Here is a 228,745-nt window from a genome sequence, read left to right on the forward strand (position 1 = left end):
GAGGTCGAGGTCACCTGGAGCGTCTACCAGCCCATGATCGCCGCCTACCGCCACGAGAACCGGCGCCACGGCCGCGAGCTGATGGCCCGGCTCATCGACTCGATCAGCACCGGCGTCCCCAAGGCCCTGGTCGAGATCACCAAGCTCGGCAGGACGCTGAAGAAGCGCGCCGCCGACGTCCTGGCCTACTTCGACCGGCCCAGCACCTCCAACGGGCCCACCGAGGCGATCAACGGCAGGCTCGAGCACCTGCGCGGCTCGGCGCTGGGGTTCCGCAACCTGACCAACTACATCGCCAGATCCCTGCTCGAGACCGGCGGGTTCAGACCCCGACTACACCCTGGATTCGGATGAGCCAGATTCCGGCCTGAATCCACTCATCTCTGCGCCGCCGGATCGTGGTGGCTGAACAGGTCTCATCCGCGATCCCCTCATAGGGGATGCCCCACTTGAGGACCTGGATGAGCTTGTCGAAGACGATGCGCGCATCCACCCGGGGGCGGTGGCATCCCAGGGGGTGAGTGTCCACCACGGGTGGAATCAGGGAGTGGAACTGGTCCCAGATGGGTTCGATGATGGAAGATGGAAGAGCGGGCATGAGGAACTTCCTGGCAGCACTGATTTCTTGGTCGAAACCGTGTGTAGCAGGCCTCATGCCCGCACCCCCACAACGACACGCTCCCCACCTATCGGCGGAACCTCTTATGCGCAGTTGGACTGGATCACCCATGACGAGACGGTGAGAAGCTCGCTCGTGGAGGTGATTGACCGGGCGTTCGCATGTCGCCCCTACCCACCCCCGAGGAGCGAACCTCTCACCTTCACCAGCTGGTCAGTACCCCAGACCGTAGGGAAGTTCGGGATGCTCGGCGGAGATCTCCATCAGCCTGTTGTACTTCGCCACTCGCTCACCGCGCGCCGGGGCGCCTGCCTTGAGGTGACCACAGCCGGTCGCCACCGCCAAATCGGCGATAAAGGTGTCCGGGGTCTCGCCGGAACGGTGCGACATGAACTGCCGGTAGTTCGCCGCCGCGCAGGTACGCTGGGCATCCAGGGTTTCCGAGACGCTACCGATCTGGTTGAGTTTAATGAGTGAAGCGTTGGCCACGCCCTTCTGAATACCCCGAGAGATGATCGCTGGATTGGTGCAGAAGATGTCGTCACCGACCAACTCAATCCGGTCGCCAAGCCGTTGGGTGAGGCGCTGCCAACCATCCCAGTCATTCTCGGCCAAGCCGTCCTCCAGAAGCCATATGGGGTAGTCGTCGACCATCTTTTCGTAGCGCGCGATCATCTGGTCAGAACTGAAACGCTTCTCCGCGACGAGATAGTAGCCCTCGCTGGTCCGGAACTCCGAGGAAGCGGGGTCCATCGCAATCGCAACCCCCTCGCGCCCAGGTGTGTATCCAGCCGCCTCGATTGCTGTTACGAGAGCATCCAGCACCTCCTCGGGCTGGGTGATGTCGGGCGCGAAGCCGCCTTCGTCTCCAAGACCGACCGGGTGTCCCGCGGCGGCCAGTTGCTTCTTGAGCACCGCATAAATCTCCGAACCTGCTTGCACCGCCTTGGCGATGGTCGGCATTCCAACGGGGCAGATCATGAACTCCTGGAAGTCCAGCCGATTGGCGGCGTGCACTCCTCCGTTGAGGACGTTGAAGCAAGGAACCGGGAGACGTGGGATCTGGGACCCGATCGTCGGCAGGACTTCAAAGAGCTCCTTGCCCTGGGATACGGCTAGGGCTCTGGTGAAGGCCATCGAGACGCCGAGGATGGCGTTCGCGCCGAGCTCTGCCTTGTTCTCGGTGCCATCCAGGTCGATGAGCGTCCGGTCAAGCTCCCCTATGGTCCCGAAGGACTTGCCGATGACTGCATTCGCAATGGGACCGGTGATATTCCGAACCGCCTTGAGGACGCCCATTCCGGAGAAGCGGTTCTGGTCGCCGTCACGCAGTTCGACGGCTTCGCGGGTACCGGTGGAAGCTCCCGACGGAACCTGCGCCTCGGCGCGGGTGCGGCCGTCCAAGGTCAGCTTCACCTTGAGCGTTGGGCGACTACGAGAATCGAGAATCTCTAGAGCGTTGAGACTAGTGATGGTGGGCACTGCTACTCCTCAAGCAAATGTGCACGCGGTTCCCACACGTGCAGTGACGTGCAGGGACCATCTGCCATTTGGCGGTTCGGGAGAGCTCCCGGGCGGGTTCCATCGCCCTGCTGCCAACAGTAGCAGTGGCGACAGGGATATCCCCGCTGGGAGGCACAACGGACAGTGGCCTGCGGCGGGCCCCAAGCGCCGCATCCGCGCACCCGATGCATCGGAGGGACGGGGGCGAATCGGCCGCGGATGTGGAGGTTTCGCTCGGGGAACGGGCTGGTGTGGTCATGAGGGGTTCCGTCGGTGGAACTCTCACTCGCGGAACGGGTCTTGGGGGCGCTGGGAGCGACGGGGAGGCCACTTCCGTGAGTGAAATGCTCACCTGGGGGTTCGGCACCCAGCACTTTGGCTGCATCTGACGGTGGCGACGCGCGCTGGCGCCGGCGCAAACCCCGGGGACATCGCGGGGAGGGCCCTGCACCTGTCGCCAAGCAGCCCACTGAGGGCGCGATTCCGCGGTCTCACCCCTCGGCGCTCCCCGGTGCAACCCGTATAAGGTGTTGCCGGGGTCATCTCGAGGCGGGTCAACCGCCGCACGACCCCGAGGGCGATGGACCCCACCCGTGACCGAGCGACGAGATGTCGGCCACGAACCGCCATGTGCTGATGGGCCCTGTCTCATGGGAGGACTGTGTCCGCGCAGTCTTCAGGAGGCGGGCGCCCGGCCCGCCGGATGGTGAGGTGGCAGATGGCAGACTCAGACACCGGCCCGGTGCCGCAGCCCGGCCTGGACAGAATGGTCGACTTCAGATCGGGGCCCGTCCTGGCCGCAGTGGTCCCCGACCAGAACCCGCTCGTCGTGGTGACTGCAGCGCGATTGGTCGCCGCGGTAGGCCAGTCGGTCGTTCAGTTGGCCTATGTCGACACCAGCCGGTATACCGTCGAGGAGTTGCCCGACGGATCGGTGCACCACGCCCCGCTGAGCCCCGACGCCGATGTCGAGGACTGGCACAGGGTGCGCGCCGAACTCGAGACCCAGATCGGCGAGGTGCTGGCTGGGTCCGGGACCTCCTGGAAGCTGTGGTACCTGGCGGGCCGACCCGACCGGTCCCTCACCCATCTGGCGCGAGTCCTGGACGCCTCCGTGATCGTCATCGGAACCCGCCACTCCCGGGGCGGACACCGTTTCGGCGAACTCCTGGAGGGGTCGGTGGCCGGCCATCTGGCCCACCACCAGCACCGGCCGGTGCTCACCGTGCCGGTCGAGACGATCGACTGGAAGGATTGGCGCACACCGTGGAGGCGATGACATCGGGAGCACCCGACACGCCGGACGACGGGGACGATCGTCCGGACCGCCGGGAAGAGACCACGGCGGGCATCAGGCACCGGCCTCCGACCGGCGCCGGGGGCAGGGGCCAACTGCAACGGCACCCCACCCCCACCTGGGCGCTGGCCGTGCTGGTCGGGGCGGGCGGCTGCCTCGGGACCCTCCTGCGGGCGGTACTGGAGAGCGCCGCGGCCACCCCGCACGGCGACCTCCCGGTGACCACCCTGGCCATCAACCTGGTCGGCTCGGTGGTGCTGGGTGCGCTGCTCGAAGGCCTGGCACGCACCGGGGACGACGTCGGAGCCCGCAAGGCGGTGAGGCTGGGGGTGGGCACCGGAGTGATCGGCGGGTTCACCACCTACTCCACCTTCGCGGTGGAGGCCGACCGGTTGATCGGCGGCGGCTCGCCGCTGCTCGGCCTGGACTATGCGGTCGGGTCGGTGATCGCCGGGGTGCTGTGCGCCATCGGCGGGATCGTGCTGGCGCGCTGGTTCGTGTCCCGATCGGCCGGTCGGCGCGACCGCACCAGGACGGGGGAGAACCGATGATCTGGTTGTTCGTCTCCCTGGCCGGTGGGCTGGGGTCTGCCGCCCGGTTCGTCGTCGACTCGTGGGTCGCCCGTCACAACCGTCTCAACACACCGCTGGGCACCATCGTCATCAATGTGACCGCCTGCTTCATCCTCGGCCTGGCCACCGGCATGGGGATCGACCACACCATGACGCGGTCCTGGACGTCGGTGATTGGCACCGGGTTCTGCGGCGGGTACTCCACCTTCAGCACCGCCTCGGTGGAGGGGGCGCGGCTCATCCTGGTGGGCCGACCGTGGGTCGGGCTGGTGCATGCTGGCGGGATGCTGGTGCTCTGCCTGCTGGCGGCGGGGCTGGGGATGACGCTGGGCTGAGGCCGCGGTGGAGCGGCGCTCAGCCCAGCGTCTCGAGCTGGCTGGACGACACTCAGCCCAGGACCGCCAGCTCCTCCTCGGTGAGCTCCAGATCGGTGGCCCTGAGGGAGTCCAGGATGGTCGCGCTGCGGTGCGAGCCGGGAATCGGGATGACGTGCGGTCCCTTCGTCAGCTCCCAGGCCAGAATCACCTGGGCGCGGCTGACGGAGCGGGCATCGGCGATTTTCTGGAAGGGTTCGAAGAGCGCCTGGTCGAGGGCCGCCCGGTACCCGCCCAGCGGGCTCCACGCCACGAATGCCAGGCCGAGCTCCCCGGTGACCTCGATCTCGGGCTCCGAGCTGCGGAAGCCGGGGGAGAACTGGTTCTGCACCGCGACCAGCCGGTCCCCGAGGATCCGGTGGGCCAGACGAATCTGGTCGGGATTGGCGTTGGAGATGCCGACCACCGAGGCCACCTCCTCGTCGATGAGGTCGGCCAGCGCGCCGACCACCTTCTCGTAGGGGACGTCGGGGCTGGGACGGTGGGAGTACAGCAGATCGATGGTGTCGACCCCCAGCGCACGGGCCGACTCGTGGGCGCGCTCCTTGAGGTGGTCGGGGTCGTCGTCGATCCCCCAGGTGGGCTTCCCATCGGTGAAGTTGCGGAAGTGACCGACCTTGGTCGCGATGGTGACCCGCGACTGGTCCCCCGACCAGGTGCGCAGCGCTTCCGCGGCCAGCTCCTCGCCGTACTGCGGGGTGTCGCCGGAGGGGTAGTAGGCCCAGGCGGTGTCGATATGGGTGACGCCGGCGTCCAGGACGTCGTGAATCACGGAGATCGCGGTCGCCCGGTCGGGGCGTCCCTCGATCGCCAGCGGCATGTTGCCGTAGGAGATGGCGCTGGCCTGGTAGGGGCCGAGCTTGCGGTACTTCATCGGATCCTCCCGAGTGCGAGGTGAGAAGGGGAAAGCGTCGATCACGACCCTATCCACGAGCGGTCATCCGACGGCTGTCGCCCCCAGTCCCCAAGTGCTGCCAGAAACGGCGAATGGCTCGTGACCGGATCTTCATCCGGTCACGAGCCATTCGCATCGTGTGCGCGAGAGAGGAGTTGAACCTCTGACACAGAGTCCTCTGACTAGGGATTAAGTACCGACACCCTCTTAGCATGCATTATACGTGCAATAGGGTCTCCAAGGATCCCGAACCGACCACCCGACCTCACTCATGAGATGTCCCCTCGCTCCGGCCGTGGAGCACCTCGAAGGCCACGATGTTGCGTACTGCACCGATCTCGTGGCACAGATCCAGTGCATCGAGCTCGGCCTCGTCGAGCGGCTCGCGCCGGTGCTCGGCCCAGGCCAGTTCGAGGCCGGCGTTGAGGATCTTGGACAACGGGTCAAGTGCCATGGGGTCCTCCTGGTCAAGAAGACATGACCGGTCCCCATCATGACCGATGCGCTGGTTCGGCGTCCAGCCTCGGACCAGCATGGCTGGCATCGGGGATGAGATGCCCACGCGAGGTATGGCTGGCATCGGGGATGAGATGCCCACGCGAGGTATGGCTGGTGTTAGAGGATGTCGGGGCTTTCGAAGAGCGAAGCGAGGCGTTATGCGAAGCCAGAGAAGGAATGCCGCATGGTAGAAGAAGCCGGCAAAGCAGCGGCTTCCCCAAGAATCGCATTGATAGAACACCTAGAGTCACTCGACTCTGACATGACGCCTGCCGGAAGACCTTGACAAGAAGTATGAGCGGTGCTATGTTCGTGCCCTCCATAGATCACGACGAGGTGATATGGACTCAAGAAAGGCGATCTCCGATATAGAGAGTCGTGTGGAAATGGGACTTTTTTAATCGTTGAGCTAGCAGAAGGGGGACTATATAATGAAAACGAAGGCACTCAGATGTCTGGTCGCAGTTCTATTCTCGGCACTAATGGCTACCTCGGCAGTAGCCACATCTGCTCAGGCGGCAGGTCCAGAACGAGCAACAACGGAAGTGAATCCGGTTTCCGTCATTGCGAAGGCTAAGCATGATTCACCAAAGAACTTGGCGGAAAAGGTCGCGATCCTAAAAAAGAGCGACGCCCTTATGAATCTCTTTGTGGGATCCCCAGACAGTAAGACCACGAATACGTATCTCGAGTTCTTTGCCGCCATTTCGACCATTGATCAAGTACGAGGCTTCGTCGAGAATACAGCAGGTAAGCACTTCGTCGCTTCCGGACCAGAGTCCAATCCAACTGTCACTCTTGAGGATGGTCTGCCAATCTCTGCTAGGGGCTCTTGCTGTAAGTGCTGGAAGGCTCGTGTCGCATCGATAGCATACTTTGCGGCATCGGGTCTTACGTGTGCCGCTGTGGGGGCGATGACTGGTGCTGTTGGTGGATTTGTTTGCGGCGGAGTGTTTTACGCAATGGAATCCTTGCCAAACTTTGATGCCGCGTGTAAATGAAGTGTTCTCGCATCGATATAGTTACGTTCCTCGTAACTGTGACTGGGTTGCTTCTCCTCTTCTGGGGAATAGACCTGATCCTGCATAAAAGTCCAGACGTATTTGTGCGTGTAGCAGCCGCTTTACTGGCTGTTTCTGTAGGGCTAGGTGTTGTATGGGGGCGTTGGAAAAGAAGAAAGGAGAGTTCAGACAAAAACGCTCGCAATTGGCAGTGATCTGGTGTTCTGGATCAGAAGTTATTGGCCGGGCTGAAAAGACTCTGAAGATGTCGAACCCCTTCAGCTGAATCGACGCAGCGTACTGGTGATGAACGGGCGGTCCTGACCCACGTGGGTCAGGACCGCCCTAGAGCTCGATATGAGCCAGACCCCGATGATGGCTAATCCAGGAAGACTCTCAGCGTCTCCCCCGACTGGGAGGGTACTTTCTGGTGCAACTGAGCCGAGGTGATCGCGATGGGCTGGAATATTGGCTTCACTCAGGCCAACTGTCTACTACATCGCGCTACCTCTGTCAGTCCTCCTCGCCAAGGTCTGGTTCATCGTCGAGGAAGGACTCCTCGACGTAGTAACCGTCCTCGTCGTACTGGTTCGAGCCGATCTCGTCATCGTGACGAGTCGTCTCGGCCATCTCGACCATCCGCTCAGCGTCCTCGTCGACCATCGGCGACCAGCCACCCAGGGCCGCCGGCGACAGGCAGGTGGCGCAGCACACCATGCCGGCGTTCATGTACTCGAGCAGGAGGTTGAGATCGTGGCCGGCATGGAACTCCCCGGTTTCCAGGTCACGTCCGGGGTAGACGCCGCAGAAGGGTCTCAGGTCGTCGGGGGATCGGTAGAGGTGGTGCACGACCGTGCCACTGGGGGCCTCGGGGCGTGCGGAGTCGTACTGGTGGAAACGATGGTTGCGGGCCATGCCGGCCAGTGTGTCACGTCGTGGCGCAGCGCGATCTCGTAGACGAGGAAACAACACGCGGGCCCGGGGTGACCGAGTCCTGGGGAACAGGTTCTGGGCGGGTGCGTGGGTGTGCGGGTTCGGTGGACGAGGTGAGTGGGCAGAGGGTGGGGGAGCATCGGGTGGGGCGGGGCACCGCGGGTCGCCCGGCCTCGGTCATCTGCGTTGTCCGTGGCTGGGCGGGCAGGACCCCCTTTCCAAGGGGGTGCCGGGTCCCCGGTGCCGGCCGGCCGAGCGTGCTGGCCGGCCGGGTGGGTGGTTGAGAAGGAACAACAGCGCCGACAACGTCAGCAGTCAACTCACACATCGAAGTGGTCATTGTCGCATCGGGTGCTGCTGGCAGCACGTGATGCGACATTTCATTGACAACCGATAGAATCTGCCCAGGTCATGATCGTCTGGCCGGCCAGACAGGAACCGAGGGCAGACCCATGGGTGATATTCACATCGTCGAGAAACCGAGTCAGTCCCAGGTGAACGTGGCGGTCAGCAGCTACCTCGACGACCAGCGCAAGCAGGCCCTCGAGGAATACAAGAAGGCCGAGAAGGCCAGGCAGCGCGACGAAACCTTCAAGCGTCGCCTCGACCACCACCTGCAGATTGCAGACGCCCGGCGCGCCGAGCGTGATCGCCGGTATGCCACCGACGAGACCTATCGCCATGAGGTCGACGCAAGATACCGTCGCCAGGCCCATCGAAAAGTGCTGTGGAGATTCATCCTCATCAGTGGTGCGGCGCTGTACTTCGGTCTGCTCGGTCTCACCCGGTTGCTGCTCATCGGGTCCGGCAGTATTGAGAGTTCCATGGTGCGTGATTCCGCCAACAATCACACCTGGATCACCTCGGTCGTCCTGACCCTGCTGGGAGCCGTCATCTTCGCCCACGGTGATTACTACCGGATGCGCAATGACAGCACCGCGGACCGTCGGGCCTGGTACAAGATCCGGATCCTCGTCCATCTGTGGGCGGCCGTCCTCCTCGTGTGGATCGGCTTCCTTGTGATGAACCGGTTCGGGGTGGGTGCGCTGTCGGAGGGAACCCGGATCCAGGACCTCTACCTGAGCCCCGTCCTCGGGATCCCGGTGGTGGCGGCCTGGATGCTGTTCTACGGAGCCATCTGGACCCCGATCAGGCTGCACCGGCTCCCGCGGTACGACGTCATCTGCTGAGAACCCGGACGGAGCCCGGGGATCACCCGGGGTCCGTCCACGGTGACCGTGTCCTGTTTTCCTGGGACAGATCAAGGATGAAACAATGATATTGCAATGATCTCGATGGGAACGTCCCACCGGGACCTGTCGAGATCGACGACATGGGGGTCCAGTACCGATGCGCACCATCAGATCCACTCACCGACGAGCGGCCGTTCTGGCCGGATTCACTGCGGTGGCACTCGCCGCCTCTCCGGGACTGACAGCGTGCAGCAGCACATCGAGCTCGTCCTCGGCGGCCGGCAATTCCTCCGGTTCAGCATCTGTTCCCAGCGTGCCCGCAGGGGCTGTCTACCAGTTCGACGACCAGCGCAACCAGAACACCGACACCACGACCGATCCTGCGGTGTTCAAGAACACCGCGGTGCGGATCCAGCTGTCCGACGATCTGGCCAAGGCCGTGCCCGCCGGTAAGAAACTCGACGTGAAGAGCTTCACCCTCACCACCAAGGGCTTTCCCAGTGGGATGTGCCGCACCGATATCGACATCGAGTACGCCCCGGGTGGCCTGGAGGTATTGAAGAGCTATTCCACCGAGTACAGCTATTACGACAGCAAGGGTGTTCGCATTGTGAAGAAGGCCACTGTTCCTGAACGAGTCGGTCTGGGAATTGGCGTGGGACCGACGTCGAGCGTCTCTGCTGTTCCCAGCGATGACAGTCTCAAGAAGGGCGACTTCATCACCGAGGACTTCTCCCACATCACCAGCGTCGCACAGTGCGGCGAGGAGGTGGCGGGCCTGTGATTCGTGTACATCCCGGTCAACAGGAGCACCTCACCGTTCGCCCATGCGGCCGTCCAGACGAGCAAGGATCCCAACGACCCGGCCCTGTCGGTCACAGGTGAGGTCAATGGGGCCGACATCGGCGTGAGCGGCAAGTGGGAGCCAGCCTCCAGCTCCAACAGCTGATCCCGGCCGACGCACGCTCGGCCCACCGATCGCCCGAACACACCAGGCCCCCTGATCCACAGTGGATCAGGGGGCCTGGTGTCTGTGTGTCATCCGAGCGCCTCACTCGTCCTCGTCGTCGACCTCATCGTCACGGTCGACCCGCGGGCTCTGCGCCGGCTGGGCCGCAGGCTGCACCGGCTGCTGGACCTGCGGGGCAGGCGCTGGCTGCTCGATGACCGTGGGCTCGACCGGAGCCGGTCGTTCCACGATCACCGGCTGACCGGACGGCAGGGGTTCCTGGTGGATTGGCTGCTGCGGTGCCGGTGCCTCCTGGATCGGTGCCGGAGCCTCGTAGACCGGTGCGGGTGCCGCAGTGACCGGGGCCTGGAAGGCCGGGGTCTGCGGCTGGTACTGCACCGGCTGCGCGGGTTCGGCCGGTTCTGACGATGGCTCACCACAGCGCCGGCCGCAGCACCGGCGGCAGCACCGGCCAGCGGTGCGGCTCCTGGCGAGGCTGCCCCGACAGCGGCACCGGTGACAGCGCCTGCCGCCGCACCCTTGGCCGTCTTGTGACTGGACATGGGCCTGGGCTTGGAGCCGGCTCACGGCCTGTTCGATGCGAAGCCTCCCTGTCCTCAGGTCCACGTCGCGACGGCGCAGACCCCGGACCTCTCCGGAACGCAGCCCGCACCAGGCGGCGACCATGAGCGCCACCCGGTAGCGCTGGGGGACCGCCCGCATGTAGGCCAGGGTCTGGTCGGCGCTGAGAGCCTCCACCGTGGCGGCCGAGTGCCGGGGCCTGGGCTTGCTCGCCCCCTTGAGATGGCCGGCGAGACCTCGATGAGCTCGTCATCGACAGCCTCCCTCATCACCGAGCTCAGCAGCTGGTAGGCCCTGGCGTTGGTCGTCGGGGTGCTGGGCAGCTGGTCCCACCACCGGACGACGTCGGCCCGTCTCACCTGGTCGAGTTTCCCGCGGCCGAGATCGGTGTCGGTGATCCTCAGCCTGGCGTCCTTGCGGTAGAGGTCGACGGTGGTGGGGGACAGCGGGCGGTGAGATCTGTCGCGCCGCCGCTCGATGACGACATCGATCCACTGGTTGACGGTGACCATGGCGTCCTCGCGGGCCGCCTGGGCGATCTGCTCGGCCTGACGCACGGACGGTGGGGTCCACCGGCCGTCATTGATGAGCCGGCGTTCGTCGGCGAGCCAGCCCTGGGCGTAACCCTCGTCGACGAACGTCGAGGAGGCCGCGTGCCGCTGACCGTCGGGGCCGACGTAACTGGCCTGCACGTTCCCGCTGGGCAACCGGCGCAGATAGCCGAAGCTCCTCCGCCTGCTGGATCTCCTGGCCATGGTTCCTTCCTCCGTGTTCGGGGGCCCCTTGCCCGGGTCCCGTGCTGTCGTGCGATCTACGTGCGATAAGAAACCGTGGATCTACCCGTTTTTACCCCGTTTTGCTGTTTTGCCCCTGAGACGCCAAATGGCCGGTGACTAGGGTTTTCACCTAGTCACCGACCATTTGATCAGTGTGCGCGAGAGAGGAGTTGAACCTCCACGTCCCAGGGGACACTGGCACCTGAAGCCAGCGCGTCTGCCATTCCGCCACTCGCGCATGGACCCGCCGTGCGAACCCAACCCGGAAAACATAGCACGGCTTCGGCAGATGAGGAAAATTGCAGGTCGCGGTGGAGGACCCGGCGACCCCAGCGCACGAACGGTGATCACAGCGCACGAATGGCGGTGACGACGGCGATCGGAGGTGACGACGGCGGCGACAGCACACGAACGGCGGTGACGACGGCGGTTGCGTACAGTGACTGCGTGTTCGAACTTCTGGCCGCCGCACTGGCCCTGGGCATTGCCGGCTTCGACCCGCTGGGTTCGGTGGTGCTGGTCGCGGCCCTGGGCCTGGGCGCCCGGCGAGCCGGGGTCATCGCCCTGGGTGGGGTCTCGGTGGGCACCTCCCTGCTGCTGGCCCTGGCGGGAACATTCGGGCTGACCGAGCTCGCCCGGCGGATGGGCATCCATCCCCCGCACATCCCCCACCCGGTGTGGCTGGTGGCGGTCGCCGCGGTCGGACTGGCCCTGGTGATCTGGGGGATCGTCTACCTGCGTCAACGCTCAACGCCCCCCGGCGGCGGAGACGACGGCGTCGACGGTGACGGCGGTGAACCCGAGCAGGCCACCGATCAGCGGGCCGGCGGACGGGCCCGTCCCCGGTCCTCCAGTGCGCGCGCCCTGGCGCTGAGCGGCCTGCTGGTCGGACTGTCCTCGCTGGCCGATCCGGCCTTCTGGGCGATGGTGGTCCACGCCGCACGCTGGACGCGCCGGTCCTGGACGATCACCGAGGCGCTGATCTGGGTGGTGTGCAGTCACAGCCTGCTGATCACCCTGGTGGTGGTCTACCTGGCGGTCGGCGCGACACGGGTCGAGCATCTCGTCGGCGAGGTCACCGGCTCCCATGCCACCGCGGTGCGACGGATTGTCGGCATCGCGGCGGCCGGATTCGGCGTCGTCCTGATGATCGACGTCGCGGTGGCGATGACCACCGGGTCGTGGTGGTTCAGTCTGTGAGGTTCCGCTCGACCGGCACCCGTCGGCGTCCCGACCTCCGGACCCCGACCAGCACCCCGCCGGCGATGCCCAGCGCCAGGCCGACCAGTCCGGCGCCGATCGCCACCAGCACCTGAGGACGTCCCCACGATCCTGACTGCACCCCGATCGTCTGACCCCGCGGCACCGGCCGGCCCTGGGATGCCGCCGCACCGACCGCATTCGCCCGCGCGGCGACGGCGTCCAGGGTGGCCCTGAGCACCTGCGGGGTGTAGCGCCGGTGCACCACCAGACCCGACTGCAGTTCGGAGTCGAGGGTGGACTGCATGGTGAGGATCCGCGCCATCGCAGGCGCCGCGTCGCACACCGGGTCCCCGGCCAGGCAGATCGAGAAGGTTCCCGGATACGCCGTCGCCGGTATCAGAGCCTGGTGGTCGGCGATGTCGGTGCGCGCCGCCGACATGTCGAAGGATCCCTTGTGGACGTCGATCGTGGTCTGGATGAGAGTCCTCACCTGGGCGCCGCGGTTCTCACCGGCGTCCCCGACCTGTCCCCTGAGGTAGTACAGCAGGGCCGCCAGCCCGATCGAGTTGAGCGGGGCCGTCCCGGAGAGCTCCTGGACGTTCTGGCCGGGATGGTGGTCGGGGTTGCCGGCCAGGATCGCGCCGGCCAACCGGGTGCTGACGTCGGTGCGGGCCAGCGCCTCGGTGATCGCCTGGGCCCCCTGGGAGAATCCGGCGAGCACCACCCACTCCCGGGGGCAGCGCTTCGACTGGCTGGTGAGCAGGGCCGACAGCCGCGTCGCGCCGGTGGCGGCGGAGTCGAAGTACTCGGTCGAGGGCATCGTCTGGTCGAACAGCAGGGAGCTCATCGAGGCGTTCCGCAGGGTCAGCGGGTCGGACGCCTGGTAGTCGAGCCACACCTGACGGACCGTCCCGCGCCCCTGCCATCGACTCGCCAGGGCGTCGCGGATGCCGGTGATGGTGGTCCCGTAGGGGGCCTTCTCGCCGGACCCGCGCACCCCCACGAACATCAGTGAGGCGCAGGGCTGGCTGGACGCCCTGGCCGAGGACACCGGCACCCCTCGCCACCCCTTGCCGGACGCCGCGCCGGTCCCGATCGCAGAGGGCCGGGCTGAAGAGGATCCAGAGGAGGATCCAGATGGGGATGCCTCGGTCGAGGACGCGGGGTTCGATCCGGTGGAGGAGTCCGGGGCGACCGAGCTGCCCGATCCACCCGGGTCGCCGGGGTCGGCGGCGGCCGCCGGGGCGGCGAGCAGACTCAGTGTCAGCACCAGACTGATGATGCGAGCCGGCTTCCCGAGGTGGTGGTGCAGCAGGGAGTGCAGTCGGGAAGCCATGACCCCAGTCAACCAGTCGTCGCCAGCGCCGCCCGGGTCGGTCCCAGAGGAGCGGTGGGAGTCCTCAGTCGACGATGAAGGTGCCCGTGATGCTCGTCGAGTCCAGCTCGCTGGTGTGGATGGCGAACCGGACCTGCACATTGGCGGCGTCGTCGGGAGCCGCCAGCCGTGCGGTCGGCAGGGCGTGGACGGTGTGGATGTAGCGGTGCGCCGGACCGGGCGGCGGGAAGGGGCCGGAGTAGCCGTCCTCCTGGGCGTCATTGACCCACTGGCGCGCCCCCGCCGGCAGCGGACCGCCCTCGGGAATCTCGGTGACGTCGGCCGGGATGTCGGCGAGGATCCAGTGCCAGAATCCCGACCCGGTCGGTGCATCGGGGTCGTAGATGGTGATGGCGTAGGACCTGGTGCCCTCCGGCCCCGGTGTCCAGGACAGCTGGGGGATGACATCGCTGCCGCCCACATTGGGGTGCGCATAGGTCAGACCGATCGGCTCGCCGTCGGTGATGGAGGTGCTGGTGAGTTCCATGTCGACTCGTCCTTCCTCGTGGAGTGGGTCCCATCCTGCCGCCTGAACCCGCGGTTCGCCCGGACAACCGGCTCATCGGGCGCTGCGGCTCCGGCGGTTCGGCCCGGACCGGCCCGCTCCGGGGAGATCCGCACCGGATCAATCAGGTCAGTGCTGTTTCTGTCAGTCCATCCGGGCGAAGGCCCGGGTCCGCAGGACGAGCTCGTCGGCGTCGTCGCACTCGTCGAGATCCACCGTGGCGGCGATCGACCAGTCGTGATTGCCCTCGGGATCGTCGATGATCTGGCGCACCAGCCAGATCCGCGAACCGCCCCGCCCGGACTCCTTCTCGACCATGAACAGGGCCGGGGAACGGGCATCGGGCCCGTCGTTGAGCTCCTGGTGCTCGTCCCAGTAGGCGCCCAGGGCGTCCTCCCAGTCGTGGACCTTCATCGGGGAGCCCTCGGGCTCCAGGGCGGCCAGCCCCTCGAAGTCGTCGTCGGCGGCCAAAATCACCTTGCGGAACATCGCATTGCGCAGCGCCACCGTGAAGGCCCGCCGGTTGGAGGTGAAGGTCCGCACCGGACGGACCTCCTCGGCCCCCTCCTCCTCGGGCGGATGGGTCAGCGCCTCCCACTCGTCGATGAGGGAGGAGTCGGTGGTGCGGATCACCTCTCCCAGCCAGGCGACGATGTCGGCCAGATCCTCGGTCCGCTCGGCCTCCGGCACCGTCTGACGCAGCGCCCGGAAGGCGTCGGTGAGGTAGCGCAGCACCAGCCCCTCGGACCGCTGCACCTTGTAGAAGGCGCAGAACTCCCCGAAGGTCATCGCTCGCTCGTACATGTCGCGCACGATCGACTTGGGCGACAGGGCCGACTCGGGCACCCATGGATGAGACGGCGAGAAGATGTCGAACAGGGCCTGCAGGGTCTCCTCCAGAGGCTTGGGCCACTCGACCTCCTCCAGGGCCGCCATCCGGTCCTCGTAGTCCATCCCGTCGGCCTTCATCTCCCCGATCGCCTCGCCGCGCGCCTCGTGCTGCTGGGCGTAGAGCACTGTCATCGGGTTGTCGAGGGTCGCCTCGATCACCGAGACGACGTCCAGGGCGTGCTCGGGGGACTCCGGGTCCAGGGTCTCGATCGCCTCGGCGGCAAACGAGCTCAGCGGCTGGTTCAGTGCGAAATCGGACTGCAACTCCTCGCTCATCGCATAACGGCGCCCGCCCGGGGTCGGCTCGGCCAACCGGTGCACCACCCCCGAGCGCAGCAATGCATGGCCCAGTTGCAGCGCGCGACGGTAGAGCCGGCGCCGCTCCCTGGGGCTGGAGGTGGCACCGTCGACCAGATGGCGAACCGCCACCACGGTGTCCTCGTCGCGCGAGAGCAGATTGAGCAGCATCGCGTCGGTGATCCGCATTCTGGCGTGCAGGGTCTCCGGCACCGAGTCGATCAACTTGCGGAAGGTCTCCTCGTCGTAGTTGACGAACCCCTCAGGAGCCTTGTGCTTCTGGAGCCGGCGGGCCTTCTTGGCGTCCCCGCCGGCCTTGGCGAGGGCCTTCGCATTGGCGACCACATGCTCGGGCGCCTGCCCGACGACATATCCCACGGTGTCGAATCCGGCCCTGCCGGCCCGCCCGGCGATCTGGTGGAACTCGCGGGACTTCAGCACCCTCATCCGCGACCCGTCGAACTTCGTCAGGGAGGTGAACATCACGGTCCGGATCGGCACATTGATCCCCACCCCGAGGGTGTCGGTGCCGCAGATCACCTTGAGCCGGCCCTGCTGGGCCAGGGTCTCCACCAGCCGCCGGTACTTCGGCAGCATCCCGGCATGGTGGACGCCGATCCCCGCAGTGATGAACTTGCGCACCGTCGACCCGAACCCCTTGGAGAACCGGAAATCGGCGATCTCGGCGGCGATCTCATGGCGCTCCTGGGTGCTCACCAGTTTCACCGAGGTGAGCGACTGGGCTCTCTCCAGGGCGGCCTTCTGGGAGGGGTGGACGATGTAGACCGGCGCCTTGCCGTCATCGACCAGGCCGGCGATGGTCTCGTGGTCGGGCTGCATCGACCACTCGTAGAGCAGCGGCACCGGGCGGGTCACGCCGGTGATCACCTCGGTGGGCCGGCCGGTGTCCGCGGTGAGGTTCTCGGCGAGCTGGCTGACGTCTCCCAGGGTGGCGCTCATGATGATCTGCTGGGCCTGCGGCAGTTCGGTGAGGGGCACCTGCCATGCCCAGCCGCGGTCCGGGTCGCCGATGAAGTGGAACTCGTCCATGATCACCTGGTCGACCGCCGCATGCCGGCCCTCGCGCAGCGCGATATTGGCGAGGATCTCGGCGGTGCAGCAGATGATCGGGGCGTCCGGGTTGACCGAGGCGTCTCCGGTCACCATGCCGACCCGCTCGGCCCCGAAGATCTCGCACAGTGCGAAGAACTTCTCGCTCACCAGGGCCTTGATCGGGGCGGTGTAGTAGGAGCGGCCGCCGCCGGCCACGCAGGCGAAATGGGCGGCGGTGGCGATCAGTGACTTCCCCGATCCGGTCGGGGTGGTGACGATGACATGGGAGCCGGTGACGATGTCGAGGACCGCCTCCTCCTGGTGCTCGTACATCGTCAACCCGTCGGCGGCCACCGCCCGCTCGATGTGATCGATGGCCATGTCCGGGTCGATGGCGCGGGCGCCGGGGGAGTCCCAGCCGCGCGGGCGCTCCCCGCGGTCGGTGGTGATCGGTGCTCGGCCATCGACCATGTCCTCCAGAGCCTCGGCCAGTCGCACGATCTCTCCGTCTCCTCGATGTCGTGGGGCGGCGGTTGCCGCTCGGCGCCTGACCCACGCTATCCGACGTGTCGAGGCAGATGAGCCCCTGCAGCCGGGGATCGCGGGGGGCGGAGTTGGGGGCGCCGATGCCGGATAGGCATGATGGGGGCCATGAGTTCTGAGCCGACGTCTGAAGTCGGGCGCCTTCCCCTCCCCGATCCGGTGCTGGCCTCGAGGATCGTGGCGGTGCTGCCCGATGTGCCGGCCTCCGACCTCTTCGCACCCCTCGAGGTGATGGTCCAGGAGAAGGTCACCGTCTTCAGTCTTCCGGCCCCCGATGTCGAGCGGTTCCGCACCATCACGACGGTCTTCGGGGCCCGCGCCACGTTCGGCGCCCACGGCGTCCTCGACCCCTCCGCCCCCGATGAGCTGATTGCCGCCGGGATGGCCTTCTGCCTGCCGGTCGCCGCCTCGGCGCAGCTGCTGTCGGCACTGCGGCAGGCCGGGATTCCGGCCGCCCCCGACGCCCTGACCCCCGCCGAGGTGCGCGCGGCCTGGGCCGGTGGTGCCGATGCCGTCCAGGTGGTTCCGGCCGACATGGGCGGCACCAGCTACCCCGAACGGCTGGCGGAGCTGGCCCCCGGGGTCGCCTGCCTGCCGCGCGGCGGGCTGGGAAGCTTCGCGATGCGCCAGTGGTTGAAGACCGGGGCAGTCGCGGTCTGCATGGACGACACCCTGGTCGGCGATGCCTGCGAGGGCGGCACCCTGCCGGCTCTGCGGGAGCGGTGCCGGTCGGTGCGGGGAGTGGTCACCGACCTGCAGAACTGATCGGCCCGGACGCCGGCACGCCGGGGGTCGACCGGCGCTGAGCACCGCTGCGATGACCGGGATCCTCCCGGGCGCCCGCCGTCGGCTGGCCCGCCGTCGGCTGTCGACGGATCAGCCGAAGAGGTCGTTGGCCCCGTCCTCGGGGCTCTGATCGGCGTCCTCGGGATGACGACGTCGATGGATCCAGCGGGCGATCGCCCGGATGATCCACCCGATCCCGGCCAGCACCAGCAGGCCGGCCACCACCACGGCGAAGGCCAGCACCGCGGTGCGGCCGCCGAGGGCCGCCAGGAACCCGGGAGGGCTCGGCCGCTCGGATCGGTCACCGGCCGGCAGCACCGACCCCGCCTGGGGCGAGGCCGTCCCGGTGTCGGGTGGCTCAGGGCTCTGCAACCCGGGGTCCGATGAGTCGGGGGAGTCGGTGGCCGAAGAACTGGGACCGGTCTGCGCCGATCTGCCCGCTGCCGACGACGGGTCGGCACCGGGCGAGGAGGTGGCCGCACCGGGGGCCGCCACCACATCGAACCTCCAGGACCGGGAGACCGCCCGGAACCGGGTGTCGCCGACCAGGCTCGCCTGGATCGTGTAGCTGCCGGCCGGGGTGCCCGGGGGCACCTGGAGGGCGGCGCTGAAGACCCCCTTGGTATCGCTGGCGGTGTAGGCGCGGGGGACGTCGTCGAAGCTGCCGCCGACAGCGATCGAGGCGGCGTCGACCGGCTTGCGGTGGGAGTCGGTGAGGGTGCCGGAGATCCGGATGACGCTGCCGGGGGCGCCCTTGGCCGGGGTCATCGTGGCGGTGAGGGTGGCCGGCGGAAGAGTCGGGGAGGCCGGGCCGGCCGGACTGGGGGCGGGAGTGGGCGCGGCAGCTGCCGGGGCCGGACCCGAGGCCATCGCGATCGCCGTCATCGCGGCCAGCGCCGGCGCCCAATGGCACCGCCTGACACCGCTCACGGCGTCTCCCCTCTGCAGGTGCACTCTCGCCAGGTCCGATCGGCGGCCACCATCATTGCGGCGCCCGCACTCGAATCACAATAGTTGCGGACCCGCGCCCTGCGATCTCCTAGTGTGGGTGTCATGCAGACTCCGGTTGATGCCACCTCCACCCCCGCCTGGGCCGCTCTGGCCCGCCTCAAGCCCACCATCCTCGACGGCCCCCATGTGATGCGACGCTGGTTCGACTCCGACCCCGACCGCGCCGACCGCTACACCTTCGACGCCGCCGACCTCCACGTCGACCTGTCCAAGGATCTCCTCACCGATGAAGTCAGGGACACCCTGCTGGAGCTGGCCGAACAGGTCGGGATCACCGCCCGCCGCGACGCCATGTACTCCGGTGAGCACATCAACGTCACCGAGGATCGCGCCGTGCTGCACACCGCTCTGCGGCGTCCTGCAGGCGACGAGCTGACCGTCGACGGCCAGGACGTCGTCGCCGACGTCCACGAGGTCCTCGACAAGATCTACGCCTTCGCCGACAAGGTCCGCTCCGGGGAGTGGACCGGGGCGACCGGCAAGCCCATCAGCACCGTGGTCAATATCGGCATCGGCGGCTCCGATCTGGGCCCGATGATGGCCTACGAGGCCCTCAAGCCCTACGTCCAGCCCGGCCTGGAGTGCCGTTTCATCTCCAACATCGATCCCACCGACGCCGCCGTCAAGACCGCCGACCTGGATCCCGAGACCACCCTGGTGATCGTCGCCTCCAAGACCTTCGGCACCCTGGAGACCCTCACCAATGCCCGCTGCGTGCGGACCTGGCTGCTCGACTCGCTGGTCTCCTCGGGTGCCATCGAGGACACCGAGGAGGCCCGTTCGGCCGCCGTCGCCAAGCACTTCGTGGCGGTCTCCACAGCCCTGGACAAGGTCGCCGCCTTTGGTATCGACCCGGCCAACGCCTTCGGCTTCTGGAACTGGGTCGGCGGGCGCTACTCGGTCGACTCGGCGGTCGGCACCTCGTTGGCAGTGGCCATCGGGCCGGACGGGTTCGCCGACTTCCTCGCCGGTTTCCACGCCATCGACGAGCACTTCGCCACCGCCGATCCGCGCTCGAACGTGCCCCTGCTGATGGGCCTGCTCAACGTCTGGTACGTGAACTTCTGGGGGGCCGAGTCGCACGCCGTGCTGCCCTACTCCCAGTACCTGCACCGCTTCCCGGCCTACCTCCAGCAGCTCACCATGGAGTCCAACGGCAAGTCGGTGCGCTGGGACGGCAGTCCGGTGACCTCCGACACCGGCGAAATCTTCTGGGGGGAGCCGGGCACCAATGGCCAGCACGCCTTCTACCAGCTGATCCACCAGGGCACCCGGATCATCCCGGCCGATTTCATCGCAGTCGCCAACCCGGCCCATCCCACCAAGGATGGCGATGTCGACGTCCATGAGCTGTTCCTGTCGAACTTCTTCGCCCAGACCGCCGCACTGGCCTTCGGCAGGACCGCCGAGGAGGTCCGCGCCGAGGGCACCGCCGAGTCGGTGGTGCCGGCCCGGGTGTTCTCCGGAGACCGACCGACCACCTCGATCATGGCCTCGGAACTGACCCCCAGGGTGCTGGGTGAGCTGATCGCCCTCTATGAGCACATCACCTTCGTCCAGGGCGTGGTCTGGGGTATCGACTCCTTCGACCAGTGGGGCGTCGAGCTCGGCAAGAAGCTCGCCCTGCAGGTCGCCCCGGCCGTCTCCGGTGATGCCGCCGCGCTGGCCGACCAGGACGCCTCCACCCGGGAGCTGGTGACCTGGTACCGGTCCCACCGTCGCTGAACCCGGAGGGTGACCCCGCCCGGCTGGTGGGAGCACCGCTGCGAACCCTTGCGACTGCCCCGGCCGGGGCTGCTGACGGCCCGCCGGCTCTGACAGGCGGGCGGGCCGCATATGCTCGGCCCCATGGGATCGAGACGGCGTTGGCTGGGGCGGGGCATCGTGACGGCGGCCGGGCTGGCCTCAGTGCTGCTGCTCGGCCCCTGGGCGCTGGCCGAGGGGCTGTCGATCGGCCGCATCCATGAGGTCGACACCGCCCCCGAGGAGGATGTCGCGATCGTCTTCGGGGCTGCCGTCAGATCCGATGGCACCCCCTCGGGATACCTCCGGGGCCGCCTCGACGTGGCCGCCGATCTCTACCGCAACGGCACCGTGAGAGCGATTCTGGTCTCCGGGGACAACGGCACCCAGCACTACAACGAGCCCGACAACATGAAGCGCTATCTGGTCGAGACCCGAGGCATTCCCGGGGTCAAGGTGGTCACCGACTATGCCGGCTTCGACACCTATGACACCTGCGTGCGGGCCCGCAAGATCTTCGCGGTGCGCTCGGCCATCCTGGCGACCCAGGACTACCACGTGGCCAGGGCGGTGGCGACCTGCCGGATGACCGGGCTGGACGTCCAGGGGGTCGCCGACCACCAGCCGCGGGGCAAGGTCTGGTGGTCCGGCTGGAGCCGTGAGTTCGGCGCCCGTCTCAAGATGGTCTGGGACGTCGTCTCCCGGCGCACCCCCACTCTTGGCGCTCCCGAGGACGGCATCAGCCAGGCACTGGCGGCCCGCTGACCGGGTCGCGGACGATCCTCCTCAGGTCGGTCCTGGGCACCCATCACAGCCCTAAGTCACATGAAGGAATGTGATTTTCACATCAGAAGATGTTGCACGGGTGTGCAAAGACCGTGAATGGCGGCGTTCCCCCGATCCCTGCGGCGTAACCTCCTGTGCGTCGCGCAGGTCAGTGTCGGCTGCACAGGACAGCACCGGACCAGGGCGACTCGGGTCCGAGGACCCGACGATGGGACCTGAGGGGAAGGCGCTCGATCACCTCCGGCACAGCTGCCGCGGCCGTTGATCACGGGCAATGCCCAGCGCGCACCGAACACCTGCCACTCACCGAACACCGGATGTCACTCGGCACGTCAACGAGGAGTGTGTCACCGCGCTGCGGTGGAAAGGGTTGAGATGAGCACAATGAGTACCAAGGGGAGCCCGTCGGAGGGCTTCCTGGAACGTCAGGGGATCGCCAGACACCTGCTGTGGGGATTCGTGGCGGTGATCCTCTTCCAGACCGGAAATGGCATGGAGCTGGGCTTCTACTCCCACTTCCTGCAGGCCACCAAGGGGTTGACGTCGGGGCAGGTGGCGTTCATGACGGCCGCCTACGGCATCGTCATCGCGATCGCCTCCTGGTTCTCCGGATCGCTGGCGGACGCCTGGGGATCGCGCCGGGTGATGCTGCTGGGATTCGCCGCCTGGCTGGTCTTCGAACTGGTCTTCCTGTGGGGCGGCGTCACCACCGGCACCTACTGGGTGATGGTGACCGGCTACGCGCTGCGCGGCTTCGGCTACCCGCTGTTCTGCTACGGGTTCCTGGCCTGGGTCACGATGGACACCCCTCCCGAGCACCTGGGTCGCGGGGTCGGCTGGTTCTGGTTCGCCCAGGCCCTGGGAATGGGGGCGCTCGGCGCCTACATCCCCAGCTGGTTCCTGATCCCGGCCCTCGGCGAGATGGGCACCTTGTGGACCTCATTCATCTTCGTCATCGCCGGCGGTCTGCTGGCGGTCTTCCTGGTACGTCGTCCCAAGGGCCTTCAGGACGCCGATCAGGGCGCTGCTCCCTCTGTCAGTGAGACGATCGGCGGCCTGGTGAGCGGCGTCACGGTTCTCAGCGATCACCCCAAGACCGCGATCGGCGGGGTCGTGAGGATCATCAACCAGGCGGCCTACTTCGCGATCCCGGTGTTCTTCGCCCCCTGGATCGTGGGCACCGTCGGGATGGACCAGGAGCGCTGGCTGACCATCTGGGGGACGCTGAATCTCGCCAATGTGTTCGCCAATCTGGCCTTCGGCTACATCGGTGACGCCATCGGCCGGGTCCGCACCGTCGCCTGGTTCGGTGGTCTGGGATGCGGCATCGCGGTCTTCCTGATGTGGTGGTTCGCGCACTCCCTCAACGGCAGCTTCGCCGCGGTGATGGGAGCCGGGATCATGTTCGGTATCTGCCTTGCGGCCTATGTGCCGCTGTCGGCGATCATGCCGATGCTGGCCCCCGAGCAGAAGGGTTCGGCGGTGGCGATCCTCAATCTGGGCGCCGGTCTGTCGAACTTCGTGGGGCCCGCCCTGGTGACCCTGGCCGGCCCGCTGGGGGTCGGTGGCCTGATGATCTTCTACGCCGTGCTGCATGTGGTCGGCGGTGGGCTGACCTACGGCCTCAAGGCCGGGGACGGTGGCGAGGACGGTGGTGATCCCGGCCGTCCGGGTGCCGGAACCGGGTCCCCGGACAGCACCCCGGCCAGCCCTGATCCGCTGTCGGTGTGAGCTGGGGCGGGGCTGCTGCGGTGGGTTGATCGGGAGCCGCCACGAGGTGCCTGATCGGGTGCTGCCGTGGTGGTCCGACCCGCAGGCCGGCAGATGCTGCTGAGCCCCCTCACAGACCTGGGTCTGTGAGGGGGCTCAGTCCTGTGGTGCTGAGGTTGTCCGTGCGGCGTCACCCCTGTCAGGGCCGACCACCGCCGGACCTGCGCCCGGCGGCGTCACCCCTGTCAGGGCCGACCACCGCCGGATCAGACCTCCAGCGGGTCCCCGCCGAGCCGTACTCCGGTGTCCAGCCCGTCGATCTGAGCGATCTGGTCGTCGGACAGCTCGAAGTCGAAGACGTCGAAGTTCGCGGCGATCCGCTCCGGGGTCACCGACTTGGGGATGACGATGTTGCCGATCTGCAGGTGCCAGCGGATGATCACCTGGGCCGCGGTCTTGCCGAGGTCGGCGGCGATCTGCTCGATGACCGGGTTGGTGAGGTCCTTCGACATCCCCAGCGGGCTCCAGGCCTCCGGATGGATGCCCTGGGCCAGCAGCGACTCCCGGTAGGCCTTCTGGGTGAAGGTCGGGTGCATCTCGATCTGGTTGACCGAGGGGGTGGCGCCGTTGAGGTCGTCCAGGTGCACCTGGTTGAAGTTGGAGACGCCGATCGAGCGGACCAGACCCTCGGTCTTGAAGGTCTGCATGGCATCCCAGGCCTGGATGAACTGGCCCTGATGCTTCACCGACGGCCAGTGGATCAGGTAGAGATCCAGGTGATCCATGCTCAGCTTGGTGAGGCTGGTCTCCAGGGCCTTGCGGGCCTCGTCCTTGCGGTGCATGTCGTTCCACAGCTTGGTGGTGACGAAGAGCTCCTGGCGCGGGATGCCGGAGGTCGCGATGGCCCGGCCGACCCCCTTCTCATTGCCGTAGATCGCAGCGGTGTCGATGTGTCGATAACCGACCTGGAGGGCCATCGAGACCGACTTCTCGGCGACGTCGTCGGCCACCTGCCAGGTGCCGAAGCCGAGCTGGGGAATGGTCACACCGTCATTGAGCGTGATGTTCGGGACCGCCATCTGAAACCTCCGTGAGTTGGAAATGTTGTCCATAGGCCTCAACGCCGGGGACGCCGGGGAATGTTCCACCGGGCATGCCACAAGGGTTGCACGACAGCGCGCGGTGCGCTCCCGATATGGGCGAGACAACCGTCCCAGTCAGAGGTGCAGGCAGGCCGTCCGCCGGCCCATTCGCACTGTGGGAGAATGCGGATCATGTCGTCTCTGCCCTCCCAGCTGGCCGCCCGCATCGAGTCCGTCACCGGCGTCGACCCCGAGTTGCGACCGGCCACCAAGCCCCAGTTCGGTCATTTCCAGTCGAATGTGGCGCTGCGTCTGGCGAAGTCCCAGGGACGCCCGCCGCGCGAGGTCGCTGCCGACATCGTCTCCCGGCTGGACGCCGCCGACCTGGTGGAGACCCCTGAGATCGCCGGTCCCGGGTTCATCAACTTCCGGCTGCGTACCGACCTGCTGGCCCAGGTGGCCTCCGAGCTGGTCGCCGATCCGCACGCCGGGATCGCCCAGGCCACTCACCCCCAGCGGGTGGTGATCGACTACTCGGCCCCCAATGTCGCCAAGCAGATGCACGTCGGCCACCTCCGTTCCACCATCATCGGCGACTGCTTCAACCGGGTGCTGAGCGCCCAGGGCCACACCGTCATCCCGCAGAACCACATCGGCGACTGGGGCACCCAGTTCGGGATGCTGGTGCAGTACATCGTCGAGCACCAGGTCGACGTCTCGGCCCTGGACCTGGCCGAGACCGAGCAGCTCTACAAGGACTCCAAGCGGGCCTTCGACGCCGACACCGAGTTCGCCGACCGGGCCCGCAAGCGGGTGGTGATGCTGCAGAGCGGGGACCCGCAGACCCGGTCCATCTGGACCTCCCTCATCACCGTCTCGCTGGCCGGCTTCAACGAGACCTATGCCAGGCTCGGCGTGCTGCTCACCGATGACGACCTGGCCGGTGAGTCCACCTACAACGACGACCTGCCGCGGGTGGTCGACGAGCTGGAGGCCGACGGGCTGGCGCGCGAGGACGACGGGGCGCTGTGCGTCTTCGTCAAGGGGGAGGACTCCCCGATGATCGTGCGCAAGAAGGACGGCGGTTTCGGCTACGACGCCACCGACCTGGCCGCGATCCGCCACCGGGTCGGCGACCTGAGGGCCAACCGGATCATCTACGTCACCGATGTCCGCCAGCACCACCACTTCGTGATGGTCTTCACAGTGGCCCGGATGGCCGGCTTCCTGCCCGACGACGTCTCCGCCGAGCACGTCGGCTACGGCATGGTGCTGGGCCCCGACGGCCACCCCTTCAAGACCCGCGACGGCGGCACGGTGTCGCTGGCCAGCCTGCTGGACGAGGCCGAGGAGCACGCCGCCCCCAATATCGCGCTGGCCGCCATCAAGTACGCCGACCTGTCCAATGGCCTCCAGAAGGACTACGTCTTCGACGCCGAGAGGATGGTCGAGACCACCGGGGACACCGGCCCCTACCTCCAGTACGCCCATGCCCGGGTCTCCCAGATCCTGCGCAGGGCGGCCGCCGAGGCCGATCCGGCCGTCGATCCCGAGGCGGATCTGGCCGAGTTGGACTGGGGGACCGTCACGGTGCTGGGGGAGCCCGCCGAACAGCAGCTGGCCCTGCTGCTGTCCCGCTTCGGGGAGACCGTCGAGCTGGTGGCCCATGACCTCACCCCCCACAAGCTGTGCACCTACCTCTACGAGCTGGCCGGCAGCTACTCCTCGTTCTACGAGAAGTGCCCGGTGCTGAAGTCCGAGGGCGCCGTGCGCTCCTCCCGGCTGGCGCTGTGCGCGGCGACCCGCCGGGTGCTGGGAACCGGCCTGAATCTGCTGGGAATCGACGCCCCCGACCGGATGTGAGGGGCAGCGGGAGCTCCGATGTAAGGGGCAGCGGGAGCTCCGAGGAGATCCCTTGACCACGTCCGTCCTGGATCTGACGTTCTGGCCACCGGCTCGGCCGTCCTACTCAACTCCCCCCTGACCACGTTCGTCCTCAAATCTGGCGTTCGTCCTGGAATTCCAGGACGAACGCCAGATTTGAGGACGAACGTGGAATGCCGTCGGGTGGCGGCACCCGAGGGCCGAGCGCACGTCTCTGCCAGGGTGGCTGTGCCATACGCCCCCGGGGCGGGGCTGGGTCTGACGCCCCCGGGAGGGCAGCTGTGCCCTACTCCTCCCCGCCCGCGGCGCGGATGGCGTCCTCGGCGGTCTTCTTGGCGCTGGCCTGGGTGACCGTGTCGGGGTGCTCGACCCGCCATGCGGCCTGCCAGGCGGCCCCGATGATCCCCGCCCGGTTGAACAGGGTGGCCGGCACGATCGGCGTCTCGAGGCTGAGGTACTTGAAGAACTTGACGTGATCCTTGCTCACCCCGCCGCCGACCACGAACAGGTCGGGGGTGAACAGCATCTCCACGACCTCGTAGTAGCGCTGCAGTCGCTTGGTGGCCCAGTCCTTGTAGGACATGTGCTTCTTGTCCTTGACCGAGGCTGCGGCGCGCTTCTCGGCGTCGAACCCGTCGATCTCGAGGTGGCCCAGTTCGGTATTGGGCAGCAGGATGCCGTCGTTGATGATCGCGGTGCCGATCCCGGTGCCCAGGGTGGTGAGGATGACGACCCCCGGAACCCCCTTGGCGGCGCCGAAGTGCACCTCGCCCAGGCCCGCCGCGTCGGCGTCATTGACCACCGTGACGGCGCGTCCGAGCTTGTCGGACAGGTAGTCCTGGGCGTTGAGGCCGGCCCAACCCTGGTCCAGGTTGGCGATGAAGGGGATCACCCCGTGCCGGGTGGGGGCCGGGAAGGAGACGCCGACCGGCCCGTCGCCGATCGACTCGGCGAAGTTGTCGATGATCTCCCCGATGACCGCGGCGACATTCTTGGGGGAGGACTTCTCAGGGGTGGGGATACGCAGTCGCGGCTCCGCGAAGTCGCCCACCTCGAGCTCGACGGGGGCGCCCTTGATCCCCGATCCGCCGACATCAATGCCCAGCACAGTGCTCATGGCGAGCACACTACTAAACCCCGGTGGACCCCGTCTGTCCCTGATCAGACAACCGGCATGGCGATCTCAACCGATCAACGCACCACCGTTGGGATGATGCGGATCATCGGAGAGGCGGATCGTGGGCTCGGGGTTGACACGTGAGCACCAGAACGTGATCTGGGAGAGCCGGCGCGGATGATCGCTCGCCTCGTCCGCTGCGGGTCCGCGGCCGTACGACGCCGCCTGGCGCTCACGGACGACGCTCGACAATCGCCTCGGCGGCGAGCCGCCCTGAGGCTCTCGCTCTCTGACCGGGAGGAGATCTCCCGTGGCATCGCGGCTGGAGAGTCCTCGCGGGCGATCGCAGGGACGAGGTCGGGCATTGGGAGGGTGATCTCGCGATGGGTGCTCGGCTGGGACACGAGCCACGACCGACCCCTCGACACTCATGACCTGACCGCGGGCGACCTCTACCGTGCTGCGCGTTCCCAGGTCCACGGCACGGTCTCGGTGATCTTGACCAGGCCCGCGCGTTCCAGGATGGGGCGGGAGAACTCGGTGGAGTCCGAATGGATCCACCGCGTGCCGTGCGACATCGCGGACCGGACTCGAGCGGCGGTGAGCGCACGGTAGATACCGCGACCCCGGTACGCGGGCAGCGTGGCACCGCCCCAGATCCCGGCGAAAGGCGTGCCGGCGATCGGGTCTATCCGACCGGCGCTGACGATCCGACCGTCCGCCTCCGCCGCCCACAACTCGATGTCCTCCCCCTTCGACTGGCGGTTCAGGATCTCGCGCAGCATCCGGTCCGCGTGCGGGGTGCCGCCGAAGACGGCGTCCTGCATCTCGAGGGCCGCGCGGATCTCCTCAGGCCGGGTCAGTCGATGTAGCGTCACGCCGGTCGGCGGCTCACTGCCGATCAGCGTCGACGCCTCGCCCAGCATCACCGATTCAGACTCACCGGCAGTGAAACCGGCGCAGACCAGGGCAGCCTCCAGGCCAGGCGCGTGATCGTGGCTTCGGGTCTTCCATTCCACCTGCTGGATCGAGTCGTCACCGCAGATCAGTGCGGCGACCTCGGCGACGCGCCCGGCCGGATCATCCAGCTCCTGATACGTGACGAACAGCCGCCCGCCTCCGAACAACGCGATCCACAGCGGCCCGCGGCGTTGGACGTCGACAGCCCCCTGAACTTCCGCGGCGGTGCGCAGATGAGCGTCGTACTCGGCGAGAAGATCAGCCACCCAGCCATCGTATGGGCCCAACGGCCTCCCACCCGCGCCCGACAGCCGGTCGTCCACCGCGCCACACCTCCCACGAGCAGGAGCAGGAGCCTGCGTCGCGCGACGAACTGACGCGGACACGCTCGACACCGCAGGTGGTGCGTGGATCGGTTGAGACCATCTTCGATCGATGGTCGGTCAGTCGGCGGCCAACCGGCGCCGGGCCCGGCGAGCGCGGTCCATCTCCTCGATGAGCAGGCTCCGGGCATCCGCGGAGTCCAACTGACGGCATCTCAGGTGCACCGGGCCCGACGGCAGCTGGATGGCCAGGTCGGCCACTCGCAGCAGCCGTTGGACCGGGCCCTGGTGCACCGCGGCCGACTGGACCCGCGAGTGCGGCACGACCGCGGTGCGCCGGGTGAACAGTCCGTGCCGGGAGACGATCACCTGCTCGTCGGCCCCCCAGAAGATGGTCTGGCGGTCGAACCACCGCAGCCACCGGGCGCGGCGCGGGATGGGGTGCAGGGCTGGTGATGCCGGGTCGAGGAAGGTCGCCGGATCCAGACTGGGCCACAGCGCCCCGACCACCGAGCGCAGCTGTGAGGCCGAGCCCATCGGCAGCAGGGTGGTGGCCTCCATCCTGCCCGGCGCCTCGGCCCCGCCCAGCACCGTGACGTCGATCCTGAACAGGCCGACCAGCCGCCAGGCCAGCGGCTGGCTGATCGTGATCCCCTGGACCCGGTGCGGGGGCACCGTGCGGGTGGTGAGGGTGGTCATCCCGTGGACCACCTTGAGGCCGCCGGTGGTGCGCAGCAGGGTGAACCTCCAGTACTTGATGAGGCTGCCGCTGATCACCTGGAAGACGCCCGCCAGGCCGGCCAGCACGACCGGGATGCTGATCACCTCGATGCCCAGGGCGATCGGGATGGCCAGGCCCGCGAGGATCAGCAGCAGGCACCAGATGAAGCTCAGCGAGACGAAGGTGCCGAGCACGATCTGGCGGCTGGAGACCGAGGTGATGACCGTCTCGTCGATGCGGCGGTCCTGCCAGACCGAGCCGCTGCCCGGCCCCGGAAAGGGTGGTGGAGCCTTGCTGGCGGCCCCCGGTGGTGCGGTCGGAGCGGTCGAGTCGGTCGTGCCGGTCGAGCTGGGCGAGCCCGTGGTGCCGGGGAGGACGTCGTTCGGCCGGGTGGGGCGGGTCGGCGCGACCGCGGTGCCTGCCGCGGCACCGTCCCCGGCAGCGGAGCGCGACTCCCCGGCGTCCGGGATGACTCCAGCATCGCAGGGCACCTGGGGGGCTCGGCCGATGAGGAAGTCCCGGAATCGATAAGCGTCGGCCCGTGACAGGTACTCGATCGTCCTCGTACTGGATCCGCCCACGTCGATCTGCAACCGGGCGAGCCCGATCAGCCGTGCGGCCAGCGGCTGGACGACGTCGACCGACTGGATCTTGGTCAGTGCGATCCGGTCGGAGCTGTGCTGAATGAAGCGGTGGTCGACGCGGACCTCCTCCTCGTCGATCCGGAAGGTCGTGGTTCGCCACTGGAAATAGCCGATCGCGGCCTGGATCAGGGCGATCGCCAGCACTGCGGCGACCATGACGAGGATGGCTCGCACCGGGGGCAGGGAGTCCCCGGGCTGCCAGGAGTCCATCAGCTGTTTGATGGCCCAGGCCGCGACGCCGGCCAGCACGATCCAGCCACGGACGATCGGCGTCGCCCAGTGCGGACGCTGCTCGGTGACGGCCGGTTCGGTGGCCGCAGGTCTGGGGGCCTGAGCTGGGTCCGGTTGCGATCTCTGCGGCCCGGTGGCGGGCAGGCCGGGTTCGGGCCGGGCCGGCGGGGGCTGTGTGGCGGCCGGGTCCGGCTCCTCGGGGGAGGGGATCTGGGTCATAACCCGGCGTCCGCGGTCTCGGCGACGGCGGTGATCCGGTCGCGCAGTGCAGTGGCCTCCTGGGCGGGCATCCCGGGGATGGCGGCGTCACTGGCAGGGGAGGCGGTGACCAGTCGCACCGATGCCAGCGAGAAGTGGCGGTCCAGCGGACCGGCATTGATCTCGACGGCCTGCATCCGGCCGTAGGGGACGATCCTCAGGGTGCGGAACCACGGCCCCGAGCGGATGCACAGGTCGGTGCCCCGCTCGCACCAGCCCCAGGCCGCGACGATCCGCGGCATCCGCAACCAGCGCCAGGTGGTCCATGCCAGCCCGATCACCCCGGCGACCAGCCCGGCCCACCAGGACCAGATGAACCCCAGCCCGAGGACCAGGACCACGGTCAGCAATCCCCACTCGAGCACCACGAGGAGTCTCCTCACGCTGGTGTAGCGCGACGAGATGGGCTGCCATTGCCCGCCCGGTGGGTCGAAGAGGTCGTCCATCCCAGTCACCTTAGGCGATCGGCGCGGGCCGGGGCCCTCGACCGGGAAGCAGCCAGCTCGGAGACGCTGTGTCCTGGCTGCCGGCTGTCAGGGTGGCGAGGTCGCGATGGCTGCTCCGCCTGGGCCGGCTCGGCTCCCGGCGTCGAGGTCGGGAGCCGAGCCGGTGGCGGGATCGCTCTCAGTCGAACAGGATCACCTGACGGATCGCGTCCCCGGCTGCCAGCGTGTCCATCGCCTGGTTGATCTGGTCCAGCCTGATCCGGGAGGTGATGAGCTTCTCGACGTGGAGCTTTCCGTCGATCCACATCTGGGCGTACTTGGGGATGTCGCGGGCTGGCACCGCCGAACCGAGGTAGCAGCCGATGATGGTCCGGGCCTCCCCGGTCAGTGCCGCCGGCGAGATCTGCGAGCGGGCATCGGGGTGGGGCAGTCCGACGGTCACCGTGGTACCGCCGGGGGCGGTGTAGAGCACGGCGTTCTCGAAGGCCTTCGGGTGCCCGGCGGCCTCGATGACCACCGGCGCCTTGAGCCCCTTGGACAGCGCATCCTCGGGGGTGAGCGCCTGGGTCGCCCCGAAGTTCTTGGCCTCGGTGAGCTTGGCCGGGTTGGCGTCCACCGCGATCACCTCGCCGGTGCCGGCGGCCGCTGCGGTGAGCACCGCCGACATGCCGACGCCGCCCAGACCGACCACCACGATGTCGTCGCCGGGCTGGGGGCGGCCCGCGTTGATGACTGCGCCGCCGCCGGTGAGCACCGCGCAGCCGAGCACGGCTGCGATCTCACGGGGCAGTTCGTCGGGGACCGGGACGACCGACTTGCGGTTGACCACGGCATGGTCGGCGAAACCGGAGACGCCCAGGTGGTGGAACACCGGCTTGCCGTCGCGGTGCAGCCGGATGCCGCCTCCCAGCAGGGTGCCGGCGGTGTTGGACGCCGTTCCGGGAATGCACGGCAGCTTGCCGTCGGTGAGACATCCGGCGCACTTCCCACAGCGCGGCAGGAAGGCCAGGGTGACATGCTGGCCGACCTTCAGGTCGTCGACGCCGGGGCCCAGCTTCTCCACGATCCCGGTGGACTCGTGTCCCAGCAGCATCGGGACCGGGCGGGGTCGGGCGCCGTTGAGCACCGACAGATCGGAATGGCAGATCCCCGAGGCGGTGATCCGCACCAGCACCTCGTCGTCCTGCGGATCGTCCAGTTCGAGCTCGCTGATACTGACCGGCGTGCTGGTCGCATACGGTGCGGGCCGGCCGATCTCCTCGAGAACTGCTCCTGTGATCTTCATCGTTGAATCTCCTTCGGGGCGCTGTGTGCCGCGCCCGTCTCCCGGCGCTCATTCTTCCACCATCTGCCGGGATGGAGATCGGGGATCCGGCGGCGAGGGGTCAGGAATGACCGAACCAGCGGCGCAGCTTCTTGCCGAATGATTTGTGTTGGGGCCCGTAGACCTGGAGGTCGCCCAGTGCCATGAAACCGGTCAGCGTGATGCTGGGGGCATCGGGGGCGACCGGGGTCATCCCGGTGATCTTGGAGTCGCCGAGAAAGTGGCTGGTCTGATCGATCACGCGGACCCCGTCGGGGACCAGGATCCGGACATCACCCAGCCCCGAGTTGATGTGGATGACGACGTCGTGGGCCGCCATCGCCATCGAGGTGAGGTCGATCTTGACGTCGCCCATCCCGCTGGAGATCTCGGTGCGGACCGCCAGGGTCTGGCCGGCCCCGCGGACGGTGTCGCCCATGAAGGTGACGATCCGGTCGTACTGCTGACCCGCGACGATGGGTGGCGGTGAGGACTGCGGCTGCCGGGCGGGCAGGTTGGTCGAGGGGGAGGACGCCGCCCCGGGCCGCCAGCCCAACTCGACCTGATCCATCGCGGGCACGATGGACTCGACCGGGCCGAGGTCGCGCACCAGCGGGGCGATGTCGGCGACCGTCCGGGCATCCAACGCCCCGGCCATCCGCTCCTGGTGCTCGGCGGCCTCCAGGCGCCCATCGGCATAGGCGTCGTCCAGCAGGTCGGCCAGCCGGGCCCGATCGGCGTCCCCGATTCGCATCTGCTGGTGACCCGCGGGGGAGGGGGTGTCGGTCATGGCCCAAGCCTAGAAGATGGCTGGTCGTCGGGCGGGTGGAAGTCCGTGCCGGACGAGCACGGGCACTCCGCCGATCGTCATCCCGCCGCCCGCAGACCGCCGCCCGGGGGTTGCCACCGAAGCCCTGGCCATGTCTCTCGGTGTGAGATCAGTATCCACGATACGGACAATTTCGCCGTGCGCTGCACTGACCTTGTAGCTTCTTCGCCGACGGGAGTTCGGCGCTGGTCGCGACTCTCCGATGGCGTCTCCTGTTGAGGGCCACCGCTACCGGATGGAAGGAGGGGAGATGTCTGGAGTGCCAGCTTCCTGGGCTGTGAACGTGCCGGAACCGAGGATGAATGAGGTCTTCTGCCGGTCGACTCAACTGATGGCTCCGGCATCCCCTCGTACCGCCGTCCCGACCGCGGACCTCGGCGGATGGCCGCCCTGCAGCTGTCGAATGTGTCCCCCATCAGCTCGGATCCGCGCGTTCTAACAGCCTGGTCCAGCGCGACAGAGCACCCCAGGGCGAATGGGTGGTGCACGCCGCTGCTCCCACCCTCCACCGATGTCCTGAGGGGCCCTGTGCCCCGGCTCGACCGGGCGGCATCGTGATCGCCCCGGCAGCGGCCAGTTCTCAATTCCTCATATCAGGCAGAAATTACTCGAAGGAACACTCCCACCCATTCATATCGAACCGAAGTTGCGCCGGCTCTCCGCACTCGTGCTGGCCCTGGCGACCATCACCGTCCTGGCGGCGTGCAGCTCGTCGTCCTCGGCATCCTCTGACGGTGTCAGGACCGTCAAGATCGCCCTCGTCTCGAACAACAAGCCCTACACCTATGCCGACGCGAACGGTCAACCCGCGGGCTACGACGTCGACGTCCTCAAGAAGATCGACGCCAAGCTTCCCAACTACAAGTTCGAGTACACCGTCATCGACTACGAGACGGGCCTGATCGGCACGAAGTCAGGCAAGTACGACATCGCTGCGGGCTGCTACTTCCGCACCGATGCCCGTGCCCAGCAGTACCTCATCTCGAAGCCGTACAACTACTACTTCCTCAGCCTCATTGTGAAGCCCGGCAGCCCCATCAAGACGATGACGGATCTCAACGGCAAGTCGCTCTACCCGATCGACGCCTCCGATGGCCGCTACGCCGCCTTCAAGGACTGGGTGGCCAAGCACCCCGACGTCAAGATCGACATGACGCCCTCCTCCAGCCAGGCAACCTATGCCGACATGGCCAAGGCCGTTCATGACGGGACCTACGACGCCGTCTACCGCAGCAAGGAGCAGTTCAGCGGCGTCCAGAACAGCCTTGGCTTCAAGATGGAGGTCACCGCACCAGTCGACGGGCGCGACACCGTCTATCTGTTCAACAAGAAGGACGCCCAGCTGCAGCAGCAGGTCGATGGGGTCATCGGGACTCTCACCAAGGACGGCACCCTCACCACACTCACCGAGCAGTACTTCGGCCAGGACAACTTCGCACTGGCCAAGAAGCTCGGTATCGAACGCTAGTCACGCATCCCATGCAGATCGGTCTCGATCTCATTCGGCAGGCGTTACCGGGGATCCTCGCGCATCTCCCGGTGACGCTGCTGTACTTCATCGTGCCCACCGCCCTGACGGCTGTGTTCGGACCCTTGCTGTGCATGGCCCGGCTCAGCCGCTGGGCGGTGCTGCGCGGGGCCGTGATGGTCGTCGTCTCCTTCCTGCGTGGCACCCCGGCACTGGTCCAGATCTACCTGGTGCTCTACGGTCTGCCGCTCATCTTCGGTGCTGTGGGAGTCGACATCAACGACTGGAGCGCCGGCGTCTTCTTCATCGCGGCGAGCACCTTCAACTTCTCCGCCTTCGTCTCCGAGTCCCTCCGGGGCGCCTACCTCGCGATGGACCGCGGGCAGATCGAGGCGGGCCTGAGCATCGGCTACGGCCGCTGGCAGAACGCCGTTCATGTCATCATTCCGCAGACCCTGCGCACCGCCTGCCTCAACCTCAAGAACCTCGAGATCGATCTCCTCAAGGGCACCTCGCTCGCGTACACCATCGGGGCCATCGAGATGATGGGCTACACCGACCAGATCATCGGGTTGAACTCCGGGGTGGGACAGCTCTGGCTGCTCGGGGCGGTCTCGGTCATCTACTTCGTGCTCTGCGCTCTGCTGGAGGTCTTCTTCAACCGGCTGTTCGCCTTCCTCGGCCGCCACGAGAAGCAGGAGGCGCTCCGTGAATCTTGATTTTCAGTTCATGTTGGACGACACGCCCACCATTCTCAAGGGCCTACCGACCACCCTCGCGCTGACCTTCCGGTCGCTGCTCATGGCTCTCGCTCTCGCCTGCGTCTTCGGCGCGGTCATCAATGCCCGGGTGCCGGTGCTCCGCCCCGTCGTGATCGCCCTCAACACCTTCATCAAGGGGATTCCGCAGATCGTCCAGCTGCTCTTCTTCTACTACGGGGCACCCATGGTCTCGAGGTTCTTCGACGGCTTCCTCGGCTACCAGGACGATCCGCGCCATCCGCCCTACTTCCTGGCGGCCGTCATCGCGCTCGGCCTCAACTTCGGCGCCTACATGACAGACGTCGTGATCGCCTCGGTCAGTGCCGTCAACCGGGGCCAGCTGGAGGCCTGCCTGTCGGTGGGCATGTCCCGTCGCCAGGCGTGGCGGCGAGTCGTGCTCCCGCAGGTCGTGGTGGTCTCCATCCCCGACATGACGAACTACCTCGTCTGGCTGCTCAAGGCGACCAGTGTCGCCTCCATCGTCGGCGTCGTCGAACTGCTGGCGGCGGCGCGGATCAGCGCATCCGACAGCTACCTCTACATGGAGGCGTACATCGTGGCGGCCCTCGTCTACTGGCTCGTCTGCATCGCCATCGAGTTCGGCTCCCGCAAGCTCCACAACCATCTCGGCATCTACGCCATCGACCTCAAGAACAGGTGATCCCATGGAAATCCACAACACCCCCCATCTGAATGACGAGCACGTCTTCGGGCTCCGCGAGATATCCGAGCGTCGCGCAGCGACAATTTCCAACATGGTCGACGCCGCGAAGAAGCGCGGTCTCGACGATGATTTCGCCTTCGAGGCCGTCGCGACCTATGGCACCGACAACGGCATCGACATGAGGATATCGATGGCGGACCCCGACAGTTTCACCGAGTTCGCCGATGACTTCGGCACCGATCACAACCGTGAGATCTACGAGATGGAGCGTGTCAAGCAGACCGACGACGAGCTGGTCATCGACTTCCACTACTGCCCCTATGTGGCCGCCTGGCTCAAGCAGGGGCGACCGGTCGAGGAGATGCCGCGACTGTGCGACATCGCGATGGCCGGCGACCACGCGCTGGCCGACGAGTTCCCCCAGGTGCAGTTCGAGCTGGAGGGGACGATCGCGCAGGGCAAGAGCGTCTGCCGGCTCCATTTCCGCCGCACCGGCAGCGAGCAATCGCAGGGGTCGGTGTCGGGATCGGTCGATGCCGCACAGACCGTCGGTGCCGACTCGGTGACCGATCCCCAGGGCGCCGGCGAGGAGCCCGCATGAGCGCGGACTGCACAGTCCGCGACATTCACAAGAGCTTCGGCGAGAAGGAGATCCTCACAGGAGTCTCCTTCGAGGTCGAGCACGGTGGCATTCTCGCGATCATCGGCCCCTCCGGTTCCGGGAAGACGACGTTGTTGCGCTGCATCAACGCCCTCGAGACCCCCGACAGCGGCACCGTGACGATCGGGGACAGGGTCCTCGACTACGGGAGCCATCCGCGCCACCGCGACATCCTCGCGCTGCGTCGTCGCACTGCCATGGTGTTCCAGGACTACAACCTGTTCCGGAACAAGACGGCGATCGACAACGTCTCCGAGGGGCTCGTCGTCGTCGAGGGCAAGGACCGGAAGGTGGCCAAGGACGAGGCCCTGGCCCGGCTCGACCAGGTGGGTCTGGCCGATTTCGCGGACCGCTACCCGGCACAGCTGTCCGGCGGTCAGCAGCAGCGGGTCTCCATCGCGCGAGCCCTCGCACTCCGGCCCGATGTCATCCTCTTCGACGAACCGACCTCGGCCCTCGACCCCGAACTCGTCGGGGATGTCCTGGAGGCGATCAAGGACATCGCCTCGGAGGGCGTGACGATGATCCTGGTGACCCATGAGATCCGCTTCGCTCGGCACGTGGCCAGCGACGTCATCTTCATGGACGCCGGCGCCATCGTCGAGCAGGGTGCGCCGGCGGCCGTGATCGACCATCCGGCCAATGACCGCACCCGGGACTTCCTGCGTCGCATCGACGAGAAGTGAGGGCCCGTCCCGTCGTGGATCTCGTGGTCTGCGGGCACCGGTCCGGGCGCCGCGTTCCACCTGCCGGGCCGGTGTCCGGCAGCTTTGTGCGAGGCTGTTGACTGGAGGAGTCGACATCCGTCGTACGGAACCTGGTGAGATCTGTTGGGCGTCATCGCCGAGAACGTGGCCGCGCTGGCCGTCGTCATCGCCGTCGGATGGCTGCTGAGACGGACCGGCGCGATCGGTCCGGCGGCAGGCCAGGTGCTCTCCAGCTTCGTCTACTGGGCGGCCGCCCCGGCGCTGCTGTTCTATGCGATCTCCGAGACCCCGGTGAGCCAGGTGATTGGCCGGCCACTGGCGGTCGCGGCCATCTCGGGACTGCTCACCGCGATCCTGTTCGCCGTTGTCGCAAGGCTGTTCATGAGGGCCGATGTCGGCCAGACGGTGCTCGGTGCGATGTCGGCCTCACTCAACAATGCGGCCTATATCGGCATCCCGATCGGTATCTACGTGCTCGGCCACGCCTCCTACGGGGTGCCGGTGATGATCTTCCAGCTGGGCTTCCTCACCCCGCTGTTCTATGTGCTCTCCGACCTGGTCGGCAGCCACACCCGCCCGACCCCGGCCGGCGTCCTCAGGAGGATCTTCACCAATCCGATGGTGATCGCGGCGATGCTCGGCTTCCTGGTCTCGGCGACCGGGTTCCACCCGCCCTCCCTGGTGGACACCACCGCGCATCTCATCGGAGATGCCGCGCCGGGCACCGTGCTGATCGCCCTGGGCGCCTCGATGGTGGGCCAGACCTTCTCGATGCACTCCCTGGACGGCCGGCTCACCGGGCTGGCGTGCGGGTTCAAACTCCTCGTCCAGCCGCTGATCGGGCTGGCCGCCGGACTGGCCCTGGGGCTGAGCGGTCACGCTCTGATGACGGTCACTGTGATGGCCGGGCTGCCCACCGCCCAGAACGCCTTCATCGCCGCCACCCGGGCCAAGGTGGGGGAGAAGATCGCCGAGGCCACCGTGGTGATCACCACGGTGGCGGCACTGCCGCTCACGGTGCTGACCGCCTCGCTGTTCATCCACCTGGGGGACTGAGCGGCCGGCGGCCACCGGTGTCCGCGGTGACTCGCCGGCGGACCCGGCGTCGGCCCCGACAGGTCAGAAACGGGCTCGGGACGCCATCGTGTTGAGCAGTGCCGCCGCCTGGTCGGCGTCGTCGACGGTGACCACCAGGGAGCGGCCGCCGGACTGCTCGACCAGCAGCCCCGGGCCCGATCGCAGCACGATCCCCTGGCGTCCCGAGTGGTTGATCCGCCAGCCCCAGCCGCCGAAGTCACGGAAGGGGGAGACGTCGATCACCTCGGCGCGTTCGATCTCCTCGGCGCCGATCCGGGTGCGCGGCCAGCCCAGCGCCGAGCGGATCTCGATCCCGGCGGCGTCGACCCTCACCCGGAAGGCGAACATCGTCGCGAAGAGCAGCGCCAGCAGGGCCGCCAGCGCGAGCAGGGCCGGCATCCGGCTGACGATCGACAGCACCACGATGACCAGGGTTCCGGCGATGGCGACCAACGGACCGGGGCCCCCGGAGGTCTGGCGCAGCCACACCGCCCGGGTGGTCCCGGCCAGCCGGACCCGAGGAGCCGACGCGGGCAGCGGGCCAGTGGCCGGTTGGGGACGATCGGCGGGGACCAGAAGGGCGGCCAGCGCCGCCGGGATGATCGGTGCGAGGAGGGCCGTCAGCACGATCCAGTCCAGTCCGGAGGTCTGATGGGCGTCGGTCAGGCCACGTTGGCCGGCCAATGATCCGACGAGCAGCACCGCGAGCATCCCGCAGATCCACACCGTCGAGGCGGCCGTGATCCGAAGGGTGGCTGCCGCCCGGCCGCTGAACAGGCCGATCGCCGCGAACAGGGCCACACACCCGATCCCCAGCACCGAGGCTGTGGTGAGGAGTGCGGCCAGGCTCGAGAAGCCATCGGGGGAGCCGCCTGGCCCCCAGTGGCTGGCCACCGGATCGGGCAGCTCGCCGTGCCAGGATCAGGCCACGACCACCGCGGCCGACAGCAGGGCGAGCCCCACCACGGCCGACCAGAGCACGGTGAGGCGGGCGCGGCGTCGCCAGGCCTGCTCGGTGGGGTCGGGGCGCTGTGCACCGGGGTCATCGGGTGGGGTTCCGGAGTCGGGGAAGCCGTTGGAGTGTGGTGTGGAGTTCATGGGCGCAATGCCTCCTGGACGAGTGTGACGAGGGCCTCGGGTGGCAGCCCGGCGGCCCGGCCGGCGTCCAGGTAGCGCCGCAGCGCCTGGTGGACACCGGCCGCCGGGCCGGACTGCCGGTCTGCCGTGATGACGGCTCCGCGTCCCCGGCGCAGCTCGACCACGCCCTCGTCGCGCAGCAGCTGGAAGGCGTGCAGCACGGTGTGGATGTTGAGATCCAGGGACTGGGCCAGCTCCCTGGCCGAGGGGAGCCGCTCGCCCGGGGCGAGCTCGCCTCGCGACAGCGCGAGATGGACCTGGGCCACCAACTGGGCGTAGAGCGGCTCAGCGGCTGTGGGGTCCACGGTCCAGATCATGCGACCAGTGTACTTGTTCTAGGTTAATTAGAACAATATGGGGGAGATCCGGTTCTCCGGAGGTACTCGGAGGTCCTGGAAGCGATCGGGCTGCGCAGATTGCTCCGCAGACGGGGGTGTCTGCAGCCACAGAGGCACACACCCCCGCCTGCGGAGCATTGTGCGCACCCGACTCAGAAAGTTGCGGTTGGAATCGGCACCGGGTCTGGTCAGCCGGCCGCTGGGACCTCGCGGCCGGGGTGAGATCCTCACCCCAGGGGGCGGATCGGTCCCCTCAGGTCCGGTCGGCCACCGGAGCGGCTCAGTCCTTCTCCGGCAGCGGATCCTGGGCCTTCGAGATCACCCCGGGGCTGTCAGGTACCGGTTGGACCTCCCCGGTCACCGCATGGTGGGGCCACTCGAGGGTCTCGGGGGAGCTCATCGTCACGAAATTGGGGGACCTGTCGAAGTGCACCTCGGCGGCATCGCTGACCGATATCGGCTGCGGCGGGTTGGCCATCCAGGCGCACACCAGCAGCAGGACCCGCACTCCCAGGTTGATCCACAGGATCAGTGTCAGCACCGCGGTGGCCGAGGCCAGCACCGCACCGTTGACAGAACCCACCGCGGTGGTGCCCAGCTCGCGCAGCACCGCCGAGGCGATGGCAAACATCGCAAGCCCCCACAGCAGATCCCTGCGGGGGACACGCACCCGGGCCACGAAGCGGACCAGCATCAGCACCAGAGCCGCGTCGATCACCAGGGAGACCAGCTGGGTCCCGACCAGCAGGGACACCCTCCCGACACCGGGGCTCAGCCCCAGTGCCCGGTTCAGCCAGCTGCCGAAGACGTTGACCAGGATCCCCAGGCCGCTGGTGGCCAGCAGTCCGATCCCCAGGCCCAGCAGCCCCAGTGCCGAGCGGACGTATTTCATCACCGCATTGCCCGGCAGCGCCACCAGCCCGAACATCGTCTGGATCGAGGTGGTGAGCGAGTTGAGCAGGGAGATCGCCGAGTAGGCGGCGATGACCAGGGCGATGATGCCGGTCAGCGAGGAGGTGTTGGACTGGATCAGGGCGTCCGGGCTGACCAGGCCGCTTGGATTGTCGCTGGTCTTGAGGATTCCGGGAAGGGCACTGTTGAGGGCGTTCAGGAAGGAGGCCCGCAGCTGGTCGTCGCGCCCCAGCACAGCCATGAAGGTGGTGATCGCCACCGTGAGCACGGCGGTCAGGGAGAGCATCGTGGTCAGAGCCATCCCCGAGGCCAGCAGGCCGCCGTTGGCATTGCCGTAGCGCGACAGGGCGCGAGCCAGCCGGGTCGACTTCCACCAGGTCGCCAGACCGGTGACCCTGCCTTTGACGCCGGGAGTGCGCAGGGCCTCCTTCAGAGGAGGGGCAGCTGGCGGGGCCAGGCCGGTGCCGGCCGGGAGCGCGGGTCGGCCGGCGGGGTCATCGTGCTCCGGCGGGTCGCTGTGCTCCGGCTCGTGGCGGTCGTGCTCAGTCATGCCTGCAAGATATCCACGCCAGTGGCGACCGACTGCCGGCACGGTCCTGGCCCTCTGGAGGCGAGGACCGAGGGCCGGGGAGCTGAGCCTGGCGATGCTCTCGGCGGCTCCCATCGGGGGTGGTCATGGGCGGCGCCCCCGGCTCCGGCGCGGGAAAGCGCATCCCCGGCGTCCAGGAGTCTCCCGGCGTGGGGCAGAATGGCGCCCATGGCACGGGTGAGGCTGGTCGAGGTCGCGACGGCGGCAGGGGTCTCGCTGGCCACCGCCTCCCGGGTCCTCAACGGGTCGGCCAGGAGGCCGGGCAGGGAGGTCACCCAGAAGGTGCAGGCTGCCGCCCGGGAGCTGGGCTATCTGCCGAACGCCAGCGCACAGGCCCTGGCGCGGTCGACCTCCGGGCTGCTGGGGTTGGTGATCCCCGACCTGGAGGATCCCTACTACGCCGCGATCGCCTCGGGCTTCCAGCGCACCGCCAGTGCACAGCGGCGTCTGGTGCTGGTGATCCAGACCGGGGGTCAGCCGTCGTCGACTCTTGCAGCCCTGGGCAGTCTGAGGGTTCATCAGGTGGCCGGTGTGCTGGTCCTCGGCTCGCTGAACCTGGGAGTCTCCGAGCAGTCCGAGTTCCGCGGCCTGCTCGCCGAACTGGTGGAAGGGGGTGCCGGGATCGTCTCGATCGGGCGGGACCTGGGCGTCGGCGGGGTCATCCGCCCCGATGATCGCGCAGGCGCAGTGGCTCTGGCTCAGGCGGCGGTGGCCGGCGGGTACCGATACTTCGCCGTCCTCGAGGACACCTCCCGGGCCCCCTCGGCGGTGGCCCGTGCCGAGGGATTCGCGGCCGGGTTGCAGGCCGCCGGACTCGACATCGATCATCGGGTACGCGGATCGGTGGCGGCCTCCAGCGGTCGGGAGGTGGCCGCCGCCGTGGTGAGGCTCGCCAGGGCGAGGTCACGTGGCGTCACGGCCGGGCCCGGCGGGGATGAGTCACGCCGGTCGGCAGAGGGATCGCTGGGCTTCTTCGCGATCACCGACGCCATCGCCCTGGCGGTCCTGGGGCGGGCCCAGCAGGCCGGCATCCGGGTGCCCGAGGAACTCGGGATCCTCGGCTTCGACGGGATCGCGGCCGGCCGCGACTGCTGGCCCGGGCTCACCACGGTCGACCTGCCGCTGCGCGAGATGGGACGTCACGCCGCCCGGATGCTGCTGGAGCCGGGGTCGGCCGAGAGACCGGCCGGATGGACCTGCCAGGGAGGCACGGTGATCGCCCCCGGTCGGTTCCGGGCCGGTGGGAGCACGCTGAGGGCCTCGCGGTAGCGCCGTCGGGGTGCGCCGGAGGCCGGTGAGGCCGGGTCCTACCGGTGCGGCGGCTCCGATCCCGGCCCCCGGAGATCGAACCAGGAGATCGAACCAGGAGGGGATCAACTGGGCGAGAGACCGGGATGATCGAGTTGCGGGATCAGCTGGAGGGGATCAGCCCGAGCTGCTGGAAACACCGGGCGATGCCCTCGGACGCCGGGCCAGGGATCACCAGCTGCGCGGCGTCCAGAACCTGCTGGGGAGCCCCCTCCACAGCGACCCCGGTTCCGGCGTAGCCGATCATCTCCAGATCATTGCGGCCGTCGCCGATCGCAACGATGTCGGCCCGGCGCAGGCCCAGGTGCTTCTCCACGACGGCGATCCCGACGGACTTGTCGACCCCTGCCAGGTACAGCTCGCCGCTGGATCCGGCGCGGCCGGTGATCGAGTTCGGCAGTGCGCCGACCTGCGGACCGAGTTCCTCGGCGAGCTGGTCGACCGGCATCGGGCCGTCCTGGACCGAGACCTTGCTGAACGAGCAGCCGGTGAGGTCCTGGTGGACCTCCAGGGTCGGCTCGGGTTCGCCAGGGCCCAGCACGTGCCCAAGGAACCCCTCCAGACGCCGTGCGGATGCCGGTGAGGTGAGGACCCGGTCGGGGGCCTCGAGGAAGAAGGTGGCATCGGCGGCCGTCAGTGTCGAGGCCACCTCGGCGCCCAGTTCTGCCGGGAACCGGCGGTCGGCGAGCACCTGGCCGTCGACCTCTGCGTATCCACCGGCAGCGCAGACCAGTCCGTCGAACACTCCGCTGCGCAGCCGAGGGGCCACGAACACCCGGGGCCGACCGGTGCACAGGAAGACCCGGTGCCCGGCGGCTCTGGCGGATCGGACGGCGTCCAGATGGGCAGCCGGCACCCGTCCGTGGTCGGCGAAGGTGCCGTCGAAATCGATGAAGACGCTGCGAGCCGATGCCGTGGCCCCGGACGGTGTCGTGCTGGGTGTCGTGTTCGGCAGATGAGAATCCATGGCGCATCCCGACGAGATATCTCGATGCCCTTGTCGGGCAGGTGTTCAGTGGAGCGGGCGACGGGAATCGAACCCGCGTGTCCAGCTTGGGAAGCTGGCGCTCTACCATTGAGCTACGCCCGCATGTCGAGGACTGCCCGACAGACTTTAGCCTATTGGCATCGGACCCGTCATATCGGGTCCCGGCTGCTGCGGCGCCAGTGCCTGCGGGATCCGGCACGAGCCGATCGAGATCACTCCGGAGGATCGAGTGGCCCGGCGTCCGGTCCGTCGGCGCCCGGATGCGATCGGGGGACGCCGGTGACGCCGGTTAAGCTACTGGCGTCCGTCCGCCGATCCCAGGAGCTTCTTGATGGCCGTTGAGCCGCCCGCCCAGTCCACCCTCGCCGCCGATGGCCTCCATGCCGGGTACGAGGACGGGCCGGTTCTCAACGGCGTCGACCTGGAGATCGTCTCAGGGCAACCGCCGATCGGACTCATCGGGCCCTCCGGAGTCGGCAAGACGACACTCATCGACGTGCTGCACGGCACCCTTCGCCCCAGCTCCGGAACCGCGACCTTCAATGGTCAGCCGGTCGCCAAGCTGCGATTCAGCGCGGCCAAGGTCTTCACCGCCGGTGCCCGATTCATGTCCCAGGACTCCATGACGATCCTCGATCCGCGTGAGACCGTCGAGGGGCGCCTCAAGCTGGCGGCCAAGGAGTCCCGCAAGGGCGGTCGGCCCCATGACATCGAACCCGAGGAAATGCTGGCGGTCGTCGGGCTGGCCGGCCACTATCTCACCAGGGCGATGCGATCCCTGTCGGGAGGCGAGCAGCAGCGGGTGGCGCTGGCCACCGCGCTGGCGACCTGGCCGGCGATCCTCGTCCTGGACGAGCCGCTGTCGGCCGTCGACCCCGCGTCCCGCACCACGATCGCCCGGAGCCTCAGCGGCCTGATCGACGAGTTGGGGATCGGGGTGCTGCTGGCCTCCCAGGATCTCGATCTGATCGGTGAACTGTGCCCCCGGGTGGTCTTCATGGCCAGCGGCCGGATCGTGGCCAGAGGGTCGCTGCCCGAGGTGCTGGAGGTCGACCATCCCGACATCCAGGACATGGCCGAGAGCACCAGGGCGGCCTCCCAGCTGCGGTTCTGAGCCTGGGGCAGGGGGTCGCCCTGTTGGCGGGGCCCGGGCTCGGGCGGGGGTGCTCGAGTCGGAGGTGGGGTGCTGTGGTCAGCGCGTCCAAGCCGTGGGACGCCGTGACGCAATGCGGAAACAGCGTCCCCCAAGGTCGCCCTCACCCACGTTCGTCCTCAAATCCGACGTTCGTCCCGGAATTCCAGGACGAACGTCGGATTTGAGGACGAACGTGGATTCTGGGGGTGGAGTTCGGCCCGGGGGACGGGGGTGGAGTCCTGGCGACGAACGTGGATTCTGGGGGTGGAGGTTGGCCCTCGGGGACGGAGGTGGGGTCCTGGCGACGAGCGTCGGCTCCAAGGACGAGGGCGGATACGGCGGCGGCCGACTCCTCAGTAGTGTTCCGCGATCCTGCCGTAACGCACCGGCTGGGGCTCGAAGGGTTCGATGGCCGGTTGAGCGCGGACCGTCGCCCACAGCTGGAACCAGCGCCTCATCGGCGGGGTCCACACCAGGACACCGCCGGCCAGAGAGAAGGGCAGTGACCACCAGGAGACGGTGTTCATGGTGATCGCCAGCAGAGCTGCGGCCAGCCCGCCGATCGCCCCCCAGCGCACCCACCGGCGTCCCAGCCAGGTGTTGACCGCCAGGATTCCGGGCATCGCCACCATCGCGGCGCCGATCACCATCATCAGAGCTGCCAGCAGCACCGATGCCAGCGATCCGGGACGCGCGTCGGTCCAGGTCATCAGCCGGGTCGTCTCGCGAAAGGTGCGCACGTGGATCGTCCCCCACCAGGCAGCGGCCATCCCCACTGCCGCAGCCAGTGCCGCCAACCCGAAGCACACTGTCGCCACGATCCCCAGCCGTGCCCTCCGTGGCCTGCCGGTGACGGGGTCGACCGCCCGGCCGGCTCTGACCACCGCCAGAGGAGGCAGGGTGCCGATCTCGGTCACCGGGCGGTCACCACGAGCAGCGGCGGCACCGGGCCCGGAGACATCCGGCAGGGTGGCCGCCGTCCCGGTCTGCGGCCTCGCTCCCGGCAGCATCTGCTCACTCATGGCCCCCACCTTACGTGGCAACGGCTGACCCCAGCAGAGCCTCGGAGGCACCCACCTCACCGCCTGGTCACGGGGTCCTGCGTCGCAGGGTCGCCATCCCGCCGACCACCGCCAGGATGATGAAGCCGACCAGAACGGCGCAGTCCCGGGCGACATCTCCTCCCGCATCGGAGCTGGTCGCCAAGCTCTTCATGGCGTCGACCACATAGGACAGTGGCAGCACATCGGAAACCCAGTGCAGCACCCGCGGCAGCTGGTCGCGGGGCACCAGCAGACCGCACAGCAGGAACTGCGGCAGGATGAGGGCCGGCATGAACTGCACTGCCTGGAACTCGGTGCGGGCGAAACCCGACGCCAGCAGTCCGAGGCAGGTGCCCAGCAGGGCGGTGAGCACGGCCACCACGACCAACTGCCAGACCTGGCCCTGCAGGTCCAACCCGCAGACCCAGATCGAGAAGGCCACCACGATGACCGCTTGGAGGGCTGACATCACACCGAACGCCACGGCATAGCCTGCGACGAACGCGGGCTTGGTGACCGGGGTCGTCCACAGCCTCTCCAGGGTGCCCGAGCGGCGCTCTCGCAGGGTCGAGATGCTGGTGACGATGAACATCACCACCAGCGGGAACAGTCCCAGCAGGGCCGGTCCGATCCGGTCGAAGAGCTGCGGCTGGTTGTCGTGGTAGATCCACGCCAGCAGCCCCATCAGCACGCACGGCACCACCAGGATCAGTCCGATGGTCCGCTTGTCGTTGCGCAGCTGGGCCAGTACCCGGCCGGCGGTGGCGAGGCTCCCGTTCATCGCTGATCCCCGTCCTGTGCGTGGCGACCACTCGACGCGACGCCGCGGCGCGGCCCGGCCGACCGCGCAGCTGCCGGATCGACCGCCCCATCGGCCCCGGGTTCCAGACGCCTGGGTTCGGGCTGTCTGTCGCCGGCGCCGTCGATGAGGGCCAGGAAGGCCGCCTCGGCGTCTGAAGTCCCGGTGCGCTCCAACAGCGAGTCGAGGCTCTCGTGGGCCAGCAGCCCGCCGTCACGCATCAGCACCAGCTCATCGCAGCGGGCTGCCTCGTCCATCACATGGCTGGAGACCAGCAGAGTCTTCCCGGACGCAGCCAGGTCGTCGAAGAGACGCCACAGGGACCGCCGCAGCACCGGGTCCAGGCCCACCGTCGGCTCATCGAGGACCAACAGATCCGGGTCGGTGACCAGCGCGCAGGCCAACGAGACCCGGGAGAGCTGGCCTCCGGAGAGGCGACCTGCCAGTTTTCGCCCCTCGCCGGTGAGGTCCACCTGGTCCAGCACCTCGCCGACCCGGTCCTTCGCGACCCCGGCCAGTCGGGCGAAGTAGCGAAGGTTCTGCTCCACCGTGAGATCGTCATAGACACTGGGCGCCTGGGTGAGGTAGCCCACCCGACGTCTCAGCGCCGCCGACCCTGCCGGTTGGCCGAGCACTGTCACTGTTCCCGATCGCACCATCTGTACTCCGACGATGGCCCTCAGCAGGGTCGACTTGCCGGCCCCCGAGGGGCCGAGCAGGCCGGTGACCAGGCCGGCCGGGATCTGCAGGTCCAGATGGTCGAGGACCGGGCGGCCTCCCCGGTCCACGCACAGTTCCTCGACGGTCACCGCATCCTCTGCGGCTGCGGGGGCGCGGCCCCCTGCTGCAGTGCGCCTGGTGGTTGTCGGCCCGGGGCCGGTGGTGCGTGATGTCATGGCGATCAGCCTAGGAACGGGCGGGCCGACCGGTCACGGTCTGGGCCCCGGCGATGAATTCCGGACCTCGGCGGTCGACAACCTGCCGGAGAGATAGTGCTGGAGGGTCGGGCCGTACAGCTCGGCGAGCCGACTCCGGCTCATCGAGGCGACCGGCTCCATCCGCAGCGCGTACCGCATCATGGCCATCCCGAGCATCTGACTCAGGACCAGGGTGGCGCGCAGGCTCCGCTCGTCCGGATCTGCGAGCTGGGAGACCCGCTCCCCGATCTGCCGGGTGATGAATTCTCTGGCGCCGGCTGTGAGGTCGGGTGCGGCCAGCATCGTGGCGGCGAACTCGGTGAATCTGCCGGATCGCCCGGCGGCGTCCCACACCGCGGTGAAGGCGAGCACCAGAGCCGCCCCGTGCCGAGAGGGAGGAATGGCGTTCAGCATCCCGAACACCTGCACCGGATCCGCCGAGACGTGGGCGGTGGCGGTGAGGAAGAGCTCGGCCTTGCCACTGAAGTAGTGGTGGACCAGGGCCGGATCGACGCCCGCCCGTCGGGCGACGGCCCGCAGCGAGACGCGGTCGAAGGGGAGGGTGGAGAACAGCTCGTGGGCCGCCGTCACGATCTCCGCCCGGGTGTCGTGGACGCCGGGCCGCCTGCCGCGCGGCCTGGGCCTGCCGGGATCAGTCACGGCGATCACCTCCCGGTCGTTCATCCTGCCATTCAGCGGTGGCGGTGCCGCAATAATGGGAAGGCCCCGTCCGAGGACACCCACCAACAGCCCATCAGAGGAGATCGTTGTGACCCCACGCCCCGGAACCGACAGCCCGGAACCGCAGACGCCGGCGGCGCACTCTCCGGCGACCGGCGCGCCGGCGACCTGGAGCACCGTGTTGTTCGACATGGACGGCACCATCGTTGACTCGGTGGAGTGCATCGGCGGTGCCCTGGAGCTGATGGCCGAGGATCTTGGACTGCCCGCACCAGACCTCTCCGACGTCACCACCTTCATGGGACCGCCGATGCACGACACCGTCGAGCGGATCACCGGGTTCACCGATCCACGGCAGATCGACCGGGCCTCGGCCCGGTACCGAGCTCATCATGATGAGCTGGAGTATCTGGTGAGCGTCTACCCAGGGATGGTGGAACTCATCGGCGAACTGCACGAGGCCGGTATCGCAGTCGGTGTGGCCACCTCCAAGAGGGCTCGGATCGCCCGCCGTTGGCTGACCGACTACCACCTGGGCGAGGATGTCGACGTCATCGCCGGCGCCTCGGAGGACCAGGCGGGAGCCGACAAGGCAGGCATCATCGCCTCCGCTCTCGACCAGCTGGCCGAGCTGGGAGCCGACACCTCCCGGACGGTGATGGTCGGGGATCGCCGTCATGACATCGAGGGGGCCGCGAGCCACGCCCTCGAGACCATCTATGTCGAGTGGGGCTACGGAACCGAGGCCGAGGCCCGGACCGCCGCCCACCGGGTCGCCACGATGGCCGAGCTGCGCCGACTGCTGCTCGGCTGAGGACGTTGGAGGGCCCGGGCGCTGATCCGTCGATCAGCGCTCGGGCCCTCAAACAGTTCGTACCGGCAGTTCAGACCGGCGTCAGGACTCAGTCGAGCTTCATCGTGCCGTTCGCCAGGTACCTGGTGTGCCAGCTGTAGGCCTCGTCGAGCAGGTGCGGGGTCTGCTTGAACTTGCAGTCGCGCAGCGCCCGGTCGAAGTAGTCCTGCAGCATCTCCCGGTAGTCCGGGTGGGCGCAGTTCTCGATGATCTTGGGGGCGCGCTGGCGAGGAGCCAGGCCACGCAGATCGGCGATCCCCTGCTCGGTGATGATGACCATCGTGTCGTGCTCGGTGTGATCGACATGGGAGACCATCGGCACGATCGCCGAGATCTTGCCGCCCTTGGCGGTCGAGGGGGAGACGAAGGCCGAGATGAAGGCGTTGCGGGTGAAGTCGCCCGAACCGCCCACCCCGTTCATCATCCGCGAGCCCATCACGTGGGTGGAGTTGACGTTGCCGTAGATGTCGGCCTCGATCATGCCGTTGGCGCCCAGCACGCCGAGCCGGCGGATCACCTCGGGATGGTTCGAGATCTCCTGGGGGCGCAGGATGATGTGGTCTCGGTAGAACCGCGCGTTCTCATTCATCTTGTGCGCGTAGTCCGGCGACAGCGAGAAGGCGGTGGCCGAGGCGACGTCGACCTTGCCGGCGTCGATCAGATCGATCATGCCGTCCTGGATGACCTCGGTGTAGGAGGTGAGGTGCTCCAGGTCGGAGTGCAGCAGCCCGTCGAGCACCGCATTGGGGATATTGCCGACGCCCGACTGCAGGGGCAGCAGGTTCTTCGGCATCCGGCCCTGGGCGACCTCGTTGTCGTAGAAGTCGAGGAGGTAACCGGCGATCTTGTGAGACGCCTCGTCGATCGGCTTGAAGGGGGAGTTGCGATCGGGGTCATGGGTCTGGATGACCGCGACGACCTTGTTCGCCGGCACCCGCAGGAAGGTCTCACCGATCCGGTCACCGGGATGGGTGATCGGGATCGGGACGCGGTTCGGCGGCAGCGCGAAGCCGTAGTAGATGTCGTGCATCCCCTCGAGGTCCTCGGACTGCCAGTCGTTGACCTCGATGATGATCTTGTCGGCCTTCTCGACGTAGACGGCATTGTTGCCGATCGAGGAGGTGGGGATGACATTGCCGTCGGCGGTGATCTTGGTGGCCTCGATCACGGCGTAGTCGAGGTTCCCGAAGAATCCCTCACGGACCTGCATGCCGAACTGCGACAGGTGGATGTCGGCGTAGTAGCTGGTGCCGTCGTTGATCTTGGCCCGCATCGTGGGGTCGGACTGGTACGGGGAGCGCAGCCCGATGCCGTCCACTCCGGCCAGCTCGCCGTCGAGCTCGGGGGCGGTGGAGGCCCCGGTGAACACATTGACGGTGAAGTGCTCACCCTTCTCGTGGGCCGCCTTGATGCGCTTGGCCAGCGCCGGGGGGAACTCCTTGGGGTAGCCGGACCCGGTGAAGCCACCAAAGCCGATCTGGGCGCCGTCATGGATGAGAGCGGCGGCATCGTCGGCGCTCATCACCTTCTGACGCATCGCCTCGTTGGCAATCCGATCTGACATCTGTCCTCCTGCACTGCTGCATGCATTGTCTGTGAATCAGTGGTGTCTGTGAATCGGGGGTCCGCCCGGATGGGTTCGGGACCTCCCGAAAGCCAGTGATGAGGATATCCGAAGGCCTTCTCCGGCCAGTCGGCGGGGGCCGGTCAGAGCGGGGCGACGCCGATCCGCAGACTGAGGGTGAGGGTCTGGCCGGGTTCCAGGTCGATCGCGTGCTGCTTGGCGGCACCGGTCTCCACGCAGACGAAGTCCCGCCATGCGGTGCCGGTGAGATCGGTGCGGGTGCCGGTGGTGAGGTGCGGGTTCCAGACCACCGCGGTCGGACAGCCCCCGTCCTCTTGAGATGACGCGGCAGCTTCGCGGCCGCCCCGGCGGTCGGCCAGCAGGCAGTGGGTCTGCAGGGTGATGCGTCGCGCCCAGGCGGGATCGATCAGCACCAGCGGGCCGGGAGGGTCCTGCACCACGGTGTCGGTGTCGATGGTGACGGCCAGCCGGTCGGCGTCCAGTCGGCCCTGCCGGCCGGTCGCGTAGTTGTGGAAGGTGGCTCCCCGGACCCCCTGCAACCAGGCCCGCGAGGCGTCGCCGACCCGAAGATAGCTGTGCCAGACCCCCTCGACCTGCTGGCTGCGGGAGCCGGTGGAGGTGAGGGAGAGGGTCAGCGTGGCGGCCTGCCCGGTGAGTTCGGTGGCGTGCAGGGCACTGACCCCGGGCAGCTCGGCGCGGTAGCGGACCGCCAGCCGGTCCGCCCGGTCGACGACGGTCTCGCGGTCGAAGTCGGTCAACCTCATGACCCCGTGCTGGGGTTCCTGGTCGTCGCGGGGGCCGTGGCCGAACCATGGCGCGCAGACCGGGATCCCGCCGCGGATCACCCCCGGCAGCTCCTGGGGGTCTGCGGGTTCGAACCAGATCACCGGCTGCGATGTCTCCGGGTGCCGGTCGGCGTCCTGGCCGATGGGCTGCCAGCCGAGCAGCTGGGCGCCGTGGTCGGCGATCATCCAGCGGCCGTCCTGGCGGGTGGTGACCGGTCCTGGCAGCTGATCCCCGATCTCGCTCGGTTCGATCCCCCCGGTCGGCCGGCTCATCCCCACAGCCCCGTCAGAACGTCCAGCCGCGGGACGTTCAGTGCTGCGTCGGCGGCCGCCACGACCACCGGTTTGGCGCAGAAGGCGATCCCCAGACCTGCGGCGGCCAGCATGTCCAGGTCGTTGGCGCCGTCTCCGATCGCGATCGTCAGACTCATCGGGACGCCGAGCTCCTCGGCCCATCGTCGCAGTTGGCGCTGCTTGGCGGCCCGGTCGACGATCGCACCCAGCACCCGTCCGGTGAGGTGCCCCTCGACGATCTCCAGCTCGTTGGCGGCGAACATGTCGGCCCCCAGCTCGGCTGCCAGCGGCGCGACCATGGCGGTGAACCCGCCGCTCACCAGACCGAACCGGCAGCCGTGCCGGTGGGCGGCGGCGATCAGTTCGGCGGCACCGGCAGTCAGTCTGACGGCCTGCTCGGCCTCGGCCAGGGCTTCTTGCGGAAGCCCCTCCAGCAGTGCCACCCGTGCTCTCAGCGAGGCGGCGAAGTCCAGTTCCCCGGCCATCGCCCGGGCGGTGACCTCGGCGACCCGGTCGGCGCAGCAGGCGGCCTCGGCGAGCAGGTCGATGCCCTCGGTGCGGGTGATGGTGGAGTCGACGTCGCTGACGATGAGCTGCGGGCCGTGCTCGGCCAGGGGGGAGGGCAGCTCGATGAGGTCGGTCGGCAGCAGCGGGTCGGGGGAGTCGGGGTCGCGGAGCTCGAGGATGCGGGAGGTCACCTGCTCAGCATAGGGATCGGGGCTCAGCCCGCCAGGACCGTTCGGGTCACGGTGTAGGCGCGGTTTCGGCTCACCTGGCGGGTCGGCCCGAGATCCTCCGCCAGGTGCCGGGCCCATGGCAGGTGGGAGTTGTAGACGGCCCACAGCTGCCCGCCGGGGCGCAGCACCCGGGCGGCCTCGGCCAGCATCCGAAGGGTCGGTGCCGAGTCGCGGGCCGTTCCGCGGTGGAAGGGCGGGTTGGTGAGGATGAGGTCGAGGCTGGCGTCGGCCACCGACTCCAGCCCGTCGGCCTGGCTCACCGCCACCTCGACGCCGCTGGCCGCCGCCGTCAACCGGGCGGAGTCGCTCGCCAACCAGGAGACGTCGGTCGCGGCGACCCGCACCGCCTCCCCGAACCGCCTGGCCACCGAGGCGGCGATGACGCCATTGCCGCATCCCAGGTCCAGCACCTCGGCCGGCCGGTCGGCGGGAAGCTGTCGTCCGATGGTCTCCAGCTGGGACAGCAGCAGCCCGGTACCGGCGTCCAGGCCCGCGACGTGGAAGACCCCGCCATGGGCCACCACCTCGACATCCAGCGAGTCGATCCGGTTGCGGCGCGGCCAGCCCGATCCGCGGGCCGGGCGGGATCGCGGCCCGGCGAAGTGCAGCACCCTGGCGCGGCGCCTGCCCAGACTGGCGTGCACCTGGTCGAAGTACCGTGCGGCGACCTCGTTCATCGAGCGGTTCATTCTCTTGATCCGCCCGCCAGCCACCACCTGCAGATCCGTGACGCCGTGCCGGCCGGCCAGTGCGTGCAGGGCTGAGAGGGTCTCGTCGAGGGCATCCAGGGACTGCGGCAGTTCCATCCAGATCTGATGCGGGGCCAGGTCGTCGACCAGCGGATTGGCGATCACGGGGTCGGATCCCAGAGGCGCTGCGGAGCCGTCCGCCCCCACCGGCCCGTTCGGCCGATACGGCCCGTCCGCCCCCACCGGCCGATCCGGTCGGAGGGGCGAATCGGCGGTCCCGGAGTGCCCGCCCGCCAGCCCCCGGAGCTCCCGCAGGTCATCGCACCAGGCCGCGGCCGGGGCCAGCTCCCGAGCCGGGGCGATCAGCCCTGGACGGTCCAGCACCCAGATGTGACGGGCTCCGGCGGGGGCCTCGGCGACGATGAGGTCGTCCACGGGATCGTCCATGAGGCCCCATTATGGGCCAGACCCCCGGCCAGGGCCCGGATGGCGCCTCCCGGCTGTTAGCGTTCAGCCATGCCCGAGTCCGTCCTCGAGATCCACGTCATCGCCGACTCCACGGGGGAGACGGCGGTACGGCTGGCGCGCGCTGCCCGCAGCCAGTTCGAGGGAGTGCACTGGCACATCGTGCGCCATCCGATGATCGGCTCGGTCAAGGACATGGTGGTGGCCCTGGGCGAGATCAAGGAGCGTCACGACGACGGGATGTGGGTCACCGTCGTCCACACCCTGGCACTGTCGGACATGCGCCAGATGGTCTGCGACGCCTGCGAGGCGATGGAGGTCCGGCAGGTCGACCTGATGGGCCCGGTGCTGGCGGCGATGGAGCAGGCCTCCGGGCTGGACGCCGATGAGGTGCCGCGGCGTCCGGTCGGTGTGGAGGCCGACTACTTCACCCGGATCTCGGCGATGGAGTTCGCGGTCCGCAACGACGACGGGGCGATCCCAGAACGGCTCACCGAGGCCGACATCTGTCTGGTGGGAGCCTCCCGATCGGGCAAGACGCCGTTGTCGATCTACCTGGGGTATCTGGGCTACAAGACGGTCAACGTCCCGCTGGTCCCCGGCATCCCCGCCCCCGAGGAGCTCTTCGCGGTGGACCGCTGGCGGATCGTCGGGCTGACCATCGACGCCCAGCGGTTGCTGGAGATCAGAGGACGCCGGGTGCGTGGGATGGGCGGTTTCGGCACCTCCGACGGGTACGCCGACCTGGTGAGGATCTACGACGAGCTGGACGAGATCGGCAAGGTCCAGCGGCGTCTGGGATGCCCGGTGATCGACACCACCGGGCTGGCCCTGGAGGAGGCCGCCACCCGGGTGGTCGAGATCGTCGAGGAACGGGCCCGGACCGCCGGTGAGCACCTGCGGCGACCGGCCGGCCAGTTGCGGATTCGGCCCTGAGGAAAGCTGCCCCTCCGGTAGGATTTCGTGACAGAATGTCGACCAGCAGGGCCGACCGTGACGTCGTCCCGGTCAGGGGTTTCACCCAGCGTCGGAGCACCCCGTAACAGTTCACACCACGTGGCATGAGATCGAAGGAGATCCTCACGATGAGCGACCAGCACCGATACGTCTACGACCTGTCCGAGGGCAGTGCCGATATGAAGCCGCTGCTCGGAGGCAAGGGAGCCGGGGTGGCGGAGATGAGTCGCGTCGGGGTGCCCGTGCCCGACGCCTTCACCGTGACCACCGAGGCCTGTGTGGAGACGATGAAGGCCGACGGGGTGTGGCCCGAGGTGCTCGCCGATCAGATCGCCGACGGTCTCGAGCGTCTCGAGAAGCGGACCGGGCTGGTGCTGGGAGATCCCGAGAACCCGCTGCTGGTCTCGGTGCGATCCGGTGCTGTGATGTCGATGCCCGGGATGATGGACACCATCCTCAACCTGGGGATCTCCGACGAGACGGTCGAGGCGGTGGGTCGCAAGGCCGGCAACGACCGGTTCGCCTGGGACTGCTACCGCCGGTTCATCCAGATGTACGGGGAGGTCGTCGAGGGGATCGACTCCCACGTCTACGAGGACGCCCTCACCGCGATGAAGGCCGACCGCGGGGTCGACTCCGACACCGATCTGAGCGCCGAGGACCTCAAGGAACTCGTCGAGATCTTCAAGAAGCTGTCCAATGAGAAGCTCGGGGGCAACTGGACCACCGACCCGCGCGAGCAGCTCATCCGGGCCGTCGACGCCGTCTTCCGGTCCTGGCTGAACCCGCGCGCCTTCGTCTACCGCAAAGCCAACAAGATCTCCGACGACCTGGGCACCGCGGTCAATGTGATGCAGATGGTCTTCGGCAACCGGGGCGACACCTCGGCGACCGGCGTCTGCTTCACCCGCAACCCGGCCACCGGCGCCAAGGAGCTCTACGGCGAGTTCCTGCTCAACGCCCAGGGGGAGGACGTGGTGGCCGGCATCCGTACCCCCGAACCGTTGGCCGAGATGGAGTCGATCCTGCCCGAGGCCTACCGCCAGCTCATCGACACCATGCACAAGATGGAGTCCCACTACCGCGACATGCAGGACATGGAGTTCACGGTGGAGGACGGCAAGCTCTACCTGCTGCAGACCCGCAACGGCAAGCGCACCGCCGCCGCTGCCCTCAAGGTCGCCCGCGACCTGGTCTCCGAGGGGGTGATCTCCAAGGAGGAGGCGCTGATGCGTATCGAGCCCGAGCAGCTCGACCAGCTGCTGCACGAGGCGATCGATCCCAACCACTCCGAGACGCCGATCACCGAGGGTCTGCCGGCCTCCCCGGGTGCCGCGGTCGGCAAGGCGGTCTTCGACGCCGACGAGGCCGCCGAGCTGGGTGGAAAGGGGGAGAAGGTCGTCCTGATCCGCTTCGAGACCACCCCCGACGACATCCACGGCGTGATCGCCTCCCAGGGAGTGCTCACCGCCCACGGCGGGATGACCTCCCATGCCGCAGTGGTGGCCCGCGGGATGGGCAAGCCCTGTGTGGCCGGTGCCCGCGGGATCAGGATCGATCCGGCTGCCGGGACTCTCTCGGTCGGCGACGTCGTCATCCACAAGGGCGATCTGGTCACCCTCAACGGGTCGACCGGCGAGGTCTTCAACGCCGGTCTGCCGCTCATCCCGCCGCAGATCAACGAGGACTTCCAGGAGGTGCTCGGATGGGCCGACGAGGTGCGCCGGCTCGGCGTGGAGGCCAATGCCGACAACGCCACCGACGCCGCAAAGGCCCGCGAGCTGGGTGCCGAGGGGATCGGCCTGTGCCGCACCGAGCACATGTTCTTCGGCGCCGACCGGCTGCCGGCGATGCACGAGATGATCACTGCCGAGACGCCGGAGGAGCGCAAGGTCGCCGTCGACAAGATCCTGCCGATGCAGCAGTCCGACTTCGAGGGTGTCTTCACCGCGATGAAGGGGCTGCCGGTCACCGTGCGGTTGCTGGACCCGCCGCTGCACGAGTTCCTGCCGAATCTGGTGGAGCAGTCCCTGAAGGTCCAGGAGATGGAGCTCACCGGGGCCGACCCGGCGGCTCTGGACAAGGAACGGCGTCTGCTGGGGCAGGTGAAGAAGCTGCACGAGCAGAACCCGATGCTGGGCACCCGTGGTGTCCGGCTGGCGATGCTCTACCCGGAGATCCCCGACATGCAGACCCGGGCCATCGTCCGGGCGGTGCTGGCGGTGCTGGAGCGGGAGGGCGAGACCGTTGCGATCAACATCATGATCCCGCTGGTCTTCACCGCGGTCGAGCTGGAGACCCAGCGCAAGATCGTCACCGAGGCGGTCGCCGATGAGCTGTCGGCAGCGGGCAAGGAGCTGGACGTCAAGATCGGCACCATGATCGAGCTGCCACGTGCAGCCCTGGTGGCCGATCAGATCGCCGCCTATGCCGACTTCTTCTCCTTCGGCACCAACGACCTGACCCAGACCACCCTGGGAATCAGCCGTGATGACGCCGAGAACGGCTTCCTCACCGAGTACCTGCAGACCAAGGTGCTCAAGGCCAACCCGTTCGCCTCGATCGATGTCGACGGCGTCGGCCAGCTGGTGGCGGGTGCGGTGAAGAAGGGTCGGGCCGTCAAGCCGGAGATCTCCCTGGGGGTCTGCGGCGAGCACGGCGGCGACCCGGACTCGGTGCACTTCTTCCACAGGACCGGTCTGGACTACGTGTCCTGCTCCCCGTTCCGGGTGCCGATCGCCCGGTTCTCGGCCGCTCAGGCTGCCATCGAGGAGAAGAACGGAGAGGTGGCCGCCCGTGACAAGTGAGCCGGAGACGAGCTCGCCGATCTGAGCTCAATCCCCTGATCCGCGCCCCTGCCGGCATTGCACGCACACATGCCGGCAGGGGCGCTGTCCGCCTCTCGGGTGCGGGTGTCGGGCCATTCAGGCGCTCCCTCGGGGCCCGTGAGCAGCGCGCTCCTGGCACCTGTGGGCAGTGCTTTCATGCGCACCGGACGGGGCGGCGGATACCCTGTTGAACGATCACGGTTGAGTGATCGCCTCGGGCAACCCGTCTGACAGGCCCCAGGCCGGTGCTCAACCGTCGTTGCCACTATCTGGTCCTGGAGGACATATGTCTCAGTCATTCGGCTCCTGGCGTGCCAGTTACACCCCCGGGAACTGGGTGGTGCTGGCCGGTGCGAGTTCCCTGGTGGTGATGCAGCCGGCGGTTCCCCGTCATGCCGAGCTGATCGCCAGGATCTGGAAGCAGGTGGCCCAGGCCGAGGACGCCGGATCCCTGGTCCAGACCCTCGCCGCGATCGGGCTGTCCCAGATGCCGAGCCTCGGCGTCTTCTTCTGGACCGGGGAGCAGATGACCTCACTGGCTCGTGGCGGCGTCGTCGTCAAGGAGGCCGCGACCGGTCGGGTGGTCAATCACGGCGACGGCGTCATCACCTGGCGGGAGGTCGGACTGGACCCCTCCATCGTCACCGTCGAGATGGAACAGGCCCCCGAGAGCCTGGTGATGCCCCTGCTGCTCGGCGTGGTCCAGGCCTCCCGGCTCACCATCGACGCCACCGGCACCGTCGAGCCGCTGGTGGTCGACGGTCAGGTCGCCGGTCTGGCCGGTGCCGGTCACGCAACCGGTCAACCCGACGCCGATGCCCTCTCCCCCTCGACGACGCCCGGCTCCTCGGAGTCCTCGGCACCCTCCGGATCCTCGGCGCCAGCCGGGCCGGTCGCCGTGCCGGCCCCGCATGCCGCGCTGGTCCCGCCGGTGCTGGCCTCTCCCTCGGCCCCGCCGGCCACCCAGGAATCGGGCGACGTCTTCGCCGATGTCGACGATCTGGGGCTGGCTCCGGCCGTCTCGGCCTCCTCCCCGGAGGAGGGGGCCGAGCCGGCACCGTCCCCCGACCAGGTCGGCGACGGCCTGGCGTCGGCGGCTGCCGGGCAGGCCGGGAGCTCGGACTCGGATGACATCTGGGGACCCTCGGCCTGGTCCAGCCCGGAGTCCGAGGACCCCTGGGCCGGGCCTGAGCGAGTGGCACCCGAGGGTCCCGACCAGGCCGGCGGGGAGGCTTCCGATCAGTCCTCGGCGCCGTCGGGATGGGGGGATCCGGAGACCTCGATGGCCCATGACGGGGCGACGATGTTCATGCCCGGGTTGGGAAGTCAGGTGCCGGAGTCCGGTGAGGCGCCGGCGGACCCGCAGATGGTGGGCCGGCCCTGCCTGGGAGTGCTGGCGGCCTCCACCGGCGAGTCGATCGATCTCGCCGGTCCGGTGTTGGTGGGCCGGGCCCCCAACGGGGGCGCCACGGATCCCCAGGCCTCGTTGCTGAGGGTGGTGTCTCCCCATCAGGACATCAGTCGGACCCATGTCAGAGTGGCGCCCAATGGCAGGTCGATCGAGGTGACCGATATGAACTCGACCAATGGCACCCTGGTGCGCCATCCCGGCGAGGAGGCGATCCGGCTGTCACCGGGGGAGACCGTGACCGTGGAGATCGGTGCTGTGATCGATCTGGGCGACGGCGTCTCCCTGGAGATCGCACCGCCCAGGAGCTGATACCGGCCGGCGCCCGGGGCCGGCTGTGAGGGGGTCGGGCTGGGGAAGCCGGAGGGCCGGCCGGAACCCCGGACGGTGAGAAAGCCGGGGCGGTGTTGACGCGGCCTCGCAGTGACCTAAAGTGTCATGATGCTCCGGTGATCCGGGGCAGAACTTCACGGAAGGGGCGTGCGATGGCTCGTATCCTGATTCTGTCGGGTGCCGGCCGATACGGCGATGCCTGGCACAACTTCGACGAGACCTCTGCTGCGGTCGCCCAGATCCTCACCGATCGGGGCCACCAGGCAGTCGTGAGGCGCAGTTGCCCCGAGGCCCTCGACAGCCTTGCCGATTCCGATCTGCTGGTGGTCAACACCGGCGGCGGGGACCCCGAGGAGGGCTGGGACTACATTCCCGAATGGTCGCGGGCCCATGCCAAGATCCTTGACCACTGGGAGGCGGGCAAGCCCATCCTCGGGCTCCACACCGCGGCCAATACCTTCTGCGACTGGGAGCTGTGGCCGACGATCCTGGGTGGCAAGTGGGTTCCCGGCGTCTCCGGACATCCCGAACGGTCCTATGCGGTCTTCGAGCCGATGCCAGGAGCCGAGGGGCACCCGGCACTGCGCGGGGTGGACCAGGTGGTGGTCTACGACGAGCGGTACTCGAACCTGGTGATCGATCCGCTGGCGGTCCCGTTGCTGTTCCACGAGACCAGCGAGGAGTTCCAGGTGATGGACTGGGCGATGGGCAACAACGTCATCTACGACGGCCTGGGCCACTCCGGACGCTCCTACGAGTCGGCATCACGTCGGACGCTGCTGTGCTCGGAGGTGAGCTGGCTGCTCAACTGGAAGAAGCGGCTGGCCCTCCAGGAGGCCAGGAAGGCCTCCGAGGACGGCGATCAGCTGATCGGCGCTCCGGCTCGCGCCTGAGCCCTGGGTCTGAGTCCTGGGCCTGAGTCCCCGGCCTGGGGCGGCCCGCCGATCCGGACCGGGTCCCGGGAAGCTTCCCGGGAGCCGGTCCGGACCGGGTCGGTGCGGCCGGACTCAGCTGGTGGGGCTGGTGAGGTCGTAGACCGTTGTCTGGCCGACCGTCTTCGAGGTGAAGTTCGAGCTCACCCAGCTGCTGATCTGCGAGCCCGATCCGGAGCCTCCCATCCCGCCCGGCATGCCTCCTCCCGTCGTGGCGCCGGAGGTGCCGCCCTGGCCGCCGGGCCCCGCCATCTGGTCGGAGCTGTCCGACTGCTGCGAGGAGTCCGTGCCCCCGGAACCGGCGGTCTGCTCGGAGTCGGTCGTCTGGCCCATCCCGCCCCCGCCGTTCTGGGAGGCGATGAAGTAGTGGATCTTGCCCTCGGCGACGTACTGCTTGAACTGGGCCAGCGTGATGTTGTTGTCCGATCCGCTCCAGCCGCCGATCGAGAACACCGCGGTATTGGTGGCCAGGATCAACGGGGCAGCGCTCTGGTCACTGATGACCGCAGCCGACCACTTGGTGGTCGTGGTGTTGAGCAGGCTGACCAGCTGGGAGCTGACGGTGGATGAACCGCCCATCCCCGATCCACCTGCGCTCGGCCGGCCGGTCCGGCCCGGCATGGCGTCGCCGGAGGTTCCAGACTGACTCGTCCCGGTCTGGGAACTGCTGCCGGGGCCGCCGTTCTGAGTGGTGCCCCCGGGCCCTCCGCCCGGCTGCGCCCCCTGACCTGCGGAGCCGCCATCGGGTGCGCCGTTCTGGGATCCACCTGCGGCGGCGGAGTCGTCGCCGGTTCCTCCCGGACCGGCGTTCTGCCCTCCGGGAGCTCCCATCCCTCCTGGTCCACCGCTCATCCCGGAGCTGATCCCCGACGGTCCGGAGGTCGGGATGGAGCCGGAGTGGGAGGTGGTCGCGGTGGCCGCGGTCCAGGCGATCGACGGCGTCACAGCGGCCAGCGAACCCACCGTCAGGGCGCCGATCGCCACCTTCTTGAGGGTCAGGGTCATCGCGACATGACGCCTGGCCGACGCGTTGCCGGCAGCGGCATCACCGGCAGCCGGATCGCCGGTCGCAGGGTCACCGGGGGAGACGCCGGTCGGCTCTGCTGAGGAGGACTCCTGCTGGGCGGAGGCTCCGCCACTGAACCAGGGCATCCCGGCCAGCAGGAAGACGATCGATCCCACCAGGCTGCCGATCAGTGCGATCCAGCTCAGGGCCGGCAGCCATCCGGAGGCGTAGCTCTCCAGCAGATGGAATCCCCAGATGCCGGTGATCGCCACTGCCACCGCCAGGACCACGACGGCCCATCTGTTGACGCCTGTCCGGGAGCTGCGCTCCCCGGCCCCGATCCCGCCGGTCGCGATCCCGCCGTCGCTCGCCTCGGTGGCCGACGACTGCCAGGGCCACAGGGCGGCGACCCCGCTGCCGATGGTGCCACCGATCAGCGGAGCCAGGGCGACCGTGTAGTAGGGGTGGATGGTGCCCTGCATGAAGCTGAACACCAGCCCGGTGACCACCATCGAGCCTCCCCACAGGATCAGCCCGGCCCTCCTGCGATCACTCAACGGACGGCGTCCACGAGCGATCAGCCCGCCGACCAGCAGCAGCAGAGCGGCCGGGATCAACCAGCTGATCTCAGTTCCGAAGGCCGAGTTGAACATCCTCGCCAGCCCGGCCTGGCCGCCGAAACTGGTGTTCCCACCGAATCCGGCGCCTCCGGTCTGGCCGCCGCCACCATTTCCCGAACCTCCGAAGATCCGGCCCAGGCCGTTGTAGCCCAGGGCCAGCTCCCACAAGGAGTTGTTCTCCGAGCCGCCGATGTAGGGCCGCGAGGAGGCCGGCCAGATGGCGCACAGCGCGATCAGCCAGCCGGCCGAGACGACCATCGATGCCACCGCGACCAGCAGGTGCCAGATCCTGGTCCACCAACCGCGAGGTGCGCACAGCAGGTACACCAGGCCCAGCGCAGGCAGTACCAGCAGGCCCTGCAGCATCTTGGTGAGGAAGGCCAGTCCGATCACCCAACCGGCACCGGCCAGCCACCAGAGGGCCCGGGAGCTGCGCGGGGTCTGCACCGCGCGCACCACCAGGTAGGCGGCTGCGGTGACGCACAGCACCAGCATCGAGTCGGGGTTGTTGAACCGGAACATCAGAGCCGCCACCGGGGTGACCAGAACGACCGCCCCGGCCATCAGCCCGGCTGCATGGCCCGACAGACGGCGCACCGCGCCATAGGTCAGGCCGACCGTGGCCACCCCCATCAGGGCATTGGGCAGCAGCATGCTGAAACTCGAGAAGCCCAGGATCCGGGCGGACAGCCCCATCACCCAGATGGCGGCCGGCGGCTTGTCGACGGTGATCGACAGCTGGGAGTCGAGGCTGGCCCACAGCCAGGCCCGCCAGCTCTGGGTCGCCGACTTCACACTGGCGGCGTAGAAGTCATTGGCATATCCCGACATGGTGAGTCGGTAGAGGTAGGTCAGTGCGGTGAGTCCCAGCAGCACCCACAGTGCAGGGCGGGCCCATCGGGGGTCCTCGGTGCGGCCGGTGAACACCCTGAGGTACCAGGGGCGTTCCCGTGAGGGGTTCGGCCGAGCCGATGCGGGGCCGGCGGAGGTCGCCTCGGTGGAATGGGAGGACAGCGGCTGTGCCGGGTTCGGAAGAGTCCGGGCTGCTGGGAATTCCTGAGCAGGTAGTGACGTCATGTCATCTCACCTCGGTGTGGTCGGGGTTCAGATCGGGCAGGGGAGTCAGACGGGGCTGGGCGGTCCCAGCCGGCAGGTCGGTTTCCGACACGGCACGAGTGCCCTCGCGGGCCCGTGCCGTGTCGCGGCCGATGACCAGCCGCAGGGTGAGGAAGCGCACCAGGGTCGCCACCGCGTTGGCCAGCAGCAGCACCAGGACCTCGGCCCATCTGGGTGTCGTGGTGGTCCAGTGGTGAAGGGCCCACAGCGACCCGCTGGTGAGCACCAGGCCGACGCCGAAGGCCAGGAAGCCGCTGGCCTGGTGCTTGAGCATCCCGTCGCGGGTGCGCAGTCCGAAGGTGTGACGCCGGTTGGCGTTGGTGTTCCAGATCTGGGTGATGACCAGGGAGATCAGGTTCGACAGCTGCGGGCCGATCACCAGCCGTGCCAGCAGATAGATGAGGTAGTAGGCCACCGTGCTGACGACCCCGACGACACCGAAACTCACCAGCTGGCCGGCCAGGCCACGGTGGGCCGCCGCCGGCTGATCCGAACTGGCCGAGGCGACGTCGGCGTCCAGTTCGCCGCGCAGCCTGTCCATCGGGATCGATCCGGTGGCGAATCCCTTCATCAGACGGCAGACCCCCTTGAGGTCCTCGGTGGCGGTACCGACGATGTGCACCGTGGAGTCGGGGTCGTCGACCCAGTCGACCGGCACCTCGTGGATGCGCAGACCGGCGCGTTGGGCCAGCACCAGCATCTCGGTGTCGAAGAACCAGTTGTTGTCCTCGACCAGCGGCAGCAGATGCTGGGCGACGTCTCGCCGGATCGCCTTGAACCCGCACTGGGCATCGGAGAAGGACACCCCCAGGATGCTGTGCAGGATGAGGTTGTAGGACCGCGAGATGAACTCCCGCTTGGGTCCTCGCACCACTCGGGAGGAGGCGGCGAGTCGCGACCCGATGGCCAGGTCCGAGTGGCCCGACAGCAGCGGTGCCACCAGCGGCGCCAGCGCCCGCAGGTCGGTCGACAGGTCGACGTCCATGTAGCACTGGACCTGCGCGGTGGAGGCCAGCCAGGTCCGCTTGAGGGCCCGGCCCCGGCCCTTCTCGTCGAGATGGACGGCGCGCACCTCCGGGAAGCGATGAGCCAGCTCGAGGGCGATCCGCCAGGTGTTGTCGGTGCTGGCGTTGTCGGCGATCGTGATGAGAGCGGTCCACGGGAAGTCCGACATCAGGAAGTCGTGGAGCCGGGCGATGGCCTCGGGCAGATCCTTCTGTTCGTTGTAGACCGGGATGACGATGTCGAGTGCGGTTCGAGTCAGTGGGTTGCTGGATGTGGCGGTCCGGGCAACAGTGTCAGTGAATGTCATGGCAGTGTCTCCTCCTGATGAAGAGAGTTCCTCGCCAGGTGGGCACTGCGCTTTGCCATCAGTGTGAGAATGCTGTGTGGTCATGATGCCGCCTGGGAGAGGTCGTAGACGGTAGTGCTGCCGACCGTCCTGGCGGTGAACCGGGAGGCCACCCAGGAGGCGATCTGGGCGGCGGCGTCGGACCCGCTGCTCGCCCCGGTGGCCGATGACAGCCCGCCCGTCGAGCTGGCGATGTAGTAGTGGATCCTGTGCTGGGTGACCAGCTGCTGGAACTGGGCGAGGGTCGGCGCCGGATCGGTGCCGTTGTAACCGCCGATCGCCATCACCGGGTGCATCGTCGCCAGCTGGTAGCTGGCCGCCGAGTTGGAGCCGGTGACCGCGGCCACCCAGGTGTAGGAGTCGGCGTCCTGGGACAGCAGGGTGGTGGTGGCTGCGGAGACCTGGGTGGTCCCGTTGAGGCCGCCGGCCATCGCTCCGCCGCCCGGTGCCGGTGAGCCGGCCTCCGTGCCCGTCATCGCCGAGTTGGCCGTCCCGGTGGCGGGCCCCTGTCGGCCCGAACCGCTCTGGGATCCGGTGGCACCGCTCGGTCCGCCGCCCGGCATGCCGCCGGTCCGGCCGTTGCCGGCACCCTCCCAGCTGCCACCGGGGCCTCCCCAGGAGCGGCCCGCCTGGACCCGGGCGGCCCCACCGGGGCCGCCGCCCATTCCGCTGCTGGAGACCGGCCCGGCGGTGACGATCGCCCCGCTGTGCGGGGTGGCGGCGGTGTTGATGGAGTAGCCGAGAGGTCCGGACAGCCCGGCGATCACGGCGACGACCAGGCTCGCGAGAGCGATCCGGGCGGAGGCCGGTTCCTCCTTCAGCAGTCCGCTCAGCACCAGACCGAGGCAGCCCACCGCCCCCAGCACCCCGGCGAGAACCGCCAGGATCATCCAGGATCCACCGGCCAGCTGGAGCAGGTAGATGGCGTAGCCGGCGCTGATGGCGGTCGAGGCGGCCAGTGCGATCCGTCCGGTCCAGCCCTGACGGTGCTGCCAGCAGACCGCCCCGCCCAGTCCGACCGCACCGCCGATCCACGGTGTGAGGGCCACCGTGTAGTAGTCGTGGTAGATCCCCGACATGTAGGAGAAGGTGAGGAAGGTCACCACCAGGGATCCCAGCATCACCACGATCCCGGCCAGCGTCAGGGTCGACTCCGTGGTGACCGGGGGCTGTTCCCGGTCCACCACCAGGTTCGCCCAGGCCCGGCGTCCGAGCAGCCAGATGGCGGTCACCGACAGGATCACCGCAGCCGGGATCAGCCAGGTCACCATCCCGGCGGAGGTGGTGGTGAAGAGTCGGGTGATCCCGGTCTGGCCCCAGGATCCGGCACCGGTGGTGCCACCGGGAACCACCGATCCGGTCTCATTGCCGGTCAGTCGGCCCAGGCCGTTGTAGCCGAACACCAGCTCGAGGAAGGAGTTGGTCTGCGACCCGCCCATGTACGGACGCCATGAGGTCGGCGCCAGCTCGAAGATCGCGACGTACCAGCCGGCCGAGAGGATCATCGCGCCGAGGGCGGTCGCCAGGTCGGCGATCCTCCGTCCCCAGCTGCGCGGGGCGGTGAGGAGGTAGGCCAGTCCCAGTGCCGGCAGGATCAGGAAGGCCTGCAGCATCTTGGTGAGGAAGGCGAAGCCGATGGCCACCCCCGCCGCGGCCAGCCATCCCCGCGAGCCCTTCTCGATGGCCCGCACGGTGAAGTAGGCGGCCACCACCAGCAGCAGCATGAGCAGCGCGTCGGGGTTGTTGTAGCGGAACATCAGGGTCGCCGAGGGGGTCGTGGCGAAGATCGCGGCGGCGCAGATCGCCGCCCAGTGCGCCCGGTTGACGGCCTTCTCGCCGGGCCGGGGAAGACCGTCGGACCCGGCGTCGCCGTTTGGCCTGGCTTCTCCGGTGGTTCCAGGGTCTCCGGTCGTTCCGGGGTCACCGTTCGCCGCGGTCGGCCGGCCGACTCCGATGAGCGAGGAGGCGCCGTGGCTGAGCACCCGGCGGACGGTGAGGTAGAGCATCGCCGCCGCGCCGACCCCGGCCAGCGCCTCGGGGACCAGGATCGCCCACGAGTTCACGCCGAACAGCCGCACCGAGATCCCCATCACCCACATGAAGGCCGGCGGCTTGTCGACGGTGATGAAGTTCGCGGCGTCCGAGGAGCCGAAGAACAGCGCCTTCCAGGACACCGATCCGGCCTGGGCCGCTGCCGAGTAGAAGGAGTTCGCCCATCCGGAGGCCGACAGGCCGATGAGGTACAGGCAGCCGACACCCACCAGCAGCAGGGTCAGGCTGAGGGCCCGCACCCGGCGACCCGACCACCAGGGACCCGCGGATGACCGAACGGCCGGCGACCGATCCGCCCGCGAGCCTCCGGATCCCGTCCGAGCCGACCGGGAGTGGCCCGGCCACCGCGAAGCCTGCCTGATGTCACCGACCGCTGAGTTCTCCATGACCTCATCCCACCGGGCATTGCTGTGCGTCAGATGTGCGATTCGGGTGGCGGGCCTGCGAGGGGACCGACGCCGCCCGGCCGGGTGGGGGAGCCGCTGGCGGCGGTCTGCCCGGCGGCTTCGGGGGTGAGGGTTATCCGGCCAGCGGCAGTCGCAGGGTCACCGTCGTGCCGTGCTCGCTGGAGTCCAGTTGCGCTGAACCGTGATGGGCCTCCATCACAGCCGCGACGATTGACAACCCGAGCCCGGTGGAGCCCTCCTTGGAGCCGGTCCGGGAGGTGTCGGCGCGGGCGAACCTCTCGAAGACGGTGTCGCGCAGCGAGGGGGGAATGCCCGGGCCGTTGTCGGCCACCACCACCACCGCCTCGCCCTCCGCCGGTGCGCCGCCGGTACCGGACCCGCCGGACGAGGACACCGTGACGTGCACCTGGGTGCCCGCCGGGGTGTGCTTGCGGGCATTCGACAGCACGTTGACGATGACCTGGGTGAGCCGGTCGGGATCGGCCGGCACCATCACCGGCTCATCGGGCAGTTCCAGCGACCAGCTGTGGTCGGTGCTGACCGCCTGGGAGTCCGAGACGGCATTGAGCACCACCTCGACGACGTCGGTCGGCTGCAGGTCCAGGTTCTGGGAGTTGTCGAGGCGGGCCAGCAGCAGCATGTCCTCCACCAGCCCGCTCATCCTGGTCGCCTGGGCCTCGATGCGGCCCAGCGAGTGGGAGACGTCGGCCGGCAGTTCGTGGCCGGAACGTCGGGTGAGCTCGGCGTAGCCGCGGATCGAGGCCAGCGGATTGCGCAGCTCGTGGGAGGCGTCGGCGACGAACTGGCGGACCTTCGTCTCGGACTTCTGACGGGCCGCCAGCGCCCCCTCGACATTGTTGAGCATGTGGTTGAAGGCCGACCCCACCTGACCGACCTCGGTGCGCGGATTGGCCAGCGCGGGATCGACGCGGAAGGGCAGGTCCACCTCCCCGGAGTCCAGATCGAGCTGGGAGACCTGGTTGGCCACCGAGGCCAGCCGGTTCAACGGTCGAAGGTTGCGCACCACCACCGCGCGGGAGATGAGGATCGAGACGCCGACCGCCAGCAGGGTGCCGGCCGCACCCAGGATCAGCAGGGTCCGGATCGCCCGGTCGACATCGCCCATCGGCAGTGCCACCGCATAGGTGACGCCGTCGCGGCTCTCGGAGAGCACCCGGTAGGGGCCGAGCCCGGCCAGGCTGACGCTGTGCTTGACCCCGTCGGTGGGCACCATCAGCACGGCGTCCAACCCGGACTGCAGACTGTCGGAGGCCGCCGTGTACGAGTTCTGGCTGAGATTGAGCCAGCCGGTGGGGCCGTCGACGTAGGAGTCCACCCGGCCCTCGGTGACCACCGATCCCAGCGTCATCCCGCCCTCGCACTGGGACACGAAGATCGACCCGATGACATTGCCGACCACCTTGGCGCCGGGCGCCGGGCCGGGCATGTCGGTGAAGCAGGAGCCGGAGCCCTGACCCGAACCCTGCCCCGACGCCTGGCTGGCGGACTGGCGCTGTCGCGCGGTGTTGAGCTGCTGGTCGAGCTGGGACATCAGGATGTGCCAGGTCGCCACCGTGGTGAGGATCGTCAGGGCGGCGGCCACCACCGCGACGATCGCGGTGACCTGGACCACCAGACGCCGTCCCAGGGTCCCACCGGCCGTCGGATGGTCGATCCAGGAAGTGGCGGCGGGCGCGGGTCGCTCCCGGATCGGCGTCACGGCGTCAAACCCCTGAGGTCTCAGCGCACCGGGCGCAGGATGTAGCCGGCCCCGCGCATGGTGTGGATCATCGGGTCGTGGCCCTTGTCGATCTTCTTGCGCAGATAGGAGATGTAGAGCTCCACGACATTGGCCTGGCCGCCGAAGTCGTAGTTCCACACCCGGTCGAGGATCTGGGCCTTGGAGAGCACCCGCCGCGGATTGCGCATCAGGAACCGCAGCAGCTCGTACTCGGTGGCTGTCAGGTTGATGTCCTGCCCGGCCCGGCTGACCTCGTGGGAGTCCTCGTCAAGAGTGAGATCGCCGACCACCAGGGTGGAGTCCGAGCGCGGCTCGGTGGCCCCGGAGCGGCGCAGCAGAGCGCGCAGTCGGGCGATCAGCTCCTCCAGTGAGAATGGCTTGGTGACGTAGTCGTCGCCGCCGGCGGTGAGCCCGGCGATCCGGTTGGAGACGGAGTCCTTGGCGGTGAGGAAGATCACCGGGACATCGGGCTGATCCATCCGGATCCGGCGCATCACCTCGAGTCCGTCGAAGTCGGGAAGCATCATGTCGAGCACGATGACGTCGGGCTGGACCTCCTTGGCGGCCCGGACGGCCTTGATGCCGCTGTCGGCGGTGGTCACCTTCCACCCCTCGTAGCGCATCGCCATCGAGAGAAGTTCAGTCAGACTGGCCTCGTCGTCGACGGCGAGGACCTGGATGGGGGACCCGTCGGCGCGTGTCAGCTTGGTGGGTGAGTTGTCGTTCACAACGACAAGCGTCCCACGAGGAGGGGTTGACGGAGCGATTTCCGGGCTATGTCTTCGCTGTGAGATCTGCGCTATCGCACGGTGCTGGCACTGTGAGCAGATCGGGGGTGGGGCCGCCGATCGCTGTGAGAGCGGGGCGGCGGGCGGGATGTGGTCGGGGATCGGACCCGACCCTGGTCGGGTCGCGCTGGAGCCGCCCCCGCGATCCGACCGCACGGGCCGCGGTGAGACGCCGAAGATGAACGTTTGGTGAACGATCGCTGTCGCGCAGGGGTACGTGCCCCCCGGCTGGACTGACCGCGAGGCGTTCAGCGGTCACCCGGTCGGGGTCGGTCACCGGCGTCATGACGCCACATTGCGCCCGCCGGTCGGCGCCACCGGCCGCGGAGCGGGTTGCGACTCCCGGGCAACTTGAGCCGGATGGTAGTGAGCCTGGCGCCAGCACCCGGTCGGCGGACACTACCGTTCTCTCGGAGCTCCTGGCACCGTGCCGGGGGCTCACGGTGTGCAGCGCCAGATCTGTCAGGACCCGACGCTCCCAGAACCAAAGGATCGTCATTGACAACGACTCTGTTCATCGTCTGCCTGGTCATCGTGACCGCTCTGGCATTTGACTTCACCAATGGCTTCCACGACTCGGCGAATGCGATGGCCACCTCGGTGGCCACCGGCGCCCTGGCCCCGAAGGTCGCGGTGCTGATCGCCGCCGTCCTCAATGTGGTCGGTGCCTCGCTGTCGACGGAGGTCGCCAAGACCATCTCCAGTGGAATCGTCCAGGACACCCTGGTCAAGCCCGAGATGGTCTTCGCCGGCCTGGTCGGCGCCATTCTGTGGAACCTGGCCACCTGGCTCTTCGGACTTCCCTCCAGCTCCTCCCACGCGCTGTTCGGCGGTCTGATCGGCGCCGTGCTGGTCGAGGCGGGGATGAGCGGTGTCCACATGGGCACCGTGGTGAGCAAGATCATCCTGCCGGCGCTGGTGGCCCCGGTCGTGGCCGGGCTCGCCGCGGCGCTGGCCACCCGGTTCTCCTACCGGATCACCGACGGCACCCGTAAGCATGCCGGCGGGATCTTCAAGCACGCGCAGTCCGTCTCGGCGTCGATGGTGGCGCTGGCCCACGGCACCTCCGATGGGCAGAAGACGATGGGCATCATCACCCTGGTGCTGGTGGCCGGCGGCTTCCAGACCGCCGGCACCGGCCCGCACTGGTGGGTCATCCTGCTGGCCGGTTGCGCCATCGGCCTGGGCACCTACTCCGGTGGCTGGCGGATCATGCGGACGATGGGCAAGGGCCTGTGCGACATCGAGGCTCCTCAGGGATTCGCCGCCGAGACCGCCTCGACGGCCGCCATCCTGGCGAGCTCTCACCTGGGCTTCGCGCTGTCGACCACTCACGTGTGCTCGGGCTCGATCCTCGGTTCAGGGGTCGGACGCCGCACCCCGGTGCGCTGGGCGACGGCCGGCAAGATGTGCGTGGCCTGGGTCGTCACCCTGCCGTGCGCTGCGGCAGTCGGTGCAGTGGCCTCCTTGATCGCCGGCCTGGGAGCCGGCGGCATGCTCACCGACCTGGCCCTGCTGCTGATCGGTGCCGGATTCATCGTGCGGCAGTCGCGCAAGAATGCCGTCGACGCGAGGAATGTCAACGCCTCCACCGAGGTCGCGGTGCGCACCGCTGTTCCCGTCAAGGTCACCGAGGGGGCTGCCGCATGAGCATCGACTGGATCGCGCTGGCTCAGGTCGCGATCGTCACCGTTCTCGCCTCGATCGCCATCGTGGCGGTCGTCTCCGGCGGCGCCCTGGCTCTGGACAAGGCGCGGGTGCGTCACGAGGGCGGGGATGGCGCCACCTCCCTCATCATGGTCGGCTGGGCCGCGATCGGCTTCGCCGGTCTCGTGGTGCTCTACGGCCTGTACCTCCTCATCCCCTACTTCCACTGAGGCCCGACCCGACTGCCGGGTCGGCTGGTTCCCCAGCCGCCCGGCCGTTCGGTCGAACCGATGTCGACCGGGCCCACCGCCCGGTTCCTGCACCTACCGCCCCGGCCTGCTCCTCGCAGCTGCCGGGGCGCGGTGCTGTGTGGACCTCCAGGCCCCTTGGTGTGCGCAGATCACTCCGCAGACGGGGGTTCATGCAGCTGTGCCTGCGCCTGGGGCCGGCTGCGGAGTGATTGGCGCAGGTCGGCCCCGCGCACCCTGCCCCTCGCATCCCGGCCTCGCCGCCCGGCCCTCACACTCCGGCTCACGCACCTCGCTCCTCGCCCACGCACCTGACACCCCGGCCCTCGCACCCCGCCCCTTGCAAGACCTCCCGCGGACCGGGAATAGCCAGCCACCCCCAAGGGTTGAGTCTGGTGTACTCAAGAATGGAACCAGAGAGTCCGGCACAAAGGTTGATACGGCTGGACTCAACCGGTAACCTTGAGCCGTAGTCGCTCAACCGGGCCCCCGCAGAGCGCCAGCAATGGCAAGCCAGCACTGGACACTCCTGCAGGGCCCCGAGAGCCGAACAGAGAACTTTCACTTACTCAGGAGGAACCTGAACATGGCCCGTGCAGTAGGCATCGACCTCGGAACCACCAACTCGTGCGTCGCCGTCCTCGAGGGCGGCGAGCCCACCGTCATCCCCAATGCCGAGGGGGCCCGTACCACCCCGTCGGTGGTGGCCTTCACCAACAGCGGGGAGGTCCTGGTCGGCGAGGTGGCCAAGAGGCAGGCCGTCACCAACGTGGATCGCACGGTCCGCTCTGTCAAGCGTCACATGGGCACTGACTGGACCATCAAGATCGACGACAAGACCTACAAGCCCCAGCAGATCAGCGCCTTCGTGCTGCAGAAGCTGAAGAGGGATGCCGAGGCGTACCTGGGCGAGTCCGTCACCAATGCCGTCATCACCGTCCCGGCCTACTTCTCCGACGCCCAGCGTCAGGCCACCAAGGAGGCCGGCGAGATCGCCGGTCTGACCGTCGACCGAATCGTCAACGAGCCCACCGCTGCGGCCCTGGCCTACGGCCTGGACAAGGGCGACAAGGAGCAGACCGTTCTGGTCTTCGACCTGGGCGGCGGCACCTTCGACGTCTCCCTGCTCGACATCTCCGACGGCGTCTTCGAGGTCAAGGCCACCAATGGCGACAACCGGCTGGGCGGCGATGACTGGGATCAGCGCATCGTCGACTGGCTGGTGACCAGCTTCAAGAACGCACACGGCGTCGACCTGTCCAAGGACAAGATGGCCAAGCAGCGTCTCCAGGAGGCCGCCGAGCGCGCCAAGATCGAGCTCTCGCAGGCCTCTGAGACCCAGATCAACCTGCCCTACATCACCGCCACCCCGGAGACCGGTGCCCTGCACCTGGACGAGAAGCTGACTCGCGCCGAGTTCCAGCGCCTCACCTCCGACCTGCTGGATCGGTGCCGCGCACCGTTCAACGCCGTGATGAAGGACGCCGATCTGGACGTCTCCAAGATCGACGAGGTCATCCTGGTCGGCGGCTCCACGAGGATGCCCGCCGTCACCGACCTGGTCACCGAGCTGGCCGGCAAGGAGCCCCACAAGGGCGTCAACCCCGATGAGGTCGTGGCCCTGGGCGCCTCCCTGCAGGCCGGCGTCCTGAAGGGCGAGGTCAAGGATGTGCTGCTGCTCGACGTCACCCCGCTGAGCCTCGGCATCGAGACCAAGGGCGGTGTGATGACCAAGATCATCGAGCGCAACACCACCATCCCGACCAAGCGCTCCGAGGTCTTCACCACCGCCGAGGACAACCAGCCCTCGGTGATGATCCAGGTCTACCAGGGCGAGCGCGACTTCGTCCGCGACAACAAGTCGCTGGGCAACTTCGAGCTCACCGGCCTGATGCCCGCCCCGCGCGGCATCCCGCAGATCGAGGTCAGCTTCGACATCGACGCCAACGGCATCGTGCACGTCCACGCCAAGGACATGGCCACCGGCAAGGAGCAGTCGATGACTGTCACCGGCGGCTCGGCCCTGGGCAAGGACGAGATCGACAAGATGGTCAAGGAGGCCGAGGCCAACGCCGAGGCCGACAAGAAGCACCGCGAGGCGGTCGAGATGCGCAACGAGGCAGACTCGCTGGCATTCCGCACCCAGAAGCTGGTCGATGAGAACGCCGACAAGATCCCCGACGACGTCAAGTCGCCTGTGACCGAGGCCATCGCCACGCTGCAGGAGGCCCTCAAGGGCACCGACAACGACGACGAGGTCAAGGCCGCGATGGACGACCTCAACCAGAAGGCGTCTGCGATGGGACAGGCGATCTACGCCGCCGCCCAGCAGGCCGGCCAGCAGGCTCCGGCCGATGGCCAGCCCGCCGATGGCTCCGCCGGCGCGGAGGATGATGGCGTGGTCGACGCCGAGATCGTCGATGACGAGAAGGACGACAAGGCCAACTGAGCCCAAGTCGCAGCGCGGGGGCGCCGGGTCACCCGGCGCCCCCGCGGCGCACAACTACACACTTCAGGGGTGAGCAGGACATATGAGTGACAACGAGAACTTCGACGACAGGGATGACGCCGCCCAGCCCGGCCAGGGCGGTGCGGGGGACCAGGACGGTGCGGGCAGCCCGGACGCCCAGGACAGCCAGAAGGGGCAGGACGCCCAGAACAGCCAGAAGAGCCAGGACAGCCAGGGCGGGGACGCCCAGGCCGACCGCCAGGCCTTCGACGAGATCGTCGAGGGGGTTGAGCTGAACACCCCCGAGGAGGCTGCCGCCGGCACCGATCAGCCCGACCCGCCGAGCCGGGAGGAGCAGTTGGCCACCCTGCTGGCCGAGCGGACCGAGGATCTGCAGAGGCTCCAGGCCGAGTACGTCAACTACAAGCGCCGGGTCGACCGGGACCGCGATCTGGCCCGTCGGGCCGGCGTCCGCAAGGTCGTCACCGACCTGATGCCGGTGCTGGACTCCATCGAGATAGCCCGCCAGCACGGCGAGCTGGCCGAGGGGTCCGGGTTCAAGGCGGTCGCCGACTCGTTGGAGAAGTTCGCCGCCGCCCACGACCTCACCAGCTTCGGGGAGGTCGGCGAGGAGTTCGACCCGCACATCCACGAGGCCCTCATGCAGGTGCCGCTGGCCGGTGCCACCGTGACCTCGGTCTCCCAGGTGATGCAGTCGGGGTACCGTCTGGGCGATCAGGTGCTGCGCCCTGCCCGGGTCGCGGTCTCCGATCCGGACCCGAATGCGGTGGCCGGTGGGGACTCCGGAGACCAGTGAGGCGACCAGCGGCAGGTGGTCCGACACGCACCACCATTACTGGAACACGAGCCCGGGAGGGCTCACAACACCAAGAAGGAGGGAGGCGCTGAATGAGCTCCATTGACTCCAGCAAGGACTACTACAAGGTCCTGGGCGTCTCCAAGGACGCCAAGCCAGAGGACATCAAGAAGGCGTTTCGCAAGCTGGCCAGGGAGAACCATCCCGACTCCCACCCCGGCGACAAGGCCGCCGAGGCGCGGTTCAAGGATGCCTCCGAGGCCCATGACGTGCTCGGCGACCCGAAGAAGCGCAAGGAGTACGACCAGCAGCGCAGCATGTTCGGTGGCGGCGGGTTCAAGTTCCCCGGCGGGGGCGGCCAGAACGTCCACGTCGAGGATCTGTTCCGCAACGCCTCCAACGGCGACGGCCTGGGCGACATCTTCGGCAATCTCTTCGGTTCGACCGGGGGACGCCGGACCACCACCCGCTCGGCGCGTCGGGGAGCCGACATCGAGGGGGACGTGACCGTCGACTTCACCGAGTCGATCGCCGGGGTCACCGTCCCGATGCGCACCGTCTCGGAGGCCGCCTGTCAGGCCTGCCGGGGAACCGGTGCGAAGGCCGGCTCGATGCCCAGGGTCTGCCCGACCTGTGAGGGCTCGGGGATGCACACCACCAACTCCGGCGGCGTCTTCCAGATGAGCGAGCCGTGCCCCGACTGCAAGGGACGCGGAATGATCGTCGACGATCCCTGCCCGGTCTGCGGCGGATCGGGACGGGCGAAGTCGACCAAGACCATGCAGGTGCGGATTCCCGCCGGGGTCGAGGACGGCCAGCGGATCCGGATCAAGGGCAAGGGCTCGCCCGGTGAGAACGGTGGGCCGGCCGGAGACCTCTACGTGGTGGTCCATGTCACCCCCCACAAGCTGTTCGGCCGGGAGGGCCACAACCTCACCGTGACGGTCCCGGTGACCTTCACCGAGGCGGCCCTGGGCGGCCGGATCGGCGTCCCGCTGCTGCAGGGCGGCACCGTCACCCTGAAGATCCCCGCCGGAACCCCCAACGGGCGGACCTTCCGGGTGCGCGGCAAGGGTGCACCACGCACCGACGGCACCCGCGGCGACCTGCTGGCCACCGTTGCGGTGACCGTGCCGAAGTCCCTGGACGCCGACGCCAAGGCGGCCCTCAAGGAGTTCGCCGCCCGGGCCAAGGAGCCGATGCCCCGCCCGTGGGACAACTCCAAGACCGGATCGGTGAGCTGAGATGGCTCGCCGAGCCAAGATCCTGGCCGAGGGCACCGAGCTGGCCGAGATCGACGAGGACGCCCCGATCTTCCCGATCTCGGTGGCCGCCGAGCTGGCCGGCATGCACCCCCAGACCCTGCGCGGTTATGACCGCCTGGGTCTGGTGGTGCCCAGCCGGGCCAAGAGCAGGGGACGCCGGTACACCGCCCGTGACATCACCCGACTGAGGCTGGTCCAGCACCTCTCCCAGGAGGAGGGGATCAACCTCAGCGGGATCCGGCGGATCCTGGAGCTGGAGACCCGGATCGACCGGCTCAATGAGCAGATCGATCAGCTCACCGACACGGTGCGCCGCATGCAGGACGCCGAGTACCACGGGAATGCGGACCTGCCGAGGGTCTTCACCGCCGAGTCGACCGGGCTGGTGCACATGGGCCGAACCATTGTCCGCGCACAGCTCGCTCTTCCGAGCCGGTGACATGCTGAGGTGATGAGATCGCGTCTGGCTGCTGTCCTGATGGCCCTGCTGGTCATCAGCACGGCCGGTTGCGCCCGATTCCCCAGCGCCGCCGCGGCCCCGGGGACGTCGTCCAGTCCTGTCGCTGTGGGGACGCCTACGGTGTCGTCGACGTCGGGGGCTCCGTCGGGGGCCTCCTCATCGCAGGGCCCGGTCTCGCCGGGGACCTCCACAGCGTCACCGACTCCCACTTCCACCCCGACCCTGGCCGGTCATGCCGGCCGATACGTCACCGTCGGGCTGGGCGACTCGGTCCCCTCGGCTGCGAACTGTTCGGGCTGCGTCTCCTACATCACCCAGGTCGGCGACCGACTGGCCGAGCGGGCCGGGGCGACCGGCGTCGTCGTCAATGACGCGGTCGCCGGGTTCACCAGCTCCCAGGTGCTGGACCAGCTGGGCACCGCCGCGGTGCGCTCCCGGGTGGCCGACGCCGACCTGGTCGTCATCACGGTCGGCGCCAACGACCTGCCCGACGACTCGGATGGGTCCTGCGACCCGGACTCGGGGTGCGCCCGGATGGCGATCGCCGAGCTGAGGACGCGGCTCACCACGATCATCCAGCAGGTCCGCGCGCTGCAGACCGCCGCCGACGCGAAGGTGGTCGTCTCCGGATACTGGAATGTCGGCGTCGACGGTGCGGTCGGGCGCCAGAACGGGCAGCAGTACATGACGACGTCACGGACCATGACCCGGCTGTTCAATGCGATGGTGGTCGAGGTCGCCGCCTCCCAGAAGGCGATCTACGCCGACTTCTCGACCCCCTTCATCGGGACCGACGGAAGTGCGGACCCGACCGATCTGCTGGCCTCCGACGGGGACCATCCCAATGCCGCCGGGCACGCCCGGCCGGCCGATGCGGTGGTCTCCGCGCTGGGTCGGTGAGGTTATCTGGCTCCTTGGGGGCGTCTGACCAGGACGGTTTCCGGCTCGTTGACGGCGTCTGATAGGTGAGGTTCTCCGGATCCTGGATGAGGGTCGGAGCGGCGAGGTCGTCGGTGGTCGGGTGACCCTCCCTTGGAAGTCGTCGGGGACGCTCGGAGGAGCGTGCGGGGAGCCCGAGGATGCTTAAGCTGGAGTCCGTGAATCGACACGAGTTCTTCCAGACCAGTCTCATCTCATCTCTCATGGACGGCGTCTACGAGGACGAGATGTCCATTGCCGAGCTGCTGTCCCACGGGTCCTTCGGGCTCGGCACCTTCAACGGTCTGGACGGGGAGATGGTGATCCTCGACGGACGGTGCTTCCAGCTGCGCGGGGACGGCACCACTCGGCCGGCGCTGATGAGTCAGCACACCCCCTACGCGACGGTGACGAACTTCGTCCCCTCCCACCGTCTGGAGATCAATCAGACCCTGCACCGTTCGGACCTGTCGCGGCTCATCGATGGGCTGCTGCCCAGTGCGAACTACATGTATGCGCTGCGGATCTGCGGTCACGTCGGCTGGGTGACGACGCGCACGGTGGTTCAGCAGGCCAAGCCCTACCGTCCGATGGTGGAGGCCACCGACGGCGAGGAGGTGGTGCGCGCCGAGGACCTGGACGGCGTCTTCGTCGGTTTCCGGACCCCCGTCTACCAGGGCGGGATCTCGGTGCCGGGCTGCCATGTCCACTTCATCGACGACACCCGGACCCTGGGCGGTCACGTCGTCGATTTCGAGATCAGCAACGGGTCGGTCGAGGTGTGCGTCGGCACCGATCTGCGACTTCGACTGCCGGTGACCACCGAGTTCGAGCACGCTGATCTGGCACCGGCGGATCTGGCCGCCCAGATGGCCAAGACCGAGCACAGCACGATCTGACCTGATTGACGGGGTCTGCTCCGGACCAAGAAGGATCCGGTCCGGCTGCCTGTTCCCTGCTCGCAGTTTCTGGTTGTCGGCGTCTGCGTCTGTCGACGTCTGCCGGTCTTCACCGGTTCCGCCCTCTATCTGCCTGACTCTGCCCGCCCCAGTTCCGTTTCTGCCTGCCTCTGCCCGCCCGAACTTCACGTTGATCCAGTTACTCGGCGTTGATCCTCTTGTAACTGGATCAACGCCGAGTAACTGGATCAACGTGAAGTGGGGGAGGTGGGGGCGCCGAGTAACTGGATCAACGTGGAGCCAGGGATGGGGGAGGACGTCGTCAGGGCAGGTGGGCAGACAACGGGAAGCCGTCAGACCAAGGGCGAGACAGCCAGACGCCGCACGGCAAGAAAGGCGAGACAGCCAGACGCCGCAGGACAAGAAGCGGAGACATCCCCAGGCCCCCAAAGGGCCGACATCACGACGGAGAAAGACGGAACGGTAACCCCTCAGAGCAGGGCGATGACCTGGACCATGACGATCTTGACCACGGTCCCCAGGGCGAACAGCGCACCGTAGGCCGACTCGATCCGCTCGTCGTTGACCAGGGTGTTGGCATACCCCAGGATCGCCGGCTGACCGACGAATCCGGCGAATCCGCCGGTGGCCCGCTGGGCCGACAACTGCAGCCACCGGGCGGCGGCCAGCAGGATGACCCCGCCGAGGATCAGCGAGACGGCCGAGACGATGACCACCGCCAGACCGTGCCAGGTGAGGGCCTGGGAGATGAAGGCCTGACCGGAGGCCAGACCGACGCAGGCCAGGAAGATCATCAGGCCGATCTGGCGAAGGATGTTGTTGGTGGCGTGCGGCAGGTCCCAGCGCAGCGGCCCGGTGCGGTGCACCGCACCGAGGATCATGCCCATCACCAGCGGTCCGGCAGCCGCTCCCAGTTCGAACTTGAGGCCGCCGGGGAGGGCCACCAGGATCGCCCCGAGCACCAGGCCCATCGCCGCACCGAGACCCAGCGAGAGGGCGTCGACCTGGGAGACCCGGGCCTCCGAGTCGCCGAAGAGGTCGGCGGCGTCGGACAGTCGGTTGGCCGGTACCACGACGAGCACCCGGTCGCCGGGCTGCAGAATGATGTCGTCATTGGCGAGCATGTCGAGGTCGCCGCGGCGCACCCGGGTCACCTTGCCGCTGGTGCGTCCGCGGACGTCGACGTCTCCCAGACGCCGCCCGACCAGCAGCGGGTTGGAGACCAGGAACCGCCGGAAGTCCACCGTGTTGCGGTCGTCGGTGAGGCGTTTGCGGGACCGGTGTCCCAGGTGCTTCACGGCCTTGTCGACGTCATTGGGGTTGCCCACCACCAGCACCTGGTCTCCGACGTGCAGGTCGTCGTCAGGGCGGGCCAGGCGCATCTCGCCGTCGCGAAGCAGGTAGGACATCCGGATCTGGTCGGCGGTGAATCCGGGAGTGTCGCGGATCGTCGTCTCGCGGTCCACCACGGTGGACACCGAGGTCAGTCCGGCCTCGGCCATCGAGGTGTTGTCCTTCTTGGCCGGCCACTTGCGGGTGGCGATCATCGAGACCATGATCATCGCGACGACGACGCCGACCGGGTAGGAGATCGCGTAGCCGACCAGGGTGTCGCCGGCCCCCTGGGTGGCCGACTGGGCGGCGTCGATGGCCGGGGAGGTGAGGACGCCGGCGTAGAGCCCGGCGATGTGCGCCGAGGACAGTCCGAAGAGTCGTCCCAGCCCGATCGCGGCCCCGGCCATCACGACCAGTCCGACGATCGCCGCCACCATCAGCGTCCACTGCCGCTTGAGGTCGGACAGGAAGGTCGAGCCGGCCGACAGTCCGACGGTGTAGCAGAACAGCACGACGCCGAGCGCCTTGACGCTGGCCAGACCCTGTCCCAGCCGGGGATCGAGGGTGCCCACCACGAGCCCCATGAACAGGGCGCCGGCGGCGCCGAAGCGCAGCGGCCCGAACTTGATCTGGCCGAGCATGGCGCCCAGGGCCAGCACCACGAGGATGGTGACCAGCTGGTGGGCGACCAGGAAGTCCAGCACGATGGTCAACACGGATCAGTTCTCCCTCGAGGCGATCTGGTCGCCGTCGGTGCGGTGGTTCGAGTGGCGTCGCCGGGCCAGCCGCGACAGCGCCCAGCCGACGATGAGGATGATGAGCCAGACCGGGCCGACGCCGACCGCGATCTGGTAGGCGGGATTGCCCGACACCACCATCAGGATGACGATAACGGCCATGAATGCCAGCACGAGCCAGTTGGTGATGGGTGCTCCCGGCATCTTGAACCGTAGGGCGCCGATCGCGGCGTCGTCCAGTCTCCGTCGGAAGAACAGCTGGGTGATGACCACCATCCCCCAGTTGATGAAGGCGGCGATCAGTGCGATCGACATCACATATCCGAAGGCTTGGGCGGGCAGCACGGCGGTGAGCAGGACGGCCGCGGCGGTGACGATGCTGGAGACGACGACGCCGACCCAGGGTGAGCCGTTGCGGCTCACCCTCGCCAGGACCCGGGGTGCATTGCCGCGCTGGGCCAGCGAGAAGAGCATCCGGCCGTTGGAGTACAGCCCGGAGTTGTAGGCCGAGACGGCCGCGGTGAGGACGACGGCGTTGAGGATCGCGGCCGCCCCGGGGATGCCGATCTGGTCGAAGATCTGGACGAAGGGGCTGGCCTTCCCGTCGATCCTGTCCCACGGGGTGAGGGCGACGATGACGAAGATCGCCCCGATGTAGAAGATGAGGATCCGGTAGACCACCTGGTTGATGGCTCTGGGGATGGACCGCTGGGGGTCCTGGGCCTCGCCGGCGGTGATCCCGATGAGCTCTACCCCGCCGAAGGAGAACATCACCACGACCAGGCCGGTCATGATCCCGTGCAGGCCGTGGGGTGCGAATCCGCCATGGGTCCACAGGTTGGAGATCCCGGTGGCCGGGGTTCCGCCGGCCCCGGCCACCATGATCCACAGTCCGAAGCAGATCATCGCGATGATCGCGACCACCTTGATGATCGCGAACCAGAACTCGAACTCCCCGTAGGCCTTGACGTGGAGCAGGTTGATGGCGGTGATGATGACCAGCATCACGGCCGCCGAGACCCAGGTCGGCACCGACGGCAGCCAGTAGTTGATGTAGATGCCCACCACCGACAGCTCGGCCATCGAGACGGCGATGTAGTTGAACCAGTAGTTCCAGCCGGAGACGAAGCCGGCCAGGTCGCCCCAGTAGTCGTGGGCGTAGGTGGAGAAGGCTCCGGAGGTCGGGTGGTCGACGCTCATCTCGCCCAGCGCCCGCATCACCAGGTAGATGACGATGCCACCGATGAGGTAGCTGACGATCACCGCGGGGCCGGCGGCCCCGATCGAGTCGGAGGCGCCGTAGAACAGTCCGGTGCCGATCGCCCCGCCCAGCGCGATGAGTTGGATGTGACGGTTGCGCAGGTCGCGGCGCAGAGCGATTCCGCCAGTCCGATCGGTGCTGCCATTGCTGCCGACTCCGTCGGCGGACCCGCCGGGTCCCGAACCGGTGCCGGCGGGGGTGGTGCGGTTCGGCGACTGGAGAGGGCTCACTCCGAGCATCCTAGAGTTCGGGTCTGACGGCGGTGGCGGCGGCCGGGGCGTGGACGCCGCCACCGAGACCTCGGGGGTGGGGTAGGGCGGCGGAGGGACCGGGGGAGGGCCACCGCTATGGCCCTGCCCTCCCGGTCCGGCCCCACCTCGCAGCCTGGTCCCTCCCGGTCCGCCTACTCCAGGTCCCGCACGGTGGGCGGTCGAGTCCCCGACTACTCCCCGGCCAGGGCCACCGACGGGCTCACCCGGGCGGCGTGCCGGCCGGGAATCACCGAGGCCAGCCAGCCGGCCGCCATCGCGATCGCCGCGACCGCCGCCAGCTGCAGCCAGGGCAGGGAGACGATGACATCGGCCCCCTGGCTGCCGAGCATGGCGTAGGTTCCGGCGATCCCGTAGCCGGTGCCCAGCACTAGCCCGACCACCACGGCCGCCACCGACTCCAGCACCGCCTCGTGGCCGAACATCGCCCGCACCTGTCGGCGGGTCAGCCCCAGCGCCCTCAGCAGGCCGATCTCACGGGTCCGCTCCAGCACCGACAGGCCCAGGGTGTTGCCCACCCCGACCAGCGCGATGACCACCGAGATCGCCAGCAGACCGATGACCAGGGCCAGCATGATCGTCACCACCCGCTGGATCTCATCCCTGCTCGAGGCGGCGCTGATGATCGACGCCCCCGGGATCGGGCTGATCGCCCGGGTGATCGACGCGGTGGCGTCGGAGGGGCTGGTCCCGGCCGCGTAGCGCACCAGGATCTGGCTACCGGCGGCGTCGGGAAGAATCCTCTCCATGGTGGCGGCGCTCAGGGCGATGCTGGGCGCCCGCTGGTCCGTGGGCTGGGCCACCGCGACCAGTTCCAGGGAGCGCTGTCCGTTGCGGATCGTCACCTTCTGACCGGTGGTCACGCTGGGCGCCCGGACCACCACGTGCCGGTCGTCCAGCCCGGCCAGCGCCTCGGTGTCGCGCAGTGCCGCCAGGGCTCCGGCGGAGTATCCGGCGACGTCCACCCGCTGGGTTCTGCCGCCGGCGGTGAGGGTGGCCTGGCCGGAGCTCACCTCTCCGGCTGCGGCCACCCCGTCTGCGCCGCGCACCGCATCCAGCAGCCGGTCGGGGAGCCGTCCGGAGTCGCTGGTCACGATGGCGTCGGTGGGGAAGTGCTCGTCCAGGGCCTTGTCGACGCTGGTCTGCGCGGTGGCGGCGCCGACCGCCGTCATGACGATGAGGGTGACGCCGACCAGCAGGGCGGAGACGGTGGAGGCCGCCCGGCCCGGGTTGCGCTGGGTGTTCTCGGTGGCCAGTTCGGCCGGGACGCCGCCCAGCCGGGCCGCGAGGCGTCCAAGAGACAGGGCCAGCCGGGGGATGACGACGATCGCCAGGATGAGCACCCCAGCAAAGCTCGCCAGTCCGCCGGCGATGCCGGCGACCAGGGCCAGGCCAGTGACCTTCGTCCCGATCGCCCCGTAGACCAGCAGGCCGGCTCCAGCGACGAACAGCACGGCGCCGATCGCCAGTCGGACCCGTCCGACCCGCCGGGTGGGTTCGGGCGGCACCGGGGACAGGGCGGCGACCGGGGGAACCCGGGTGGCTCTGCGGGCCGGTGGCAGGGCGGCCAGCACGGTGACCAGGATGCCGACCGCCGCGGGGGCCAGCAGGGACACCGGGTCCAGGGCGATCACCGACTGCAGCGGCAGGTTCATCCGGGACCGGCCCAGGGACACCAGCAGCTGGGAGAGTCCGGTGCCCACCGCCAGACCCAGGATCGAGCCGATCACACCGGTGGCCAGGGCCTCGATGAGCACGGAGTTGCGGACCTGCCGGCGGGTGGCGCCGACGCAGCGGGCCAGTGCCAGGGAGCGGGTCCGCTGGGCGACCAGGATGGCGAAGGTGTTGACGATGACGATCGCGGCGACCGCCACGGCGATCGCGGCGAAGGCCCCCATGAAGCCGGTGAGCGCCCCGGAGCCGGCCAGCGACTGGCGGGTCAGCTCGGCCCGCTCGGCGTCGGCTGTGCGCACCGTGATGCCGGCGGAGTCCATCCCGGGAACCTTCTTGACAGCCTGGGCGACGGCCTGCTGGCCGCCGGTCCCGGTGACGTAGACGGTGTCGTAGCCGGGGGTGCCGCGGGCCGCCATCAGGGTCCGGGAGTCGGTGTAGACCTGCTGGCTGTCGGTGTTCATCGAGACCCTCGGGGCGGGGGCGATGACGCCGACCACCCGCACCTGCTGCGGCTTCGCGGCGTTGTCGACGCCGAGAAGGGTCAGTGTCGATCCCTGCCTCACCCCGGCGTCGATCATCAGGGGGTTGACGAGGGCCTCCCCGGCGCTGCGGGGGAGCCGCCCCGAGACCAGGGTGCGCTGACCCGAAGAGGGGGTGAGGTGCCCCTCGACCATCGACATGCCGCCGGAGTGGGTGGCCCTCAGCGTCGTGGAGATCGTCGGGTCGACGCCGGTCACCCCGGAGGCTCGGGAGATCGCCTGGGTGGCGGCGACCGGGAGGGTGGTGGAGGGGTCGGCGACCACGACGGCGTCCGCCCCCTCGACCGATGCGGCGGTCTGGGAGGTGATGGAGGCCTTCATGGTGGCCGACATGATGAGGGTGGCGGCCAGGAAGGCGACCCCGAGCAGGACCGCCAGGATGGTGGGGATCAGTCTGCGGCGCTCCGGAGTCATCGCGCGACCCCCACGTTCCGGGCGGCAGCGTCCTGTGCCGATGCGTCCGGTGCGTCCAGGCCTGCAGCATCCCGGCAGGCCGGACAGCCGGCGTCTCTCCAACCGTGTGTCGCTCCGCTGCCTGCGGCTCCGCTGCCGTCCGGTCTCGTGGAGCCGTCCTCGGCCAGCACCCCGGCCCGCAGTGACACCCAGTGGTCCTCACTGGTTCGCCCGTCGCGCAGGGTGACGACGCGGTCGGCGTACTCGGCGGCGTGGTGGTCGTGGGTGACCATCACGACCGTCTGTCCCAGGTCCTCGACGCAGTTGCGCAGGAAGGTGAGCAGGGAGTCGCTGGCCGCGGAGTCCAGAGCCCCGGTGGGCTCGTCGGCGACGATGACGTCGGGACGGGTGATGAGCGCCCGGGCCACCGCGACGCGCTGCTGCTGACCGCCGGACAACTCGGAGGGCCGGTGGGACAGCCTCTCGGTGATCCCCAGCATCCCGGTGACCCGGTCGAACCACTCCTGGTCGACTCGACGCCGCGACAGCTTCAGCGGCAGCAGGATGTTCCTCTCGGCGGTGAGGGTGGGCATCAGGTTGAAGGACTGGAAGACGAAGCCGATCCGGTCGCGGCGCAGCCGGGTGAGGTCGTCGTCGGACAGCGAGGTGATGTCGGTGTCGCCGATCCACACCGTGCCGCTGGTGGGGGAGTCCAGTCCGGTGAGGCAGTGCAGCAGGGTCGACTTGCCCGATCCGGAGGCCCCCATGATGGCGGTGAGATGGCCGGCCGCCAGATCCAGACTCACCCCGTCCAGGGCGTGCACGGTGGCGGGACCGGAGCCGTAGGTCTTGGTGAGGTCGACGGCGCGGACCGCGGACCGCACGGTAGGTCGGGATCCGGACCGGGGCGGTGCGCCGTCGGGGCGAAGGGCGCGGGCGGGGGTGGCTGAGTGGGACATCGTGCGGTCTCCTGGGTCTGGGTCAACGAACACCACAGACGCTAGAAATCGGCCGCATCGTCGCGAATCATCCGCCGGAATGGTTCCGCAGGTCCTTCCGCAGGAGGATGCCGGCCACCACCCAGCAGGTGACCGAGCCGATAACCGCCCCGGAGGTGTTGGCGATGACGTCGCGGATGTCGGCCACCCGGTGGGGCAGGAAGAGTCCCTGGACCGACTCGATGATCACCGTCGCGACGAATCCGACCAGGACATTGCGCCACACCGACCGGCGCCACCACCACGCCACCGCGCCGACCGGCAGGAACATCACGATGTTGGCGCTGAACTCCAGGGCCGGCGTGCTGAAGAAGGAGGAGCCCTCGCCGGGATCGGGGTCGAAGACGATGACGCCGATCACCAGGGTGAGGACGATGGTGCAGGTCAGCCGTGCCGCCCGGCTGGCGAACAGCGCCGCAAGAAATCGACCGAGGGCCGTGCCCTGTCGATCGGGCCCGTTCACCGGCCCGGGCTCCGCTTCGGCGTCGCGTCCCCGCCGACCCGGACCACTCATCGAACCGTTCACTGAACCGCTCACCGACCGGGCCTCACGAGGCCGGCGTCATAGGCGGTGATGACCATCTGGACTCGGTCCCGCAGGCCCAGCTTGGCGAGGATGTGGCCGATGTGGGTCTTGACGGTGGTCTCGGCCAGGAAGAGTTTGGCGGCGATCTCGGCATTGGTCAGGCCCGCCCCGACACAGGTGAGCACCTCGCGCTCCCGGTCCGAGAGAGCTTCGATGAGGTCGGGGTCGGTCGGCGAGGGACCGCCGCCGTCGGTGGGCAGGAACCGTTCCAGCAGACGTCGGGTGGCCGAGGGTGCCACGACGGCGTCCCCCGAGGCGACCGACCGGATCCCGGCCAGCAACTCGGCGGGACCGGCGTCCTTCAGCAGGAATCCCGACGCCCCGGCCCGCAGCGCCGAGTGTACGTACTCGTCCAGATCGAAGGTGGTGAGGACCAGAACCCGGGCCTCGGAGCTGCCGGCGATGATCTGGCGGGTGGCCTCCAGACCGTCCATCCGCGGCATCCGGATGTCCATCAGCACGACGTCGGGCTCCAGCTCGGTGGCCATCGCCACGGCCTGGACGCCGTCGGCCGCCTCCCCGACGACCTCCATGTCCGGCTGGGCGTCGAGGACCATCCGGAATCCCACCCGCACCATCTCCTGATCGTCGGCGAGCAGCAGTCGGATGAGCTGGTCCGGGTTCACGGGGTCTCTCCTGGGGTCCGGTGGGTGGGTGTGGACTCGACCGGGATGACGGCGTCCACCTGATATCCGCCGTCCAGCCGGTCCCTGGCCTCCAGCGTGCCACCCCACGCGCTGACCCGCTCGCGCATCCCCACCAGGCCGTGCCCGGCGCCGTCGTCGGTGGCGGCCAGGGAGCCGCGGCCGTCGTCGGTGACCCGGACCTCCACCCGGTCGGGCCGGTGGATGATCTGCACCAGGGCGCTGGCCCCGGGGCCGGCGTGCTTGAGGACATTGGTGAGGGACTCCTGGACCACCCGGTAGCAGGCCAGGTCGGCGCCGGCGGACAGGGCCGGATGGCCGTCGGGGTCCCCGGTCACCTGCAGGGTCACCGGCAGCGCGCCGCGGGTCTCCTCGATCAGCGCGGGCAGGTCCGCCAGCCCCTGGGAGGGGGTCAGATCGGCGGGGCGACCGGAGTCGTCGCGCAGCACCCCGACCAGCCGGCGGGTCTCGGTCAGGGCCGTGCGGGCGGTCTCGGCGATGGTGTCCAGGGCGGTGGCCGAGGATCGCAGGCGCGACTCCGCGTCGCCGGCGTCGTCGTGGTGGGCCAGGTAGGACCCGCCGTCGGCCTGGACGACGATCACCGACAGGGAGTGGGCGACGATGTCGTGCATCTCCCGGGCGATCCGGGTGCGCTCCTCCTGGGTGGCGAGTTTGACCCGCTGGTCACGCTCCCGCTCCAGGTCCTCGGCGCGGCGCCGCAGCTGCTCGAGGTTCAACCGGCGCTCCCGGGCGAACCGTCCGGCGTACCAGGCCATCAGCACCGTGACGGCGCAGCCGATGGTGAGCGCGGTGATGTTGAGGATGAGCTCCTGGCGGCCGTAGGAGCGGAACACATCGTCATTCAACGACCATCTCAAACCGGCTGCCAGACTGCCGGCCAGGGCCAGCCAGAGCCACCACCGGGCGTGACGGGCGTTGCCGTAGGCGATCACTGCGTAGATCACGATCGGCACGGTGACGTTGCCGGCATTGGGGCCGGTGGCGACGACGAGCTGGACCAGGCAGGCCACGGCCACCCCGGCCGCGGCGACGTCGGGTCGGGCCCGCCGCCAGATCAGCGGGACCACGTAGCACAGCCCCCACAGGGCACGTGCCCAGCCGTAGTGGCCACTGATGGTCCCGGCGAGGGCGAACGGGGTGAGCAGCAGGGCCAGCACGGCGTCACCGACCATCGGGTGGCGCCCGAGCCAGTTGTGGATTCCGCGAATGCTCAGGCGGCGACGAGTGCTCACCGTTCGAGCCTAGGCAGCCAGGGCGCCCGCGGCATCCTCCTGGGGGAGGATCCGCGCTCTCCCGAGGGAGGGTCCGACCCCTCCCGTGGCGAGGATCCGCCTTCCCCGGCAGCGGAGGACCCATGGCACCGGGGCGCTGAGACGTCGAGATGTCGAGGCGCTGGGGTACCCCGGGACCCCGCAGGTCAGCGGGTAGCGAATCCGGGGGTCCAGGGGCTGGTCAGCGACGTTTCGGCGTGGAACGCTCGGCCTCGTGAGTCATCCGATCCAAGAGTCCGATCTCGCCCAGGAGCTGGCCGGGGTGTTCCGCCAGTACCCGGCGGGTGCGGCCGTGCTCACCGCCCGCGGTGCGGCCGGTCCGGTCGGCATGACGGTGTCCTCGCTGGCCTCGGTCTCGGTGCGCCCGGCGATGGTCTCGCTGTCGATGGGCCATGGTTCGATCACCCTGGCGGCCCTGGAGGAGGGCTCCCGCGTCGTCCTCCATCCGTTGGAGGCCGGCCAGGAGCAGCTGGGCAATGAGTTCGCCCACCACGGCATCTCCGAGTTGAGGACCCGCTGGATGGTCTCCTCCGAGCAGGTGCCCTGTCTGGACGTCCCCACTGCCCGGCTGCACTGCGAGGTCGTCAGGATGGTCGACGTCGGGTCGGCGACCGTGGTCGTCCTGGAGGTCGACCGGATCGAGCCGGGACGCCGTGGCCACGACGCCCTGGTGTGGCTGGGCCGGCGCTGGCGCACGATCCCTCGCTGACGAGCCCTGGACAGTCCTGCGGGGCTACTGGTGGACCCGTGAGAGGTCCGATCGAGGGGTACTCGCACCGGGGGGAACGGTGTCCGGACGGTTTCTGGTGATCCTCGTCTGATCCCTCGAGGATCCGGGTACGGTGGAAACGACCCTCGACGACGAGGCAGTCGCTCCTCGCCGAGGCGAATCGTGTCGAAGGAGATCATCATGACTGTCACCATCAACACCGAACAGCTCGACCGGATGCACTCCGGTCAGGGATTCATCGCCGCCCTGGACCAGTCCGGCGGCTCCACCCCCAAGGCACTGAGGGCCTACGGGATCGGCGAGGACGCCTACGGCGACGACAAGCAGAAGATGTTCGACCTGGTCCACCAGATGAGGACGCGGGTGGTGACCAGCCCGTCCTTCACCAGCGCGCACATCCTGGCCGCGATCCTGTTCGAGATGACCATGGACCGCGAGATCGAGGGGATCCCCACCGCCGACTTCCTGTGGCAGCGCAAGGGGATCGTCCCGATCCTCAAGATTGACAAGGGGCTGACCGACGAGGCCGATCACGTCCGCGTCATGAAGCCCATCCCCGGGCTGGAGGAGACCCTGGCTCGGGCCCGCGAGGAGAAGCACATCTTCGGGACCAAGGAGCGCTCGGTCATCCTGGACGCCGACGAGACCGGTATCCCGCGGATCGTCGACCAGCAGTTCGACCTCGGTGAGAAGGTGCGGGCCGCCGGCCTGGTGCCGATCCTGGAGCCGGAGGTCGACATCCACGCCCCGGCCAAGGAGAAGGCCGAGGACCTGCTGCACGAGCAGCTCCGCAGCCACATCGACGCCCTTCCCGACGACGCCCGGATCATGCTGAAGCTCACCATCCCGAGCCGGACCGACCTGTACGCCGACCTCATCGCCGAGCCCAAGGTGGTGCGCGTCGTCGCGCTGTCGGGCGGCTACTCGCGCACCGAGGCCAATGAGCTGCTGGCCCGCAACCACGGCCTCATCGCGAGTTTCTCCCGGGCTCTGGCCGAGGGCCTGAGTGTCGACCAGTCCCAGCAGGACTTCGACGCCACTCTGGCCTCCTCGATCGCCTCGATCTACCAGGCCTCCATCAGCTGAGCGGTCTCCATCAGTCCCGCCTTCATCAGCTGAGCGGTCTCCATCAGTCGAGTCGTGTCAACCGGTCGAGCGGCTTCCTATAGGTTGTTGGCCGTGACTGTGTCAATACCGCCAATGGTCGCCTTCGATCTGGACGACACCCTCGCGCCCTCCAAGACGCGGCTTCCCGAACCGATGGCCGAGACTCTGGCACGGCTGCTGGAGGCCACCCAGGTGTGCGTGATCTCCGGCGGCCAGTTCGGCCAGTTCCGCAGTCAGGTCGTCGAACCCCTCGATGAGGTGGGGTCGGCCCGGATGGACCGGCTCCACCTCATGCCGGCCTGCGGCACCCAGTACTACCGGCTGGTCGACGGCCGGTGGGACAGGATCTACCTGGAGGCTCTCACCGACGACGAGAAGTCGCGGGCCACCGAGGCTCTCGAGGGATGCGCCCGCAGGCTCGGCCTGTGGGAGGAGCACACCTGGGGTCCGACGATGGAGGACCGGGAGTCCCAGATCACCTTCTCGGCCCTCGGCCAGGAGGCGCCGGTTCCGGCCAAGCGCGCCTGGGACCCGACCGGTGAGAAAAAGCTGCGGCTGCGCGCCGCGGTGGCCGAACTGCTGCCCGATCTCGAGGTGCGCGCCGGCGGATCCACCTCCGTCGACATCACCCGGGTCGGACGCGACAAGTCCTTCGGAATCGGCGAACTGCTGACGAAGACCGGCCTGAACCGCGAGGACCTGCTGTTCTTCGGCGACCGGCTCGACGTCAACGGCAACGACTACCCCGTCAAGGCGATGGGGGTGCCCTGTGTCTCGGTCACCGGGTGGCAGGACACCGTCGAGAAGCTCGAGGCCCTGCTCGCCGAGGCCGCCGGGGCCGGCCTCCACCAGTCCGCCTGAGGCCCTCAGCCCGGCCTCACCAGCGGGAACACCAAGAATGAACCCGGCGACAACCCTCTCGTAACCTTCGACTCCCCCTCAGGACAACTGGCCTGCCTACCTTTCTGGAGGCAGGTCCGTTGGACCAGGAGGAGTGAGCGTGACGAGTGCAGCACCAACGATCGCACGGCCGAGAGGCCACATCGGTCGGCGACGAATCCATGAGGCGCTGCTCTTCGTGGCCTTCGTCCTGCCCAATGCCGCACTCATCGCCGTGTTCACCTACCGGCCACTGGTGCTCAACATCTGGTACTCGATGCTGGACTGGACTCTCGGCTCCCCGACGGCGAAGTTCATCGGCCTGGGCAACTACCGCGAGTTCTTCAGCCGCGACGCCGGCCAGGTCCTCACCACGACACTGGTCTTCACCGTCGTCACGGTCGGCGGGTCGATGCTCATCGGCCTGGGCCTGGCCGTCGTCCTCAACCGCAGGCTGGTCGGACGCAATGTCGCCCGGGCCACCGTCTTCGCCCCCTACGTCCTGTCGGGGGTCGGCGTCGGACTGGTCTGGACATTCATCTTCGACCCGGTCGGCGGGGTGCTGGCCGCGGTGCTGCGGAAGTTCGGACAGTCCTCCCCGCAGTGGTTCCTGCAACCGCCGCTGTCCCTGACGATGATCATCATCGTCTACATCTGGAAGAACCTCGGCTACTGCGCGGTGATCTACCTGGCTGCTCTCCAGGCCATCCCGCGCGACCTGCTGGAGGCCGCCGCCCTGGACGGCGCCACCCGCGGCCGCAGCTTCCGGGCGATCATCTGGCCGCTCATCTCGCCGACCACCTTCTTCCTGCTGATGACGACGATCCTGTCCTCACTGCAGTCCTTCGACCTGATCCGCATCATGACGCCGATGGGCCAGGGCACCACCACGCTGATGTACGCCTCCTACCTGCAGGCCTTCGGCGGTTACAACCGGGCCGGCTACTCGGCGGCGATCTCAACCCTTCTGGTCGTCATCCTCCTCATCCTCACCGTCTTCCAGATGAGGTTCCTCGAGCGGAAGGTCTACTACGCATGAGCCTCGCACTGACCCGGACACCGTCCCGGGACGCCGAGGGCACCAGGCGGGCCCACAGCAGGCACCACTCCTCGGTCGACGAGTCGATCGTCGGCCCGGACTCCTGGTCGCGGCGCATTCTCGGCGGCTACCTGCCCCTGGTGATCGCCTGCCTGGTGATCGTCCTGCCGCTGCTGTGGATGGCGCTGAGCTCCCTCAAGACCTCCGGCGAGGTCGTCACCCAGGATCTCGTGCTGTGGCCCCACCACCCGAGCCTGACGGCCTATCTCAACGCCTCGGCGAAGGTCGACTTCCCCCAGCTGTTCCTCAACTCGGTGCTGGTCACCGCGGTCGGCGCGGTGGTCAAGCTCGTCCTGGCGATCACCAGCGCCTACGCCTTCAGCTTCCTGAGGGTCCCGGGACGCCGGTTCATCTTCATCGCGATCCTGGTCGCCCTGATGGTGCCCTCCCAGGTGAGCCTGGTCCCCAACTACATCACCATCGCCGGGCTCGGCGGGGTCAACACCTACTGGGGAATCATCCTGCCCGGTCTGGGCACCGCCTTCGGCACCTTCCTGCTGCGCCAGAACTTCATGTCCCTGCCGATCGACGTCCTGGAGGCCGCCGAGATGGACGGCGCCGGGCACCTGGGCCGGCTGTTCCGGATGGTCGTGCCGATGTCGACGCCGGCGATCGCCACGGTCGGTCTGGTGACCATCGTCGACGAGTGGAACAACTACATCTGGCCGCTGGTCATCACCACCGACGACTCGCGGATGACCCTGCCGGTCGGCCTCACCCTGCTCAAGAACATCGAGGGTGATCCCAGCGCCTACCCGGTGCTGATGGCCGGGGCGGTGGTCGTCATCCTGCCGGTCCTCATCGTCTTCCTCTTCCTCCAGCGATACATCGTCGCTGGTCTCACCCAGGGTGCGGTCAAGTGAGCGCGCCCCACTTCCACAAGGAGATCCCTGTCATGCTTCATGATGTGTCCAGCGCCGCCATCTCGCGACGCAGCCTGCTCGGCCTGGCCGGGCTCGGCGCGGGTGCCGCGCTGCTGTCGGCCTGCTCGGGGCCCTCGACGACCTCGGCGGCCGGTTCGGCCTCGGCCGGGGCGACCGGCGGACCCAGCTTCGACGGCGTCACCCCTGCCAAGACCATCTCCTTCTGGTCGAACCACCCCGGCAGCTCCCAGGCCATCACCCAGTCGATCATCAAGAAGTTCAAGGCCCAGTCGGGCATCACGGTGAACCTCGTCACCGCGGGCAGCACCTATAAGGACGTCGCCCAGAAGTTCCAGAGCGCCCAGGCCGGCGGCCAGCTGCCCGACCTGGTGGTGCTGTCGGACGTCTGGTGGTTCCGCTACTACATGCAGGACTCGATCATCCCGCTGGGCAATGTCATCAAGGCCGCAGGCCTCGAGCTGTCGGACTACCGCGACGGCCTGGTCGCCGACTACCAGTACAAGGGCGAGCAGTGGGCGGTGCCGTGGGCCCGCTCGACCCCGCTGTTCTACTACAACAAGAACCACTTCAAGGCCGCCGGACTGCCCGACCGGGCACCGACCAGCTGGGAGGAGTTCGCCACCTGGGCGCCCAAGCTGATGGCGGTCAAGGCCACCACGAAGGCCAAGTACGCCTACGAGATCCCGGCCCTGGCCGGATACGCCGGCTGGACCCTCCAGAACACCCTGTGGGGGTACGGCGGCGGCTGGTCCAGGCGCAACAGCTTCGACATCACCTGCGACTCCCCGGCCACCGTCAAGGCCCTGAACTACTTCGCAGACGCCGTCAACACCTCCAGGTGGGCCGGGGTGGCCAGCACCGCCGCCATCGACGACCTGGCCGCCGGCGCCTGCTCGGCGACCATCGAGTCCACCGGATCGCTGGTCGGCGTCCAGAAGTCCATCGGGTCCCGCTTCCAGGTCGGCGTCGGCTTCCTGCCCGGCGGCCCGGTCTCCACCAAGCCGGTCTGCCCGACCGGCGGCGCCGGGGTCGGCATCCCCAAGGGGATCGACAAGGCCAACCAGCTGGCGGCCGCGAAGTTCATCGCCTTCCTCACCAACCCCGAGAACACCGTGGACTTCTCCTCGGCCACCGGGTACATGCCGGTCCGCAAGTCGGCCGACACCTCCTCGCTGCTCGAGAAGAACGCCCTCATCGGCACCGCGATCAAGCAGCTGGACGTCACCCGCGCCCAGGACTGGGCACGGGTCTTCATGCCCGGCGCCGACCAGGAGATCGCGAAGGCGGTGGCCGGCATCCTCACCCAGAAAGCCGACACCACCGCCACCATGAAGAGCCTGCGGTCCACCCTGGAGGGGATCTACACCAGCCAGGTGAAGCCCCACCTCAACTGACTGCGAGGGGTCCCCGACCCCCGGAATACTCCACGCCTCGGCAGGGTTGAGTCTGTGTCGCTCAAGTATGGCTTGACGTTCAGAATGAACGGGGCATACTTGAGTCAGTAGAACTCAACCCTGCGAGGCACATACATGGATACCAATCTCACCACGATGAGTCGTGACGCGGTCTCGGCCGCCTCGCGGCACGCGTTGGCCCACGGGAATCCCTCCGTGGAGCCCTCTCACCTGCTGCACGCCCTGTTCACCATCCCCGACAACACCGTCGGGCCGCTGGTCAAGGGTCTGAACATCGAACCCGAGGCGATCGACCGGATCGCCACCGAGGCGATGCGCAAACTGCCGTCCTCCTCGGGGGCCTCGGTCTCCCAGCCGCAGCTGTCCGGCGCGCTGGCCCGGGTCATCGCCGACGCCCAGAACCGCGCCCAGGAGATGGGCGACTCCTTCGTCGCCACCGAGCACCTGCTCATCTCGCTGACCACCGTCCCCAGCGACGTCCAGCCGGGACTGACCGAGCTCGGTCTGCGCCCCGACACGCTGACCCGCGCCTTCAATGAGGGCCGCGGCGACCGCCGGGTCACCTCCGAGGAGTCCGAGGGAGGGGAGTCGGCGCTGGCCAAGTACTCCGTGGATCTCACCGAGCGCGCCCGCGCCGGCAAGCTCGACCCCGTCATCGGCCGTGACGCCGAGATCCGACGCGTGGTCCAGGTGCTGGCCCGACGCACCAAGAACAACCCGGTGCTGATCGGCGAGCCCGGCGTCGGCAAGACCGCGGTCGTCGAGGGACTGGCCCAGCGAGTGATCGCCGGAGACGTCCCTGACTCCCTGAAGGGTCGCCGGGTGGTCTCCCTGGATCTCACCTCGATGGTCGCCGGGGCCAAGTACCGCGGCGAGTTCGAGGAGCGGCTCAAGAGCGTCCTCAACGAGATCAAGGAGGCCGAGGGTCAGATCATCACCTTCATCGACGAGCTGCACACCGTGATCGGTGCCGGCGCGACCGGTGAGGGGTCGATGGATGCGGGCAATATGCTCAAGCCGATGCTGGCCCGCGGCGAGTTGAGGATGATCGGTGCGACCACTCTCGACGAGTACCGCGAGCACATCGAGAAGGATCCGGCCTTCGAGCGCCGGTTCCAGCAGGTCTTCGTCGGCGAGCCCTCGGTGGAGGACACCATCGCCATTTTGCGTGGCCTGCGCGAGCGTTACGAGGCGCACCACAAGGTGCGCATCACCGATGGCGCCCTGGTGGCCGCGGCCACCCTGTCGAACCGGTACATCACCGCCCGTCAGCTGCCTGACAAGGCCATCGACCTGATCGACGAGGCCGCCTCTCGACTGCGGATGGAGATCGACTCCTCCCCAGAGGAGATCGACACGCTGCGCCGTGAGGTCGACCGGATGAAGATGGAGATCTTCGCCGTCGAGAAGGAGGAGGATCCCGCCTCCAAGCAGAGGCTGTCGCGTCTGCAGGCCGAGATGGCCGACAAGGAGGAGCAGCTGCGCGCCCTGGAGAGCCGGTGGGAGGCCGAGAAGTCGGGGCTGAACAAGGTCGGCGAGTTGAAGAAGCAGATCGACGAGCTGCGGACCACCGCCGACAAGTTCCAGCGCGAGGGCGACTTCGGCCGCGCCTCCGAGATCCTCTACGGGGAGATCCCTGCCCTGGAGGGCCAGATGGAGGAGGCCAACAAGGCCGAGGAGGAGACGCCGCGAATGGTCTCCGAGGAGGTCTCCTCGACCGATATCGCCGAGGTCGTCTCGGCCTGGACCGGGATTCCGGTGGGCCGGATGATGCAGGGCGAGCAGGAGAAGCTCCTCCAGATGGAGGGTCGTCTCCATGAGCGTCTGATCGGTCAGGAGAAGGCCGTCAAGACCGTCTCGGACGCCGTGCGGCGCTCCCGTGCCGGCATCTCGGACCCGAACCGTCCGACCGGGTCGTTCCTGTTCCTGGGGCCGACCGGCGTCGGCAAGACGGAGCTGGCCAAGTCGCTGGCCGAGTTCCTGTTCGACGACGAGACGTCGATGGTGCGTATCGACATGAGCGAGTACATGGAGAAGCACTCAGTCTCCCGTCTGGTCGGTGCGCCTCCGGGCTACGTCGGCTACGAGGAGGGTGGCCAGCTCACCGAGGCCGTGCGGCGTCGTCCGTACTCGGTGATTCTGCTCGACGAGGTGGAGAAGGCTCATCGTGACGTCTTCAACATCCTGCTGCAGGTGCTGGACGACGGGCGTCTGACCGATGGTCAGGGGCGCACGGTGGACTTCCGCAACACGATTCTCATCATGACCTCGAACCTGGGTTCGCAGTTCCTCTCGGATCCGAATCTGGACGAGCCCGCCAAGCGGGAGGCCGTGATGAACGCGGTGCGGGCGCAGTTCCGCCCTGAGTTCCTCAACAGGTTGGATGACATCGTGATGTTCGACCCGCTGACCACCTCGGACCTGAGCCGCATCGTGGACACCAACCTGCACAAGCTCAATGCCCGGATGGCCGAACGTCGGATCACCATCGAGCTGAGTCAGGCCGCCAAGGACTGGCTGGCGATGACCGGTTACGACCCGGTCTACGGCGCCCGTCCGCTGCGTCGTCTGATCCAGACGACGGTGGAGGACCAGCTGGCCCGCAAGGTGCTCTCCGGGGAGATTGCCGAGGGCAGTACGGTCCGCTTCGACGTGAGCGACTCCGACGACGGTCTGCAGATCGTCGCCCAGGAGCCCGCTGCGGCGGTGTGATCACCGGCTGTATCACCGGATGTGCCCGGTCCCTCGGGGGGGCCGGGCACATCTGCGTCTGCGGGGGCGTGCAGGGCCGGTCGTGCCGGGTCGGTCGCTTGTCGGGGGCAGCGCGGGGACGGGGTCGGGGAGACGCGGCCACCTGTCCTGCCACCTGCCGAGCGGGCTCAGGCCCCGGCCACCGTGCCGAAGAGCCGCCCGACGCCGTAGGTGACGGCCATCGTGAGCAGGCCCATGCCGATATTGCGCAGCACCGCCCGGACCTTGGGGGCCCCGCCCAGGTGGGCGCTCACCAGGCCGGTGATCGCCAGTGCCAGAGCCACTGCCAGCACACAGATCAGGACTGCCTGGGACAGCGGCAGCAGGATCGCGATGAGTGGGATCGCCGCACCGACGCTGAATGACACCAGTGAGGAGACCGCCGCCAGCCAGGGGTTGGTGAGATCGTCGGGGTCGATCCCCAGCTCCGCCTCGGCATGGGCCCCCAGCGGATCGCGGGCGGTGAGGTCCCTGGCCACCAGAGCGGCGACGTCGGGGGTGACGCCGCGGTCGACGTAGATGTCGGTGAGCTCCTTGAGCTCGGTGTCGGGCATCGTGTCGAGTTCCCACTGCTCCTTGGCGAGCAGCGCCCGTTCGGTGTCTCGCTGGGTGCTCACCGAGACGTACTCGCCACCGGCCATCGAGAAGGCGCCGGCCACCAGGGCGGCGATCCCGGCGGTGGCGATAGCGAAGGTCTGGCTGGTGGCGCCGGCCACCCCGATGACCACTCCGGCGGTCGACACGATGCCGTCATTGGCACCGAGCACCCCGGCGCGCAGCCAGTTGAGGCGCTGATCGACAGAGCCCAGATGCTGCTCTCCTGAATGGGGGTGACGCGTGGTTGACCGTCTCAAGGAAGGTTCTCTCTGTCGGCTGGGTGGGGGATCGAGCCACCATGATATCTGCAGCGGCGAGCTCCGGGGCGGCGCCCGGGAGTTCCGCTCAATCGGCGACCAGGTCGCCGTCGAGGTAGCACCATCGTCCGGCCCGCCTGGCGAATCGCGCCACCTCGTGCAGACAGTCCTGCTGGGCCCCGTCGCGGAAGAACGCCCGGTACTCCACGACCCCGGTGGAGTCCCCGGGCTGGCCGTCCTGGGTGCGCACCACCTCCAGGCCGGTCCAGCTGAGCCCATCGTCGTCGATCAGTTCGGGGCGGGTGCGGGGATGCCAGGTGACATAGAGATGGTTCCAGCGTCCCAGCGCATGGGCGGTGTAGCGCGAGCGCATCAGTGCCTCGGCCGAGGACGCCGTGCGGGGGTCGTCCAGGACGGGCCCGCAGCACCTGCGGAGGGGCAGTCCGGAACCACAGGGACAGATCGTGGAAGCCATCACGGTCCTATCGTGCCCGCTTCCCTTCGGTGATGCCTGCCGGGCGGCGTCGTCCCACCGGCGTCTCTCCTCTGCGGGGATCCTCCAGAGGGGAGAGGGCCTCAGTGGTGGAACTGGGAGCGTCGGGCGAACTCGTCGGGCAGCGGCGACTGCAGCGAATCGAGCTTGTGCACCTCGGCTGTGAGGTCGGCCAGCAGGGCTGTCGCCAGATCGTGGCTCATCCCGAACCTGACGACGATCCGCTGGAGCACGACATCCGACATGGCGTCGGCCATCGGGTAGGCGGGCACCAGCCAGCCCCTCATCCGGAGCCGTTCGGCCAGGTCGTACAGACTCCAGTTGTCGGTGTAGCCCTCCTTGAGCACCCATGCGAAGACCGGGATGGTGTCGCCGCGGCTGATGAGCCGGAAGGGGCCGAGCTTCTCAATCGAGCCCGACAGGAAGGTGGCGACGTCGATCGAGTTCTGCTGGACCTCGTGGTAACCCTCGAAGCCCAGCCGCAGGAACTGGTAGTACTGCAGCAGCACCTGGGCACCGGGCCGTGAGAAGTTGAGCGCCAGGGTGGGCATGTCCCCGCCGAGATAGCTGACGTGGAAGATCAGGCTCTCGGGTATCACCTGGGTGTTGCGCCACACGACCCAGCCGAGGCCGGGGTACACCAGTCCGTACTTGTGCCCCGAGGTCGAGATCGAGTTGACGCGGTCCAGGCTGAAGTCCCACGCCAGGTCGGGCTGGCAGAAGGGCGCGACCATGGCACCCGAGGCTCCGTCGATGTGCATCCTGATGTCCAGGCCGGTGTCGGCCTGGATGGCGTCGAGCTTGTCGGCGATGGCGGCCACGTCGTCATAGAGGCCGGTGAAGGTCTGGCCGAGGATGGCGACCACGCCGATGGTGTTCTCATCGACGTAGTCCTCCAGGCCGGTGCCGTCGAGCACGAGGTGGTCGGGGGTCACCGGGACGTAGCGGGGTTCGACGTCCCAGTAGTTGCAGAACTTCTCCCAGACGACCTGGACGGCCGCCGACATCACCAGATTGGGCTTGTCGCTGGGCTCTCCGTGAGCCATGCGCCGCTCCTGCCAGAGCCGCTTGAGTGCCAGCCCGCCCAGCATGCAGGCCTCCGAGGAGCCGATCGTGGAGGTGCCGAGGGTGTCGTCGATGTCGGGCACGTGCCACAGGTCGGCGAGGATCCGCCAGCAGCGCTCCTCGATGGCGGAGGTCGCCGGGTACTCGTCCTTGTCGATCATGTTCTTGTCGGCGGACTCGAGGTACAGCTTCTTGGCGTAGTCGTCCATCCAGGTGGTGACGAAGGTCGCCAGGTTCAGCCGCGAGTTGCCGTCGAGAATCGATTCGTCGTGGACGATCTGGTAGGCGGTCTCGGGCTCGCTCATCGAGTCGGGGAGTGTGAACTTCGGCAGATCGGTCGCCTCGCCGGGTCTGACGAAGACCGGGCTGAGGCTGAGGTTCGGATCGACGTTCGTGGCGTGATGCGGCTGGGAGAGCCGTGCCTTCCGGGGATGTCGAGGGTCCGTCATGGTCACTCCTCGTCAGGGGCTGCGCTGTCCTGGTCACAGTAACTCCCGGTCCGGCATCCCGAGGCCGGTCTGAGGACAAGCCGGACGACTCCCCGGACCTGACCTGCCCATCCCTCCTCAGGCGGCGGCCCTGGGTGGGCGGCGACCGTCGCCTCTCCCAAGCTTCGCGTTGCCATCTCCGGGAGCCTGTCGCCGGTGACGGTCACGCCGTGCGTTGGTCCTCGGCGGCAAATTCGGGGGCGAGCTCCTCCATCTGCTCGATGACCCGGGTGACGGCCTCGGGCTGCTTGTCCGGGGGGTACTTGTACTTGCGCAGGAGTCGTCTCACCGCGGCGCGCAGGGAGGCCTTGACGTCGTCGCGGACCTTCCAGTCGGTGCGGGTGTCGCGGCGCATCACGGCGACCAGTTCGCGGGCCATCTCGGCCAGGACGCCGTCGCCCAGCAGCTGGACCGCCGAGTCGTTCTGGCTCACGGCGTCGTAGAAGGCCAACTCGTCGCGGTTCAGTGGCGGGGAGAAGCGTTTGCCCCGGTCGGCCTCGGCCTGGACCTCCCCGGCGACCGAGATCAACTCGGCGAGCACCTGGGCGGCGGTGAGCTGCTGGTTGGTGTAGCGCAGCATGAGGTCGGAGATCCGCTGGCTGAAGGCCGTCCGCCGGGCGATGTTGCTGGCAGTGGCGGCCCGCGACTCGGTGATGAGCATGTCGCGCAGCGCCTCGATGGCTAGGTGCGGGGTCGTGCTCTGGCTCAGTGCCTCGGCATCGCCAGGCTTCAGCGAGCGCAGATCGGGGCGGTCCAGGCCCACCTCGGAGTAGATATCGGTGACCCCGCCGGCCTCGGTGGCCTCGGCCACCAGCCCGCGCAGCATCCGCTGAACCTCCTCGGGGATGGGTTGCCCGTTGGCCTCGCGCTCCTTGGCGTCCCACTTGGCCATCCAGCCGCGGACCTGCTCGTAGAAGGAGATCTCGTGGCGCAGATCTGCCAGCGTCTCGGCGCCGCAGGACAGCGCCCACATCCGGCTCAGCTGTCCCGACAGCATCCTGAACCGGTCCTTGAGGCTCTCCTGACCCTCGGCCACCCGGTTGCCGGGGGTGTGGGGGGAGCGCAGATAGTCCACCGCCATCTTCACCGCGTAACGCGCGGCGCTCTGTCCGCCACCCTCGAGGACCGGTCGCCAGCCGCAGCCGGAGAGCAACCCCCGCAGCGCCTCGGTCAGTCGGCGGGTGGCAGCAACCGCCTCCGCGATGTCGCGCCCGGTCTCCTCGGCACGGGCACCACCCTGGGTGTACTCCGCCAGGGCCGCTTTGAGGTTGGCGTCCAGCGGGGCGTAGGCCACCAGCAGCCCGTCCTGCTTGCCGCGGAAGGTCCGGTTCACCCGCGCCAGGGCCTGCATCAGCTGGGCCCCCTTGAGGGGCCGGTCGAGGTACATGGTGTGCCACGGTGGGGCGTCGAATCCGGTGAGCATCATGTCCTTGACGATCACCAGTTCGAGCTCGTCGTCGATGTCCTTGAGGCGGTTCTTGATGATCTTGTTCGCCGACTCGGTGCGCACGTGGTTGCTGATCGGCGGGCGGTCGGATGCCGATCCGGAGTACACCACCTTGATGACACCGCGGGTGTCGTCGTCGGAGTGCCATTGCGGCCGCAGCGCCACGATCTGGTCGTAGAGCCTGGCTGCGATCTCCCGCGTGCTGCACACGATGATCCCCTTGCCATGGGGAGTCGCATCTGTCTCCCCGTCGACCGGCTGGAGGGTGGGAGTCACCAGCTTCTGGCGGTTCTCCCAGTGGGAGACGATGTCGGCGGCCAGCGCGTGGAGCCGTGCGGGGGCGCCGTAGATGGCGTTGATGACGGCGACCGCCTGCTCGATGCGCTCGCGTTCGGAGTCGTCGAGGCCGGCGGTCTGCTCGTCGGCGGCGGCGTCGATCTGCTCGGCGGTGAGGTCGCTGGACAGCCGCACCTTGACCAGCCGCGGCTCGTAGTGAACGGGCACGGTGGCACCGTCGGCGACGGCCCGGTCGAGGTCGTAGATGTCGATGTAGTCGCCGAACACCGCGCGGGTGTTGCGGTCGGCCTCGTTGAGCGGGGTGCCGGTGAAGGCGATCAGAGTGGCATTGGGCAGCGCGTCCTTGAGGTAGCGGGCGTAGCCGTCCAGGTCGTCGTAGTGGCTGCGGTGGGCCTCGTCGACGATGACGATGACATTGTGCCGGTCGGTGAGCAGCGGGTGGTCGGCGCCCGACTCGCGCTCCTGGCCGGTGCGGCCGAACTTCTGCAGGGTGGTGAAGATGATCCCGCCGGAGTTCTTGGAGGACAGTTCCTGGCGCAGCTCCCAGCGGGTAGTGATCTGGAGGGGCGCCTCGGGCAGCAGGGTGGACCTGGCGAATCCCTCGTAGAGCTGCCCGTCGAGCTCGTTGCGGTCGGTGATGAGGACGATCGTCGGGTTGTGCAGCACCGGATGGGTCATCACCAGGTTGGTGTAGAACTCCATCTCCAGGGATTTCCCGGATCCCTGGGTGTGCCACACGACGCCGGCCTTCCCGTCGGAGTCGACGGCGGTCAGGGTATGGGCGAGGGCCTTGCGGACTGCGAAGTACTGGTGGGGTTTGGCGATCAGCTTGGTGGGCCTGTCCCCGTGCTCGAAGGTGACGAAGTGCTTGACGACGTCGATGAAATGTCGTTGGTCGAACAATCCGTAGGTGAGCGGCTCGAGTTCCTCGGTGGGCGGTGGGGAGAGCGGGACGCCCTGCTCGTCGACAGTCCACGGGCTGAAGTGGTTGTAGGGGGTGAAGGGTGTGCCGTACTTGGCGCTGATCCCGTCGGAGATGACGGTGGCGACCACGGTGCGAAAAGCGGTGGGGAACTCGTCGAGGTAGGTGGCGAGCTGACTGTGGGCCTTGGAGATGGTGGCCCGGGTGCTGCCGGCATCCTTGAGCTCGACGATCACCAGGGGAAGGCCGTTGACGTAGAGCACGACGTCGAAGCGGCGGTGGTGGCCGGACTGGCGGATGGTCACCTGTTGGATCGCGCGGAAGACATTGCGCTCGGGGTCGTCGGCCAGCAGCTGGATGGTCGGGGTCTGCTCGACGCCGTTGAGGTCGAGGTAGCTCAGCCCCCGGAAGCCGTGGACCAGGAAGGTGTGGAAGCGCTCGTTCTCGGCGATGGCATCCTGGGACGCCGGTGCGCAGATCATCGCGGCCGCCTCGGCCAGGTGGTTGGCCGGGACCTCGGGGTTCAGGCCTCGCAGGACTGTCAGGAAGTCGTCATGGAGGATGAGGTCTGACTCGGACTGGCGCTGCGCGGCGATCTCGGATCCCTTGCCGGGTTGCCAGCCGATCTGCCCGAGCCAGTCGAGCATGTCGGCCTCCCAGTCGCCCTCGTGCAACAGGGCCCCGCCGGTGGGTGTCATCAGAGCACCTCCTCTGCTTGTTTCTCGGCATCCTTGACTCGAATGGTCCCGTCCATGAGGGCGGGGAGAAGGGTGTCACGAAGTGAGGCGAGAGTTTGGGACTCTTGACGTGCGGCCACTGCCCGGACTCCGAGAGAGGTGAGGGCATCTTGGAGATTCTCGGGAACGGATGAAGGCATCGGCATCTCCATCGCCTGTGCTGGCTTGAAGCGCTGATGGCTACCGGTGGTCCCAGATACGCGCTCCTGAAGGAACGAACTCACACGGCGGGTTGAGAGTAGTGCCCAGAGTGTGGAAGAACTGATACGCCTCGGTTCTAGAACGAGGAACTCTGTGGATGCAATTGAATTCTCCTCGGGGTGAGGAACGTTCCAGATTCGAGGGAACCGGGGATTGAGCTTGGAGAGCAAGACCGCCGGGTGGTCGAAGTGGAACTTTCCGCTCTTGATAGTGGCGCTGAGCTCGCGGCACGGAATCGCTCCTTCGTCATATCGTGGAAGGGAGTAGTGGTTCACCAATGTAGGCATCGCATCTGGTTGAACTGAAGATCTCCGGAGGTCTGCTAGCTGCTTCAGCGACGCGTCCGCCTCGAGATTGGTGACCAAGGCCACCATGAGGTCCTCTGTAGTGGTGACGAGCTTGCGGTTGGCGGCGATCTTGTCGTCCAGCGCCCCCAGCACCTCCGCAATGGCCTTCTGCTCGGGGAGTGAGGGGAGGTTGATGCGGATGGAATTGAGGCTAGTTTGTGACAGCTTCGGTTGAGCGGAACCACTCAGATATCCAGAAATGTCAATCGTTGCGAAGTAGTAACCCAAAAAGGTGGTAGAGCATAATCCGGGTTTTCCTCGCACTACGTGAGAATGGTTGTTCACCCAGAACTTACCATCCGCAGGAATTGCGATCGGGGTCGAGCGGGTTTTGAGGTTCTCCCCGTCTTCCGCGATCAGTAGGTATGGTCCATCAAATATGAAATCCTCAACGTGATCCACTATTCCAGAAGCGCCGTAATACGGATAGTGTCCTGGTCGTCGCTTGCTTGAAGAGACGGGTACTCGCATCGAGTCAAAGTTGTCGATGATGTCACCGATTCGCACAGATGTAGTCATCACTGCAGACGCTCCAACTGCGAGGTGACATTGGCTTGAAGTTCTGATGATTCGGTGAACTGCTGTGCTAGCTCGCTCCTGAGCCTCGCGATCTTCTCGTCGAGGGGTTCGGCATCCTCGGGGGCCTCCGCCATCCCGACATACCGCCCCGGCGTCAAGGCATAGCCGGCGGCCTTGATGTCGGCGGTGCTCACGCTCTTGCAGAATCCCGGGACATCCTCGTAGGTCATCTCGGCCGCCTTGACCTCGGCGTCCTCCTCGACGGTGACATCGGCCGTCGACACTGCCAGCTGCTCCATCCCGCGCCAGGCGTGGACGGTGTCGGCGATCCTCTGGATCTCCTCGGCCCTCAGCCCCCGCTGGGCCCGGGTGATCATGTAGCCCATCTCACGGGCGTCGATGAACAGCACCTGGCCGCGCCGATCCACCGATCCACCAGGACCCGCCCCCTTGTCGCGGGCGAAGAACCACAGGCAGGCCGGGATCCCGGTCGAGCGGAACAGCTTGTCGGGAAGCGCCACCATCGCCGCCACCATGTCGTGCTCCACGAACTGCGCCCGGATATCGCCCTCGCCATTCGACGAGGAGGTCATCGACCCATTGGCCATCACCACCCCGGCCGTCCCGCCCGGTGCCAGCTTCGACAGGATGTGCTGCATCCACGCATAGTTGGCGTTCTTGGCCGGCGGCACCCCGTAGACCCAGCGCGGATCGGACTCCCGCCGATTCCAGTCCTTGATGTTGAACGGCGGGTTGGCCATCACGAAGTCCATCTGCACATCGGAGTGGAAATCCAGCGCGAAGGTGTCCCCCCACCGGGGGCCCAGATTGCCTCCCAGACCGTGAATGGCCAGGTTCATCTTCGCCATCCGCCAGGTCGACTCATTGAGCTCCTGGCCGTAGACCGCGAGATTCGTCGGATCGGCGTCGTGGGCCTCCAAGAACTTCTCGGCCTGGACGAACATCCCGCCCGACCCGCAGCACGGGTCGTAGACCCGCCCCGTTTTCGGCTGCAGCACCTCGACGATGATGCGCACCACCGAGGCCGGGGTGTAGAACTCCCCACCGCGATGGCCCTCCGACAGGGCGAAATTGGCCAGGAAGTACTCGTAGACCTCGCCCAGCAGGTCCCTGGCCTTGGCGGCTCCCTGCCCGGAGAACTGCACCGAGTTCAGCAGGTCCATCAGCTCGGCCAGCCGACGCTGATCCACATTGTTGCCGTTGAACAGCCTCGGCAGAGTGCCCGCCAGCGACGGGTTGTCGCGCATCAGCAGATCCATCGCCTCATTGATCCGCTGGCCGATGGTGCTCCCCTCGGTGACCTTCGCATCGGCCACCAGGGCCGCCCAGCGGGCATCGGGATCCACCCAGAAGGCGCCCGAGGCGTACTCGTCGCGATCCTCCAGGGTCTCGGCGACGTCCTCCTCGTCCAGACCCTCGGCCCGGGCCTGCTCGGCGATCTGGTCGCGCTTCTCCTGGAAGGCATCGGAGACGTACTTGAGGAAGATCAGCCCCAGCACGACGTCCTTGTACTGGGCGGCGCTCATCGAGCCGCGCAGCTTGTCGGCCGCCTTCCACAAGGTGTCCTTGAGCTCCTTGCGGGTCGACGGGGTCGTCACGGATCGCTCTGCCATCACTGGCCTTTCTCATCGACAGGGGCTGGCTCGGGGTGCGTGCAGGCCGCGGCTGCGAACCTCACCGCACCCGACGTCACTGATCGGGTGGCCAGACGCCGCAGCTCGCCGATCTGCGCCAACCGAGTGCGGGTCTGATCCTCCCACGCCTGTATCCGGGTCATGACGTCCTCCACCTCACGGCGGCTCCCCGAGACCAGCGGCACCTGCCATGACCGCCACTTGCCGATCCCGGTGCCAGGTCTCAGCTCATTGATGGTGGCCGCGATCGCTCGCGGGGAGCAGGACGCTGTCGGCGAGACCCGCAGGATCCGGGCCGGATAGGCCACCACCGAGCCTCCACCGGCGTCCACCACGGCATGCGGGGTCCCGGTCGAGGTGAAGACGAGGTCGTCGGGCGCGGTGAGGGCCGCCCCCGGGATGGCGGTGGTCAACGCGAGCAGGTCGACGCCGGCAGGCAGGTGAGTGGCCACGGCCTCGGCGGTCCACATCTGGAGCGTCCCGGCCGGGAGTCGGGGGAGCCGGTAACCGGAGATGATGCGGACCAGCCGCTTGCGGGCCAGGTCTCCCAGGGTGGCAGACAGCGCCGACCCGTGACCGCCCCCTCCGGCGTCCGAGGCCTCGGGCCTCAGCCCCGACAGCGGATCGGGCATCGGCTCGGCGAGAAGCGCCAGCAGCTCGGCCATCCGCGCGGCGTCGTCGGCCGCTGAGACGGGCAATGGGTCGGCGGGGGAGACGTCCAGGGCCACCAGGGACTGCGACAACGCGATGACCTTGGCGGCCTCGGCCCGGTGCAGGATCGAGAAGGCGCGCTGCCGTTCGGACCTGGCGACCGCGACCACGTCATCCAGCAGCTGCTGACTGGTCGCCGCATCCAGGCTGCGCCCCGACAGATCCCCGGCCCACAGGTGACGGGAGTCGCCCTCCGCCAGCAGCCACAGGGCCAGGTGCTCCCCGCCGCCTCCTCGCAGCAGCCCTGCCGGCAGGCGTACCGCGGCTCGCACCAGACCGCGGCGCAGGAAGGCGTCGCGTTGACCCACCAGGGCGTCCGGCAGTTCGTCGATGAGGATCGAGGCCGGGCCGAGGACCAGGGCGGTGGTGCCGGGGCCCATCTGGAGGGTGAGGTCGTCGATGAGGCCAAACGCCTCGGCGGTGGCGGGAGCGGCCTGGACAGAATCAGTGTGGGCGGAGTCGGTGTGGTCGGGATCGGACTGGGCCGGATCGGCGCGGGCGGGATCGGTGTGGTCGGGGACTCGTGCCAGGATCACCGACCCGGCGGGTAGATCCCAGTCGTCCTCCATGGCCACCGTGCCGACCTCGCAGCGATGAACCCGGTAACGGCGCAACGTTGCGCGCAGCGGCGTCCGCCGGGCAGTGGCCCGGTCGGAGGGCAGGTCACGGGCCAGCAAGATGGCCGGCGGCGTCAACGACTCGTCCGCGGCCAGCCTCAGTGCGGTGCCGGTCGCGGTGCCGGCGACGTCCACCAACTTGCTGTCCTCGCCCAACAGCGCTGCGGTGAGCTCGGCCAGGAGGTCGACCAGCGGTGCGGTGAGGCCGGAGGGGTCCGGATCGGCGGCCAGGAGCTGCTCGTAGGCCTCCGCGGGGGAGTAGGAGTTGTCGGCCACGGCGTCGGCGGTGCGGGCGAGCCGCTCGACGTCGGCCCCCTCCACCTCGGAGAACAGCCACTCGTCGTCAGGATCGAGGGCCTCCACATCGTCGAGCAGGTCCTCGACGTCGGTCTCGGCCAGGGCGTCGGCACCCAGCACCGCCCTTGCCGCCAGCAGGGTGAGCAGGTCTCCGCGGTCTGCCGGGTCGGTGGCCGAACTCGAGGCAACGGTGAGATCCGACGTCAGCTCCGGATCGGGATTGTTGCCGCGGCCGGTCGCCGACAGGTAGGTGAGGACATCCCCGGCGCTGAACCGGCCGTCGGCCCGCGGGGTGGGGAAGGGGGCGCCCGGGACGGCGCGCTGGCGCCACATGGAGACGACCGGACGCTGAACGTGCGCCAGCCGAGCGATGTCGGCCATCGACAGTGTGGCGGCCATGGCGTCTCCTCTCAGTGGTGATGCTGGCACTCTACGCAAGCAGTTCGACAGGAATTAGCAGGTATCTGATAAGTGGGGTTATCAGCCCTATAAGACGCTGATGTCAGCCGGGAAGGGCACGGTGTTCCTGTCGCTGCCGGTGAGGACCGACGGCCAAACCACCGATCATCCAAAATGCACAGGAAGGACACACCATGTCCCAGCAGAACCCCGGCTTCAGCGGCCCGAACCAGCAGTCAGGTCAGCGCTTCACCGGTCAGCAGCCCGGCCAGCCGATGCCCAACGGCCCCTACCAGCAGTACCAGGGGCCCGCCTTCCAGCCGCCGCGCAAGCCGAAGAAGTCGATCTGGAAGCGCTGGTGGATGATCTGCTTCTACGTCATCGTGGGCGCGATCGTCGCCTCCCACCTGGGTGGAGGCGGGGACGACAACGCCAGCAGCGGTGCCGCCGGTGGATCGGAGTCCGCCAGCGCGGCTGCCGGCGGCGGTGCGGCGAAGGCGGCCGACAAGGCGAACGCGCAGGCCCCCTCGAAGAAGGCCGAGCCCACGAAGGAGGAGCCGAAGAAGGCCGGGATCGGCACCGCTGTGAAGTCCGGCGACCTGACCTTCACGGTGACCGGGTTCAGGTGCGGCGTCACGGTGTCCGACCCCATGGAGCAGCTCACTCCCCAGGGCCAGTTCTGCAAGCTGTCGGTGACGATCGCCAACGGCGGCAAGGGTCAGGCGACTGTCGATGACTCGCAGATCAAGATCTCCGACGCCAAGGGCAGCGAGTACTCCACATCCACCGACACCTGGGCCGTGGACGGCAGCATCTTCCTCAAGAAGATCAACCCCGGGAACAAGATGAGCGGCGTCGCCTACTTCGACGTGCCGAAGGGAACCACTCCCACCACATCCACCTTCAAGAGCTCCCTGTTCAGCGGCACCGCGGAGGTCGCCCTCTCCTGATCCGGTGCACACCGCAGGGGTGCGAGACGGTCGTGTCGGGCGATGACAGATTCTCTGTCATCGCCCGACACGACCGTCGGCGCTGTGGTCGCCCGGGTGGGCTCTGTCCGTCCCTCCTCAGTCCTCGACGAGCTCCCCGTCCGTGTAGAACCACCTCTTGGCCCGCCGCTCGAACCGAGCCTTCTCGTGGAGGACGTCGCGCTGCCCGTCGAGGCGGAAGGATGCGGCGTACTCGACGATCCCGTTCTTGTCGTCGGGCCCGCCCGCCTCTGTGTCCAGCACCTGAAGACCGATCCACTCCAGACCGTCGTCGTCGACCAGCTCGGGGCGAGTCCGCGGATGCCAGGTGACATAGAGGTGGTTCCACCGGCCGAGGACGTGGGCGGTGTAGCGCGACCGCATCAGCGCCTCGGCGGTCGACGCCGTGCTCGGGTCGTCGAGTACGGGCCCGCAGCAGTGCCCCAAAGGCAGGCCGGAACTGCAGGGACAGGGGTCAGAGGATCTCATGGCCTCCATCCTGCCCGGTGGGTGCCAGACCGGGCGCCCTCCACCAAGGACTGCTGCTGTGCCCATGCCGTGCAAGCCAGGCCATCGGCTCCGTCCGCAGTGATCTGGCCGGGCGGGTCGACACCGTGCCGATGAGTGAATTCGTCGTGTTCGACGACATGTGGCGCAACGGAAGATGAGAAATATCGGTATCGCTCGTCGCACCCCGCCGATTGACACCGTCGGGGCGTGTGATAACGGAGCCCCTCTCGTGGGAGTGACATATATCATGCATCGCTATTCAGAACGTCTGCGCCAAGACCTCAAGACATGATTTTGGCGGCGTGCTACAACATGTTCTGCAAGAACCGTCGCGATGATCCCTCCATGTGCATGGGAGGGTCAGTCGATGACGCTGACGAAGCCTCTGCCACGGCGTACGACAATCGTGAAGGAGGATGCTCCTCTCGCAGTGGAGGAATCGTATAACCCCGTGCCACGACGGTATTGGAAGATGCTAACGGCACGGAGCCACGGGTCGGGTCACGGGATTCCCGGGGGTGTCCTGACATCGTTGTCTGATCATGTGATCTCGCCCTAGAGACGGTGTGTCGAGGGGGCCTCCAGAGGCGTCGCGCTGGTGCGCCGGGCTTGCCTGCCTCAGTTTTCGCTGCTAGCGTCGACCAAGTTGTTCTTCCAGCAGGAGGGGCTATCAATTGCGGCATTTTCTCGTTGGGAGCTGATTATTCGGCGAGTCGTTCCAGGTGTCGTGGCGACAATTACACGGAAGGTCACACTCGAGTGGAAATCGTACGTGCATCACATGTCTACAAGGTGTTCGGAAGACGTGAGAAAGAGGTCGTCCGGCGGCTCAAGGAGGGGGAGTCCAGAGAGGCGCTGAAGACCCTGGGCACCGCCGCGGTGATCGACGCCAGCTTCTCGGTGCAGAAGGGCGAGACGTTCGTCGTGATGGGTCTGTCGGGATCGGGGAAGTCCACCCTCATCAGGATGATCAACGGACTGTGGACTCCCTCGGCCGGCAGCATCTCCATCGGCGACTCGGTGGTCTCCCAGATGAGCCCGGTCCGGTTGCGTCAGCTGCGCCGCGACCATGTCTCGATGGTCTTCCAGAGCTTCGCGCTGCTGCCCCACCTCACCGTGCGCGAGAACGCGGCCTACGGCCTGCGGCTCCAGGGCAGGATTCCGAGATCGGAACAGCTGGAGCGGGCCGACGAGTGGTTGCACACGGTCGGCCTCAAGGGCTGGGGGGAGAAGTACCCCCATCAGCTGTCCGGCGGCATGCAGCAGAGGGTCGGACTGGCCCGCGCACTCGCCGCGGAGACAGACATCCTTCTCATGGACGAGGCCTTCTCGGCGCTGGATCCACTGATTCGCCGGGAGATGCAGGACCAGCTGATGGAGCTCCAGGCCCGCATCCAGAAGACCATCATCTTCATCACCCACGATCTCAACGAGGCGATGTACCTCGGCGACCACATCGCGGTGATGCGGTACGGCCAGATCGCCCAGATCGGCACCTCCGAGGAGATCCTCACCGAGCCCGCCGACGACTACGTCGCCGACTTCATCCAGGACGTCGACCGCACCCGGGTGCTCACCGCCTCCGCAGTGATGAGAGAGACCGAGGCCGTCATCTCCCAGAACGCCCGGCCCCGGTACGCCCTGGCAGTGATGGAGCAGCTCGGCGTCTCGGGAATGTTCGCCGTCGACGAGAACCGCAGGCTGCTCGGATCGATCCGCGACGAGCGGGTCGTCGCCGCCGCCCGCGCCGGGGATGCCACCGTCGCCCACATCATCGACAACTCGGACATCCTCACCGTCAAGCCCGATGCCCCGCTGGCGAAACTCTTCGCGCCCAGCGCCAACGTCCGCCTGCCGCTGGCCGTGGTGGACGACGAGCTGCACCTGCTCGGGATCGTGCCCCGCGTCGCGCTCCTGGACTCCATGTCGCGCATGGACCAGGACGCCGAGGAGTCCGGCGTCGCCACATCGCTGGAGGACACCGGGGAGCTTCCGATCATCACCGATGATCACGAACCGGTCGGCCTGGAACCGGCCGACCAGAAGGCCCTGGCGCACCAGCCCGGCACCACCCACACCACCGACACCCGTCCGGGGACCACGGGACAGCAGGAGGTCAGAGCCTGATGGAATTCGATGTTCTCAATCCGCGCATTCCGCTCGGCAGCTGGATCGAGCAGTTCTTCGACTGGTTCCAGCACTGGTTCGGCTGGCTCATCGATGCCACCAACTGGGTGATCGGAGGCCTCTACAGCGGCTTGCAAACCGCCCTGTCGACGCCCCTCTACCTGGTGATGATGGTCCTCCTCGCCGCCCTGGCATGGCTGTGCGCGAGCTGGCGGGTCGCCGTGTTCACCCTCGTGGGGTTCTACGTCGTCCGCGCGATGGACCAGTGGAACCACACCATGCAGACCCTCGCGCTGGTGCTGGTCGCCGTCGTGCTGGCGCTGCTCATCGCGATTCCGGTCGGCATTCTGGCGGCCAGGAGCAAGAGGTTCTCGGCGATCGTCAAACCGGTGTTGGACTTCATGCAGACGATGCCCTCACTGGCCTACCTGGTGCCGGTCATCGTGCTGTTCAGCGTCGGACCGGTCCCCGGAGCCATCGCGACCATCATCTTCGCGCTGCCGCCCGGGGTCCGATTCACCGAACTGGGCATCCGGCAGGTCGACCGCGAGACGGTCGAGGCGGCCGCCGCATTCGGCGCCAGCCCGCTCCACATCCTCACCCGCGTCCAGATCCCGCTGGCGATGCCGACCATCATGGCCGGCGTCAATCAGGTCATCATGCTCGCCCTGTCGATGGTGGTGCTCTCGGGAATGGTCGGGGCCGGCGGCCTCGGCGGAGATGTGGTCGCCGCACTCTCCCAGGTCGACATCGGCCTCGGCATGGAGGCGGGAGTGGCCGTCGTCGTGGTCGCGGTCTTCCTGGACAGGATCACCGGCGGACTGGCCAATCGCACCCCGCTGGCCCGCGCCCAGAGGGCCAACTGAGGCCCATCCCCATTCACCATCCGACATGACACAGGAGAAGACACATGGTGAGGAAGAACCTTGTGGCCCTCACGGCCTTCATCAGCGCCGCCGCACTGGCGCTGTCGGGCTGCGGAGCCTCCAACAGCGGTACCGGCTCGGCGCACCCGGGTGGCAGTGACGCACCATCCTCCACCGTCGACAAGAAATGGGCCGACTGCACCCCCGGCGCAGGCGCCAAGGACGTCACCGGCATGAAGAAGGACGACGATCGGACGATCACCATCGCCGCCTTCAACGGCTGGGACGAGTCCTTCGCAACGGCTCACATGCTCAAGTACGGGCTCGAGAAGGACGGCTACTCCGTCTCCGTCAAGAGTTTCGACGCCGGACCGGCCTACACCGGAATGGCTGCCGGCGACGTCGACCTCATCACCGACACCTGGCTCCCGCTCACCCACGCCGACTACATCAAGAAGTACGGCTCCAAGCTGGAGAGCCTCGGCTGCTGGTACGACAACGCGCGGCTCACCATCGCCGTGAACAAGGACTCCCCCGCCACATCCATCGAGGACCTGAAGTCGATGGGCAAGGAGTACGACAACACCCTCTACGGCATCGAGGCGGGGGCCGGGGAGACGAAGGTGGTCAAGGACACCATGATTCCCGCCTACGGTCTGCAGAGCACGACGTTCAAGGTCTCCTCGACGCCTGCGATGCTGGCCCAGCTCAAGAAGGCGACCTCCTCCGGGCAGAACATCGCCGTCACCCTGTGGCGTCCGCACTGGGCCTACTCGGCCTTCCCGGTCCGCGACCTCAAGGACCCGAAGGGGGCGATGGGAGGGGCCGAGAACATCTACACCTTCGCGCGCTCCGGCTTCGGCTCCGACAGCCCCAAGGCCGCCCAGCTGGCACGCAACCTGGCCTTCAGCGATGAGGATCTGGCCAGCCTCGAGAATGTGATGTTCTCCGACACCGAGTACGCCGGCAAGGACAATGACAAGGCGGTCGCGCAATGGGCCGAGGATCACCCGGAGTGGATCAAGAAGTGGGAGCAGGGCACGCTGTCCGCAGGTCAGGGCTGAGCCCGTCCCCGGCGGGCCGCCCGCCACCGCGGCCGGTGGCTATCATGTCCGGGGAATCAGGCCGGGGCAGGACTGGCCCGGAAGTGCGGGGAGGAAGCCATGGCCGACTCGGTTCGATCCGCAGCGCCGGGTCGCCGGTCCGACGTCGGTGAGTCCGGGGGCGACCGGCTGGTCCCCGACCCCGACCACCAGGGCGCCTGGATCGTCCGGATCGGAGGGGCCGACCAGTCCTGGCTCGACCCCTCCGACCCCACCCGTCTCGAGTTCGACTACATGGAGCGGATCGCCGACCACCTCGACCTGCACCGGCCCGCCGGGGAGCGGATGAGGGTGATCCACATCGGTGGGGCCGGGATGAACCTGGCCCGCTACGTCACCGCCACCCGGCCCACCTCCCCCCAGATCGTGCTGGAACCTGATGCCGCCCTCACCGAGGAGGTGCGCCGCAAGGCGCCGCTGGGGGCGCACTCGGGGATCAAGGTCCGCGCGGTTGATGGCCGTACCGGGATCGCGGCGATGCGGGAGGACTTCGCCGATGTCATCATCCTGGACGCCCTCGCCGGTGCCCGGGTCCCGGCCGAGCTGGTGACCACCGAGTTCTTCGCCGAGGTCTCCCGGGTGCTGGTGGCCGACGGGCTGCTGGTGGCCAATGTCACCGACTCCGCACCACTGACCTGGACCCGCCGGGTGGTCGCCGGGCTGCGGGCGACCTTTGCGGAGGTGGTGATGGAGGCGGAGTCGGCGACCCTGAAAGGACGCCGCTACGGCAACATCATCCTGGCCGCCAGCAGTGCGCCGCTGCCGGTCACCGATCTGGTGCGGCGGTGCGCAGGAGCCGCCTTCCCCTTCCGGGTGGTCCGCGGCGGCAACCTCACCAAGTTGCTCACCGGCTGTGTCCCCTTCACCGACGCCGACGCGGTGGCCTCTCCCGGCCCGCCGACAGGTGGGACCTACTTCTCCTGATGATCGTTCCGAAGCCGATCGGGTGCGCAGATCACTCCGCAGACCGGGGTCCCTGCAGCTGTGTGTGCAGACACCCCCGTCTGCGGAGTGATCTGCGCAGGATGAGACCGACGGTCATCGACAACAGGTGACTGCTCGTGGCAGTCGGTTGCCCCGTGGAATGATGGGCGCCATGAGTTCCCACTACCCGACACCGCAGGGTCAGTGGGGACATCCGGGCCAGCAGCCCACCGGTGGTCGGTCCGGGCAGCAGCCCCCACCGCCACAGCCGTTCACCCAGCAACCAGGCCAGCAGGGCCGTCCGCAGCAGCCCCGCTGGCCCCAGCAGCCTCCTCCGCAGCGCCCTGCGCAGGAGTGGCGTCGTCACGCCGATCAGTTCCCTCGCCCCACCCCGCCGGGAATGCTCACCGCCGCGCGGATCCTGGTCTTCGTGCCCAGCGTGGTCTGGCTGTTCAGCATCGCCATGATCTGGATGACGGCCAACACCGCCACCGACTCGCTGCTGGCCGCCACCATGCAGACCTTCGCCCTCAGCCTGGCGGCCGGCGACTGGGTGCCGATGGTGCTGCTGCCGATCTCTGGATGCCTGCTGACGATCACCATGAAGCTCGGCCACCAGGTCGACCGGTGGCTGTTCTCCGCGCTGGGCGGGGTCTGGTTGTTGTGGTTCTGGAGTCAGGTCCACTTCCCGCTGACCCCCAGCTGGTTCACCGCAGTCCTGGTGATCCTGGCCACCGCCTCCATCTGGAGCCCCTCGATGAACCGCTGGGTCGCCGCAGTCCAGATGTGGGAGATGGACCGGGCCGGACTCACTCCTGAGAGCAACGGCCAGTGATCAGGCCTCGCCGCTCATCGAGCAAGTCCTCGGCTGCCACCACCTCCAGACGCCGGCTGCGTCCCTTCGGGTGGACCGTGGTCGGGCTGCTGGCCGCCCTGCTGGCAGCTGCGATCTGGGTGGGCTGGACCTGGTGGGGCAGCACCCTGTTGGCCGGCGACAAGGGGCGGGTTGCGGCCTCGGCGGCCCAGGCCTCCTGGTCGGCCTCCCCGGCCCCGGCCTCCGCGGCGGCATCGGCCGCCACGCCGGGCGTGGCGTCCTCCCAGTCCTCGGGCCCAGCTGAGGGCCAACTCGTCGCCGTCATGCGGATCCCTCGCCTCGGTGATGACTGGAAGTGGCCGGTCTACGCCTCCACCGCCGAGGCCGACACCGCCCTGAACCACGGCCTGGCCTGGTACCGCGGAACCGCCCTGCCGGGTCAGATCGGCAACTTCGCGGTGGCCGGGCGCTCGGCCACCGGGGCCAACGCCTTCCGGTACGCCGAGAGGCTGCGCGCCGGCGACGAGGTCATCGTGGAGACGGCATCCGCCATCTACACCTACCGGATCGACGTCCCCTTCTCCGGGCTGAGCGTCGACTCCAGCGCCGACTGGGTCCTGGACCCGGTGCCCGGCCATCCCGACGCCGACGCCCAGCAGCCGCTGCTCACCCTGACCACCAACCAGGACGTCGTTCCCACCGACTCCCGCTCGGTGGCCGTCGGCCATCTGGTGCAGACCCGCAACCGGATCTCCTGAATCCTCGCCCGGCCATGGACTTGACCGCATCCGGATAGGCTGGCAGGACACGCTCCCCTCAGTGGCAACGTCGATGGGGGCAACCCGCGAAGAATCAGAGCACCACCAGAGAAGCCACTCGAAAGGCAGTCAGATGCTCGTCCTCCTCATCATCCTGGTCATCGTCATCGGCGGTGCACTCGGGCTGTTCATCGCTCCGTACAACTCCTTGGTCAGACTGCGCAACGTCATCCAGGAGTCCTGGCGTCAGGTCGATGTCGAGCTGAACCGCCGCTACGAGCTCATCCCGAATCTCGTCGAGACGGTGCGCGCCGGGGCCGCGCACGAGCGCAACACCCTGGAGGAGGTCACCCGACTTCGCAACCAGGCGGTCCAGATGGCATCGGGATCCCACTCGGACGGCCCCGACCCGCAACGCGACCAGATCGAGTCCCAGCTGACCGGCGCGGTCCGCAACCTGATGGTCCAGGTCGAGGCCTATCCACAGCTGCGCAGCAACGAGAACTTCCTGGAGCTGCAGCGCGAACTGGCGGCCACCGAGGACCGGATCGCCAACGGCCGGCGCTACTACAACGCCAACGTCCGGGCCTACAACACCAAGATCGAGAGCTTCCCCTCGAACCTGGCGGCGAATATGTTCCACTTCGAGAAGGCCGGCTACTTCCAGGTCGACGACGCCGCCGTGAGATCCGCGCCTACTGTCAACTTCGGGGAGATCAGCCAGCGCCCGCCGCAGAGCGAGCCCGGTACCCCCGGCCAGCTCGAACAGGGCGGCCAGACGCCGGCTCCGGGCTATCAGATCCAGCAGCCAGGCGGCTCACAGCAGCCTCAGTACCAGCAGCCGGGAGCCGCTCCCGAGGACCCCCAGGAGCCTTTTCGCCCTCAGCAGTGATCTGGTCAGGCAATGTGGACAGTGATAACGTCACCCTCATCGTTTCGAGTTCAAGAACCCCGGGTGAACAACTGATGAGTGCCTGAGCACCACGGCTCCACCCGGGGAGACCATCCGGTACCCGGAAGATGGAGAAGCTTGATGGCTGGCGGCACTGTGGTGGGCTACGTTCCCGGCGGGTTCGACATGCTGCACGTCGGACATCTCAACATCCTGCGTGCCGCCCGGCAGCGCTGCGACGTCCTGGTGGCCGGGGTGGCGACCGACGAGTCGTTGACCCAGATGAAGCATCGCAACCCAGTGATCCCGTTCGCCGAGAGGCTCGAACTGGTCGCCAGCCTGAAGTTCGTCGACGAGGCGGTGGCCGATGTCGACCAGGACAAGAGAATCGCCTGGCACCGGCGTCGCTTCGACATCCTGTTCAAGGGCAGCGACTGGCAGAACACCCCCAAGGGGGACCGGCTGGAACGGGAGCTGGCCGAGATCGGTGCGAGGGTGATGTACCTGCCCTACACCGCCTCGACCTCCTCGACCATGCTGCGCGGATACATCTCCGGCGGGAATGCGCAGGTCGCCAGCTGAGCCGGGAGAACCGGAGGGTGGCTGTGAGCGCCTCGGGGAGGCTGCACCGGCCGGCCGGCTGCTCCTCGGCCGACGGTGGCCGGTCCCTCAGTGGACGGTGCCCGGGGCGGCTCGACGGGCCTTCAGCCACTCCACCACCATCGGGATCACCGAGATCGCCACGATGAGCACCACGACGATCTCGAAGTTGTCGCGGATGAGGGGCACCGTGCCCAGGAAGTGACCGGCCTGGACGGCGATCAGCACCCAGGCGACGCCGCCGATCGCGGTGTAGGAGATGAACTTTCGGGGGTCCATCCTCCCGATCCCGGCGACCATCGTCACGAAGGTGCGCACGATCGGCACGAAGCGGGCCAGCACCAGGGCCACCGGGCCGTGCTTGACGAAGAACTCCTCGGTCTTGGCGACGTGCTTGGGGGAGAAGATCTGCCCGGCCAGACCCTCCCGGTCGCGGAACAGCGCCGGTCCGATCCGGCGTCCGATCCAGTATCCGACGACATTGCCGGCCACCGCGGCGACCATCAGCGTCAGATTGACCACCAGCAGGGTCTCGACCCTGCCGCCGTAGCTGATGAGCGGCGCCGAGCCGGAACTGAGGCCCACCGCCGTGAACATCCCGATCGCGAACAGCAGCGAGTCACCCGGCATGAAGAAGATCGCCAGACCGCACTCGGCGAAGACGATGAAGGCCACCAGCCACAGTGCCGAGGCGCCGGCTGCCTCCACGATGTGCTGGGGGTCCAGGAAGGAGGGCAGAAGTAGCGGGGTGAACCAGGTGGCGACGCTCAGCATGAGGGACACAATACGTGGCGGTCCTACGGTTGAGCTGTGGACGACATCACGGGGCAGACGCCGCAGATCGATCCGTCGGTGAGCACACCGCCGCCGGCGCTGTCCGGGGATGATGGCCATTCAGCGGACGCCGGGGCCGGATCCGGTGGCGTCGCCACGGACTCCGGCGGGCCCGCAGCGGGCCCGCACGGCGCCCCGCAGGTGGGCGTGGGCCCGATGCCCAGACCCTGGCCCACGGACCCGCGGTACGACCCCGAGCTGCTGGAACACGGCGACCGGCGCAATGTCATCGACCGGTACCGCTACTGGAGCGTGGCGGCGATCGTCGCCGAGCTGGACCGGCATCGCTCCCGGTTGCACGTGGCGATCCAGAACTGGGAGCACGACTTCAACATCGGCTCGATCGTGCGGACCGCCAACGCCTTCAACGTCGCCGGCGTCCACATCCTGGGAAGACACCGGTGGAACCGTCGCGGTGCGATGGTCACCGACCGTTACCTGCACGTCCACCACCATGAGAGCGTGGCCGACTTCCTGGACTGGCTCGCCGATCACGGCGTCACCCCGATCGGTGTCGACAACCTGCCCGGATCGGTGCCCCTGGAGGAGACTGAGCTGCCGCGCGACTGCTGCCTGGTGTTCGGCTCGGAGGGTGCCGGGCTGACCGAGGAGGTGGTCGCGGGATGCCAGTCCCTGGTGGCGATCACCCAGTACGGCTCGACCCGGTCGATCAACGCGGGAGCGGCATCGGCGATCGCGATGTACCACTGGGCATTGCGCTGGGCGCGGGCCGACTGAGCCGACCTGGCGCCGGGAGGTGCGGGCCAGGAACCGGCTGAGAGATACGTGTCGGGGACCGTCGACTGCGCCGGCCGCTAGGCTCGGGCCCATGACCGACTTCGGCGGGGCGGCCCTGGAGGTCGCCTACAACCCCGTTCCCGCAGCGGGACGGGTGGCCCGCCACCAGGCGACCCGGGTGAGACTGGCCCTCCAGGCCCTGGTCATCGTGGCCGTCGTCGCGCTCATCTGGGCGATCGCGCGGTCCTCCTTCGACCTGGGCACCCTGATGGGGATGCTGATCGGTTGGGCAGTGGTCTTCGTGGTGATGTTCACCATCCAAAATCTGCGTCTGCGGGCCGCCCGCAAGGATCTGCTCACCATCAACGAGGGGACCGTCCTGCGCCTGGACCCCAGCGGGATCGCGATGCGTCGGGAGCAGCGGGTGGCCGGACCCGGGGGATCCGGCCGGCCGGGCAGAGCAGGGGGGTCAGCGGGCTCCGCCGGAGCGGGGGCCGCCGGGGCGCAGGCCTCCGACCAGCAGGCCGGGTCCTCCGGTGAGCCAGGGGACAGCAGCCTCGAAAGGATCCCGGCCCATCCCGCAGATCCCGCCCTGGACCTGGTCCGATGGTCCGAGGTCGCCGAGTTCTCCGTCCTCGGCAGCTCCTTGGGGGCCGGCCCGGTGGTCCGGCTGGTCGATTCCGAGGGCCATCGCTGGGAGGTCCCGGTCTCCTGGCTGGACGCCCTACCCGGCACCATCGACTCCGCGGCCCGGGCCTGGTCGGGGGGCCGCACCGGGTTGGACGTCACAGGCCTGGACCGGCCGTTCTGAGCGGTCCGGCCTGAGCGGTCCGGCCTGATCGGCCCGTTCTGGGCGTTCCGGCCGCGCCGAGGCCGGGGCGGAGGACCATCTCACTGCCCTCCCTGGCCCCGCGTCCGTCCGTGTACCCCCGGCCACTGCGCAGATCACTCCGCAGACGAGGGTTGGTGCATTCCCAGAGGCGGAGAACCGCGTCTGCGGAGTGATCTGCGCAGCCGATCGGCGGCCCGGACCCGGCCCCGCTCCCCGTTCGCGGTCGGAATGCGAGAGAATGGTCCAGTAACCGCGAAAAATGAGCAGAAAGGCACACAATGCCCATCGCAACACCTGAGGTCTACTCAGAGATGATCGATCGCGCGAAGGCCAAGGGCTTCGCCTACCCGGCGATCAACGTCACCTCCTCCCAGACCGTCAACGCCGCTCTCCAGGGCTTCACCGACGCGGGCTCTGACGGGATCATCCAGATCTCGACCGGTGGCGCCGAGTACGCCTCCGGCCAGACCATCAAGGACAAGGTGACCGGCGCCGTCGCGCTGGCCGAGTACGCCCGCATCGTCGCCAAGAACTACCCGGTGACCGTGGGTCTGCACACCGACCACTGCCAGAAGGAGAAGCTGGACTCCTACGTCCGTCCGCTCATCGCGCTCTCCCAGGAGCGGGTCGACAAGGGCCAGGACCCGATCTTCAACTCCCACATGTGGGACGGCTCGGCCATCGAGGTCGAGGAGAACCTGCAGATCGCCGATGAGCTGCTGGCCAAGGCAGCCAAGGCTCACATCATCCTCGAGATCGAGGTCGGCGCTGTCGGTGGCGAGGAGGACGGCGTCACCGGAGAGATCAACGACAAGCTCTACACCACCGTCGCCGACGGCATGCGCACCCTCGAGGTGCTCGGCACCGGCGAGAAGGGCCGCTACATCACCGCCCTGACCTTCGGCAACGTGCACGGCGCCTACAAGCCCGGCCACGTGAAGCTGCGCCCGGAGATCCTCAAGGAGATCCAGGACGCCTGCGGCGCCAAGTACGGCAAGGACAAGCCCTTCGACCTGGTCTTCCACGGAGGATCCGGCTCCACCGCCCAGGAGATCGCCGACGCGGTGTCCTACGGCGTCATCAAGATGAACATCGACACCGACACCCAGTACGCCTTCTCGCGTCCGGTCGCCGATCACTTCTTCACCAAGTACGCCGGCGTCCTCAAGATCGACGGCGAGGTCGGCAACAAGAAGGACTACGACCCGCGCTCCTGGGGCAAGAAGGCCGAGTCCGGCATGTCGGCCCGCATCCTCGAGGCCTGCGAGCAGCTCGGTTCCAAGGGCACCTCGCTGACCGCCTGAGTCACCCCGTCCAGCTGGTGGGGCCGATCCGCACGGGTCGGCCCCACCTGTGCGTCCAGAGACCTTCGCGACGCCGCCCGGGTCACCCCTCGGCACCCCTCGGCAGTGGCTGGCGCCCCGCCTGGCGGACCCCTCCTGTCCCGGCTGCGCCCGCCACCGAAGGGCGGTGTGCAGGGCGTCCACGGATTGAACACCGTTAAGGCCTTTTTCGTCGACCCCTGCGCCGAACAACCGAGTGATGGGTGCAAGGATGGGAGCCATGAGTCCGCGAAAGATTGGCGTTACCGAGCTCGCGCTCCGCGACGCGCATCAGAGCCTGATTGCAACCCGCATGGCCATGGAGGACATGGTCGATGCCTGTGCTGACATCGATGCAGCTGGCTACTGGTCCGCCGAGTGCTGGGGTGGAGCAACCTTCGATTCCTGTATCCGATTCCTCAATGAGGACCCCTGGGAGAGGCTGCGGACCTTCCGCAAGCTGATGCCCCATACCCGCCTCCAGATGCTGCTGCGAGGCCAGAACCTGCTGGGTTACCGGCACTACGCCGACGACGTCGTCGACAAGTTCGTGGAGAAGTCCGCCGAGAACGGCATGGACGTCTTCCGGGTCTTCGACGCCCTCAATGACCCGCGCAACCTCGAGCATGCGATGAAGGCGGTCAAGAAGACCGGCAAGCACGCCCAGGGCACCATCTGCTACACCACCTCCCCGATCCACACCCCGGAGAGCTTCGTCAAGCAGGCCGACCGGCTGATCGACATGGGCGCCGATTCCATCGCCTTCAAGGACATGGCCGCCCTGCTCAAGCCGCAGCCCGCCTACGACATCATCAAGGGCATCAAGGAGAACCACCCCGACGTGCAGATCAACCTGCACTGCCACTCCACCACTGGGGTCACCCTGGTCACCCTGCAGAAGGCCATCGAGGCCGGTGTCGACGTCGTCGACACCGCGATCTCCTCGATGTCCCTGGGGCCCGGCCACAACCCGACCGAGTCCCTGGTCGAGATGCTCGAGGGCACGGAGTACACCACCGGCCTGGACATGGATCGCCTCATCAAGATCCGCGACCACTTCAAGAAGGTCCGTCCGAAGTACAAGAAGTTCGAGTCGAAGACGCTGGTCAACACCGACATCTTCAAGTCCCAGATCCCCGGCGGGATGCTCTCCAACATGGAGTCCCAGCTGGCCGCCCAGGGCGCTGCCGACCGCACCGACGAGGTCATGAAGGAGGTCCCGAGGGTCCGCAAGGACGCCGGGTACCCGCCTCTGGTCACCCCCTCCTCCCAGATCGTCGGCACCCAGGCGGTGTTCAACGTCCTGATGGGCAATGGCGAGTACAAGACCCTGACCGCCGAGTTCGCCGACCTGATGCTCGGCTACTACGGCCAGCCGATCGGCGACCTGAACCCCGATCTCATCAAGCGCGCCGAGGAGCAGACCGGTAAGAAGCCGATCACCTGCCGGCCCGCCGATCTCATCGACAACGAGTGGGACGAGCTGGTCAGCCAGACCTCCGCGCTCGAGGGATTCGACGGCACCGATGAGGACGTGCTCACCAATGCACTGTTCCCGGGAGTCGCCCCGAAGTTCTTCAAGGAGCGCCCGCAGGGCCCCAAGAGCGTTGCGATGACCGAGGCCCAGCTGAAGGCCGAGGCCGAGGGAAGTGGCCCCTCCGGGGTCCAGGGACCGGTCAACTACAGCGTCACGGTCGGTGGCCGCAGCCACGACGTGACCGTCGAGCCCGCGTGAGGATGATTGCCAATCATGGCTGAGAAGAAGCGTGTGAAGCTCGCCGAGACGATGGAAGATCGTCTGGCGCAGCTTGCCGATCAACGGCACAAGATAGAGCTCGGTGGAGGTGAGAAGCGCCTCGCCAAGCAGCATGACAAGGGCAAGCAGACCGCCCGTGAGCGAATCGACAATCTGGTCGATCCGTACTCCTTCGACGAGGTGGGCGCCTTCCGCGAGCACCGCACCACCCTGTTCGGGATGGACACCGCCGAGATCCCCGCCGATGGCGTGGTGACCGGTCGTGCGACCATCGCCGGACGTCCGGTCCATGTCGCCTCCCAGGACTTCACGGTGATGGGAGGTTCGGCCGGCGAGACGCAGTCCACCAAGGTCGTGGAGACCATGGAGCAGGCGCTGCTGACCGGTACACCGTTCCTGTTCTTCTACGATTCGGGCGGCGCCCGGATCCAGGAGGGCATCGACTCCCTGTCGGGCTACGGCAAGATGTTCTTCGCCAACGTCAAGCTGTCCGGCGTGGTGCCGCAGATCGCCATCATCGCGGGCCCGTGCGCCGGCGGTGCGTCCTACTCCCCGGCTCTGACCGACTTCATCATCATGACGAAGAAGGCCCAGATGTTCATCACCGGCCCCTCGGTCATCAAGTCGGTGACCGGCGAGGACGTCACCGGTGAGCAGCTCGGTGGTGCCGAGGCGCACATGTCGACCTCCGGCAATATCCACTTCGTGGCCGAGGATGACGACGCCGCGGTGCTCATCGCGAAGAAGCTGCTGAGCTTCCTTCCGCAGAACAACACCGAGGACGCCGCGATCACCGCCCCGAACAACGACATCTCGCCGTGCCCGGAGCTTCGCGACATCGTCCCGATCGACGGCAAGAAGGGCTATGACATCCGCGATGTCATCGCCAAGATCGTCGACTGGGGCGACTACCTGGAGGTCAAGGCGGGCTGGGCGACCAATATCGTCACCGCCTTCGCCAGGATCGACGGCCGTTCGGTCGGCATCGTGGCGAACCAGCCCAAGGTGATGTCCGGCTGCCTGGACATCAACGCCTCCGACAAGGCCGCCGAGTTCATCGGATTCTGCGATGCCTTCAACATCCCGCTGGTGCAGTTGGTGGACGTCCCCGGCTTCCTACCCGGCGTCCAGCAGGAGTACGGCGGCATCATCCGCCATGGCGCGAAGATGCTGTACGCCTACTCCGAGGCCACCGTCCCGAAGGTCACCGTGGTGATCCGCAAGGCCTACGGCGGCTCCTACCTGGCCATGTGCAACCGTGACCTGGGTGCCGACGCCGTGTTCGCATGGCCGACCGCCGAGATCGCCGTGATGGGTGCCGAGGGTGCGGCCAATGTGATCTTCCGCCGGGAGATCAAGGCCTCCGAGGACCCGGCTGCCACTCGTGCCGAGAAGATCGAGGAGTACCAGACGGCGTTCAACACGCCGTACGTGGCTGCCGCCCGCGGTCAGGTCGACGACGTCATCGATCCCGCTGACACGCGCCGCAAGATCACTGCCGCACTGGAGACCTACGCCACCAAGCGTCAGTCCCGTCCGGCCAAGAAGCACGGCAATATGCCGTGCTGATCGGAGGAACTGATGAGTGACAACGAGAAGGATCGCGTCCTCGAGACGCTGACCAAGCGACTGGGTGCTCTGGAGGCCGACGTGAGTCGCCTCAAGGCAGCCAGCGCCGATATCCCGGAGGACGTCGTGACCGTGATCAGCGCGGCCGTGGCGGCCTACCTGGGCAACGACGGAAAGGTCCAGGCCATCCGTTTCGCCCCGAGTGAGAACTGGACCCGGCAGGGTCGCAGGACGCTCCAGAACCATTCCATTCGTTGACCCGGAGAGACTGACAATGAAGCTCAAGGTGACCGTCAACGGCGTCGCGTACGACGTTGACGTTGATGTTGACAAGTCCAACAATTCGCCCATCCCGCCGATTCTTTTCGGTGGCGGGTCCGGCCCGGCGCTGGCTCCGGCCAGCGGCGGTGGTGCCGGTAAGGCCGGTGCCGGCGAGGTGCCGGCTCCGCTGGCCGGTACCGTCGCCAAGATCCTGGTGAAGGCGGGCGACGCCGTGAAGTCCGGCGACGTGCTGCTGACCCTGGAGGCCATGAAGATGGAGACCGAGATCACCGCTCCTTCCGACGGGAAGGTCACCGGGATCCTGGTCGCGGTCGGCGACGCCGTCCAGGGCGGCCAGGGCCTGGTGGCTCTGGGCTGACCCCGGCTCCAGCTGGGACGGAGCTTCCGGCCGGTTCCTGCGAGCCGGACCGGGGCCGTGCCCCAGCCACGCGGATTCAACGACGCCGCGCTCCTCACCGAGGAGCGCGGCGTCGTGGTCTGTCCGGCAGCTGCGTTGCCGGCTACTGGGCCTGCTACTGGGCCTGGCGGAAGACCTTGAACTGGGAGGCCTGGGCCCTGGGGCGCACGATCATCCGGTCGATGTTGACATGGTGGGGCAGCCCGGCGATCCAGCGGATGCACTCGGCGATGTCCTCGGCCACCAGGGGTTCGGCGACCCCCTCGTAGACCTTGTCGGCCTTGGCCTGATCGCCGTGGAAGCGGGTCAGCGAGAACTCGTCGGTGTGCACCATCCCCGGACTCACCTCGCAGATCCGCACGTCCCGATCGAACAGCTCCAGCCTCAGTGCGCCGGCGACCATCCGCTCCCCGGCCTTGGCGGCGTTGTAGCCTGCGCCGCCCTCGTAGGGGCCCTCCGCGGCGGTGGAGGTGATGAAGACGATGGTGCCGTTGGCGGCCTCCAGGGCCGGCAGCAGGGCCTTGGTGACCCTCGTGGTGCCCAGCACATTGGTCTGGTACATCATCTGCCAGGCGTCGAAGTCGGCCTCCTCGACGGGCTCCTGGCCGACCGCACCGCCGGCATTGTTGACCAGCAGGTCCAGCTTCGGGCCGACCTCCTCGACCAGGGATGCCACCGACTCGGGGGAGGTGACGTCGCAGACCACCGCGCGTCCGCCGATCTCCAGGGCCAGCGCCTCGATGCGGTCGCGGCGCCGGGCCGCGCAGATCACCGACCAGCCGTCGGCGGCCAGGGCGCGAGCGGTGGCCGCGCCGATTCCCGAACTTGCTCCTGTCACCAGTGCAGTACTCATGTCCTCATTCTTGCGCGCTGCACACAGCACCGCCCCGGCGTCCCCCGAATTGGGGACGCCGGGGCGGTGCAACGGCTGATCTCAGGAGCCGGCCCGCAGTGCCGGGCTCAGGACACCAGCACCTCCATGCGCGGATCGGCCAGCTTGAGAGCCGCCGCCTTGGCCGCGGAGGGGCTCGGTGCGGCCAGTGCGGCCTGGGCGATCACCTCGCACTGTGCCTGGCTGTGCAGCGCCAACGAGGCCTTGACGGCCTTGATCTTGCCAGCGGCCATCGACAGCGAGCGGATCCCGACGCCGACCAGCACCAGGGCCAGCAGCGGATCGCCGGCGGCCTCGCCGCAGACGCCGATCAACCGGTTGCCGGCACCGTCACAGGTGGCCTTGACCAGCTGGATGACGGCCGGCTGCCAGGGGGTCAGCAGCTCGGAGAGCTCCCCCTGGAGGCGGTCGGCAGCCATCGCGTACTGGGTGAGGTCGTTGGTGCCGATGGAGGCGAAATCCACCGTCTCCAGCACCTGCGAGGAACGCAGCGCAGCAGCAGGCACCTCGACCATCACACCGACGGTGCTCAGCCCCGCCTTGCGAGCCCGGGAGGAGAACCACCTGGCCTCGTCGGGGGTGGCCACCATCGGCGCCATCACATAGGGCATCCGGTCGGTCTTGCGGGCAGCCTCGGCCAGTGCGGCCAGCTGGGTGTCCATCAGATCGGTGCGGACCTGGGACAGTCGCAGGCCACGGCGTCCCAGAGCCGGATTATCCTCCGGGCCCAGGTCGGCGAAGGCCAACGGCTTGTCGGCCCCGGCGTCCAGGGTGCGGAAGACCACTTTCGCGTCCTCGTCGAAGGTGCTCAGCACCTGGGCGTAGACATCGGCCTGCTCGGCCTTGGTGGGGGCCTCCTGACGCTCCAGGAAGAGGAACTCGGTGCGGAACAGCCCGACACCCTCGGCGCCCTTCTTCTTGGCGGCAACGGCATCGGCGGGGGAGCCGATATTGGCCAGCGTGAGCACCCGCAGACCGTCGGCGGTCTGCGACTCGCCCTCGGGGGCCGATTCCAGCACCTCGCGGCGCTTGTCGGCCCGCTCGGTGAGCCTCACGACGGCGGCGTCCTCGGGATCGATGAGGACCGTGCCGGTGACTCCGTCCAGGGCCAGCTTCGTGCCGGTGATGATCGAGCGCGCCTCCGGGCAGCGCACGATCGCCGGGATACCGATCTGGGAGGCCAGGATCGCGGTGTGGGAGGTCGGGCCGCCGGCGGCGGTGATCAACCCCTTCACCAGTTCCGGGTCCAGGGTCGCGGTGTCGGCCGGAGCCAGGTCCTCGGCCACCAGGATGGCCGGCCGATCCAGGGTCGGGACGCCGGGCTCGGGCAGTCCCTGCAGGACTGCCAGGGTGCGGGAACGGACATCCTTGAGGTCGGTGACCCGCTCGGCCAGGTAGCCGCCGGCCGCGCTGAGCTGATCGCAGAACTCGTCGAAGGCGTTCCACAGTGCATGGCAGGGCCCGTCACCGGTGTGCAGATGGCCTTCGACCGAGGCGATCAGGCCGGGGTCGCGGGCCATCATGGCCGTCGCGGTGAGGACGGCCAGCGCAGAGGAGTCCGCATGCATGGCCCGATAGTCGAGCCGATCCGCCACCTTGTTGAGGGCAGCACGAACGGTTTCGAGATCTTCCTTGATCTCCCCCTTGGGGTCGACCTCGGGCAGGCCGGGAGCAGGGGAGACGACGAGGGCCTCGGCCTGGCCGACACCGGCCGAGACCCCCAGCCCTGACAGGGTCTGCATTATGGATCAGGCCTCCGGATCGCTGTTCAGGTTGGCGATCAGGGTGTCCAGCACAGCATCGGCGTTGTCGCCCTCGGCCGTCAGCTCGATGGTCTCGCCGAACTTGGCGCCCAGTCCCATCACGGACAGGATGCTGCGGGCATCGACCGGGGTCTCGCCGGGGCGCCCGATGGTGACCGCGAGGCCCGACTTGGAGGCAGCCTGGACGAACATGGCTGCCGGGCGTGCGTGCAGACCGCTGGCGGCGGCGATGGTGGTGGTGCGAGTGGGCATGTGAGCTTCTCCTTCATCGGATGGGCGTGACAACTACACGTCAACACCATGACGATAACCGATGTCGCCCGCCAGGGCGTGGCCGGTCCCCGAAGTTCACCCATATGTGTGGGATTGGCGCATCCTCTCGGGCCGGGGCTGACCCGCGTCCATCCCGGCGGATAAGCTGGCGCCATGACTTCCAAGCTGATTCTGCTCCGCCACGGCGAGAGTGAGTGGAACTCCAAGAACCTGTTCACCGGCTGGGTTGACGTCGACCTCAATGAGAAGGGTGAGAAGGAGGCCGCGCACGCCGCAGACCTCCTGGCGGCCGAGGGCCTGCTGCCCGACATCGTCCACACCTCACTGCTGCGCCGCGCCATCCACACCGCCTACCTGGCGCTGGACGGCTGCGACCGCCACTGGATCCCGGTGCGCCGCTCCTGGCGCCTCAACGAGCGCCACTACGGCTCCCTGCAGGGCCTCAACAAGGCTGAGATCCGCGAGAAGTACGGCGAGGAGCAGTTCATGGCCTGGCGTCGTTCCTACGACGTCCCGCCGCCAGAGATCGACAAGGAGGGCGAGTTCAGCCAGTACAACGACCCGCGCTATGCCGACATCCCGGCCGCCGAGCGCCCGCTGCACGAGTGCCTCAAGGACGTCGTCGCCCGGATGCTGCCGTACTGGGAGTCGGGCATCGAGCCTGACCTGAAGGCCGGCAAGACTGTCCTGGTCGCCGCCCACGGCAACTCGCTGCGCGCCCTGGTCAAGCACCTGGACGACATCTCCGATGCCGACATCGCCGGGCTCAACATCCCCACCGGCATCCCGCTGTACTACGAGCTGGATGAGAACTTCAAGCCGGTCGTCAAGGGTGGCCGTTACCTCGATCCGGAGGCCGCTGCCGCCGGTCAGAAGGCCGTCGCCAATCAGGGCGCCAAGAAGTAGGTCCCGATCGGGCGGCCGGGCACCTTCCGATGGGCATCGGAGGCCCCGGCACCCGGTTGTGATCCAGTCGAAACAGGCTCGATCAGGACAGCACAGCACGGCCCCCGGGATCAGATCCCGGGGGCCGTGTTGTGCGTCCGAGTGGCCGGAAACCGCTCGGGAGTGCTCATCGGAGGCGGTCCGGATGGCGTCGGTTCAGCTAATGATCCCGAACTGGTAGCCCTGGGACTTCAGCCAGGCCAGGATGCTCGGCATCGCCTCGGCGGTCTTCTCCTTGATGTCGTGGTTGAGGATCACCACCACCCGCGGGTTGCCGGACTCGGCGATGGACTGCTTGACCATCGTCACGTACCCGGGGATCGTCGTCGGCATGTGCGCGTCGGCGTCCCCGCTCATCGCATTCCAGTCGATCGGGACGACGCCGCGCTTGGCCAACCCGGCATTGGCCTTGCTCAGGTCGTTCCAGGACATCTCGCCACCCGGGTAGCGGAATCCGGAGGGGTCGTAGTCCGAGCCGATCACGGCGCGGGCCTGAGCCAGCGCCCAGTCGTAGTCGCAGGTGACGTGGGCGGCGCGCTGATTGGCATCGCCATGGAAGAGGTACTTGTAGTCGTGGCTGTAGGAGTGGATGTCCAGGCCGTTGCCGTCGCGCAGGGAGCGGCGCAGCAGGTCGACCGGGACCCCCTGGAGCTGGGGGGTGATCATGAAGAAGGTCGCCGGGACACCGGCCTTCTCAAGATTGCTGAGCTCCTTGGGGGTGACGGTGGAGTCCGGGCCGTCATCGAAGGTGATGAAGACCAGCTTCTTGCCCTTGGGGGCGGTCTGGGGCTTGGCCATCCACTGGTGCACCTGGGATGCCGAGTAGGTCCACTTGTCGGCGGTCTTCGAGTGATTGGTGCCGGCCTCCAGCTCTGGAAGGTCGGGAACCACGGCATCGGGAGCCTTGAAGGTCTTCCAGGTCGTGGGCGGCCTGGTGCAGGAGGGGTGGACCACCGGGGCCCCGACGCCGTGAGCCCCCGCGGCTGCGGAGGCGGCACCGGGGGAGGCCGGGGAGCCGGAGGCCGACCCGGCAGCGGAGCCCGACCCGGTGACGCCATGGGATGACGAGGAGCTGTTCGGCGTCGACGACGATGTTGAGGCGGATCCGGAGATCGAGCACCCGGTAGCGAACAGTGTAGTCGCGGTGAGGACGCCGATCCCGGCCAGCCGACGTCTCTGGGACCAGCGACGGCTCCGAACCGGGGATCCTGCTGGGGTGGGCCGTTCAGCCTGGGTGCGACGGAGACTCATGGATAAAGAACCTCGGTTCCGGGCGCCACGGTGACGCCACCACGAACAGCATAGGTCCGAGCTCGGATGAACCTGTGCCCGACCTGAGAGTCGGGGGCCTCAGAACACCTTCGGCCAGTCCTCGCCCTCGGGAGCCTCGCCGGTGACGATGTAGATGATCCGCGAGCCGATGGCCACCGCATGGTCGGCGATCCGCTCGTAGTAACGGCCGAGCAGGGCCGTGTCGACGGCCTCCTCGACCCCGTAGGGCCAGGTGTCGCTGAGCAGCATCCGGAACTGGTCGGCGCGGATGTCGTCGATCGCGGTGTCCTTGTCAGCTAGTTCCCTGGCGTTCTCGGCGTCGCGGTTGACCAGGGTCTGGGAGGCGGTGAGGATCATCTGGTCGGCGATCTTGGCCATCCTGGTGAACTGAGCGGCGACCGGCTCGGGGACCGCGTGGTCCGGGTAGCGGTGCCGGGCGGTCTCGGCGACGTGGACCGCCAGGTCGCCCATCCGGGACAACTCGTAGCACATCCTCAGTACCGCCACCACGGTGCGCAGTTCGCCGGCCACCGGCGCCTGGCGAGCCAGCAGGTTGAACGACCGCTGCTCGATCTCGTCATGGAGGGTGTCGATCCTGGCGTCGGCACTGATCACCTGTTCGGCCAGGCCCAGATCGGCATTGATGAGTGAGGTGGTGGCTCGCTCCACTGCGGAGCGCACCAGATCTGCCATCGAGACGATGTCATCGGTGTTCGCGTTCAGCTCATCGTGATAGCTCTCGCGCATAAGGGCGTCCTCCTTGGTTGGGCGGGATCCGCTCCGGTTGGCATTGGCTGCGGCTCAATCGGTTCTGCTGAACGATCAGCCTAGTTGTCCAGAAGAGCGCAGCCTGTCATCGCGGCAAACCACCCGTGAACCCTCGGTGAACTCGGATCGGTCCGGTCGAGGCGAATGGGGCCGGTGCAAGGGCTTCTCCTATGATCTGGACTGTGAACTGGTGTCTGTGGTGGCTGCTCGGCATCGTCGTCGGTGTGGTCATGACACTGGTGATCGTCTGGGCGATCAGGCGCACCCGCCAGGCAGACCAGGATCTGCCGACCGATGAGCCGGCGGCGCCGGTCGAGCCCACTCTGATCGCGGCGCTGGATGCCCTGCACACCCCGGCCCTGGTGGTCGGCGTCCATGACGAGGTGCGCCACGCCACTCCCGAGGCGTACGCGGCCGGGTTGGTGGAGGGCACCCGGATCGAGGTCACCGAGCTGCTCGACAGGGTTCGCAGCTGCCGCCACGACGGGTCCCAGTCCCATGAGAATCTCGACGTGCGGCCCGGTCCGGGTTGGCCCGTGCTGCACCTGTCGGTGCGAGTCGCACCGCTGGACGAGGAGGGCCAGGTGATCGTGGTCGCGGCCGACCGCAGCCCGTTGATGCGTGTCGACCAGGCCCGCAATGACTTCCTCGCCAATGTCAGCCATGAGTTGAAGACGCCGATCGGCGCCGTCTCGATCCTGGCGGAGGCGGTCTCCGACGCCGCTGATGACCCGCAGGCCGTCGGGCACTTCGCGGGGCGGCTGCACTCGGAGGCGACCAGGCTGGCCGATCTGGTCAACCAGGTCATTGAGTTGTCGCGAATGCAGTCCGACCAGCCGCAGTTGCGCGCCGATCGGGTCGTCATCGCAGAGGCTGTGGAGCGGGCGGTGCACCGCACCGATGAGCTGGCGGCCCAGCGCAAGGTCGACCTCGTGGTGCGCTGCGCTCCCGGACTCGTCGTGCTGGGGGATCCCGGTCAGCTGACCGATGCCATCGGCAACCTGGTGCAGAACGCCATCGCCTACTCCGGACCGCGTGCCCGGGTCTCGGTGGGCACCCGGGCCGAGTGGATCCAGGGACGTGAGATGGCTGAGATCGCGGTGACCGACAATGGGATCGGGATCAGCGAGGAGAACCAGGAACGGATCTTCGAGCGGTTCTACCGGGTGGATCCGGCCCGTTCCAGGGCCAGTGGCGGAACCGGCCTGGGACTGTCTCTGGTCAAACACATCGCCCGTATCCATGGTGGGTCGGTGACGGTGTGGAGCAAGCTGGGTCAGGGATCCACCTTCACCATTCGGCTGCCCCTGATCCGGCTCGGCGAGACGCCGTCTGCGGGCCAGGCCGGCATCAGTGCGGCGGCCAGCAGTCAGTCGGCCGGGAACCCGGGTGAGGCGAGGCAGGAGGATGTGCCTCAGAAGCCGGCGGGGCCGGGGATCGATGACCAGAGTTGAGGGGCAATGACCAGAAGCGACGAGAGTTGACGAGTGTTGACGAGAATGAGGACCTGACGTGACCCGTGTGTTGATCATCGAGGACGAGGAGTCCTATCGCGACGCCACCTCATACATGCTCCGCAAGGAGGGTTTCGATGTGGTGGAGGCCGCCGACGGGGTCGCCGGGCTGGCCGAGTACGACGCCTCGGGGGCCGATATCGTGCTGCTGGACCTGATGATGCCCGGCATGCCCGGCACCGACGTCTGCCGTCAGCTGCGAGCCCGCGGCGATGTCGGCATCATCATGGTGACCGCCCGCGACTCCGAGATCGACAAGGTGGTCGGCCTGGAGCTGGGGGCCGACGACTACGTCACCAAGCCGTTCAGCCACCGGGAACTGGTGGCCCGGATCGGTGCGGTGCTGCGCCGCGGTCACGACCAGGACGCGGTGATCGAGGACGTCCTGGAGGAGGAGGGCGTCCGGATGGATGTCGAGCGTCACGAGGTGACGGTGGACGGGCACCCGGTGTCGTTGGCCCTCAAGGAGTTCGAGGTGCTGGAGGTGCTGCTGCGCAATGCCGGGCGGGTGATGACCCGTGGCCAGCTCATCGATCGGGTGTGGGGTGACGACTACGTCGGCGACACCAAGACCCTGGATGTCCACATCAAGCGGCTGCGCGGCAAGATCGAGGTCGATCCCTCCCATCCAGTGAGGGTGATCACGGTGCGGGGGCTGGGCTACAAGTTCGACTGAACCCGGTGCCCTGATCCGCCTCTTTCCACGTTCGTCCTCGAATCTGGCGTTCGTCCTGGAATTCCAGGACGAACGCCAGATTCGAGGACGAACGTGGTCTCGGGGCCTGCCCGGCGTCAGAGCATCACCAAGGACTCCCCAGGAAGGGGTCGTCCCAGGGCGAGTTCTCGTCGGGAGGGGCAGCGGGTATCGGACTGGTCCAGGGGGTCTCGCGGCGTTCCCGCTGGTCCATCAACCTGCGCAGGCGAGCGGCTGCGGCGGCCGGCCTGCGAAGATCCACCTTGCAGAACCTGATGATCTCCAGGCCCTGGTCGCGGATCTGAGCCTCCCGGTCCTTCTCGGCGGCCACGACGTCGGAGACCGACTGCCCGGGTCTGACCAGCCGCCCATACTTCTGGACGCCGTCGTACTCCCCGACGATGCCGTACTCCAGCCAGCCGAAATCGCAGCGAGCGATGAAATGGCCCTCCGGACTGTAGATCTCGATCTGGATGTCGGTGGGGGCGCATCCCTGAAGCTCGCACATCGCCCTCATCAGCGACTCCCCTCCGCTCTCGGACCGTCCGTCGGCGAATGCCAGACCCGGCGGGCGATGCCATTCCCGGGTCTGCGCGCGGAACGGTCGACGACCTTCTGCATGGCTTCGCGGGTGCACCCTCTCGCCGCGGCGGCGTCGGCGACCAGGACCCCGGTCGCGAAGCCGAACTGACGAGCCATATCCACGGTGGTGCGGGCGAGGTTGGTGACCCGGTACGGGCCGACGCGGGTGATCTCGTCGGGCTCCAGCCCGCACACCCGGGTGACGAGCCCGGGACGGTGGTGGCCCTGGTGACCCTGCGGAGGCCGGGTGATCCAGACCCGGTCGAGCTCCCCGCGGGACATCGGAAGACCCAGAAGTGCCACCGCCGAGGTGTGGCTGAGCGCCCAGTCGGGACCTTGAATCACCGGGACGGTGCCCGCGATGAGCTCCACCTGCCGCTGTCTCCCGTCACTGGCCGGTGGCCCCTGCATCACGGCACCGTGGCGCACCGGCGTGATGGTGCCAGCCCGGATTGCTGCCTTCAGCTCGTCGTAGGTCATCGCAGTCGAGCACAACTGCCCGACCCGCTGCACCCTTCTGGCATCGTTTCCCATGTCAGAAGTGAGCCATCTCCGCTGTGCCAGCGCCAGCCTCAGGACGAGATCTGTGGACAACTTCTACCGAGGTGGCAGGTTGTGTTCCGGACTTGTGGATAACCCGGTCGGGTGATCGGACGCCGATCCGACAGTCGCACGGTCGCAGCCCGGGTCAGTGGGCTGTGGTGCACCTGCATTCCCGGCGTCCAGCTGCTCTGGGGGCCGCCCAGGGTGGTCTGGATCCCACGTTCGCCTGGCAGCGTCTCTGCTCTGGGGGCGCTGGAGGTGGTCTGGATCCCACGCTCGTCCTCAAATCTGGCGTTCGTCCTGGAATTCCAGGACGAACGCCAGATTTGAGGACGAGCGTGGAGAGGGGGGTGGAAACGGGGCGCCGGAGGGGACCGGTGGGAGGGAGACAGGGCCGCTGGGAGGAATGCCTCGGCTTGCGGACGCCGGTGCGGGGGCAGGAGGGAGGCCACGGATGGCCTCGCCTGGGGACGCCGGTGGGGGGCAGGACGGACGACATGGAAGGCGGTGCCGGTAAGGATGCATCCTCCGGCCAGACGCCCTACCCCGGGGACGCCTCAGGGGTTGGCGACCCTCAGGAGTTGGCGGGGGTCGACGGGGTCGGCGCCGCGGGGGTGAAGTCGGGCCGGGTCGCGGCGATCACCGGGACGTCGAGGGTGATCGGGTCGGAGTGGCTGAAGGAGATCGTGATGGCAGCCAGCAGACCATCGGTCAGGTCCGGTGAGGAGACCTGGACGCCGGGGTCGGTGAGGTTGAGCCCCTTGTTCGCGGTCAGCGGCACCCGGGTGGTGCTGGGGGACAGCTCGGAGCCGTCGGCGTCGTCGGGCTTCAGCGCCCGCCCGGTGACCCCGGTGATCTCGTCGTCGACGCTGGATACCGCCAGTCCGGTCAGTCTGGCCTGGCCATCCTGGGCGACCAGAGCGACGTTGCGCAGCTTGACGGTGGTGTTGGAGGCATTGACCCCGGCGGCCTGGGTGTAGGACCGGATGACCTTGGGCTCCATGCTGCACGCCGTCATCGCAGGCAGCAGCAGGGTGGCCGCCGCCACCACGAGAACCGCTTTGCTGGCGAACTTGCGCGCGCTGGTCATGGTCATCTCCTGCAGGTGTGGATTCAGCCGCTCCCGGCCTGAGCCGGTGAGCCGAGCCTAGCTGATTGACGCCGCCGCCGGGCGGGCCCGGCAGACCGTCCTGCGCAGGTTTGCGCAGGGTTCGGCAGCGAGCATCTGGCAAGCGCCGCCGGATGGCCTCACCCGCGTCCCGCCGACGCCATCAGCCCGGCCGAACCGGGACGCCGGGACGGGCCCGACCGGCAATGAGGACCCTCCGACAAGGGGATGAGCGACAGGGGAGCACCAGAGGCCGCCTGCCTAGTCAGCCCGGAGAAAGTGGCTCCAGATCGGCGTGTCGGGCACAGATTTGGCCGGAAGTCAACCCCTTGGTATAGGGTGTAATTGCGGATGACTAGGGACGACACCTTCCTCTCAGGGCTTTTTCATGGTAGGATGGACCCCTGAAAGGGGTTGCCTACATGACTTTCAACGTCGGCGAAACGGTTGTCTATCCCAATCACGGGGCGGCGGTCATCGAGGATCTCGAGACCCGGACCATCAAGGGCGAGGAGAAGCTCTACTTGGTCCTGAGGATCATCGGACAGAACGACCTGGTCGTCAGGGTGCCGGCGTGCAACCTGGATCTCGTCGGAGTGCGAGATGTCGTGGACGAGGAGGGCCTGGCGAAGGTCTTCGACGTGCTGCGCAAGACGCAGGTCGAGGAGCCGACGAACTGGTCCCGTCGCTACAAGGCCAATACCGAGAAGCTTCACAGCGGCAACATCATCAAGGTCTCCGAGGTGGTGCGCGACCTGTGGCGTCGCGAGCGTAATCGTGGGCTGTCCGCCGGTGAGAAGCGGATGCTCTCCAAGGCTCGTCAGATCCTGGTCTCCGAGCTCGCTCTGGCCGAGAAGGTCGAGGAGGACAAGGCCGAGGAGATGCTCGACGAGGTGCTGGCCTCCTGAGCCGGCTCGTCCCAGGTCTCTGAACAACACAGTTCGAGGGTCCCACGAGATCTCGTGGGACCCTCGAACTGTGTCCTGGCCGCCTCAGCCGACCTCAGGGGACGATCGCGTACTTCGATCCGCGCCCGGCGGCCATGTCCTCCAGGGAGTCCACCAGAGCCTCCAGCGGGCGCGACTCGGTCACCAGATCGTTGCCGTCGACGATCCCCGACACGAGCATGTCGACCGCCGTGGCGACGAACCGCGGGGTGTGATGGAAGACGCCCTTGATGAGGAACTCGTTGTAGTGCATCGCGGTGGTGTCCAGTGGGAAGGAGGCGCCCGCCTTGGTGCCGCCGAACATCACCCCGGTGCCGCCGGGGCGAAGGGATGCCAGATTCTGCTCCCAGACGGGGGCGTAGCCGGTGGCCTCGATGCCGACGTCGGCCCCGCGGCCGTGCGGGGTGTGCCGCTTGATCTGCTCCGCGGCCTGGGAGGGTGTCGTGCCGGGCTCCAGCTGCACGGTGTCGACGGCTCCCATAGCCGCAGCCTGCTCCAGACGCCAGGAGGTCTGGTCGACGGCGACCACGTGAGCTCCCGAGGCGGTGGCCAGCCGGACGAACATCAGCCCGATCGGGCCGGCGCCGTGGACCACCACGGTGTCGCCGAGCTCGATACCGGCGTCATGGATGCCGTGGACCACACAGGCCAGCGGCTCCAACGGGGCAGCCGCGGTGAAGGACACCGAATCGGGCAGCAGATAGGTGTTGCGGGCGGCGATGGCGGCCGGGATGACGACCTGCTCGGCGAAAGCGCCCCACAGGAACTGGAGATTCTCGCACAGTGACTCGCGGCCCTTCTGGCAGGCCCAGCAGTGACCGCAGGGCACGGTATTGGCCGAGACGACGCGGTCTCCGGGGGTGAACCTCGTCACCCCCTCGCCGACCGACTCCACCACTCCGGCCACCTCATGGCCGAACCTGCTGGGGGCCGGGGGCATCAGGTGATGTCCCCGCCGATAGGTCTTCAGATCGGTGCCACAGGTGGTGGCCGCCTTGACATCGATCCGGATCTCGCCGGGTCCGGGTTCCGGGGACTCGACGTCCTCCAGACTCAGGTCCCCGGGGCCGTTGAAAAACCACGCTCTCATGTGTGTCCCTTCGCGGTAGTTCGTCTGTCCAGTGGTGGTGCGCACATGCCGTGCGCAGCGATGCGGGAGATCAGTCCCGGCTGCCCGGCAGATAGCCGGACCCGGTGATCTCGGTCATCGCCTCCTCGAACTGGTCGGTGGTCAGCAGTGCCGGGGTTCCGGCGGTCCGCGCGATCACCCACACCTTGCAGACCCATTCCAGGTAGTCGCACAGCATGTAGGCCTCGGCCAGATCCTTGCCCCAGCAGGCGGCACCGTGGTTGCGCAGCAGCACTGCCTTGCGCCCGGCCATCGCCGCCGAGACGTTGTCGGCCAGCTCCTGGGTGCCGAACCGGGCGTAGTCGGCCACCCGCACCGAGCCACCGTGGGGTGCGAGCATGTAGTGGATCAGCGGCAGCGAGTCGCACAGCGTGCCGGCCACCGTCCCGTAGACCGGATGGGTGTGGATGACGGCGGCAGCCTTCGGATCGCGAGAATAGATGAGCTCGTGGAAGGGCACCTCGGTGGACGGTTTCAGGTCGCCCTCGAGCTGATGGCCCGCCATGTCGAGCAGACAGATGGACTCCGGCGTGAGATCCGGGTAGGGCACTCCGGAGGGGGTGATGAGAACATGGTCATCGACTCGGACGCTGATGTTCCCGGAGGTACCCAGGGTCAGGCCGTCGTCGAGCATCTTCATGCAGTAGTCGATGATCTGTCGGCGGGGGGTCGGGTACTGCATCGTGGTCTCCCTCAGGCCTGGCTGGAGATGGCGTCCAGGACGCCGGTCAGGGCCTCCTGGAGCTCCTCGGGGGTCCCGGTCAGCAGCTGCTGGTAGGACTGCTCGTCCTGGAGCAGGGAGATCACTGAGCCGAGCATGTCGGTCTGGTTCTGGGGATCGGTCACCAGCGGCCAGATGGACAGTCGCACCGCAAGCTCACGCTCCGGGTCGTCCATCGCGCAGAACGGCGTGGTCTGGGCATTGCGACAGACCAGCACGCCGGGGGTGATGACATGTTCGGGGTCGATATGGGGGATCGCCACCTGGCAGTGGCCGAAGTCCAGGCCTGTCGGGTACTTCTCCTCACGGGCGCTGACGGCGTCCAGGAAGGTGTCGCGGACGGCTCCCTCGGCCAGCAGCCGGGCGTTGACGCTCTGGTAGAGGGCCTCCCGGGAGTCGGTGTCGGCGTCGACGACGATGAATTTGGGTGCTTCGGACATGATGACGGAATTCCTTTGGAGACAGAGGAGTGTGAGAGGTGGGGGTTGGTCCGCGACCTCTGAGGTCTCGGCGGACCTCAGCCGCGGACCCCGGGCGGAAGAACACCCGGGTCACGGCTGAGAGGGGCTCCGGGCGGGGCCCCGATGGAACGGCGCCGGGCCTGTGTGTGCAGGCCCGGCGCCGTCCCGGGGTTGTTCAGCGCACCGGCAGGCGGCGGCGTCGCCCAGTCGAGAGGCCGAACTGCTGATCTCGGAAACGGAGGAGATAGTTCGGCACCCCCGTCATCTGAGCTACCACCGCGTCGGGCTGGCAACGGCGGATCCACAGCCCGCCCGGCCCGGCGGGCATCCAACGATGCTTCGACGCGGTGTCCTGGATCACCGGGACGAGGTGCTTGCGCAGCGCCCGCTCCGATGCCTTCTTACCGTTCGGCATGCTGAACAGGGTGGCGCGCATGGCTCGTTCGGCGTCCTTGATGACATGGTGGGCGACCACGATGATGGCCAGCCAGGCCACCAGAGGGACGACGATCCAGGTGAAGTGAGCGACGTAGAAGGCCACGACGGACCGCCACCAGCTCCCCAGCACCAGATCGAGCATGCTTTCAACCATTGTCGATCACCACCCCGCTCCGGCGCCCTGGGCTTCCGCCTCGGCAAGTGCCTTGCGCTCTTCTTCCTCGGCCTCGAGCTCGTCAGCGCTCATGTACTGCTCGCGGTCCTCGATGCCGGGCTTGCCGCCACGGATCACGTGGGCGAAGAAGGTGACGTAGCAGACCAGCGCGATGGCGAGCAGGATGATGCTCCAGACGATGAACGCCGTGCCATATGCCTTCGCCTGGGCGAATACGAAGAAGAAGGCGAAGAAGTAGGCGATCAGGTGAGCGCCGGAGTCGATCGAGGAGATCTGGCTGGCGCCCTGCGGAATGGTGAAGTTCGCCTGATGGGCCAGGATTGTCGTCGCCGGCGCCATGAACGTTCCGATGGTGAGCATGCAGGCCACGAAGAAGGTGCCGATCGCGGTACCTCGGGCGATATTGCCTCGGCACCATGTCGTCGCCCAGACCGCGAAGAACGGGGTGTCGGCGAGGTCGGCGAAGGGCAGCATCTGGTTGAGGTGCAGGTAGCTCATCAGCACACCGAGAGCCAGCGTGATCGGGACCAGGATGATGGCCACGGACATGTTGGCGGGGTAGCCGACCAGGATGGCGGCATCCAGGCCGATGTTGAGCTCACGGTCGGGGTAACGCGACTTGATCCAGTCCTGAGCGGCGTCCGACAGCGGGATGAGGCCCTCCATCAGCAGCGCAACCATGCGCGGCAGAAGCAGCATGACGCCGCCCATCGAGATGCCCACCAGCACGATGCCCTTGATCGCGGTGCCCCAGGCGCCGCCGGTCATGTCGGGGAAGTAGGCCAGCAGGCCGATGACAGCACCGAGGATGGTGCCCATCACCATCGGCTCGGCCCAGGAGCCGAACTTGTCCTGGATGTACTCGGGGGTCATCTTGTTGTGACGGAAGCCGGGGACGTGGTCGAGCACCTTGTTGAGGCACCAGCCGACCGGGGCCCAGGAGACGGTGTCGGTGTGAGCTGTCGTGACGCCGGGGATCTTGTAGTAGTCCTGGATGACCGGGGCACAGATGTCAGCCAGCTTCAGCACCACGACCAGCGTGATGAGGCCGATCAGCAGACCGAGCCAGAAGTTGCCGGTGGCGATGTAGACGAAGGCCGACGAGAAGATGAAGTGCCAGAAGTTCCACATGTCGACGTTGAGTGTGCTGGTCCACTTCAACGCGATCATGCCGAGGTTGATGGCGATGCCGAGGATGAAGATCCACGGCACCACCTTGGCTGTGCCGAAGGAGATCGCCGCAGCGACCGGCCAGCCGGCGTCGATGATTGGCAGGTTGAGGCCGGTGTTCTCGATCATCTTCTGAGCGGCCGGCCCGAGGGTGCTGGTGAGCAGGCCGATGACCAGGTTGATGCCGATGAAGCCGATGCCGATCGTCAGTGCTGCCCGGATGGCCTTACCAGGCTTCATTCGGAAGAACAGACTGAGCAGGAATATGATGATCGGCAGGACGACACTCGCGCCCAGACCCAAGATGTACTGGATGACGGTTGTGACTGTTCCCATGATGGAAGGTGCTTTCTTCTGTCATGAGGGTCCTCGGCCGGGCTAGGGTCGAGGGCCCTTTCCATGTGTGGATGATGTGCTCGACGGGGTCGAGCCGGCTGGGGCGGCGAGACGCACGGCCAGGGCTAGTGACCATGCCTCTCGTGGGCCCGGATCAGCCCTTGAGATCGGCAGCGATCTCGTCGGCGAGCTTGTCGGCACCGACGCCGGTGAGGAATGCGACTCCGCGGTAGACCTTGATGTCTGCGGAAGGGGCCTTGACGACCGTGGTAGAGACGATGACGTCGGGCTTGAAGGACGAGGCCTGAGCCGGCACCTCGACCGCTTTGCACTCCTTCATCGTTGCGTTGATGCCACGGTCCTTCAGCAGGCGCTGAAGCTTGTTGGCTACCTGTACTGATGTGGCGATACCGGTGCCACAGCAGACCAGAACCTTCTTGCTGATCATTCTGTCCGTCTCCTTTGATCGGTGGAGGGTGGTGGCCCTGGGCCGCATCCTCCACGGTTCGGGCAGCTTCTCGCATCCCGACTCCGGTGGGAGCCATTCTGTGGGAGCGGGTTGCTGCCTGTGAATATTGATCGGCCCATCTTGCACTCATGTGCAGGTGACCTTGAGTCACCTAGTGGGTCGGGGGTGGCGCGGGCCGCAGCCACCTCGCAGATTCTATGGTTTTTCGTTCAGGATCGTTGACGAGGGGTCGGCGCACTGGGCGGACCCCCGGACCGGTCTCAGTGCTCGCCGCCGAAGAAGGTGCTCCACGGCAGATCCAGCGGGGCGTCGTGCGCCACGATCTGGTAGAGCGCCCGCAGCAGCGGGAAGTGATCTGAGGGCACCACGCCGCGCGCGATGAGCTTCTCGACAGCCTCGCCGACGACACCGATCGCGGCGACCCCCTCCAGGGTGACCCCCTTCATCTTGACATTGCGGATCTCGGAGAAGGCGACTCCCTCACCGACGTAGGTGCCGGCGCGGACGTTGCGACCGCCCATGGTGGTGACGAACATGTCTCCGACCCCGCCGAGGTTCTCGGTGACCAGCGGGTCGCCGCCCATCAGGACGACCATTTCCTTCAGCTCGCGGGCGCCCTCGCAGAACAGCGCTGCCGCGTAGTTGTACAGCACGTACTTGTCGTTCTGCTTGCCGGCCTTCTTCAGCATGCCGGGGGCGAATCCGCCGCCGAAGGCGAAGATGTTCTTCATGCAGGAGCCGACCTCGTTGCCGATGAAGTCGGTGGAGGTCCAGATGTGGTAGTAGTCCGTGCGGTACAACGGGGCGAGCTTCTCGGCGATCTCCTGCTTCTCGGCGCAGAAGGTGACGCAGGTGAGGTGGTGGACCGCCAGCTCGCCGGCGATCGAGGGGCCGACGATGGCAGCCCAGTCCACCTGGTCGGCCAGCGGGCCCATCTTCTCCTTGAGGACGTCGGGGAGGATGTGCAGGGTGCCGTCCTCGTCGGCGCGCATCCCCTTGGTGATCGACAGGATGATCTGGCCGGGCTTGGCGAGGGTGGCCAGCTGCTCGCCGGCCCACTCGACGCCGAAGGAGTTGACGCCGCTCATGATGATGTCGGCGTCCTTGACGGCCTCGGCGGCCTCGGTGAAGTAGAAGGGCTTGACGGACTCGGGGATCTTGAGCCCCAGCACCGGGTGGGTGCCGTCCGCCTTGATGGAGTCGATGATCTCGTCGTCGAGGTGGGTGCCGATCAGGTTGACCTCGTTGCCGTTCTCGGCAGCAGGGAAGGTGAGCGCGGTGGCCATGATGCCTGCGCCCAGGACTGCAATCTTCGCCATGATTCTCCTTCTGTGCGGGCACACCGGCGTGGGCTGTCGGAGCCTTGGCCGTGCGCCATGATGACGTCTTGCCCGGGTCGGGTGAGTGTCCCGGTGATGGTCGGCGGGGTCAGCGACAGTGCTGAAGCGGACCTGGTCGAACCGACGAGAAGACGCTAACCCCGACGCCTCACCGAAGTCCCGCTCGACGGGGGTTCTGCACAAATGTGGGGCGACAGGCTCGTGTGTGGGGTGTGGTCACTCCTGCTGGCCTGCCGTGGTTCGGTTGCTCAGCACGGCCTCGGCGACCTCGGAGTCGGTGACCACCTCGGTGCACAGCCCCCCCGACAGCGCGGCCCCCATCGCCTCCGCCTTCTCCAATCCTGCTGCCACCGCGATCACCCGGGGGGATCGGCGGACCGCCTCGAGATCCATCGACAGCGTCCGGGCGTCAAGATCCGGGTCCACCGGATGGCCCGAGGAGTCCACGAAATGGCTCATCACGTCGGCCTTGGCCCCGGAGGCGCGCAACCGGGCCATGTCCCCGGGGGAGATGTGGCCGGCTCCCACCAGCACCGAGCCGTTGTCGGCGGGCCCGGGGGAGTAGACCAGCAGGTCCGCGTGGGAGGCCATCTCCAGGGTTCTGGCGACCGAGGTGTCGGCGCGCAGCATGGTGCACAGCTGTGCCGAGCCCAGCACGGTGGGTGCCTGCAAGGTGATGGCACGGCCGCGGCCGAGTTCGGCCATCATCACCACCGATCGGCCGACCAGGTCGTTGCGGGTGATGGCCACCCCGCCGTTGGTCTGCACGACAGTGACCTCGCGGGTCCAGCCGGGACGGAGGTGGCGGACCACCTGGGCCAGCGTCCTGCCCCAGCTGACGCCAATCACCGAGGGTGCTGGTCGCAGCAGGCTGATGTTGTCGGCAGCTGCCGAGGCGATCACGTCCAGGGTGGCCTCCACGCGGCCCTGGGTGGGGACGACGATGGCCCGGCTGAGCCCGAAGCGTCTGGTGAGCTCGACCTCCAGTCGGTGGTGGCGGGCCAGCGGGTGGTCGATGGTGATGTGCACCAGGCCGGAGTCGCGGGCCGACTCGAGCATCCTGCCCACCGTCCAGCGGCTCAGCGACAGCCGATCGGCGATCGCGGACTGGGTCATCTGCTCGAAGTAGTACATCTCGGCGACGTGGAGCACCTCGATGAGGTGCTCGTCCTTGGTCTTGCGCGCCATGGGCATCACTGTAGGGGCAATCGGGTGCCCGATCTCGGGGGTCGGTGGGGACACTCAGCGAAGATGGTCCTGCCGCGCCCAACATGTGTCCGCATATCTGTGACTGACAGGCGTGCAGGCGCCGCGCTGTGCAGTTGGGCCGATTCGAGCATTCTGACTGCCCAGCAGTGACTGCCCAGAGTCTGCCAGTTTCAGGGCTGGTCGCGTTCCGGAGGTCATGTTGGGAGCCGATGCCTGACAAGAAGAGGCTTCAGGGCCGACCAGACGGGCTTGGTTCGCGACCGAGTCGTTCCGGGACCAGCCGATGGATCTTGGCCTCACAACTGATCAGCAGCTCGAGCCTCAGCTGCCACGTCAGTGGAGGTGGTGCGCATTGTCCAGGGCTCTGCTCACGGCTGGTGGAAAAACCCGTGCAGTGTCTTGTGTGCCGCGCGTAGGTGTGCCATGCTCGTCGTGTGGTCGCAAAAAGATGCGAATCACATGCAAATACTTGCACTTCTCGAGACGAAGGAGTTTCGTGATGACCCCTCTACTTGTTGCACCCTGGGGAGGTAGCCAACTCCTGGCGATACCCCTGGATGTCAAATCGAACGCTGTGATGCAGGGCATCGCATGGTTTGCTACGCACTTCATCGGCCTGTTCAAGGCCGCGGCTGAGAGCTTCGTCGGCCTCGCGACGGGTGTGATCCCGTTGCTCCTGGTTCTCATCACCTTCATGTACGCGCTCACCACCTGGATTGGTGAGAAGCGAGTCACGCACGCCGTGCAATGGGCAGGTAAGTACGCGGTCACGCGATACACGCTGATGCCGCTACTGGCGGTCATCATGTTGACGAACCCGATGTGCTACACCTTCGGACGGTTCCTTCCGGAGCGGTACAAGCCGGCCTACTACGACGCCACAGTGTCGTTCGTGCACCCGGTGACGGCCTTCTTCCCGCATGCGAATGGCGCGGAGCTTTTCGTCTGGGCGGGCGTCTCTGCTGGAGTGCTGAAGGTTGACAGCGGTGCATATGCACGGTTGGCGGCGCTCTACTTCCTCGTGGGGCTGATCGTCATCCTCATGAGAGGACTGGTGACTCAAGGTTTCACGAACTTCCTCATCAAGCGTGGCGGGCATGAGGCGGTCTTCCAGAAGTTCGATGAGGACTACGCCCAAGGCCAGATGGAGCGCACTGAGGAGGCAGTGGCATGACAACGGATTTTCCCGCTGTGCGGATCAATAAGGGCGCAGGTGGATGGGGTCCTGGCTTGGTGGTCCGCGTCCATGGCGACCGAAACATCGTTCTCTCCGTCACCGGTGGAGATGAGCATCCGGTAGCCAAGAGGATTGCTGAGCTGACCGGAGGACGGGTGGTCAACGCCTTCAACTCCGGTGCCCCCGATGACCAGGTCATGTGTGCCGTCATCAACTGCGGTGGAACAGCGCGGAGCGGCGTCTACCCGAAGAAGCGCATCCCGACTGTGAACGTCTTCACGGCTTCCCCTGGAGGGCCACTTCAGAAGTACATCACCGATGACATCTACGTCTCGGGCGTGGGGGTCAGCAATGTCGAGACTGCCGAGGCTGGTACCCCAGCTATCGGCGACGATGGCGCTGAGACGGGTCAGGCAAGCCAGCCCCCTCAGCCGGATGGTTCTGATGCCGCAGTGAACAGTACCGCTGTTGGGGAGGTGAAAAAGGAGAGCGCCTTCTCGAGGTTCATCATCAAGTTCGGCGGAGCGATCGGCTACGTAATTACCAGCCTGCTCAACGCGGGCCGGGAAGGCGTCAAGCTGATCCTGAACACGGTCATTCCGTTCATGGCTTATGTGGCACTGATCATGGGAATCGTGAACTACACGGGCCTGGCGAACTGGATCGCCAGGAGCGTGTCGCCGCTGGCAGGCAGCCTCTGGGGTCTGCTCCTGCTCGGCATCATCACGGGGCTGCCAATTCTGTCACCATTCCTTGGCCCCGGCGCTGCGATCGCGCAGATTATTGGCGTGCTTATGGGCGCTCAGATAGCAACAGGAGCTCTGCCGGTGCGGTATGCCTTGCCGACATTGTTCGCCATTGACGGCCAAGTTGGATGTGACTTCATACCGGTGGGTTTGAGCCTCGGCGAGGCGCAATCGGAAACAGTTGATGTCGGTGTTCCGGCGGTGCTCTTCGGCCGTCAGCTCACGTCACCGCTCGCTGTTCTCATTGCATACGGATTCTCCTTCTTGGTGTAGGAGAGTACTGAAGTAGTACATGACATGAGTTGATCCGGGTGGCCAAGTCATTACGAACGGCCACCTGGAGAGATCAGGACAAGGGAGTTTTGATATGGCCACTGTGCTGTGGCAGTCAGAGATAACATTCGTGGGTGAGGATGCCCCAGATCTGCTCGAGGCTGGCGTGATGATCCTCTTTGGAGAGCCTGTGCCTGACGCGCTCGCTGAGGTAAGTGTCGTCCACAAGCTTGGCGGGGCTGCCGCAGTCTCCGCCGCATCGGAGGTGGCTCCGGGTGACGAGGTGCGCTTGGGTGCCGAGGTCTTCACGATCGATGAGGTCGGTGATGTGGCGAATCGGAATCTGGCTGATCTGGGCCACATTGTGGTTTACGTCAACAATCCGGATCAGCCTCTGCTACCCGGAGCACTCAAAGCTCATGGTGCGGATATCAAGACACCGGCGATTGGTCAGACTGTCGCCTTGATAAGGCCATGAGGTGATCTGAATGGAATGGAAATTCGCACTCTACTTGTTCGCCGCAATGATTCTCGCCGTCCCGTTTACTTGGTCTCAGACTCGTCGGTACACCCGAGCCCTACGCGAGATGGCGGATATTCATAACGACCGATCCAATATTCTTGTGTCTGGCAGGGGCCGTGGCAAGATTCGCGGTGCGGTCGTTATGCTAGTCATTAACGCTCAATCCAGAACTATTGTCGAGGCCCGTGTGATGGCTGGCGCTTCAGTATTTGCACCAATTCGCCGAAACCTTGCGTTGGAAGGCCCAGCGGACGATGCAGTCGATCGTGCCGGCGACAAGATGCTCCGCAAGGCGGTGGCTCAGGCTCTCGAACAATTCGACAAGGTCTGCGGAGTCAGAGCGACAGCTACACATCGGACCGTGACTCGGTCAATGCGGCAGACCAGTCTATCCACCACCGCCTGATCGCCACCCATCAGAAGTTTCTCAAGAACAACGAAGTTTTCATCCTTTGAAAGGACATATCCCATGGGATACAGCAAGCGTCTCCTCGCTCGTCAAGCAGAATTCGGTCGTCCAGTTCGCGTCGGAGTTGTGGGCGCGGGACAGATGGGTCGCGGACTTGTCGCACAGGTGCAGCTCGCCCCCGGGCTGGAGGTCGTCGCCGTTGCTGACGTCGACATTGAGCGCGCCACCACCGCTCTGAAGAACGCCGGGCGTGACGACGCCGTCGTCGAGAATGACGTCGCCAAGGCCTCCGCGATCATTGAGGCCGGTGGATCTGTGGCCATCGAGGACGGTCTGTCGATGCCCGAGCTGCCTCTGGACATGGTGCTTGAGGCCTCCGGAGTTCCGGATGTCGCCGCCCAGGTTGCTTATGCGGCTATCACCAATCACACCGACATCGGTCTGATGACAGTTGAGGCAGATGTCACTGTCGGCCTGCTGCTCTCGTCGATGGCCAATGCCGGAGACTCGATCTACACGATCTGCCGCGGCGATGAGCCCATTGAGTGCGTGAAGCTCGTCGAGTACGCCGAGGATCTCGGTCTTGAGGTCGTGGTGGCGGGCAAGGGTAAGAACAACCCGAACCGTCCCACTGATGTCCCCGACGACGTCGTGGAAGAGGCTCGGATCAAGAAGATGAACCCGAAGATGCTGTGCTCTTTCACTGATGGCACCAAGACGCAGATCGAGATGTGTGCGCTGTCGAACGCGACAGGGTTCAAGGTCGAGGTCCCCGGCATGCATGGACTTGAGTGCAATATCGACGAGCTTGACCAGAAGCTCGTGCCAGTTGGTGATGGAGGAGTTCGCCAGAGCGACGGTCCCATCGTTGAGTACGTCACTGGAAATGTGGCCCCCGGCGTGTTCGTCATCGTGAAGTCTCCAAATCCGGTCGTCACCGAGGAGCTGCAGTATCTGCGTGTCGGTAAGGGCGAGTACTTCAAGATCTACCGGCCCTATCACCTTGCTTCCATCGAGGCCGACCTCTCAGTCGGCGAGGCAGTGCTGGATCGACACCCCTCCTTCCAGTCGACGACCTGGACCTCGGAGGTCACTGCGGTGGCGAAGCATGATCTGAAGTCTGGGACGAAGCTCGAGGGTATCGGCGGACACCATGTCCATGGCTGGACCGTCGACGCCAAGGAGGCGAGCGCGGCCAAGGCGCTCCCGATTGGGCTGGCTGCTGGTTGCGTGCTGACATCGGACGTCAAGGCTGGTGAGACGGTCACCTACGACGACGTGGAGATTGACGAGACTCGACCTCTGGTGGCCATGCGTCGGCTGCAGGACGCCATGATCGCCAACGGCACGATCGGCTGAGCCAAAGACAGGCAAGTTCGCGATACCGGAGGACTCCGGGTGCACTCGGGAGGCGTCCATGGCTCGCATGGGCGCCTCCCGCCGACAAGAACGTCTCCCGTAGGAAGTAGGGGTAATTCGATGCTGTCCATGAGGTTTCATGCGCCAGGTGATGTGCGCCTCGAGGAGGTCCCTGAGCCAGTCTGTGGATCGGAAGAAGTCAAGATCAGGGTTCGGAACTGCTCGATGTGCGGTACAGATCTCAAGGCCTTCAGAAATGGTCACCAGATGATCAGCCGCGTGACGACCATGGGTCACGAAATAGCTGGTGAAATCGTCGACGTCGGGTCCTCAGTATCAAGCAACTGGTCTCCGGGAGACCGGGTTCAGGCTATCTCCAATATCCCCTGCGGAAAATGCTACCAGTGCCGCCGTGGATGGACCCAAGTGTGCGAAAACCAAAACAGCATGGGCTTCCAGTATGACGGCGGCTTCGCTGAGTTCATGATCGTGCCGGAGGCGATGCTTCGAGCCAATGGTCTGAACAGGATCCCGACGGGCGTTGATTTCGCCGAGGCGAGTGCGGCCGAGCCGTGTTCTTGTGCCATCAATGCGCAAGAGCAGCTGGGTATCGAGCCTGGCGACTTCGTGGTGGTCATCGGAGCCGGCCCGATCGGGTGCATGCACGCTCGACTTGCCAGGAACATCCACAGGGCAGGAACAGTGGTATTGGTGAACCGCCGGCCTGGCAGGTTGGCCAGGTCCGCTGAGCTTGTGCAACCCGACTTCGCCATCGACTCATCGCAGGACGACGTGGTCGACACCGTGATGGGCCTCACTGACGGCCGTGGCGCCGACGTTGTCATCACGGCCACCCCAGCAGGGAAAGACCAGATTCACGCGGTGGAAATGGCAGCACGGAATGGTCGGATATCATTCTTCGGAGGCCTGCCGAAGATTGCGCCGACCATCACGCTTGACTCGAACTTGGTTCATTACCGGCAGCTCCACATCCATGGCACGAATGGCTCCACGCCTGAACACAACCGGCTGGCCCTCGAATACTTTGCAACCGGGACGCTGCGAGCTAACGACCTCATCACCCACCGAATTCCACTCAAGGAGGGCTTGAGGGCCTTTGATGTGCTGGCCAGTGGCGAGGCCATCAAAGTCACAGTCGAGCCGTAAAAGGGTCCAAAGCGGAAAAGTATGCAGGCCAATCAACGGGCGATCATCGGTCCCGCGTCAAATATGCCGTGAACTACATACGAGGAGAAAGTGCTATGAAAACCCGAATTCTGTGTGTTGGAGATGGAGCTGTAGGGACTGCATTGATGGAGGAGCTGAGGCCGCTGGAGAGCCTTGGAGCTGAGATCACCATCGTGCAGGATGCTGATTCCACCACGCTGCCCGAGTACATGGACCGTCTCGCACTGGTGGAAAGGGAAGGCTTGGGGGCGATCTCCTCCTGCCAGGCCTTGCTGGACAACTGTGCCGATGCCGACGTCATCGTTGTGGACGGCACTCCGGTTGGCAGCGATGTCATTGAACGCTCGACTAATCTCAAGCTGGTAGCAGTCTTGCGCGGAGGAGTTGAGAATGCCGACCTCAAGCAGCTCGAAGAGAGGAATATTCCTCTCGTGCATGCGCCCCAGCGCTCTGCCGACGCCGTAGCTGACTACACGATCGGAATGATGATTGCTGAGAACAAGAATATTGCTCGTAGCCACCATCTCATCCTCGAGGGTCAATGGTGCAAGAACTACCTTAACCGGGACTACGTCCACAATATGAAGACACGCACAGTCGGAATTGTGGGGTTTGGTCAGATCGGATCGCGAGTGGCGAAGCGCCTGATTGGATTCGAAAGCAGAGTGATTGCTTTCGATCCGTTCATGTCTACTGCACAGATCGAGAAGGTGGGCGTCACGGCGGTGGACACCCTGGAAGAACTCCTTGAACGGTCGGACTTTGTGACTTTGCACCTGAGGACCTCGCCGCAGACTTATCACATCATTGATGGCCCGGCTCTGGCGCACATGCAGCGGACCGCTTACCTCATCAACACCGCACGATCATCGTTGGTCGATGAGGCGGCCCTGGTCGAAGCGCTCCAGCAAGAGCGGATCGGGGGAGCGGCTCTCGACGTGTTCGACATTGAACCGTTGCCTAGCGATCACCCATTCCTGAGCCTGCGGAATGTGACGCTCACGCCGCATATAGCTGGTACGTGTGCAGATACCTGGCACGCATCTGTGGAGATCGGACTGGAGGAGTTGACCCGCTACCTCAAGGGTGAGGCTCTTCAGAATCGCAGGATCTGACTCCTGGGGCTCTCGACTCCCGTAGGGTTGAGCGGAACCTGTGAGAGCATCGCCCGTGTGCGGGCCACCGTCCACGCAAGGGCAGTGGGCGTTGTTGCAGAACACGGAGTCGAGAGGGGGAGATGCAGTCATGGCTCCACGTCGGGACGTGCAGACCTTGGTCAAGGTCGCGACGATGTACTACGCGGAGGGACAGAACCAGTCTGCTATTGCCAAATCCCTTGGCATCTCCACGTCCAGCATCTCCCGGATCCTCGCTCAGGCTCGAGACGACGGCCTTGTCACCGTGATCATCCGGGACCCGTCCAAGGCGGTTGAGCGTCGCACTGACCTTGAGAATGCTCTGGTGAAGGAGTTCGGACTGCATCGTGCTTGGGTCGCCGCGATAGGGCCGGGCTCGCGCTCACTGGATGAGGTCGGGAGACTGGCCGCTGAGGTCTTCGTGGAGTACACCGCGCAGGTGAGGTCAGTCGGGCTCAGCTGGGGGCGCACAGTCAGGGCATTCGTGCAGTCCGTGCCTGATCAGCCGACAAGCTTGCCGCTGGAGCTCTACCCGCTGTCAGGTGGGATGTCGGACCAGGATGCCAACCTGTCTGGCAACGCCGTCGTCCAAGAGCTTGCTGGCCGCTGCGGCGGTCACGCCCATCGAATTGATGCCCCAGCCATTGTTCAGTCTGCCAGGACTGGAAAGGCGATGCTCGATGAGCCGGTGGTCGCCCGGGCATTGGAAGCAGCTCAGGACTGCGATCTCGCCATCGTTGGCGTGGGATCGATGGGTGTGCACTGGTCAGCCGGACTTGTTCGCTCGATGAGACTCGATCCAGAGCAGTTGGAACAGGTACGCGCCGCCGGGATCGCTGGTGACGTGTGTGGCAGATTCATCAATGATGATGGGAAACCGGTCCTCACACCTGCTGATGATCACGTCATTGGACTGACTTTTGAACAGCTCTCCCATATCGAACGCGTGATGGGAATCGTGTCCGGTGCGGAGAAGTCCCGAGGAGCAGCGGCTGTGCTCAGGTCGGGGATTCTCACCGGCATCGTGCTTGATGAGAATTTGGCTGAAGTGGTGCTTTCGGCGTCCTGAGCGCAGCCGCAACAATGCTATCTGCTGTCCTCGCCGTGTTCTCCGTGGGGCGGCCCGACTATCCGCGATCCGGATGGGTCGTTCGTCAGCTCAATTTTCATGCCACGGCCTGGTCGGCATCGTAGATGCATGTCATGAACGCCTTGACATTGGATGCGATTGCTTCAGTTGCAGCGCTCGCGACGTCAGGATAGACGAAGACATCAGAGTGTTGGTCGAGTAATCTTCGGGCACCGTCCAATCCAGCTTTGACCGAGTAGGTGTAGTAGTTGATCTTCCTCACCCCTTCGGCGATACATCGGCGGTATTCTTCGTTGCTGAGACCGGAGCCGCCGTGCATGACGATCGGGACTCCCGCCTCGCGCCGCAGACTCCTTACGAGGTCGAAGTTTAACTTCGGTTCGCGGTGATACAGGCCGTGGACGGTACCGAACGAAGCGGCCAGGCAGGTGACTCCGGTGCGTTCCACAAACTGTTTGGCCACGGCGGGGTCGGTGTAGAGAGCTTCATCCGCGACTCCCTGATCGGGATCGCCGTTCTCGTTGCCAGTCATCACTCCCAGCTCTCCCTCAACGCCAGCGCCGTAACCGTCAGCGATCTGGACAGCTTCTGCGGTCGTCTCGACGTTGCGCTCGAACGGCATACGTGATCCATCCAGCATCACCGAGGTGAACCCCAGCTCCAGGCCAGTGCGGATGTAGTGGAGATCCTCACCATGGTCTATATGAACCACGCACGGTACCGAAGCTCGTTCGGCAAGGGAGACCATTGCTGGCCCGATATCGGTGATCCTATTGATTTTCTCGTGACTTTGGGCGTGGGCCAAAATTACCGGAACATTGAGCTGCTCGGCTGCTCTTATCGTGGCCACCAGTGACTCAAAAATAGGTGTGTTGACTGCGGCAATTGCGCATTGATGATCCTCGGCGTAGTCGAGGGCGTCTTTGAGACCGATGAGCATGACGTCACTCTCCGATGACAGCGACTTTAATCTTGCGGTCGCGTTCGCGGTTGGGGTCCCAGTCGACGAAGTAGATGTAGCCCACAGCGCCGATCTGGAGAGCGGAGTTGTCGATGACGAAGGTCTGGGATGCTCCGATGAGCGTACCGCGAAGGTGGGCCTCGGTGTTGAGGAGACTCTCCAGATCGGGCACCAGAATCGTCGAACCGGTGCTGGTAGCGCCGTCGGTCATGTTCTGAACTGCCTCGACGTGAGCGGGTCCGGGGTGGTGATACTGGTTGTTGGTCATGCAGCGGGGGAAGATCTTGTCCAAACCCTCGTTGAGATCGGCTTGGATATATTCGTCGCCGGCGAAATCTACGTCATGGCAGTACTCCTCGAAGAACACAGAGCAGGTGGTATGCGTCGACGCCACTGTGCAGATGCCTGATTTGACTCCCGATGCTGCGACGATGCGGCGCACCTCATCGGTGATCTCGAAATAGGTGGGTCGGCCGGCCTTGGACCGAACTTGGATGGTGTCAATGTTGACGGTCATAGTTTAGATTTCCTTCTTGTTACTTGCTGTGCAGGTCCTTCTGAACAGTCGAAGCGATATGAGGATTGGGGGTTGCGTCTAGCAGCCTGTTGCGGCGGTCCTTTTCGGCGCGCAGGGCGGTGAGCATGTCAGAGATGGTGGACCGCCAGTCTGGTGCACAGACGATGCCACTGGTTCCACCCGAGGCGTCGGCTCCGAGCGCCAGTACTCTTGCGACGTCCTCACCGGTGGACACGCCCGCTCCCTGGAGCACCATGATGGCGGGGTTGACCTCCTTGACCGCGGCGGTGGAATCCCGGATGTAGTCGTCAGTGGTGAGCGAGCCGGTGCCGATATTGGAGGAGGGCTCGCAGATCATCACGTCGGGTCCCAGCTGTGCGACCACCCGACACTGGGCGATGGAGTCGGCGCAGACCACTGTGGCGAGCCCGACCTCACGGGCGCGCATCAGAGCGGCGTCCAGCTCGGCCAGGGTGAGGGGGTGCTCGGCGTGATTGAGCACCACGGCCCGGGCCCCGGCCGCCACCAGTGACTCCGGCAGGATGTGCCCCATCCCTCGGCCGGGATTGATGGGGTCCATGTGCTGGGCGGTGACGATCAGTCTCTCCGTCTGCTCGGAGACAAGCCGGATGTCTGCGTGCTGGACGGTGAACATGATGTCGACACCGAAGTCTTGGCTCAGGCCGTCGGCAAGCTGGGCGAGTTCCAAGGCCTGGTCGCCGTAGAGATAGGCCTTCGGATTGATGATGAGAAACGGAGCCTCGATGACCCGATTCATCTGACCTCCAAGGGAGTAGATGCAAGATATTGCCCGTAAGGGGAAAATTTGTGCGTACTGGAATCATCCCACGGAGGTTCGAGGTGCACAAGCCCACCGGGAAGGTTCGCGCGTCACCTGCCTGAACCTGGCCACCCGATCTGGCCGCCACCGCGGTTTCGGCCGACGATAGAGTCACGACCATGGCAGAACCCGTGGTGGCCCTCGTGATGGCTGCCGGTATCGGCACCAGGTTCGGTGGGCCGGTCCCCAAGCAGGTCAAGGAGCTCACCGGCAAGGCGGTGGTGGCGGTGGCGGTGGAGGCGATGGCCGCCGGCGGCTGCACCGATGCAGTGGTGGTGGTCAAGGGCGGTATGCACAACCACTTCCGACTGGCCCTGGCGGCGTCCCCCATCCCGGTGCGGTTCGCCACCGGCGGCGCCAGCCGCCAGGAGTCGGTGCACCACGGCCTGCAGCTCATCAAGAACCATCCGCAGCTGTGCCAGGCGCGCAAGGTCCTGATCCATGACGCCGTGAGGCCGCTGGTGCCGGCCTATGTCGTCGAGGATGTGCTGGCCGCCCTGGACGCCGGGGCGGTCGCGGTGACCCCGGCGGTCCCGGTGGTCGACACCATCCGCCAGCTGGACGGCGAGACCTCCACGGTGATTGACCGATCCACCCTGCGAGCTGTCCAGACCCCCCAGGGATTCGACCGGGAGGTCATCACGGGCTGTCACGAGAGGCTGCACGAGGAGGGCGGGGAGGTCACCGATGACGTCACCTGCTGCCAGAACTACGGCTACCCGGTGGAGCTCGTCGGAGGCTCACGGATGGCACTCAAGATCACCGAACCGCTGGATCTGGACATCGCCGAGACGCTGCTCAAGGCCACCGCGGGAGCCGGCCACCACTCCGGACGCCGGGTCCGCAGGGTGCTCAGCGGGATGGATCCCCGACCCTCGCACCGGCGTCGCGGATGATCCCGCAGATCCGCACCGGCATCGGTACTGACGTCCACCAGCTGGTGGACGGCGTGGAGATGCACCTGGCCGGGTTGTTCTTCCCCGATGAACCGGCCGGGCTGGCCGGGCACTCGGACGGTGATGTCGCCGCCCACGCGATCTGTGATGCCCTGCTCTCGGCCGCCGGGCTGGGGGATCTCGGTGCCAACTTCGGCACCGATCGTCCCGAATGGGCCGGGGCTGCCGGGGCGGCATTCCTGACCGAGACGGTGAGGATGCTGGCCCGGGCCGGCTGGCAGGTGGGCAATGTCGCCGTTCAGGTGATCGGGAACCGCCCGAGGATGGCGGCGCGGCGCCACGAGGCCGAGGCACTGCTCACCGATGTGGTCGGTGCGCCGGTCTCGGTCTCAGCGACCACCACAGATCACCTCGGACTGACAGGGCGGGGCGAGGGGGTCGCGGCGATCGCCACCGCTCTCATCGGCCGGCAGGGCTGAAGCCGGCGCGACCGGCACCAGGGGCTCCACCACCGAGGTGGGCGAGGCCGCCGGCACCGCGGTCGGGAGGACCGGCGGCGCACTGCCGGCCAGCTCATCGGCGACCAGTCGGCGTCGCAGCACGAGCCAGGCGATCGTCACCGGCACCAGGGCGAGGAACCAGGCCAGCGGCGCCGCGATGCACACCCCCAGGAATCCGATGTGACCGACGAGCACCAGACCGGCGATGATCCGCACCACCAACTCCATCACCCCGGCCATCGTCGGCACCGAGGTCGACCCCAGGCCCTGGACCGTGTTGCGCAGCAGGAACAACAGTGCCAGCACCCAGTACAGCGCAGAGTTGATGACCAGGTAGCGGTGCGCCAGGGCCACCACGGTCTCCGCCCCGGAGCCCACGAACACTCTCACGACGGACTGTCCCCACAGGTAGATCATCGCGCCGAGCAGGACGCCGAAGCAGCTGGCGATGATCCCTGTCCGGAAGACGCCCACGCGGATCCGGCGGGGTTGAGCGGCTCCCCGGTTCTGCGCCACATAGGTGGTCATCGCTACTCCGACCGAGGCCAGCGGGGCGACCGCCATCTGGTCGACGCGCATCGCCGCGGTGAAGGCGGCAACCGTCTCGGATCCCAGGTTGTTGACGCCGTACTGCAGGATGGCCGCCCCGGTGGCGATCACCGACATCTGGAATCCCAGGGTCAGACCCAGCCGAAGCGACTCGCGCAGCTCGTCGTGGGTGACCGCCAGATCGGCTCGACTGAGCCTCAGAATCGGCATCCGGCGTCTGATCAGTACCAGGCACAGCACCACCGATAGGCCCTGGGCGACGACTGTGGCGGCCGCAGCGCCGCCCACTCCCATGCCCAGACCACCGACGAACAGGACCACCAGCCCGGCATTGATCAGGCACGAGATCACCAGGAAGATCAACGGCGTCCGCGAGTCGCCCAGGGCCTGGATCATCGCGGACAGGAAGTTGAAGGCCACCATCGCCGAGGAGCCGGCGCTGAGCACCATCAGGAACACCGTGGAGTCGTGGACCAGTTCGGGGGGAGTGTCCATCCAGCCCAGCACGGTGCGGGCCCCCGGCGTTCCGGCCAGGGTGGTCCCCACCGCGATCCCCGTGATGATGACCAGCCCGGCGGCCACCCGTCGGCGCACCGCCGGCAGGTCGCCGGCTCCGAACGCCCGGGCCACCGGGATCGCCAACCCGGTGGAGGACCCGATGGAGAAGCCGATCAGGAAGAACTGGATGCTTCCAGATGCCCCGACCGCGGCCAGCGCATTGACTCCGAGCAGGCGGCCCACCACGGCTGCATCGGTGAAGGAATATGCCTGCTGGAACAGGTTGCCGATCAGCAGCGGGAGGGTGAACAGCAGGATCAGCCGCACCGGAGGTCCGGCGGTGAGGTTCTTCGTCATGATGTGCCCGCCAAGCTATCGCAGTATGGAGCTGATATGGGGATCGGCGTCCAGCAGGCCGGTGAGTCGGGAGCTTCCCCAGACGCCGACCACCTCCGCCGCTGCGAGGTCACCGGGCTCGGTTGCCACCAGCCACGAGTGGTCGTCGGGCCAGATCAGGTCGGGACTGTGTCGGAAAGCCATTCGGCCCATGGTGCTCTCCCACCTCGTGACGGCCTCCAGCCGTCCACGGAACAGGGCGAGGTCACGGCCCTGGAAAGTGAGCGGGTTGTGCAGCATGTCGTCCCACCACTGCCTCAACAGGGCCCTCTGACGGGCACCGAAGGCCGCCATCCGGACCCCCTTGTCGGCCGCCCAGATGGAGGCTTTGGCCAATCTGCCCGGCTCATCGGGGATCAGGACGGGAGTACCGAACTCGCCTCCCCAGAAGCCTGCTCGGCCGGTCCACTGGCCGTAGGTGACCTCGATGCACAGGTGAGCCGGTGTGGCCTGCCGCAGGCATCCGACCAGACCTTCCAGGGCATCGTCCGGCAGGCCTTCCGGGCCGCAGGCGAGCCTGCGATGCTCCTCGAACCGGTCGTCCAGTGCGCCGGGCTCCTCGAGATCGGCCAGCCAGGACGCGAAGTGCAGGTCGTCGGTGCGGCTGATGGGCATGACGACATCCTGACATGGCCACTGCGTGACCCCGTCACCGGCCCGGTGCCGGGGCCGCCCAGGGGTGTTCGGATCAGCTGGTCTGGGCGCTGTCGTAGCGGCGCAAGGTGTTGGCGGTGATCTGTTCCAGATCGATCTCGTGGCCCAGCCCGGGGGAGGTCGGCACCTGGACCCAGCCGTCGGTGGCGATCACCGGCGGGACGATGACGTCGCGGGCGTAGTACTTGTCGGACCCGGAGACGTCGGAGGGCAGCGTGAACCCGGGCAGCGAGGAGATCGCCACATTGGCGGCCCGCCCGATCCCGAACTCGTGCATCCCCCCGCACCAGACCGGGATCCCGGCGTCCCTGGCGATGTCATGGGCCGCCCGGGCCACCGTCAGCCCGCCCATCCGCGAGACCTTGATATTGAGCACCCGGCCGGCCCTCAGGGCGATCATCAGCCCCAGATCGTGGAGATCCTCGACCGACTCGTCGAGGCAGATGTCGGTGGCGATCCGTTGCTGGAGGCGGGCATGGCCCAGCAGATCGCGGGGAGCGAAGGGCTGCTCGATCATCGTCAGCCCGAAGTCGTCCAGCTCCTTCAGATGAGACATCGTCTCGTCATCTGAGGTGTAGACGCCGTTGGCATCGACATGCATGTCCAGCTCCGGGAACTCGGCGCGCACCGCGCGGACCGGCTCGATGTCCCAGCCGTGGCTGATCTTGAGCTTGACCCGGTGATACCCGGCCGTCACCTGGTGTTCGACCTGGCTGAGCAGGTCATCGATGGTGGCCTCGATCCCCAGTGAGACGCCGGCCCGCACCTGGCTGCGGGTGCCCCCCAGTGCCGATGCCAGCGAGACTCCCTGGGCGCGCGACCACAGATCCCAGGCCGCCCCGACCAGGCCGGCCTTGGCGAAGAAGTGACCGCGGATCCTCGACCAGAGCGCGTCGACCTGTTCGGGATGGTCCCAGTCGGCGTCCAGCACGGTGGGCAGCAGGAAGGCGGTGGCGATGTCCCAGGCCGTCGAGGTGGTCTCCGAGCAGTAGAAGGGTCCCGCCGGAGAGGCGATCTCCCCCCAGCCGGTCTGGCCGGCTGCGTCGGTGAACTCGACGAGGATGTGGTCGAGGGTGGACTTGGCATGCGAACTGGTCTGGAACCGGTGGACCAGCGGAAGCCTGACCTCGAAGAGCCTCGCTCGGGTGATTCTCATGAGTTCTGGTCGCTCTCCTGTGGGTCGTCGCTGTCGTCTGCCATCTTGTCGTCACTGTAGATGCCGGCGTCCTGATCCCAGTAGATCCCCAGCGCCGTGGTGGCGGTGTCGCGGTTGGCCAGCCGGCGTCTGGCCCCCTTGGCCGAGGCGCTGGCCAGGGAGCTCAGCAGGTGGCACACCGCAGCCATCGCGGTGGGGGAGTCGGCGAAGGAGGCCGAACCGGTGTCGACCAGGATGAGCACCGAGGCGTACTCGGCCAGCGGTGCGTCGGCACCGTCGGTGACGACCACCAGACGCCCTCCCGACTGTGCGAACAGCCGCCCGAGCCGCACCGTCTCGATGCGGTAGCGGCGCAGGCTGAACACGATGCAGACGTCGGAGGGGCGGACATCGCTCAGCACATCGGTGGCGCTGGGGCCATCGCCGATGAGCATCACGTTGGGAAGAGTGGCCGCCAGATCGGCATTGAGCAGGGCTGCGTAGGCGGCCGATTTGCCGGCCCCGGCGATGTACTTGCGGCGCGAGGCCAGGATGAGGCCGGCGGCCCGGGACAGGCTGGAGTCGGTGGCCAGGGTCGCGAAAGTGGATTCCAGTGAGGCCCGCTCGGCCTCCATCAGGTGGGCCTGAAGTGCCTCCCCGCTGAGGCTGGGACGCAGCCGCAGCATCCGGTCGCGAGGGCTGGCCGGTCCCCTGCTCGTGGTGGGGCCGGCGCTGCCCCCGGTGGCGGAGCCTGCTCCGGAGCTGGTCTCGGCCGTGCTCACAAAGCTCCTCCGCGGTCCGGTACCGCCCGGTAGACCGACAGATCGGGTCCGAGCCGGCGGCAGGAGACGAGCACCAGTCCTGACCCCATCACATCGGACAGCGTCGTGCGCAGCCTGTCGCGGACCTCCTCGGTGCCGTCCTCGGAATGGTCACCCGCCACGATGCCGGAGGGGATCGGGATCCACGCGCCCTCGCCGTCGGCGACCGCAGTGGCCGGCTCGGCGTCTCTGAGGTCATCGGGGATCGGCAACTGGTGCTCCTCGTCGTAGCGGTCTGCGGCGTCTCGCAGATTCCACTCCACGATGGCGCGGTCGCTGTGCGGTCGGCCGTAGTAGTCGACGACGAACTCGCGGCCCACCCCCTGCAGGGAGTCGAGATTGAAGTGGCCGTTGCGGGCGAACAGCGGGTTGTACCCCCAGCGCATGTGACTGGCGCCCCAGTCCCGGGCCACCTCGGCCTGGCGCAGTTTGAGGATCCTGCCGATCCCGTGGCCCTGCATGCTCGGGTCCACCACGGCGGCCTGGGAGTAGTGGAAGGGCTTGTGGGTCTTCGGGGCGAGGGCCGAGAACCCGTAGGCGAAGCCGACCAGGGCGCCGTCGGGGAAGTCGCGCTGCACCCCTATCGAGGAGCCGCCGTTGCGGCCCAGCGCGCTGAGCAGGTTCGCGTTGAGGGATAGTTCTGGCAGGTCGTAGTTGAAGGCGCGGCGGTACAGCCGGGCCGCCTCGCCGAACTCCCTGGCCTCGGTCAGGGTGCCGCAGTACAGCTTCACCACCGGATTGCTTGCGTCGAGGCTGTCGGCGCCGCCCCTGGGCTCGGCCGAGATCTCCCTCATGTCCTCCATGGTGCTGAAGATACGTTTCATATGTTGCGTCCTTGTTACCGGGGGGAGATCTGGCGGAAGTCCCTAGGATGACCCGATAACACGTTCGCACAAGGATGAACGGCCAGCTCAGGGGTGCCTGGAGGATTCCCGGAAGCTCACGGCTTATGATCGGTAAAAACGAGAAGGGGCTCACATGACGCAACCGGGATCCCAGACTCTGGTGCTGGCACGGCTCGAACAGCTGGTGCGGGTCGAGAGTCCCTCTCGCGACGCCGCGGCCAGTCGTCAGATCACCGACCTGCTGGTCGCCTGGTTCACTGAACTCGGCCTGGTGGCCCGGCGCATCCAGAGTGCCTCCGGGGTCCATCTCATCATTGATGATCCGGGTGACGGGGTGGGAGCGCCGATCCTGCTGGTGGGTCACTCCGACACCGTCTGGGAGCACGGCGACATCGAGACCCGGGTGCCCTGGACATGAAGTCGGGGCTGGTGATGATCATCAGCGCCCTGGAGCGACTGCGCGGGGTGGCGCACCGGCCGGTCCGAGTGGTGATCACCTGCGATGAGGAGAGCGGTTCGCCCACCGGCGAGGCGATCTGCCGGCAGGCTGCTGAGGGGGTCGCAGCGGCGATCGGTTTCGAGTGCCCCCATCCCGACGGGGCCCTGAAGGTGGGACGCCGCGGTTCGACCCGGCTGCGGGTCTCGGTCACCGGACGGGCCGCCCATGCGGCGCTGGACCCGGAGTCGGGGATCTCGGCGATCGACGAGCTGGTCGATCAGTTGGTCGGGGTGCGCGGGGTGATCGCCGAGGCCAACCGGATCGACGAGGTGCTGTGCAATGTGGGGATCATCTCCGGTGGCGCCCGGGCCAATGTCATCCCTGACCATGCCGAGGCCGAGATCGGGTTGAGGTTCCTCGAGGCTCGCAGCGAGGCTTTCGTGCTGGACCGGTTGACGTCGTTGACGCCGATCCGTGCGGGCGCCCGGATCGACAGCGAGATCCTCACCCACCGCCCGACCTGGGCTCCGAAGGCCTCCGATCAGGAGCTGCTGGCCGAGATCGCAGCGGCCGGGGCGGGCCTGGGCCAGACGATCGAGGGACGCCCCGCCGCCGGGGCCGGGGACACGAACCTCGTCGGGGGGCCGTTGGGCATCCCCGCGGTCGACGGTTTCGGGCCGATGGGCGGTGGCGCTCATGCGGTGAGCGAGCACATCCTGGTGCCGACCCTCTTCGAGCGGCTGGACCTGTTGGTGGGATTTCTCCGGCGCTAAGTGACCGGCTTCAGCGCCTGCGCAGGTCGCGCAGCCACTCCATCACGGGATTGGGCGGCCCTGGCGGGTAGTCCGGGGCACGGCCGATGTCCCTGCTGAGCCGTCGGCTGTCGAGAGCCCCCATCGCCAGCAGCGCCACACCGGACACGACGCCGCAGACCAGCAGAGCGCCCGATGGCGGAACCAGCAATGGCGTGAAGCAGCCGGCCGCCATCAGCAGCCAGCAGATCAGGTGCCAGGGGGTCAGGGCCGGCGAGCGCTCGGCCAGCCAGCGGATCCCGAAGGCGACCACCGCCAGCACCACGGGGCTGATGAGGGGCGCAGTGCCCACCGGTAGATCCATCGACAGGGTGGCCACCACCGCCATCACGCCGGCCAGTCCGGCTCCCAGCACCACGGCAGTCCTGGTCGCGGAGCGCGTCATCTCACGACGGGTCCGGTAGTTGTGACACATCCCGACGGTGGTGGCCAGCCCCAGGGTCACCACGATTGCGGCGGTGGCCGGGTTGGATGCGGTCAGTGAGGTGAACCCAAGAGTGAGCCCGATCCCGATCTCGCCGGCACCGGTGACGGTGTCCGGCAGTACAGGGGCGGAAGGACTCGGCGTGGGGGCGCGCTTCGAGTCCTGTGATCCCGAGCGAGTGTCGGCCACGCTGGGCCGGGACCTCTGCCGGGCCTGCGGGCGTCCCTTCGCCCTGGACCTGCTGCGGGATCGCGAGCTGCTCACACCGTCGATGATACGGGCAGACCATGATCAGTTATCTGCCAGAGCGGGGAATCCGCGCTGGCAGATGACTGATCTCATGATGCGGTCGCTGGGCTCAGGGATGCAGAGAAGTCTGAAGTTCTCGTGATCCAGGCGATTGAGTCAAATATCCATCCCACCGCGACCGGATCGTCTGGGATATCGACGCAAATCACGTTGTCCTGTGCGTGATAGGTGAAATTATTAGCGTCAATAAAGAACTCTGACAGGGATTTTATGAAGGCGGGTTGGACTGAGCCGATGTGCGCCATGCATGTTGATTTGCCGCCGGTCCAGCCGAGCCACCGATCACGCTGTTCATAGAGACCCCAGTATGTGTCCCGGGAGTTGCCGGTCCATGCCTCGAGTAACTGGGATTCTCCGGTGAGTTTCACACTTTGAGTATGTGAGATACCGAGCATCCTCAGTGTCTCGACGATGCACGACATGAATTGTCCGCCTGGTCCTGTGATGCATGTTGTGGGTACGACATCGGCGCGAAAAGACACCGAGATCATGTCTGCGGACATGCCGGTTGCACTGGCTGCGGCATAGCTCCAGCGGGGTGGCCCCTCATCAATCGGCGAACGGAGGCCAAGACCGTCGATGACCGGATAGAACACTTGGTCCAAGGCGGGGACGGGTCTCTTTGGTGAGGCAACTGTCAGGTCGGCCGTTATCGTGGCCGGGGTTCCGAGGCTCATCACCACGGGGAGCACGCCAACGTGACGACATTGGACTGCACAACACCCGGTGGATCGGCATAGCCAATGATGTCCACACCAACAGTCCCCATGAACTGATGATTGTCATGCGCCTTGCATTTCCTAGCGGCCGGAACCCATTTTTCGCTTCCAAATCCTGGCGCCACTGTAGCCGTTGAACTTGCGACAAGAACCCATACTCCCCACTTCTTGGCGTAGAGACGCGTCGTGACCTTGGCGCGCGTTGCGCGGAATGTGGTACTTTTCTTCCATCCACCATGAACATTCACATTTCCGTGAACCGTACTGGAAAAGTGGGGATTGTCGATCTTCGACTCAAATAGTCCAGCATCTCGCGGTGCGATATTGGACGTCGAGGAGCCGGTCTGAGACGAGGTTTCTGGGGCAGCTTGCGCAGGAATTGCCACAACACAGAATAAGATCGCTACGGCAGCGGTACTTCCTGCAAGTTTCTTGTGGTTCACAACCGTCCTTCTTTCGTCGGAAGTAGTACCATTCGTGCGGTATCACGTGATTAAGAGCCTATGGGTGGCATGTGAGAAGCGCAATAGATCTGATGAAAGTCTGACCGATCGGGCAGGAAGCCTGCCCGATCGGGCAATTGTTGGCATTTGCGATGACGTGAGTCTGGTGATTGAGGCCGTGTCTCGGGCAGGCGACATCGGGAGCCCCAGGTGCGCGTTGAGCAACCCCAATCCAGGCAGGTCGTTCCCAAGACTCGTCAGATGAAGATCGGTTGTGGCCCGCAATCACCGAGGATCGTCGAGCCACAACCGAAGCGGTTGTAGCAGAAGGAGCGTTTGGCTCTTCCCGGACGACGGTTCAGAGCTCGAGGCCTGGGTACAGCGGGAAGTTGCCCACCAGCTCATCGGCCTCGGCGTGGACCCGCTCAGCGACGCCGTCGGTCATCGCGTACTTGGCCTTGCCGGGCTTGCCGCTGGAGGCGGTGACCGGGGTGGTGGCCTTGAGGGCCTCGACGATCAGCGCCGCGACCCGGTCGAACTCCTCGGCGCCGAAACCGCGCGAGGTCAGCGCCGGGGTGCCGATCCGGATGCCCGAGGTGTACCAGGCGCCATTGGGATCGGCAGGGATCGAGTTGCGGTTGGTGACGATGCCGGAGTCCAGCAGGGCCGACTCGGCCTGACGTCCGGTCAGCCCGAAGCTGGTGGTGACGTCGAGCAGGTTGATGTGGTTGTCGGTGCCATTGGTGACCAGCTTCACACCGCGGCTCATCAGTCCCTCGGCCAGCGCCTTGGCGTTGTCAGCGACCTTCTGGGCGTAGTCCCGGAAGGCCTGGGTACGAGCCTCGGCCAGGGCGACGGCCTTGGCGGCCATCACGTGGGCCAGCGGTCCGCCGAGCACCATCGGGCAGCCGCGGTCGACGTCGTCGGCGTACTCCTTGGTGACCAGCACCATCCCGCCGCGCGGTCCGCGCAATGACTTGTGGGTGGTGGTGGTGACCACCTGGGCGTGGGGGACCGGGTCCTCGTCGCCGGTGAACACCTTGCCGGCCACCAATCCGGCGAAGTGGGCCATGTCGACCATCAGGACCGCGCCGATCTCGTCGGCGATCTCGCGCATCTTCGCGAAGTTCACCCGGCGCGGATAGGCCGAGTAGCCGGCCACGATGACCAGCGGCTTGAACTCCAGGGCCAGCTCGCGGATCTTGCCGTAGTCCAGCAGGCCGGTGGTCGGATCGGTGCCGTAGGACCGCTGGTCGAACATCTTGCCGGAGATGTTGGGGCGGAATCCGTGGGTGAGGTGCCCGCCGGCGTCCAGGCTCATCCCGATCGAGCGCTGGTCGTTGAATCGGTGGCGCAAGGTGTCCCAGTCCTCCTGGGACAGGTCATTGACGGTCTTGGAACCGAACTCGGCCAGTGCCGGCATCTCCACATGATGAGCCAGGATCGACCAGTAGGCGGTGAGATTGGCGTCGATGCCCGAATGCGGCTGGACGTAGGCGTGGTCGGCCCCGAACAGCTCGCAGGCGTGCTCGGCGGCGACCGCCTCAACGGTGTCGACGTTCTGGCAGCCGGCGTAGAAGCGGTGCCCGATGGTGCCCTCGGCGTACTTGTCGGAGAACCAGGTGCCCATGGTGGCCAGCACCGGCAGTGAGGCGTAGTTCTCGGAGGCGATCAGCTTGAGGGAGTGTCGCTGGTCGTGCAGTTCTGCGCGGGTGGCCTCGGCGATCCGGGGCTCGACGGAGCCGATGATGTCCAGCAGCGTCTGGTACGCCGGGGCGGCCTGCTCATTGATGCTCGCTGGCTCTGGATAGGTCGAGTCGGGCACGGAATCCTCCTGTTGTGTGGGCGCAGCTCAATCTAGTACCCGGGCGTGGCGAGCGGGCAGCGGTGAGATGGCATGGTGGTGTGCGGCGACAAGGAGACGATGTGACTTCCGACGACGAGACCGGCCTTCGGCCCAATGTCCTGGTCTGCATGGACACCGCCATCGCGACGCGCCATCTCGACCTGGAACGGCTGCAGCGCATCGGACGGCTGGTGGCGGTGGTGGAGCGCTACGACGAACTGCCCGGCACCGACCTCGGGGAGATCGACGTGCTCATCTCCGGGTGGGGGACGCCGCCCCTGAACGCGGCTGTGCAGGCGCTGATGCCGAGGCTCCGCGCGGTGCTGCACACCGCCGGCACCGTCAAGGAGGTGGTCACCCCCGCACTGGTCGAGCGCGGTGCGCTGGTGACCAACAATGTCGCCGAGAATGCCGACCCGGTGGCCCAGTACACTCTGGCGGCGCTGCTGTGGTCGGGCAAGCGAGTGCCCTGGCTGGCCCGTGGGGCCGCCGACCTGCTCGATCCGAGGACTCGCGTGGAGACCGTCCTCGAGTTGTCCAACTGGCGTCGGACGATCGGCATCATCGGCTTCTCCAGAGTGGGCCGTGCGGTGCTGGAGGCCCTCACCCAGCCGTTCCTGACCCGCACCATGTCCCCGGAGCTGCTGGTCGCCGATCCCTACGCCGACGCCGGAAAGGTGGCTCGGGCCGGGGCCCGGCTGGTGGGTCTCGATGAGCTGCTGGACCGCAGCGACGTCGTCAGCCTGCACGCTCCCCGGACTTCCGAGACGATCGGCATGATCGGGGCCCGGGAGCTCTCCCTGATGCGCGACGGCGCCACCTTCATCAACACCGCGCGAGGAGCCCTGGTCGACCACGACGCCCTGCTGGCGGAGTGCTCGACCGGTCGGCTCAGCGCCATTCTGGACGTCACCAGCCCTGAGCCGCTGCCGCCCGACTCCCCATTGCTGAGCTGTCCGGGGATCATCATCACCCCGCACGTGGCCGGCTCACTGGGCAGCGAGATCGACCGGATGGCCGACGGTGCGCTCGACGAGCTGGAACGGCTGGCATCCGGGCGCCCTCCGCGTGAACCCGTGCCGCTGGCCGAGCTGGGCAGACTGGCATGAACGACGTCTCCCCGATCAACGCCCAGCGGTTCCTGCCGGCCTGAACTCAGGCCCGTTCCCGGTGCTGCCGGCGCCGATCGCCCAGCAGCTCCCAGACCAGCACCAGGGCCGCCGCCAGTACGAAGCCGATCCCGGCCAGCGTCACGCCGTGCCAGCCGAACCGGTCCCACAGCCCGACCGCCACGGCCGATCCCACCGCTCCGCCGATGAAGTACAAGGTCATGTAGATCGAGTTGAGCCGCGAGCGCAGCGCGGTGTCCTGGCTCTGCACGACCGCCAGATTGGTGACATGGGCGGCCTGCAGACCGCAGTCCAACAGGATGAAGCCGAGGCAGAACATCGCCAGATGGGCCGAACCGAACCACATCGAGATCCAGCCGATCAGCAGCAGACCGATGCCGAGGGCCACCACCTGGGTGCCCAGGCCGCGATCGGCCAGCCGTCCGATGGGGCCCGCACCCAGGGCACCGATCACCCCGAGCAGGCCCACCAGCCCGATGGTCGCCGGTCCCAGCCCGAAGGGAGCACCGGCCAGCAACGGCGTCATCGTCGCGAAGCAGGCACTCATCGCCGCGAACAGCATGAAGGACATCACCGAACGGGTCCGCACCTTGGGGAACCGCAGCCATGCGCCGATCATCGACGCCGGGAGCTCGGTGAGGCTGAACCGCGATCTGGGGGCGACCGTCGGGAGCTGGCGCCACAGCATCGCAGCGATCACCAGCAGCAGACCGCCGACCAGCCAGTAGACGGTCGTCCAGCCACCCACCAGGCTCAGCATCCCCGACACCGCCCGGGCCACCAGGATGCCGATCAACAGGCCGGTCATCATGGTGCCGACCGCCGAACCCCCCTTGCCGGGGGCGGCCAGGTCGGAGGCGAAGGGCACCAGGACCTGCGCGGCCACCGAGAAGACCGCCGCGGTGCCGGTGCCGATCAGCAGCATCGGGAAGTTGACGGAGGCCGCCGCCACCAGCTGACCGGCAGCGGCCAGCAGCACCAGGATCACCGCGAGCTTGCGGCGGTCCACCATGTCGCCCAGCGGCACCAGCAGGAGCAACCCGAGTCCGTAGCCGAACTGGGCCACCGTGACGCTGGAGGCCGCCGCCGAGATGCTGACATGGAAGTAGCCGGAGATCTCATCGATGAGCGGCTGGTTGAGGTAGTTGCCGCCCACCGTCAGGCCGGCGGTGACGGCCATCAGCATCAGCAGCCCCCGGCTGAGCCCTCGTTCCCCCCGCTGTGCCGCACGGTTCATTCTCAACCTCTCGGACGCCTGCCCTCAGCGATGATCCCTCAGCCGTGTGACCCAGCACTCGGTGGTCATCGGGATCTCCACCGTGCTCAAGGTTGCCACCTGCGGGTCGGTGGACAGGATCTCCCGCCATCGGGCCATCCACCTGGTCCGGTCCTGCTCGCCGGCGGTGAGCCACTGGGAGTGGGTCTGCCACAGGCGCAGGAAGTCCTCCTTGGAGAGAGTCATGGTCCAGTCCACCTCGTGATGGCTGAACGGCAGCCAGTCCGGCCCGGGATGGGCCGGGACCCGGTCGGCCGACCGACCGAGTTCAGAGCCGCGCGGCAGGTCGCAGACCTGGTCGATGAGGCTGAGCCATCCGGACTCGGTGTGGTCGATGTTCCAGGCCAGGCCCAGCGTGCCGGCCCCGGCGATCACCCGTCGCAGTTCGCTCCCGGCGGTGGCGGCGTCCATCCAGTGCCAGGCCTGCCCGACGACGGCCGCATCCACCGAACCCTCCGACAGCGGGATGGCCTCGGCGGTGCCGACCAGGCACTCCACCTCCGGGTGCCGCGAGCTGAGCTCGGCGAGCATCTCGGGCGACGGGTCGACCGCCGACACCTGGAGCCCGAGTCTCAGCAGCTGGTCGGTGAGCTTGCCGGTCCCCGCTCCCAGGTCGAGCACCCGGGAGTCGGGTCCGAGGTCCCCGATGAGCAGGGCGGCCGCCTCCAGCGGGTACTCGGGCCGGTAACGCTGGTAATCCGCCGCGGCGGCCCCGAAGGAGCCCGCACGAGCCGCGCGGCGCCCTCCTGACATCTCAGGAACGGGCCCGGGCCACTTCGTAGAGCGCGATGGAGGCGGCCACCGAGGCATTGAGGGATTCCACGCCGGTGATCGGGATGGCCGCCACCTGGTCGCATCGTTCACGGGTGAGACGGGCCAGCCCCTCCCCCTCGGAGCCGACGACGATCACCAGCGGGGAGTCCAGACCGGGGATCTCGGCGATCTCGGAATCGGCCTCCCCGGCCAGCCCCACGATCGTGTAGCCGGCCTTGCCGAGGGTGGTGAGCGCCTGGTTGAGGTTGGAGGCCATCGCCACCGGGATCCGGGCCGCCGCACCGGCCGAGGACTTCCAGGCCGCCGCGGTCATCGACGCCGAGCGCCGCGAGGGGATCAGCACCCCCTGGGCTCCGAAGGCGGCCGCCGAACGGATGATGGCGCCCAGATTGCGAGGATCGGTGACCTTGTCCAGGGCGACCACCAGCCCGCCGTGCGGATCCTCGGCTCCGGCCGCGATGAGATCCTGGACACCGGCGTAGTCGTACTCGGGAAGCCGGACAGCCACTCCCTGGTGGACCGCTCCGCCGGTCATCCGGTCCAGCTCGCCACGGGTGGTCTGGAGCATCGGGACATTGTGATCGGCGGCGTAGGACAGGATCTCGCGCAGCCGCGAGTCGTGCTCGGCCCCCTCGGCGACGTAGGCGGTGGTCACCGGCAGGCCGGCGTGCAGGGCCTCCAGGACCGGATTGCGCCCGACCACCCATTCGGGCCCTGCGGGCTTGGCTCCGGCTCGGGACCCCTGCCCGGACCCGCCCTGGCGACTCGCGGGGCGACCCCCCTGAGCGGCGCGCTGCTTGTCCTTGTAGGCCTTGTGATAGGGCCGGTCCTCGGCCCTCGGGGTGGGTCCGCGGCCTCTCAGGCCCCGTTTGCCGTGGCCGCCGGAGCCTGCCGCACTGCCCTTTCCGGCGAACTTACCGGCCTTCTTGGCGCCGGCGCCGCGCCGCTGCTGGTTGCCAGCCATGGTCTCTCCTCGAGTCGTGGTGCCCAGTATCTCTTCTTGGGTGGGTGCACCGTGTCTGGGCGGTGCCGCAGCGCCGGGGTCTCTCGGTGCTGCGGAGGTGGTGGGTCAGTGGGTGCCGGGGCTCACAGCGACCAGCGGGCGCCGGCCGGGGTGTCCTCGACGGTCAGTCCGAGACCCGCAAGAGTGTCGCGGATGCCATCGGCAGTCGTCCAGTCCTTGCGGGCGCGCGCCTCGGCGCGCTGGGTGAGCATCGCCTGGACCAACCCGTCGACGACAGGTTCCAGCCTGTCGGAGTCGGTCGCCGAGGTGTGGTCGTCCCACTCCGGGCTGTCGGGATCCAGCCCCAGCACCGCCAGCATCCGCCGGACGCCGGCCAGCACCAGGGCGGTCTGTGCGGGGTCGCCGGCGGCGATCGCCTTGTTGCCCGATCCGATCGCCTCGAACAGGGCCGCGACCGCACCTGGGGTGCCCAGGTCGTCGTCCATCGCGGCAGCGAACCGCAGTTCCTCGGGAATCGGGATGACGCCCTCGGCGGTCGCCACGGCCTCCGCCCGTCCGGCCCCTGCCGATGCGGCCGCGGGGGTCGGGGCCCCGCCGAGCAACTCCTCGGCCCGGCGCAGGAACCCGTCGATCCGCTCGATGGCCTTCTCGGCCTCCTCGAGAGACCCCTGGGTCTGCTCGCCGGCCGGGGAGAACTCGATCATCGAGCGGTAGTGCGGTGCCAGCAGGAAGTAGCGGACCGCCCTCGGGTCGTGCTCACGGGTCACCTCGGTGACCCGTGCGGTGTTGCCCAGGGACTTGCTCATCTTCTCCCCGGCCATCGTCACCCAGGCGTTGTGCATCCAGTAGTGGGCGAAGGGCCGACCCGCCGCCGCCGACTGGGCCAGTTCGTTCTCATGGTGGGGGAAGCGCAGGTCGATGCCACCACCGTGGATGTCGAAGGCATCGCCCAAATACTTGCCGGCCATCGCCGAGCACTCCAGGTGCCAGCCCGGCCGGCCCCGGCCCCACGGCGTCGCCCACGAGGCGGTCAGCGGTTCGGTGTCCTTGTGGCCCTTCCACAGCGCGAAATCGCGCGGATCGTGCTTCCCGCGTGGATCGGAGTCCTCGGCCGGGGCCATCTCGTCGACCTTCATCCCCGACAACTCGCCATACCGCGGCCAGGACTTCACATCGAAGTAGACATCCCCCGAGCCGTCGTCGGCAGGGTAGGCGTGACCGGCGTCGATGAGGATCTGAATGAGCTCGATCATCTCGGGGATGTGGCCGGTGGCGCGCGGCTCGTAGGTCGGCGGGCGGCACCCCAGGGCGTGGTAGGCCTCGTGCAGCTCGGTCTCGAAGTGGTAGGCCAGTGCCCACCACGGGACCCCCTGGGCAGCGGACTTGGCGAGGATCTTGTCGTCGATGTCGGTGACATTGGCGACCACCGTGACCTGGTAGCCGCAGTACTCCAGCCAGCGTCGCAGGACGTCGAAGACGACCTCCTTGCGGATGTGGCCCAGATGCGGGGAACCCTGCACCGTCATCCCGCAGTGGTAGATCGACACCTGGCCGGGAATCAGCGGGGTGAAGGTCTCAATCTGACGCGAGGCGGTGTTGTAGAGCTGAAAGGTCACGGGGAACAGGTTACCGGCGCCTCTCCTACCATGGGGACATGGCCGAGATCCGCAAGCACAAGACCTCATCCAACCCGATCGCCGCAGCACTGGCGGCGGCGATGGGCGAGCCGATCCGCCCGGTGACGCCGGGAGCACGACCAGCCGGGGCCGAGGAGGACGACGACCGGCCGGAGGCTGCTGGACCGGCGAGCCTGTCGGTGTCGGCCGGATGGCAGGGATTCACCGTCACCTCAGTGCCGCCGGTGGTCGTGCCGGGGGTGGCGGATGCTGCATCGGAGGACGAGGGCCCCGACGATTCGGACCCCGACGACCCCGCAGACGGCGCCTGACTACTTCTTGGACCGGGCCCTCAGGGCGGCCATGTCCAGCATCTCCGGGCCGGGGGTGGCGTCCTCCTCCTCGGCCTCCCAGGGGTCGAAGGGGGGCTCCTCCTCCTCGTCCTCGACATAGCCCAGCGAGGGGTCGTAGGGATTGACCATCTTGTGGACCGCCTGGTCGGAGACATTCTCCCCGGCCACCGGGACCACCGACTCGATGCTCATCGCCTCATCGGGCAGTTTCGCCAGGACATCTCGGACGTAGCCCTTGGCGGCCTCGATGTGGGAGACCTCGCGGTGCTCCCGCTGGGACTGGTACCAGCGGTAGTCCAGCACCTCGTGGAAGAACTGCGCCAACTCCCGTTTGCGGTTCAGCTCCGGAGGGATCTGGGCGACCACCGGCTTGAAGCACTCGGTGAGCCACATATGGGCGACCACCGACTCGTCGACATGCTGGAGGCCCTTGCGGGCCCGGAAGGTGTCCAGATCATTGAGCAGCCGCCGCGCCTGGTTCTCCTCCACGTCCAGGCCGGTCAACCGCATCAGCCGGCGCTGGTGGTGGCCGGCGTCGACGACCTTTGGCTGGATGCGCAGGGTCGAACCGTCGGGGGAGGTCTCGATGTCCAGCTCGGCGACGTCGAAGCCCAGGGCGTTGAGCCGGCGGACCCTCGACTCCACCTGGGAGATGTCGGAGCCGGCATACTCCTCGGCCCCGGTGAGCTCGTCCCACAACTCCCAGTAGCGGGTCTCGATGGTGTTGACCAGATTGAGCGGGTCCAGCGAGGAGTCGAGCATGTCGCCCTCCTCCAGGTCGAGGAACTCGCCGAACATATTGGTGCGGGCGATCTGGAGGTCGTGGGCCCGCTGGCCGTCGGTGAGCTGGTCGTGCAGTTCCCCGGTCTCGGCGTCGACCAGATAGGCGGCGAAGGCGTCGGCGTCTCTGAGGAAGAGCACATTGGACAGCGAGACGTCTCCCCACAGGAAGCCCACCAGGTGCAGCCGCACCAGCAGCACGACCAGGGCGTCCAGCAGCCTCATCACCGTCTCCTGGCGCACGCCGGTGTGGAACAGCGACCGGTAGGGCAGCGAGAACTGCAGGTGGCGGGTGATGAGAATCGGGTCCAGCGGTTCCCCCTCGGCATCGACCCTTCCCGTCACGACGCCGATCGCCTCCACCGAGGGGGTGCCCAGTCGCTTGAGATCACTGAGCAGCCGGTACTCGTGGATCGCCAGGTGCTCGATGACCTCCTTGGCGGCGTAGACGTCATTGCCCACCTTGATGAACCGCACCACGTGGCGCGAGATGCCGCGCGGCAGAGCCACCAGGCGATCAGTCGGCCACTGTGCCAGCGGGGTGCCCCACGGCAGGGGGAGCAGCCGGGCGTCCGGTTTTGCCGACAGGAATCGCGTCACGGGCCAAGTCTGCCATCCTCCCGGGGGTCACCGGAGGTTCCGCGCACGATGAGCGACTCAGGAGGCCGCTCGGTCGAGGCCCTCGGTGAGGCAGCTCACCAGATCCTCTGCCGGCTCGATGCCGACACTCATCCGGATCATGGACTCGGTGACGCCGGCGTCCGCCTTGGCCTTCTCGCTCATCGCGGCGTGGGTCATCGAGAAGGGATGGCAGACCAACGACTCGACGCCACCCAGGGATTCCGCCAGAGTGAACCCCTGCAAGCCATCGAGGAATCGGCGTACGGCGTCGATCCCGCCATTCAACTCGAAGCTGAGCAGGGAACCGGGACCCTCCTGCTGGCGGGCGGCCAGGTCGTGGCCGGGATGGTCGGCGAGCCCCGGCCAGTACACCGCCGAGACGGCGCGGTGGCCGGTGAGGGTCTCCACCACCCGACGTGTGTTGTCGGCGTGAACCCGGATCCGGGCGTCGAGGGTGCGCAGACCACGTAGCGTCAGCCAGGCGTCGAAGGGGGAGGCGGTCACGCCGATCACATTGGCGATGTAGCCGATCCGCTCGGCCCGCTCGGCGGTGGCCGAGACCACCGAGCCGCCCACCACATCGGAGTGTCCGTTGAGGAATTTGGTGTCGGAGGCCACCACATAATCGGCCCCCAGCTGCAGCGGGTGCTGCAGGATCGGGGAGCAGAAGGTGTTGTCTACCGCCACCACCGCACCGGCGCGATGGCCCAGCCGGGAGGCCTCGGCGATGTCGGTGATGCGGAGCAAGGGGTTGGACGGCGTCTCCACGATGACCAGATCGGTGTGCACCGGGGCCTCGTCGAAGCGTGTCAGAGCATGCTCGAGGGCGTTGAGATCGGTCTCGTCGACCCAGTCGACGGTGAGCCGTCCGGTCTGCGACCAGGTGTCCAACAGCCGCCAGGTGCCGCCGTAGCAGTCGTGGGGGGCGATGACGTGGCCGCCGACCGGGACCGTGGTCTCCACCAGCAAGGTGATGGCCGACATCCCCGAGGAGGTCACTGTCGCCCCGGCGCCGTGCTCGAGGGTGGCCAGCGCCTCGGCCAGCAGATCGCGGCTGGGATTGTGGCCCCGCGAGTAGTCGAAGGCGGGGCGTCCGTCCAGTCCGGAGAAGGCGTAGTTCGTCGACAGGTACAGCGGTGGGACCACCGAGCTGTGCTGGTCGGGGGCGGCGATCCCGGTGGTGAGGCCTCGCATCAGCTCCGACAGCCCCTCCCGGGCGGGTGTCCCCGACAGTGGAGTGGCCAAGTGGTGGTCCTGCGAGCTCATGCGACTCTCCTGGGATGTTCGGTTGGTGCTGGCTGTGACTCTAGACGTCTGCGCGGGGGAGTCGGTCCAGTCCTGCCCGGCTCGGACGGGCGGCGTGCGGCCGGTGGGACGCCGCCCACGCGGTGAGGCCTCCGAGCCGTCGGGGGCGATCCGGACGAGGGTACCTGGGCACAGGAGGGTTTTAGAAGAGGTTCTCAGGATTTCTTTCGCTTTCCTTCAGGATCAGTTACTGTGTCCGAGAGCTCCCTCCAGAGTTCCTCAGACCGTTGTCCACGGATGGTGAATCATGTTCCACACGACCCGTACCGGCCCCAGGCGTGCCCAGCAGGAGGGCGATGACGCGGATTCGAGGGTCGATCCCGTCGATCCGGGCGATCTCTGCCAGCCACGACGAGCCCGGCCCGCTGCCACTGCGCTGGTCAGGCGCCGGGCGGTCGCCGGGATCAGCGCCGTGGCGGCACTGGCGGTGATCGGCGGCAGCGTGGTGACCGGCATGACTGCCGGACGATCCGCCGACTCCGATCAGGCCGACGTCGCCCTGGTGACCACGACCTCCCCGACTGCCGGTCAGAGGTCTGCTGTCGCCACGCCCACGACTGCATCGAGCGCGCGCAACAGCACCGGGGTCAGTCGGGAGCAGAGTTCGCGCACCCCGCTGGCCGATCCCAGTGGCACCGCCTCGGCCAGCCGGGCCGCTGGCAACGGTGGCCGCCTTGCGGAGACATCTGGCCGCGCGGCGGCCGGCGGATCCACCGCCTCCAGCAGCACCACCCCCGGCTCGGCGAAGAAGGCCACGGAGAAGGCCGCGAAGAAGGCGACGGTATCCAAGACGTCGGCGACCACCGGGAAGTCTGCAGCCTCGAAGAAGTCTGCAGCCTCGAAGAAGGCCACAGCTTCGAAGAAATCGGCGGCCTCGACGAAGAAGGCGGGCAGCAACCAGCGCACACCTGCCAGCAGTTCGGCCTCCAAGGTCGACGTCGGGAAGACCTCGGGGCTGTCCGCCCACACTGTCGCCGTGATGAAGGCGGTCAAGGCGCGATACCCGCAGGTCAGCTTCATCACCGCAGGGGCGCATGACCACGTCAGCGGGCGTGCCGTCGACATCATGGTCACCGGCCGCCTGGGTGATGAGATCGCCGCCTATGTGCGCGCCAACTCCTCGAGTCTGGGCGTCAGCTACGTCATCTGGGCCCAGAAGATCTGGAGCACCTAGCGCTCCTCGGAGGGTTGGCGGGGGATGCCGGACCGTGGCTCGGCGACCGCCAACCACTTCGACCATGTCCACGTGTCGGTGAGGTGATCCGGGCCCGCCGATCGACCGGATGCGCGTCAACGCCCCCGAACCCACCTGTGGTGGGTTCGGGGGCGTTGTGCGGACTGGCCGGGTCGAGCCCGGCCGGTTCTCCGATCAGTGAACCGGCTCGGAGATCCGCTCGCCGGACTCCTTGCTGAACACGTGCACCGTGGTGGGATCGACACCCAGGCGGATCTGGGCCCCGTGCTGCGGAGGATTCCGCGACGAGATCCGAGCCACGATCTGGTGAGCCTCGCCGTCCTCGATGCTGGCAGCCAGACCGGAGCCGGTGAGCGCGCCGTAGAGATAGGCGTCCGAGCCGAGCTCCTCGACCACCGCGACATCCAGCGGGATACCGGCGTCGGCCAGAGAGAAGTTCTCCGGGCGGATGCCCAGGGTGAACTTCGTCTCGTTGGGGGCCTTGTCGAGCACCTCGCGGGCCACCGGGACGACGTAGTCGCCCACCTTGACACCGCCGTCGACCCGATCGCCGTCGATGAGGTTCATGGCGGGGGAGCCGATGAACCCGGCGACGAAGAGGTTGGCAGGAGCGTCGTACAGCGTGATCGGCGTGTCGACCTGCTGCAGCAGCCCGTCACGCATCACAGCAACCCGGTCGCCCATCGTCATGGCCTCGACCTGGTCGTGGGTCACGTAGACGGTGGTGACGCCCAGCCGCTGCTGGAGGGCGGCGATCTGGGTACGGGTCTGGACTCGCAGCTTGGCGTCCAGGTTGGACAGCGGCTCGTCCATCAGGAACACCTGAGGATTACGCACGATGGCGCGGCCCATCGCAACGCGCTGCCGCTGGCCACCCGAGAGGGCCTTCGGCTTGCGGTTGAGGAAATCCTCCAGACCGAGCAGCTTGGCTGCCTCGAGCACCCGCTGTTGACGCTCGGCCTTCGGCACGTTCTGCATCTTCAGCGCGAAACCCATGTTGTCCGCAACGGTCATGTGGGGGTACAGCGCGTAGTTCTGGAAGACCATGGCGATGTCACGGTCCTTGGGGGGCAGGTCGGTGACGTCCCGATCCCCGATCCAGATGCTTCCCGCGTTGACCTCTTCCAGGCCGGCCAGCATTCTCAGCGAGGTGGACTTGCCACAACCAGAGGGTCCGACGAGAACCATGAACTCGCCGTCGCCGATATCGAGGTTGAGCTTGCTGACGGCCGCGCGATCCGTGCCCGGGTAGACACGGGTCGCCTCCTTGTACTGAACAGTTGCCATAGTTCGGCTGTTCCTTTCCACGGGCAGGTACGTGCCCGACGATCCTTAGTGGAAGACGGCGGCCTGATGACCGCCCCGGTCGGCTCGGTGGAGTACCGCTTCGACCTGAGCCTGAGCATAGCCGTTCTGTACGACGTTGAGGTGCAGTGCATGCATCATGTCGCCAACGGTGGCGGCCGCTATCGGTATCCGCTGTGGGGGCGGGCGCAGCGCGGCTACTTCTCCGAGGTCTGCGGCGTCATGAAGGCGGGCTTCTGGAAGCACAGTGCGCAGACCGCGCCGAGCAGGATCACCGCAGCCGGCAGGGCGACGGTCTGAGCCATCGCGGTGCTGAACGGTGCATGCAGGAAGCTCGGCAGTTGTGCGGCGCCGGCGGCCCCCGAACCGCCCTGTCCACTCGAACCGCCCTGTCCACCCGAACCGGCCTGGCCGCCGGTGGCTGCCGACAGCTGGGTGGTGATCCGGTTGGCCATCAGAGCTGCGACCCCGGCCGATCCGACCACCGCCCCGAGCTGACGGGTGGCGTTGAAGACGCCCGATCCCGCGCCGGCCTGGTGAAGGGGCAGATTGCGGGTGGCGGTGGCCGAGATGGTCCCCCAGACGAAGGCGCTGCCGATCCCCATCACGGCGGAGGGCAGCAGCAGCCATGGCCAGCCGATGGTGGGCGAGATCATCAGGGAGTACAGCCACATCCCGGCCGACATCAGCAGCACCCCGGGCCCGGCCAGCAGGGCGGGATGGACCCGGTCGGTGAGACGCCCCGCGGGCGCTGCGAGCACCAGGCCCAGGATCGAGGAGGGGGCACTCATCAGCGCGGACTCGGTCGGGGTCATCTCGTGGACCAGCTGGAAGTAGTAGATGAGTGGCACGAACAGGGAGGTGACGGAGAAGCCGACGGTGGCGATGGCGACATTGGCCAGCGAGAAGTTGCGGTCGCGGAACAGTCCGAGGGGGAGCAGTGGTTCGTTGCGGTTGACCGCCTGCCACCAGATGAACAGCGCCATGATGACCACTCCGGCGACGATGCCCGACCACACCCAGGAGTTCCAGCTGTAGGTATTGCCCTCCTGGAGGCTGAACACCAGCAGGAACATCGCCGCGCCGGACAGCCCGACCCCCAACCAGTCGAACTTGTGGGCGTGGAGTTCCAGATCGGGCACCAGTCGGTTGACCAGGACGAACGCGAGAATGCCGATCGGCACGTTGATGAAGAAGATCCACTGCCACCCGAGGGAGTCGACCAGGACACCGCCGAGGATCGGACCGATGAGGGTCCCGACGCCGGCGGTGGCACCCCACAGGGCCATCGCGGTGCCGCGGGAGTTCTTGGCGAATGTGCGGGTGAGCACCGCCATCGGCTGGGGGGACATGATCCCCGCTCCCAGTCCCTGGACCGCCCGGGCGGTGATCAGGTTGGCGATCGCACTGCCGGGAAGGTCCTCGGACAGCCCGCACCACAAGGAGGCCAGGGTGAAGACGGTCAGGCCGATCAGGAAGACCTTTCGGGGTCCGAATCGGTCGCCGAGCCGTCCGGTGACCAGCAGGGGCACCGCGCAGGTGAGCAGGTAGGCGCTGGTCACCCACAGCACACCCGTGGTGGAGGTGGACAGTCCGCGCTGGATCGACGGGTTGGCGACCGACACGATGGTCATGTCGATGAGGATCATGAAGAAGCCGATGAGCATCGCCCACAGCGAGGGCCACGGCTTCTTCTGGCCGTCGGCCGCCTGGATGTCAGTCATGCAGTACCTGTTTCGTCGTGTCGTCGTGATGAGCTGCCTGTGCCGGGGCCCGGCGGCGACGCGATGCTACTCCGGGGCCGTACCGGGTCCCGAGCACTCGGAGCGCTGATGCGCCGAGCTGCTAGCACTTGACGTGGTGATGCGCCGAGCTGCTAGCACTTGACGTGGTGATGCGCCGAGCTGCTAGCACTCGACGATGTTCACAGCGAGGCCGCCACGGGCGGTCTCCTTGTACTTGGTCTTCATGTCGCGGCCGGTGGCCATCATGGTGCGGATCACCTGGTCGAGGCTGACGATCTGCTGCTCATCCCCGGCACAGGCCAGCCGTGCGGCGGTCAATGCCTTGATGGCACCCACCGCGTTGCGCTCGATGCACGGGATCTGCACCAGGCCCCCCACCGGATCACAGGTGAGCCCCAGGTTGTGCTCCAGTCCGATCTCGGCGGCGTTGCACACCTGGTGCACGGTGCCGCCCATCACCTGGGCCAGCCCGGCGGCAGCCATCGAGCAGGCGGTGCCGACCTCTCCCTGACATCCCACCTCGGCCCCCGAGATGGACGCCGACTGCTGGAAGATCGCCCCGATCGCCCCGGCAGTCAGCAGGAAGTCGACCACGGCGTCATCCTCGGCAGTGCCGGCCAGATCCTCCTCCGGGTCGGACTGCCCGCCCGGCACCAGGTACCGCACCACCAGGTGCACGGCGGCCGGAACGATCCCGGCGGCACCATTGGTCGGTGCTGTCACGACCCTGCCACCGGCGGCATTCTCCTCGTTGACCGCCAGCGCCCAGACCGTCAGCCAGTCCATCGACCCGAACGGTTCCGGGGCGCCGGCGGAACGGCGCTCCCGATCCATCAGATCCTGCCTCATCCGCTTGGCCCGGCGTCTGACGTGCAGGCCTCCTGGCAACGTCCCCGACCGGGAGCAACCTCGCTCGACGCAGCTGCGCATCACCTCCCAGATGTGCAGCAGTTCTGCCCGCACCCTCGCCTCGACGGCCGCCGGATCGCCTCCGCGCGATGCCGGGTCGGCCAGTTCCCCGTCAGGTGACTGTCCACCGGACGGCCCGCCGGTGCGCAGCGAGATCTCGTTGGCCATCATGATCTCGGGGATGCTCATCCGGTTGTCGACGCAGTGCTCGAGCAGCTGCCCACCGGTCCGGAACGGATAGCTCACCGCAGTGGAGTCCGGGACCACGGCAGGGTGGCCGTCCTCGCCGTGCTCGACGACGAAACCGCCCCCGATCGAGTAGAAGGTCCGCTTGCTGAGGACCTTGTCACCGGCCCAGGCGGTGAAGATCATCCCGTTGGGGTGGAAGGGCAGCGAACGGGTGCGGTGGAGAACGAGATCCTCATCGGCGTCGAAGGCGATCTCGTGCCCGGAGTCGGTGTGTGCGGCGTCCAACCGGAGACGGCCGGTGGAACGGATCTCAGCCTCCCTGGGCCTCATCCGATCGGTGTCGGCGGTGGTCGGGTCCTCACCCTCCAGACCCAGCAGCACTGCCGCCTCGGAGCCGTGGCCGTGGCCGGTCGAGCCGAGGGAGCCGAAGAGCTCGGCCCGCACCCGTGTCACCTCACCGAACCCCGATTCACGGCCGAGATCGGACACGAACCTCTGGGCAGCGCGCATCGGCCCCACGGTGTGTGAACTGGAGGGGCCGATGCCGATCTTGAAGATGTCGAAGACGCTGACTGCCACACAGTGATTATGGGCAGTGGCCGGATCTCCCGCATCCTTCGCGGTGAATGCGACGACTCCGCGAGGCCTACGCCCCGAGCTCTCGGGTCTCTGCTCCAGATGCGGGGTCACGCACCGGGGCCGGTCGCGGTGCCGGGGACCGGGCCGGGCTCGAATCGAACAGTTTGGTAACCGGCACGGCGATTTCGGCCGAACACGTTGACAACGCACCCCGTTTGCGCCGACAGTGGAACTGTTCATATGAAAGACGGTTTCGAAAAAGGTTTTTGTAACCTCCGTGTCTCTGTGATGACAACGTGTTTCAGGCGACGGCGGGTACGGGCAGGGGAGCGGGCATGGCAGTCGGTGACCAGGAGGCGAAGCGCGTCAGGGCTGACGCCGTCCTCGCCGCGGTGCGCGCCGCCAGTCCGGACCCCAGCACTGTTCGGGAACTCGTCGCCACGACGGGGTTGTCGAGACCGACAGTGATCTCGTTGCTCGCGAGCCTGGACCGGTGCGGGGTCGTGAGGCGGTCCGACCTCACGGCTGAGAACGGTGTGGGACGACCGGCGTCCAGCTGGGAGATCAACCCGCAGGCGGGGATCGTCGTGGCGGCAGACATCCTGGTCACCTCGGCCCTCATCGTCGTGGCGGCGGTCGACGGGGAGATTCTGCAGGCACGAACGGTCTCCCTCGACCGGCAGGAACGTGAGGCCAGGCTGGACGAGGTGACGGAGGCCATCTCGACGATGGTGAGCCAGTCTGAGCCTGAGCACGGTGACCTGCGCCAGATCGGGATCTCGACCACCGGCATCATCGACGGGGATGGCGCTATCCAGCGCAGCGATCTCGTCCCGCAGTGGAACGGGTTGGCGCTGGGCGCGGAGCTGTCCGCCCGCCTCGGCGCCCCGGCCTTCGTCGACAACGACATCAACCTGGCGGCTTACGGAGAGTTCGTGACGCGTCGTCAGAGCGGCACGATTCGAGCCGACGGCGATCTCCTGATGGTGCACATGACCCGTGGTTTCAACACCGGCCTGGTGCTGGGCGGGCGAGTGCATCAGGGCAGGCAGTGGAATGCCGGCGAGGTCAGTGACGTCCTCGGCCAACCGTACGACCAGTTCGACAGCCCCAGCCAGGAATGGGTCAATCAGTGTGCCGTGGTGATCGGCACGGCTGCCGCCGTCATCGACCCGGATCTCATCGTCGTCACGGGCCCCACTCCCAACTCCCTGCCCGGAGTCCGCCGGGTTCTCGCCCGAGTCATCAGCAACCGACCCGCCGACGCGCCGCCGCTGGTCGCCGAGGTGTCCCGGCTCGGCTGGGGAGCGTCGGTCACCGGAGCTCTCGGGATGGCCCTGCGTGAGGCCCTCCGCGGCCTGCTCGGCGTCCCTGACCCCAATCCGGTCGAGTTACGTCATTTCGGCCTCGTCACATCCGAACTTCAGAAGGGATCCCACACCACTATGTCGACATCCACCCCTGCACCACTGCACAGCGACACCCTGCGGGTCGGGGTGGTCGGTGTCGGTGCCCGGTCCAGGCTCGCCCTCAACACGGAGCTGGCCGAGAACAACGGCGTCATCACCGCCGTGGCCGAGCCCCATCACCTGGCCCGGCAACGGATCGCCGACCGGCTGCACAAGGATCCCGATGAGGTGTCCATCAGCCCGGATGTCGAGGGACTGATCAGTGCCGGCGTGGACGTCGCCTTCGTCACCTCTCCCGACGACACCCATGCCGATGTCACCTGTGCGCTGCTGGAGGCCGGCATCCCGGTCTACCTCGAGAAGCCACTGGCCATCACGATGGAGTCGGCCACCCGGGTGCTGACGACCGCCTTCCAGACCGGCACCAAGCTCTACGTCGGCCACAACATGCGTCACATGAACGTGGTCCGTTCGATGCGGGACCTGATCCGTACCGGTCGGATCGGTGAGGTCAAGGCCATCTGGTGCCGCCACTTCGTCGGCAACGGCGGGGACTACTACTTCAAGGACTGGCACGCCACCCGTGAGCACGGCACCGGCCTGCTGCTCCAGAAGGCCGCCCATGACATCGACGTGATGCACTGGTTCGCCGACTCGCACACCACCGACGTGGTGGCGATGGGCGGGCTCACCCTCTACGACCAGGTCACCGACCGGCGCTCCCACTCCGATGAGCTCATGGGGGACTGGTTCTCCCACGACAACTGGCCGCCACTGTCCCAGAAGGGGCTCAACCCGGTCATCGACGTGGAGGACGTCTCGATGATGCTCATGCACATGGAGTCGGGCGTCTACGCCTCCTACGAGCAGTGCCACTACACACCCGACTACTGGCGCAACTACACCGTCATCGGTACCGAGGGTCGCATCGAGAACTTCGGTGACGGGGAGGGCGGCCTGATCCGGCTGTGGAACAGGCGCACCGAGTACAACGGCGACGGTGATGAGCAGTTCCCCATCATCGGGGACGCCAACGGCCACGGTGACGCCGACGTGCTCACGGTCTCCGAGTTCATCCGGTTCGTGCGTACCGGCGCGCACACCGACACCTCCCCACTGGGCGCCTGGTACGCGGTAGCGGCCGGCATCCAGGCCACAGACTCGCTGCGGAACGGCTCCGTGCCGCGGCGGATCCCATCGCTTCCCGATGAGATCGTCACGTACTTCCTCAACAACCAGGTCAAGTGACCACAGGAGAATCTAGGAGAAGACCATGAAGAGGCGTAGTTTCCTCACCGGAGCGGCCGCACTGGCCGCAATGGCCGTGGCCGGCTGTGGGTCCAAGGAGAGCTCGAGCTCCTCGGCCCCAGCCACGATCGACCCCGACACGACCGCCAACCTGACGCTGGCCTACTGGGACAAGAACCAGACGGGCACCGTGACGGCCAATATCAAGAGCTTCAACGAGAAGTATCCCAAGGTCAAGGTGACCACCAACCTGACCGCCTACGCGGACTACTGGACCAAGCTCAAGACCCAGGCCCAGGGCAATGAGATGCCCGACGTGCTGTGGATGAACGGCCCGCACATCCAGCTCTACGCCTCCAACGGAATGCTGGCCTCGCTGGACGGTCTCACCTCCCAGGGCATCGGCTGGGGCAACTACCCCAAGGCCCTGGTGGATCTGTACTCCTTCGACGGCACGCACTTCGGTATCCCGAAGGACTTCGACACCATCGGGGTGTTCTACAACAAGGACATCTTCAAGGCAGCCGGCGTCGCGGAGCCCAAGGCCGGCTGGACCTGGGACGACTTCCACCAGAAGGCGAAGGCGATCTCCGACTGGGGCAAGTCCAAGGGAGTCTGGGGCTGTGCGGCCGCCTTCAACAGTGACGCCCAGTCCACCTACTACAACACCATTCCGCAGGCCGATGGCTTCGTCATCAAGGATGGTAAGTCCGGCTATGACGACCCGAAGACCATCGCCGGTCTGCAGTGCTGGACCGACTGGATCAAGGACGGGTCGGTGGCGCCCTCCAAGGTCGCCACCTCAACTCCTCCGGACCAGATGTTCGAGAACGGCAAGTGTGCGATGTTCTGGGGCGGGGACTGGATGGCCTCCCAGCTGGCCACCGATCTGAAGGGCAAGGAGGAGACCTTCCAGGTCGTCGAGCTGCCCAAGGGTGCCAAGCAGGCCACCGTCATCCATGGCCTCGGCTGGTCAGTCGCTGAGAAGTCGGCCAACAAGGCCGCCGCCCTGGCCCTGGCCGCGCACATGGGATCTGAGGCGGCCCAGACGATGGAGGCCAAGAACGGCACGGCCATCCCGGCCTTCAACGGCACCCAGGACGCCTGGGTCAAGACCTATCCGCAGTGGGACATGCAGCTGTTCGTCGACGCCGCCAGCGACTATGCCGTTCCCTACCCGGTGAGCAAGAACACCGCCGTGTGGGCTGACAAGGAGCCGGACTACCTCACTCCGGCCTTCAGCGGAACGACCCCGGTGCCGACCGCCGCCAAGAATCTGGCCGACTTCATGAATGCCGCGCTGGCCAAGGAGAAGTGATGACTGAAGTTGGTGCTCGGGACGGCCGTGCCGTCCCGAGCCCCGGCTCCGCCAGCCCCAGTGGCCGGCGTCGCCGGGGCTCGCCGACAAGTGTCGGTGCCTGGCCGGTGGCATTCATCGGGCTGCTCATGCTGGGTGTGGCGGTCTTCTACTACTGGCCCATCGTCAAGAACCTCATCACCTCCTTCCAGCAGACCAACGCCTTCGGCGGTGACCCGCAGTTCGTCGGGTTCGACAACTACACCGCACTGTTCCAGGACCCGGGTCTGGGGCGCGCGATCGTCAACACCGTGCTGTACACCGTGATCCTGCTGCTGGGAGTTCCGCTCTCGGTCGCCATCTCGGCAATGATCGAGCTCAAGGGACTGCGGTTCAAGGGCCTGTACCGGACCGTTTACTTCATGCCTTATCTGGCGATGCCGATGGCCGTGGCACAGGTCTGGAAGATTCTGTACAACGGCGATTTCGGACTCATCAACCAGGTGCTCAAAGGACTGAGGGTGAGCAATCCGCCGTACTGGCTGGTGACACCCTGGCTGGCGCTGATCTCGGTGTCGGTCTTCGGCCTGTGGTGTGCCATCGGGTTCAATGTCATCATCCTGTCCAGCGGTCTCAAGAGCATCCCGGTGGAGCTCTACGAGGCGGCCTCGATTGACGGCGCCACCGGCCTCAAGCAGTTTCGATGGATCACTGTTCCGCTGCTGACACCGTCCATCTTCTTCCTCACCATCATGACGACGATCGGCGGGTTCCAGCTCTTCGACGCGATCTACGCGATGATCTCGCGAGGCAATCCGGTCGAACCGCAGACCCGATCACTGGTGAGGCTGTTCTACCAACAGGCTTTCGTCGACAGCAATCAGGGCGGTGGCGCGGCTATCGCGATCGTCATCCTGGCAATGGTGGCGGTGGTCACCGTCATTCAGTTCATCGGCCAGAAGAAGTGGGTGAATTATGTCTGACTTCACCACCGCCGAGATAGCGAGGATGGCCAGCAAGCAAGGCCATACCTCGCAGCGGCGGTTCATCCCGGTGCACGTCCTGCTCATTCTCGGGGGCCTGTGCATGGTCTTCCCGTTCGTCTACCAGATCCTCATGTCGCTGTCGACGAACTCGCAGATCCAAGCGGTGCCGCCACGGCTCATCCCGAAGAGCTGGGAGTGGGGCAATTACGCGAGCGTGTTCTCCAAGTTGCCCTTCATGCACCAGTTCTGGGTGTCAATCGAGATCACCGTGATGCGCACCGTGGTCCAGCTGGTGCTGTGCTCGATGGCCGGCTATGCCTTCGCCCGGATGAGGTTCAAGGGCCGCGGCGTCCTGTTCGGACTGCTGCTGGCCATTCTGATGGTTCCCGGTCAGTCCTATCTCATCGGCCAGTACCAGGTGGTCCAGAGTCTTGGCCTGCTGGAGACACCTTGGGGAATCGTGCTTCCCGGCTTCTTCTCGGCCTTCGGTGTCTTCCTGATGCGTCAGGGATTCATGAGCCTGCCGGTCGAGCTCGAGGAGGCTGCCAGATTGGATGGCTGCAATCCTTGGCAGACGTTCTGGCGGGTGATGTTCCCGTTGGTGACGCCGAGCCTGTTCGCGGTGGCGATCACCACGGTGCTGTGGTCCTGGAACGATCTGTTGTGGCCTCTGGTGGTCACCACTCGTGAGGAGTCGATGCCCTTGAGCGTCGGCATCGCCACTCTGGCCGGACAGCACGCCAGCGATTATGCGCTCATGATGGCCGCCTCAACGATGGCCATGGCGCCGATCTTCATCCTCTTCTTCAGCATGCAGAAGCGGGTCATCGAGGGGCTGGCAACCTCCGGACTCAAGGGTTGAGGTACTGGCGACGGGTATCGTCGGTCACATGGATCGCCCCACCGACGAGCAGCTGGACCCCTGTCAGCAGGGGTCCGAAGAGCGCGTCGCAGACGCCTACGACGAGTCTGAGTCCGGTGTGACAGCCGTCCAGAATCCCGAGGAGGAGCCCTGGTGGCAGGACTCCGGGATGCCCTGGCACCAGAAGCCCACCAGAACCGACTACTGGTGCATGGGCTGGATCGGCGTCGTCGCCGTGTTCGGGATGGCGATGATCCCCCTCAAGGGATGGCTTCTCGGGCTGAGCCCGGACGTGATGATGGGCGTCTCCGGATCGCGGATCGGTGCGGCCGCGACCGGCGCGATGGTCTCGGTGGGGAAGTCGCCGCACTGGATCGCCTGGCTGGTGCTCGGCTCGCTGGTCTCTATCAAGCTCGACTGGGTCTACTGGTGGGCCGGCAAGCTGTGGGGGCGCGGCATGATCGAGGTCTGGGCCGGCAGCTCGGAGCGCGCCAGGAAGCGCTACGACCGGATGGAGAAATGGGCCGGCAAGCTCGGCTGGCTGGGGATCCTGATCGCCTACGCGCCGATCCCGCTACCGCTGATGCCGGTCGTCTTCGTGCTCTCCGGGGCCTCCGGGATGAAGCTACGCAGCTTCATGATCCTCAACTTCATCGCGGCCACGGCGTGGAACCTGGGGTTCATCGCCGCCGGATACGCGGTCGGCGACCCGATCGTCAACCTGTTGCAGGGATACGGGAAGATCGTCAACTACGTCACTGTCGCGTTGCTGATCGCCGTCCTGGTGCCGGGGTTCCTGAGGGTCGGCAGGAAGTCCGCGCGCTGAGCCGGCTCCGGGAGGCGGCGTCAGTCCTGTTCCATCGCCGTGCGATATCCCCTCTCGACCTTGCTGTCGAAAGCCACCAGCACGATCCGGGTGACGACATCGGGGCGGGCCTGCTGACAGGTCTCCACGGCGATCCTGGTCGCCGGCTCGACCGGGTAGCCGTAGACCCCGGCCGAGATGCAGGGGAAGGCGATGCTGTAGGCACCCAGCTCGTCGGCGACCGCGATGCTGTTGCGGTAGCAGGCCGCCAGCTGACCGTCCTGGAGCCCCGATCCGTCCCATACCGGGCCGACGGTGTGGATCACCCATTTGGCCGGCAGGTTGCCTGCCGAGGTGGCCACCGCCGCCCCGATCGGCAGTCCTGAGCGGTATCGCGTCTGGCGGATCGCGCGGCACTCGATGTCCAGGATCGGCCCGGCTGCGCGGTGAATGGCACCGTCCACCCCGCCGCCCCCGGACAGCGCGGAGTTGGCGGCGTTGACGATGGCGTCGACCTTGAGTGTCGTGATGTCGGTTCGAAGGATCTCCACGCTGGCCATGTGCGCATTCTCGCGCACGCAGCCGTGGGTGTCAGCCCCTCGCTGATGACTCAGACTCCGCGGATCGCCTTGGCCGGCGGCCGGTCACCGCGGATCGAGGCCACCATGTCGGCCACCCGCCTGGTCGCCTGGACATCGTGGGCGCGGATCACGGTGGCCCCCAGCCAGGTCGCCACCGCCACCGAGGCCAGCGTTCCCTCCAGTCGGTCGTCGACCGGAAGGTCCAGCGTCTCCCCGACGAAGTCCTTGCGGGAGGCGGCCACCAGCACCGGGAAGCCCAGCGCCACGAACCGGTCGGTGGCGCGCAGGCAGGCCAGCGAGTCGGTCGTCGTCTTGCCGAAGTCGAGGGTCGGGTCGACGATGATCCGCTCGGCGGGGATCCCGATCGACAGATCGTGTGCGGCACTGCGGGTCAGCTCGGCCAGGGCGTCCGTCACCACTCCGTGCTCGTAGTGGACGTGATGCGGATCGGTGCGCGGCGGCAGCCCGCCGGTGTGCGAGACGACGTGGCCGGCCTCCAGCTCGGCCGCCACGGCGGCCAGCTCAGGGTCGGCACCCGCCCAGGTGTCGTTGACGACGTCGATCCAGTCCTGGCAGGCACGCGCCACCGCGGAGCGCCAGGTGTCCAGACTGAGCAGGACCTCGGGATGCTCGGCGCGGGCCTTCTCCAGGAAGGGCGCCACCCGTGCGATCTCCTCCTCGGGGGAGACAGCGGGGCCGTCCTGACCGGCTCTTACACCTCCGACGTCGACGATGTCGGCGCCTTGGCCGGCCACCTCGTCCAGGCGGCGCAGGGCGTCGTCCAGGGTGTGGCGGGCCGGGGTGTAGAAGGAGTCGGGGGTGCGGTTGATGACTGCCATCAGCGCCGGATGGGATGCGTCGAAGCGTCGTTCACGCAGGATCAGCGCAGTTGGCTGATGTGATGTCGAGTCTGGGCCCAGCACGTTGCTCAGGCTACGCCCGCGGTGCCGGTCCAGGTGCGGGTGATGACCTCACCATTGCCCAGCTCCAGGGTGAAGTCGCACTCGCGGTGGGTGCGTCCGTCCAGCACGGCGATGAGGACCCGCAGGGCATCGCCGTGCCCCACGACGACGACCTGGGCCGGTGGGTGGCCGTGGTCACACAACGCCAGGTCGGCGAGGAATGAGCGGCTGCGGGCAGCGACCTCGGCCAGCGACTCCCCGCCGCCCCAGCCCACATCGGCGATGTCGATGCCCTCGGGCGCCGGTTCGGGGGTGAGCTGATCGGGGGTCAGGCCCTCCATGGCTCCCAGGTCCTGTTCCCGGAGGCGGGGATCGGGACGGATCGCCGAGCCCAGAGCAGCGGCGATCGGCGCGGCGGTCTGGAGGGCGCGCTCCTGGTCGCTGGAGAACACCGGGGTGCCGGGGGCCACCAGGCCGGCGACGCGGCCGGCGGCCTGGTGGGCCTGCTGCTGCCCCAGGCCGCTGAGCGGAACGTCCATCCGCTGGCCCTGCAGACGATGCTCCAGGTTCCAGGTGGACTGGCCGTGACGGACCAGCACGATGAGGGTCACGGGCGAGAGGCTACCTGCCGGCCCGGAGTCACTGGACCTCCCTGCGCAGGGTGAGAGTCGTGCCGACGACTGCCGCCTGGCTCACGGGTTCCTCCTCAAGGACACTGCGCCCGACCGGAGGATCGAGATGACTCGGTCTGTGGCGGTACACCCTCTCGCCGACCGTCCTCGGGCGGGTGATCGCCACCTCCGAGCTCCCGGATCCGGGACAGGAATGAACCCGGTCAGGGGCGGACCGCCGGCTGGATTATCCAGAGGCCGGTCGGTATGTGGCCGATTTCGGGCGCACTGCGTGGTGGGTCGCCCCGAAGTCGGTCGGGGCCGGGCCGCGGACTGGATTATCCAGAGGCCGGTCGATATATGGCCGATTCCGGGGCAGCTCCCGGCCGCGGCACCTTGGTAGGTTGACGCCATGGCGTTCACCCCACATCGCAGACTCGGAGCCGGACTGCTGGCCAGGGGGGCCGGGATCGCGCTGGGGATCCTCGCCGACCGCCTCATCGCCGATCCACAACGTCACCACCCGGTCGCCTGTTTCGGGTCGATGGCCGATGCCCTCCAGAGGCGGGTCTGGGCCGACTCGGTGCCGCGCGGCGCCATCTACTGCGCCGCCTGCCTGAGCCCACTGGCGGTCCTGGGGATCGCCGCAGACCGGGCCACCCGCGACCACCCGGTGGCCCGCACGCTGAGCACCGCAGCCGCGACCTGGGCCGTCGTCGGCGCCACCTCGCTGGCTCGTGAGGGGGACACGATGGCCTCTCGGCTGGCCGCCAAGGACCTCGCCGGCGCCCGCAGCCAGCTCTCCCACCTGTGCGGACGCGACCCCAGCTCGCTGGACGAGCCGGAACTGGCCCGCGCCACCGTCGAGTCGATGGCCGAGAACACCGCCGACGCCGCGGTCGCCTCCATCTTCTGGGGTGCACTGGCCGGCCTCCCCGGAATGCTGGTGCACCGTGGCGCCAACACCCTGGATGCCATGGTCGGCCACCACAACGACCGATTCGAGCACTTCGGCCGGGTTCCGGCGCGGCTGGACGACCTCCTCGACCTCGCCCCGGCCCGGATCACCGGGGTGCTGGCCTGCCTGCTGGCCCCGATGATCGACGGGGACCGGCGACGCAGCCTGTTCGTGATGGCCCGCGACCACTCCCACCACCCCAGCCCCAACGGCGGCTGGTGCGAGTCCGCCTGGGCCGGTGCCCTCGGCGTCACCCTGGGCGGGCGCAACCTCTACTACGGCTCCCGGGTCGAACACCGCCCGCTGCTCGGGGACGGCCCGAGGCCGACCGCCGGCAAGGTCGGTGATGCCGCCCGACTGGTCCAGGCAGTCACCTTCGCCGCCACCGGGATCGCCGCGGGCAGCCTGGCGGTCGCCGGTCATCTGCTGTTCTACGGCGGGGTGATCCCGCACCGAGCGGCCCCCTCCGGGGCCACCCGGTGCCAGCGGTCGGCGGCCCGGAGGGAGGCGGCGCGATGACTGGAATCCTCATCGCCGGAACCTCCTCGGACGCCGGGAAGTCACTGGTGGTCACCGCCCTGTGCCGGGCGGCGGCCCGCCGGGGAATCGACGTGGCCCCCTTCAAGGCCCAGAACATGTCTAACAACTCGATGGTCTGCGCCGACGGCGCCGAGATCGGTCGGGCGCAGTATCTCCAGGCCCAGGCGGCCGGCGTCGAGCCCACCTCGGCGATGAACCCGGTGCTGCTGAAACCCGGCACCGACCGACGGTCCTTCGTGGTGCTGCGCGGCCACCCCGGCGGCTCCCTGGAGGCCGGGGAGTACACCACCGGCCGGCGTCATCTCGCAGAGGCCGCCTTCGCCGCCTATGACGAGCTGTCCGCCGCCCACCAGCTGGTGGTCTGCGAGGGGGCCGGCTCCCCGGCCGAGATCAACCTGCGCCGGGGGGACTACGTCAACCTGGGCCTGGCGGAGGCCAAGAACCTGCCGATGGTGCTGGTCGGAGACATCGACCGCGGCGGGGTGCTGGCCTCCATCTACGGCACCTGGGCGCTGCTCGACGACCACGACCGCTCCCATCTGGCCGGCTACCTCATCAACAAGTTCCGTGGCGACGAGGCCGTGCTGAGCCCCGGCCTCGAGGAGATCACCCGCCGCAGCGGACTGCCCTGCCTCGGCGTGCTGCCCTGGGTCGACGGCGTCTGGCTGGACGGGGAGGATGCCCTGGAGGTGGGCCGCTGGCGCCACGAGGGAGAGTCCACCGAGCCGAACGCACTGCGGGTGGCGGTGGTCCGGCTGCCGCGGATCTCCAATGCGACCGATGTCGACGCGCTGGCCGGGGAGCCCGGCGTCGATGTCCAGGTCAGTGTCAACCCGGCCACCTGCGCTCAGGCCGATGTCGTGGTGCTGCCCGGATCCCGGGCCACCGTCTCCGATCTCGAGTGGCTGCGCTCCACCGGCATCGCTGCGGTGATCGCCGACCGGGCCGCTGCCGGGCGCACCGTGGTCGGTATCTGCGGCGGCTACCAGATGCTGTCGCAGCTCATCGTCGACCCCGAGGGTGAGGAGGCCGCTCCCGGATCGCGGATCGAGGGGCTCGGGCTGCTGCCGGTGGAGGTGAACTTCGCCGCCGACAAGGTGACCACTCTGTCCCAGGGGTCCTGGCGCGATATCCCGGTGGGCGGCTATGAGATCCATCACGGCTGCTGCACGGTCCTCCCGCAGAGCCGCGACCAGGTCGAGCCCTTCCTGGACGGCTGCCGGGTCGGATCGGTCTGGGGGACGATGTGGCACGGCGCCTTCGAGTGCGACGCCTTCCGCCGCGCCTGGCTGGAGCAGGCCGCCGCCGAGGCCGGCATCGACTGGCACGCCGATCATGCGGCCACCGGCTACCAGGCGCGCCGGGGCCAGATGATCGACACCCTGGCCGACGCCCTGGAGGCTCATGTCGATGTCGGCGGACTGCTGGATCTGGCGCGCTGACCAGGCCAAGGCGCCCGCTCCGCACCTCCCCATCGCACCGGTTCGAGGCTGCTGAACCGCGGGAACCGTCCCCGGCACCGGCATCGACGTCCACCCACAGGGCCTGGACAGCCGCAGCCCCAGCCGATGTGGGAGACTGGGCCCGCGTCCATCGACGAGGAATCCGGTGAGAGTCCGGAGCGGTCCCGCCACTGTGACCCTGGGAAGGGCAGCCAGACACTCCGATGCCACGCAGCGAGCACAGTTCGGGCGAGAGACCTGAGGAGGCCGGCATGAGCCATGCCACCCACCCTGCACACAGCCTGGTCGGCGTCGGGGTGGGACCCGGCGACCCCGAGCTCGTCACCCTCAAGGCGGTGCGAGTCCTCAGCCACGCCGATGTCGTCCTGGTGCCGGCCACCGAGGCCTCCGCGGATGGCCCCGGCCGGGCCGAACAGATCGTGCGCGCAGCGTGTCCAACACTTCGCGGCGAGATCGTCAGGGTGCCCTTCTCGATGGCCCAGAAGCGCGGTGTCGGCCCCGCACGCATCGAGTCCTGGCAGGCATCGGCCGACGCCGCCATCGCGGCCTTCCAGGCGGGCGCGGGCACCGTGGCACTGGCCACCGTCGGGGATCCCGGCGTCTTCTCCACCTTCAGCTACCTGCGCGGCAGCGTCGAGGAGCGGATGCCCGGGGTGCGGGTGAGCCTGGTGCCCGGCATCACCGCTATGCAGGCGCTGGCCGCGGCCGCCACCACCCCGCTGGTCGAGGGCCACGAGATCCTCGCCCTGGTGCCCGCCACCGTCGGCCCCGAGGCCCTCGGGCAGGTCCTCGACCTGGCCGACTCGGTGACTGTCTACAAGGGCGGGCGCACCCTCCCGGCGGTCCTCGACCAGATCCGCAGCCGAGGCCGTGACGCCGTGCTGGGCACCGACGTCTCGCTGGACTCCGAGCAGCTGATCGGGCTGGAGGAGGTCGCTGAGGGGGCCACGCTGCCCTACTTCTCGACGGTGATGAGCGCCCCGGTCCGCACCATGACAGGAGGAAGCCTGTGAGTCAGAACGCAGCCGCCCGACAGGATACGGTCAGCCCGGAGAACGCAGCCGGCCGGCAGGACGCGACCAAGGGGGAGAGCAGGGGGCTCGTCGTCTTCGTGGGCGCCGGCCCGGGTGCCGCCGATCTGGTGAGTGTCCGAGGGGCTCGGATCATCGAGCAGGCCGACATCATCATCTGGGCCTCCAGTCTGGTCCACCCCGATATGGTCGCCCGGCACAAGCCCGGCGCCGAACTCATCGACTCGGCGATCATCCCTCTGGAGGGCCTGGAACCGCTCTATGCCCGGGCCCGCGACGAGGGCCTGCTGGTGGCCCGGGTGCACACCGGCGACCCCTCGATCTACGGCGCCACCGCCGAGCAGCGCGACCTGTGCCGGCGGGTCGGGATCGCCTTCGAGACCATTCCCGGTATCTCCGCCTTCTCGGCCGCCGCGGCCCGGATGGATGTCGAGATCACGGTTCCCGAGGTCTCCCAGTCACTCATCCTCACCCGGCTGGAGGGCGGCCGCACCCCGATGCCTGCCGGCGAGACCGTCGCCTCCTTCGCAGCCCATGGCGCGACCATGGCGATCTACCTGTCGGCGGCCCGCAACCGGGCGCTCCAGGAGGCTCTGCTGGCGGGCGGCTACCCGGGGGAGACGCCGTGCATCATCGGATACGCGGTGAGCTGGCCTGAGGAACGGATGTTCCGCTGCCCGCTGTCACAACTGTCGGAGACGATGCGCGCCCACAAACTGTGGAAGCACGCCGTGGTGCTGGTCGGTCCGGCACTGGCCGAGGGGCCGATCGCCACCCGCAGCCACCTCTACCATCCCGGATTCCGCCACGAGTACCGGCCGGCCGATCCGGCTGCGCAGGCCGATCTGGCGGCCCACGGCACCCGCGGCGTCCTCGACGAGGACTCCAGGACCGCCATCGACGACAAGGGAGAACGCGCATGATCCGGGTCCACGGCTACCTCGGCAACCTCACCGAGCAGATGAGGACGGACGTCGCCGACTCGGCCCTGGTGGTGGGCGGGCGGCGTCACCTCGACGCCCTGGGCGTTGCCGAGGACAGGCGCCAGGTGCTGGGCCTGATCGGCCCCGCCATCGAACGCATCCAGGCGCTGCCGCCCGAGGCGAGGGTCACCGTGATCGCCTCGGGGGACCCGATGTTCTTCGGGGTGGTCCGTCGGATGCGCCAGGCCGGCCTGAGGCCACAGGTCATCACCGCTCCCAGCTCCCTGCAGGCCGCCTTCGCCGCCGTCGCGCTGCCCTGGGACGACGCCCAACTGGTCTCCAGCCACACCGGCGGCATCGAGTCGGCGATCAGGATCGCCAGGATCCACCCCAAGGTCGGCATCCTCACCGCACCTGGCAAGGGCCTGCCGGAACTGGTGGCCGGCCTGGCCGGATACCACCGGTACTACGTCGTGGCAGAGCGGATCGGCGAGGCCGACCAGCGGATCCGCGTCCTCGACGAGGAGGCCGCCAGGGCCGTGGTGGCCGCCGAGGATCTCACCAGCCCCTACGTCGTGCTGGTGCTGGCCCACCATCCCGACGATCTCGCGGGGATCGGCGTCAGCCCCGAACTGGCCGGCGACGCCAACACGCCTCGGCCCGAGGACCCGACCCCGGGCTGTGACACCAATCCCGACGGCTCCGACCGGGCCCCGATCATCGGCCAGATCATCAACTCCGACGCCGCGGTCGCCCATGCCGAGGCCATCGACAAGGCCCTCGGTGTCATCACCAGGAAGTATCCCGGACCGGCCACCGCCGGCCTGGTCGAGGCCTGGGGTCAGTGCGACCTCATCGTCTCCCATCTGGCGCTGGGCGCCACCACCCGGATCATCGCCCCGATGCTGGCCTCCAAGAGGACCGACCCCGGGGTGGTCGTGGTCGACGAGGCCGGGCGTTTCGCCATCCCACTGGTGGGCGGGCACGTCGGCGGCGCCAACGGGCTGGCCCGCCGGATCTCCGAGGCCCTCGGCGGGACCGCCGTGGTCTCCACCGCCACCGACTCGCTCGGCGTCCCGGCCCTGGACCAGCTGGGCTGGGCCTACCGGGGGGATGTGGCAGGGGTCACCGGGGCGATCATCGCCGGCAGGCCGGTGGAGGTCGTGCGGGACTACCGCTGCCCACTTCCGCCACTTCCCGGCAACGTCGCCGAGGGTGCGGCCGACCCGGTCGCCCGGATCGTCGTCACCGACAGGTCGGAAGTGGCCGGCACCGAGCTGCCCACCGTCATCCTGCACCCCCGATCCCTGGTGGTCGGGATGGGCTGCAATGCCGGTACCGAGGTCGAGCCGCTGAGAGAGCTCCTGGCGGCCACCCTGGCCGAGGTCGGTCTGGCGCTGGAGTCGGTATCCGCCCTGCTCAGCCACGAGGTGAAGGCCGGGGAGCTCGGCCTCATCAAGCTCGCCCACCAGCTCGGTGTCGAGTACCGCACCTACCCGGCCGAGACGCTCGCCGACCAGGACGCCCCCAACCCCTCAGCGGTGGTCGCCCGACAGGTCGGCACCGCCAGCGTCTCGGAGGCCTCGGTGCTGGCCGCCGGGGCCGAGCTGCTCGTGCCCAAGCACAAGACGCCGGTCGCCACCTGCGCCATCGGCAGGATCCCGGCCCGCGGGCATCTGGCCATCGTGGGCCTGGGCCCCGGCTCCCGGGACCTGCTGGCTCCGCGCGCCGTCAAGGCCATTCAGGATGCCACCTTCGTGGCCGGATACGCCCCCTATGTGCGCCAGATCCGCGACCTGGTGCGCCCGGGGGCCGAGATCCTGGCCACCAGGATGGGTACCGAGGAGCAGCGCACCGAGGCGGCGATCGAGGCCGCCCGAGGTGGCAACAACGTGGCCTTCGTGTGCGGCGGCGACCCGGCGATCTATGCCATGGCGTCCCCCACCCTGGAGATGGGCACCGACGGCATCGACGTCCAGGTGATCCCCGGGATCACCGCCGAACTGGCGATCTCGGCCATTCTCGGAGCCCCGCTGGGACATGATCACGCCACCATCAGCCTGTCGGACCTGCACACCGACTGGGACCTCATCCTCAAGCGGGTGCGCGCCGCCGCCGAGGGGGATCTGGTGACCACCTTCTACAACCCGCGCTCGCGCACCCGGACCCACCAGCTGCCCGACGCTCTGGCGATCATGGCCGAGTACCGGCCGGCGTCCACCCCGGTGGCGATGGTCTCGCACGCCGAACGGCGGCAGCAGGAGATCGTCATGTCCACCCTGGCCGACTTCAGGCCGGAGTGGGTGGGGATGACGTCGATGGTGGTGGTCGGCTCCTCGACCACCCGGTACGTGACCTCCGGGGACGGCCGCCAACTGATGGTGACCCCGCGCGACTACCACTGGATGAACGGCGCGGTGAGCGCCCAGAAGCAGAAGAACTACTCCCATCGCGATCTGCCCAGGGCTGACGACGCCTCCTACCTGGGGCAGCGTTCCGCTCGGCAGGGTGCCGAGCAGACAGCTCGGCAGGGTGCCGAGCAGACAGCTCGGCAGGGTGCCGATGGCACCCAGCGCACCGATGCCGGCGGACCCGATCCCGAGCCGATGGATGTCGACCCCGGGGCCAGGCTGGCCCAGTCCCAGGAAGGACGATCATGACCGATCCCACCCCCGCCTCACCGGCTGGACCTCCGGCCGAGGATCTCACCTGCGGAGTGCCCCTGGTGATCGCAGCCCACGGCACCCGCGACCAGCACGGCGTGGCGACCTGCCGAGCCCTGGTGCGACGGATCAGGTCCAGACTGCCAGGGGTCCCGGTGGAGCTGGGCTTCGTCGAGCTGGCCGAGCCGCCGATCTCCCAGGCGGTGTCCGCCGCGATCGCTGCCGGCAGGTCTGCTGCCGGTGACCGGGAGCCCGAGGGCAGTGGCACCGGCGATGCGACTGACACCGGCAGCCCCGACGCAGGCGTCAGCCCCCAGGACTCCGCGGGCTCCGGCGCCCGCCGTGAGGGGCAGGCAGCGCCGGCGGCCGTCGTGGTCCCACTGATGATCAACACCGGGGGCCACGTCCAGCAGGACATTCCCGAGGCCATCGATGAGGGACGCGGTGACTCCCGGGTGATCTACTCCAGGCCCCTGCAGCCCGATCCCAGGCTGCGCCAGGCCCTGGTGCGGCGTCTCAACGAGGCGATGGCTCCGGCCGGGGAGCCGGCCTGGCAGGCCAGCGACACCGCCGCAGTGCTGGTGGGCCGGGGCGCCCTGTCGCCGGACGCGAACGCCGCCCACTACCAGCTGACCCGGCTGTTCTGGGAGGAGTCCGGACTCAACCGGGTCCAGCCGGCCTTCATCCAGGTGACCCGGCCCGCGTTGCCTGAGGCGCTGACTCTGCTGGCGGCCCAGGGGGCCAGCCAGATCGTGGTGGTGGGCAACTACCTGTTCCCGGGCCTGTTGCACCGCTGGATGGGCGAGCAGGTGGAGGCGTGGAACTCCGCCCGGCCCGACGTCGAGGTGCGGATCGCCGATGTCATCGGCGACTGCGACGAGTTGGCCGATGTGGTCGTCGACCGCTACCGGGAGCCGCTGGCCGAGGTCGGTCTGGGGGAGGGGGCGCCGGTCTACTTGAGCGGGCTGCGGCTGGCCGGCCGCGACGTGCTGGTGGTGGGCGCCGGGCACGTCGCCGAGCGGCGGGTGGTCAGGCTGCTGGACGCCGGAGCCAGGGTCCACGTGGTGGCGCCGAATACCGGGATCCAGCTGGGTCGGATGGTCCGCAAGAATCTGGTGGAACTGCGCCAGCGCGCGTTCAGGCCGTCGGATCTGGAGGGGATGTGGTTCGTCCAGGCGCTCACCAACGATCCCCAGGTCAACGCCGCGATCGCCGAGGAGGCCGAGAAGAGGCACCTCTTCTGCGTCCGCGGGGATGCCGGGCGGAAGGGATCGGCCTTCACCCCGGCCACCGAGCAGGCCGGCGGAATGACGGTGGCGGTGGTGGGCGATCGCACTCCGCGCAGGTCCGCAAGGGTTCGCGATGAGCTGCTGCGCGCCCTCCAGGGTTAGCGAGCAGGGGTCCGAGGCCGGGGCCATCGTAGGATCGGGCCTGTGATCTCGTTTGACCTGCACAGCCTCGGATTCGATGCCCCCTCTCTCGACGACCTGGTCGATCGGGCCCTGGACCAGGGCGCGGCCGGCGTCCAGAATGTGGCGGGGTTCGAGATCCTGGCCGCATACTCCGATCCGTCGGGGGCTCGGCTGGCCCTGCTGAAGCCCTTCGACGCGGACCTGGACACGATGGCCTCGTTGGTGAGCCCGACCACCCATCCGGCCGAGGTGTTCCGCTACCACGAGTCCCTGGCCCAGGTCGACATCCTGGCCCCGGGACGGGCCGGTGGCCTGTCGCGGACCGCACTGGACGGGACGGGGATCCTGTCGGGGGACGGGATCCTCAGTGGCCAGGCCGATCCCGAGCCGAGGCGGCTGGCACGGTTCCTGGCCAATACCGACGACCCGATCGAGTACCCGTTGTGTCCCGACCCCGGCGACGACAAGCCCAAGAGGATCGAGCACCTACGGGTCGGCGTGGTAGCCATCGACTTCCCCAAGATCTACGACTCCGAGGAGGCCTACGGCCGCTCGGAGGAGGGATCGATGGGCCAGGAGCTGTCCTTCTCGGCCGGTACCCTCATCTCCCCGTGGCTGCTGGAGATCAGCGCGGGGCGGGCCACCCGCTCCCAGGCCAGCGCCGCCGCCCAGATGACGATGGTCTGTCAGAAGGTGGAGCGGCGCACCAACCAGCTCACCGGCGTCGACTGGCTGCGGATCGTCGGGACCACCTCGGTGCCGATGACCCTGGCGCTGCCTGCCGATCTCCCTCATCCGCCACACGAGGGGTCGGTCGTCTCGGCGACCGTCACTCCGGTGGTCTCCTCGGGCTCCTGGGAGGGCGGCCGGCTCTGGAACTGAGCCGTCCGCGCCTGCTGGTGGTGGCTCGGGGCCCTCGCACCTGTGCCGATCCCGGCGCCAGCACCCCGGGGCGAGGGGCCGGCAGGTTATTGTGCCTGACGTGACCTCTCCCGTCCTGCCATCCGGTCCCACCGGCCATTTCCTGGACCAGGCGGGCCCCAGCCAGCCGGTGGTGGCGGCGATCCTCGGGGTGTCCTTCATCGTCGGCGGCCAGCTGCTGGTCTCCGCGCCGGCCCAGCTGCTGGGAGCCGAGAGATCACCGGCCGCCTCCTCGGTGCTGCTGCTGGCCTCGTTCATCCCGGTCTGGGTGCTGCTGTGGGCCTGGATGCGCTTCGTCGAGCACCGACCGTTGCGCCGAATCGGCCTGGACGGCCGCCGGAGCGATGTGCTGATCGGTATCGGAATCGCAGCGGGCATCCTGGCCGTCGACGCCGTGGTGATGGCGGCCACCGGGCAGCTGAGCTTCCACTGGGCGGGCCTCGGTGCTGCCGGGGTCAGTGGCGTCGCTGCGATTCTGGTGCTGTTCGCCATTCAGGGTTCCGCCGAGGAGGCCGTCGTCCGCGGGTTCGTGATGCAAGGGGTCGGCGCCGGCTGGGGGGTGTGGGCCGGCCTGCTGGTCCAGGCCGCGATCTTCGCGGTGCTGCACGGCTCCAATCCGGGGGTGACGCCGGTCGCACTGGCCAATGTCGCGGCCTTCGGCATCATGCTCGGTCTGCTGGTGCTGTGGCGCGGCGACCTGTGGGCGGCGATGGGATTCCATGCGGTCTGGAACTGGGCCCAGGCGATGGTGCTGGGCTACGACGTCTCCGGGCTGGGGTTCGGTTCCTCGATCCTCACCCAGCAGACTTCTGCCGGCGCAGCGGCCTCCCTCACCGGTGGCACTTTCGGGGCCGAGGGGTCGGTCATCACCCTGGCGGCTCTGATCCTGGTCATCGCCGCCCTGGGATGGGCCTGGCGGCGCTCGCTGGCAGTGCCCTCGGCCGGACCGCGACAGCAGTTGGGCGCGCCGCCCCACTGAGGCGCGCCGACCGGTCCACAATGACGGCATGGGATTGCTCGAGGTGATCTGTCGAGACCCGGATGATGCCCGTGCGGCCGAGGACGGCGGGGCCGACCGGGTGGAACTGCTGGGGTCCTTGGAGGACGGCGGGATGTCTCCCGAGCCTCAGGTCCTGGAGAGCACGGTGGCCGCCGTCGACATCCCGGTCCGTCCGATGGTGCGGCTGCGTGCCGGATTCACCACCGACGGCGGTGAGCTCAGCCACCTGCGCGGACTGGTGAAGAGCTACCTGGACTGCGGAGCCGATGGCATCGTGATGGGCTTCCTGGACGTCGACACCAATATCGACACCGCGATCATGGAACTGCTGGCCGGCACCCCACCGTGCCGCTGGACCTTCCACCGGGCCATCGACTCGGTACTCCAGCTCGACCAGGCCTGGTCGACCCTGCTCGTTCTTCCCGGCCTGGACCAGGTGCTGACCGCCGGCTCGCCTCGTGGCGTCGAGCACGGCCTGGACACCCTCATCGGCCTGGCGCACGAGATCCCCGAGGCGGCGGATCTCATCATGGCAGGCGGCGGGTTGGCTCCCGAGCACGTCCCCTGGCTGGTCCGGGCCGGTATCCGCGCCTTCCACATCGGGCGGCCCGCCCGGGCGCAGGGTTGCTACGACTCCGGAGTCGCGGCTGATCTGGTCCGATCCTGGCGGTTGCTCATCGACTCCCAGGCCCCTCGCTGACGAGGATCCCTCGCCGTCCGGCGTCGTCGACACCTGAGATCCAGGATCTCGGCGAGCAGCCGGGTCACCCCTCGTTGATCCGGTCCAGCTCCCCGCCGTCGACGATCCGGTAGGAGTACCCCTGCTCGGCCAGGAAGCGCTGGCGATGGGCGGCGAAGTCGGCATCCACCGTGTCGCGCGACACCACGGCGTAGAAACGCGCCGTCAGGCCGTGCTTGGGTCGCAGCAGACGTCCGAGCCGCTGGGCCTCCTCCTGTCGGGATCCGAAGGCCCCCGACACCTGGATCGCCACCTCGGCGGAGGGCAGGTCGATGGAGAAGTTCGCCACCTTGCTCACCACCAGCAGGTTGATCGTCCCGTCGCGGAACTCCTGGTAGATCGCCTGACGGCGCAGCGGCGTCGTCGCCCCTGTGATGATCTCGCAGTCCAGCTCGGTGGCCAGTTCCTCCAGCTGGTCGACGTACTGGCCGATCACCAGGGTCGGCTGGCCGCGATGACGCTCCACCAGGTCGCGCACCACGGCATTCTTGGAGGCCAGCGTGGAGGCCATCCGATAGCGCACGTCCGGTTCGGCCAGCGCGCAGGCCATCCGCTCGTCCTCGGTCGGGTTGACCCGGACCTCCACACAGTCGGCCGGGGCGATCCAGCCCTGGGCCTCGATCTCACGCCAGGGGGCGTCGTATCTCTTGGGGCCGATGAGCGAGAAGACGTCCTCCTCGTGGCCGTCCTCGCGCACCAGGGTCGCAGTCAGCCCCAGACGCCGCCGGGCCTGCAGGTCGGCGGTCATCCGGAACACCGGGGCCGGCAGCAGGTGCACCTCGTCGTAGATCACCAGACCCCAGTCACGGGCCTCGAAGAGCTCCAGATGGGGGTGGACGCCGTGCCGCTTGGTGGTGATCACCTGGTAGGTGGCGATGGTCACCGGGCGCACCTCCTTGCGCGACCCCGAGTACTCGCCGATCTCATCGGCGGTCAGCGAGGTGCGCTTGATGAGCTCGTCCTTCCACTGACGTGCCGAGACGGTATTGGTCACCAGGATCAGCGTGGTGCACTTGGCCAGCGACATGGCGGTCGCCCCGACCACCGTCTTGCCGGCACCGCAGGGCAGTACCACCACCCCGGAACCCCCGGCCCAGAAGGATTCGGCCGCCATCTTCTGGTAGGGCCGGAGCTGCCAGCCATCCTCGACCAGGTCGATATCGTGCTGCTCGCCGTCGACATAGCCGGCCAGATCCTCGGCCGGCCAGCCGAGCTTCAGCAGCGCCTGCTTGAGGGTGCCGCGCTGGGAGGGGTGCACGATCGCGGTCTCGGCGTCGATCTGGTCGCCGACCAGGCCTCGCACGGACTTGGCGCGCAGCACCTCGGTGAGCACCGCCTTGTCGGTGGAGACCAGCACCAGTCCCTGGGTCGGATGCTTCTCGATCCTCAGCCGACCGTAGCGGCTCATCGTCTCGGTGACATCGACCAGCAGGGAGGAGGCCACCGGGAACCGGGAGTATCGCATCAGGACGTCGACGACCTGCTCGGCGTCATGACCGGCGGCCATCGCATTCCACAGCCCCAAGGGGGTGAGCCGGTAGGTGTGGATGTGCTCGGGAGCGCGCTCCAGCTCCGCGAAGGGGGCAATGGCGTGGCGGCACTCGTCGGCCAGCGGGTGGTCGACCTCGAGCAGAAGTGTGCGATCGGACTGAACGATCAGGGGGCCTGGAGTCTGAGACATCGCTGTCCAGTATCCCCCCGCGCCAAGGCGGTGCCTACTGGGCTACTGGGCGGCGGCCCGTACCGCGCTCACCCGGGGCACCGGGATGATGACGACACCGCCACCGCCGCGGCGCACACAGCGCATCGCACCCTTGGCCACCGCCATCACCTTGATGGTGTCGGCAACCGTGGTCCCGTCGTCACGGACCCAGGTCACCTCGATCCAGGAGGCGTCGGCCTGCGCCCGGTGCAGCATCGCCAGCAGGTGGCGCGAGTCATTGAAGGTCGGCAGGCTCGACAGTGCCTCGGCCAGCTCCTTGGGGTCCGAGTGGGAGTTCGTGCCCGGGGCGGGTGTCCCGCCAGCACGACCGGTCGACCTCGCGCGCGGCGGGGCGGGGGTGTTGAAGATGTCGCCATGGGAGTCGCGGGCCACCGGGCTCAGTCCCAGCTCGCGCAGCTGGGCCAGCGCCACATCGGGGTCGGCCTGGGCGGCCAGCACCGTCGGTGCCACCTTCCGCAGACCGAGTTCCTCGGCGGCGGGGGATCTCAGCAGGGTCTCCAACAGGCTCGGATCATCCACCTCGAGGATCGCCCCGGCGGCCGCCACCGACACCCTCCCGTGATCCCGCACCACATCGTCGAGCAGCACCAGAAGCCCCTGCGGCACCTCCGACATCGAGTGGTCGTGCCACCACTGGCGCACCCGGTCGCCGGTCCAGCCGACGTCCAGAGCGCGCCGCAGGCTGGAATGGGTGAACCGGCGCACCCCGGCCACCCCGGTGGACTCCCGGTCGGCCAGCAGGGCCAGATCTGCGGCCAGCCCCGGAGTGAGCGGGCCCGGCGCCACTGCCGTCAGATCGGACTGCAGGATGATGGCCTGCTGGCGGGCCGGCATCCCCGGATCCTCGAGGGCGTCCACCAGATCCGAGCGCCCCGACAGTGCCGTGAGGCCCAGGATCTGACACTCCTCGAGGGTGGCGCGCAGCACCGGTGCGGCTTCTGGAACCGGCCATCGGGGATGACGCCATGCGATCCGGGCGATCACCAGTTCCGGGTCGACCGGGGTTCCCGGCTCGGCGGTGGCCAGCTCGGAGAGCACCTGCTGGCGCCAGGCCCGGGCGGTGGCGGGTGCCGGAGCCTCCAGGGTGTTCGACAGCTCGCCGGGAGTCTGGGGGATGGCCAGCCATCCGGCCCGAAGGGCCAGCCACTGGGACCACAGCTCGTCCTGGCGCCACTTGTCGGCGGTGGTGGTCGGCAGCCAGCCGCGGCCGTCTGCGGAGATCAGCCCGGCCGAGGCGGCCAGCACCAGGTACAGCCAGCCGGCGTCCCCCCGTGCCACTCTGGTCAGTGCACGGGTGGCGTCGCGTTTGGCGATGCCGCCCGAGGACAGTCGGGCGGGGTTGATGGTCTCCACCGCCTCCAGCAGGGCCGACATCGCCGAGATCGCCTCCAGAGCGGTTCCCAGCGCGGCGGAGTTGGTGCGGGCGGCCGGACGCGGTGCCGGCCAGGCCGGTGGCGCCGCCGGTACCGGGGTCTCGAAGAGCCTGCCACCGCGTAGCAGCAGGGAGACCTCGCGGGGCAGCACGACCGTCTCGTTGTCGACCGGGCGCAGCAGCCGGTGGGCCAGTGCCAGGTCGATGGGGGAGGTCGCGGTCTCGAGGCTGACCGGACGGCGGGCGTGGGGGACGTGACCCGATGGGGTCCACATCAGCCGGCGCAGCACCGGCAGCACGGTGGGTCCGGCGGCCTCCAGACGCTCGCGGATCTCAGCCTTGGTCAGCGGCTGTGCGGACACGGGGGCCAGTCCTGACGGGTTGGGGCCCAGCACGGTGGCAGCGGCACCGACCAGATGGAGGGAACCCTCCTCGGGCAGCACCACGGCCAGGTCGACCAGGTGGGCGACGGCGTCGTCCAGATCCTGGCGGGTCGGCAGGGAGATCTCGGCTGCCGAGGTCGGCTCGGTGCCCGGCTGGTCGTCGGAGGATGCCGGCTGCTCGGCGTCCGAGCCCGGCAGCGGAGCGATGGGCGGGTCGATGAGGTGGCTGGCGAGATCCTCCACCGAGTCGTCCCCCAGGGCCGCGATCGCCAGCACCACTCGGTACTGCCAGCTGTCCAGACCGTCCAGGGCGGCGCGCACCGAGGCCTGGGTGGACGCCCTCTCGGCCATCTCGGTGAGGGATCGTGGAGCCGGGCTGGCCAGATCAGGGCGCAGGGTGAGCAGCCGGGTCATCGCATCGGTGTCCATGCTGCGGATCACCGATGCCAGCGTGAGGGTCATCGTTGTGGGCCTCGAGGGTTCTGCCAGTTCTGAGGGGGCCGACCGTTCTGGCCGGCAGGGTTCTGGCCGGTCCAGGGGTCCTGGCCATGGTCACTGCTCTGGCGATTCTGGGGGTTCTGAGGCGGGCGGCCGGGCCCGGTGCCCTGGCCGGCCCGGCTCCTGGGTGCAGGGGTGAGGGTCCGGTCGATGATGAGGAATGAGGCGGCCAGCAGCCCCAGGTTGGCCATCCAGGCGGCCCAACTCAGTTGGGCCCATCCACCGCGGGTGGGGCTCCCGATCACGCTGATGATCAGCACCAGTCCGGTGGCGATGCCATAGGCCCTCATCAACCGGTGGCGCGCCAACGGATGACGCCAGGTGAAGTACCAGCCGGCCAGCAGGGCCGGGACCGACACCCAGGCGCCCAGGCATCCGGTCACCATGCTGGCCACCAGCCCCCAGCCCAGGCCCCGGCACATCGTCCCCAGGGACTTGGCGCCCGGTGTGGTGGGCAGCTGGCCGAACACTGCGGAGGGAGTGGCCGTGTCGAAACGGATGCCGCCCGGCGGGACTGTCGCCGGCTTTGTTGCCGGGGGTGCCCAGTCACTGGTGCGTGCGGTGCTGCCCGCAGCCCAGATCGGCGATCCGGCGGTGTCCCGGACCGCATCCGAGGGTTGCCCGGCCGAGGGGAGCTGGCCCTCGGGGTAGGCCCGTGTCCCGGCTGAACGGCCGGCAGGCCCCTCGGAGGTGAGGATCGGCCGGTGGGGGTCCGTGTGGCGACCGTGGAGCTCCTGGGACATCGACGCCCAATGGCTCATCGACTCAGGGGAGCTGAACGGGATCCTGGGATCCCGTTCAGTCTCGACCCGGGGAGCCAGGGACTCCAGGGGAGGCTGCTGAGTCGAACGCTGATAGGTCGTCGGCGGCTGTGCCGGGACAGGCTGCTGGTCGGCGATCACCCGGTCGGGTCCGGCGCTGCCCCTCGGTGTGGAGAGGCCCTCTAGCGGAGCGGCATCCGGCATCGCGAAGGCCAGCGGCGGGGCCACCGCTCCCACCACGTCCGGCTGTCGTCGCCTGGTTGAGATCGCCACCCCTGCCGATGCCGGCGATCCGGCCACCAGCGGGAGGCCGCCGGGCGCGGGCGAGTCGGGAGTCGATCCGGCCCTGTTCGTCACACTCGCCCTGGTCATCACGTCACCATCTTAGGGATGACGCCGTCGGCAGTGCTGCGGCTGATCGGTCGGAGACCACGCATCGCCGTCGCGCTGTGCCCGGCGCCGCGGCTGATGGATCACTGATCGCTCAGTCAAATGTTCAAAACGCGCATCGCAGCTGCGCGGATCACTCACGAAGATGTCACCTCGAGACCTCGGCCCATAATCTGCGATAGCAGCTTGGAAGGGCGCGCACGCCATTGTCGCCACGCGTCATCGCAATCGTCGAAGGGGCTCCATCATGGAGGTCATCATCTGCAAGAACGCCGACGAGGCGGGACATCGGGCGGCCGCGCGGATCGCAGCGATTCTGTCGCGTCGCCCTGATCCGGTGCTCGGCGTCGCCACTGGATCCTCACCGCTGGCCACCTACTCCGCGCTGGCCGAGCTGGTGCAGGCCGGTTCCCTCGACGTCTCCCATGTCAAGGCCTTCGCCCTCGACGAGTACGTCGGTCTGCCGACCTCCGATGAGCGCAGCTACGCCGCGACCATCCGGCGCGACGTCACCGAGCAGATCGGTCTGGACCCCGCCGGGGTGCATGTCCCCGACGGGCTGGCCGGGGACATCATCGCCGGTTGTCGAGCCTATGAGCAGGCGATCAAGGACGCCGGTGGCGTCGACGTCCAGATCCTGGGGATCGGCGGCAACGGGCACATCGGCTTCAATGAGCCGAGCTCCTCCTTCGCCTCGCGCACCCGCCTCAAGACACTGGCCCCGCGGACCCTGCATGACAACAAGCGGTTCTTCTCCGAGGGGGAGAAGGTGCCGACCCACTGCGTCACCCAGGGCCTGGGAACGATCATGGACGCCCGGCACGTCGTGCTGCTGGCCAACGGCGAGACGAAGGCCGATGCGGTGGCCGCCGCCGTCGAGGGTCCGGTCAGCTCGATGTGCCCTGGCTCGATCCTCCAGCATCACGAGCACGCCGTGGTGATCGTCGACGAGGCCGCCGCCGCCAAGCTGCGGCTGGCTGATTACTACCGCTACGTGTGGGAGAACAAGCCCGAGGGCTACCAGTACTGAACCCTCGAGCAGAGCCCGCGACACCGGCGCGTCCCCTCGCGGCCTGCCGCCGGAGCGGTGGCCTCGCAGCTGCCCGGGATTGCCGGCGCCGGCCCGGCGGATCCCTGCTCTTGGCGCAGCTGGCGGGACCTTGTAGGCTGAATATCTGACAGACAAGCAGACCTGGGAGCCGATCCGTCGGTTCCGTGAGCCGTCGTCGGGCCACATGGTGCCGGCGACGGTTCTTCGTCCTCTGGGGCCGCAGGCCGCAGGCGAGTCAGCACGAGTATGCAGTTTCCAAGCAGATGTAGGGAGTGAGCCAGCGATGCCAACCGGGAAGGTGCGTTTCTACGACGCCGCCAAGGGGTTCGGTTTCCTGACCAGGGACGGCGGTGGCGACGTGTACGTCAACTCATCGGCCTTGCCCGCCGGTACGACCGCCCTCAAGACCGGCCAGAAGGTCGAGTTCGGGGTCGTCGAGGGGCGCCGGGGGGAGCAGGCGCTCTCCCTGCAGCTGGTCGACACGCCTCCATCGCTGTCGAAGGCCTCCCGCAAGTCGGCCGATGAGATGGCGGTCATCTGCGAGGATCTCATCAAGATGCTGGACCACATGGGCAACGGCTACCGGCACGGCCGCTACCCCGATTCCCGCACCGGGGCGAAGGTCGCCAAGATGCTGAGGGCCGTAGCCGACGAGTTGGAGCTGTGATGACCACATTTGACGGCGAGTCCGAGTCGAGGACGCCGGTCCCGGTGGATCCTGAGGTCCCGGCCGAGTCCGCGACGGATCCCACTGTTCCCGGGGAAGCCGTCACCGCTGAGCCCGACGCGCTCTTCCCGGTCGGGGCGGCCCAGGTGATCGAGGCTGCCGAACCGGTGGTCCGCAAGCGGGCCGCAGCGCGGCCGAAGGCCGATCCGACCCTGGTCAGGGCTGTCGACCAGGCTCGCGAGGCGGCCGAGTTCCAGGCCGGCGATTTCGGCGTCGGCGAGTACCTGGGTGCCGTCGTGGAGGGGGAGCGGGTGCTCAGTCATCTCTTCGACTGCCCGCATCCCGGTTACCGCGGCTGGCACTGGTCGGTGACGATGGCCCGTGCGCTGCGCGGGCGCAATGTCACCGTCGATGAGGTGGATCTTCTTCCCGGTGACGACGCGCTGCTGGCGCCCGCCTGGGTGCCGTGGTCCGAGCGGGTCGAGGCCGGCGACATCACCCCAGGTGCGCTGCTGCCGACCTCGGACAATGATCCTCGGCTCGAGCCTGGTTACACCGGGGGGGAGCTGGCTGCCGACCAGGACCCGGCGGACTGGGCGGCCACCCGGGCGGTGGCCTCCGAGCTCGGTCTGGGCCGCGAGCGGGTGCTGTCTCGCGAGGGGCGTGACATGGCTGCCGAGCGCTGGCTCGACGGTCCGGCCGGCCCCGATGACGCGTACACCAAGCACGCTCCCGGCCAGTGCCAGACCTGTGGCTACTTCGTCCGTCTCCAAGGGGGTCTGGGGCGGCTGTTCGGTGCCTGCACCAATGAGTACTCGCCCTTCGACGCCCATGTCGTGGAGATCGAGCACGGTTGCGGAGGACACTCCGACATTGTCGAGAAGAAACGGGGCATCGAGCTTCCCGAGCCGGTCTTCGACACCATCTCGGTGGACTCCTCGCTGTTCGACTGAGCCGAGGGACCTGGCGACTGCGCAGATCACTCCGCAGACGGGGGTAGGTGCAGCGGTGGCTGCACCTACCCCCGTCTGCGGAGTGATCTGCGCACCGAAGTGCTGACTCGCAGGGTCGTCGGTCGGTCGAAGCCGCCGGGATTCATGGCAGGGACCGGAGTCGGTGACTGCGAGAAGTGAGGCCCTCACGGAGCCGCATCCCGTTCCGGCGTCGAGTAGCTCTGCTGACCTGTTCCCCGAACTGGGGACAGCTGATCGGGAGCATCCGGCTGCCTAGGCGTCGAGTTCTCCTTAGTCTTCGGCCATGGCACGAGAATGGCTGGTTGTCGGGGTTGCAGCGACGCTGATGGTGGCAGGGTGTTCGTTACCGGGTCTGTCATCATCCACGCCTGCGTCCACTGGATCCGGCGCGGGGCGAACAGCGTCGACAACGGCGACCACCACGGCCGCCAGCGCGGGATCGCCGAGCGCCTCGCCCTCGTCAGGGATCGGGAGCTACCTGCTGATCGTCGATGCCTCCGGATCGATGAGGACGTCCGATGTCGGGGGAGGCACCAGGATGGCGGCGGCCCAGCAGGCCGCCTCGAAGTTCGTGTCCTCCCTGCCGAAGGGCTCCAGGATCGGCCTGGCGAGCTATGGCGACAAGACCCTGGAGGAGGCGCCGCGCTCGGTCGGATGTGGTGACGTCTCCCTGAAGGTTCCGGTCGGCTCCGATGCCGGCGCAGTGACTCAGCAGGTCAGAGCCCTCCGACCGGCGGGATGGACGCCGATCGGTCGGGCTCTGCGCACCGCAGCGGCCCAGGCGAAGGGACGGGCTCTCAATGTCGTTCTCATCACCGACGGGGAGGACTCCTGCGCACCTCCGGACCCGTGCCAGACCGCGGCGAGTCTGGCAGCGGACAACGCGGGGCTGTCGATCTCGGCCATCGGTTTGAACGCCTCCTCCGATCAGCTGTCCTGCATCGCCTCCAAGGGCAGGGGATACTTCGTCACGGCCAGCAACTCCGCGCAGCTGGCCCCTCGTCTCGATGCCCTGACAGACCCTGCCGCAGCGTCCAGGACGCTGTCTCCCTCAGGTGTCCAGTCGATCCGGCCCGGGCAGAGTGTCGACCAGATCCGCAAGAGCCACCCGGACTTCCCCCAGGTGCGGACCGGCACGCAGACACGGGTGGTCTGGATGAACTGCACCTGGACCTTCAGTGCAAAGGGTGTCCTCACCTCCATCGAGCTGGGAACTTCGGCCGCCACCATCGACGGCCTCAGCGTGGGGGACGCCGCCACGGCGCTGGGCGTGCTCGGAACGGCGGTCTCGACCTCGACCAGTGGGGGAGTCGAGACCCGGATCTACGCTGCAGACGCGCGTCTCGGTCTGGGCTGGAAGGTGCAGATCGAGGACGGCAGGATCATCACCATCGTGCTGTGCACCTGCCTCACCGGCAGCTGCCCGCCATCGGTGGATCAGATCCGGAGGATCCAGGAGGACCCGACGATGAAGCCGACGAAGATCACCTGCGTGGACGACGGGAACTGGGCGGTGGTGGAGTCCAATTTCGAGGGCGATCTCACTGGAGGGTGGCTGCTGTTGCAGCGTGTCGGTGCCGAGTGGATGAAGATCAAGCGGGTCACCCATGGTGGAGACTGCTACATGATTCCCTATGATGCGCCGTTCAGCGAGTTGGGGAAGGCAATGGGTGGTTTCTGTGATTTTCGGGCATCGGCCGTACTGGTGAAAGTATCGCCTATCACGATGGATGGCATTGGTCCCATCACATTGGGAATGTCCAGAGGGTCACTCGAGGGTCCCGTGATGCATATGTCAATGGAAGACGAGTGCGAGCCGCAGAGCACGTCGAATACCTTCAATGGAAGGGTGCCGGGCCTTGATGGTTACCATATGCGCTTCACCGATGGAAAGCTCACCGGGATCATGATCAATGCGGACGGCGCGAGAACTCTCGCCGGTGCGACAGTTGGAATGAGCCTGACAAGCCTGGTGGATCTGTACCCGGGCCGCCTGACGAAAGACGATGCCCATGACAGGTATCTGTATCAGGCCGGCGGTCGCACGCTGGAGTTCTCCTACCTCGGTGACAGTGACATGGTCACCGACGAGGTGAGGACGATCCTGGTCCATGACAGCGACACGCCGTGGAACTACTGCTGATCAGGTGGTCGCCCGGCGCCGGGCCGCCAGATAGCCGATCCCCACCAGCCCGAGCACCGCACCGGCCAGGCAGATCCACAACCAGTCGCCGTGGCCGGCTCGGCGCAGTGCCGGCAGCTCGATCCAGCAGACGATGAGGGCCACTGTGAAGGCGGCGGTACCGGCAACGGCAGCGGTCATCCCGTCGACGTCGAGCGGGGGTACCTCCGCCTGCACCAGGCCACGGTGCCTGGCAGGTCTCGGCTCGGCCTCGCGCCGGACGCCGTCACTACCGCAATGCTCATCGGGACTGTCCACTCAGTCATCCTATGAGCTCGTAACATGATCGATCCTTCAACCTCAGTACCATGCTGCGCGTGTCTGCGACTTCAACGTATCCAGAGCCTCACAGCAGGTTCGATCGCTGGTTCGAAATCACCCAGCGTGGCTCGACCCGATCCAAAGAGATCCGCGGCGGGGTGGTCACCTTCTTCACGATGGCCTACATCCTCGCCCTCAACCCCCTCATCCTCGGAGGCGCCACCGACAAGAACGGCACGCTCCTCAACGGCGCCCCGAAGTTCCTCGACGCGGCGGGCAAGACCCTCAACGAGGCTGCCATCGACCAGAACAAGATGATGATCCTGGCGGTGACCGCCCTGGTCGCCGGCGTGATGACCATCTTCATGGGAGTCTACGGCCGCTTCCCGCTCGGCATCGCCGCCGGCCTGGGCATCAACTCGCTGCTGGCCTATGGCGTCGCCCCGACGATGACCTGGCCGCAGGCGATGGGTCTGGTGGTCTGGGAGGGCATTCTCATCTTCGTCTTCGTCATCTCGGGCCTGCGGGAGATGATCTTCCGCGCCGTGCCACGAAGCCTGAGGGCGGCGATCGGCGTCGGCATCGGCCTGTTCATCGCCCTGGTCGGCCTGGTCGACTCCGGAGTCGTGCGCGCCGGCGACGGCACACCCGTCCAGCTCGGTATCGGCGGCTCCTTGCAGGGCTGGCCGATCTTCGTGTGCGTGGTGGGATTCCTCGGGGTCGTCATCCTCTACGTCAAGAAGGTCAAGGGCGCGATGCTGATCGCCATCGCCGGAGGTTCGGTGCTGGCCCTCATCATCGAGAGCATCGCCAAGATCGGCCCGCACATCGGCGACCAGAACCCCACCGGGTGGGCTCTCAATGTGCCCCGTCTGCCGGCCGCGTCGAGCTTCTCCTGGCCTGATCTGGGGCTGGTGGGACGGGTCGACCTGTTCGGGGGATTCCTCAAGGACGGCCACTTCAACGCCGCCACCTTCATCACGGTGCTCCTCATCGTGTTCTCCCTGATGCTGGCCGACTTCTTCGACACCATGGGCACTGTGGTGGCCATCGGCGCCCAGGCCGGTCTCAACGACGACGAGGGCAACCCGCCTCACCTCAAGCAGATCCTGATGGTCGACTCGCTGGCCGCGGTGGCCGGCGGTCTGGGCTGCTCCTCCTCCAACACCGGCTTCATCGAGTCCTCGGCCGGAGTCGGCGAGGGTGCCAAGACAGGCTTCGCGTCGGTGGTCACCGGCATCCTGTTCCTGCTGTCGATGCTCATCTCCCCGATCATCACCATGATCCCCTCGGAGGCCGCCGCACCTGTGCTGGTCTTCGTGGGCTTCCTGATGATGTCCCAGGTCACCGAGATCAACTGGACGGACGTCGTCGAGGGCCTGCCGGCCTTCGCGGCGATCATCCTGATGCCCTTCACCTACTCGATCACCGCCGGTATCGGCGCAGGCTTCATCCTGTACTGCCTCACCAAGCTGGTGGTCGGCAAGGCGCGTCTGGTGCACCCGATCCTGTGGGTCGTCTCGCTGCTGTTCCTGGTCTACTTCGCCCAGGGGCTGCTGCTCCAGCTCATCGGCTGACCTTCGATCCGCGACGCCGGTCAGAGCGCGCGGCAGCACCTACATGGTGGTTCTGTCGACGCTGCTCTGGCCGGCGTGCCACACCACGAACAGATCGGGGGGACGCCGTCCGGCCGCTGGCGCGGCAGCACTCCACTCCTGGAACCGGGTGAGGAAGTCGACCAGCCCCTCGACCAGGCCGTGGGTGGGTTCGACCACCTGATCGGTGATCGACGCCAGGGCCTGTGCGGTCGCGGTGACGTGGGCGGCTCGAGAGTAGCCGGTGCGCATCCCGGGGGTGGCCCGCAGCGGGATCTGCGGATCCCCACCGAGCAGCCGCCGCAGGGACAACTCGCTGGGCAACCCGGCGCGGGCCAGATCGAATTCGAAACTGTCGGCCTGAGCGGCGTCCAAGAGCATGGAATGGGTTCCCCAGGACAACTTGTGCAGCCACAGATCGAAGACCCGCCAGCACCGGGTCAACCGGTCGGGGCTCACGTAGCTGCCGGCGATGAGGTCGTCGACGTCGTTGGGGGTGGGCCAGTTGACGGGCAGGATCGGCGCGGCCTTGTCGGTGCGCGTGACGGGGCGCAGTTTGGACCACAGCCCCTTGTGACGCGGGGCCTCCGGCACACTGAAATACTCCTGTGCCCAGCCGCGAAGCTTGTCTGCCTGCGCTTCGTCGGCTCCGAAAACATCCCGAACCTCGTCGATCGAGATGGCGTGAAGCCGTAACTCACCCATGGGCACAACCGTACCGACCCGTGGTCGCAACTATCGTGGAATGCGTGGATCCCCGTTCCAGACAGTATGTCGTCACCGCGGCGTTGGTGCTCATCGTGGCGCTGGTGGTGGCCGGCGCCCTGCTCGGGGCGATGTGACCGGCTCCGCAGTGGCGGGACGGCCGCGTCCAGAACAACGAACAGCTCCACGACCTCGGGAGGAGCGCGTGGCAGGATGGCAGACCGTGACCAGAAGCTCCGCGCGATCCCTGCTGCAGATCCGCCGCCTGCTGCAGATGCTCGGCTGCGCCGTGGCGGCCTGGCTGCTGGCCGCCGGACCCGCCCTCGCCGCTCCATCCGGGATGACTGTGCAGATATCCGGCATCTCGACCCCGGTGGGGATGGCGGCCGACACGGACGGGGACTGCTACTGGGTGACTGACGGCAGGACCGCGACCACCCGGACGCTGGTCTCGGTGGACAGTTCCGGGCGGCCGTCGAAGTCCATCAGCTGGCAGGCCGCCCCCAAGGATGTGCAGGCCCTGGCCTGGGCCGACAGCACCCTCTACGTCGGCGACATCGGTGACCCGAGCGGGGACCGGGACCACATCCAGGTGCTCAGCCCGATGAGCCTCAGCGGCACCAGCACCTCGTGGCGGGCCTGGGACTTCGTCTATCCGGATGGCGCGCACGACTCCTCGGCGATGGCGGTCAGTCCCAAGGGCAATATCTACATCGTCACGAAGGGTGACTCGCCGGCGGTCTACCGTGCCTCCTCCGAGCTGAGCCGCGACTCCGACAACGCCCTGGTCAAGGTCGCTTCGGCACCTGCCGGCGTCACCGACGCCGTCTTCCTCCCCGGCGGCACGGAGCTGGCGCTGCGCACCGCCGACCAGGTGACTCTGCTGGACGCCTACAGCTGGAAGACGCTGGCCACCGCGAACATCTCGGCGACCGGCGGCGAGGCGATCAGCAACGACCTGACGGGCAAGGGTCTGCTGGTCAGCGGCTCCTCGACCGCTGTGGCGGGGATGGACCTGCCGCATGCCGGCGACCGGGCGACACCCTCCCCGTCGGCGAGTGCTCAGGCGGCCAGCAGCGAGTCCACCGACTCCCAGGCCAGCCCCCGGACAGGCACCCTGATCATGCTGATCGGGTCGGTGCTGGTGGCCCTGGCAGCCGCCGTGGTGGTCTACCGGGTTCGGTGAAACTCAAGCACTGAGGCCGGGCATCCTCTCCAGGATCCAGTCCAGGCAGGCCACCAGGGCGCGCACGTCCTCGGGGTCGACCGAGGAGAAGGTCCCGACCCGGATCTGATTGCGTCCCAGCCCCCGGTAGGGGTCGATGTCCACAATCCCGTTGTCACGAGCGATTCCGCACAGAGTCGCCGAGTCGATACCGGCGTCCAGATCGATCGTGACGACCACCGGGCTGCGCAGCGCGGGATCCCGCACGAAGGCGGCGGTCAACGGGTTGGCATCGGCCCAGCCGTAGAGGATGTCGGAACTGGTGCGGGATCGTTGCGCGGCCCCGGCCATCCCGCCGTGGGCCAGCAGCCAGCGGACCTGGGCCTCCAGCATCATCAGGGTGGCGATCGCCGGGGTGTTGAGGGTCTGGTCCTTCAGGGAGTTGTCCAGAGCCAGGGTCAGATTGAGGATGTCGGGCACCCAGCGCGCCGAGGAGGTCAGCTCGGCCGACCGCTCGATCGCCGCCGGGGACAGGAAGGACACCCACAGGCCGCCATCGGAGGCGAAATTCTTCTGCGGTGAGAAGTAGTAGGCGTCGGCCTGGGAGATGTCGGCGTCGATCCCGCCGGCCGCCGAGGTGGCGTCGATCAGCACCAGCGCCGAGTCGTCGAGATCGACGGGCCGGCGCACCGGGGCGGCCACCCCGGTGGAGGTCTCATTCTGGGCCCACGCGTAGCTGTCGGCGGCATAGCTGGCCTCGGGCAGCGCGAGCCTTCCGGCCGGTGCCTCGAAGATCGCCGGGTCGGCCAGGAAGGGAGCCTTCTGCAAGGTGGTGGCGAATTTGCGGGTGAAGGATCCGTAGACGCCGTTGGCGCTGCGATGCTTCACCAGGCTGCAGGCCGCCATCGACCAGAACAGCGTCGCCCCACCGTTGCCCAGCGCCACCTGATACCCCTCGGGCAGCCGGTACAGCTCGGCCAGCCCGGTGCGGATCGAATGCACCAGGTCCTTCACCGGCGCCTTGCGGTGGGATGTGCCCAGCACCGAACCGGGGGCTGCCAGGGACTCCACCACCTCGCGGCGGATGCGTGAGGGCCCGGACCCGAAACGCGGGTCGGCGGGCAGCAGATCGGTAGGGATGATCAGCTCAGACATGTGGGAATCCTCTCAGTTCGCGGTGCCGCGTGGGGAGATGTCCACTGACGGGACCTCCCGGTGGTCGGGGTTGTGGGAGGATTGGGCGCGAATTCCACCGGAGGTCAGCATGATCATCTCGTCCCGACATGTCCTCGGCCCGCACGGTTCCGCCGGGCCCGCCACCATCACGATCGATGGCGATCGGATCGCCGATGTCACCACCGATCTGGTGGACGCCGCCCATGAGGTCCCCGAGTGGATCCTGCCCGGCTACGTGGACACTCACTGTCATGGTGCCGCCGGGGCGAGCTTCTCCGATCCGGATCCCGAGAGGGTCCGTGCTGCCATCGAGTACCACCGCAACCAGGGCGCCACCACCTTGTTCGCATCCACGGTCACCGAGGACCTCGACGACCTGGTCGACCAGATCGGGCGGATCCGGACCTTCTGCGCCGCCGGGGAGCTCGACGGTATTCATCTGGAGGGCCCCTTCCTGGCCGAGTCACGCAAGGGGGCGCACAGTCTGGAGCTGTTGCGCGACCCCACCCCGGCACGGGTCGAGAGGCTGTTGGAGGCCGGTGGCGAGGATCTGCGGATGATCACCGTCGCGCCGGAGCGCCGGTGCGGTATCGAGGCGGTCGGCACGATCTCTGCCGCAGGCGTCCACGCCGCCTTCGGCCACTCCGAGGCGGACGCGGCGACCGCCCGCGATGCGGTCGACTCGGGGGCCGACATCGTCACCCATCTGTTCAACGCGATGGCCCCGATCCATCACCGCAAGCCCGGCCCGGTGCCGTGGATGCTCACCGATTCGCGAGTGATGTGCGAACTGATCTGTGACGGCGTCCACCTGGCACCCGACGTCATCCGGATGGCCGTGCAGACCGCCGGGCCCGGCCGGATCGGTCTGGTGACCGATGCGATGAGCGCGACCGGCCAGCCCGACGGGGACTACATGCTGGGTTCCCTGGCGGTCCGGGTGATCAACGGCAGTGCGCGACTGCTCAACGCCGACGGCACTCTCGGGGCGATTGCCGGTTCGACCTTGACTCTCGGCAAGGCTGTCGAGTTCGTCGTCACCAAGGTGGGGATCCCACTGGAGGAGGCCGCGGTGATGGCCTCGGCGACCCCGGCCCGCTGGCACGGACTGGATGCCGGAGTGATCGCCGAGGGGCGCCGGGCGGATCTGTGCCTCACCACCGCCACGGGACATCTTCAGCGGGTGATCCGGGCCGGCCGGGAGGTGGCGCGACCGGTTCACTGAGACCGGCAGGACGCCGGGCCCCCAGCAGTGGCCGGCGGCCCGGGTCCGGGTTCGGGAATGCCCCGCAGGGCGCGGATGTTGCCACAACGGCGTCTCCCAGCTCTTCTCGGGACAACAGCTCCGGGGCCGGTGGGAGGGTCATCGGGGGATGGGAAGGACAGTGGGATGGACGCGACAGTCCACATGGCGCGACGGAGGAGAACGTGAGCGGCGAACTCATCGACACCACGGAGATGTATCTGAGGACCCTCTACGAACTGCTGGAGGAGGGCATCGACCTGCGCCGCGCACGGATCGTCGAGCGACTCCACCAGTCGGGCCCGACGGTCTCCCAGACGGTGGCACGGATGGAGCGCGACGGGCTGCTGGTCGTCAATGCCGACCGGACCATCGAGTTCACCCCTGACGGTCATGCCGAGGCGGTCAATGTGATGCGCAAGCACCGGCTCGCCGAGTGTTTGCTCACCCAGGTCATCGGGCTGGACATCGCGTTGGTCCACGACGAGGCCTGTCGCTGGGAGCATGTCATCTCCGATGAGGTGGAGAAACGGCTCATCGACATCCTCGACGACCCGGGCACCTCCCCCTACGGCAACGCCATTCCCGCGATGGGCCAGTACACCAGCCCGGACTCGGCCGCCTCCTTCCGGGAGGACTCCCGGCCGCTCGCCGAGTTCCTCACCGACGCCGAGCCATCCGGTGGGGCGGGGTCGGGTCGGCACCCGGGCCATGCCGGGCACCCGGGTGATGCCGGTTCCGACGGCCAGCTGGTCAGGATCGTCCGCCTCACCGAACACTTCCAGGCCACCGACTCCAATCTGGCCACCACCAACCGGGTGGGAGTGACGATCGGCACCACGGTGCGCGCCCAGGTTCAGGACGGTCTGGTGGTGGTGACCGGTCCGCAGGGCTCTGCGGAGTTCTCCGAGCACGACGCCGACGGGATCTTCGTGACGCCGGTGGCCGTCAACGCGGTGGCCTGAACCTGCAGAGGTGAGCTGATGAGACTCTTCCCGGTGCACGAGATGGTCAGGCGGCTGGGTCTGAGCCTGCCCGAGGACGCCTGGCCCGATTACCTGGCGAGGTTTCACGCCGAGCGGCCAGGGGTGATCCAGGAGGTGCTCGGCCGCAGCCTGGCCGGGCAGCGCAACCCCTACGTCTGGCTGGCGCGCTCGGTGTCGCGGACCGCCGGATCGGTGGTCGACGTCCGGTGCGGGGCCGGTGCGCTGACCCGCGAACTGGTCGAGGAGGGCCGGCAGGTGATCGGGATCGAGGACTCGGCCGACGAGTTGGCGGCGGCGAGGGCCGCCGGTCCCGAGTCCATCACCTGGATGTACGGGGAGGTCGGCGATCTACCGCTGGCCAGCAGCTCGGTCGATGCCGTCGTCACCTCGATGGGAATGGTGACGGCGAGCGACCCCCGGGTGCTGCTGGACGAGGCCGCCCGGGTGCTGCGCCCCGGTGGTTCGTTCGCCTGCATGGCCCCCACCGTGCGCCCGATGGCCCCCTCACTGGCGCGCCAGGCTGCGGAGTTCACCTTGCGGGTCGGATCGACGCCGAGCTTTCCGGGAGCCCTGGAGCTCAAACTGACCGACCTGCTCGCCCAGCGCGGTCTGCGGAAGGTGGAGGACGCCCGGGCGTGCTATGTGTTCACGGTGCACGACGTCGAGGACGCCGATCTCATCATCAACGCGATGTACCTGCCCGGGTCGACACCCTCACGGCGCCGTTCGGCCCGCGACTGGCTGGTGCGCAGAGCGGTGGCTCGGGGGCAGGTGGAGCTGCCGATCCCGATGCGACGGGTGGTGGCCCTGAAGGACCCGGAACCGGCCTCGGGGATCGCCTGACAGGGAATATCGCCGTGTCCGAAGGTGTTCGAGAGCCACAGAAGAGGTCGCCTCCACAGCGACATCTGCCGGTGCGAGGAACATGCCGGGGGCACAGACACCGATGGCTTCAATGGTCAGATTCACACGGAGGAAGAAATGGCAACCGTCGCCCTGAATGAGGAGAACTTCGCCTCGACGATCGACGCGAATGACGTCGTGCTCATCGACTTCTGGGCCGGATGGTGCAATCCCTGCATGCGCTTCGGGCCGATTTACGAGGCTGCCAGCGAACGCCATCCCGAGGTCACCTTCGCCAAGGTCGACACCGAGGACCAGCAGGACCTCGCCGGCGCCCTGGAGATCACCTCCATCCCCACCCTGATGGCTTTCCGCTCGGGCTACCTGGTGTTCCGCCAGTCCGGTCTGCTCCCCGGATCGGCGTTGGACGACCTCATCGGTCAGGTCCAGGCCATCGATCCGGCCGAGCTGGCCAAGCAGGCCGCGGCCCAGAAGCAGGCCGAGGCCGAGGTCTGAGACGGGTCCGGAGGGCGACCCTTGGCGGGTGGGGCGAGTGCCCGCCAGAACGTGAGGTGACACGGATTTCAGTGTAACGTCTCAGCTGCCTGGCACACCCAATGGCGGGCGCGCCGGCGACGACAGATAAGGCTGATGCCAGGGACCATGGACGCACACTCTCCAGCCAGCGGCACGATCCGCCCCGACGTCGAGCAGCTGGTGGCCACCACTCCGCCATCGGGAAAGTACCGCGGCATCTTCGTGGTGGCCGCAGTGGCCACCCTCGGATCCCTGCTCTTCGGCTACGACACCGGCGTCATCTCCGGGGCGCTGCCGTACATGTACATGCCGCGCAGCGCCGGCGGGCTGGCCATCGGCCCCATCCAGGAAGGCCTGGTCGGCGGCGTCCTGCTCATCGGGGCGGCCCTGGGAGCGGTGTTCGGCGGCAGACTGTCGGACCGATGGGGCAGACGCAACAACCTCACCATCCTGGCTGTGCTCTTCCTGATCGGTGCGCTGGGAACCACGTTCGCGCCCACCGCGCTGGTGATGTACCCGTTCCGTCTGGTGCTGGGATTCGCGGTGGGTGGGGCATCGGCCACCGTGCCGGTCTACCTCGCCGAGTCGGCCCCCAAACGCATCCGGGGCTCGATCGTGGCGGTGGACCAGCTGATGATCGTGACAGGCCAGCTGATGGCCTTCAGCATGAACGCCGTGATCAACGCGGCCCATGGCGGCCCGAAGATCACCGTGTCCGCCAACCACAACGCCGACTCGCTCGGCATCGGGGTGGGGCAGCGTTCCTGGGACTCGATCCTGGCCCTGCAGTCCTCCAAGGGCGGCCCGCTGGACGCGGCCCAGTTCCAGTCCTTCCTGGACCATCTGGTGATCAGCGCCGGAAACGGCGAGGCCTGGCGCTGGATGCTGGTGCTGTGCACCCTTCCGGCCATCGCGCTGTGGATCGGTATCCGGATGATGCCGGAGTCGGCTCGCTGGTACCTGGTGCGAGGGCACGTCCGTGAATCGATCGGTTCCCTCAAGCGGGTCCGCGATCCCCGCAAGGACGGGCCCCTGGAGGCCGAGGTCTCCGAGATGCTGGAGACCCGCCGCCACCAGCTCCTGGAGAACGGCCAGAAGGGCGACCTGGCACTGGTCTGGCGCACTCCATGGCTGCGGAAGCTGCTGATGATGGGGATCTTCCTGGCGGTCATCAACCAGACCACCGGCGTCAACACGATCATGTACTACGCGCCGAAGGTGCTGGAGTACGCCGGGATGACCACCAGCGCCTCCATCACCGCCCAGGTCGCCAACGGCGTCACCTCAGTGATCGGCGCCGCCCTCGGGCTGTGGCTGATCTTCCGGTTCAGACGCCGTCAACTCCTCATCTTCGACATCTTCGGGGTGGCTGCAGCGCTGCTCGGCATCGCCGCGATCTTCGGTTTCGTGATCGCCCCGCATGTCAGCGCCGGCGACCCGGTGCCGGCCTGGGCGCCGTTCCTGGTGCTGGCCATGATGGCGATCTTCATGCTCATCGTGCAGTCCACCAATGGCACGGTGGTCTGGACGATGATGGGGGAGATGTTCCCCTCCCATGTGCGCGGCGTGATGAACGGCACCGCGATCTTCTTCATGTGGGTGGTCAATGCGGTGATCACCTTCACCTTCCCGACCCTGATGGCACGCCTGGGGGGCGCCACCACCTACACCATCTATGGCGTCCTCAACCTGATCATCGGCATTGTGTTGGTGCGGATCATGCCCGAGACCTCTGGGAAGTCCTTGGAGGAGATCGAGCAGGACATGGAGCAGCGGTACTCCTGAGGGCGGCCCCGAGAGGAATCGAACCTCCGACACATGGTTTAGGAAACCACTGCTCTATCCCCTGAGCTACGGGGCCATGCCGACCTCGGGCCGGACCGCACCAGCCTAGTCGCCGGCATCTCGACCGGGCAATTCCTCGGCTGGCACCACACTGCCTTCCTGGCATCTCGGTCGGGCCTCTAGGATCGAACCAGACCTCAACGCCGATCACCCTCTGGAGGAGAGCCGATGAGCCGAGAAGGACTGGCCGCAGCACAGCTGAAGATGACCGAGGCCGGGGTCGACCAGGTCGCAGTCGACGTCTTCACCTCCTACTACCACCAGCTCGAGGAGGGAGGCACCGGGATCATCCCCGAGGACACCATCCGTCCGCTCACCGATCCTCCGACCCTCGACGAGGCCGACATCAGTGACCAGGCGGCCGCCGAGGCCCTCGACCGCACCGTGATGATCAAGCTCAACGGTGGGCTGGGCACCTCGATGGGTCTGGATCGTGCCAAGTCCCTGCTGGAGGTCCGCGACGGCAAGACCTTCCTCGACATCGTCGTCGAGCAGGTGCTGGCAGCCCGGCACCAGTACGGCGCACGCCTGCCGCTGGTCTTCATGGACTCCTTCAACACCAGCGAGGACACCCTGGACCACCTGAGTCGTTATCGGGATCTGGCGGTCGACGGACTGCCGCTGGACTTCCTGCAGAACCAGGAGCCCAAACTGCGGGCCGACGATCTCACCCCGGTCTCCTGGCCCAAGGACCCGGCCCTGGAGTGGTGCCCGCCCGGCCATGGCGATCTGTACACCGCGCTGCTCGGCTCGGGAGTCCTGGACAAGCTGCTGGACACGGGGTTCAGGTACGCCTCGGTCTCCAACGGGGACAACCTCGGGGCGGTTCCCGATGCCAGGCTGGCCGCCTGGTTCGCCGCCTCCGGAGCGCCCTACGCCGCCGAGATATGCCGGCGCACCGTCAATGACAAGAAGGGCGGCCACCTGGCCGTCCGGCGATCCGATGGCCAGCTGATCCTGCGCGACACCGCGCAGACCGCACCCGAGGAGATGGCCTACTTCACCGACGAACTGCGCCACCCCTACTTCCACACCAACAACCTGTGGTTCGACCTGGCGGCGGTGCGCGAGGTGCTCGGCGAGCGCAACGGCGTCCTCGGCCTCCAGCTCATCCGTAACGAGAAGACCGTCGATCCCACCGACGCTGGCTCCACCCCGGTGATCCAGATCGAGTCGGCGATGGGAGGGGCGATCGAGGTCTTCGAAGGAGCCACCTGCGTCGTCGTCGACCGGTCACGGTTCCTGCCGGTCAAGACCACCAACGAGCTCCTGCTGCTGCGCAGCGATGTCTACTCGCTCAATGAGAACTCACACCTGGTCAAGAACACCGACACCACATGTGAGATCGATCTGGACTCGCACTACTACCGGCGGATCAGTGACTTCCAGGCGCGCATTCCCGAGCCGCCCTCGCTGCGGGCCGCCAGCAAGCTGAAGGTGGAGGGGAACTGGACCTTCGGGTCAGACGTCGATGTCGAGGGCTCGGCCCATCTGGAGGCCGGCAGTGATCCGGTGACCATCCCCGACGGGGCTCGTCTCAGCGGCCGGATGACTCCGGCCGAGCTGTGATGATCTGCCACCCCTGCTCGGGGCAGACCCTCCGACTGCGCTGCCAGGGGGCGTTGAGATGACTGCGGGATCAGATGCCGACCACGTCGACGCCGCAGCATCCCAGTGCTGGGCGGCGGTGGCGGTGGTGCTCACCGGGGAGCGGCTGGCGGTGCCCGCCACCGCCGGTTGGCAGGCCGACTGGCTGGCCGACTGGCTGGAGTCCCAGGGATGGGACGCCGCCCGGCTGGCGCAGCGTCGTCGCCGCTGCCAGCAGGAGAGACGGCCATGGCCTCAGCGGCTGCCCGATGACCTGGCCGCCGGGCTGGAGTTCGCCCGCTACTGCGCCCTGCTGGCGCAGTTGAGGAAGATCACAGGCCTGGACGGGATGGCCGAACGGATCCACCATGGCCCGATCATCATCGGCCCTGAGGAGCAGAGACTGCTGCGCGAGGTACCCCCGCACAGCGTCCAACGATGATCGCGCCGACAGTCGAAGGACTCAGACCCTGTCACTCCGCCTTGTGAACCGGGAGGAGGCGCCACCGGCCGGGGCATCAGTCTGGTCGGCGAGGATGTCGCGGATGTCGGCGAGCAGCTCCTCGGTGGTCGGGGGCACGTCGTCGGGATCATCACTGACCAGGTGAGACTTCGCGTACTCGAAGGGCTTGACCAGTCCGAAGTAGATCACGAAGGCCAGGATGAGGAAGGAGACCACGGCGGTGATGAAGGTGCCGACATGGACTCCACCAGGCTGGAAGGAGGAGAAGTTCGGAGTACCACCGAGCCTGCCGATGAGATCCATGATGATCGCAGTGAATGACTTGACCACGTCGCCGAATGCGGCGCCGAGTATGAATGCGACAGCAAGCTCAACGAGATTTCCGCGCATGATGAAATCTTTGAAGCCCTTCATGGCATCCTTTTCAGTTCTGCGCCCGCACGGACGCAGCCGCACGGACGGCATCGTCAACACCGCCGCATTTTAGAGTGTTCGACTCGACGATTCATCCTGGCGGGGCGAGTTTCACCGTCAGGGCATTCTCTGCCGGGGTGATCGGCTGTGCCGGGGCCGGTGATACGGCTCAGGTCATCACGATCCCGATCGACTCGCTGCTGGCATGACTGGCGATCCTGGCGGCACTGGTCGGGTCGGTGGAGACCACGATCACTGCGATGTCCCCGCCGGCCGCCAGCGGTCCCGATCCCGATCCGGTGAGGGCCGAGCCGCTGAGGATCGAGCGCACCACCGCCGAGGACGCCAACGTCCGAATCTGGTCAGCCTCGCCGGCCACCACCACGTTGACTGTCTGACCGACCCGCAACATGGCCAGCGGCGCGGTGTCGGAGATGCGGATCGCGGTGAGCGCCCGACCGGGACCGGCACGAGGGGCTGAGAGCAGGTCGGATCGGGTGAGAATGCTGCCGGTCGGCCGGTCGGCGACCACGGTCTGCCCGGCGGCCTGGTCCACACTGGTCAGCGCACCGGCGGGCACCATCCCGGCTGGCGCCTGGACCACTCTCACAGACGCACTGGTCAACGTGGAGCCACCTGCCAGGGCCTGCGCGGCTGTCAGTACCGGAACTCCGGGGGACTGCTCATCGTGCCGGGGGCCGGCGATCAGCCAGACCGCCAGGGCTGCCAGAAGGGCTGCGAGCCCTCTGCGGTGCCGCGCGATGAAGACATGCACCGCTCTGCCGAACGGCATCCGCGTGCGGACGCGTCTCGAGGTCGGTCGGGCGGTCGGGGGTGGCTGAGGGATGTCGGAGAGTCTCTTCACACCCCGACTTATAGGGGTCCGTGACTCGAATCAGCGGTTTTCCACAGCTCAGTTCCAGGTCAGTTCGCGGCAGCGGGGGCTGTGGATGACGCCGGGGCGCTGCTGGTGGCATCCGAGCCGGTGGCCTTCCCGGCGGCGACCTTGGCGGTGGCGGGCGCCGAGCCGCTCGTCTCGTGCTCGTGCTCGTGAGCCGGGGCGGCCGCGGCGGTGGCGCCGTGGGTGTGATTGTCGGTGGAGTAGAAGCCCGAACCCTTGAACACCACACCGACCGCGCTGAACACCTTGCGCAGCTTGCCCTTGCAGGAGGGGCAGGAGGTGAGGGCCGCATCGCTGAAACGCTGGACAACCTCGAGATCGCGTCCGCACTCGGTGCAACGGTACTGATAGGTGGGCATGCTCTCCTCGATCCGGTCCGATCGCGTGATCGGGCGACGCCGATATTTTAGGTGACCTGGGCCGTGACTCCGAATCCGGGCACATCGCGGTACGACTCCCCGGCGCCGACCTCAGGGCTCAACTCGGCAGCATCAACCCCACGGCGGCGCCCGGTATTCCCCGCCCGGACGCGGCCAGGCCGCCGGCCCGACCGCGGCCAGGCCCCACCCCTGGAGTTCCGCTCACCCCAATGCGGTCAGGCCGGTGGGGGTCAGGGCGGCATCGACGGGGATGTCCCAGCTGTCGTGGGGCAGGCGCTCCACGACCTCGGAGTCGTCGACCATCGCCCAGACCGGGACCTCGCTGCGGCGCCAGACCAGTGCCCGGTCGTACCAGCCGCCGCCGGTTCCCACCCGGTGGCCCTCCAGGTCGGCCCACAACGCCGAGCAGATCACCAGATCGGCCTGCCCCAGCCCCTCAGCCGGCAGTGTCTGTCCGATCGGTTCGGGGATGGCCCACAGCCCGGGGCGTGTCTGACCGGGCGAGTACAGCCCCCAGGCAGGATCGTGCAGTCCGCGCCCGGCTCGATCGGTGAGCACCGGGGCCAGCACTCGCAGACCCGCCCGGACCAGCGCATCGGCCAGCTGTCCGGTGCCCGGTTCCCCGGGTCGGGAGAGGTACAGCGCCACCGTCGAGACCCCCGAGGACAGGATCCGGCGGCTGCCGGTCTGCGCCCAGCCGGCCTCCCGGACGACGTTCTGCTGTGCGCCCACGCCGGCCCGACGGCGTCTGCCCAGCTCCCGCCAGGCCCGCTTCGAGTCGCCCGGGCTCCCGTCGGGCAGCAGCAGCGAGGACATGTCCGGCAGCCTACCGGCCGGTCGCGCGGCCCGGGGGATCGGAAGACCGTAGGGTGAGGGCATGGCGTTGTTCCGCAGGAAGAAGTCCCAGCAGGAGAGTTCCGGGCACTCGGCTCTGGAGCTGCCGGGAGCTCCGGTCGATGACGCGAGTGGGCGGCGCTCGATGGATGACCACCGCGAGTTCCTGCTCTCCCTGGTCAAGCCGCTGCAGCCCTTCGGGCTGAGCATCGGGGACGCCCTGGGCCTTGAACTGTGTGAGGACGTGCCGGCGCCGGTCGACGTCCCCCATCTCACCACGGCTGTCATCGACGGCTTCGCCCTGGACTCGGCTGTCACCACCCGGGCCGGAAACCCGTATCCGGTGACCCTCCAGGTCGACCGGCGTCCGCCGAGCCCGGTGGTGCAGGGCACTGCGGCAGTGGTGCGGAGCGGTGAGGTGCTGCCCGCCGGGGTCGACTGCGTGGTTCCCGCGGAGTCCCTGGACGAGGATGGTCAGGTATCACTGTCGGCCCCGGTGCGCGCGTGGAGTGGCTGCCGGCTGGCAGGCTCAGATTTCGCGGCAGGGGACGCGATCCTGGCAGGCGGCCGGATTCTCCATCCGGCAACTGTGGGACTGCTGGCCGACTCCGGTGTCGACAAGGTGCTGGCCCGGCCGCGTCCCAGGGTGGTGGTGCTGGGCACCGGGGGCAGCAGGCTCAGTTCGGACGGCCTCCCGCTGCCCGACGTCACCGCTCACCTGATAGCCGCCGCAGCCACCGAGGCCGGAGCGCATGTCTGGCGGGTAGAGGCCGACGGTACCGATCGTGAGGAACTGCGCGAGGCCATCACCGACCAGCTGATCCGGGCGGACCTCCTGCTGGTCACCGCAGACCCCGCCCTCAGCGCCGGACCCGATCCCGCCTCTGAGCTGCTGCCCGAACTCGGCGCCACGGACTTCTGCCAGGTGGCGATGGAACCGGGCGGCACCCAGGGGTTCGGGCTGGTCGGTCCCGATCTGGTGGCAGTGATGGTGCTGCCGGCGGGTCCCGGTGCCGCACTGGTGTCCTTCCACGCCTTCGCCGCGCCGTTGTTGCGCAAGATGGGTGGCAGCATCGTCTCGGCGGGCCAGCAGGTGGTCGCCGAGGCGGCCGACATCCTGGCCGATCCTGACGTCCCGGTGCGGTTCGTGCCGGTCAACCTGCGAGTCCGCGACGGCCGGACCATCGCCACCCGGGCCGGCCGAGGGGATGCCCGTGAACTGGTCGACCTGGCGGGGGCGGATGCCCTGGCGGTGATCCCGGCCGGCGAGGGCGTTGACATCTCCGACCCCGTGACCTGCTGGCCGATCGAGCAGAACTAGCCGCCGATGACGGCCTCAGCACCTCGGAGCAGCTTCCAGATGCCCTACGGCATCGAGCTGCCGGCCGGTCATCACTGGCCGGTGACGCTGCGGGCCGGTGCAGTGGTACTGCGCCCGCTGCGCAGATCCGACGGGCCCGCCTGGTTCCGGATTCGCGAGAGCCAGGCCGACTGGCTGCAGCCCTGGGAGGCGACCAGACCGCCGGAGTCCTCGGAGCAGATCCTGACATTCTCCCGGATGGTGGTCCGCAACCGGAGGATGGCCCAGGTGCCCACCGCGCTGCCGTGGGCCATCGCCTGGGATGACCGGTGGCCGGCCAGTCCGGCTGCACGGCCCCAGAAGCTGCCGGTGATCGGACAGTTCACGGTCTCCAATATCGTCGCCGGCTCGGCCATGAGCTGCTCGATGGGCTACTGGATCAGTCAGAGCCATGCCGGGCGTGGGGTGATGCCCACGGCAGTGGCGCTGGCTGCCGATTACTGCTTCCAGGTGCTGCGACTGCATCGCATCGAGATCTGCATCAGACCGGAGAACCTCAAGAGCCTGCGGGTGGTCGACAAGCTCGGGTTGAACGAGGAGGGAATGCGGCCCCGCTACCTCCACATCGATGGCCACTGGCGCGACCACCGGGTCTTCCGGCTGCTGCGCGAGGACCACCCCGATGGCGTGCTGCGCCACTACCTGCGCGACCATGTGCTGCCCGGCTCGCCGCTGACCCGCCAGTGAGAGTGCCGGCCGGGCCCGCACGCTCGGAACCCCGCGGGATGAATCTCGTTGTCGGAGGCGTATCGACGATGACGCCGCAACCGGGGCCACCCGAACTACATCGGTGTAGTGCGAAATGTCCGACACTCCGCGGCAGAGCCTGACTCGACCCCACCGCGCACCTTAACGTGAGCGCCGTGGAAGCAATTATCTTCGGAGTGCTCATCGTGGCGTGGATCGCCTACCTTGTGCCATGGATCGTGATGCGGCGTCATGACCGGGCCGAACAGGCAGAGGAGTCCACCGAGTTTCCCGACTCGATGGCGGTGGTCCGCGATGGCGGACTGACCATCACCGACACGGCCGCCGAGGATGCCGACGACATCGAGGTCGCCACCCCGTACACCCGGGCCCACGCCCGCCATCAGCTGCGTCAGTCTTGGGCCGATGCAGCTGTGAGACGCCGTAGGACGCTGGCTGTGCTGCTGGGGCTGGTCACCATGATGGCCGTGCTGGCCGGATTCTCCCTGGTGTCGTGGTGGTTCACCGCCGGTGCCGGGGCACTGGTGGTACTGTTCCTGGTGGTCGCACGGATCTCGGTGGTGACGATGGCCCGCCGGTTCGACGAGCAGATCGACCAGATCGACAGGGGGTGGGACGAGCACACCGTGCTGCTGGGCCGATCGGATTCCTTTCCGGAGACCGCCGAGGACCGGCAGGTCGAGGAGGAGTGCGAACCCACCTCCCACTCCGTGACGCTGAGCGGCCCGATCGCCACCGATCCCGGATCCCTGTGGGAGGCCGTCCCGGTGACGGCCCCGACCTACGTCTCCAAGCCGATCGCGGCACGAACGGTGCGCACCATCGATCTGTCGGCCCCCGGCCCGGTGGCCGGCCAGACCGAGTCCCCGGTGACCGCCGAGCATCCGCAAGGAGCCAAGCCCGAGGTGAAGCCGGCCGACGGTGAGGCCTTGGAGGGCGAGGTCATCGACGGCGTCGTCTTCGGGCGGGAGTCGGCCTGATCGGCATCGGCGCTCGCGCTGTCGTGGGGACCGTCAGGATTGGTCTGCCGAGGGCCTTGTGGTAGCGTGAGCGCGGTTCAAGGGGCATTGGCGCAGTTGGTAGCGCGTCTCGTTCGCAATGAGAAGGTCAGGGGTTCGAATCCCCTATGCTCCACCCCACGCACAAGGCTCGAACCCTTGCCAACGGAAACGTTGGTCGAGGTTCGGGCCTTGTTCATGTCTGCGGCCCAGGTCAGGGCGTTGGCGTTGACCTGCGGATCGGGGAGCATCTCGAAGGGCCGGTTGTGCTCGACGCGCAGCTCGTTGTCCTCGTCGATGAAGACCTTGGTGAAGAACGCCTGGTTGCACAGGCGCCGGTTGGTGTCGTCGCAGCGGGCGTCGATGCGGCGAGTCACTTGGTCGAGTTCAGCGACGATCCGATCCTGCTCACGCTTGAGCACGGAGAGCGGGATCGCGTCGGCGTAGTGCGCCTGCATGAGGCGTGGACTGCTTGCCGTTTCTCGGACACGCCCAAACACTTGGTTTCAGGCCACCTGACGTGATTCCCTGTACTCCGCCTCAATCTCATTAGGGGTCCGATACCCCAACGACGAGTGAAGACGTTTCTGATTATACCTGAGCTCGATCCACCGCACAATATCCCGGACCGCCTCATCCTTGGTCCGATAGATTACCCGGTGCACCCTCTCGTTCTTCAACGTCGCATTGAACGACTCCGCCCACGCATTATC

The 228,745-nt window shown here is 67.7% G+C and carries 208 protein-coding genes, 4 tRNA genes, 4 pseudogenes and 2 riboswitches; of the genes and pseudogenes, 108 read left to right on the plus strand and 108 right to left on the minus strand.

The features are described from left to right. On the plus strand, positions 1 to 354 hold a 354-nt coding region (locus G554_RS13960), incomplete at its 5' end, for an ISL3 family transposase (RefSeq protein ID WP_036924053.1). A gap of 1 nt (position 355) precedes the next feature. Here the strand turns inward: G554_RS13960 and G554_RS0101210 are convergent. Then, positions 356 to 598: pseudogene (locus tag G554_RS0101210) on the minus strand (transposase); the annotation flags it as partial. Between the two features lie 234 nt (positions 599 to 832). Next, positions 833 to 2,101 (minus strand): phosphopyruvate hydratase, encoded by a 1,269-nt coding sequence (eno, locus tag G554_RS0101215; RefSeq protein ID WP_027586477.1) that lies wholly within the window; start codon positions 2,099 to 2,101, stop codon positions 833 to 835. A 44-nt stretch (positions 2,102 to 2,145) separates the two neighbouring features. Beyond that, a riboswitch (Fluoride riboswitch) is annotated at positions 2,146 to 2,217 on the minus strand. Between the two features lie 623 nt (positions 2,218 to 2,840). Between eno and G554_RS0101220 the strand changes: the two genes are divergently transcribed. The 3 genes from G554_RS0101220 to G554_RS0101230 are packed head-to-tail and all read left to right on the plus strand — an operon-like array spanning position 2,841 to position 4,326. Then, a complete protein-coding gene (locus tag G554_RS0101220) occupies positions 2,841 to 3,401 on the plus strand; it encodes a universal stress protein (protein ID WP_027586478.1) in 561 nt (186 codons plus the stop codon). Then, positions 3,398 to 3,970 carry a fluoride efflux transporter FluC gene (locus tag G554_RS13965; RefSeq protein ID WP_084648240.1) on the plus strand — a complete coding sequence of 191 codons (573 nt, stop codon included), beginning with the start codon at positions 3,398 to 3,400 and terminating at the stop codon, positions 3,968 to 3,970. Before G554_RS0101220 ends, G554_RS13965 begins: the two co-directional genes overlap by 4 nt. Then, positions 3,967 to 4,326 carry a fluoride efflux transporter FluC gene (locus G554_RS0101230; protein WP_027586479.1) on the plus strand — a complete coding sequence of 120 codons (360 nt, stop codon included), beginning with the start codon at positions 3,967 to 3,969 and terminating at the stop codon, positions 4,324 to 4,326. Before G554_RS13965 ends, G554_RS0101230 begins: the two co-directional genes overlap by 4 nt. Positions 4,327 to 4,378: 52 nt before the next feature. Here G554_RS0101230 and G554_RS0101235 read toward each other — a convergent pair whose 3' ends face one another. Continuing rightward, on the minus strand, positions 4,379 to 5,239 hold the full coding sequence (locus tag G554_RS0101235) for an aldo/keto reductase (protein WP_027586480.1): 861 nt from the start codon (positions 5,237 to 5,239) through the stop codon (positions 4,379 to 4,381). A 286-nt stretch (positions 5,240 to 5,525) separates the two neighbouring features. Next, the gene (locus tag G554_RS17470) at positions 5,526 to 5,714 is read right to left on the minus strand and encodes a hypothetical protein (protein ID WP_036924055.1); all 189 of its coding nucleotides are present in this window, start codon (positions 5,712 to 5,714) and stop codon (positions 5,526 to 5,528) included. A 526-nt stretch (positions 5,715 to 6,240) separates the two neighbouring features. Here G554_RS17470 and G554_RS17475 point away from each other — a divergent pair. Then, positions 6,241 to 6,759, plus strand: a complete 519-nt coding sequence (locus G554_RS17475) for a hypothetical protein (RefSeq protein WP_154654127.1) — start codon at positions 6,241 to 6,243, stop codon at positions 6,757 to 6,759. A gap of 513 nt (positions 6,760 to 7,272) precedes the next feature. Here G554_RS17475 and G554_RS0101245 read toward each other — a convergent pair. Then, complete coding sequence (locus G554_RS0101245) at positions 7,273 to 7,674, minus strand: hypothetical protein (RefSeq protein WP_027586481.1); 402 nt, start codon at positions 7,672 to 7,674, stop codon at positions 7,273 to 7,275. Positions 7,675 to 8,144: 470 nt separating this feature from the next. Between G554_RS0101245 and G554_RS0101250 the strand changes: the two genes are divergently transcribed. Together G554_RS0101250 and G554_RS0101255 are read left to right on the plus strand one after the other, a co-directional pair. Beyond that, entirely contained in the window at positions 8,145 to 8,882 is a 738-nt protein-coding gene (locus G554_RS0101250) for a hypothetical protein (protein ID WP_027586482.1), read from the plus strand. A gap of 316 nt (positions 8,883 to 9,198) precedes the next feature. Further along, positions 9,199 to 9,669, plus strand: coding sequence for a hypothetical protein (locus G554_RS0101255; RefSeq protein WP_154654128.1), 471 nt, complete (start codon positions 9,199 to 9,201; stop codon positions 9,667 to 9,669). 267 nt (positions 9,670 to 9,936) lie between these two features. Here G554_RS0101255 and G554_RS18225 read toward each other — a convergent pair whose 3' ends face one another. From G554_RS18225 to G554_RS0101275, 4 genes and pseudogenes are all read right to left on the minus strand, one after another. Next, a complete protein-coding gene (locus G554_RS18225) occupies positions 9,937 to 10,233 on the minus strand; it encodes a hypothetical protein (protein ID WP_027586484.1) in 297 nt (98 codons plus the stop codon). A gap of 32 nt (positions 10,234 to 10,265) precedes the next feature. Further along, positions 10,266 to 10,397 (minus strand): annotated as a pseudogene (locus G554_RS18620) (hypothetical protein); the annotation flags it as partial. Between the two features lie 54 nt (positions 10,398 to 10,451). Continuing rightward, positions 10,452 to 11,171, minus strand: coding sequence for a hypothetical protein (locus tag G554_RS0101270; protein ID WP_154654130.1), 720 nt, complete (start codon positions 11,169 to 11,171; stop codon positions 10,452 to 10,454). A 176-nt stretch (positions 11,172 to 11,347) separates the two neighbouring features. Further along, positions 11,348 to 11,430, minus strand: a tRNA-Leu gene (locus G554_RS0101275). A 209-nt stretch (positions 11,431 to 11,639) separates the two neighbouring features. On the opposite strand from G554_RS0101275, the gene G554_RS0101280 reads away from it, so the two are divergent. Next, complete coding sequence (locus G554_RS0101280) at positions 11,640 to 12,392, plus strand: hypothetical protein (protein WP_027586486.1); 753 nt, start codon at positions 11,640 to 11,642, stop codon at positions 12,390 to 12,392. Here G554_RS0101280 and G554_RS0101285 read toward each other — a convergent pair. From G554_RS0101285 to G554_RS0101295, 3 genes are all read right to left on the minus strand, one after another. Then, on the minus strand, positions 12,382 to 13,731 hold the full coding sequence (locus G554_RS0101285; protein WP_084648215.1) for a cutinase family protein: 1,350 nt from the start codon (positions 13,729 to 13,731) through the stop codon (positions 12,382 to 12,384). The two genes, G554_RS0101280 and G554_RS0101285, sit on opposite strands and share 11 nt — an antisense overlap. Positions 13,732 to 13,795: 64 nt before the next feature. After that, positions 13,796 to 14,257 (minus strand): YbhB/YbcL family Raf kinase inhibitor-like protein, encoded by a 462-nt coding sequence (locus G554_RS0101290; protein ID WP_027586488.1) that lies wholly within the window; start codon positions 14,255 to 14,257, stop codon positions 13,796 to 13,798. A 162-nt stretch (positions 14,258 to 14,419) separates the two neighbouring features. After that, entirely contained in the window at positions 14,420 to 17,014 is a 2,595-nt protein-coding gene (locus G554_RS0101295; RefSeq protein WP_027586489.1) for a DEAD/DEAH box helicase, read from the minus strand. Between the two features lie 144 nt (positions 17,015 to 17,158). Here G554_RS0101295 and G554_RS0101300 point away from each other — a divergent pair, with 144 nt between their 5' ends. Further along, a complete protein-coding gene (locus G554_RS0101300) occupies positions 17,159 to 17,824 on the plus strand; it encodes a bifunctional 4-hydroxy-2-oxoglutarate aldolase/2-dehydro-3-deoxy-phosphogluconate aldolase (RefSeq protein WP_051232218.1) in 666 nt (221 codons plus the stop codon). A 111-nt stretch (positions 17,825 to 17,935) separates the two neighbouring features. Here G554_RS0101300 and G554_RS0101305 read toward each other — a convergent pair whose 3' ends face one another. Next, positions 17,936 to 18,775 (minus strand): carboxypeptidase-like regulatory domain-containing protein, encoded by an 840-nt coding sequence (locus G554_RS0101305; RefSeq protein WP_154654131.1) that lies wholly within the window; start codon positions 18,773 to 18,775, stop codon positions 17,936 to 17,938. A 123-nt stretch (positions 18,776 to 18,898) separates the two neighbouring features. On the opposite strand from G554_RS0101305, the gene pgi reads away from it, so the two are divergent. The 3 genes from pgi (at position 18,899) to G554_RS0101320 (ending at position 23,116) form a co-directional block, all read left to right on the plus strand. Further along, positions 18,899 to 20,581, plus strand: a complete 1,683-nt coding sequence (gene pgi / locus G554_RS0101310) for a glucose-6-phosphate isomerase (RefSeq protein ID WP_027586492.1) — start codon at positions 18,899 to 18,901, stop codon at positions 20,579 to 20,581. Between the two features lie 123 nt (positions 20,582 to 20,704). Beyond that, complete coding sequence (locus G554_RS0101315; RefSeq protein ID WP_027586493.1) at positions 20,705 to 21,364, plus strand: SanA/YdcF family protein; 660 nt, start codon at positions 20,705 to 20,707, stop codon at positions 21,362 to 21,364. 405 nt (positions 21,365 to 21,769) lie between these two features. Beyond that, positions 21,770 to 23,116 carry an MFS transporter gene (locus G554_RS0101320; RefSeq protein ID WP_245569909.1) on the plus strand — a complete coding sequence of 449 codons (1,347 nt, stop codon included), beginning with the start codon at positions 21,770 to 21,772 and terminating at the stop codon, positions 23,114 to 23,116. A gap of 245 nt (positions 23,117 to 23,361) precedes the next feature. Here the strand turns inward: G554_RS0101320 and G554_RS0101325 are convergent, their stop codons facing one another. Beyond that, positions 23,362 to 24,174, minus strand: a complete 813-nt coding sequence (locus G554_RS0101325) for an aldo/keto reductase (protein ID WP_027586495.1) — start codon at positions 24,172 to 24,174, stop codon at positions 23,362 to 23,364. 195 nt (positions 24,175 to 24,369) lie between these two features. Here G554_RS0101325 and argS point away from each other — a divergent pair, with 195 nt between their 5' ends. Further along, complete coding sequence (gene argS, locus G554_RS0101330; protein ID WP_027586496.1) at positions 24,370 to 26,040, plus strand: arginine--tRNA ligase; 1,671 nt, start codon at positions 24,370 to 24,372, stop codon at positions 26,038 to 26,040. 307 nt (positions 26,041 to 26,347) lie between these two features. Here argS and ppgK read toward each other — a convergent pair whose 3' ends face one another. From ppgK to G554_RS0101360, 6 genes are all read right to left on the minus strand, one after another. After that, positions 26,348 to 27,178: a polyphosphate--glucose phosphotransferase gene (gene ppgK / locus G554_RS0101335; RefSeq protein WP_027586497.1), complete on the minus strand. Its 831-nt coding sequence runs from the start codon at positions 27,176 to 27,178 to the stop codon at positions 26,348 to 26,350. 452 nt (positions 27,179 to 27,630) lie between these two features. After that, positions 27,631 to 28,461 carry a GNAT family N-acetyltransferase gene (locus G554_RS0101340; RefSeq protein WP_245569910.1) on the minus strand — a complete coding sequence of 277 codons (831 nt, stop codon included), beginning with the start codon at positions 28,459 to 28,461 and terminating at the stop codon, positions 27,631 to 27,633. Positions 28,462 to 28,581: 120 nt separating this feature from the next. After that, positions 28,582 to 30,276, minus strand: a complete 1,695-nt coding sequence (locus tag G554_RS16530; RefSeq protein ID WP_051232156.1) for a PH domain-containing protein — start codon at positions 30,274 to 30,276, stop codon at positions 28,582 to 28,584. Further along, positions 30,273 to 30,761 carry a PH domain-containing protein gene (locus tag G554_RS0101350; protein ID WP_027586499.1) on the minus strand — a complete coding sequence of 163 codons (489 nt, stop codon included), beginning with the start codon at positions 30,759 to 30,761 and terminating at the stop codon, positions 30,273 to 30,275. Before G554_RS0101350 ends, G554_RS16530 begins: the two co-directional genes overlap by 4 nt. Positions 30,762 to 30,939: 178 nt before the next feature. After that, positions 30,940 to 32,046, minus strand: coding sequence for an alcohol dehydrogenase catalytic domain-containing protein (locus tag G554_RS0101355; protein ID WP_027586500.1), 1,107 nt, complete (start codon positions 32,044 to 32,046; stop codon positions 30,940 to 30,942). 100 nt (positions 32,047 to 32,146) lie between these two features. Further along, positions 32,147 to 32,854, minus strand: coding sequence for a DUF1707 SHOCT-like domain-containing protein (locus G554_RS0101360; RefSeq protein ID WP_027586501.1), 708 nt, complete (start codon positions 32,852 to 32,854; stop codon positions 32,147 to 32,149). Positions 32,855 to 33,539: 685 nt separating this feature from the next. Between G554_RS0101360 and G554_RS0101365 the strand changes: the two genes are divergently transcribed. From G554_RS0101365 to G554_RS0101390, 6 genes are all read left to right on the plus strand, one after another. Next, positions 33,540 to 34,361: a transporter substrate-binding domain-containing protein gene (locus G554_RS0101365; RefSeq protein WP_211220386.1), complete on the plus strand. Its 822-nt coding sequence runs from the start codon at positions 33,540 to 33,542 to the stop codon at positions 34,359 to 34,361. Between the two features lie 11 nt (positions 34,362 to 34,372). After that, positions 34,373 to 35,080 carry an amino acid ABC transporter permease gene (locus G554_RS13985; protein ID WP_051232159.1) on the plus strand — a complete coding sequence of 236 codons (708 nt, stop codon included), beginning with the start codon at positions 34,373 to 34,375 and terminating at the stop codon, positions 35,078 to 35,080. After that, on the plus strand, positions 35,070 to 35,783 hold the full coding sequence (locus G554_RS13990; protein WP_036924060.1) for an amino acid ABC transporter permease: 714 nt from the start codon (positions 35,070 to 35,072) through the stop codon (positions 35,781 to 35,783). Before G554_RS13985 ends, G554_RS13990 begins: the two co-directional genes overlap by 11 nt. A gap of 4 nt (positions 35,784 to 35,787) precedes the next feature. Next, positions 35,788 to 36,387, plus strand: coding sequence for an L-2-amino-thiazoline-4-carboxylic acid hydrolase (locus G554_RS13995; RefSeq protein ID WP_071162125.1), 600 nt, complete (start codon positions 35,788 to 35,790; stop codon positions 36,385 to 36,387). Then, positions 36,384 to 37,133 carry an amino acid ABC transporter ATP-binding protein gene (locus G554_RS0101385; RefSeq protein WP_027586503.1) on the plus strand — a complete coding sequence of 250 codons (750 nt, stop codon included), beginning with the start codon at positions 36,384 to 36,386 and terminating at the stop codon, positions 37,131 to 37,133. The genes G554_RS13995 and G554_RS0101385 overlap by 4 nt, the downstream gene beginning before the upstream one ends. A 144-nt stretch (positions 37,134 to 37,277) precedes the next feature. Further along, the gene (locus tag G554_RS0101390) at positions 37,278 to 38,210 is read left to right on the plus strand and encodes an AEC family transporter (protein WP_036924062.1); all 933 of its coding nucleotides are present in this window, start codon (positions 37,278 to 37,280) and stop codon (positions 38,208 to 38,210) included. A 63-nt stretch (positions 38,211 to 38,273) separates the two neighbouring features. Here the strand turns inward: G554_RS0101390 and G554_RS14000 are convergent, their stop codons facing one another. The 4 genes from G554_RS14000 to G554_RS14005 form a co-directional block, all read right to left on the minus strand. Beyond that, the gene (locus G554_RS14000; RefSeq protein WP_211220387.1) at positions 38,274 to 39,125 is read right to left on the minus strand and encodes a hypothetical protein; all 852 of its coding nucleotides are present in this window, start codon (positions 39,123 to 39,125) and stop codon (positions 38,274 to 38,276) included. 27 nt (positions 39,126 to 39,152) lie between these two features. Continuing rightward, positions 39,153 to 39,329, minus strand: coding sequence for a hypothetical protein (locus G554_RS18015; RefSeq protein ID WP_211220388.1), 177 nt, complete (start codon positions 39,327 to 39,329; stop codon positions 39,153 to 39,155). Then, the gene (locus G554_RS0101400; RefSeq protein WP_027586505.1) at positions 39,326 to 39,685 is read right to left on the minus strand and encodes a GntR family transcriptional regulator; all 360 of its coding nucleotides are present in this window, start codon (positions 39,683 to 39,685) and stop codon (positions 39,326 to 39,328) included. Before G554_RS0101400 ends, G554_RS18015 begins: the two co-directional genes overlap by 4 nt. A gap of 301 nt (positions 39,686 to 39,986) precedes the next feature. After that, entirely contained in the window at positions 39,987 to 41,168 is a 1,182-nt protein-coding gene (locus G554_RS14005; protein ID WP_051232161.1) for a YihY/virulence factor BrkB family protein, read from the minus strand. Positions 41,169 to 41,375: 207 nt separating this feature from the next. Between G554_RS14005 and G554_RS14010 the strand changes: the two genes are divergently transcribed. After that, positions 41,376 to 42,476: a LacI family DNA-binding transcriptional regulator gene (locus G554_RS14010; RefSeq protein WP_051232162.1), complete on the plus strand. Its 1,101-nt coding sequence runs from the start codon at positions 41,376 to 41,378 to the stop codon at positions 42,474 to 42,476. Positions 42,477 to 42,618: 142 nt separating this feature from the next. On the opposite strand, the gene G554_RS0101415 is transcribed toward G554_RS14010, so the two are convergent. Then, positions 42,619 to 43,482 carry an HAD hydrolase family protein gene (locus G554_RS0101415; protein ID WP_051232164.1) on the minus strand — a complete coding sequence of 288 codons (864 nt, stop codon included), beginning with the start codon at positions 43,480 to 43,482 and terminating at the stop codon, positions 42,619 to 42,621. A 49-nt stretch (positions 43,483 to 43,531) separates the two neighbouring features. Then, positions 43,532 to 43,605 (minus strand) — tRNA-Gly (locus tag G554_RS0101420). 229 nt (positions 43,606 to 43,834) lie between these two features. Here G554_RS0101420 and G554_RS0101425 point away from each other — a divergent pair. Continuing rightward, positions 43,835 to 44,617: an ABC transporter ATP-binding protein gene (locus tag G554_RS0101425; RefSeq protein ID WP_027586507.1), complete on the plus strand. Its 783-nt coding sequence runs from the start codon at positions 43,835 to 43,837 to the stop codon at positions 44,615 to 44,617. Between the two features lie 374 nt (positions 44,618 to 44,991). On the opposite strand, the gene G554_RS18565 is transcribed toward G554_RS0101425, so the two are convergent. The 4 genes from G554_RS18565 to G554_RS14020 form a co-directional block, all read right to left on the minus strand. Then, positions 44,992 to 45,660, minus strand: coding sequence for a hypothetical protein (locus tag G554_RS18565; RefSeq protein ID WP_342663081.1), 669 nt, complete (start codon positions 45,658 to 45,660; stop codon positions 44,992 to 44,994). Positions 45,661 to 45,727: 67 nt separating this feature from the next. Continuing rightward, on the minus strand, positions 45,728 to 46,462 hold the full coding sequence (locus G554_RS0101435) for an ABC transporter permease (protein WP_027586509.1): 735 nt from the start codon (positions 46,460 to 46,462) through the stop codon (positions 45,728 to 45,730). Next, positions 46,459 to 47,376 carry an ABC transporter ATP-binding protein gene (locus G554_RS14015; protein WP_084648218.1) on the minus strand — a complete coding sequence of 306 codons (918 nt, stop codon included), beginning with the start codon at positions 47,374 to 47,376 and terminating at the stop codon, positions 46,459 to 46,461. The genes G554_RS0101435 and G554_RS14015 overlap by 4 nt, the downstream gene beginning before the upstream one ends. A 33-nt stretch (positions 47,377 to 47,409) precedes the next feature. Beyond that, positions 47,410 to 48,270 (minus strand): TetR/AcrR family transcriptional regulator, encoded by an 861-nt coding sequence (locus G554_RS14020; RefSeq protein WP_211220389.1) that lies wholly within the window; start codon positions 48,268 to 48,270, stop codon positions 47,410 to 47,412. On the opposite strand from G554_RS14020, the gene G554_RS0101450 reads away from it, so the two are divergent. Further along, the gene (locus G554_RS0101450) at positions 48,269 to 48,892 is read left to right on the plus strand and encodes an HAD hydrolase-like protein (RefSeq protein ID WP_036924120.1); all 624 of its coding nucleotides are present in this window, start codon (positions 48,269 to 48,271) and stop codon (positions 48,890 to 48,892) included. The two genes, G554_RS14020 and G554_RS0101450, sit on opposite strands and share 2 nt — an antisense overlap. Positions 48,893 to 48,980: 88 nt before the next feature. On the opposite strand, the gene scpC is transcribed toward G554_RS0101450, so the two are convergent. From scpC to G554_RS18570, 4 genes and pseudogenes are all read right to left on the minus strand, one after another. Further along, the gene (gene scpC, locus G554_RS0101455; protein WP_027586511.1) at positions 48,981 to 50,495 is read right to left on the minus strand and encodes a succinyl-CoA:acetate CoA-transferase ScpC; all 1,515 of its coding nucleotides are present in this window, start codon (positions 50,493 to 50,495) and stop codon (positions 48,981 to 48,983) included. Between the two features lie 143 nt (positions 50,496 to 50,638). Next, positions 50,639 to 51,574, minus strand: coding sequence for an aldose epimerase family protein (locus G554_RS0101460; RefSeq protein WP_051232220.1), 936 nt, complete (start codon positions 51,572 to 51,574; stop codon positions 50,639 to 50,641). Then, positions 51,571 to 52,209, minus strand: a pseudogene (serB, locus tag G554_RS14025) (phosphoserine phosphatase SerB); the annotation flags it as partial. The pseudogene serB and the gene G554_RS0101460, both read right to left, overlap by 4 nt. 107 nt (positions 52,210 to 52,316) lie before the next feature. Further along, positions 52,317 to 53,468 (minus strand): methyltransferase, encoded by a 1,152-nt coding sequence (locus G554_RS18570; protein WP_027586513.1) that lies wholly within the window; start codon positions 53,466 to 53,468, stop codon positions 52,317 to 52,319. Between the two features lie 69 nt (positions 53,469 to 53,537). On the opposite strand from G554_RS18570, the gene G554_RS0101475 reads away from it, so the two are divergent. The 4 genes from G554_RS0101475 (at position 53,538) to G554_RS0101490 (ending at position 59,905) form a co-directional block, all read left to right on the plus strand. Next, positions 53,538 to 54,422 (plus strand): pyruvate, water dikinase regulatory protein, encoded by an 885-nt coding sequence (locus G554_RS0101475; protein WP_027586514.1) that lies wholly within the window; start codon positions 53,538 to 53,540, stop codon positions 54,420 to 54,422. Between the two features lie 149 nt (positions 54,423 to 54,571). Further along, positions 54,572 to 57,250, plus strand: coding sequence for a pyruvate, phosphate dikinase (ppdK, locus tag G554_RS0101480; protein ID WP_027586515.1), 2,679 nt, complete (start codon positions 54,572 to 54,574; stop codon positions 57,248 to 57,250). A 307-nt stretch (positions 57,251 to 57,557) separates the two neighbouring features. Further along, a complete protein-coding gene (locus G554_RS0101485) occupies positions 57,558 to 58,991 on the plus strand; it encodes an FHA domain-containing protein (protein WP_027586516.1) in 1,434 nt (477 codons plus the stop codon). A gap of 173 nt (positions 58,992 to 59,164) precedes the next feature. After that, positions 59,165 to 59,905: a ThuA domain-containing protein gene (locus G554_RS0101490; RefSeq protein WP_027586517.1), complete on the plus strand. Its 741-nt coding sequence runs from the start codon at positions 59,165 to 59,167 to the stop codon at positions 59,903 to 59,905. A gap of 114 nt (positions 59,906 to 60,019) precedes the next feature. Here the strand turns inward: G554_RS0101490 and G554_RS18485 are convergent, their stop codons facing one another. From G554_RS18485 to G554_RS0101515, 5 genes are all read right to left on the minus strand, one after another. Next, on the minus strand, positions 60,020 to 62,647 hold the full coding sequence (locus G554_RS18485) for an ArnT family glycosyltransferase (protein ID WP_154654132.1): 2,628 nt from the start codon (positions 62,645 to 62,647) through the stop codon (positions 60,020 to 60,022). A gap of 1 nt (position 62,648) precedes the next feature. Then, a complete protein-coding gene (locus G554_RS14040) occupies positions 62,649 to 63,998 on the minus strand; it encodes a bifunctional glycosyltransferase family 2/GtrA family protein (RefSeq protein ID WP_071162126.1) in 1,350 nt (449 codons plus the stop codon). Between the two features lie 80 nt (positions 63,999 to 64,078). Beyond that, positions 64,079 to 66,328, minus strand: a complete 2,250-nt coding sequence (locus G554_RS0101505; protein ID WP_027586518.1) for an ArnT family glycosyltransferase — start codon at positions 66,326 to 66,328, stop codon at positions 64,079 to 64,081. Positions 66,329 to 66,608: 280 nt separating this feature from the next. Next, entirely contained in the window at positions 66,609 to 68,216 is a 1,608-nt protein-coding gene (locus G554_RS0101510) for a sensor histidine kinase (protein WP_245569911.1), read from the minus strand. A 20-nt stretch (positions 68,217 to 68,236) separates the two neighbouring features. Then, positions 68,237 to 68,965, minus strand: a complete 729-nt coding sequence (locus G554_RS0101515) for a response regulator transcription factor (RefSeq protein ID WP_027586520.1) — start codon at positions 68,963 to 68,965, stop codon at positions 68,237 to 68,239. Between the two features lie 558 nt (positions 68,966 to 69,523). Here G554_RS0101515 and G554_RS0101520 point away from each other — a divergent pair. The 8 genes from G554_RS0101520 (at position 69,524) to budA (ending at position 77,728) form a co-directional block, all read left to right on the plus strand. Beyond that, positions 69,524 to 70,675 (plus strand): inorganic phosphate transporter, encoded by a 1,152-nt coding sequence (locus G554_RS0101520; protein WP_027586521.1) that lies wholly within the window; start codon positions 69,524 to 69,526, stop codon positions 70,673 to 70,675. After that, entirely contained in the window at positions 70,672 to 70,902 is a 231-nt protein-coding gene (locus G554_RS0101525; RefSeq protein ID WP_027586522.1) for a hypothetical protein, read from the plus strand. The genes G554_RS0101520 and G554_RS0101525 overlap by 4 nt, the downstream gene beginning before the upstream one ends. A gap of 604 nt (positions 70,903 to 71,506) precedes the next feature. Beyond that, complete coding sequence (gene dnaK / locus G554_RS0101530; protein ID WP_027586523.1) at positions 71,507 to 73,369, plus strand: molecular chaperone DnaK; 1,863 nt, start codon at positions 71,507 to 71,509, stop codon at positions 73,367 to 73,369. A 292-nt stretch (positions 73,370 to 73,661) separates the two neighbouring features. After that, positions 73,662 to 74,186, plus strand: a complete 525-nt coding sequence (locus G554_RS14045) for a nucleotide exchange factor GrpE (RefSeq protein ID WP_425393325.1) — start codon at positions 73,662 to 73,664, stop codon at positions 74,184 to 74,186. Between the two features lie 92 nt (positions 74,187 to 74,278). Continuing rightward, positions 74,279 to 75,430, plus strand: a complete 1,152-nt coding sequence (dnaJ, locus tag G554_RS0101540; protein WP_027586524.1) for a molecular chaperone DnaJ — start codon at positions 74,279 to 74,281, stop codon at positions 75,428 to 75,430. A gap of 1 nt (position 75,431) precedes the next feature. After that, positions 75,432 to 75,890: a heat shock protein transcriptional repressor HspR gene (locus G554_RS0101545; protein WP_027586525.1), complete on the plus strand. Its 459-nt coding sequence runs from the start codon at positions 75,432 to 75,434 to the stop codon at positions 75,888 to 75,890. Positions 75,891 to 75,902: 12 nt separating this feature from the next. Beyond that, the gene (locus G554_RS14050) at positions 75,903 to 76,811 is read left to right on the plus strand and encodes an SGNH/GDSL hydrolase family protein (RefSeq protein WP_084648222.1); all 909 of its coding nucleotides are present in this window, start codon (positions 75,903 to 75,905) and stop codon (positions 76,809 to 76,811) included. A gap of 197 nt (positions 76,812 to 77,008) precedes the next feature. Beyond that, positions 77,009 to 77,728: an acetolactate decarboxylase gene (gene budA, locus G554_RS0101555; protein ID WP_027586526.1), complete on the plus strand. Its 720-nt coding sequence runs from the start codon at positions 77,009 to 77,011 to the stop codon at positions 77,726 to 77,728. A 491-nt stretch (positions 77,729 to 78,219) separates the two neighbouring features. On the opposite strand, the gene G554_RS0101560 is transcribed toward budA, so the two are convergent. The 7 genes and pseudogenes from G554_RS0101560 to G554_RS14065 form a co-directional block, all read right to left on the minus strand. After that, complete coding sequence (locus tag G554_RS0101560) at positions 78,220 to 79,797, minus strand: aspartate:alanine exchanger family transporter (RefSeq protein WP_027586527.1); 1,578 nt, start codon at positions 79,795 to 79,797, stop codon at positions 78,220 to 78,222. A gap of 6 nt (positions 79,798 to 79,803) precedes the next feature. After that, positions 79,804 to 81,201, minus strand: a complete 1,398-nt coding sequence (locus G554_RS0101565) for an amino acid permease (protein ID WP_027586528.1) — start codon at positions 81,199 to 81,201, stop codon at positions 79,804 to 79,806. A 323-nt stretch (positions 81,202 to 81,524) separates the two neighbouring features. Beyond that, positions 81,525 to 83,978, minus strand: coding sequence for an ABC transporter permease (locus G554_RS0101570; protein WP_027586529.1), 2,454 nt, complete (start codon positions 83,976 to 83,978; stop codon positions 81,525 to 81,527). Positions 83,979 to 84,178: 200 nt separating this feature from the next. Next, positions 84,179 to 84,916 (minus strand): annotated as a pseudogene (locus G554_RS14055) (ABC transporter ATP-binding protein); the annotation flags it as partial. 67 nt (positions 84,917 to 84,983) lie between these two features. Further along, a complete protein-coding gene (locus G554_RS16535) occupies positions 84,984 to 85,418 on the minus strand; it encodes a VanZ family protein (protein ID WP_051232178.1) in 435 nt (144 codons plus the stop codon). A gap of 71 nt (positions 85,419 to 85,489) precedes the next feature. Beyond that, positions 85,490 to 86,167 carry a response regulator gene (locus G554_RS0101585; RefSeq protein WP_027586530.1) on the minus strand — a complete coding sequence of 226 codons (678 nt, stop codon included), beginning with the start codon at positions 86,165 to 86,167 and terminating at the stop codon, positions 85,490 to 85,492. Next, positions 86,164 to 87,438 (minus strand): sensor histidine kinase, encoded by a 1,275-nt coding sequence (locus tag G554_RS14065; RefSeq protein WP_425393323.1) that lies wholly within the window; start codon positions 87,436 to 87,438, stop codon positions 86,164 to 86,166. Before G554_RS14065 ends, G554_RS0101585 begins: the two co-directional genes overlap by 4 nt. A 253-nt stretch (positions 87,439 to 87,691) precedes the next feature. Between G554_RS14065 and G554_RS0101595 the strand changes: the two genes are divergently transcribed. The 7 genes from G554_RS0101595 to clpB all read left to right on the plus strand — a co-directional run bounded on the left by G554_RS0101595 (position 87,692) and on the right by clpB (position 96,303). Beyond that, on the plus strand, positions 87,692 to 88,186 hold the full coding sequence (locus G554_RS0101595; protein ID WP_027586531.1) for a flavin reductase family protein: 495 nt from the start codon (positions 87,692 to 87,694) through the stop codon (positions 88,184 to 88,186). Between the two features lie 201 nt (positions 88,187 to 88,387). Then, positions 88,388 to 89,293 carry a fructose bisphosphate aldolase gene (locus tag G554_RS0101600; protein WP_051232228.1) on the plus strand — a complete coding sequence of 302 codons (906 nt, stop codon included), beginning with the start codon at positions 88,388 to 88,390 and terminating at the stop codon, positions 89,291 to 89,293. Positions 89,294 to 89,407: 114 nt separating this feature from the next. Then, on the plus strand, positions 89,408 to 90,175 hold the full coding sequence (locus G554_RS0101605; protein WP_036924071.1) for an HAD-IIB family hydrolase: 768 nt from the start codon (positions 89,408 to 89,410) through the stop codon (positions 90,173 to 90,175). A gap of 139 nt (positions 90,176 to 90,314) precedes the next feature. Further along, positions 90,315 to 91,232 (plus strand): carbohydrate ABC transporter permease, encoded by a 918-nt coding sequence (locus G554_RS0101610; RefSeq protein ID WP_126412838.1) that lies wholly within the window; start codon positions 90,315 to 90,317, stop codon positions 91,230 to 91,232. Further along, positions 91,229 to 92,155, plus strand: a complete 927-nt coding sequence (locus tag G554_RS0101615) for a carbohydrate ABC transporter permease (protein ID WP_027586535.1) — start codon at positions 91,229 to 91,231, stop codon at positions 92,153 to 92,155. The genes G554_RS0101610 and G554_RS0101615 overlap by 4 nt, the downstream gene beginning before the upstream one ends. Positions 92,156 to 92,187: 32 nt before the next feature. After that, the gene (locus tag G554_RS0101620) at positions 92,188 to 93,570 is read left to right on the plus strand and encodes an ABC transporter substrate-binding protein (protein ID WP_027586536.1); all 1,383 of its coding nucleotides are present in this window, start codon (positions 92,188 to 92,190) and stop codon (positions 93,568 to 93,570) included. A 135-nt stretch (positions 93,571 to 93,705) separates the two neighbouring features. Then, a complete protein-coding gene (clpB, locus tag G554_RS0101625; RefSeq protein ID WP_027586537.1) occupies positions 93,706 to 96,303 on the plus strand; it encodes an ATP-dependent chaperone ClpB in 2,598 nt (865 codons plus the stop codon). A 167-nt stretch (positions 96,304 to 96,470) separates the two neighbouring features. On the opposite strand, the gene G554_RS0101630 is transcribed toward clpB, so the two are convergent. The 7 genes from G554_RS0101630 to G554_RS0101660 all read right to left on the minus strand — a co-directional run bounded on the left by G554_RS0101630 (position 96,471) and on the right by G554_RS0101660 (position 107,391). Next, on the minus strand, positions 96,471 to 97,196 hold the full coding sequence (locus tag G554_RS0101630) for a VIT1/CCC1 transporter family protein (RefSeq protein ID WP_027586538.1): 726 nt from the start codon (positions 97,194 to 97,196) through the stop codon (positions 96,471 to 96,473). Positions 97,197 to 97,284: 88 nt separating this feature from the next. After that, entirely contained in the window at positions 97,285 to 97,671 is a 387-nt protein-coding gene (locus G554_RS0101635) for a YchJ family protein (RefSeq protein WP_154654133.1), read from the minus strand. A gap of 101 nt (positions 97,672 to 97,772) precedes the next feature. Continuing rightward, positions 97,773 to 99,203 carry a glutamate decarboxylase gene (gene gad, locus G554_RS0101640; protein ID WP_027586540.1) on the minus strand — a complete coding sequence of 477 codons (1,431 nt, stop codon included), beginning with the start codon at positions 99,201 to 99,203 and terminating at the stop codon, positions 97,773 to 97,775. A gap of 202 nt (positions 99,204 to 99,405) precedes the next feature. Then, positions 99,406 to 102,606: a type I restriction endonuclease subunit R gene (locus G554_RS0101645; protein WP_036924074.1), complete on the minus strand. Its 3,201-nt coding sequence runs from the start codon at positions 102,604 to 102,606 to the stop codon at positions 99,406 to 99,408. Further along, positions 102,606 to 103,712 carry a restriction endonuclease subunit S gene (locus G554_RS14070; protein ID WP_071162131.1) on the minus strand — a complete coding sequence of 369 codons (1,107 nt, stop codon included), beginning with the start codon at positions 103,710 to 103,712 and terminating at the stop codon, positions 102,606 to 102,608. Before G554_RS14070 ends, G554_RS0101645 begins: the two co-directional genes overlap by 1 nt. Continuing rightward, positions 103,712 to 105,346, minus strand: coding sequence for a class I SAM-dependent DNA methyltransferase (locus G554_RS0101655; RefSeq protein WP_036924076.1), 1,635 nt, complete (start codon positions 105,344 to 105,346; stop codon positions 103,712 to 103,714). The genes G554_RS14070 and G554_RS0101655 overlap by 1 nt, the downstream gene beginning before the upstream one ends. Continuing rightward, positions 105,346 to 107,391 (minus strand): hypothetical protein, encoded by a 2,046-nt coding sequence (locus G554_RS0101660; RefSeq protein WP_027586543.1) that lies wholly within the window; start codon positions 107,389 to 107,391, stop codon positions 105,346 to 105,348. Before G554_RS0101660 ends, G554_RS0101655 begins: the two co-directional genes overlap by 1 nt. A gap of 194 nt (positions 107,392 to 107,585) precedes the next feature. Between G554_RS0101660 and G554_RS0101665 the strand changes: the two genes are divergently transcribed. Next, positions 107,586 to 108,341: a DUF4352 domain-containing protein gene (locus G554_RS0101665; protein ID WP_027586544.1), complete on the plus strand. Its 756-nt coding sequence runs from the start codon at positions 107,586 to 107,588 to the stop codon at positions 108,339 to 108,341. Between the two features lie 117 nt (positions 108,342 to 108,458). Here G554_RS0101665 and G554_RS0101670 read toward each other — a convergent pair whose 3' ends face one another. Continuing rightward, positions 108,459 to 108,848, minus strand: coding sequence for a YchJ family protein (locus G554_RS0101670; RefSeq protein WP_084648225.1), 390 nt, complete (start codon positions 108,846 to 108,848; stop codon positions 108,459 to 108,461). Positions 108,849 to 109,628: 780 nt separating this feature from the next. Here G554_RS0101670 and G554_RS14075 point away from each other — a divergent pair. The 8 genes from G554_RS14075 (at position 109,629) to G554_RS0101715 (ending at position 116,935) form a co-directional block, all read left to right on the plus strand. Then, complete coding sequence (locus G554_RS14075) at positions 109,629 to 110,996, plus strand: quaternary amine ABC transporter ATP-binding protein (protein ID WP_084648226.1); 1,368 nt, start codon at positions 109,629 to 109,631, stop codon at positions 110,994 to 110,996. Further along, positions 110,996 to 111,862 (plus strand): ABC transporter permease, encoded by an 867-nt coding sequence (locus G554_RS0101685; RefSeq protein ID WP_027586546.1) that lies wholly within the window; start codon positions 110,996 to 110,998, stop codon positions 111,860 to 111,862. Before G554_RS14075 ends, G554_RS0101685 begins: the two co-directional genes overlap by 1 nt. A gap of 44 nt (positions 111,863 to 111,906) precedes the next feature. Then, positions 111,907 to 112,926, plus strand: coding sequence for a glycine betaine ABC transporter substrate-binding protein (locus tag G554_RS0101690; protein ID WP_027586547.1), 1,020 nt, complete (start codon positions 111,907 to 111,909; stop codon positions 112,924 to 112,926). A gap of 99 nt (positions 112,927 to 113,025) precedes the next feature. Continuing rightward, positions 113,026 to 113,889, plus strand: coding sequence for a spermidine synthase (locus G554_RS0101695; RefSeq protein WP_169337783.1), 864 nt, complete (start codon positions 113,026 to 113,028; stop codon positions 113,887 to 113,889). Between the two features lie 172 nt (positions 113,890 to 114,061). Further along, positions 114,062 to 114,724 (plus strand): hypothetical protein, encoded by a 663-nt coding sequence (locus G554_RS0101700; RefSeq protein WP_154654134.1) that lies wholly within the window; start codon positions 114,062 to 114,064, stop codon positions 114,722 to 114,724. Beyond that, a complete protein-coding gene (locus G554_RS16540) occupies positions 114,721 to 115,461 on the plus strand; it encodes a sortase domain-containing protein (RefSeq protein ID WP_051232182.1) in 741 nt (246 codons plus the stop codon). Before G554_RS0101700 ends, G554_RS16540 begins: the two co-directional genes overlap by 4 nt. A 133-nt stretch (positions 115,462 to 115,594) precedes the next feature. After that, positions 115,595 to 116,353: a LemA family protein gene (locus G554_RS14085; RefSeq protein ID WP_036924079.1), complete on the plus strand. Its 759-nt coding sequence runs from the start codon at positions 115,595 to 115,597 to the stop codon at positions 116,351 to 116,353. Positions 116,354 to 116,494: 141 nt separating this feature from the next. Beyond that, positions 116,495 to 116,935, plus strand: a complete 441-nt coding sequence (locus tag G554_RS0101715; RefSeq protein WP_027586550.1) for an FAD synthase family protein — start codon at positions 116,495 to 116,497, stop codon at positions 116,933 to 116,935. An 87-nt stretch (positions 116,936 to 117,022) separates the two neighbouring features. Here G554_RS0101715 and G554_RS0101720 read toward each other — a convergent pair whose 3' ends face one another. Beyond that, a complete protein-coding gene (locus G554_RS0101720) occupies positions 117,023 to 117,727 on the minus strand; it encodes a DedA family protein (RefSeq protein WP_027586551.1) in 705 nt (234 codons plus the stop codon). Between the two features lie 216 nt (positions 117,728 to 117,943). Between G554_RS0101720 and G554_RS0101725 the strand changes: the two genes are divergently transcribed. From G554_RS0101725 to G554_RS0101755, 7 genes are all read left to right on the plus strand, one after another. Continuing rightward, entirely contained in the window at positions 117,944 to 118,525 is a 582-nt protein-coding gene (locus tag G554_RS0101725) for a TrmH family RNA methyltransferase (protein ID WP_027586552.1), read from the plus strand. Positions 118,526 to 118,616: 91 nt separating this feature from the next. After that, complete coding sequence (locus tag G554_RS0101730; RefSeq protein WP_027586553.1) at positions 118,617 to 119,336, plus strand: hypothetical protein; 720 nt, start codon at positions 118,617 to 118,619, stop codon at positions 119,334 to 119,336. A gap of 299 nt (positions 119,337 to 119,635) precedes the next feature. Then, positions 119,636 to 120,661: a class II fructose-bisphosphate aldolase gene (fbaA, locus tag G554_RS0101735; RefSeq protein ID WP_027586554.1), complete on the plus strand. Its 1,026-nt coding sequence runs from the start codon at positions 119,636 to 119,638 to the stop codon at positions 120,659 to 120,661. A 259-nt stretch (positions 120,662 to 120,920) separates the two neighbouring features. Next, on the plus strand, positions 120,921 to 122,414 hold the full coding sequence (locus G554_RS0101740; RefSeq protein WP_027586555.1) for a methylmalonyl-CoA carboxytransferase subunit 5S: 1,494 nt from the start codon (positions 120,921 to 120,923) through the stop codon (positions 122,412 to 122,414). A gap of 15 nt (positions 122,415 to 122,429) precedes the next feature. After that, positions 122,430 to 124,004: an acyl-CoA carboxylase subunit beta gene (locus tag G554_RS0101745; protein WP_027586556.1), complete on the plus strand. Its 1,575-nt coding sequence runs from the start codon at positions 122,430 to 122,432 to the stop codon at positions 124,002 to 124,004. A gap of 12 nt (positions 124,005 to 124,016) precedes the next feature. Continuing rightward, positions 124,017 to 124,262 (plus strand): hypothetical protein, encoded by a 246-nt coding sequence (locus G554_RS0101750; protein ID WP_027586557.1) that lies wholly within the window; start codon positions 124,017 to 124,019, stop codon positions 124,260 to 124,262. A gap of 16 nt (positions 124,263 to 124,278) precedes the next feature. Continuing rightward, entirely contained in the window at positions 124,279 to 124,644 is a 366-nt protein-coding gene (locus G554_RS0101755) for a biotin/lipoyl-containing protein (protein WP_027586558.1), read from the plus strand. Positions 124,645 to 124,798: 154 nt separating this feature from the next. Here G554_RS0101755 and G554_RS0101760 read toward each other — a convergent pair whose 3' ends face one another. From G554_RS0101760 to G554_RS0101770, 3 genes are all read right to left on the minus strand, one after another. After that, the gene (locus G554_RS0101760) at positions 124,799 to 125,536 is read right to left on the minus strand and encodes an SDR family NAD(P)-dependent oxidoreductase (protein WP_027586559.1); all 738 of its coding nucleotides are present in this window, start codon (positions 125,534 to 125,536) and stop codon (positions 124,799 to 124,801) included. 107 nt (positions 125,537 to 125,643) lie between these two features. Then, positions 125,644 to 127,317, minus strand: coding sequence for a phosphoenolpyruvate--protein phosphotransferase (gene ptsP / locus G554_RS0101765; protein WP_027586560.1), 1,674 nt, complete (start codon positions 127,315 to 127,317; stop codon positions 125,644 to 125,646). Positions 127,318 to 127,323: 6 nt separating this feature from the next. After that, positions 127,324 to 127,590 carry an HPr family phosphocarrier protein gene (locus G554_RS0101770; RefSeq protein ID WP_027586561.1) on the minus strand — a complete coding sequence of 89 codons (267 nt, stop codon included), beginning with the start codon at positions 127,588 to 127,590 and terminating at the stop codon, positions 127,324 to 127,326. Positions 127,591 to 127,764: 174 nt separating this feature from the next. Between G554_RS0101770 and G554_RS0101775 the strand changes: the two genes are divergently transcribed. Then, positions 127,765 to 128,517: a phosphoglyceromutase gene (locus G554_RS0101775; RefSeq protein ID WP_027586562.1), complete on the plus strand. Its 753-nt coding sequence runs from the start codon at positions 127,765 to 127,767 to the stop codon at positions 128,515 to 128,517. Between the two features lie 195 nt (positions 128,518 to 128,712). On the opposite strand, the gene G554_RS0101780 is transcribed toward G554_RS0101775, so the two are convergent. Then, positions 128,713 to 129,510, minus strand: a complete 798-nt coding sequence (locus G554_RS0101780; protein ID WP_027586563.1) for a polysaccharide deacetylase family protein — start codon at positions 129,508 to 129,510, stop codon at positions 128,713 to 128,715. Positions 129,511 to 129,906: 396 nt separating this feature from the next. After that, positions 129,907 to 130,575 (minus strand): phosphate signaling complex protein PhoU, encoded by a 669-nt coding sequence (gene phoU, locus G554_RS0101785; protein WP_027586564.1) that lies wholly within the window; start codon positions 130,573 to 130,575, stop codon positions 129,907 to 129,909. 194 nt (positions 130,576 to 130,769) lie between these two features. On the opposite strand from phoU, the gene G554_RS14090 reads away from it, so the two are divergent. Beyond that, the gene (locus G554_RS14090; RefSeq protein ID WP_425393326.1) at positions 130,770 to 132,050 is read left to right on the plus strand and encodes a sensor histidine kinase; all 1,281 of its coding nucleotides are present in this window, start codon (positions 130,770 to 130,772) and stop codon (positions 132,048 to 132,050) included. 58 nt (positions 132,051 to 132,108) lie between these two features. Then, complete coding sequence (locus G554_RS0101795; RefSeq protein ID WP_027586565.1) at positions 132,109 to 132,786, plus strand: response regulator transcription factor; 678 nt, start codon at positions 132,109 to 132,111, stop codon at positions 132,784 to 132,786. A gap of 124 nt (positions 132,787 to 132,910) precedes the next feature. Here G554_RS0101795 and G554_RS17485 read toward each other — a convergent pair whose 3' ends face one another. From G554_RS17485 to G554_RS0101810, 3 genes are all read right to left on the minus strand, one after another. Continuing rightward, positions 132,911 to 133,312 carry a hypothetical protein gene (locus G554_RS17485; protein ID WP_051232184.1) on the minus strand — a complete coding sequence of 134 codons (402 nt, stop codon included), beginning with the start codon at positions 133,310 to 133,312 and terminating at the stop codon, positions 132,911 to 132,913. Between the two features lie 8 nt (positions 133,313 to 133,320). Continuing rightward, positions 133,321 to 133,920 (minus strand): hypothetical protein, encoded by a 600-nt coding sequence (locus G554_RS17490; protein ID WP_051232186.1) that lies wholly within the window; start codon positions 133,918 to 133,920, stop codon positions 133,321 to 133,323. Between the two features lie 583 nt (positions 133,921 to 134,503). Then, complete coding sequence (locus tag G554_RS0101810) at positions 134,504 to 135,019, minus strand: hypothetical protein (protein ID WP_051232187.1); 516 nt, start codon at positions 135,017 to 135,019, stop codon at positions 134,504 to 134,506. Between the two features lie 440 nt (positions 135,020 to 135,459). Here G554_RS0101810 and G554_RS0101815 point away from each other — a divergent pair, with 440 nt between their 5' ends. Then, a complete protein-coding gene (locus G554_RS0101815) occupies positions 135,460 to 135,945 on the plus strand; it encodes a CarD family transcriptional regulator (RefSeq protein ID WP_027586568.1) in 486 nt (161 codons plus the stop codon). Positions 135,946 to 136,039: 94 nt separating this feature from the next. On the opposite strand, the gene G554_RS0101820 is transcribed toward G554_RS0101815, so the two are convergent. The 8 genes from G554_RS0101820 to G554_RS0101855 all read right to left on the minus strand — a co-directional run bounded on the left by G554_RS0101820 (position 136,040) and on the right by G554_RS0101855 (position 143,411). Continuing rightward, on the minus strand, positions 136,040 to 137,074 hold the full coding sequence (locus G554_RS0101820; RefSeq protein WP_027586569.1) for a zinc-dependent alcohol dehydrogenase: 1,035 nt from the start codon (positions 137,072 to 137,074) through the stop codon (positions 136,040 to 136,042). A 70-nt stretch (positions 137,075 to 137,144) separates the two neighbouring features. Then, positions 137,145 to 137,795, minus strand: a complete 651-nt coding sequence (locus G554_RS14100) for a class II aldolase/adducin family protein (protein ID WP_036924082.1) — start codon at positions 137,793 to 137,795, stop codon at positions 137,145 to 137,147. Between the two features lie 11 nt (positions 137,796 to 137,806). Continuing rightward, positions 137,807 to 138,274 carry a PTS sugar transporter subunit IIA gene (locus G554_RS0101830; protein ID WP_027586570.1) on the minus strand — a complete coding sequence of 156 codons (468 nt, stop codon included), beginning with the start codon at positions 138,272 to 138,274 and terminating at the stop codon, positions 137,807 to 137,809. 196 nt (positions 138,275 to 138,470) lie between these two features. Further along, a complete protein-coding gene (locus G554_RS0101835; protein ID WP_154654135.1) occupies positions 138,471 to 138,887 on the minus strand; it encodes a hypothetical protein in 417 nt (138 codons plus the stop codon). A 6-nt stretch (positions 138,888 to 138,893) separates the two neighbouring features. Then, on the minus strand, positions 138,894 to 140,414 hold the full coding sequence (locus G554_RS0101840) for a PTS galactitol transporter subunit IIC (protein ID WP_027586572.1): 1,521 nt from the start codon (positions 140,412 to 140,414) through the stop codon (positions 138,894 to 138,896). Between the two features lie 154 nt (positions 140,415 to 140,568). Next, positions 140,569 to 140,862: a PTS sugar transporter subunit IIB gene (locus G554_RS0101845; RefSeq protein ID WP_027586573.1), complete on the minus strand. Its 294-nt coding sequence runs from the start codon at positions 140,860 to 140,862 to the stop codon at positions 140,569 to 140,571. A gap of 281 nt (positions 140,863 to 141,143) precedes the next feature. Continuing rightward, a complete protein-coding gene (locus G554_RS0101850; RefSeq protein WP_027586574.1) occupies positions 141,144 to 142,202 on the minus strand; it encodes an NAD(P)H-dependent glycerol-3-phosphate dehydrogenase in 1,059 nt (352 codons plus the stop codon). Between the two features lie 237 nt (positions 142,203 to 142,439). Then, positions 142,440 to 143,411: a sugar-binding transcriptional regulator gene (locus G554_RS0101855; protein WP_027586575.1), complete on the minus strand. Its 972-nt coding sequence runs from the start codon at positions 143,409 to 143,411 to the stop codon at positions 142,440 to 142,442. 520 nt (positions 143,412 to 143,931) lie between these two features. Between G554_RS0101855 and srlA the strand changes: the two genes are divergently transcribed. The 8 genes from srlA (at position 143,932) to G554_RS0101890 (ending at position 151,312) form a co-directional block, all read left to right on the plus strand. After that, the gene (gene srlA, locus G554_RS0101860; RefSeq protein ID WP_211220390.1) at positions 143,932 to 144,606 is read left to right on the plus strand and encodes a PTS glucitol/sorbitol transporter subunit IIC; all 675 of its coding nucleotides are present in this window, start codon (positions 143,932 to 143,934) and stop codon (positions 144,604 to 144,606) included. Further along, complete coding sequence (srlE, locus tag G554_RS0101865; protein WP_027586577.1) at positions 144,603 to 145,628, plus strand: PTS glucitol/sorbitol transporter subunit IIB; 1,026 nt, start codon at positions 144,603 to 144,605, stop codon at positions 145,626 to 145,628. The genes srlA and srlE overlap by 4 nt, the downstream gene beginning before the upstream one ends. Positions 145,629 to 145,722: 94 nt before the next feature. After that, a complete protein-coding gene (locus G554_RS17060; protein WP_084648228.1) occupies positions 145,723 to 146,106 on the plus strand; it encodes a PTS glucitol/sorbitol transporter subunit IIA in 384 nt (127 codons plus the stop codon). 10 nt (positions 146,107 to 146,116) lie between these two features. After that, positions 146,117 to 146,557: a transcriptional regulator GutM gene (locus G554_RS18625; protein WP_084648229.1), complete on the plus strand. Its 441-nt coding sequence runs from the start codon at positions 146,117 to 146,119 to the stop codon at positions 146,555 to 146,557. A gap of 144 nt (positions 146,558 to 146,701) precedes the next feature. Continuing rightward, positions 146,702 to 147,919: an NAD(P)H-dependent oxidoreductase gene (locus tag G554_RS0101875; RefSeq protein WP_245569913.1), complete on the plus strand. Its 1,218-nt coding sequence runs from the start codon at positions 146,702 to 146,704 to the stop codon at positions 147,917 to 147,919. Positions 147,920 to 148,039: 120 nt separating this feature from the next. Beyond that, positions 148,040 to 149,086, plus strand: coding sequence for a zinc-dependent dehydrogenase (locus G554_RS0101880; protein WP_027586580.1), 1,047 nt, complete (start codon positions 148,040 to 148,042; stop codon positions 149,084 to 149,086). Positions 149,087 to 149,181: 95 nt separating this feature from the next. Then, complete coding sequence (locus tag G554_RS0101885) at positions 149,182 to 150,222, plus strand: 2-hydroxyacid dehydrogenase (RefSeq protein WP_027586581.1); 1,041 nt, start codon at positions 149,182 to 149,184, stop codon at positions 150,220 to 150,222. A 130-nt stretch (positions 150,223 to 150,352) separates the two neighbouring features. Beyond that, a complete protein-coding gene (locus G554_RS0101890) occupies positions 150,353 to 151,312 on the plus strand; it encodes a sugar-binding transcriptional regulator (protein WP_027586582.1) in 960 nt (319 codons plus the stop codon). Between the two features lie 97 nt (positions 151,313 to 151,409). On the opposite strand, the gene G554_RS0101895 is transcribed toward G554_RS0101890, so the two are convergent. The 3 genes from G554_RS0101895 to G554_RS14105 are packed head-to-tail and all read right to left on the minus strand — an operon-like array spanning position 151,410 to position 153,589. Then, entirely contained in the window at positions 151,410 to 152,273 is an 864-nt protein-coding gene (locus G554_RS0101895) for a class II fructose-bisphosphate aldolase (protein ID WP_027586583.1), read from the minus strand. A gap of 4 nt (positions 152,274 to 152,277) precedes the next feature. Continuing rightward, on the minus strand, positions 152,278 to 152,811 hold the full coding sequence (locus tag G554_RS0101900; protein WP_027586584.1) for a YjbQ family protein: 534 nt from the start codon (positions 152,809 to 152,811) through the stop codon (positions 152,278 to 152,280). A gap of 19 nt (positions 152,812 to 152,830) precedes the next feature. Next, entirely contained in the window at positions 152,831 to 153,589 is a 759-nt protein-coding gene (locus G554_RS14105) for a triose-phosphate isomerase (RefSeq protein WP_084648230.1), read from the minus strand. A gap of 182 nt (positions 153,590 to 153,771) precedes the next feature. Between G554_RS14105 and ispD the strand changes: the two genes are divergently transcribed. Together ispD and ispF are read left to right on the plus strand one after the other, a co-directional pair. Then, positions 153,772 to 154,548: a 2-C-methyl-D-erythritol 4-phosphate cytidylyltransferase gene (gene ispD, locus G554_RS0101910; protein ID WP_027586585.1), complete on the plus strand. Its 777-nt coding sequence runs from the start codon at positions 153,772 to 153,774 to the stop codon at positions 154,546 to 154,548. Further along, the gene (ispF, locus tag G554_RS0101915) at positions 154,545 to 155,027 is read left to right on the plus strand and encodes a 2-C-methyl-D-erythritol 2,4-cyclodiphosphate synthase (RefSeq protein ID WP_036924084.1); all 483 of its coding nucleotides are present in this window, start codon (positions 154,545 to 154,547) and stop codon (positions 155,025 to 155,027) included. Before ispD ends, ispF begins: the two co-directional genes overlap by 4 nt. On the opposite strand, the gene G554_RS14110 is transcribed toward ispF, so the two are convergent. From G554_RS14110 to G554_RS16555, 5 genes are all read right to left on the minus strand, one after another. Next, positions 154,938 to 156,452, minus strand: a complete 1,515-nt coding sequence (locus tag G554_RS14110) for an MATE family efflux transporter (protein ID WP_071162128.1) — start codon at positions 156,450 to 156,452, stop codon at positions 154,938 to 154,940. The genes ispF and G554_RS14110 overlap by 90 nt on opposite strands. Before the next feature lie 15 nt (positions 156,453 to 156,467). Continuing rightward, a complete protein-coding gene (locus G554_RS0101925; protein WP_027586587.1) occupies positions 156,468 to 157,106 on the minus strand; it encodes a hypothetical protein in 639 nt (212 codons plus the stop codon). A 73-nt stretch (positions 157,107 to 157,179) separates the two neighbouring features. After that, the gene (gene menC / locus G554_RS0101930; RefSeq protein WP_027586588.1) at positions 157,180 to 158,301 is read right to left on the minus strand and encodes an o-succinylbenzoate synthase; all 1,122 of its coding nucleotides are present in this window, start codon (positions 158,299 to 158,301) and stop codon (positions 157,180 to 157,182) included. Continuing rightward, entirely contained in the window at positions 158,298 to 159,062 is a 765-nt protein-coding gene (locus tag G554_RS14115; protein ID WP_071162129.1) for a MurR/RpiR family transcriptional regulator, read from the minus strand. Before G554_RS14115 ends, menC begins: the two co-directional genes overlap by 4 nt. After that, positions 159,059 to 159,925: a GNAT family N-acetyltransferase gene (locus G554_RS16555; protein WP_051232189.1), complete on the minus strand. Its 867-nt coding sequence runs from the start codon at positions 159,923 to 159,925 to the stop codon at positions 159,059 to 159,061. Before G554_RS16555 ends, G554_RS14115 begins: the two co-directional genes overlap by 4 nt. A gap of 154 nt (positions 159,926 to 160,079) precedes the next feature. Between G554_RS16555 and G554_RS18020 the strand changes: the two genes are divergently transcribed. Both G554_RS18020 and G554_RS14125 read left to right on the plus strand, forming a co-directional pair. Beyond that, a complete protein-coding gene (locus G554_RS18020) occupies positions 160,080 to 160,364 on the plus strand; it encodes a zinc-binding metallopeptidase family protein (RefSeq protein WP_211220391.1) in 285 nt (94 codons plus the stop codon). Further along, on the plus strand, positions 160,361 to 161,158 hold the full coding sequence (locus G554_RS14125; RefSeq protein ID WP_211220392.1) for a M20/M25/M40 family metallo-hydrolase: 798 nt from the start codon (positions 160,361 to 160,363) through the stop codon (positions 161,156 to 161,158). Before G554_RS18020 ends, G554_RS14125 begins: the two co-directional genes overlap by 4 nt. Before the next feature lie 10 nt (positions 161,159 to 161,168). Here G554_RS14125 and G554_RS0101950 read toward each other — a convergent pair whose 3' ends face one another. The 4 genes from G554_RS0101950 to G554_RS0101960 all read right to left on the minus strand — a co-directional run bounded on the left by G554_RS0101950 (position 161,169) and on the right by G554_RS0101960 (position 164,917). Next, a complete protein-coding gene (locus tag G554_RS0101950) occupies positions 161,169 to 161,885 on the minus strand; it encodes a hypothetical protein (RefSeq protein ID WP_154654136.1) in 717 nt (238 codons plus the stop codon). Between the two features lie 74 nt (positions 161,886 to 161,959). Beyond that, a complete protein-coding gene (locus tag G554_RS17495; RefSeq protein WP_161626453.1) occupies positions 161,960 to 162,613 on the minus strand; it encodes a hypothetical protein in 654 nt (217 codons plus the stop codon). Continuing rightward, a complete protein-coding gene (locus G554_RS17500) occupies positions 162,607 to 163,092 on the minus strand; it encodes a hypothetical protein (RefSeq protein ID WP_154654138.1) in 486 nt (161 codons plus the stop codon). The genes G554_RS17495 and G554_RS17500 overlap by 7 nt, the downstream gene beginning before the upstream one ends. A 358-nt stretch (positions 163,093 to 163,450) precedes the next feature. Then, positions 163,451 to 164,917, minus strand: coding sequence for a glycine hydroxymethyltransferase (locus tag G554_RS0101960; protein WP_027586591.1), 1,467 nt, complete (start codon positions 164,915 to 164,917; stop codon positions 163,451 to 163,453). Between the two features lie 101 nt (positions 164,918 to 165,018). Here G554_RS0101960 and G554_RS0101965 point away from each other — a divergent pair, with 101 nt between their 5' ends. After that, a complete protein-coding gene (locus G554_RS0101965) occupies positions 165,019 to 166,047 on the plus strand; it encodes a hydroxyacid dehydrogenase (RefSeq protein ID WP_211220393.1) in 1,029 nt (342 codons plus the stop codon). A 46-nt stretch (positions 166,048 to 166,093) separates the two neighbouring features. On the opposite strand, the gene G554_RS0101970 is transcribed toward G554_RS0101965, so the two are convergent. The 4 genes from G554_RS0101970 to cysS form a co-directional block, all read right to left on the minus strand. Then, the gene (locus tag G554_RS0101970; RefSeq protein ID WP_027586593.1) at positions 166,094 to 167,305 is read right to left on the minus strand and encodes an MFS transporter; all 1,212 of its coding nucleotides are present in this window, start codon (positions 167,303 to 167,305) and stop codon (positions 166,094 to 166,096) included. 24 nt (positions 167,306 to 167,329) lie between these two features. Continuing rightward, a complete protein-coding gene (locus G554_RS0101975) occupies positions 167,330 to 168,097 on the minus strand; it encodes a class I SAM-dependent methyltransferase (RefSeq protein WP_027586594.1) in 768 nt (255 codons plus the stop codon). Position 168,098: 1 nt separating this feature from the next. After that, positions 168,099 to 169,082: a 23S rRNA (guanosine(2251)-2'-O)-methyltransferase RlmB gene (gene rlmB / locus G554_RS0101980; RefSeq protein WP_027586595.1), complete on the minus strand. Its 984-nt coding sequence runs from the start codon at positions 169,080 to 169,082 to the stop codon at positions 168,099 to 168,101. A 122-nt stretch (positions 169,083 to 169,204) separates the two neighbouring features. Next, complete coding sequence (cysS, locus tag G554_RS0101985; RefSeq protein ID WP_036924086.1) at positions 169,205 to 170,698, minus strand: cysteine--tRNA ligase; 1,494 nt, start codon at positions 170,696 to 170,698, stop codon at positions 169,205 to 169,207. 38 nt (positions 170,699 to 170,736) lie between these two features. Between cysS and G554_RS14130 the strand changes: the two genes are divergently transcribed. Then, positions 170,737 to 171,030, plus strand: coding sequence for a hypothetical protein (locus G554_RS14130; RefSeq protein ID WP_071162130.1), 294 nt, complete (start codon positions 170,737 to 170,739; stop codon positions 171,028 to 171,030). On the opposite strand, the gene G554_RS0102000 is transcribed toward G554_RS14130, so the two are convergent. From G554_RS0102000 to G554_RS17505, 3 genes are all read right to left on the minus strand, one after another. After that, positions 171,031 to 172,431, minus strand: coding sequence for a DUF4032 domain-containing protein (locus G554_RS0102000; RefSeq protein WP_027586597.1), 1,401 nt, complete (start codon positions 172,429 to 172,431; stop codon positions 171,031 to 171,033). A gap of 57 nt (positions 172,432 to 172,488) precedes the next feature. Next, the gene (locus G554_RS0102005; protein WP_245569914.1) at positions 172,489 to 173,718 is read right to left on the minus strand and encodes a trans-sulfuration enzyme family protein; all 1,230 of its coding nucleotides are present in this window, start codon (positions 173,716 to 173,718) and stop codon (positions 172,489 to 172,491) included. Between the two features lie 567 nt (positions 173,719 to 174,285). Beyond that, a complete protein-coding gene (locus G554_RS17505; protein ID WP_154654139.1) occupies positions 174,286 to 174,726 on the minus strand; it encodes a hypothetical protein in 441 nt (146 codons plus the stop codon). A 10-nt stretch (positions 174,727 to 174,736) separates the two neighbouring features. Here G554_RS17505 and G554_RS17510 point away from each other — a divergent pair, with 10 nt between their 5' ends. Next, positions 174,737 to 174,931, plus strand: coding sequence for a VldE C-terminal domain-containing protein (locus tag G554_RS17510; protein WP_154654140.1), 195 nt, complete (start codon positions 174,737 to 174,739; stop codon positions 174,929 to 174,931). A 195-nt stretch (positions 174,932 to 175,126) separates the two neighbouring features. Here G554_RS17510 and G554_RS0102015 read toward each other — a convergent pair whose 3' ends face one another. The 3 genes from G554_RS0102015 to G554_RS0102030 form a co-directional block, all read right to left on the minus strand. Further along, positions 175,127 to 176,239 carry an ABC transporter ATP-binding protein gene (locus G554_RS0102015; RefSeq protein WP_027586600.1) on the minus strand — a complete coding sequence of 371 codons (1,113 nt, stop codon included), beginning with the start codon at positions 176,237 to 176,239 and terminating at the stop codon, positions 175,127 to 175,129. 215 nt (positions 176,240 to 176,454) lie between these two features. After that, positions 176,455 to 177,981 (minus strand): MFS transporter, encoded by a 1,527-nt coding sequence (locus G554_RS14140; RefSeq protein WP_036924088.1) that lies wholly within the window; start codon positions 177,979 to 177,981, stop codon positions 176,455 to 176,457. A 183-nt stretch (positions 177,982 to 178,164) separates the two neighbouring features. Next, a complete protein-coding gene (locus tag G554_RS0102030; protein ID WP_027586601.1) occupies positions 178,165 to 179,679 on the minus strand; it encodes an L-serine ammonia-lyase in 1,515 nt (504 codons plus the stop codon). Positions 179,680 to 180,014: 335 nt separating this feature from the next. Here G554_RS0102030 and G554_RS0102035 point away from each other — a divergent pair, with 335 nt between their 5' ends. Genes G554_RS0102035 through G554_RS0102055 form a run of 5 tightly spaced genes read left to right on the plus strand, consistent with a single transcriptional unit; the run spans position 180,015 to position 186,307 of the window. Beyond that, entirely contained in the window at positions 180,015 to 182,336 is a 2,322-nt protein-coding gene (locus G554_RS0102035) for an ROK family protein (RefSeq protein WP_027586602.1), read from the plus strand. 25 nt (positions 182,337 to 182,361) lie between these two features. After that, the gene (locus G554_RS0102040; RefSeq protein WP_027586603.1) at positions 182,362 to 183,654 is read left to right on the plus strand and encodes an ABC transporter substrate-binding protein; all 1,293 of its coding nucleotides are present in this window, start codon (positions 182,362 to 182,364) and stop codon (positions 183,652 to 183,654) included. Beyond that, a complete protein-coding gene (locus tag G554_RS0102045) occupies positions 183,654 to 184,616 on the plus strand; it encodes a carbohydrate ABC transporter permease (RefSeq protein ID WP_027586604.1) in 963 nt (320 codons plus the stop codon). Before G554_RS0102040 ends, G554_RS0102045 begins: the two co-directional genes overlap by 1 nt. A gap of 25 nt (positions 184,617 to 184,641) precedes the next feature. Beyond that, entirely contained in the window at positions 184,642 to 185,481 is an 840-nt protein-coding gene (locus G554_RS0102050) for a carbohydrate ABC transporter permease (RefSeq protein ID WP_373887127.1), read from the plus strand. 28 nt (positions 185,482 to 185,509) lie between these two features. Beyond that, a complete protein-coding gene (locus tag G554_RS0102055) occupies positions 185,510 to 186,307 on the plus strand; it encodes a DedA family protein (RefSeq protein WP_051232190.1) in 798 nt (265 codons plus the stop codon). Positions 186,308 to 186,327: 20 nt separating this feature from the next. Here the strand turns inward: G554_RS0102055 and G554_RS0102060 are convergent, their stop codons facing one another. The 3 genes from G554_RS0102060 to G554_RS0102070 all read right to left on the minus strand — a co-directional run bounded on the left by G554_RS0102060 (position 186,328) and on the right by G554_RS0102070 (position 188,380). After that, positions 186,328 to 186,846, minus strand: coding sequence for an O-acetyl-ADP-ribose deacetylase (locus G554_RS0102060; protein ID WP_027586607.1), 519 nt, complete (start codon positions 186,844 to 186,846; stop codon positions 186,328 to 186,330). A 50-nt stretch (positions 186,847 to 186,896) separates the two neighbouring features. Then, positions 186,897 to 187,706, minus strand: coding sequence for a dihydropteroate synthase (gene folP, locus G554_RS0102065; protein ID WP_084648232.1), 810 nt, complete (start codon positions 187,704 to 187,706; stop codon positions 186,897 to 186,899). Between the two features lie 89 nt (positions 187,707 to 187,795). Further along, positions 187,796 to 188,380 (minus strand): histidine phosphatase family protein, encoded by a 585-nt coding sequence (locus G554_RS0102070; protein WP_027586609.1) that lies wholly within the window; start codon positions 188,378 to 188,380, stop codon positions 187,796 to 187,798. 412 nt (positions 188,381 to 188,792) lie between these two features. Between G554_RS0102070 and G554_RS14145 the strand changes: the two genes are divergently transcribed. The 9 genes from G554_RS14145 (at position 188,793) to G554_RS0102120 (ending at position 199,991) form a co-directional block, all read left to right on the plus strand. Beyond that, positions 188,793 to 189,857, plus strand: coding sequence for a cobalamin biosynthesis protein (locus G554_RS14145; RefSeq protein ID WP_084648233.1), 1,065 nt, complete (start codon positions 188,793 to 188,795; stop codon positions 189,855 to 189,857). Further along, on the plus strand, positions 189,854 to 191,320 hold the full coding sequence (locus G554_RS0102085; RefSeq protein WP_027586610.1) for a cobyric acid synthase: 1,467 nt from the start codon (positions 189,854 to 189,856) through the stop codon (positions 191,318 to 191,320). Before G554_RS14145 ends, G554_RS0102085 begins: the two co-directional genes overlap by 4 nt. 156 nt (positions 191,321 to 191,476) lie before the next feature. After that, positions 191,477 to 191,542, plus strand: a riboswitch (cobalamin riboswitch). A gap of 50 nt (positions 191,543 to 191,592) precedes the next feature. After that, positions 191,593 to 192,354 (plus strand): precorrin-2 C(20)-methyltransferase, encoded by a 762-nt coding sequence (cobI, locus tag G554_RS0102090; protein ID WP_027586611.1) that lies wholly within the window; start codon positions 191,593 to 191,595, stop codon positions 192,352 to 192,354. A 98-nt stretch (positions 192,355 to 192,452) separates the two neighbouring features. Further along, a complete protein-coding gene (cobM, locus tag G554_RS14150; RefSeq protein ID WP_036924181.1) occupies positions 192,453 to 193,295 on the plus strand; it encodes a precorrin-4 C(11)-methyltransferase in 843 nt (280 codons plus the stop codon). Then, positions 193,292 to 195,955: a precorrin-3B C(17)-methyltransferase gene (gene cobJ, locus G554_RS14155; RefSeq protein ID WP_084648234.1), complete on the plus strand. Its 2,664-nt coding sequence runs from the start codon at positions 193,292 to 193,294 to the stop codon at positions 195,953 to 195,955. Before cobM ends, cobJ begins: the two co-directional genes overlap by 4 nt. Continuing rightward, positions 195,952 to 197,349, plus strand: coding sequence for a CbiX/SirB N-terminal domain-containing protein (locus G554_RS0102105; RefSeq protein ID WP_051232194.1), 1,398 nt, complete (start codon positions 195,952 to 195,954; stop codon positions 197,347 to 197,349). Before cobJ ends, G554_RS0102105 begins: the two co-directional genes overlap by 4 nt. A 42-nt stretch (positions 197,350 to 197,391) precedes the next feature. Then, positions 197,392 to 198,252 carry a hypothetical protein gene (locus G554_RS0102110; RefSeq protein ID WP_027586613.1) on the plus strand — a complete coding sequence of 287 codons (861 nt, stop codon included), beginning with the start codon at positions 197,392 to 197,394 and terminating at the stop codon, positions 198,250 to 198,252. 100 nt (positions 198,253 to 198,352) lie between these two features. Then, positions 198,353 to 199,270: a CPBP family intramembrane glutamic endopeptidase gene (locus tag G554_RS14160; RefSeq protein ID WP_245569915.1), complete on the plus strand. Its 918-nt coding sequence runs from the start codon at positions 198,353 to 198,355 to the stop codon at positions 199,268 to 199,270. Positions 199,271 to 199,298: 28 nt separating this feature from the next. Beyond that, positions 199,299 to 199,991, plus strand: a complete 693-nt coding sequence (locus tag G554_RS0102120; RefSeq protein WP_027586614.1) for a copper homeostasis protein CutC — start codon at positions 199,299 to 199,301, stop codon at positions 199,989 to 199,991. A gap of 64 nt (positions 199,992 to 200,055) precedes the next feature. Here G554_RS0102120 and G554_RS0102125 read toward each other — a convergent pair whose 3' ends face one another. Genes G554_RS0102125 through G554_RS17515 form a run of 3 tightly spaced genes read right to left on the minus strand, consistent with a single transcriptional unit; the run spans position 200,056 to position 205,139 of the window. Next, complete coding sequence (locus G554_RS0102125) at positions 200,056 to 201,711, minus strand: DNA repair helicase XPB (RefSeq protein ID WP_027586615.1); 1,656 nt, start codon at positions 201,709 to 201,711, stop codon at positions 200,056 to 200,058. 42 nt (positions 201,712 to 201,753) lie between these two features. Beyond that, positions 201,754 to 203,970: a helicase-associated domain-containing protein gene (locus tag G554_RS0102130; protein WP_027586616.1), complete on the minus strand. Its 2,217-nt coding sequence runs from the start codon at positions 203,968 to 203,970 to the stop codon at positions 201,754 to 201,756. Then, complete coding sequence (locus G554_RS17515) at positions 203,967 to 205,139, minus strand: hypothetical protein (protein WP_154654141.1); 1,173 nt, start codon at positions 205,137 to 205,139, stop codon at positions 203,967 to 203,969. The genes G554_RS0102130 and G554_RS17515 overlap by 4 nt, the downstream gene beginning before the upstream one ends. 265 nt (positions 205,140 to 205,404) lie before the next feature. Here G554_RS17515 and nagB point away from each other — a divergent pair, with 265 nt between their 5' ends. From nagB to G554_RS16570, 4 genes are all read left to right on the plus strand, one after another. Further along, positions 205,405 to 206,187 carry a glucosamine-6-phosphate deaminase gene (gene nagB, locus G554_RS0102140; RefSeq protein ID WP_027586617.1) on the plus strand — a complete coding sequence of 261 codons (783 nt, stop codon included), beginning with the start codon at positions 205,405 to 205,407 and terminating at the stop codon, positions 206,185 to 206,187. 304 nt (positions 206,188 to 206,491) lie between these two features. Next, the gene (locus G554_RS0102145) at positions 206,492 to 206,875 is read left to right on the plus strand and encodes a cold-shock protein (protein WP_027586618.1); all 384 of its coding nucleotides are present in this window, start codon (positions 206,492 to 206,494) and stop codon (positions 206,873 to 206,875) included. Beyond that, positions 206,875 to 207,828, plus strand: coding sequence for a DUF3027 domain-containing protein (locus G554_RS0102150; protein WP_084648237.1), 954 nt, complete (start codon positions 206,875 to 206,877; stop codon positions 207,826 to 207,828). The genes G554_RS0102145 and G554_RS0102150 overlap by 1 nt, the downstream gene beginning before the upstream one ends. 346 nt (positions 207,829 to 208,174) lie before the next feature. After that, entirely contained in the window at positions 208,175 to 209,992 is a 1,818-nt protein-coding gene (locus tag G554_RS16570; RefSeq protein ID WP_281167936.1) for a vWA domain-containing protein, read from the plus strand. On the opposite strand, the gene G554_RS0102160 is transcribed toward G554_RS16570, so the two are convergent. After that, entirely contained in the window at positions 209,993 to 210,289 is a 297-nt protein-coding gene (locus G554_RS0102160) for a DUF2530 domain-containing protein (RefSeq protein WP_425393324.1), read from the minus strand. Positions 210,290 to 210,468: 179 nt separating this feature from the next. Between G554_RS0102160 and G554_RS0102165 the strand changes: the two genes are divergently transcribed. Then, positions 210,469 to 211,869, plus strand: a complete 1,401-nt coding sequence (locus tag G554_RS0102165; RefSeq protein WP_027586621.1) for an NCS2 family permease — start codon at positions 210,469 to 210,471, stop codon at positions 211,867 to 211,869. A gap of 39 nt (positions 211,870 to 211,908) precedes the next feature. On the opposite strand, the gene G554_RS14175 is transcribed toward G554_RS0102165, so the two are convergent. Beyond that, positions 211,909 to 212,592, minus strand: a complete 684-nt coding sequence (locus tag G554_RS14175; RefSeq protein WP_051232201.1) for a hypothetical protein — start codon at positions 212,590 to 212,592, stop codon at positions 211,909 to 211,911. Between the two features lie 223 nt (positions 212,593 to 212,815). Here G554_RS14175 and G554_RS0102180 point away from each other — a divergent pair, with 223 nt between their 5' ends. Next, positions 212,816 to 213,778 carry a hypothetical protein gene (locus G554_RS0102180; protein WP_154654142.1) on the plus strand — a complete coding sequence of 321 codons (963 nt, stop codon included), beginning with the start codon at positions 212,816 to 212,818 and terminating at the stop codon, positions 213,776 to 213,778. 3 nt (positions 213,779 to 213,781) lie between these two features. On the opposite strand, the gene serC is transcribed toward G554_RS0102180, so the two are convergent. Beyond that, complete coding sequence (gene serC / locus G554_RS0102185; protein ID WP_027586623.1) at positions 213,782 to 214,912, minus strand: phosphoserine transaminase; 1,131 nt, start codon at positions 214,910 to 214,912, stop codon at positions 213,782 to 213,784. A 109-nt stretch (positions 214,913 to 215,021) separates the two neighbouring features. Here serC and G554_RS0102190 point away from each other — a divergent pair, with 109 nt between their 5' ends. The 5 genes from G554_RS0102190 to G554_RS0102210 all read left to right on the plus strand — a co-directional run bounded on the left by G554_RS0102190 (position 215,022) and on the right by G554_RS0102210 (position 220,327). Next, positions 215,022 to 216,158: an N-acetylglucosamine-6-phosphate deacetylase gene (locus tag G554_RS0102190; protein ID WP_027586624.1), complete on the plus strand. Its 1,137-nt coding sequence runs from the start codon at positions 215,022 to 215,024 to the stop codon at positions 216,156 to 216,158. 203 nt (positions 216,159 to 216,361) lie between these two features. Then, positions 216,362 to 217,141: an iron dependent repressor, metal binding and dimerization domain protein gene (locus tag G554_RS18490; RefSeq protein ID WP_084648239.1), complete on the plus strand. Its 780-nt coding sequence runs from the start codon at positions 216,362 to 216,364 to the stop codon at positions 217,139 to 217,141. Positions 217,142 to 217,159: 18 nt separating this feature from the next. Continuing rightward, the gene (locus G554_RS0102200) at positions 217,160 to 218,005 is read left to right on the plus strand and encodes a class I SAM-dependent methyltransferase (protein ID WP_027586625.1); all 846 of its coding nucleotides are present in this window, start codon (positions 217,160 to 217,162) and stop codon (positions 218,003 to 218,005) included. Positions 218,006 to 218,143: 138 nt separating this feature from the next. After that, entirely contained in the window at positions 218,144 to 218,521 is a 378-nt protein-coding gene (locus G554_RS0102205; RefSeq protein WP_027586626.1) for a thioredoxin family protein, read from the plus strand. Positions 218,522 to 218,719: 198 nt separating this feature from the next. Then, positions 218,720 to 220,327, plus strand: a complete 1,608-nt coding sequence (locus G554_RS0102210; protein ID WP_027586627.1) for an MFS transporter — start codon at positions 218,720 to 218,722, stop codon at positions 220,325 to 220,327. Between the two features lie 3 nt (positions 220,328 to 220,330). Here the strand turns inward: G554_RS0102210 and G554_RS0102215 are convergent. Next, positions 220,331 to 220,403 (minus strand) — tRNA-Arg (locus tag G554_RS0102215). 152 nt (positions 220,404 to 220,555) lie between these two features. On the opposite strand from G554_RS0102215, the gene G554_RS0102220 reads away from it, so the two are divergent. Together G554_RS0102220 and G554_RS0102225 are read left to right on the plus strand one after the other, a co-directional pair. Beyond that, complete coding sequence (locus G554_RS0102220; RefSeq protein ID WP_027586628.1) at positions 220,556 to 221,956, plus strand: UTP--glucose-1-phosphate uridylyltransferase; 1,401 nt, start codon at positions 220,556 to 220,558, stop codon at positions 221,954 to 221,956. Positions 221,957 to 222,014: 58 nt separating this feature from the next. After that, positions 222,015 to 222,416 (plus strand): hypothetical protein, encoded by a 402-nt coding sequence (locus tag G554_RS0102225; RefSeq protein WP_051232207.1) that lies wholly within the window; start codon positions 222,015 to 222,017, stop codon positions 222,414 to 222,416. 21 nt (positions 222,417 to 222,437) lie between these two features. On the opposite strand, the gene mscL is transcribed toward G554_RS0102225, so the two are convergent. The 4 genes from mscL to G554_RS14195 all read right to left on the minus strand — a co-directional run bounded on the left by mscL (position 222,438) and on the right by G554_RS14195 (position 224,948). Then, positions 222,438 to 222,851, minus strand: a complete 414-nt coding sequence (gene mscL / locus G554_RS14185) for a large conductance mechanosensitive channel protein MscL (protein WP_051232209.1) — start codon at positions 222,849 to 222,851, stop codon at positions 222,438 to 222,440. A gap of 169 nt (positions 222,852 to 223,020) precedes the next feature. After that, the gene (locus G554_RS16575) at positions 223,021 to 223,716 is read right to left on the minus strand and encodes an SAF domain-containing protein (protein ID WP_154654143.1); all 696 of its coding nucleotides are present in this window, start codon (positions 223,714 to 223,716) and stop codon (positions 223,021 to 223,023) included. Positions 223,717 to 223,775: 59 nt separating this feature from the next. Further along, positions 223,776 to 224,111, minus strand: a complete 336-nt coding sequence (locus G554_RS0102240) for an FmdB family zinc ribbon protein (RefSeq protein WP_027586630.1) — start codon at positions 224,109 to 224,111, stop codon at positions 223,776 to 223,778. A gap of 222 nt (positions 224,112 to 224,333) precedes the next feature. Continuing rightward, positions 224,334 to 224,948, minus strand: a complete 615-nt coding sequence (locus G554_RS14195; RefSeq protein WP_084648245.1) for a 5-formyltetrahydrofolate cyclo-ligase — start codon at positions 224,946 to 224,948, stop codon at positions 224,334 to 224,336. Between the two features lie 61 nt (positions 224,949 to 225,009). On the opposite strand from G554_RS14195, the gene G554_RS0102250 reads away from it, so the two are divergent. The 5 genes from G554_RS0102250 (at position 225,010) to G554_RS17920 (ending at position 228,556) form a co-directional block, all read left to right on the plus strand. Further along, positions 225,010 to 226,287 carry a molybdopterin-binding protein gene (locus G554_RS0102250; protein ID WP_027586631.1) on the plus strand — a complete coding sequence of 426 codons (1,278 nt, stop codon included), beginning with the start codon at positions 225,010 to 225,012 and terminating at the stop codon, positions 226,285 to 226,287. An 87-nt stretch (positions 226,288 to 226,374) separates the two neighbouring features. Continuing rightward, positions 226,375 to 227,013 carry a GNAT family N-acetyltransferase gene (locus tag G554_RS0102255; protein WP_027586632.1) on the plus strand — a complete coding sequence of 213 codons (639 nt, stop codon included), beginning with the start codon at positions 226,375 to 226,377 and terminating at the stop codon, positions 227,011 to 227,013. A 176-nt stretch (positions 227,014 to 227,189) separates the two neighbouring features. After that, positions 227,190 to 228,014, plus strand: coding sequence for a hypothetical protein (locus tag G554_RS17520; protein WP_154654144.1), 825 nt, complete (start codon positions 227,190 to 227,192; stop codon positions 228,012 to 228,014). Positions 228,015 to 228,095: 81 nt separating this feature from the next. Then, positions 228,096 to 228,168: transfer RNA gene (locus G554_RS0102265), tRNA-Ala, on the plus strand. Positions 228,169 to 228,298: 130 nt separating this feature from the next. Further along, positions 228,299 to 228,556: a hypothetical protein gene (locus tag G554_RS17920; protein WP_027586634.1), complete on the plus strand. Its 258-nt coding sequence runs from the start codon at positions 228,299 to 228,301 to the stop codon at positions 228,554 to 228,556. On the opposite strand, the gene G554_RS16930 is transcribed toward G554_RS17920, so the two are convergent. Then, positions 228,539 to 228,745 (minus strand): integrase core domain-containing protein (locus G554_RS16930; RefSeq protein WP_027586635.1); only part of this gene is annotated, 207 nt, incomplete at its 5' end. The genes G554_RS17920 and G554_RS16930 overlap by 18 nt on opposite strands.

This window comes from Acidipropionibacterium thoenii DSM 20276, from assembly GCF_000423445.1.
Lineage (GTDB): Bacteria > Actinomycetota > Actinomycetes > Propionibacteriales > Propionibacteriaceae > Acidipropionibacterium > Acidipropionibacterium thoenii.

Bases quoted from the DNA above. Each gene is read 5' to 3' on its own strand.
- G554_RS0101220 (WP_027586478.1), top strand. From the start codon at position 2,841: ATGGCAGACTCAGACACCGGCCCGGTGCCGCAGCCCGGCCTGGACAGA.
- G554_RS13965 (WP_084648240.1), top strand. From the start codon at position 3,398: ATGACATCGGGAGCACCCGACACGCCGGACGACGGGGACGATCGTCCG.
- G554_RS0101230 (WP_027586479.1), top strand. From the start codon at position 3,967: ATGATCTGGTTGTTCGTCTCCCTGGCCGGTGGGCTGGGGTCTGCCGCC.
- G554_RS0101235 (WP_027586480.1), bottom strand. From the start codon at position 5,239: ATGAAGTACCGCAAGCTCGGCCCCTACCAGGCCAGCGCCATCTCCTAC.
- G554_RS17470 (WP_036924055.1), bottom strand. From the start codon at position 5,714: ATGGCACTTGACCCGTTGTCCAAGATCCTCAACGCCGGCCTCGAACTG.
- G554_RS17475 (WP_154654127.1), top strand. From the start codon at position 6,241: ATGGCTACCTCGGCAGTAGCCACATCTGCTCAGGCGGCAGGTCCAGAA.
- G554_RS0101245 (WP_027586481.1), bottom strand. From the start codon at position 7,674: ATGGCCCGCAACCATCGTTTCCACCAGTACGACTCCGCACGCCCCGAG.
- G554_RS0101250 (WP_027586482.1), top strand. From the start codon at position 8,145: ATGGGTGATATTCACATCGTCGAGAAACCGAGTCAGTCCCAGGTGAAC.
- G554_RS0101270 (WP_154654130.1), bottom strand. From the start codon at position 11,171: ATGGCCAGGAGATCCAGCAGGCGGAGGAGCTTCGGCTATCTGCGCCGG.
- G554_RS0101285 (WP_084648215.1), bottom strand. From the start codon at position 13,731: ATGGCTTCCCGACTGCACTCCCTGCTGCACCACCACCTCGGGAAGCCG.
- G554_RS0101290 (WP_027586488.1), bottom strand. From the start codon at position 14,257: ATGGAACTCACCAGCACCTCCATCACCGACGGCGAGCCGATCGGTCTG.
- G554_RS0101300 (WP_051232218.1), top strand. From the start codon at position 17,159: ATGGGGGCCATGAGTTCTGAGCCGACGTCTGAAGTCGGGCGCCTTCCC.
- pgi (WP_027586492.1), top strand. From the start codon at position 18,899: ATGCAGACTCCGGTTGATGCCACCTCCACCCCCGCCTGGGCCGCTCTG.
- G554_RS0101315 (WP_027586493.1), top strand. From the start codon at position 20,705: ATGGGATCGAGACGGCGTTGGCTGGGGCGGGGCATCGTGACGGCGGCC.
- G554_RS0101320 (WP_245569909.1), top strand. From the start codon at position 21,770: ATGAGTACCAAGGGGAGCCCGTCGGAGGGCTTCCTGGAACGTCAGGGG.
- G554_RS0101325 (WP_027586495.1), bottom strand. From the start codon at position 24,174: ATGGCGGTCCCGAACATCACGCTCAATGACGGTGTGACCATTCCCCAG.
- argS (WP_027586496.1), top strand. From the start codon at position 24,370: ATGTCGTCTCTGCCCTCCCAGCTGGCCGCCCGCATCGAGTCCGTCACC.
- ppgK (WP_027586497.1), bottom strand. From the start codon at position 27,178: ATGAGCACTGTGCTGGGCATTGATGTCGGCGGATCGGGGATCAAGGGC.
- G554_RS16530 (WP_051232156.1), bottom strand. From the start codon at position 30,276: ATGACCCAGATCCCCTCCCCCGAGGAGCCGGACCCGGCCGCCACACAG.
- G554_RS0101350 (WP_027586499.1), bottom strand. From the start codon at position 30,761: ATGGACGACCTCTTCGACCCACCGGGCGGGCAATGGCAGCCCATCTCG.
- G554_RS0101355 (WP_027586500.1), bottom strand. From the start codon at position 32,046: ATGAAGATCACAGGAGCAGTTCTCGAGGAGATCGGCCGGCCCGCACCG.
- G554_RS0101360 (WP_027586501.1), bottom strand. From the start codon at position 32,854: ATGACCGACACCCCCTCCCCCGCGGGTCACCAGCAGATGCGAATCGGG.
- G554_RS13985 (WP_051232159.1), top strand. From the start codon at position 34,373: ATGCAGATCGGTCTCGATCTCATTCGGCAGGCGTTACCGGGGATCCTC.
- G554_RS13995 (WP_071162125.1), top strand. From the start codon at position 35,788: ATGGAAATCCACAACACCCCCCATCTGAATGACGAGCACGTCTTCGGG.
- G554_RS0101385 (WP_027586503.1), top strand. From the start codon at position 36,384: ATGAGCGCGGACTGCACAGTCCGCGACATTCACAAGAGCTTCGGCGAG.
- G554_RS18015 (WP_211220388.1), bottom strand. From the start codon at position 39,329: ATGAACTCCACACCACACTCCAACGGCTTCCCCGACTCCGGAACCCCA.
- G554_RS0101400 (WP_027586505.1), bottom strand. From the start codon at position 39,685: ATGATCTGGACCGTGGACCCCACAGCCGCTGAGCCGCTCTACGCCCAG.
- G554_RS14005 (WP_051232161.1), bottom strand. From the start codon at position 41,168: ATGACTGAGCACGACCGCCACGAGCCGGAGCACAGCGACCCGCCGGAG.
- G554_RS14010 (WP_051232162.1), top strand. From the start codon at position 41,376: ATGGCACGGGTGAGGCTGGTCGAGGTCGCGACGGCGGCAGGGGTCTCG.
- G554_RS0101415 (WP_051232164.1), bottom strand. From the start codon at position 43,482: ATGGATTCTCATCTGCCGAACACGACACCCAGCACGACACCGTCCGGG.
- G554_RS0101425 (WP_027586507.1), top strand. From the start codon at position 43,835: ATGGCCGTTGAGCCGCCCGCCCAGTCCACCCTCGCCGCCGATGGCCTC.
- G554_RS18565 (WP_342663081.1), bottom strand. From the start codon at position 45,660: ATGAGTGAGCAGATGCTGCCGGGAGCGAGGCCGCAGACCGGGACGGCG.
- G554_RS0101435 (WP_027586509.1), bottom strand. From the start codon at position 46,462: ATGAACGGGAGCCTCGCCACCGCCGGCCGGGTACTGGCCCAGCTGCGC.
- G554_RS14015 (WP_084648218.1), bottom strand. From the start codon at position 47,376: ATGACATCACGCACCACCGGCCCCGGGCCGACAACCACCAGGCGCACT.
- G554_RS0101450 (WP_036924120.1), top strand. From the start codon at position 48,269: ATGGACGGCACCATCGTTGACTCGGTGGAGTGCATCGGCGGTGCCCTG.
- G554_RS14020 (WP_211220389.1), bottom strand. From the start codon at position 48,270: ATGTCGAACAACACGGTGCTCCAGGTCGCCGGCGCGCCGGTCGCCGGA.
- scpC (WP_027586511.1), bottom strand. From the start codon at position 50,495: ATGTCAGATCGGATTGCCAACGAGGCGATGCGTCAGAAGGTGATGAGC.
- G554_RS0101460 (WP_051232220.1), bottom strand. From the start codon at position 51,574: ATGAGCCGGCCGACCGGGGGGATCGAACCGAGCGAGATCGGGGATCAG.
- G554_RS18570 (WP_027586513.1), bottom strand. From the start codon at position 53,468: ATGGACGATCCCGTGGACGACCTCATCGTCGCCGAGGCCCCCGCCGGA.
- G554_RS0101475 (WP_027586514.1), top strand. From the start codon at position 53,538: ATGCCCGAGTCCGTCCTCGAGATCCACGTCATCGCCGACTCCACGGGG.
- ppdK (WP_027586515.1), top strand. From the start codon at position 54,572: ATGAGCGACCAGCACCGATACGTCTACGACCTGTCCGAGGGCAGTGCC.
- G554_RS0101485 (WP_027586516.1), top strand. From the start codon at position 57,558: ATGTCTCAGTCATTCGGCTCCTGGCGTGCCAGTTACACCCCCGGGAAC.
- G554_RS0101490 (WP_027586517.1), top strand. From the start codon at position 59,165: ATGGCTCGTATCCTGATTCTGTCGGGTGCCGGCCGATACGGCGATGCC.
- G554_RS18485 (WP_154654132.1), bottom strand. From the start codon at position 62,647: ATGACGTCACTACCTGCTCAGGAATTCCCAGCAGCCCGGACTCTTCCG.
- G554_RS14040 (WP_071162126.1), bottom strand. From the start codon at position 63,998: ATGACATTCACTGACACTGTTGCCCGGACCGCCACATCCAGCAACCCA.
- G554_RS0101525 (WP_027586522.1), top strand. From the start codon at position 70,672: ATGAGCATCGACTGGATCGCGCTGGCTCAGGTCGCGATCGTCACCGTT.
- dnaK (WP_027586523.1), top strand. From the start codon at position 71,507: ATGGCCCGTGCAGTAGGCATCGACCTCGGAACCACCAACTCGTGCGTC.
- dnaJ (WP_027586524.1), top strand. From the start codon at position 74,279: ATGAGCTCCATTGACTCCAGCAAGGACTACTACAAGGTCCTGGGCGTC.
- G554_RS0101545 (WP_027586525.1), top strand. From the start codon at position 75,432: ATGGCTCGCCGAGCCAAGATCCTGGCCGAGGGCACCGAGCTGGCCGAG.
- G554_RS14050 (WP_084648222.1), top strand. From the start codon at position 75,903: ATGAGATCGCGTCTGGCTGCTGTCCTGATGGCCCTGCTGGTCATCAGC.
- G554_RS0101570 (WP_027586529.1), bottom strand. From the start codon at position 83,978: ATGACTCCGGAGCGCCGCAGACTGATCCCCACCATCCTGGCGGTCCTG.
- G554_RS0101600 (WP_051232228.1), top strand. From the start codon at position 88,388: ATGACTGTCACCATCAACACCGAACAGCTCGACCGGATGCACTCCGGT.
- G554_RS0101605 (WP_036924071.1), top strand. From the start codon at position 89,408: ATGGTCGCCTTCGATCTGGACGACACCCTCGCGCCCTCCAAGACGCGG.
- G554_RS0101615 (WP_027586535.1), top strand. From the start codon at position 91,229: ATGAGCCTCGCACTGACCCGGACACCGTCCCGGGACGCCGAGGGCACC.
- G554_RS0101620 (WP_027586536.1), top strand. From the start codon at position 92,188: ATGCTTCATGATGTGTCCAGCGCCGCCATCTCGCGACGCAGCCTGCTC.
- clpB (WP_027586537.1), top strand. From the start codon at position 93,706: ATGGATACCAATCTCACCACGATGAGTCGTGACGCGGTCTCGGCCGCC.
- G554_RS0101635 (WP_154654133.1), bottom strand. From the start codon at position 97,671: ATGGCTTCCACGATCTGTCCCTGTGGTTCCGGACTGCCCCTCCGCAGG.
- gad (WP_027586540.1), bottom strand. From the start codon at position 99,203: ATGACGGACCCTCGACATCCCCGGAAGGCACGGCTCTCCCAGCCGCAT.
- G554_RS0101645 (WP_036924074.1), bottom strand. From the start codon at position 102,606: ATGACACCCACCGGCGGGGCCCTGTTGCACGAGGGCGACTGGGAGGCC.
- G554_RS14070 (WP_071162131.1), bottom strand. From the start codon at position 103,712: ATGACTACATCTGTGCGAATCGGTGACATCATCGACAACTTTGACTCG.
- G554_RS0101655 (WP_036924076.1), bottom strand. From the start codon at position 105,346: ATGGCAGAGCGATCCGTGACGACCCCGTCGACCCGCAAGGAGCTCAAG.
- G554_RS0101660 (WP_027586543.1), bottom strand. From the start codon at position 107,391: ATGGCCGCCACACTGTCGATGGCCGACATCGCTCGGCTGGCGCACGTT.
- G554_RS0101665 (WP_027586544.1), top strand. From the start codon at position 107,586: ATGTCCCAGCAGAACCCCGGCTTCAGCGGCCCGAACCAGCAGTCAGGT.
- G554_RS0101670 (WP_084648225.1), bottom strand. From the start codon at position 108,848: ATGAGATCCTCTGACCCCTGTCCCTGCAGTTCCGGCCTGCCTTTGGGG.
- G554_RS0101685 (WP_027586546.1), top strand. From the start codon at position 110,996: ATGGAATTCGATGTTCTCAATCCGCGCATTCCGCTCGGCAGCTGGATC.
- G554_RS0101690 (WP_027586547.1), top strand. From the start codon at position 111,907: ATGGTGAGGAAGAACCTTGTGGCCCTCACGGCCTTCATCAGCGCCGCC.
- G554_RS0101695 (WP_169337783.1), top strand. From the start codon at position 113,026: ATGGCCGACTCGGTTCGATCCGCAGCGCCGGGTCGCCGGTCCGACGTC.
- G554_RS0101700 (WP_154654134.1), top strand. From the start codon at position 114,062: ATGAGTTCCCACTACCCGACACCGCAGGGTCAGTGGGGACATCCGGGC.
- G554_RS14085 (WP_036924079.1), top strand. From the start codon at position 115,595: ATGCTCGTCCTCCTCATCATCCTGGTCATCGTCATCGGCGGTGCACTC.
- G554_RS0101715 (WP_027586550.1), top strand. From the start codon at position 116,495: ATGGCTGGCGGCACTGTGGTGGGCTACGTTCCCGGCGGGTTCGACATG.
- G554_RS0101720 (WP_027586551.1), bottom strand. From the start codon at position 117,727: ATGCTGAGCGTCGCCACCTGGTTCACCCCGCTACTTCTGCCCTCCTTC.
- G554_RS0101725 (WP_027586552.1), top strand. From the start codon at position 117,944: ATGCCCAGACCCTGGCCCACGGACCCGCGGTACGACCCCGAGCTGCTG.
- G554_RS0101730 (WP_027586553.1), top strand. From the start codon at position 118,617: ATGACCGACTTCGGCGGGGCGGCCCTGGAGGTCGCCTACAACCCCGTT.
- fbaA (WP_027586554.1), top strand. From the start codon at position 119,636: ATGCCCATCGCAACACCTGAGGTCTACTCAGAGATGATCGATCGCGCG.
- G554_RS0101740 (WP_027586555.1), top strand. From the start codon at position 120,921: ATGAGTCCGCGAAAGATTGGCGTTACCGAGCTCGCGCTCCGCGACGCG.
- G554_RS0101745 (WP_027586556.1), top strand. From the start codon at position 122,430: ATGGCTGAGAAGAAGCGTGTGAAGCTCGCCGAGACGATGGAAGATCGT.
- G554_RS0101750 (WP_027586557.1), top strand. From the start codon at position 124,017: ATGAGTGACAACGAGAAGGATCGCGTCCTCGAGACGCTGACCAAGCGA.
- G554_RS0101755 (WP_027586558.1), top strand. From the start codon at position 124,279: ATGAAGCTCAAGGTGACCGTCAACGGCGTCGCGTACGACGTTGACGTT.
- G554_RS0101760 (WP_027586559.1), bottom strand. From the start codon at position 125,536: ATGAGTACTGCACTGGTGACAGGAGCAAGTTCGGGAATCGGCGCGGCC.
- ptsP (WP_027586560.1), bottom strand. From the start codon at position 127,317: ATGCAGACCCTGTCAGGGCTGGGGGTCTCGGCCGGTGTCGGCCAGGCC.
- G554_RS0101770 (WP_027586561.1), bottom strand. From the start codon at position 127,590: ATGCCCACTCGCACCACCACCATCGCCGCCGCCAGCGGTCTGCACGCA.
- G554_RS0101775 (WP_027586562.1), top strand. From the start codon at position 127,765: ATGACTTCCAAGCTGATTCTGCTCCGCCACGGCGAGAGTGAGTGGAAC.
- phoU (WP_027586564.1), bottom strand. From the start codon at position 130,575: ATGCGCGAGAGCTATCACGATGAGCTGAACGCGAACACCGATGACATC.
- G554_RS17485 (WP_051232184.1), bottom strand. From the start codon at position 133,312: ATGTGCGAGCTTCAGGGATGCGCCCCCACCGACATCCAGATCGAGATC.
- G554_RS17490 (WP_051232186.1), bottom strand. From the start codon at position 133,920: ATGGGAAACGATGCCAGAAGGGTGCAGCGGGTCGGGCAGTTGTGCTCG.
- G554_RS0101810 (WP_051232187.1), bottom strand. From the start codon at position 135,019: ATGACCAGCGCGCGCAAGTTCGCCAGCAAAGCGGTTCTCGTGGTGGCG.
- G554_RS0101815 (WP_027586568.1), top strand. From the start codon at position 135,460: ATGACTTTCAACGTCGGCGAAACGGTTGTCTATCCCAATCACGGGGCG.
- G554_RS0101820 (WP_027586569.1), bottom strand. From the start codon at position 137,074: ATGAGAGCGTGGTTTTTCAACGGCCCCGGGGACCTGAGTCTGGAGGAC.
- G554_RS14100 (WP_036924082.1), bottom strand. From the start codon at position 137,795: ATGCAGTACCCGACCCCCCGCCGACAGATCATCGACTACTGCATGAAG.
- G554_RS0101830 (WP_027586570.1), bottom strand. From the start codon at position 138,274: ATGTCCGAAGCACCCAAATTCATCGTCGTCGACGCCGACACCGACTCC.
- G554_RS0101835 (WP_154654135.1), bottom strand. From the start codon at position 138,887: ATGGTTGAAAGCATGCTCGATCTGGTGCTGGGGAGCTGGTGGCGGTCC.
- G554_RS0101840 (WP_027586572.1), bottom strand. From the start codon at position 140,414: ATGGGAACAGTCACAACCGTCATCCAGTACATCTTGGGTCTGGGCGCG.
- G554_RS0101845 (WP_027586573.1), bottom strand. From the start codon at position 140,862: ATGATCAGCAAGAAGGTTCTGGTCTGCTGTGGCACCGGTATCGCCACA.
- G554_RS0101850 (WP_027586574.1), bottom strand. From the start codon at position 142,202: ATGGCGAAGATTGCAGTCCTGGGCGCAGGCATCATGGCCACCGCGCTC.
- G554_RS0101855 (WP_027586575.1), bottom strand. From the start codon at position 143,411: ATGGCGCGCAAGACCAAGGACGAGCACCTCATCGAGGTGCTCCACGTC.
- srlA (WP_211220390.1), top strand. From the start codon at position 143,932: ATGACCCCTCTACTTGTTGCACCCTGGGGAGGTAGCCAACTCCTGGCG.
- srlE (WP_027586577.1), top strand. From the start codon at position 144,603: ATGACAACGGATTTTCCCGCTGTGCGGATCAATAAGGGCGCAGGTGGA.
- G554_RS17060 (WP_084648228.1), top strand. From the start codon at position 145,723: ATGGCCACTGTGCTGTGGCAGTCAGAGATAACATTCGTGGGTGAGGAT.
- G554_RS18625 (WP_084648229.1), top strand. From the start codon at position 146,117: ATGGAATGGAAATTCGCACTCTACTTGTTCGCCGCAATGATTCTCGCC.
- G554_RS0101875 (WP_245569913.1), top strand. From the start codon at position 146,702: ATGGGTCGCGGACTTGTCGCACAGGTGCAGCTCGCCCCCGGGCTGGAG.
- G554_RS0101880 (WP_027586580.1), top strand. From the start codon at position 148,040: ATGCTGTCCATGAGGTTTCATGCGCCAGGTGATGTGCGCCTCGAGGAG.
- G554_RS0101885 (WP_027586581.1), top strand. From the start codon at position 149,182: ATGAAAACCCGAATTCTGTGTGTTGGAGATGGAGCTGTAGGGACTGCA.
- G554_RS0101890 (WP_027586582.1), top strand. From the start codon at position 150,353: ATGGCTCCACGTCGGGACGTGCAGACCTTGGTCAAGGTCGCGACGATG.
- G554_RS0101895 (WP_027586583.1), bottom strand. From the start codon at position 152,273: ATGCTCATCGGTCTCAAAGACGCCCTCGACTACGCCGAGGATCATCAA.
- G554_RS0101900 (WP_027586584.1), bottom strand. From the start codon at position 152,811: ATGACCGTCAACATTGACACCATCCAAGTTCGGTCCAAGGCCGGCCGA.
- G554_RS14105 (WP_084648230.1), bottom strand. From the start codon at position 153,589: ATGAATCGGGTCATCGAGGCTCCGTTTCTCATCATCAATCCGAAGGCC.
- ispD (WP_027586585.1), top strand. From the start codon at position 153,772: ATGGCAGAACCCGTGGTGGCCCTCGTGATGGCTGCCGGTATCGGCACC.
- ispF (WP_036924084.1), top strand. From the start codon at position 154,545: ATGATCCCGCAGATCCGCACCGGCATCGGTACTGACGTCCACCAGCTG.
- G554_RS14110 (WP_071162128.1), bottom strand. From the start codon at position 156,452: ATGACGAAGAACCTCACCGCCGGACCTCCGGTGCGGCTGATCCTGCTG.
- G554_RS0101925 (WP_027586587.1), bottom strand. From the start codon at position 157,106: ATGCCCATCAGCCGCACCGACGACCTGCACTTCGCGTCCTGGCTGGCC.
- menC (WP_027586588.1), bottom strand. From the start codon at position 158,301: ATGAGAATCACCCGAGCGAGGCTCTTCGAGGTCAGGCTTCCGCTGGTC.
- G554_RS16555 (WP_051232189.1), bottom strand. From the start codon at position 159,925: ATGAAACGTATCTTCAGCACCATGGAGGACATGAGGGAGATCTCGGCC.
- G554_RS18020 (WP_211220391.1), top strand. From the start codon at position 160,080: ATGACGCAACCGGGATCCCAGACTCTGGTGCTGGCACGGCTCGAACAG.
- G554_RS14125 (WP_211220392.1), top strand. From the start codon at position 160,361: ATGAAGTCGGGGCTGGTGATGATCATCAGCGCCCTGGAGCGACTGCGC.
- G554_RS0101970 (WP_027586593.1), bottom strand. From the start codon at position 167,305: ATGAACCGTGCGGCACAGCGGGGGGAACGAGGGCTCAGCCGGGGGCTG.
- G554_RS0101975 (WP_027586594.1), bottom strand. From the start codon at position 168,097: ATGTCAGGAGGGCGCCGCGCGGCTCGTGCGGGCTCCTTCGGGGCCGCC.
- rlmB (WP_027586595.1), bottom strand. From the start codon at position 169,082: ATGGCTGGCAACCAGCAGCGGCGCGGCGCCGGCGCCAAGAAGGCCGGT.
- G554_RS14130 (WP_071162130.1), top strand. From the start codon at position 170,737: ATGGCCGAGATCCGCAAGCACAAGACCTCATCCAACCCGATCGCCGCA.
- G554_RS0102005 (WP_245569914.1), bottom strand. From the start codon at position 173,718: ATGAGCTCGCAGGACCACCACTTGGCCACTCCACTGTCGGGGACACCC.
- G554_RS17510 (WP_154654140.1), top strand. From the start codon at position 174,737: ATGAAGGCGGTCAAGGCGCGATACCCGCAGGTCAGCTTCATCACCGCA.
- G554_RS0102015 (WP_027586600.1), bottom strand. From the start codon at position 176,239: ATGGCAACTGTTCAGTACAAGGAGGCGACCCGTGTCTACCCGGGCACG.
- G554_RS14140 (WP_036924088.1), bottom strand. From the start codon at position 177,981: ATGACTGACATCCAGGCGGCCGACGGCCAGAAGAAGCCGTGGCCCTCG.
- G554_RS0102035 (WP_027586602.1), top strand. From the start codon at position 180,015: ATGGCAGTCGGTGACCAGGAGGCGAAGCGCGTCAGGGCTGACGCCGTC.
- G554_RS0102040 (WP_027586603.1), top strand. From the start codon at position 182,362: ATGAAGAGGCGTAGTTTCCTCACCGGAGCGGCCGCACTGGCCGCAATG.
- G554_RS0102045 (WP_027586604.1), top strand. From the start codon at position 183,654: ATGACTGAAGTTGGTGCTCGGGACGGCCGTGCCGTCCCGAGCCCCGGC.
- G554_RS0102050 (WP_373887127.1), top strand. From the start codon at position 184,642: ATGGCCAGCAAGCAAGGCCATACCTCGCAGCGGCGGTTCATCCCGGTG.
- G554_RS0102055 (WP_051232190.1), top strand. From the start codon at position 185,510: ATGGATCGCCCCACCGACGAGCAGCTGGACCCCTGTCAGCAGGGGTCC.
- G554_RS0102060 (WP_027586607.1), bottom strand. From the start codon at position 186,846: ATGGCCAGCGTGGAGATCCTTCGAACCGACATCACGACACTCAAGGTC.
- folP (WP_084648232.1), bottom strand. From the start codon at position 187,706: ATGGCAGTCATCAACCGCACCCCCGACTCCTTCTACACCCCGGCCCGC.
- G554_RS14145 (WP_084648233.1), top strand. From the start codon at position 188,793: ATGGCGTTCACCCCACATCGCAGACTCGGAGCCGGACTGCTGGCCAGG.
- G554_RS0102085 (WP_027586610.1), top strand. From the start codon at position 189,854: ATGACTGGAATCCTCATCGCCGGAACCTCCTCGGACGCCGGGAAGTCA.
- cobI (WP_027586611.1), top strand. From the start codon at position 191,593: ATGAGCCATGCCACCCACCCTGCACACAGCCTGGTCGGCGTCGGGGTG.
- cobJ (WP_084648234.1), top strand. From the start codon at position 193,292: ATGATCCGGGTCCACGGCTACCTCGGCAACCTCACCGAGCAGATGAGG.
- G554_RS0102105 (WP_051232194.1), top strand. From the start codon at position 195,952: ATGACCGATCCCACCCCCGCCTCACCGGCTGGACCTCCGGCCGAGGAT.
- G554_RS0102120 (WP_027586614.1), top strand. From the start codon at position 199,299: ATGGGATTGCTCGAGGTGATCTGTCGAGACCCGGATGATGCCCGTGCG.
- G554_RS0102125 (WP_027586615.1), bottom strand. From the start codon at position 201,711: ATGTCTCAGACTCCAGGCCCCCTGATCGTTCAGTCCGATCGCACACTT.
- G554_RS0102130 (WP_027586616.1), bottom strand. From the start codon at position 203,970: ATGACCCTCACGCTGGCATCGGTGATCCGCAGCATGGACACCGATGCG.
- G554_RS17515 (WP_154654141.1), bottom strand. From the start codon at position 205,139: ATGACCAGGGCGAGTGTGACGAACAGGGCCGGATCGACTCCCGACTCG.
- nagB (WP_027586617.1), top strand. From the start codon at position 205,405: ATGGAGGTCATCATCTGCAAGAACGCCGACGAGGCGGGACATCGGGCG.
- G554_RS0102145 (WP_027586618.1), top strand. From the start codon at position 206,492: ATGCCAACCGGGAAGGTGCGTTTCTACGACGCCGCCAAGGGGTTCGGT.
- G554_RS0102150 (WP_084648237.1), top strand. From the start codon at position 206,875: ATGACCACATTTGACGGCGAGTCCGAGTCGAGGACGCCGGTCCCGGTG.
- G554_RS16570 (WP_281167936.1), top strand. From the start codon at position 208,175: ATGGTGGCAGGGTGTTCGTTACCGGGTCTGTCATCATCCACGCCTGCG.
- G554_RS0102165 (WP_027586621.1), top strand. From the start codon at position 210,469: ATGGCCTACATCCTCGCCCTCAACCCCCTCATCCTCGGAGGCGCCACC.
- G554_RS14175 (WP_051232201.1), bottom strand. From the start codon at position 212,592: ATGGGTGAGTTACGGCTTCACGCCATCTCGATCGACGAGGTTCGGGAT.
- serC (WP_027586623.1), bottom strand. From the start codon at position 214,912: ATGTCTGAGCTGATCATCCCTACCGATCTGCTGCCCGCCGACCCGCGT.
- G554_RS0102190 (WP_027586624.1), top strand. From the start codon at position 215,022: ATGATCATCTCGTCCCGACATGTCCTCGGCCCGCACGGTTCCGCCGGG.
- G554_RS0102200 (WP_027586625.1), top strand. From the start codon at position 217,160: ATGAGACTCTTCCCGGTGCACGAGATGGTCAGGCGGCTGGGTCTGAGC.
- G554_RS0102205 (WP_027586626.1), top strand. From the start codon at position 218,144: ATGGCAACCGTCGCCCTGAATGAGGAGAACTTCGCCTCGACGATCGAC.
- G554_RS0102220 (WP_027586628.1), top strand. From the start codon at position 220,556: ATGAGCCGAGAAGGACTGGCCGCAGCACAGCTGAAGATGACCGAGGCC.
- G554_RS0102225 (WP_051232207.1), top strand. From the start codon at position 222,015: ATGACTGCGGGATCAGATGCCGACCACGTCGACGCCGCAGCATCCCAG.
- mscL (WP_051232209.1), bottom strand. From the start codon at position 222,851: ATGAAGGGCTTCAAAGATTTCATCATGCGCGGAAATCTCGTTGAGCTT.
- G554_RS0102240 (WP_027586630.1), bottom strand. From the start codon at position 224,111: ATGCCCACCTATCAGTACCGTTGCACCGAGTGCGGACGCGATCTCGAG.
- G554_RS14195 (WP_084648245.1), bottom strand. From the start codon at position 224,948: ATGTCCTCGCTGCTGCTGCCCGACGGGAGCCCGGGCGACTCGAAGCGG.
- G554_RS0102250 (WP_027586631.1), top strand. From the start codon at position 225,010: ATGGCGTTGTTCCGCAGGAAGAAGTCCCAGCAGGAGAGTTCCGGGCAC.